We start from the raw sequence: 224,312 nt of genomic DNA, 5'->3' as shown, positions 1-224,312 counted from the left end.
TACCCTTCGGACGCGAGGAAGCAAATTTATTCTTTAACGTGGTCGCCAAGCGCTATGAACGCGCCAGCATTATCTTGACCAGCAATCTGCCCTTCGGGCAGTGGTCTTCAGCGTTCGCCGACGACCAGACCTTAACGGCTGCCATGCTCGATCGCCTGCTGCACCACGCGCATATTGTTCAGATCGCCGGAGAAAGTTACCGGCTTAAAGATAAACGCAAAGCCGGCCAGGTGAAGGCAAAAGCTTAAGAAAATTGGAGGCCCGGGTGGGTCAGTTTTACTCCGGCCGAAAAGCCGGAAAGTGGGTCAGTTTTAAACCGGCGTTGACAAGTGGTATGCAAATTGAACCAAAGTGAAGCCATCAGGAGGTTTCAGACTGGGCGTGTGTTGTTTTTTTGCGGCACCGCATTTAATCTTTTAGCCTGCGTATTCGGCTTACTGGGCATATTCGGCTTACTGGGCAGTTCGTTGTTTGGTATTTGTCTATTAGTGAGCTTGGTGTTCCACTCACTGGCGGGATCAAAGTTGCACGATCTCCTATACACGATTCTTTTTGAAAACTCGGCATGCGAGCACGAGGCTGAAGGTAGTGACCTTACGTCAGCTACCCCTCGCGAGACCGGGTCATCTGGCGTGCGGATCCGGAAAGCTCGCGGAACGTAACCTCCCGTACGGTACGCCGCTGGCTCAAAGCGGGAAAGTTACCGGCACCGGGCCGTGATCTGAGTCGACGCACCAAAGGTCGGCGTCTACCTACCCTGCATATAGTTAAGTCCTTATTCACCGAAAAGCGAACGGTGATATGGAACTGGTGAGTTTGAAATGACTACTTTAAACACTCAATTCGACTACGACGAGTTAGCCAGACAGATAGCAGCGCGGATGTCACCCGAATCACTGCTAACACCCGAAGATATTGGCATAATGCTCAGGTATCCAGCACGATACATTCGCGAGACCATATCATTATCGCCCGGGTTTCCTGAACCAATCCGGTTTGAGTTACCTTCAAACAAAGACAACAAGGATGGCAATCCTGGTAGCTCAAGAAAGCGCGGAAACCGTCGCTGGCGCCGTTGCGACATTGAGAGCTGGATCGACTCGCTGGCAAATGGTCGTAGACCAGGCGCTAAGCAAAGAAACAGTTAATGTGGCATAAACGCCTCAATTTAATAATTATCCCCATCACCCCGCAAAGCCTTTATACGTGCGGCCCTCGAGTCTCTCCGTTCGCACCATTGTTTAATAATTGACCCTCTTAAATCATTGATTTTCGAGGGTTTTTTATTGGTTTGAACCCCTTCCACGGATAAACAAATCCAGCTCGGCGATCGATGCTGGCGAGGCCGGGATGGCAACGCTTTTGTACATGAACGCAAGCCCTTGCTGCAACGAGTGGCGCAAGTCGCCGTATTCGCCAAACCAGGTGCCTTCAAGCCCATTGCGAGGCACATGCCCCGGCCCGGGCAGATGACAGAAGCCTATATGTCCAATAGCATCGCGTTTGATCATGGCCACCAGTTTCTATATACTGAAGCATAGTGTGGTTTTATTCAGCATACGGAATACAGGCATTCCTCATGGCCATTGCTCCCAGCCGTTCCGCGCTTCGTCCATTCGATATTCTGGACGCGTTCTGTGCCGCCAAGCGGCCGCTATCCCTATCCGAAATGGCGCAGTTGGCAAGTATTCCGATCTCGACCTGCCATAGCGTAGTGCATTCCATGGAACAGCGCGGCCTGCTGTATTTCCTGTCTTCGCGAGAAACCTACCCCACGCGGCGGCTATGGGATATGGCGCGCGAAATCAACAATAATGACCCCATTGCGACACGCTGCCTACCATTCCTGACAGCCTTGCGCGACTCGACCAATGAAACGGTGATTCTGGGCACGCGCCAGGACGATCGCGTGCTGTATCTGCTGGTCGTGGAAAGCGGGCAGACCATACGCTATTCGTCGCGCGCGGGTGATTTCAAGCCTACGCACTCAAGCTCTATTGGCAAAGCGCTGCTCGGCACAATGCCAGACGCCGAGTTGGCCGCGTGGTTAAAATCCCATGATCTGGCCCGGGCAACCAATCAAACCATCACATCAGCCAAGCGCTTGATGGAAGATATCAACACGAGCCGAAATCGCGGCTATAGCATCACCCGCGGAGAAAATGTGGCGGATGTCATGGCCATTGCCGCGCCGCTGCAAAGGGGCTCGATAACCCTAGGCCTGGCCGTGGCCGGCCCGCTCGATCGGATGGACCGGAAAGTCGACGACATATCCAGGCAACTCCTGTCGTGCATCCAGCAAATATCGCTATGACGGCACATTTACATCGCAGCGCCGGAATGCACAATGGGCAATTCGCGGCGTCTCAAAATCTTTTATCCAAACAGGAGTATTGCCATGGCAACCCGACTTTCCGTCATTGCGACCCGTACCGGCGATACAGGCACCACCGGACTTGGCGATGGCAGCCGCGTCGACAAGAACGCGCCCCGCATCGAGGCCATGGGCAATGTCGATGAGCTGAACAGCGTGATCGGATTGCTGCGCACCGAGCCCTTGCCTGAAGACGTGGACGCTTTGTTTTCGCGGGTACAAAACGACCTGTTCGACCTTGGCGCCGAACTTTGCATCCCGGGACACATTGCCGTCAATGAGGCCCACGTAACATTTCTCGATCAAAGCCTGGAGCGCTACAACGCGGATCTGACCCGATTGAAGGAATTCATTCTGCCAGGCGGCTGCAGGGGCGCCGCGCTCGCCCATCTGGCGCGCACAGTCTGCCGCAGAGCGGAGCGCTCCGTCGTGGCGGTGGGCCGCAGCGAAGCCATCAGCACGCCGGCAAGGCAATACTTGAATCGGCTCTCGGATCTTTGCTTTGTCATCGCCCGGGTTTTGAATCGCGAAGCCGGACAGAACGACGTAATGTGGAGCCGGGAATCCTCTGCGTAACGGTGGCAGCCCCGGCAAGCGCGCGGACACATCAAAGCGGGCGCTGGACAATCACAGACAAACAGAATGGAATCCAAATGGAAATACGGAAAATTGCGGGCGCACTGGGCGCGGAGATTTCAGGGGTCGACCTCGCTGCCGGCTTAAGCGCCACGCAAGCTCGCGCCGTGCGCCAGGCGCTATTGGATCATCAGGTCATTTTTCTACGCGATCAGGATCTCACTCCCCGGCAATTCCTGGACTTTGCGCAAGCAATGGGAGAGCCCGTTTGTTATCCTTTCATCAAAGGGATTGAGGGCTTCCCGCAAATCATCGAGGTCAAGAAGCTCGAAACCGAAACCGTCAATTTCGGCGGCATCTGGCACTCGGATACCACCTATCTGAACGAGCCGCCCATGGGGTCGATGCTGCTGTCGCGCGAGGTGCCGCCCTATGGCGGCGATACGCTGTTCGCCAATCAACAACTGGCCTATGACACCCTATCTGACACCATGAGGAAACTGCTGGACGGTCTGATCGGGATCAGCACGTCGTCCAAGGCGGATGTATCCCGCACGCGCGAAGACCGCATCAAAACAGATGGCAAAGACGGCATAGCCCAGGAATACGTTGCCGAGCATCCCATCGTACGCACGCATCCTGAAACAGGCCGCAAAAGCCTCTATGTGAACGTCGCCCATACCGCAGGAATCAAGGGGATGGCCGGCGAGGAGGCAGCTCCTTTGCTGGACTTCCTGTTCCGGCACCAGGTCAAAGCGGAATTCACCTGCCGTTTTTCCTGGTCCCGGCATGCCATTGCGTTCTGGGACAATCGCTGCACAATGCACAACCCCATAAACGATTATCACGGCTTTCGCCGCGTCATGCACCGGATTACGCTAAAGGGCGACAGGCCTTCATGAAACAACATGGCTAAGCGCAACCTTATGGCGGGCCCGCCATAAGGCGGCCCCGACTGGCGCGTTCCGCTGCCTATGACCTCGCCTGGAGCTTTTGAAGCTGGCCGCGATCCATCAAGGCATTGGCAACCGTTGCGCAATAGCTCCACAGATCGCTCTCAACAGCGGCATCCAGCTTTACTGCATCGACCAGCCTGATGATGGCCAATCGATCATGCTTGAATGCAACGCTGCGCCGTAGCAACTCAAGCGCCGCGGCGCGCGCTTCATTCTTTTGCATTTCGGACGCATTAGCCGAAGCCCCAGCATGCATAATCCTTTTGAGTTTTTTTATTTGAGCGCGCGACACGTTTCAGTCCACCTGCGCGCCAGACGCCTTGACCACTTCACCCCACTTCACGACGTCCGCCTGGAGCACTGCGGCGAAATCGTCCGGCGACGTCGCGTAGGGTTCAGCTCCTTGAGCGGCAAAGCTGGCCATCACATCCTTCGAGCGCAGGAGTTCGTTCACATCCTTGTTGATTTTGAGTATCACATCGGGCGGCGTCTTCTTTGGGGCCATCAGTCCAAACCAGGGGTTGACATCAAAATCCTTGAAGCCGGCCTCCGCGATGGTCGGAATGCTATTGAACGAAGGCACGCGCCGACCGCTAGTGACGGCAATGGGATGCAGCGTTCCACTCTTGATGAAACCGGCAACAGACGGCAGGCTGGTAAAGACCAGGTCGATCTGCCCGCCCATCAGATCCTGCAGCGCGGGCGCCGCCCCGCGGTATGGAATGTGGACCAGCTTGACTTTCGCAGCAGCATTGAACATCTCGCCGACCAAATGGTTGACGGAGCCGTTTCCGGCCGAACCGTAAGTGATCCGCCCCTTTTTGGCGGCATCCAGGATTTCGGGAATTGTCTTGAACGCTGCGTCCGCCTTGGCCACCATCACAAATGGCAGCGTGGCCAAGGTCGCCACCGGTGCGAAATCTTTGCCCGGATCGAATGACAACTTCTTGTACAGCGCCCCGTTTATGGCCTGCGTGCCAACATAGCTCATGAGCAGTGTGTAGCCATCGGGACGCGCGGCGATCACCGCCTCCATGCCCACGTTGCCGCCGGCGCCCGGGCGGTTTTCGATTACCACCGTCTGACCCCACTTATCGCCAAGCTTCTGCCCAATAATGCGGGCCAGCGCGTCGGAGGCCCCCCCTGGCGTTTGGGGAACAATGATTCTCACCGGTCTGTCCGGAAAACTCTGGGCGGGAGCTATGGTCGGAACAGCCATGCCGCTGGCCAACAGTATTAGCCAAAAAAGTCGCTTCATCATGAGGTGTCTCCTATATTTATAGTTATCTGCTTACAGTGAAAAAGTCTTGCTGACCAGCAACTCCAGCGCAAGTTCTAATTGACGTTCAAGGGGTGCCGTAAAGAATGCGGCGTCCTGCCGCGCGATCACGTCCGCTGCGCGTATCTCAAGCAGCCGCTTGAGCCGGTAACGGGCTCGCTGTTCCCGCAAAGCCTGCTGACGCGGATCCGCGGTCAGCCATGCTTGGTGCCGGTCTATCGCTTCCGACAGCGTTTCAATCGATTCCGGTTGCGACGCAGAAGCGAGCAGTACCGGCGGAATCCATGCCCCTTGCAATTGCCGGCTGATCGCGGCGATACGCTTGATGTCTGTGGCCATTTTTTGCGCACCCGGAAGATCCGCCTTGTTGACCACGAAAATATCGGCCATTTCCATGATCCCAGCCTTCATTGCTTGCACCGTGTCACCGCTGTCAGGCAGCAGCACCAGCACCAGCGTATCGACCTGCACGCGCACGGCGTATTCAGCTTGTCCTACACCAACGGTTTCCAGCAGCACTTCGGCAAAGCCAAAGTCGTCCATCGCATCCAGCATCTCGGACATGTTGTCCGCAAGACCGTCGGACGTTCTGCGCGAGCCGAGCGAACGGATGTAAAGTTCCGAGGCGCCAGCCAACTCGTCCATGCGAACGCGGTCGCCCAGAATCGCGCCCCCGCTTTTGGGACTGCTTGGATCGACCGCCAGCACACCCAGGCGGCCGTTGCAGGCCCGCTGCAGCGCCAGGTGCCCCAGCAATGTGCTTTTCCCGGCGCCGGGCGCGCCCGTAATACCGATACGGCGGGCATGGCTTGCTGGTGGCTCGCGTAGCGGCCGCTGCGCCAACTCGACCGCGCTGGCGTTCGCGAGCTTGGTCAATGTTCGGCCCAACGCCCGGCGATCAAGTGCCTGCGTGTTCACGGCCAAGCCCTCCCCAACACTTCTTCACGATGCTCGTCCAGCAAGGGAGGCAAGCCATAAGTCGGCGCATAGCCATCAAATCTGATCGGGCTTGCGATGGCACGCAAGGGAAGGCTGCCATCGCCCAGCGTGACAATCAGCGAACGGGCCGCCGCGATGTCACTTTCCAATGCATCGTTGAGGGTGCCCACCTCCGCCGCGACGACGCCCAATGGCTGCAAACGGCGCACCCATTGCGCCGCGGACGCCTCGCGCAGCACCGCCGTAATCCCGGCGACCACGGTATCGCGGTTGGCCCTCCGTCCCGCCATGCTTGCGAAGCGAGGATCGGTGATCCAGTCTGTCCGCCCGACCTCCGCGCAAAATTTCTGCCAGAACTTGTCGTGCGTGATGAACAAGGTGAGCCATCCGTCCGCGGTGGGGAATATCTGCGCGGGCACCACATAGGGATGTGAAGAATCGGGCAGCCGCTCGATCACCTCGCCGGCATTCAACGCGGCTCCCGCCAGGTAGTTCAACTGCGAAAGCATCACGTCATACATGGACACGTCGACCTGCCCGCCTTGACCCTGCACGATCTTCGCAAGCAGCCCGAGGGCGGCGACAAGGCCCGCGGAGTTGTCCACCGCGGAATATCCCGCTTTGGCGGGGGGCGCAGAAGGATCGCCGGTCAATGCCATGACGCCTGTCATCGCCTGGATGACATAGTCATATGCGGGATTGTCTACATATGGGCCTTCCAGGCCATAGCCGGTCAACGCCACGCAGACCAGGCGCTCGTTCCAGGTTCTCAGTGTTTCGTACGTCAGGCCCAGCTTGCGGATGGCCGAGGGCCGCAAATTGGTAATGAGCGCATGCGACTCCTTCAGGATCCCGCCCAGATTCCGGCGCCCTTCGTCACCCGCCAGGTCGAGCACCACGCTTTTCTTGTTGCGATTGAGACTTGCAAAATAGGCGTTATGCGGCCCGATGAAGTGGGGGCTGACGCTGCGGCCGATATCGCCTTCGGGCGTCTCGATCTTGATGACTTCGGCGCCCATGTCGGCCAGCATGAGCCCGCAATAGGGTCCGGCCAGCATGTGGCCGACCTCTACCACCCGTATGCCCGCGAGTGGCCCATTCATGCCAGGCACTCAGCCAATATCTTGACCACGAGGTCCAATGGCATATCCGCAGTGAAGACGGCGGCCACACCGAGCTTTCGCAGGTACGGTTGATCTTCCGCGGGAATAGTGCCGCCGACAAATATCTTGATGTCTCCGGCTTTCAGTTCATGCAACTGCCCGACCACGTCTTCGACCAGTTCTCTGTGGCTGCCGGAAAGAATGCTCAGGCCAACAGCATCGACGCCCTCATCCACCGCCACTTGGGCGATCTGCAGCGGGCTGCGGCGCAGTCCGGTATAGATCACTTCCGCACCGGCGTTGCGCAGTGCAAGCGCGATAATCTTGGCGCCAATGTCATGGCCGTCGAGCCCGGGCTTGCCTATCAATATCCGTTTGCCCGTCAGTGCAGGCCTTGTTTCAAGTCTGTTCATAGATTCACCGGTTCCTTGAATTCGCCCCATTGCTTCTTCAGACATGCGACCATCTCGCCAACAGTGGCGTAGGCGTGGCAGCAATCCACGAGGTAAGGCATGACGTTCTCGCGGTCGTTGGCCGCGGCCGTGGCAAGCTTCGCCAGCGACGCATCGACCTGCGACTGATTGCGCGTATCGAGCACACGCTGGAATTTCTCAAGCGCGCGTTGCGCGACTGTCGGATCGAGCTTGAACACATCCCCTACCTTGATCTCCTCGTTGAGCTTTTTGAAGTGGTTCTGCCCGATGATGACGTTGTGGCCGGAATCGGTGTCGAGCTTGCGTTCGAGGCCGCGCTCGGCCAGCCGCAGCTGGAGCCAACCGTCCTCGATGGCCCTGACCACGCCACCATAGGCATCTATCTCGGACATCACTTCCGTGATCCTCTCTTCCATGCGGTCGGTATGCTGCTCAAGAAAGTAGCTGCCCCCCAAAGGGTCGACAGTGCGTCCAATGCCGCTTTCATAGGCGATGATCTGCTGCGTGCGCACCGCAAGTTCCGCAGAGAACTCAGTGGGAATCTGGAATGCCTCATCGAAGGCGCAGGTGAAGATCGACTGCGCGCCGCCCATCACCGCGGCCATTGTTTCCACGGCCACGCGCACCACGTTGTTATAAGGCTGGGGCGCCACCAGCGACGAGCCGCCGCACACCACCCCGAAACGGAAGTGCTGCGCCTTCGGATCCCGGACGTCGTAGCGCTCCTTCATGAGGCGCGCCCACAGGCGCCGGCCGGCACGGAATTTTGCGATTTCCTCGAAAAAGTCCATATGCACGTAGAAGAAGAAAGACAGGCGCTTGGCGAATTTCTCCACATCGCCGCCGCGCGCCTGCAATTCGTCCACATAGGCAAGACCATTGGCCAATGTATAGGCCATCTCTTCCGCGGCCGTCGCACCCGCGTCACGCACATGCGCGCCGGCAATACTGATCGGATTAAAGCGCGGGGACACATCATTGGAATAAAGAATCGAGTCGGCGATCAAGCGCATCGAAGGACGAACCGGAAAGATCCAGGTGCCGCGCGCCACGTATTCCTTGAGAATGTCATTCTGGATGGTGCCGGTAAGCTTGGCCCGGGGCACATTCTGCTTGTCCGCCACGGCGAGATACATGGCATAGATGATGGCTGCCGTGCCGTTGATTGTGAAGGACGTGGATATCTTTGAAAGGTCCAGGCCGTCAAAAAGAATTTCGGCCTCGCTCAGATTGGAAAGCGATACCCCGACCTTGCCGATCTCGGGCCGAGCCATCGGGTGAGTGGGATCCAGCCCGCACTGCGTGGGCAGATCCAGTGCGACCGACAGCCCGGTCTGCCCCTTGGCCAGCAGGAACTTGTAGCGTTCATTGGATTCCTCGGCCGTGCCGAAGCCGGAATATTGCCGAATAGTCCAGAGGCGCCCTTGGTAGCCATCGGGAAAAATGCCGCGTGTGAACGGGTACACGCCAGGCTCGCCAATGTTTTCCGGATTGACCGCCGAGGCATCAACGCTCGCCGGAACCTCTATTCCACTACGATTGACTGACTGAAGCGTCGGCTCGATGGCCATAGCTTCGGACTTGTGTTTGCTGCTCATTTTTTTCCTTTGGACAGAAGTTTTTCCGAAAAACTCCAATGATCCTCATGGAGCCAAGTGGCTATCAATTGACGCTGCTCCACGGATCGGCGCTCGTCGTATGCAAGGCCCTGCCGGCAGGCGCGGGTTTGCGCCTTGATCCCGCGCAACACCTGCGGCGGACACGAAAGCATGGGGTCCAGGAAGGCCTGGATATCCTGCTCCACCGAGGCCTCGCCAATGACAGCATCGGCCAAACCCCAATCCAGGGCCTGCCGGGGATCCACCAGTTCGCAGCGGCTCATCATTCTCATTGCCCGGGAAGTGCCTATCAGCTGGCATAAATCCGGTCCCCCTCCCCAGGCAGAGGTAATCGCCAGCTTGGCTTGAATGAAGCCAATGCGCGCCTTGCTCCCTTGCATGCGCATGTCGCACGCAAGCGCCAACTCGGCGCCGCCGCCGATCGCGTCACCGTTCAGATAGGCGATGACCGGCAGGGGGCAATTGCGCAGAGCGTCAAGCGCGGTACGCGCGCCGTTGGCCATCTCAATGGTGGCCTGTTCATCGCGAACACTGGCCAAATCCACAAGATCGCCGCCAGCCGCAAAGTAGCGCTTTCCGGCGCCGGTCAGGACGATGCATCGCGCGCTGGCCTGGCCTGCGGCCAGCGCCACCGCCTGCGCCAATTCCCGCAAAACGCTGCGTGCGAGAGCGTTGTGCTTTTTCTCGCGATTGATGGTGATCCACCACACGCCGGATACGCGCTCTTGAACCAGGATGTCATTGTCGGCCTGCATTGATTGATGTCTCCTGCTCATTTTCTTGATGCGACTATAATTAATAAAATTCGGTATTCAATACAATGAATTCAGTATTTCGAATAAATTTTAAATATGAGGTCGAATATTCTGCTTAAAAAAGAGTTTGTTCAGAATATTGAATTTAAGAAAATCATTTCCCAGGATTTGGAAAGCTCTGCTATGTCCTTGCCTACACCCGCGCAAAAGCCCGCCACCGTTGTCGGAATTGAACGTCTTCTCGACATTTTTGAAGCATTCCAGCTCAGCCAGCGGCCGCTGTCACTGACTGATCTGGCCGAGGCGGCGAACATCCCGAAAAGCACCTGCCACGCCATCGTCGCGACCCTGTCCAGCCGGGGTTACCTGTATTCGCTCAGCCGCCCGCGCGCCCTCTATCCCACCAAACGCATGTATGACGTGGCGCTCGACATTCTCAAGAAGGATCCCTTTCTTGAACGCGCTACGCCGCTGCTGGAGCGCCTGCGCGATACCTCGCGCGAGACTGTCATTCTGGGCAAACGGCAGGGTGACTCTGTCGTCTACCTGCAAGTCATCGAGAGCTTGCAATCGATACGCTATTCGGCCAAAACCGGGGATATCAAGCCCATGCATTCAAGTTCGATTGGAAAGGCATTGCTCGGCAGCCTCAAGGAGACGGAATTGCGGCACTGGCTGGCTGAAAAGCCATTGCCCGCAATCACCTCTTCGACCATCACCGATCCCGAAAAATTAGCGGATGACATCCTGCAAAGCCGCCAGCTCGGATATTTCCAGACGCGGGGAGAAAATGTCAGCGATGTCTGGGCGGTATCCGCTTTCCTTAAGGTCGACAAAGAGACTTTTGCCATTGCCATCGCCGGTCCAAAGCATCGGATGGAAGCCAGCCTGCCCGAATGCGCACATCTGCTGGTCGCGACATGCAGCTTCCTGTCGCATACTTTGTGTAGATAGCCGTCCTGGGCAGCTTCCGGGCGCCGCGCGTGCCCGGCCGGTGAAACCAGATATTGCTTGGCGCGAAGCGCTCCGCAGGACGGCCTGCTAAAATCGCTAGCTTACTGTTTACGCTGCGGCAGCCATGAATCCCCGACTAAGCGCCCTCCATCCCTACCCCTTCGAAAAGCTGCGGCGTCTGCTGGCTCAGGCCGACACCCCTCCCGCCCATCTGGCTCCCATCAATCTGTCCATAGGCGAACCCAAGCACGCCACGCCGCCGCTTATTGTCGCGGCCATGCAGGACGCGATGGGCGGCCTGTCGGTGTACCCGCCCACCAAGGGCGATGCGGCTTTGCGCGGCGCCATCGCCGACTGGATAGCGCGCCGCTACGCCATCGCGCGGCCCGACCCGGAGACCCAGGTGCTGCCCGCGCTGGGTTCCCGCGAAGCCTTGTTCGCCTTCGCGCAGACCGTCATCGACCCGGACGCCGGCGCGCTCGTGGTTTGCCCGAACCCTTTCTATCAGATCTATGAAGGCGCCGCCCTGCTGGCGGGCGCGCAGCCCTACTTCATCAACGCCCAGGCCGAGTTGAATTTCGGCTACGACTGGAATTCGGTGCCGGCCGATGTCTGGCGCAGGACGCAATTGCTGTTCGTGTGCTCGCCCGGCAATCCGGCGGGCAATGTCATGTCGCTGGACAACTGGAAGACGCTCTTCGCGCTGTCCGACGAATACGGCTTCGTGATTGCCGCCGATGAATGCTATTCCGAGATCTATTTCGACGAAGCCGACAAGCCCCTGGGCGGCATGCAGGCGGCAAGCCTGCTGGGGCGCGGCGACTATCGCAACCTGGTGTGCTTTTCCAGCCTGTCCAAACGCTCCAACGTGCCCGGCCTGCGCTCGGGCTTCGTGGCGGGCGACGCCGGGCTGATCAGCCAGTTCCTGCTCTATCGCACCTACCACGGCAGCGCCATCAGCCCGGTGGTATCGCGCGCCAGCATCGCCGCCTGGAACGATGAAGACCATGTGGTCGAGAACCGCCGGCTCTACCGCGAAAAATTCGCGGCCGTCCTTCCCATACTCGGGCCGGTGCTCGATACCGGCTGGCCCGACGCCTCCTTTTATTTGTGGACCCGGACGCCTTATGCCGATACCGACTTCGTGCGCGACCTGTACGGCGCGACCGGCGTCACCGGGCTGCCAGGCAGCTTCCTGGCGCGCGAAGCACAGGGCGTGAACCCCGGCGCCGGACGCATGCGCATCGCCCTGGTCGCTCCGAAACAGCAATGCATCGAGGCTGCCGGGCGCATTGCCGCCTTTCTGAGCCGCGGCGCGGCGGCATAAACCCGGTACAGCCAGATACCCCTACCACTGGGCCAGTAGCAAGACTGCCCATCGGTTCCCACCAAACCTTGCATCAACAAAGACATGAAACGCCTATGACTATCGATCTGCAAAGCACCATAGAACAAGCATGGGAAGACCGTGCGCAACTCTCGCCGACATCCGGGCACGCCGCCATAAGGGTAGCCGTGCAGGCCGCGCTGGCGGACCTGGACGCGGGCCGGCTGCGCGTCGCCGAGAAAATCGGCGCCGAATGGGTCGTGCACCAGTGGCTCAAGAAAGCCGTGCTCCTGTCTTTCCGGCTCGAAAACAATGTCGTGATGGGCCAAGGCGCCCTGCAGTTCTACGACAAGGTGCCCACCAAGTTCGAGAGCTACGACGCCCAGGCTTTCGCCGACGGCGGCTTTCGCGTGGTGCCGCCCGCCGTCGCCCGCAAAGGCTCTTTCATCGCCCGCAATGTGGTCCTGATGCCTTCGTACGTCAACGTCGGCGCCTATGTCGACGAGGGCACCATGGTCGATACCTGGGCCACCGTCGGCTCTTGCGCGCAGATAGGCAAGAATGTCCATTTGTCTGGCGGCGTAGGCATAGGCGGCGTGCTCGAACCCTTGCAGGCCAATCCCACCATTATCGAAGACAATTGCTTTATCGGCGCGCGCTCGGAAATCGTCGAAGGCGTGATCGTCGAGGAAAACTCGGTATTGGCCATGGGCGTGTTCATTTCCCAGAGCACCAAGATCTACGATCGCGCCACGGGCGAAATCACCTACGGCCGCGTGCCCTCGGGCTCGGTGGTCGTGCCGGGCTCGCTGCCCAGCGCCGACGGCTCGCACAGCCTGGCCTGCGCGGTCATCGTCAAGCGCGTCGACGCCCAGACGCGTTCCAAAACCAGCATCAACGACTTGCTGAGGGCCTGATGTCCGATTCCGCCGTCCTGCAACTTGCCAAGGACCTGATCGCCAGGCCCTCGCTGACGCCCGCCGACTGCGATTGCCAGCAAATGCTGGCCCGCCGGCTGGAGGCCGCCGGCTTCGCCTGTGAAAGCCTGGTCTTCGGCGATGTCGTCAACCTGTGGGCGCGGCGCGGCGCGGCCCAGCCGCTGCTGGTGTTTGCCGGGCACACGGATGTGGTGCCGACCGGGCCGCTGGAGCGCTGGGACAGCGATCCGTTCACCCCGACCGAGCGCGACGGCATGCTGTACGGGCGCGGCGCGGCCGACATGAAAAGCTCGATCGCGGCCTTCGTGGTCGCGGTCGAGGAATTCGTGGCCCGCCATCCCGGCCATCAGGGCTCGATAGGCTTGCTGATTACGGCCGACGAAGAAGGCCCGTCGATCAACGGCACCGTCAAAGTCTGCGAGGAACTGGCCCGGCGCGGCGAGCAGCTGGACTACTGCATAGTCGGCGAGCCCACTTCTGTCGGTACCCTGGGCGACACGGTAAAAAACGGCAGGCGCGGGTCCTTGTCGGGCAAGCTGACCATCAAGGGCAAGCAAGGCCATGTGGCCTATCCGCAGTTGGCGCGCAATCCCATCCACTTGCTGGCGCCGGCGCTGGTGGACCTGACCGCCCATCAATGGGATGCGGGCAACGAATATTTTCCAGCCACGACCTTCCAGGTGTCCAATCTGCATTCGGGCACCGGCGCCACCAACGTCGTGCCGAGCACGGCGGTGCTGGACTTCAACTTCCGCTTTTCGACGGCCAGCACGCCCGATATGCTGAAGGAGCGGGTAAACGCCATTCTGCGGCGGCACCAACTGGACTATGATCTGGACTGGACCCTGGGCGGCAAACCCTTTCTCACGCCCAAAGGCGAACTGAGCGCGGCGCTGGCCCAGGCCATCGAGGCCGAAACCGGTGTCGCCACCCAGCTATCGACCACCGGCGGCACATCGGACGGCCGCTTCATTGCCGGAATATGCCCGCAAGTCATTGAATTCGGGCCGATCAACGCCAGCATCCACCAGATCAATGAACACATCCGGCTCGATACGCTGGAACCCTTGAAAAACATCTATCGCCGCAGCCTCGAGCATCTTTTGCCCGACACGGCCTGATTGGAGCCCGCATGCACGAAACCGCCCACCATGAGCTATTGACCCTGCGCGATCTCCTGCGTTATGCCATCAGCCAATTCAACGCGTCGAAGCTGTCATTTGGACATGGCAGCGACAACGCCTGGGACGAAGCCGCCTATCTGCTGCTGCACACCCTGCATCTGCCCCTGGATACGCTGGAGCCTTTCCTGGACGCCAGGGTCCTGCCGGAGGAGCGCGAACGCTACTTGACGCTGATCGAGCGCCGCATGGAAGAACGCGTGCCCGCCGCCTACCTCACGGGGGAAGCGTGGCTGCAGGGCCACCGCTTCGTGGTGGACCAGCGCGTCATCGTGCCGCGCTCGCCGATATCCGAACTGTTGTCCGACGGCCTGAGCCCATGGATTTCCGACCCCGCCGAGGTCGAATTCGTGCTGGACCTGTGCACGGGCTCGGGCTGCCTGGCCGTACTGGCGGCGCTGGCCTTTGAAAACGCCCAGGTCGACGCGGTGGACCTGTCCGAGCACGCACTGGAAGTGGCCGACGAGAATATCGAACTGTCGGGACTGGACGGCCGCATCACCACGCACCGCAGCGACCTGTTCGACCAGTTGCCGCAGTGCGAATACCAGCTTATCGTCTGCAATCCGCCTTACGTCAATAACCATTCGATGGAGGCGCTGCCCGCCGAGTATCGCCACGAACCCACCATGGCCCTGGCGGGCGGCGAAGACGGCATGGACCTTGTGCGCCGCCTGTTGCGCTCGGCGCCCGACTTCATGGCGCCCGAGGGCGTGCTGGTGCTTGAAATCGGCAATGAGTACGAAAACTTCATCGCGGCATTTCCGGACCTGGAGCCGGTCTGGCTGAGCACCGCCAATACCGAAGACCAGATCCTGCTGCTTACCCGGGAACAATTGGCCTCGTGATCCGCGCTACAGGTTTGACATTACGCCGGGGTGCGAAAGTACTGCTGGAGAACACCGATTTCGTGATCAATCCCGGCGAGCGGGTGGGCATGGTCGGCAAGAACGGAGCGGGGAAATCGACCCTGTTTTCCCTGCTGCAGGGGCGGCTCGACGCCGACGCCGGGACGGTATTCATCCCGGCGGGTTGGCGCATCGCCAGCGTCGAACAGGAAATCAGCGACAACAGCGCCCCGGCCCGCGAGTTCGTGATGGACGGAGATACGCATCTGCGGGCCCTGCAGGCCGAACGCGCCAGCACGCCCGACAGCAATGGCCATCGCATCGCCGAGCTGGAGTCTGCCCTGGTCGAGGCCGACGCATGGAGCGCGCCTTCCCGGGCGGAGCAACTGCTGGCCGGCCTGGGCTTCGCCCCCGGCCAGTGGCTCTCCCCGGTCAACAGTTTCTCCGGCGGCTGGCAAATGCGCCTGGCGCTGGCCCGCGCGCTGATGGCGCCTTCCGAACTGCTGCTGCTCGATGAGCCGACCAACCACCTCGATCTGGACGCCATGTTGTGGCTGGAGCGCTGGCTGGGCTCCTATGAGGGCACCGTGCTGCTGATTTCGCACGACACCGAATTCCTGGATGCGGTGGCCAGGACGATACTGCATTTCGACCATGGCAAGCTGATGCGGTACCGCGGCGGCTACGAGGACTTCCTGACGCAGCGCGCCGAGCGCATGCGCCTGACCCACCTGGCCTGGGACCGCCAGACGCGCGAAACGGCCCGGCTGCAAAGCTTTATCGACCGCTTCAAGGCCAAGGCCACCAAAGCCAAGCAGGCGCAAAGCCGCGTGAAAGCCCTGGCCCGGATGGAGGTGCTGGCGCCGCTGCAGGCCGAATCCGGCATCGATATACGCATACCCACGCCGACGAGCATGCCCGACCCCTTGCTGGTGCTGGACAAGGTGTCGACAGGCTATACCGACGACCAGGGCAATGCCCGGGTCGTGCTGCGCGATGTGCAGCTCATGGTGCGCGGCGGCGGCCGCATCGGGGTGCTGGGCGTCAATGGCGCCGGCAAGAGCACGCTGATCAAGACCCTGGCCGAGGAATTGCCGGTGCTGGCCGGTGAACGGCGCGCCTCCAAGGGCCTGGAAATAGGCTATTTCGCCCAGCATCAGCTGGACATGCTGGACCTGGAATCGACGCCGCTGCAGCATCTGTCGCGGCTGGCTCCGCAGGCGCGCGAGCAGGAATTGCGCAATTATCTGGGCGGCTTCGGCTTCAGCGGCGACACGGTCAACAACAAAGTGGCCCCGATGTCGGGCGGCGAGAAAGCGCGGCTGGCGCTATCGCTGATAGTCTGGCAGAAGCCCAATCTGCTGTTGCTGGACGAGCCGAGCAATCACCTGGATGTGGATACGCGCGAAGCATTGGCGACCGCGCTGGCGGAGTTCGCCGGCAGCGTATTGCTGGTATCGCATGACCGCCATCTTCTACGCACGACAGTGGACAGTTTCTGGATCGTGGCCGATGGGCAGGTGCATGAATTCGACGGCGATCTGGAAGATTACCGGGATTGGCTGGCGGCGCGCTCGGCCTCGGCCCGGGCCGAGGCGCGCAATGATGCACGCAACGATGCGCAAGGTGGCAGCGCCGGGGCGCAGGGGCTGGACCGCAAGGCGCAGCGCCGGCAGGATGCCGAGGAGCGGCAACGCCTGGCGGCTTTGCGCAAGCCGCTGGACAGCAGGCTGAAGAAGGCCGAAGCCGATATGGAGCAGGCCAGCCGGCGGCTGAAGGAGCTGGACGCCTTGATCGCCGACCCGGATTTCTATTCGGAGGCGCGCCGCGAAGAACGCATCAGCTTGCTGGGGGAACACGGCGAACTGAGCAAAAGGCATGGCCAGCTGGAAGAGCAATGGCTGGAGTTGCAGGAGGAATTGGAGTCGCTTGCCGGGAGTTGAGTGAACACGCGGCTGTTGCCCTTGACACGCCGCTGTCGCCTACATTAACTTTCGGCTGAACCACGTCTCGCGGCAAAGATACCGGCGCCCCTCCGATGAATCCGGTTGCCAGGCTCGATACCAGCACCCGTCCAATAAACCCAATGGCCAGGCGCCGTGGGCGGGTGCAAGTTGCGCGCGAGCTAATACTTATACATTGTTATGTCTCCGTTGGCTTTCCAGTCTGCACATCGTTAAAAAACGATGGCGTCCCGCAAACTGCCACCCGAGGCGAGATGGTCGAAGCCTTCATTGACCTGGTCCAGCGAAAACGATTTGCCCAGCAGCCGGTCGACCGGCAATCTTCCCGCCTTGTACAGGTCGATGTAGCGGCCGATATCTATCGCCGGCACGCCGGAACCCAGATAGCTGCCGCGAATTTCGCGTTCTTCGCCCACCAGTTGGGACAGTGACAAGGAGAAGCTGGATTTGGGATTGGGCAGGCCCGAGGTAATCGTGACGCCGCCCCGGCGGGTCAGTTTATATGCGGTCTCGAAGGCGGGAACCGCGCCGGCCATGTCGAAGCCGTAATCCACCTGCCCGCCCGCCATCTCGTACAGGTCGGCATCGCTCTTCACATGCCTGGGGTTGACGGCATGCGTCGCGCCCAATTGCGTGGCCAGCGCCAGCTTTTCATCGCTGAGGTCGACGGCGACCACGCGCCGCGCCCCGCCGGCCACGGCCGCCAGCAAAGCGCTCAGGCCCACGCCGCCCAGGCCCACGATGGCGGCCGTATCGCCCACCCTGATCCGGGCGCGATTAATCACGGCTCCCGCCCCGGTCAATACGGCGCAGCCGAACAAGGCCGCCTCGCGATGCGTAATGTCCGCAAGGACCTTGACGCATGAACGCCTGGACACGACGGCGTGGTCCGCGAAGCATGAAACGCCGGTGTGGTGATTGAGGTATTCGTCGCCGATATGGAGGCGGCGCGCGCCGCCCAGCAAAGTGCCCTGGGTGTTGGCCGCGGCGCCGGGTTCGCACAGCGCCGGCCGGGCCTGCATGCAGGGATTGCAGCAGCCGCAGGCCGGCACGAACACCATGACGACATGGTCGCCAGGCTGCAGGTCGGACACGCCGCCGCCGACTTGCACCACTTCCGCCGAAGACTCGTGCCCCAAAACTATGGGCACTCCGCGAGGGCGGTCGCCGTTGATGACCGACAGGTCGGAATGGCACAGGCCCGCCGCCTTTATCTTTATCAGGACCTCGCCGAAACCGGGCGGGTCCAGTTCAACCTCGGTGATGCGCAATGGCCGGCTTTCAGCATAGGGAGCCGCCATCCCGACCTCGCGCAAAAGCGCCGCTCTGATTTTCATGGGTTTGTCATCCGAAAGTAATCGATTAAACGGGTACGGCCGCCGTCCACGGGAAACTGACGAATTTTATACCGAAGGGCCGCGCGCCTGCCGGCCGCTATTGCCCGTCGTAGCCGATGATCACCACGTCGGCCGCCTGCATGCGCAGGGGGACGATGGCCTGATAGGCGGCGGACGCGTGCCAGCCGGCCAGGGAGGCGCGATCCGGAAAGCGTATCACCACCGCATCGGTGTGGGCGTGTTCGCCGGCCAGCGCCCGGGCGCGCCCGCCGCGGAACACCAGTTCCGCGCCCCAGGGCGCCACCGTGGCCGGAACCTTGCTGCAATACTCCGCCCATTTGGCCGCATCCTTGACGGTGATGTGGCCGATAAGGTAGGCGGGCGATTCCGCCACGCCGCTCGCGGGACCGGCCGCTGCCGGGGCGCCATCGATAGCTTTCTGGTTTTCCATGCGTCCTCCCCTTCAGCCCGCGATGATTTCGAGCTTGGCCACGCCCAGGGCCAGCGTCTTGGTGCCGGCTTCGCGAAACTGGATCTGCGCCTGGGCATCCTGGCCCATGCCGCTCAGGCCGATGACCGTGCCTTCGCCGAATTTGCCATGGCGCACGCCCGAACCTATGCGAAAGTGCTGCTCGCCCACTGTGACGCCCGTCGCGAGGCTGCGCGGCATGCGGGGCGCCACCGTGCCGCTATCCGGCCGATTGTAGGCGTCGCCGCGCCGGAATGCGCCGCTCCAAGTGTTCTCGCGCACCGCCGCGCGCCCTTCCTTGGGCGTCAGCCATTTCAGGTGTTCGTCGGGAATCTCGTCCAGAAAGCGCGAGCGCATGGCATAGCGGGTCTGCCCGTGCAGCATGCGGCTTTGCGCCAGCGTCAGGTACAGGCGCTCGCGCGCCCGGGTAATGGCGACATACATCAGGCGCCGTTCCTCTTCCAGCCCCGCGGCTTCCAGCAAGCTGTTTTCATGCGGAAACAGGCCTTCCTCGACACCGGTGATGAATACCGAATCGAATTCCAGTCCCTTGGCGGCATGCACCGTCATCAGCTGAACCGCGTCCTGGCCCGCCTGCGCCTGGTTGTCGCCCGCTTCCAGCGAAGCGTGGGTCAGGAAGGCGGCCAGCGGCGACATGGCGCTCGCCGCCCCGGGGAAAGCATCATCCGGCGGGGCGCCGGCATCGCCGTCCGCGCCATCGGCACCCGCGGGCATGCCGGCCCCGTCGGCCGCATTCGGGACCGCCGCCGCGTCGCGGTCGTCGGCGATCCGCCCCGCCGGCAGGTTTTCGAAATTCTCTTCGGCGACGAAGCCAGCCGCGGCGTTCACCAATTCCTGGAGGTTTTCCAGGCGGTCGACGCCTTCCCTGTCGTTCTGATAGTGCGCCAGCAGGCCGCTGTGATGCACCACATGCTCGATAAGCTCGGGCAGAGACAGTATCTGCGCCTCATGCGCCATTTGCTGGATCAGTTCGGCAAAACGCGCGAGATTGGTGCCGCCCTTGCCCGCCATGTAAGGCACGGCGCGGAACAAGCTGGTATTCTGCTCGCGCGCGATATCGGCCAGTTGCTCCAGCGTGCGCGCCCCGATGCCGCGCGCCGGGAAATTGACCACCCGCAGCCATGATGTGTCGTCATGCGGGTTGTCCATGAGCCGCAGATAGGCCAGCGCGTGCTTGACTTCCTGGCGTTCGAAAAACCGCAGGCCGCCGTACACCTTGTAAGGAATGGCAGCCGAAAACAGGGCATGCTCGATGATCCGCGATTGGGCGTTGCTGCGATAGAGCACCGCGATTTCGCGGCGCAGGCGGCCATCGTTGATCAGCGCCTTGATTTCGTCGATGATCCATCGGGCTTCAAGCAGGTCCGATGCCTGCTCCACGACCCGCAGCGGCTCGCCCACGCCCTGCTCCGTCCACAGGTTTTTACCCAGGCGGGCGGTGTTGTGCGCAATCAGGGCGTTGGCTGAATCCAGTATATGGCCGTAAGAGCGGTAATTCTGCTCCAGCCGTATCACATTGCCCTGGGCGTAGTCGCGCTCGAAGTCGGCCATATTGCCCACATTGGCGCCACGGAAGGCGTAGATAGACTGATCGTCGTCGCCCACGGCGAAAATGGAAGCGCCGCCGCCCGCCAGCAAGGTCAGCCAGCGGTACTGCAGCGTGTTGGTATCCTGGAATTCGTCGACCAGGATATGCTGGAAGCGGCGCTGATAGTGCTCGCGTATCGGGGCGTTGCGTTGCAGCAGCTCGAAGGCGCGCAGCAGCAATTCGGCGAAATCGACCACGCCCTCGCGTTCGCACTGGTCCTGGTACAACTGATAGATTTCGACCAGGCGGCGGCCATGCGGATCATTGACCGCGACATCGTGGGGCCGCCGCCCTTCTTCCTTGGCGCCGTTGATGAAGCGCTGGACATCGCGCGGCGGAAACTTTTCGTCATCGATGCCGGCGCCCTTGATCAGGCGCTTGATGGCCGCCAGCTGATCGGCGCTATCGAGTATCTGGAAGGTCTGAATCAGGCCGGCGTCGCGGTGATGCGCGCGCAACAGGCGATTGCATAATCCGTGAAAGGTGCCGACCCACATGCCGCGCGTATTGATGGGCAGCAAGGCGGACAGGCGCGTGAGCATCTCACGCGCCGATTTATTGGTGAAGGTGACCGCCAGCAGCCCAAACGGACTGGCCTGGCTGGTTTGAATCAGCCAGGCCATGCGCGTAGTCAGGACTCGGGTCTTGCCGCTACCCGCACCGGCCAGAACCAGTGCGTGTCGGGAAGGGAGAGTTACTGCGGCTTGCTGTTCAGGGTTGAGACTGGATATCATGCCGCGTAGCGGCGCAACCGGTTGGCGAACTGCTCGAGGCCTTCGATGCCGCTTTGTTGTGCGCGCTGGCACCATGCCTGCAGATCGGCCAGCAATTGTTCGCTGCTGGCGCTGGAGCTTTCCCAGAGGCGGGTCAGTTCGCGGCGCATTTGCACCAGGGTGGACAGGGACTGATTATCGGCCAGGATGGTTTCGAGTTCGGCGCGCTGGGCCGGTTCGAGCGCATCGTCGTTGCGGGCCAGCCAGTCCTTGCTGCGGCTGAGCAGGGTCCAGCGGCAGTCGGGGCTGCCTTGCTTGCGCGATGGCTTGAGCTTGGCGAGTTCCTCGCTGGCCGCCTTCTTGACCAGGTCGGTATAGCGGGCCAGGATTTCGTAGCGGTGAGTGATGACGCCCTGCAAGGTGCTGGCGTCGACCGCGCTTTTCGATGGCTCGAGCTTGAGCTTGGGCGCAACCCGGCGAACCGTGGCCAGGCGCAGCGCGCTGAGCACCTTGATATAGCCCCAGCCGATATCGACTTCATACCATTTGGCCGAAAACTTGGCCGATGTGCCGTAGGCGTGGTGATTGTTGTGCAGCTCTTCGCCCCCTATGATGATCCCCCAGGGGAACACATTGGTGCTGGTGTCGGGACTGGCGTAGTTGCGATAGCCCACATAATGGCCCAGGCCGTTGACCACGCCGGCGGCCCAGAAAGGAATCCAGGCCATTTGCACCGCCCACACGGTAAGACCCAGGACGCCGAACAGGGCCAGGTCCAGCACCAGCATGATCAGTATGCCCATCAGGCTGTGGCGCGTGTAGAGGTTGCGCTCGATCCAGTCGTCGGGCGTGCCATGGCCGAAACGCTTGAGCGTGTCGGGAATGGAGGCTTCCTGGCGGTACAGTTCGGCGCCGCGAAAGAACACTTTGCCTATGCCGAATACCAGCGGGGAATGGGGATCGCCCTCGCGCTCTACGTAGGCGTGATGCTTGCGATGGATAGCCACCCACTCCTTGGTGACCATGCCCGTGGTCAGCCACATCCAGAAACGGAAGAAATGCATCACTGCCGGATGAAGGTCCAGGCCGCGGTGGGTCTGGCTGCGGTGCAGGAACACCGTGACGCCGACTATGGTAATGTGGGTCAGTACAAGCGTGGCCAGCAAAACCTGCCACCACGAAAACTGCAGCAAACCACCCGCTAGAAAATTGAGTATGTAGTCCATAAACCAGTTAAGGCCTCATGTTAAGACAGTGAAAAGTGTAGCCGACTTGTAAGCCATATGACAGCTAAATTTCAATTTAGTTTTAACGTAAATCAATAATTAAACAAGGCCTTACCTTGCTGTCATCAGGGTCTTTAAACCCTGTCCCGATGCCGCCGCGCGCCTCTGCCCAGCCATGGCGCCGCCGCCAAAGCCGTCATGCGCGGGCGGCGGATTTCAAGCTTGCGCGTCCATGTCGGCGTCCAGCGCCTCCTCTGGGGCGTCCTGGGGAGGCTCAGGCGCATCGGCTGGCCGGGCCGGTGCCTCTTTGGCCTGCGCCGCGGGCTTTTCAGGGTCGGCCGCCTTGGCGCGCTCCATGACCGCCGCGAAGAAGCCGTCGGTGCCATGGAGGTCAGGCCGCATGCTCAGATAAGGGCCTTGCAGTGTCAGATTTTTGCAACGATCTGCCACGATGTTGCTGGCATCGAGCAGCGTAAAATCAGGATTATCGGCTAAAAACGCACTAATCTGGTCTTCGTTCTCTTCCGGAAGCACGCTGCAGGTCGCATACACCAGCCGCCCGCCGGGCGCGACGCAACGCGCTGCCTGGCGCAGGATGCTGGCCTGCATGTCCTGCAGCTCTTGCAGCGATTCAGGATGCTGGCGCCACTTCAGGTCGGGATTGCGCCGCAGCGTGCCCAGGCCGCTGCACGGCGCATCGACCAGCACCCGGTGCGCCTTGCCGCGCAGGCGCTTCACGCGCTGGTCGTTATCGGCGTTGATGACCACCGGCACGATATTGGACAGGCCGCTGCGGGCAAAGCGCGGCTTGGCCCGCGCCAAACGCGCGGCCGAGACGTCAAAGGCGTACAGGCGGCCGGTGGAGCGCATCAAGGCGCCCAGCAGCAGCGTCTTGCCGCCGGCTCCCGCGCAATAGTCGATGACCATTTCGCCGCGCTTGGGAGCCACCAGCGCAGCCAGGATCTGGCTGCCTTCGTCCTGGACCTCGATCTCGCCTTTCTCGAACATCGGCCAGCGATTGACCGGCGGGCGGCCCTGCATGCGTATGCCCCACGGCGAATAAGGCGTGGGCTGCGGGTCATAGCGCGCGGCGGGGCCGCTGCGCAATAATTTGAGCATTTCGTCGCGATCGCCCTTGAGCGGATTGATCCGCACATCGAGCGGAGCGGACTTGTTCAATGCAGCGATCAGGGAATCCGCAGCTTCCAGCTTGGCCAGACGCTCGTCCAGCCAGTCGGGCAGGCTGTCGCGCACGGCGCGCGACAGGCTTTTGACGTCGATGCGCTGGACATGTTCGAGCCAGTGCTGCTCGGTATCCGACAAGCCCGTGTCCAGCACCGCCTTGTCGAACACCGACGCCAGGCCCAGTATGGCCAGGCGGCGCGCAGCCGGCCCGCTGCCGCTTTCGGCGAACTGGCGATAGCGGCGCAAATGGCGCAGCACATCGAAAACCGCTTCGGCGACCTCGCCGCGGTCGCGCGCGCCCAGTTTGGGATGGGCCCGCAGCCAGCGGGACAATACCGCGTCGGCGGGAAACTTCCATTGCAGTATTTCGCCCAGCACGGTGCGCACCTGGTCGATGCGCACGGCGGCCATTACATAGGGCCGGCTGACATAGGCGCCCCCCTCGGCCTGGCGGGCGGCGGCGTCCTGGTCGCGGGCCGGGGCCGGCGCGTGGCGGTCGCGCTGGCCGGAGCGGGCGCCGCCCCTTGCGTGTTCCTGCCTGCCGGGCTCGGGCCTTTTGCCCTGCGCGCGCCGAGGCTTGTCTGTACTGTTCATGTTTACCTTTGTGATGGCTCGACGCCTTGCGGCGTCAGGACGAAGGAGCGGCTGGCGACGCCGTGCACCTGCACGCGCTGCATGGCATCAAGCGAAACGCGCCCTTCGGCCAGCCAGCGTACCACGTCCGGATATAAACGGTGTTCCAGCTGCAGCACACGGCGGGCCAAGCTGTCGGGCGTGTCGTCGGACTGCACGGCCACCGCGCCTTGGGCGATGATGGGGCCATGGTCCAGCACCGGCGTCACGAAATGGACCGTGCAGCCGTGCCATTGCACGCCCGTCGCCAGTGCCTGCTGGTGGGTGTGCATGCCCGGGAAGGCGGGCAGCAGGGACGGATGGATGTTGATGAGCCGGCCATTGAAATGTTCCACGAATCCCGGCGTCAGCACCCGCATGAAGCCCGCCAGCAATACATAATCCGGCTCGAAGGCATCGATGGCGGCGGCCAGCGCCGCATCGAACGCTTCCCGGCTGGGATAGTCGCGATGCGCCACCGACAGGCTTGCTATGCCCTGCGCGCCCGCCCATTCCAGGCCCGCCGCCTCGGCCTTGTTGGCGATGACGGCGCAGATTTCCGCCGGCAGCGCGTGGTCGCGCACCGTATTGACGATAGCCTGCATATTGGAGCCGCGGCCGGAAATCAGCACGACGAGGCGGCAGCCAGGGGTAGAAAAAGCATCCGGCACAATAATTCCTGAGTAAGTCGACGCAAAATTGTAAACTCTCGGGTGTGAAAGCATCTCCCAGAATTTATCGCAGCCTGCCCCGCTACGATACGCAGCGCCCCAGCGCCGTGACCATCGGCAATTTCGACGGCGTCCATCGCGGCCACCAGGCTATCCTGGCGCGCCTGCGCGCATCGGCTCTGGAACGCGAGCTGGCCGCCACGGTCATGACCTTCGAGCCCCATCCGCGCGCCTATTTCGCCCGCCGCGGCCAAAGGCCCGAACTGATTCCGACCCAGATCAGCAGCCTGCGCGACAAGATACAGGCGCTCAGGCTGCATCAAGCCAGCCAGCTGGTGCTGGAACGCTTCAACCAGGCGCTGGCCGACATGTCCGCCGAAGACTTCATCGAACGGCTGCTGGTGCGCGGCCTGAACACCCGCTGGCTGCTGGTGGGCGAAGATTTCCGCTACGGCCACAAGCGCAGCGGCGATGTCGACCTGCTGCGCCGGGCCGGGAAGCAATATGGCTTCGATGTGGAAACCATTGCGGACATCGCCGACGAACATGGCCACCGCATTTCCAGTTCGGAGGTCCGCACGGCGCTGGCCGTGGGCAACCTGGAGCGCGCCGAGCATTTGCTCGGCCACAGTTATCGCATCAGCGGCCATGTGGTCCACGGCCAGAAGCTCGGACGCACCATAGGCTACCCTACGCTGAATGTCAGGGTGCCGCTGCAATGCGCCGCCCGCTCGGGTGTCTATGTGGTGCGGGCGCACGGCCTGGCCGCCGCGCCGATCCAGGGCATCGCCAGCCTGGGCGTGCGCCCGACCATCTCGCATGGCGGGCGCCTGATGCTGGAAGTGCATTTGCTGGATTGCCACCTGGACGCATACGGTAAACTCACATCTATTGAGTTCCTCGAGTATCTGCGGGACGAAGAAAAATTTCCCGACCTTCCCACAATGATCGCCGCCATCGACAACGATGTACAAAGCGCTCGCGACTATTTCGCCTTCCATGGACTATAGAAAAACCTTAAACCTGCCCGAAACCCCCTTCCCCATGCGGGGAGACCTTGCCAAGCGCGAACCCGGCTGGATTGCCGAATGGGAAGAAAAAAAGGTTTACGCCGCCATACGCGAGGCCAGCAAAGGTCGGCCGAAATTCATCCTGCACGACGGCCCGCCCTATGCCAACGGCGACATCCACATAGGCCACGCCGTCAACAAAGTGCTCAAGGACATCATCGTCAAGAGCCGCGCCATGGCCGGCTACGACGCGGTATACGTGCCCGGCTGGGATTGCCACGGCATGCCCATCGAGATCCAGATCGAGAAAAAATACGGCAAGCACCTGCCTGTCGCCGAGGTCCAGGCCAAGGCGCGGGCCTATGCCTATGAGCAGATCGACCGCCAGCGCAAGGATTTCAAGCGCCTGGGCGTGCTGGCCGACTGGGAACGGCCCTATCTGACCATGAACTTCAGCAATGAAGCCGACGAGCTGCGCGCGCTGGCCCGCATCCTGGAAAAGGGCTATGTATTCCGCGGCCTCAAGCCGGTCAACTGGTGCTTCGATTGCGGTTCGGCGCTGGCCGAGGCGGAAGTCGAATATGCCGACCGCAAAGATCCCTCCGTCCATGTCGCATTCAAATTCGGCGACAAGGAAAAGCTCGCGCATGCCTTCGGGCTGCCGCAGGTCGACGATGGCGCCATCGTCATCTGGACCACTACCCCCTGGACGCTGCCCGCCAACCAGGCGCTGAACGTCCATCCCGACATCGACTACGCCCTGGTCAGGCTGGACCAGCCGCGCGGCACAGGCAGCATGCTGCTGCTGGCCAAAGACCTGGTTGCGTCCTGCCTGGAACAATGGAAACTCGCCGGGCGCATTGTCGCCACGGCCAAGGGCGACGCGCTGACCAATCTGGAATTCAAGCACCCGCTCTATGACGCGCACGAAGGCTACCGGCGCATGGCGCCGGTGTACCTGGGCGACTACGTCACCCTCGATAGCGGCACGGGCGTGGTGCATTCATCGCCGGCCTATGGCATTGAAGACTTTGTGTCATGCAAGGCCCACGGCCTGACCGATGACCAGATCATCAACCCGGTCATGGGCGACGGCCATTATGCCGAAAGCCTGCCGCTGTTCGGCGGGCTGATGATCTGGAAGGCCAACCCGCTCATCGTCGAGACGCTGGACCAGGCCGGCAGCCTGCTGCACACCGAGCAGCACGTGCACAGCTACATGCATTGCTGGCGCCACAAGACGCCTATCATTTACCGCGCCACCAGCCAATGGTTTGCCGGCATGGACCGCCAGCCCGAGAGCGGCCGGACCTTGCGTGAAACCGCCCTGGAAGGCATAGACAACACCGAGTTCTACCCCGCCTGGGGGCGCGCGCGCCTGCATGCCATGATCGCCAACCGCCCCGACTGGACCCTGTCCAGGCAGCGCCAATGGGGCGTGCCCATGGCTTTCTTCGTGCACAAGGAAACCGGCGAACTGCACCCGCGCACCATCGAGCTGATGGAGCAGGTGGCCCAGCGCATCGAGCGGCATGGCATCGAAGCCTGGCAATCGCTCGACCCCGCGGAATTGCTCGGCGACGAGGCCGGCCAGTACGAAAAGAACCGCGATACGCTAGATGTATGGTTCGATTCCGGCACGACCCACGTCACGGTGCTGGGCGGCCAGGACCGTGATGTGCAAGGTTCCCATGCCGACGATCTCGCATGGCCCGCCGATCTGTATCTCGAAGGCTCGGACCAGCATCGCGGCTGGTTTCATTCCTCGCTGCTGACCAGCTGCATGCTGTATGGCCGCCCGCCCTACAAGGCCCTGCTGACGCATGGCTTCGTGGTGGATGGCGCAGGCCGCAAAATGAGCAAATCCGTGGGCAATGTGATTGCGCCGCAAAAGGTTTCCGATTCCCTGGGCGCGGAAATCCTGCGCCTGTGGACGGCCGCCACCGACTATTCAGGCGAGTTGTCGATTTCCGATGAAATCCTCAAGCGCGTGGTGGAAGGCTATCGGCGCATCCGCAACACGCTCAAGTTCCTGCTGGGCAATCTGCAAGACTTCAACGCCGCCAGCGATAGCGTGGAACTCGAGCACATGTTCGAGATCGACCGCTATGCCCTGGCCATGACGGCGGCCATGCAGGCTGAAACCCTGGCCAACTACAAGCGCTATGAATTCCATCCCATCGTGTCGCGCCTGCAGATCTTCTGTTCGGAAGATCTCGGCGCCTTCTATCTGGATGTGCTGAAAGACCGCCTCTATACCGCCGGCAAGGACAGCATTGCGCGCCGCTCGGCGCAGACGGCGATCCACCACATCACGCACGCGCTGATCAAGCTTTTGGCGCCCATCGTATCGTTCACCGCCGAAGAGGCATGGAAGGACCTGCATACCGGCCATGCCGCGTCCAGCATCTTCACCGAGCTGTTCCATGCCCTGCCCGACCAGGTGGACGCGCAACTGCTGCGCGATAAATGGGAACGCCTGCGCGAGATCCGCGCAGAGGTCATGCGCAAGATCGAAGAGGTGCGCGCGGCCGGCGACATCGGCTCTTCGCTGGCGGCGGAACTCGATGTCTACGCCGGCGGCGGCGACCACGAATTGCTGGCCAGCCTGGCGGACGACCTGCGCTTCGTACTGATCGTTTCGCGCGCCACGCTGCATGCGGGTGAAGGCGCTTTGCGCATAGTCGTCAATCCCACGAAAAACCAGAAATGCGAGCGTTGCTGGCATCACCGGGAGGATGTCGGCGCCGATCCCGAGCATCCCGCCATTTGCGGGCGCTGCGTAGCCAACTTGTTCGGCCTGGGCGAGCCGCGCCAGCATGCCTAAGCCCTGCGCCAGCCCATCCGGCCAGCCCCGCAAAGCACTGCGCTTTTGGGGCTGGATAGCGGGCGCCCTGCTGATCATCCTGCTGGACCAGGCCACCAAGATATACTTTGACGGCCAGATGCGCTACGGTGAGCGCTGGCCCGTGCTGCCGTTTTTCGACTTCACCCTGCTGTACAACCCCGGGGCCGCCTTCAGCTTCCTGGCCGACGGCACAGGCTGGCAGCGCTGGCTCTTCAGCGCCATCGCCCTGGGCGCGACCGGCCTGATCATCCATCTGCTGCGTCGCAGCCCGGCGCAGACCCTGTTCAGCGCTTCCCTCATGTGCATCCTGGGCGGCGCGGTCGGCAATGGCATCGACCGCATGCAGCACGGGCATGTCATCGATTTTTTATTGTTTTATTGGAACAGCTGGTACTTTCCGGCATTCAACGTGGCGGATATCGCCATCACCTGCGGCGCCATTCTGCTGGTGCTGGACGAAATATTGCGGGTGCGCCGCAATAAGCATAAGCCCGAAAAGCCGGCCTGATCTTCCAGCCTGACCTTTACATAGAGCGAACGTCTTCATGCTAGAACTCGCGCAGAAACGCATTGTCCTGGGCCTTACCGGCGGCATCGCGTGCTACAAGATAGCCGAACTCCTGCGGCGCGCCCAGGACCAGGGCGCCGTGATCGATGTGGTCATGACCGAGGCGGCCACCCGATTCATCACGCCGCTTACCATGCAGGCCCTGTCCGGCCGCCCGGTATTTGTCGATACCTGGGACAATCGCGTGCCCAACAATATGGCGCACATCAACCTCAGCCGGGGCGCCGACGCCATTCTCGTGGCGCCGGCCAGCACCGACTTCATGGCCAAGCTGGCGCATGGGCTGGCCGATGATCTGTTGTCCACTTTGTGCGTGGCCAAAGGCAGCTGCCCGCTGCTGGTGGCGCCGGCGATGAACCGCGAAATGTGGCTGCACCCCGCGACCCAGCGCAATGTGGCGCAGTTGCGGGCCGACGGCGTGGCCATCCTCGGGCCGGCCGAAGGCGACCAGGCTTGCGGGGAGGTCGGCAGCGGCCGCATGCTGGAGCCGAACGAACTGCTGGCCGAACTGACCGCCTTTTTCCAGCCCAAGCTCCTGGCCGGCAAGCGTGTCGTCATCACGGCGGGACCCACTTCGGAAAAGATCGATCCGGTGCGCGTCATCACCAACCGATCCTCCGGAAAGATGGGCTACGCGGTCGCGCAGGCCGCGCGCGAAGCCGGTGCGCAAGTCGTCCTGATTTCAGGAGCCACCGCCTTGCCGGCCCCCTATGGCGTCCTGCGCCTGAATGTCGAAAGCGCCCTGGATATGCATGCCGCCGTGATGGCCGAGGCGGCCGGCGCCGATGTGTTCATTTCCGTGGCGGCGGTGGCCGACTGGCGGGTGGTGAACGCCAGCGACAACAAGCTGAAGAAAAACGCCTCCGGCCAGGCCCCCGAGCTGGAATTCGCGCCCAATCCCGATATCCTCGCCGAGGTTGCCAGGATGCGCGCCGGTCCATGGTGCGTGGGCTTCGCGGCCGAAACAGAAAACCTGCTGGAATACGCCGAAGCCAAGCGCCGGCGCAAAGGCGTGCCCCTGCTCGTCGGCAACCTGGCGCAGCATGCCATGAACGCCGATACGACGGAACTGGTGCTGTTCGACGATGCCGGCCACCACGCCCTGCCCCGCCTGCCCAAGATAGCCGCCGCGCGGCAATTGATCCGGGCCATTGCCGAACGCCTGCCGCGAAAACATGCCGCGGCATGATCCGGCAGGGCCGACCCTCCACGACATCGACACAAGACCATGAGAAAAATCGCTCTTAAAATACTCGACCCGCGCATGAACGACTACCTGCCCGCCTACGCCACGGGCGGCTCGGCGGGACTGGACCTGCGCGCCTGCATAGACCAGCCGCTGACGCTTGCCGCCGGCGCGACCGAACTGGTGCCCACCGGCCTGTCCATACACATAGCCGACCCCGCCTATGCGGCCATGATCCTGCCGCGCTCGGGGCTGGGCCACAAGCATGGCATCGTGCTCGGCAATCTGGTCGGCCTGATCGATTCGGACTACCAGGGCCCGCTCATGGTTTCCGCCTGGAACCGCAGCCGGCAGGATTTTGTGCTGCAGCCCATGGAACGCCTGGCGCAGTTGGTGATCGTGCCGGTGCAGCAGATCGAATTCGACATCGTCGACGAATTCGAAGACAGCGCCCGGGGCGCCGGCGGCTTCGGCAGCACCGGGCGGTCTTGAAAGGTCCGGCGGAATTATTTGCCGCGGGACTTGCCGCCGCGTCCCGCCGCCACGAGTACATTGTTCATCAACTCGTCGCGGCGCTGCTTCAGGAAGGTGATAAAGGCGCGGCCGACTTTTGAAAGCGGGCGGTGGCTGGCATACATCAGGCCGACACGAAAATCGACGGAGGGCGACATGAGGCGCGCCACGACACCATCGATGTGGTCCTGGACACTGAAGGGATCGGCCAGGCCGACGCCCAGGCCGGCCTGGACCAGCTTGCATACCGCCGACAGATAGGATGTTTCCAGACGCATCACGCGATTGACTTCATGGGTGCTGAAAAACTGATCCACCAGATGCCGGACTGAATTGCTGCGCGTCAACGAGATGAACGGCAGGCCGTCGAAATCCTTGGGATGCAGGGCGGCGCGCCCGGCCAGCGGGTGATCCCGGGGCAGGACGGCATAGTAGGGAATATTGCAGAAATCATCGACCACGATATCATCGCGATTGAAGGGCAGTTGCGCCAGGCCGAAATCGATGTGCTGGGCGACTATCCAGTCTTCGATCTTGGGAGAGACCTGGATATCCAGCGAAATGCTTACATTGGGATGCTCGGCGCAGAAATCATGGATAACCGAGGGCAGAAACCCCAGGCCCAGCGCGGGCATGCATGCGATCGACAAATTGCCTATCCGGGTGTTCTGGATATCCGAGGCGAATTCCCGTATCTTGTCGACAGCGCTGAAAGTGTGTTCGACCTGCTCGTAGATCATCCTGCCTTCCGGCGTCAATACGAGGCGGCCGTTGGCCCGGTCGAACAGCACGACCGTCAATGATTTTTCCAGCTGGGAAATCAAGCGGCTGATAGACGGTTGCGATACGCCAAGCAGGCTGGCTGCGCCATTGACGGTTCCAACCAGGACCGTGGCGCGGAATGCCTCTAACTGTCGTATATTCATGCCATCCCCTACCTTTAAGCGCTAGGGCGCCCCTGCGCTGGACTGCAGCAAGCTGCGCGTGTATTCGTGCTGCGGCCGCGCGAAAACGGAGCGGGTCGGGCCTTGCTCCAGGACTTCGCCGAAGCGCATGACGGCCACGTCTTCGCAAAGATAGCGCGCCACATCGAGGTCGTGCGTAATCAGCAACATGGCCATCGATGATTCCTTGATGACATCCTTCAGCAGGTTCAGCACCTGGGCCCGCACTGATACATCGAGCTTCGAGGCAGGCTCATCCGCAATGATGAGCTTGGGCGAAACGCTGATCGCACGCGCGATGCTGAGCCGCTGCAGCTGCCCGCCGGAGAGCTGGTGCGGATATTTTTCGAGCAACTGCGGATCCATTCCGACACGATGCGCCAGCGCATCAAGCCTGTCGTCGCGCGCCCTGCGATCGGACCAGCCATGCACGCGCATGGGCATGGCCAGCGAGCTGCGCAAACGGTAGCGGGGGTTGAAAGAGGACATCGGGTCCTGAAGCACGACCTGTATGCCCGGCTGGTGTTTCGCGCGAAAATTCCGTTGCCCGGCGTTGCACAGGTCTTGATCGCCGAACCGTATGGCCCCCGAGGCAATGGGAACCAGACCCAATATAGCATTGGTGATCGTGGTTTTCCCACTGCCCGACTCGCCGATGATGGCCAATGTCTTGCCCTTGCCCACCGACAGGCTGAGGTCCTTGACGGCATGGACCAGGCTGCGGCTGAATCCATGGCTTATCCGGAAAATTACCGAAACGTCCTGTATGGACAGTTGTGCGTCAAGCATGATCTGCCTCTTGTGCATGTGCATTGAACTGCATGATTTCGTCTTTCAGGCCGGGGGGAACCTCTTTGAGCCGTTCATCGCCGCGCACCAGCGACCGCGAGGACTCGAGCAAGGCTTTCGTATAGGGATGGCGTGGATTGCCAAGCAATTCAGCCGCCGTGCCGGTTTCCACAAATTCGCCCTCGTACATGACGGCGATGCGGTCGCAGTGGCGCTGGGCGACGAGCAAATCGTGTGTGATCAGAATGACAGTGGCTCCGACCCGCCGCCGGGCATCGGCGAGCAGGTCGAGTATCTGGTTCTCAATGACTTTGTCCAGGTTGGTGGTGGGTTCGTCGGCAATGATGAGTTTGGGCCGCATGGCCGCTACCATGACGATGAGCACGCGCTGCAGCATGCCGCCGCTGAGCTGGAACGGATAACTGTGCAGCACGCGTTGGGCCGACTCGATGCCTACCGCCTGGAGCAGAGCCACGGGATCGGCCCGTTTGTCCCGCCCGCGCAAAGCCACCCTGTCCAGCACCTGCTTCATATGCCAGTCGACACGCTTGACGGGGTTGAAGGCCCCCGATGGGTCCTGGAAAATCATGGCCCAGCCGGCGCCGCGCAGCCGGTCTATCTGAGCGCTAGACGCGTGCGCCATGTCCGCCCCGTCAAAGCGGAAAACCTGGCTGGACCGCAGGGCGTTGAATGGCAGGAGATGGGAGAGCGCCAGCGCCGTCACGGACTTTCCCGAGCCGGATTCGCCGATGATGCCGAAGGTCTCCCCCCGATTCAGATGGAAACTGATACCCTTGACCACGGGTTTTCCTGAAAACTCGACCCGCAGATCCTGCACATCCAATAGTTTATTAGTCATCGTATCGCCTCAGGCCTTCAAACGTGGATCGGTCAGGTCGCGCAAGCCGTCGCCCAGCAGATTCAGGCCGAGCAGCGCGAAGGAAATGAACAATCCCGTCAGCGTCAAGACCCAGGGCGCCCTTTCAAAATATTCGCGTCCGTCAGCCATGATGGAGCCCAGCGAAGGCGCCGGCGGCTGCACGCCCAGGCCAAGAAAGCTCAGCCCGGCCTCGATCACAATGCCGAAAGCAATGCCCAGCGTCAGTTGCACCAGCAGGGGGGGCAGGATATTGGGAAGAATTTCGCGAAACATGATGGATGCGCCCGACTGCCCGTTGATGCGCGCCGCCCTTACATAGTTGTCGTCGCGCGCCACGACCGTCAGATTGCGCGCCAGCCTGACGAAAACAGGCAGATAGATCAGCGCGATCGCCACCATGGTATTGCGCGCCCCGAACCCCAGAACCACCATCAGAAAGATCGCCAGCACGAAACTGGGGAAAGAAAACAGGAAGTCGGAGATACGCATCATGACCTGCGCCGCCACGCCGTCATTGCGCCCGGCAAAAAGCCCGACGGCGGTGCCCAGGCAGGCCGCGAACAGAACACCCAGGCTGCTTATGCTCAGCGACATGCGCGCGCCATCCAGCACACGCGCCAGCACATCTCTTCCCATGGAATCCGTGCCGAACGGATGCAGCAGCGAGGGGGCCGCCATGATGTTGGCGAAATCCATGTCGATGGATGAATACGGGATCAGCCACCGCCCCAGAGATATGGCCAGCACCACGATGACAAGAATGCATGAGCCGACGAAAGCCGCCCTGTGATGCAGAATTTCTTTGAAAAACATTCTTCACCCCGCCTGACCGCGAGGGTCTAGAAGCTGACAAACCAGGTCGACAACGAAGTTGACCAATAAAATGCACACCAGAAACACCAGCGCGCACGCCTGCACCACGGGATAGTCGCGCGCAAACGCCGCATCAACCATCAAGGAACCCAGGCCCGGGATTCCGAACACGCGCTCGACGACAACCGTGCCTCCGAGCAGATACCTGGCCTGAATGCCCACAATCGTGACGAACGGCACCAGCGCGTTGCGCAAAACATAGTGCAGAAAAACGAAACGCTGCGAGAATCCGAAGGACCGCGCCGCGCGCACATAGTCTTTGGACTGGTTCTCGATAAGAGAGACCCGCAGAATCCGGGTGAACACCGCGGCCAGCGGCGCGGATACCGCCAGCGCCGGAAGGAATCCGCTATGCAGCGCCTGGAACATATCGGTCGATGGCGTGATGAAGCCGTAGGCGGGAAAAATCTGCCACGTCAGGGCAAAAACGAATACCAGCACATAAGCAAGCCAGAAATCAGGCATGGAAATTCCGAGCACGGCCACTGACGTGGCGGCGACGTCTATCGCATTGCCCCGGTTGCGGGCCGCCAATGTGCCGGCTATCAACGAAAAAGCCAGCGCCAGCAACATGGCATAGGCGCCTATGAACAAGGTATTGGGCAGCCGGTCGCCGACCAGCCCGGCGACCGGCTGCCCCTTCGCGACGGACAGTGACAAACCGAAATCGCCAGTGAGCAGTCCCCTGCCCCAATGCAGAAACTGGACTAGCGCCGGGTCGTCCAGGTAATGGGCCGCCCGGTAGGCCGCGACCGCTTCCGGATTGGCCTGCTCTCCCAGGACAACCAGCGCGGGATCGCCCGGCGCCGCCTGCATAGTCAGGAACACCGCCAAGGCTCCCGCAACGCACATCAGCAGCAGCAATACCGGCCTGATCAATAGAGTCCGAAAGTCACGCATGGCGCTCACCATCCCCTACACAAAGCGCAAGTCCTGGAACTGGTCGCCGAAATTTCCGAAAGGCAGTTGCGTAAAGCCTTGCAGGCGCTGCGATGAAAGATTGTGGATGTTGGAGTAGAAGCATGGGATGGCAGGCATGTCATCGATCGCGATCGACTCGACCTGCGCGTACACCTCTCTGCGAGCCGCCAGATCCAGGGTGTTGCGGCCCTTTTCCAGGAGGGCGTCCAGGCCGGGATTGCTATACCCCTGGAAATTCCGCCACTGCCCTGTCCCCAGGATTTCGCCCAGGTATTCGTCAGGGTCGGTAAGGCCCAGCCAGCCCCATACCGCCGCATCGAAATCACCCGCCTTCAGGCGGCTGTAGACGGTATTCGAATCATAGACCTCGACGCGTATCTTCGTGCCCAGGACCTGATTCACCTGCGCGACGACAATCTCGGCAAATCGCTTCCACCATGATGAGCCCCAGCCCAGCAGCACAGCCTGCGTGCCTTCTTTATACTTGGATTTGGCCAGCTCGGCCTTGGCGCGTTCAGCGTTGAAGATTGCCAGCTCCGGCAGTTCCCGCGGGTCCGACAAGCTTGGCGGCAAAAGGCTTCCCGCAGCCGCGCCCTCGCCGAACAGCACGGCATTGACCAGCACGTCCCGGTTGATCGCCAACGACACGGCGCGCCGAAAATGCACGTCATCGAAAGGAGCGCGCCGGACATTCAGCGTTATATAGCGATTGTTCAGCCCGGAGGCGCGATAGACGCGCACATCCTTGCGGCCTTCCAGGCTCTTGATGTCGGAGAACGGCGCGGTGCTCGTGATATCGAGCTGTCCGCCCAGCACGGCGCGCATCCCGCTGGACTCTTCCGGTATGAGCGGCATCTGCACGCGCGCAATGGTCGGCTTGCCGCTCTGGAAGTAGGCTTTATGCGCTTCGAGCTCCACCATGCTGTTGGCCTTCCATTCTTTTACGGCATACGCCCCCGTGCCTATCGGCTGGCGTTCGAATTGAGCCGCTCCGCGCGCCTTGAATGCGCTGCGCGAAACGATCTGCGAGCCGGTGCGAGTGTTCGTCAGGCTGGACAGCAGGGTCGCCAGCGATTTGTCGGCCAGGATCTGCACGCGATGAGTATCCAGGATTCGAATTTCGCGAACATGCGCAAAGCGCCCCCGATTGGAAGACGCCGTCGCGGGATCGGCCAGCCGCTCGAATGTGAATTTGACGTCGTCGGCGGTCAACTCGCTGCCATCGTGGAACTTGACGCCTTTGCGCAGCACGAATTCAAATCCGCCATCGACGGGCGAGAAGCTTTCGGCGAGATCGGCGGTCACCTGCATTTTCTCGTCGAACTTCAGCAGACCGTTGAAGCAGGCCCATATCACGTAGAACTCGGGCAGCAGCGAAGCCTTTGCCGGATCCAGCGTATTGATTACATTAAAGCCGGTAATGCCCGCGCGCAGCAAATCCTGCTTGCCCTGCCCCCATGACAAGCCGGGAAAAGTGGCGAACGGCGCGGCCGCGGCGGCGCCTGTGGCCTTGAGCAGCCGGCGCCTGTTGTGGAAGAGTCTGTCTGATGAATGCATGATTTCACCTCCGATATAAGAAAGATCACTTGGTGGCGCTGGCCGATCGAGCATCCGCCTGTCGCCTTTTCACGGCTTGTATCAGGGCACCGCCTGCTGCAGAACCGCCAGTTCCTGCCTGAACGCTATAATTTCCTGATTCTTCTTTTCGTCGCTCCATCCCAGCCGCGTGCCCAGATGCAGGGCGACATTTTCGACATCGGCGTCACTCAGCCGCCGATACCAAGGCAAACCGCAGCGCCGCATCAAGGCATCCGACAAATGCACCACCAGTCCGTCGTCGACCAGGGAGGTCAGCCAGGCAGGCTCGGGACGCCGCCCCGCCAGCGCGGCGAGCGTCTCGTCATCCTGCGGATCGGGGAACTCGGAACTGTACTTGACCGCTTTTGCCGGGCCCTTGACGCCCAGACGGGCGGCAACCGCGTCGGCGATCTCGGCGCCGGCCGAGCGATGGGTCATGACCGGACCGCCGGTCATCGCAAATACATTCATTAGCCCATCGCTTGAAAGATCGTGCAGCACCCGGTTGCGATTGCCTTTTGGCAAGGCGGCATCCCATGTCAAGGGACGCACTCCCGACCATGTATGGACGATGTCTTCGGGCTTGAGATTGAAGCCGGGAAACAGATGATTGGCCTCGCCCAGCAACCAGTCGCGATCCGCCTCTGTGGTCCTGATGCTGTCAAGATCGCCTTCATACACGAGCTCGGTCGGCCCGAAATAGTGATAGCGCCCCCACGGAAGACAATAAAAGGGTTCGTTCTTGCGATTAATGGTGGCCACGCCGATGCCATGGCACGATGGGGGCAGTTCCACCGCGATGTGCGAACCCTTGGTGCCCAGCACCTTGGGCGATTTACCCGCCCTGTGCTTGCCCAGAACCTTGTCGATCCAGATGCCGGCCGTGCTGACCACGGCATCGGCCGTGACGCGCGCGATTCCCGACCCGGCCTGGTCGCGCAATTCGACCTCCCAGCCTTGCGCAATACGCTGCACCAGCGACGCCTCAACATAGTTCAGAACGACCGCCCCCAATCGGCGCGCGTCCAGCGCGACGTCCGCCGTGACCCGTTCCGGCCAGGAAATCTGGTACTCATCATAGGATGCGACACTATCGAGCCTGTCCTGGTCGCGCAAGGCGTTGACCAGGGGGATGGCGGCAATGTTCTTGCCACGCACGCGGTCATACTTCAAGGGAATCTTGCCGGCGTTGAAACGCCCCAGCAGCTTGAACGCCAAGTCGACTTGCCAACCTGAATACGCGCCGCCCTTATATATCGGAAAATACAGGCGCGATAGCTGCGTTCTGGTCGGCGTGGTCGTCGCAAAATCGTGGCGTGCCTCAATGGCAAGGCGCGCCATGTTCATGCCGGTTTTCAAGCGCGAGGGATGCCGCGCGAACTCCCATGGCGAACCGCCTGGCGCCAGATAGCGCAAACCGCAATGCAGCAACCGGCTGGACCGGCTGCTGGACCCGGAACCGAAATCGCCTTTTTCGGCAAGCAAGACTCGGTAGCCGCGCGCCTCCAATTGTTGCGCGCCGGCCGCGCCATTGATGCCGCCGCCAATAATCACCACATCAAAATGCTGATCTTCCAAAGAGGATAAATCCGTTCTATTGCTCATTTTTTTTCACATCTCTCGTATGAATGCCGTCAAGTCATGCAGCGTCGTTTCGTGTTCGCCGTTATCCAGCCAGGCCAGCATAGGCTCCCCGCGCTGGCGTCCCGCCAGATCAAAGAACTTGGCGACGACCTTATCGCGGTCGAACCTGGAATCCTCGCTCCACGGATCGCCATCCGCGTAGTCGCAAATCGTTGTCCATTCTTTGCCGGCCGCTTTCAACGTAACGCCGCCCGGCATCTTGCGGATCTGATTACGGACCATGGCGCCCGCAAACGCGTCAGCCGCGGGCAAGCGCTTTATCCTGACCTTGGCGCGCAAGGCCAGCGCCGGCGCCGATCCCGCAATTGCGGGATCGAACCAGTCGGGCCCCGGCCTGACCCGCAGCGCCATCATGGCCACCACATGCGGGTAACTGAACTGATGGCTCGCGAAGGTCCGCGGCTGCGGATTGCGGAAACGGCCTGAATCCGCAAGCGGTCCGGTATGGATGATGACTTCCTCGATGGCGTCCGCGGATATGCCCGATTGCCGCAGCAGGCGCTGCAAGGCGCTGAGCGGAGCGTGCATGAAGCGGCAGCACGGCCAGGGCTTGTAGGTAAGGTCGGCCAGGTGCCAGCTTGCGCCGAGTCCATCGAGCATCAGGCGCGGGTCGGCCATCACGGCGCTATACGCCTGCGGAATACCCGACTCGCCCTCGAGAATATCCTCGAATCCCGTCAAACCCAGCAAAGCCGAATGCACGCCATGCACGCCCGCCACGGCGCACCAGCCTGCATCGCAATATTTGACATCGGGCAAGTCAATAGCGTCCGACCATTTGCTGCCTATGGGCAAGGGGATATTCGACCCCGCAATGCCCAATGCGCGCGCCAGCACAGCCGGCCCTGCTCCCAGCGTGCGCCCGTAGGCGACGCAGGCGGCCACCACAACCGGCGCGGCGACGCCCCATACACGGGAGAAGCCTGCCACCACGCCATCAGATACTTGCATCATGGGCCCGATGGCGCTTGCCATGCGCGCGCCCGCCTCGTAGCCCGCGATGACTCCCGTCAACAAATCGCGACCGCTGCGACCGCCGGATTCGGCGGCGCCTATGGCCGCTGCGACGGCGCCCACGCCAAAATGCACGCCGACAGGATAGGTTTCATCGAAATCCAGCAAATTCGCCAGGCGTGCATTGGCATAGACCGCGCGCGCCACGCCAACATCCGCGGCGAGCCCCGCCTGCGAAGCCCCTGGCGCGCCGCCAAACAGTTCCGCCACCTGTGCAATAGGCGCCGCCGGCGGCGTAGCCTGCGCCGCCGCGATGCAGCCCAAAGTATCCAGAATCAGCCAGCGCGCGCTATGCACGATATCGCGCGGAATCTCATCCAGTTGAAGTCCGCAGAAGTAAGCCGCGTAGCGGGACGTTTCGTTCAAGGGCGACACGGAAATGGTTACTCCTGCGGTAATGAGAAATACAATCAAGTAGATCTCATCATCCGATCCGCAGGCTTTTAAAGCAATGACTGAAACATGCGCCGCCTATTTGATTTTCAAATATGACCGCCATTCATAAGTGAAAACCCGAATGTTTCCGGGCAAATAAATGGGCGGACTTGGCATTGCGGGATATGGGGTCGCCACAAAGTCGCATATACACAATGAGTATGCGTAAGAGTTTTATCGGGGGAAGCGCCTATACCCGCGCCGCAGGTCTATACCGTATCCTCTTCGCCGAGATATGCCGCCCGCACCTTGGGATCGTCCAGCAACTGGCCAGCCGGGCCTTGCAGGATGATCTGTCCCGATTCCATCACATAGCCGCGGTTGCTGGTTTCCAGCGCCAGCTTGGCATTCTGCTCGATGAGCAGGATAGTCACCCCTTGCGCGGCGATCGTCCGTATCACTTCGAAGATTTTTTCCACCATCAGCGGCGCCAGCCCCATGGACGGTTCATCCAGCAGCAGCAGGCGCGGCCGGGAAATCATGGCGCGGCCCATGGCCAGCATCTGCTGCTCGCCGCCCGACAAGGTGCCGGCCGACTGGCGGCGGCGCTCGGCCAGGCGTGGAAACAGGCTGAAGACATGCTCCGTATCCTGCTGCACTCCGGCCGCGTCATTGCGGCTGTAGCCGCCCATGGCAAGGTTTTCTTCTATCGTCAATTGCCCGAAGATGCCGCGCCCTTCGGGCACCATGACCAGCCCCTGGCGCACCAGCATGTAGGACGGCGTGCCTACGATGGACTTGCCATCGTAGAGGATTTCGCCGGCCGCCACGGGAACCAGGCCGCATATGGCGCGCAAGGTGGTGCTCTTGCCCGCGCCATTGGCGCCGATCAGGCTGACCAGTTCACCCCGGCCCACCGCCAGGTCCATGGCGCGCACCGCGCGTATGCCGCCGTAGGCCACGTCCAGTTGGCGTATTTCAAGCAGGTAGTCCGGCTGGCTCATTGCATGTCCTTGTTGTTTTGGCCGGCCGCCGCGGCGCCGCTGGCCTGATCCTGCGCAAGAGGATTGCTTGCGGGCACTTTCACCGGCGCATGGTCGGCCGCCCCCGCGCCCAGGTAAGCCTCGATGACCTTGGGGTTGCGCTGCACGTCTACGGGCTTGCCTTCGGCCAGCACCTTGCCGTATTCCAGCACCAGCACGCGGTTGCACAAGCCCATGACCAGCTTCATGTCGTGTTCGATCAGCAGCACCGTCACGCCGTCGCCGCGTATCTTTTCTATCAGGCGGCGCAGCACCAGCGTTTCCGAGGCGTTCATGCCGGCGGCGGGCTCGTCCAGCGCCAGCAGGGTCGGTTCCGTGGCCAGCGCCCTGGCGATTTCGAGCCGGCGCTGATCGCCGTAAGGCAAGGATTGCGCCACGTCGTTGGAACGATGGCCGATGCCGACGTAATCCAGCAATTCCTGGGCGCGGCGCTCGATCGCCGCTTCCTCGGCGCGCGTGCGCTTGTTGCGGGTAATGGCGCCCCACAAGCCCGCCCGGGTGCGGATGTGCCGCCCTATCATGACGTTCTCGATGGCGCTCAGGTTGCCGAACAGGCGTATGTTCTGGAAGGTGCGCGCCAGGCCGACCACGGCGATTTCGTGCGGCTTGAGGCGGGTCAGTTGATGGCCCATGAAATTGCACGAGCCCGACTCCGGCACATACAAGCTGGTCAGGACATTGAACAGCGTGGTCTTGCCCGCGCCGTTGGGGCCGATGAGGCCGTAGATATCCCCCTTGCAGATGGAAAAGCTGACATCGGACAGGGCTTGCAAGCCGCCAAAGCGCTTGCTCAGCTTGTTGGCCACCAGCAGCAATTCGGGCATGGAGCGGGCGTCGGCGTTCACAGCAGCGGAAATCATGCCTTGCCCTCCTTGCCGGCGGTCAGTTCGCGGCGGCGCACCGCGGAGGGCCAGAGCCCGGCCGGGCGGAAGATCATCACCAGCACCAGCGCAAAACCGAACAGCAGCATGCGTATTCCTTCAGGATCGAGTATCACGTCGCCAAACGCCGTTTGCTGCAAGGGCACCACGATGGCGCGCAAAAGCTCCGGGAAAACCGACAGCAGGATGGCGCCCAATATCACTCCGGGTATATGCCCCATGCCGCCGAGCACCACCATGCACAGGACGGAAATCGATTCAGTCAGGCTGAAGCTTTCCGGACTGACGAAGCCCTGCATGGATGCGAACATGGCGCCGGCCACCCCGCCGAAGCTGGCGCCCATGGAAAAGGCCAGCAGCTTGATGTTGCGGGTATTGATGCCCATGGCCTTGGCGGCCACTTCGTCTTCGCGCACGGCCTCCCAGGCGCGCCCTATGCGCGAATTCTGCAGTCGCGCGCACATCACCACGATGATGAGCGTAAACAGGAGCAGCAGGTAATAGTATTTCTCCGGCCCGGTTATGCGGAAACCGAAGATTTCCTGGGACCGGCCGAAAAGAAACCCGCCCGCCGAAAAGGTATCGACGCGGTTTATCCCCTGCGGGCCGTTGGTGATATTGATGGGCGCATCCAGATTGTTCATGAAGATGCGGACGATTTCGCCGAAGCCCAGGGTGACGATCGCCAGGTAGTCGCCGCGCAGCTTGAGCGTGGGCGCGCCCAGCATGGCGCCGAAAAATGCGGCCAGCAGCACCCCGGCGGGCAGCACCACCCAGAACGGCAGGTGCAGGCCGAAATGCGGCGAAGCCAGCAGCGCCCAGACATAGGCGCCGACCGCGTAGAAGGCGATATATCCCAGGTCCAGCAGGCCGGCGAAGCCCACCACGATGTTCAGGCCCAGGGCCAGCATCACGTACAGCAAGGCGAAGTTCAGCGTGCGCACCCAGCTTTGCCCGGCCATGCCGAGCACGAAGGGAAGCACGGCCAGCACCACGCCAAACAGCGCGATGCCCAGCCATACCTTGAGGCTAACCCCGGCGCGGGTTGCGGATGAATGGCTCATGCGCGGTCTCCTACGCGTTCGCCCAGCAGTCCCGACGGGCGGAAAACCAGCACCAGTATCAGCACAATGAACGAGAAGACGTCCTGGTAATTGCTGCCGAACACGCCGCCGGTGAGGTCGCCGATATAGCCGGCGCCCAGGGATTCGATAATGCCCAGCAGCAAGCCGCCCAGCATGGCGCCGCCCAGGTTGCCGATGCCGCCCAGGACCGCCGCCGTGAACGCTTTGAGGCCCAGCAGGAAGCCCATGGTGTATTGCGCCACCCCGTAATAGGTGGTGACCATGACTCCCGCGACGGCGGCCAGCGCCGAGCCGATCAGGAAGGCCGCGGATATGACGGTATTGATGTTCACGCCCATCAGGCCGGCCACCTCGCGGTTCTGGGCGGTGGCGCGCATGGCGGTGCCCAGGCGGGTGCGGTGCACCACCAGCAGCAGGCCGGCCATGATGGCGGTCGCGGCCACGATGATGAGCACCTGCAGAAGGCTGATGCGCGCCCCGCCTATCGGGAAGATGACGGGTTCGATGATGTGCGGGAAGCTCAGGTAATTGCGGCCCCATACCATCATCGCCAGGTTCTGGATGATGATGGAAACGCCGATGGCCGTGATCAGCGCCGCCAGCCGCGGCGCGCGGCGCAGCGGACGATAGGCGTAGCGCTCCGCCAGCCAGCCCAGGGCCATGCATAGCGGGATGGACACCAGCAGGGCGACCGAGATGGCCAGCCAGGCCGAAGTGCCGCCGGGGTCCGCGCCTATCAGTGTGACCACCATTGTGGTCGCCACCATGGCGCCGACCATGACGACGTCGCCATGGGCGAAATTGATCAGGCCTATGATTCCATAAACCATGGTGTAGCCAAGGGCAACCAGGGCATAGACGCTGCCCACAGTGATGCCATTGATCAACTGTTGTATGAGAATTTCCATGCTTTATGACTCAAGAAACGGGCCGGCGCAGCCGGCCCTGGAAGGACCACGGAAAAGCGTCGCTGCTTTTAGTCGGCCTTGCTGACCATGGTCTTGACCATTTCCCATTTGCCGTTCTTGACTTCATAGATGGTGACCGAGATTTCCTTCAGGTCGCCCTTGGCGTCGTAGGCAATGTCCTGGCTGGTCGCGCCGGAGCGCTTGAGGGCGGCGAGCTTGGGCAGATAGGCCTTGGGCTTGGCCGAACCGGCTTCCTTCATGGCGGTGATCATGTTCCAGGCGCCGTCATAGGCGTAAGGCGCGTAGACGCCGGGATCGGCCTTGAAGCGGGCCTTGTAGTCGGCTTCGAATTTTTCACCGGCGGCCATTTGCTTGAGCGGCACGCCGGCGAGCGAAGCAAAGGTGCCATTGGCGGCATTGCCGGCCAGCTTGAGGAAAGTGTCGCTGCGCGTCATTTCTCCGGACACCAGGGGCGCCTGGATGCCCAGCGTGGCCATCTGGCGGCGCATCGGGCCGGATTGCGCATCCAGGCCGCCGAAGAAGATGGCGGCGGGGGCCTTGGCCTTGATGTTGGTCAGGATGGAGGTGAAATCATTGGCCTTGTCGGTGGTGTATTCGCGCGAGATCACCTTGCCGCCGGCTGCTTCCACGGCCTTGGCGACCTGATCGGCCAGGCCTTGCCCGTAGGCGGTGCGGTCGTCGATCAGGGCGACGGTTTTGGCGCCCAGGTCCTTGACGATGAATTCGCCGGCCGCGGCGCCCTGCTGCGTGTCGCTGGTCATCATGCGAAACGTGGTTTTGTAGCCTTGGTCGGTATATTCGGGCGATGTCGCCATGGCTATCTGCGGCAGGCCGGCATCGTTGTATACGCTGGACGCGGGTATCGTGGTGCCGGAATTGAAATGGCCGAGCACGCCATCCACGCCGTCATCGACGATCTGCTGGGCCACCTGCACCGCCGTGCGCGGATCGGCCTGGTCGTCGCGCGTGACCAGCTCGAATTTGGCCGTCTTGCCATCGAGCTGGATGTTTTGCTTGTTGGCCTCTTCGAGCGCAAGCGTCAGGCCGTTTTTCATGTCCTCGCCGTAGTGCGACTGCGGCCCGGTCAATGGCGCGGCAAAGCCCAGTTTCACCACCGCGGTGTCGGCCGCCTGCGCAGCGCCGAAAGCAAAGCCGGCCGTGATGGCGGCCGTCGCGGCCAAAAGTTTGTATCCTTTAGTGGACTGCATGTCTATCTCCGATGTCTAAGAATGCGAATTGAGCCGGGCGCAAGTACCTCCCCGCATTAAACCAAAAGCACAAGCCGTTTTTAATTGGCTGTAACCCTTAAAGCCTTAAAAGAACTGCCTTTACCCCTGCGGGCCGGACGGCTAGCCCACCATCATCAGGCTGGCATTGCCTCCCGCCGCCGCGGTGTTCACGCTGACCGAAACCTCGCGCAACAGGCGCTCCAGGCGATAGCCGTTGCCGGCGGCCAGCTCGTCGCTGCTCAGGCCCTGCACCGACACAATAGGCCCGGGGCGCAGCGCCACGGCCTGGTTGAGCCCGCGCAAGGCGTCGCTGTCGCCCTCGAACAGAACGGCCTGGTAATCGCCCTGCTCGATCTCCTCGCGGCCCGCCAGCCGCATGGCTTTCTGCTCGGCGGCACTGCGCGCGGCAAAGAAGGCCCGCCCCGCGTCGCTGTCCAGCAGCGCCATGCGGTTTCCCGTGAGCCGGCAGGCGTCGAACTGGGCGCTCGCCCCCAGCTCGGTGGCCGCCACGCACAATACCGTGCCGCGGGCCTTGATGTGGTAAAGATTGCTTTCGCCGGTCGGCCCGTCCAGCGCCAATGGCGCGCTGGCGCCGCTATCGATGCCGCAGCCCGCCGGCAATCCCGGCGGGCGCCTTGCCAGCAGGCGCAGCAGGTACAAAGGCCCGCCCGCCTTGGGGCCGGTGCCCGAAAGCCCTTCCCCGCCGAATGGCTGAACGCCGACTACGGCGCCGACAATATTGCGATTGACGTAAATGTTGCCCGCATGGATGCGCTCCGACACCCGCGCCACCGTTTCATCCAGGCGCGTATGCACGCCGAAGGTCAGCCCGTAGCCTGTCGCGTTGATGGCGTCGATCAAGGCGTCGAGGCCGTTGCGCTGATAGCGCAGCACATGCAGGACCGGGCCGAATACTTCTTTCTTGAGGGCGGCGACATCGCCGATCTCGATAATGGTCGGCGCGACAAAGGAGCCGTGCTGGCTGCGGCTGTCGAGCTCGAGCTGATCCACCCGGTGGCCGGCATCGCGCATGGCCTGGATATGCGCCTGGATGCCCGCCTGCGCCTGCGCGTCTATGACCGGACCCACATCGGCCGACAAGACATCCGTCCTGCCGACCTGCAACTCCCGCAAGGCGCCGCGCAACATGGTCAGCACGTGGTCGGCGCAGTCTTCCTGGACGCACAGCACGCGCAGCGCCGAGCAGCGCTGGCCGGCCGAATCGAAAGCCGAGGTCAGCACATCGGCCACCACTTGCTCGGCCAGGGCCGATGAATCGACCACCATGGCATTCTGGCCGCCGGTCTCGGCTATCAACGGAATGGGATGGCCGGCATCATCCAGGCGCTGCGCCAGTTCCCTGGAAATCAGCTGGGCCACATCGGTGGAGCCGGTGAATATCACCCCGCGCACGGCGGGGCTGGCCACCAGGGCCGCGCCCACGGTTTCGCCCTGGCCAGGCAGCAGTTGCACGGCGCCGGCGGGCACCCCGGCGCGGCGCAAAATGGCGATGGCCGCCGCCGCGATCAGGCTGGTCTGTTCGGCTGGCTTGGCCAAAACGGGATTGCCGGCGGCAAGCGCGGCGGCCACCTGGCCCGTAAAAATCGCCAGCGGAAAGTTCCAGGGGCTGATGCATACCACCGGCCCCAGGGGGCGGTGCGTATCGTTGGAAAATGACTGCTCGATTTGCGTCGCGTAATAGCGCAGGAAGTCGACGGCCTCGCGAACTTCGGCGATGGCGTTGGACAGCGACTTCCCGGCTTCGCGCACGATCAGGCCCAGCAGTGGCTGCATTTCATCTTCGAGCATCTGCGCGGCCCGCAGCAGGCATTGCGCGCGCTCGGGCACCGGGGTCGCCTGCCAGATGGGAGCGGCATGCAGGGCTGCCGCCAGGGCGCTTTCCACCTCGGCCTGGCTCGCCTCGATCACATGGCCCACCACGTCGCGGTGGTCGGCCGGATTGCGCACCGCCTTGGCGCGCGCCTCGTCCCAGGGGGACGCGCCCTCGCCCACCATGGGCGCGGCGCGCCACACATGGCTCACGCTATTGAGCAGCGCCGCCGACAGGGAACCCAGGCGCTGTTCGTTGGAAAGATCCAGCCCGGCGGAGTTGAGGCGGCCATCGGCCTGCTGGTACAACTGCCTGGGCAGGGGGATCTTGTCATGCGGCGCGCCCAGAGGCTGGATGCGCGAGGCGGACTGCACCGGATCGGCGATCAGGCTATCGACGGCAATCGCCTCATCGCCGATCTGGTTCACAAACGAGGTATTGGCGCCGTTTTCAAGCAGCCGGCGCACCAGGTAGGCCAGCAGGGTCTCGTGCGTGCCTACGGGCGCGTAAATGCGGCAAGGCCGGTTCAGCTTGCCCTGGGCCAGGGGCCCCGTGACCTCGTCGTACAGCGGCTCGCCCATGCCGTGTAGGCACTGGAATTCATACTGGCCGGGATAGTAGTTCTGGCCCGCCATATAGTAGATGGCCGACAGCGTATGCGCGTTGTGGGTGGCGAATTGCGGATAGACCGCCTGGGGCGCCGCCAGCAGCTTGCGGGCGCAGGCCAGGTAGGATACATCCGTGTAGACTTTACGCGTGTAGACCGGATAGCCCTCCAGCCCGTCGATCTGCGCGCGCTTGATTTCCGTGTCCCAGTAGGCGCCCTTGACCAGGCGCACCATCAAGCGATGGCCGCTGCGCTGGGCCAGGTCGATCACGTAATCGATGACGAAAGGCGCGCGCTTCTGGTAGGCCTGGATGACAAACCCGATGCCGTTCCAGCCCGAAAGCTCGGGATCGAAGCACAGGGCCTCCAGCAGGTCGAGCGAAATTTCCAGCCTGTCGGCTTCTTCGGCATCGATGTTCAGGCCGATATCGTAGCTGCGCGCCAATTTGGCCAATTCCGTTATGCGCGGCAGCAGCTCGGCCATGACGCGTTCGCGCTGGGCGCGCGAATAGCGCGGATGCAAAGCGGAGAGCTTGATGGAAATGCCCGGCCCTTCGTAAATGCCGCGGCCCCGCGACGCCTTGCCTATGGCGTGTATGGCCTGTTCGTAGGAAACGTAGTAGCGCTGCGCGTCATCCGCCGTGGTGGCGGCTTCGCCCAGCATATCGTAGGAATAGCGAAAGCCCTTGTCTTCGAGCTTGCGGCTGTTGGCGATGGCCGCCGAAATGGTCTGCCCGGTCACGAACTGCTCACCCATCATGCGCATGGCGATATTGACGCCCTTGCGTATCAGCGGCTCGCCGCCTTTGCCTATCAGGCGGGTGAGCGCCTTGGACAGCGACTGCTCGCTATTGACGCCGACCAGCTTGCCGGTAAGCATCAGCCCCCAGGTCGCCGCATTGACGAATAGCGAGGGGGACTCGCCCATATGGGAACGCCAGTCGCCATGGCTGATCTTGTCGCGTATCAGCGCATCGCGGGTCGCCCTGTCGGGGATGCGCAGCAAGGCCTCCGCCAGACACATCAGCGCCACGCCTTCCTGGCTGGACAAGGAAAATTCCCGGATCAGGCCCTCCACCCCGCCGCCCTTGCTCTTGCCCCGCAAAGCCTCGACCAGCCGGCGCGCCAGGGCCTGCACTTCCTGGGAACGGCTCGAACGCGCCTGATCGATCAGGACCGGCACGCATTCCGTCTCGGGCCGCCTGTAGGCTGCGGTAATGGCCGCCCGCAGCACGGATTGCGGCTGTATATCCTGCGCGAACTCGTAGAACGGCAGCGCCAGTTCCGGCGCGACAGGCTCGTCGCCCGGCGCTTCGCCGTCGCCATTGCCGAAATAACTGATTTCAGCGGGCAACTGGCCGCGCTCGATCGCATCGACATAGGCCAGCACCGCCTGCTTGTGCAGCCAATGCGGGGTGCAACCCAGTTTGCCGGCCGCGATTTTAAGACGCTCGCGCAGCGTTTCGTCAACCTTGACGCCCAATGTGGTCGTTGCCATAGCCGTATTCCCTGTATGTCGTGTCGCTACGCCCGGCCTGCGCCGCGCATGCCCCGGGCCCTGGCATTCTGGCGCCAGGCGAAAACGAATACTAAACAGGTTGTACCTTTTTTTATATTATGGTTAACCCTGAATCAATAAATTACTTAAAAGGTACAACCTTTTTCTTGCACGCCCGCAGCCGCAGGCGCCGCGCCTGCGCCGGAAAGCTGGGCGGCAATGAGCGCGGCAAGCCGGCGCAAGGCTTCCTGATGGCTGGCCACCATGGCCGGCATGCCCCCCGCCGCAGGCACGTCCACCTGGGCCCTGCATATCCGGGTTTTCTTGCCCGGCTGGTTGACGGGCGCCAGGCGCCATGTGGCGTCGAGCACGGCGCGCTGGCCATAAAGGGAATCGAAGCGCTGCACCTGCAAGGAGATTTTCCATACAGGGAGAGCATCCGGGATGCCGCCGCCGGCAATATCGAGCACGCCCAGCGTGCGCGACAAATCGTTGGACAAGGCATTGCGGATCTCGTCCGACAATGGCGAAGCCCACAAGGCGCTGTTCAAAGGCGTTACCTGGGCCGTGCCGGGCTCGCTGATGACGATCTGCGGACGGTCCACCTGTTCGGGCAAGGCCACCGGCTGCACGCTGATGGCGTACTTGGGCCTGGCGCCGCCGGGCGCGTCCGCCGCCGGCCCGGCGGTCGGGGCCGGCAGCAAGGTATAGTATTCGGGAGCCGTGGTGGCGCAGGCCGCCAGGGCCGCGGCCAGCAATACGCAATAAAAGATACGGCCAAGACTCATGAGGTTTCCTAGGGGCTGGCGGGCATGGCGTCGCGGGCTGGCCCGCGCAACAGCGCCGTGGGATGGGTTTGCAAATAGTCGGCCAGCGCCCGCAGCGATTTTGCCGCCGCGCTGATTTCGCGCAAGGTGCGGTCCAGGTTGTCGTTCATGGGGGAGTCCTGCGCCAGCAGCTTGTCCACACGGCCCAGCGACTTCTGGGCCGCCTTGAGCACGGCGCTGGCTTGCGGCGCCACCTGGCCGTCAAGGCGATCGACAAGCTTGCTCACCGACTTGAGGCTGGCGCGCAAATCATTGCCTATGCCTTCGAAGGGAATGGTGTCTATCTTGGCGACTATGCTGCTGATCTGCTGCTGCAGCCGGTCGAAATCGCCGGCTATGGTCGGCAACAGCGGGGGCTGGGCCTTGGCGTCGAAAGCCACGGCCTTGGCGTCGGGGAAGAACTCCAGCGCGATGTACTGTTGCCCGGTAAGCAGATTGGCTGCGCGCATCTGCGCGCGCAGGCCCCGCTCGACCATGACGCCCAGCAAGTCTGCCCCGGATTCGCTCGAATCGGCATTGTGCTTGAGCATGTTCTGGTAGGCCGAGCCGAAACGCAGGGGGTACAGCTCCCCCTTGACCAGCGCGTAAAAATACTTTTCCTTGGTATTGAACTCAAGGTCGATGTCGACCACCTTGCCCAGTTCCAGGCCGCGGAAATCGATGGGCGCGCCCACTTTCAGGCCGCGCACCGATTGCCGGAACTGCATGGAAATGGGCAAGGCCGGGCCATCCGGATCGGCCATTGCATGGGCCTGCGTGTCGGCAAGCAGGAAGGCCTGGTCGGCGTCGGCCGGCTGCGTATCGGCGTCGTCCGGGGCGGCGAAAGCCACCCCGCCCGCCATGACCGACACGATGGACCCGGTCTGCACGTTAAACCCATCGGCGCTCAGAGAGACATTAATGCCGCTGGCATTCCAGAAGCGCGTGTCCTTGGTCACGAATTTGTCATTGGGCTTGTCGATGAAAACCTGGATCGAAACCGCCTTGCCGCTCTTGTCCAGGTCGTAGCCTATGATCTGGCCGACCTGTATGCGGCGGAAATAGACTGGCGAGCCTATCTCCAGCGAGCCGAGTTCGGAAGCCCTCAAGTTGAAACGCGTGCCGGGACGCCCGCTGGTCACTTCGGGCGGCTTTTCCAGGCCGGTGAACTGATACACCGGCTCGCCGCCATTCTTGGATTCGGCCGCATCGACACCGATATAGGCGCCTGAAAGCAGGGTTCCCAGCCCCGACACCCCGCTGATTCCCAGGCGCGGACGCACCACCCAGAAGCGCGTGCCCTCCTGGGTAATATAGGCGGAACCCTCGCGGTTGAGCTCGGCATCGACCAGCACCTTGGACCTGTCTGGCGCCACCTTGATATCGGTGACCAGGCCGATGACCACGTCCTTGTACCGCACCTTGGTTTGCCCCACTTCCAGCCCGTCGGCGGACTCGAAGCTGATGGTCACGGTGGGCCCCGTGTGCATCCAGTTGCGAACCAGCAGCGAGACGCCCACCAATGCCGCCACCAGCGGCACCAGCCATATCCATGAAAAGCGCGATTCGCGTCCGGCCTTGACGTCAGGCTGGCGCAAGCCGGGCGTGGCGGGGCCCGCGGCGTCGCCCGGCGCGGACGACGAGGATTCTGGCGCAGTATTGTGGTCTGACATACGGTTCTCTTAGGACTGCGTTGTTTCCGGCGCCGCCGGCCCGGAGCCTGAACTGGCGTGCGATTGTATCGCGCGCGCCTGTTGCGCGGCGGGCTGGCGGTCCCAGCCGCGGCGCGGATCATAGCTTGCGGCCGCCAGCATGGTGAGAATGACCACCATGCCGAAACTGGCGGCGCCGGGCCCGGCAATCACCTGCGATATGCCGGGAAAATCGGCCATGGCGGTCATGAGGATGACCACGAAGACGTCCAGCATGGACCATTGCCCGATGAACTCGACGAACTCGTACATGCGGGTGCGCTGACGCTGGACGGTCCTGCCGCCCCAGCGGCGGTTGAGCATGAGCATCATCAGCGCCAGGATCTTGGTCATGGGCACCACGACGCTGGCCACGAAGACAATCAGCGCCAGGTCCCAGGAGCCCATGCGCCAGAATTCGATCACGCCGCCCAGAATCGTATGCGCGCTGTCGTCCGTGGGCGTGCGCAAGTGCATCACGGGCAGCACATTGGCAGGTATGTAAGTGATGCTGGCCGCTATGATCAGCGCCCATACCCGCGCCGCGGACTTGGGCTTGCGCAAATGAATGCGCGCGCGGCAGCGCGCGCAGGCGCAGGGGCCGGAGCCCGGCTCGATATTCTGCACGTATCCGCAAGCCGAACAAGCCGCCACGAGCTTGCCGGCGGAAACATCCGGCGCCGGCGCCGGCGCCAGCCCGGCATCCTCGGCATAGCGCCACAAGCGGTGCGCCGTGACCCGGCTCAAAGCGGTAAGCAGGAAGGTCAGGATAGCATAGGCCGCCAGGCCCGGACCCACGCTGAGACTGGCCAGGCTGGAAAATTTCACCATGGCGACCAGCATGCCCAGCATCAGGACGGGGACCATGCTCCATGGCTCCATCAAGTGCAGAAATCGCATGCCGTGGCGGAAATCAGGCGGCAGGCGCCGCGACTGGATGGCCATCAGCGCCCACAACAGGAAAAGCAGTTGCGTCAGCGGCAGCCAGAAGCCGAACATGCCGGTCATGACCGCCAGCACCAAGTGGCCCTGCGTCCAGGTCAGCCACAAGGCCCCCGGCAGGGACGCCTGCACCGACATGCCCTGCATGGTCAGGGTGGCGACCGGGAAATAGTTGGCAATGGCGAAAACCACCAGCGCGCCCACGACCAGCGCGATCCAGCCCCGCAGCGGAATACTGCTTTGCCGGTAGAGCTCCGAGCCGCAACGCGTGCATGTAGCGATGGCGCCCGGTTCTATGGGCATGCGCTCATGCACTGTTGCGCAGTTCTCGCAAGCGACAACCGGCCCTGCCGCCATTAATCGACCAACTCGGGTTCCGGGTGCGAAGGCGAGGCGTGGTTGGACTTGGAAGGCTTGTCGGATTTCTCGGAAAACACGAGATCGACCTTGCCGTCCTTGTCCAGGCCGACTTCGACATGCCCGCCGTCGGCCAGGCGCCCGAACAGCAATTCGTCGGCCAAAGCGCGGCGTATCGTGTCCTGGATAAGCCGCTGCATGGGCCGCGCGCCCATGGCGGGATCGAAGCCCTCTTTGGCGAGGTGCTCGCGCAATTCCTGCGAAAACACCACCTCGACCCGCTTCTCGTGCAACTGGTCTTCGAGCTGCATGAGGAACTTGTCGACCACCCGCATGATGATGTCGCGCGACAGCGGCGTGAAGCCGATGATGGCATCCAGGCGGTTGCGGAATTCGGGCGTGAACAGGCGCTTGATGTCGGCCATTTCATCGCCCGTGCGGGCCGGCGCGGCAAAGCCTATGGTGCTGCGGTTGAGCGCTTCGGCCCCGGCGTTGGTGGTCATCACCAGGATCACATTGCGGAAGTCCGATTTGCGGCCGTTGTTGTCGGTCAGCGTGCCGTGATCCATGACCTGGAGCAGGATGTTGTATACGTCCGGGTGGGCTTTTTCGATTTCGTCCAGCAGCAGGACGCAATGCGGCTGCTTGCTGATGGCCTCGGTAAGCAGGCCGCCCTGGTCGAAACCCACGTAGCCCGGGGGCGCGCCAATGAGGCGCGACACCGTATGGCGTTCCATGTACTCGGACATATCGAAGCGCAGCAGCTCGATGCCCAGGACAAAGGCCAACTGGCGCGCGACTTCGGTTTTGCCGACGCCGGTGGGCCCTGAAAACAGGAAGGAGCCTATGGGCTTGTCGGGGCGGCCCAGCCCGGAGCGCGCCATTTTTATGGCGGCGGACAGGGCTTCGATGGCGGCATCCTGGCCGAAGACCACCGTTTTCAGGTCGCGTTCGAGCGTCGCCAGCTTGTTGCGGTCGTCGTTGGACACGCTTTGCGGCGGAATGCGCGCGATCTTGGCGACCGTGGCCTGCACTTCGGCCTTGCCTATGACTTTCTTCTGGCGCGAGCGCGGCAACAGCCGCTGCGCGGCGCCGGCCTCGTCGATGACATCGATGGCCTTGTCGGGCAGGAAGCGGTCATTGATGTGGCGGGCCGCGAGTTCGGCCGCGGCCGTGATGGCCGCCGCCGAATAACGCACGCCGTGGTGGGCCTCGAAGTGGACTTTCAGGCCGCGCAGAATCTGGATGGTCTGCTCGACGGTGGGCTCGGCCACATCGATTTTCTGGAAGCGGCGCGACAAGGCGTGGTCTTTCTCAAAGATGCCGCGATACTCATTATAGGTGGTCGCGCCCATACACTTGAGCTGGCCCGACGACAAGGCGGGCTTGAGCAGGTTGGAAGCGTCAAGCGTGCCGCCCGACGCGGAACCGGCGCCGATGAGGGTATGGATTTCATCGATGAACAGAATGGCGTGGCTATTGTCCTTGAGCGACTTGAGCACGCCCTTGAGCCGCTGCTCGAAATCGCCGCGATACTTGGTGCCGGCCAGCAAGGCGCCCATATCGAGCGCATAGACTTCGGAGTCGGCCAGGATTTCGGGGACATCGCCCTTGGTGATGCGCCATGCGAGCCCTTCGGCTATGGCCGTCTTGCCCACGCCGGCCTCGCCCACCAGCAGAGGATTGTTCTTGCGGCGCCGGCACAAGACCTGGATGACGCGCTCGACTTCGTGCTCGCGCCCGATCAGGGGATCGATACGGCCCTGGCGCGCTTCGGCGTTGAGGTCGGTGGCATAGAGTTCGAGCGGCGATTTTTGCTGGTCGGATTTGGGTTCGGCTTCCATAGCCTGTGCCTTGGCGGGTTCCGGGACGGATTCCTCGTTGAGTTTCGTGATGCCATGCGACAGGAAATTGACCACGTCCAGGCGCGTGACGCCCTGCTGCTGCAGGAAGTACACCGCGTGGGAGTCTTTTTCGCCGTACATGGCGACCAGCACGTTCGCGCCCGTGACGGTATTCTTGTTGGAGTTGCCCGACGACACATGCATGATGGCGCGCTGGATGACGCGCTGGAAGCCCAGGGTGGGCTGCGTGTCGACTTCGTCTTCGCCTGGGAATACCGGTGTATTTTCGTTGATGAACTTGCGCAGTTCCTGGCGCAAGACGTCAATATTGGCCGAGCAGGCGCGTAGCACCTCGGCAGCGGCGGCGTTGTCGAGCAGGGAGAGCAGCAGGTGCTCTACCGTAATAAATTCATGTCGCGCTGTGCGGGCCTCGACAAAGGCCATATGCAGGCTGACTTCAAGTTCTTCGGAAATCACGCTTCCTCCATTACATATCGGAGCGGACAAACAATTCGATAAATCCTATTCTATGACTAAATCGACCTTGCGTATCAACATTAATAAAAGAGTCATCTCAGTGTTACCGGCCAGCATCAAAAAAGCCGATGACCTTACTATACCCGTACTTTTTACGGATTGCGCGGGCGCGATGCAAGCCGCGTGAAACAAAGGCGGCGGCTAGGCATCCGGGGCCGGTTCCATGACGCACTGCAAAGGGTGCTGGCGGGCGTGCGCCAGCTGGCGCACCATCTCGACGCGGGTGGCCGCGATGTCGCGCGGATATACCCCGCACACGCCGCGCCCTTCGTGATGCACTTTCAGCATGATGCGTGCCGCCTCGTCCTCGCTCTTGCCAAATATACGCTGCAGCACACCGACGACGAAATCCATGGGGGTGTAGTCGTCGTTCAACAGCACCACCTGGTACAGAGGAGGCGGCGCGAGTTTGGCGGCTTGACGATCCAGAACCGTATCGCGTTGGTTTTCGATTTGAGTAGCCATGACAATACTAGTGGTTTCCATAGTTGACTAGGTAAGGATAAATTGCGCATTATCATAGTATTCTGACTGCTCGGGGAGTATCGTTGGCAAGCAGAATACGTAGGCTAAAGCTAACCCTTGTAGTCGAGTTTCAACCTTACACTATAGTCGAGAGGCAGTCCGTATGTCTGACACAACCGCAACCTCTGCACCAGGGGATACCCAAAAGCTGACAGGAACCGTCAAATGGTTCAACGATGCTAAAGGTTTCGGCTTTATTACCCCCGACAATGGGGGCGAAGACCTTTTCGCGCACTTTTCATCCATCCAAATGAACGGCTTCAAAACCCTCAAAGAAGGGCAGAAGGTCGCTTTTGAAATTGCTCAGGGCCCAAAAGGCAAACAAGCACTCAATATTACGGCTGCCTGATCGCACGCAACAACTGGGTTTGCTTTCAATAACAATGTATAAATTTTATCCGCATACAGGGCTTGCACGCCCTGTTTTTTTTGGTATCTTCCTGATGGCGCTGCTCCTGGCCTTCGGGCCCCTGCCAGCCCGGGCGCAAAGCATGCTGCTGCCAACGGCGCAACTGATGGTAGGCAAGCACGCCGTGAACGCCGAAATAGCCGCGACCGACGAGAGCCGGTCCTATGGCCTGATGCAGCGCCAGTCGCTGCCGCCCGACCATGGCATGCTGTTCGTATTCGACGACGCGGGCATGCCGTGCTTCTGGATGAAAAACACGCTCCTGCCGCTGTCGATAGCCTTTATCGACGCGCAGGGCGTCATCGTGAATGTCGCCGACATGGAACCGCTCAGCCTGGAGGGCCACTGCCCGTCCGGGCCTGTCGTCTATGCGCTGGAAATGGAACAGGGGTGGTTCAAGCGGCATCAGGTGCAAGCCGGCGCCAGGGTGGCGAACCTGCCGGGCGGGAGCCGCTAGGAGCGCGCCGCGCGGCGGGATCCCGGCGCCGCTTTCTTTCTTACACGCGCTCGAGAATGACCGCGATCCCCTGCCCCACCCCTATGCACATCGTGCACAGCGCATAGCGCCCGCCCGTGCGGTGCAGTTGGTTGACGGCCGTGATCGCCAGCCGGGCGCCGCTCGCGCCCAAAGGATGCCCCAGGGCGATCGCGCCGCCATTCGGGTTGACCCGCGGATCATCGTCGTCCAGCCCCAGCAGGCGCAGCACCGCCAGGCCCTGCGCCGCAAAAGCTTCGTTCAGCTCGATGACATCCATCTGATCCAGCGTCAGTCCCGCCAGCGCCAGCACCTTTTGCGTGGCCGGCGCGGGGCCTATGCCCATGATGCGCGGTTCGACGCCGGCGGTGGCCATCGCCACCACCCGCGCGCGAGGCGTCAGGCCCTGGGCGCGGGCCATGGATTCGGACGCGACCAGCAAGCCGCAGGCGCCGTCATTCACGCCGGACGCATTGCCCGCGGTGACCGTGCCATCGGGACGCACCACCGGCTTGAGCCGCGCCAGGCTTTCCAGCGTGGTCTGGCGCGGATGCTCGTCGGCATCCACCGCGATAGGCTCGCCTTTTTTCTGGGCGATCAGGACGGGAACGATTTCGGACTGGAAAACGCCGGCCGATTGAGCGGCAGCGGTTTTGGTCTGGCTGGCCAGGGCGAAGAGGTCCTGGTCGGCGCGCGACACCTTGAATTGATCGGCAACGTTTTCGGCCGTCTCGGGCATGGAATCCACGCCATACTGCGCTTTCATCAATTTGTTGACGAAGCGCCAGCCTATGGTCGTGTCGAACACGGCAGCGCTGCGCGAAAAAGCGGTTTCGGCCTTGCCCATGACAAAGGGAGCGCGGCTCATGCTTTCCACGCCGCCCGCCAGGACGAACTGCACGTCGCCGGAACGAATGGCGCGCGCCGCGGAGCCTAAGGCGTCCAGCCCAGACCCGCACAGGCGGTTGATGGTGGCCCCCGGGACTTCGGCTGGCAAGCCCGCCAGCAAAGTAGCCATATGGGCCACATTGCGATTGTCCTCCCCCGCCTGGTTGGCGCAGCCGAACAAAGTGTCATCCAGCCGGGCCCAGTCCACATCGGGATTGCGCTGCATCAGGGCCTTGAGGGGCACCGCCGCGAGATCGTCGGCGCGCACCGAGGCAAGAGCGCCGCCATAGCGGCCGAAGGGTGTGCGAACAGCATCGCAAATGAAAGCTTGAGTTGTCATGTTAAACCCGGGAATCAAGAAAAGAGAATAGCTGGAAGTCGTATGGCTCACGGCCGGCGCAAACCATAAGCGGCGCGGCAACGGTTTATCTTAGCCCATTCCCCCGCGGCGTCTTTGCGTTCGACGGCGAGCCGTCCACGGCATGGTCGCTTGGGTCCATGGCAAAAAGCAAAACCCCCGAAAGCCGGGGGTTGGAAACAGGCGATGCGCGCCTGCGCATGCGAACCAGGCAGACTTAGCCGAGGTTGGCCGCGGCGAATTCCCAGTTCACCAGGTTCCAGAAATTCTCCAGGTACTTGGGACGGGCGTTGCGGTAATCGATGTAGTAGGCGTGTTCCCAGACATCACAGGTCAGCAGGGGAACGTCGGACGTGGTGATGGGCGTTGCCGCATTGCTGGTGTTCACGATGTCCACCGAGCCGTCGGATTTCTTGACCAGCCATGTCCAGCCCGAACCGAAATTGCCGGCGGCCGACTTATTGAATGCTTCCTTGAAGGCGTCGACGCCGCCCCACTTGGCGTTGATGGCCTCAAGCAAGGCGCCAGTGGGCGCGCCGCCGCCTTTGGGCGAAAGACTGTTCCAGTAAAACGTGTGATTCCACACCTGCGCCGCGTTGTTGAAAACGCCGCCGGAGGACTTCTTGACGATGTCTTCCAGGGAAGCCGATTCGAATTCAGTGCCGGCAATCAGATTGTTCAGGTTGGTGACGTAGGTCTGGTGATGCTTGCCATAGTGAAACTCGAGGGTTTCCTTGGAAATATGGGGAGCCAGAGCGTCGAGGGGGTAAGGTAGCGGGGGAAGCGTAAAAGCCATGTTCAATTCCTTAAAAAAAACCAGTCGGAATGCCAGTAAAAAGTGCATGTAGCGCGCTTGGCTTGCAAGCGCCGGGTTCACAGCAAGGCATGCGCCTGTAGCACACTGACACGCGCACTGCCTTGACCCAGCTCAACACCAAGCTGTTCGCCTATGCTCAAGTCTAACGCATTTTTTATGATTTTCCCTTCGTCGTTGCGCACTATCGCATAGCCGCGCCCAAGGATATTTCGCGGGCTCAGCGCCTCCAGGGTCTGCGCCGCGGCGGCCAGGCGCTGGCGCTGGCGCTGCAGGTGGTGCTGCGCCGAACTGGAAAGGCGCTGCTCCTGGCGGGCCAGCGCGCTGCGCAGTTCGGGGAGCCGAGGCTCGGCATGGACCAGCTTGGCCCTGATCAAGGCCAGGCGGGCCCTGTGACGGTCCTGCGGACTGGAGGCGGCGCGGGCCAGGCGGCTTTTCAGAACCTGCAGGCGCTCGTTTTGCTGCTGCAATCGCTGCTGCGGCGAGACCAGGGACGCCACCGCGCGGTCCAGCCGCAAGGCCGCGCGCTCCAGCAGGCGGTGATGCTGCGTGCTCAGGGCGCCGAACGCCGCGTCCAGCTGGTTCAGGCAGGTTTGCCGCGTGCGGCAGCACAATTCGGCGGCCGCCGTAGGCGTAGGCGCGCGCAAGTCGGCCACGAAATCGGCAATCGTAAAATCGGTCTCGTGGCCCACCCCGCTGATGACGGGAATGGGGCTGGCGACTATGGTTCGCGCCAGCGCCTCATCATTGAAGCTCCACAAGTCCTCCAGGCTGCCGCCGCCGCGCACCAGCAGCAGCGTATCGACCTCGTTGCGCGCAATGGCGCCCCTCAGCGCCTGGACCAGCTTGCCGGCGGCATCCAGGCCCTGCACCGGCGCGGGATAGACGATGACCGGGACATGCGGAGCGCGGCGCGCCAGCGCCGTCAGCACGTCGCGCAACGCGGCCGCCGCCATCGATGTCACCACGCCCACGGCGCGCGGCATGGCGGTGATCTGGCGCTTGCGGGCGGGGTCGAACAGGCCTTCGGCGGCCAGCTTCTCCTTGAGCAGCAGAAACGCTTCGTGCAAGTCGCCCCGGCCGGCGCGCCGCATGCTTTCCACCTGGAGTTGATAGTCGCCGCGCGGCTCATACAGCGTGACATTGACGCGGAATTCGAATCGCTCGCCCGGCTTGGGAACGAAGCCAGTCGCCTGGGCCCGGCCGCGAAACATGACGGCCCGCACCGTTGCGCCTTCGTCCTTGATGGAAAAATACCAATGACCGGAAGCCGCCTGCGTGAAATTGGAGATTTCGCCCCTTACCCAAATGCGGGAGAAATGGCTCTCCAGCAATTGCCCTACCCGGCGATTTAGCTGGCTTACCGTCCAGATGCCGTCATTTGCGAGTTCCAGGCTGCCTGAATCCATAAAAATTCCCATCTGATTTAAGTTCTGTCCACAGAGAAAATCATTTTGTCAAATTGGTGAAATATCAACCCAATCCCACCCATAGATCAAAAACCGCTTTAGATTAAGCTCACAACACATTGATTAATAACAACAATATAAAAATCCGGCCCATGAGCGGAAATTAGCCATTGAACCTCAAGAGCTCTCAAATAGCGGCTGTCCGTAGAGTTATACACATAATTATCCACAGATTCTGTGGATACCCTTCGGAAAGCCCCGCCACACGCCATTTAGCCTAGATTTTTGAGGCTTTTACTACGTTTGGCGGGCATCGCCTTCGCCAGCTTAAGATCCAAGCCGCTTTCAGGCAGCCTCGATGGCCATTTGGCGGAGCGCATCGCAAGCCGACGGCTAGCAGCATATCGATTGTAAAATGCCATACTACGCAAACCCCGAACGGAGACAACTTTGCTCGAAATCATTCATGCCGCAGGCTGGCCCATCTGGCTGCTGGTCGCCACCTCCGTTCTTGGCCTCGCGCTGATTATCGAACGGTTTCTGTCTTTGCGCAGCAAGCAGGTATTCCCCCGCCGCCTTCCAGGGCAGGTGCTGGAGCTCCTGCGCCAGAAGAACGATAACCCGGAAGCGGTGCTGCGCCTGGCCGGCAATTCTCCGCTGGGACGCGTCCTGGCCGAAGTGCTGGTCAATCGCAATGAATCGAACGTCTATCGCCTGGCCGCCATCGAAGACGTCGGCAAGGATGTGGCGCACCGCCTGAACCGCTACTTGCCGGCCCTGGCCACCATTGCGGTCGTCGCGCCGCTGATGGGTCTGTTCGGCACGGTGGTCGGCATGATAGAGATTTTCGGCTCCTATAATCCGGCCGGCGGCGACCCGGCGCAGTTGGCGCGCGGCATTTCGATAGCCCTGTACAACACCGGCTTCGGCATCATCATCGCCATTCCCGCATTGATCTTCCACCGCTACTTCCGCTCGCGGGTCGATCACTTCCTGCACCAGATGGAACGCGAAGCCAATGTCCTGAACCGCCTGATCGGCCGCGGAGCCGCGCAATGAACTTCCGGCGCCCGCAAAGCGATGACGAGCCGGAGATCAACCTGATCCCCTTGATCGACGTATTGCTGGTCATACTGATTTTCCTGGCGGCCACGACCTCTTTCACCCGCTACAGCCAGTTGAAGGTCGCCTTGCCCGAGGCCAGGGCCGATGCGGCCGAGATCGATGCGCTGAACATGGCCATCAGCCAGGAAGGCCTGTATGCGCTCAATGGCCAGCTCTTGCCGGACACCACCAGCGCGGAAATCGCGCAAGCCTTGCGCAATGCCGCCGGCGACCGGAAAGAAGCGATTCTGGTCATCAATGCCGACGCCCAGACGACACACGAATCGGTGGTGCGCATCATGGAAGCGGCGCGCCTGGCCGGCATATCGCGCGTCAATTTCGCCACCCAGAGCCCGCCGTGAAAATACCCGTCCCCGTAAGCAGGGCCGTCCATGCGGCCTGGCAGCGCAAGGGCCTGGCCAGCGCCCTGCTATTGCCGCTATCCTGGCCCGTGCTGGCGGCAATAGCCTACAAGCATGGGCGCTACCTGCGGCAACCCGGCCTCGCGCATCACAGCCGCCTTCCCGTGGTGGTGGTCGGCAACATCTACCTGGGGGGAACGGGTAAAACGCCCGTCGTCATCGCGCTGGTGCAAGCCCTGCGGGAACGCGGCTGGCACCCGGGCGTCATCAGCCGCGGCTACGGGGTCAAGATGGGCGAGCAGGCCAGGTCGGGCCGGGGGAAACTGGCCGCCGGCGAATTCGGCGATGAGCCGGCGCTCATCGCCCAGGCGACGCAGGCGCCGATAGCCGTGCATCCGAACCGCGCATTGGCGCTCAAGAAGCTGCAAAAAAGCTATCCCGATGTCGATGTGGTCATCGCCGACGACGGCCTGCAGCACCTGGCGCTCGGGCGCGACCTGGAAATCGTGGTGCAGGACGCGCGCGGCATCGGAAATGGCCGGGTGCTGCCGGCCGGCCCTTTGCGCGAACCGGCCAGCCGGCTGCAGTCGGTCGACTACGTGATCACCAATCTGCAGGACGGGCAGCCGGACCCCGCCCCGATTGCCACATTGGCGCACCAGTTGAGCATGCGCCTGGCGCCCGCCACGGTCGTCCAGCTGAGCACCGGGCAGGCGCTGGACTGGCCGGCATGGCTGGCGCGCTATGGCGCGGAATCCGTCAGCGCCGTGGCGGCCATCGGCCAGCCCGAGCGGTTTTTTTCCATGCTCAGGGCGGCGGGCCTGGAACTGGCGCATACCGTCGGGCTGCCGGACCACGATGCTTACGAGGGCGAGCCATTCCAGGTCCTGCTGTCGCCCCATATCCTGATCACCGCGAAGGATGCCGTAAAGTGCGAACGCTTCAACGACCCGAGGCTGTGGGTCGTGCACGCATCCCCCCGATTTTCCGACCCGGGCTGGATAACCCTTGCCGACCAGTTGCTGCGCGTCATCGCGCAGAAAAAAGCCGCCATGGCCGCCCGGGCCGGCAGGCATTAAACTCTGTCTTTTAATTCTTTGATTCTCTGGAGCCGCGCATGGAATCCCGCCTGCTTGAAATACTGGTCTGCCCGCTGTGCAAGGGCCCCTTGCAGCACGACCGCGAACAGCAGGAACTGATCTGCCGGGCCGACAGGCTGGCCTTTCCCATCAAGGACGGCATCCCCGTCATGCTCGAGAACGAAGCCCGCGAACTGCCACCCGGCGCGTCCAGCTCCAGCCCCGCCTGAGCCCCATGAGCTTCATCGCTGTCATTCCGGCGCGCGCCGCCTCGACCCGCCTGCCCGACAAGCCGCTGCTGGATATCGCCGGCAAACCCATGGTGGTGCGCACGGCGGAGCGGGCGGCGCTGTCGGGCGCCACGCGCGTGGTGGTCGCCACCGACGATGCCCGCATCCAGGCCGCGGTCCAGAAGCATGGCTTCGAGGCCCTGCTCACGCGCGCCGACCACCCCACGGGCACCGACCGCCTGGCCGAAGTGGCCCGCCAGCTGGCGCTGGCCCCCGGGGCTATCGTGGTCAATGTCCAGGGCGATGAACCCTTGATCGACCCTCGGCTGATCAACCAGGTGGCGCAACTGCTTGCCGGCCAGCCCGACGCGGCCATCGCCACTTGCGCCACGCCCATACTCGACGCCCGTTCGCTGTTCAACCCGAATGTCGTCAAAGTCGTGTGCACCCGCCAGCAGCGCGCCCTGTATTTTTCGCGCGCGCCGATCCCATGGGCGCGCGACGCCCTGGCCGACGGCGGGCAGCGCCTGGCCGGCGGCCTTCCCGCCCTGCACCATATCGGACTATATGCCTATCGCGTGGACTTCCTGGAGCGCTACTCCTCACTGCCCGTCGGGCCGCTGGAATCATTCGAATCGCTGGAGCAATTGCGCGCGCTGGAAAATGGCTATGCCATCGCCGTGCACATTGCCGCCGCGCACCCGGCGGCGGGCGTCGATACGGCCGACGATCTGGCCCGGGTACGCGAAAGCTTTGTAAATCGGTTATAAATCGTCTTCCAATTCGCTGATTCCGCGGCGAGGAATAGACCCTAGTCCGTGCAAAAATTGCTGCATTGCGGCATAATCGGAAAAAGTTAGAAAAACGAAACTCAGGAGGAATTCATGCGACTGATACTGCTCGGTCCACCCGGTGCGGGTAAAGGTACCCAGGCAGCATTCATTACCGAAAAATTTGGCATCCCCCAGATTTCCACCGGCGATATGCTGCGCGCTGCGGTCAAGGCCCGGACGCCCTTAGGCCTCGAGGCCAAGAAAATCATGGATACAGGCGGCCTGGTGTCCGACGACATCATTATCGGCCTGGTGCGCGACCGCCTGCAGCAGCCCGATTGCCAGCACGGCTATTTGTTCGACGGCTTTCCGCGCACCATTCCCCAGGCCGATGCCCTCAAGCATGCCAAGATTCCGCTGGATTTCGTGGTCGAGATCGTGGTTCCCGAGGAAAACATCATTGAACGCATGAGCGGGCGGCGCGTGCATCCCGCCAGCGGACGCAGCTACCACACCAAGTTCAATCCGCCCAGGACGCCCGGGATCGACGACATTACCGGGGAGCCCCTGGTGCAGCGCGATGATGACCGCGAAGAAACTGTGAGCCATCGCCTGTCCGTATACCGCGACCAGACCCGTCCGCTGGTCGACTATTACTCCGAATGGGCCGAGTCCGGCGCCGCCGACGCTCCGGCCTACCGCCAGTTGTCGGGGCTGGGAACCGTGGACGAGATCAAGGAACGCGTATTCCAGGCGCTCGAAGCCTGAGGCACCGGGGCGTTTGAATCGCTGTCCGGCCCCTGCCGGACCGGGCGGCGCTTCAGAGCCAGTCAAGCGCCCTGGCGCGAAACCGGCCATTGGGCCCATATTGCGCAGAGCCGCTGCACGCTTTCGCGCCAGGGCGCGCAAGCGGACCGGGCCGCCCGGGCGCCAGGGCGCCGCTCATCAAGTTATCAATAAAAACCAGCAGAGACCAGACATGGAAATAAAGAACAAGGTATTCATCATCACCGGTGGCGCATCGGGCTTGGGCGCGGGCACGGCGCGCATGCTGGTGGCCGAAGGCGCCAAGGTCGTATTGGCCGACGTGCAGGACGAGGCCGGCGAGCAACTCGCGGCGGAACTGGGCCAGGCTTATGTGCACTGCGACGTCACCCAGGAAGCCGACGGCCAGGCCGTTGTCGCCGCGGCCCTGAAAGCCGGCGCCCTGTTCGGCCTGGTGAACTGCGCCGGCGTGGCGCCCGCCTCCCGCATCGTGGGCAAGAACGGGCCGCATGCGCTGGACCTGTTCCAGAAGGTCGTCATGATCAATCTGGTCGGCACCTTCAACATGTCGCGCCTGGCCGCGGCGGCCATGAGCGAGAATGCGCCGGAGCCCACCGGCGAACGCGGCGTGCTGATCAACACGGCATCGGTGGCGGCTTACGACGGGCAGATCGGCCAGGCCGCCTATGCCGCGTCCAAGGCGGGCGTGGTCGGCATGACCTTGCCGGTCGCGCGCGACCTGGCCAAGGCCGGCATCCGCTGCGTCACCATCGCTCCCGGCATTTTCGGCACGCCCATGGTCTTCGGCATGCCCCAGGAAGTGCAGGACTCGCTGGCCGCGAGCATTCCCTTCCCCTCGCGCCTGGGCCGTCCGGAAGACTACGCCAAGCTGGTCAACAGCATCATCACCAATGAAATGATCAATGGCGAAACCATCCGTCTGGACGGCGCCATACGCATGGCCCCGAAATAATCGATCGTATCCATGAGCCTGCTTAGGTCGGCCGCCACGGTCAGCAGCTTTACGCTGTTTTCCCGCATCACAGGCCTGGTGCGCGACATCCTGATCGCCAGCGCGTTTGGCGCCGGCCCGCTGACCGACGCCTTCTGGGTGGCGTTTCGCATTCCCAACCTGCTGCGGCGCCTGTTTGCCGAAGGCGCGTTCTCGCAAGCCTTCGTGCCGATACTCGGGCAGGTGCGCAGCACCCGCTCGACCGAAGAAGTGCGGGTGCTGCTGGACCGCGTCGCCCTGCTGCTGACCGCCGCACTGATGGTCATTACCCTGGCCGGCATCGTCGCCACGCCATGGGTCGTCAGCGCCATGGCCAGCGGCATGCGCAGCGCCGCAAAGCAGACCGAATTCAATGCGGCGGTCTGGATGACGCGGCTGATGTTCCCCTACATCATCTGCATGTCGCTGGTGGCCTTCGCATCGGGCGTGCTCAATACCTGGAGCCGCTACGCCATACCCGCCTTCACGCCGGTATTGCTCAACGCCGCGATGATAGGCGCCAGCCTGTTCCTGACGCCTTATTTCCAGACGCCCATCTACGCGCTCGCCGCCGGCGTCATGATAGGCGGCGTGGCACAATTGCTGGTGCAATGGCTGGCCCTGGCCAGGCTGGGCCTGCTGCCGCGCTATTCGCCCAGGCTGCGGACCGCCTGGCACGATCCCGTCGTAAGGCGCATCATGCGCCAGATGCTGCCAGCCATCATGGGCGTGTCGGTGGCCCAGATATCGCTGCTGATCAATACCAATATCGCCACCTGGCTGGCCCCCGGGAGCGTCACCTGGCTGTCGTTCGCCGACCGGCTGATGGAATTTCCCACCGCCCTGCTGGGCGTCGCCCTGGGCACCGTGCTGCTGCCCAGCCTGTCGGCCGCCCATGCGCGCCAGGACCACGCCGCCTATAGCGCCCTGCTGGACTGGGGGCTGCGCCTGGTGTTCCTGCTGGGCCTGCCGGCCGCGCTGGGGCTGGCCTTGCTGGCCGACGGGCTGGTGGCCACCTTGTTCAACTATGGCGCATTCAGCGGGCACGATGTCATGCAGACGCGGCTCGCGGTCATGGCCTATGCCGCCGGCCTGATCGGCCTGCTGGCGATCAAGATCCTGGCTCCCGGCTTTTACGCCAAGCAGGACATACGCACGCCGGTGAAGATCGCGGTTTTCGTCCTTATCCTCACGCAGCTCTTCAACCTGGCCTTCGTGCCGCGCTACGCCCATGCCGGCCTGGCGCTGTCCATCGGACTGGGGGCCAGCGTCAACGCCCTGCTGCTGGTCGTCCTGCTGCGCCGGCGCAAGCTCTATGAACCCGGCCCGGGCTGGATACGTTTCGGGTTCAAGATCCTTCCCGCCCTCGCCGCCCTGTCCGCGGTGCTGTGGACGGCGGACCAGCGGCTCGACTGGGTGGCCCTGGGGGCGCATCCCGGCCAGCGCGTGCTATGGCTGGGAGGCGTGATGCTGGCCGCCGCGCTGGTCTATTTCGCCGTTCTGCTCGTGTGCGGGTTCAGGCCTATTGACTTTACACGTCGGCACAAGTGATATAGAATAGCCGTCTTTGCCGATCAAACCTGACAGCTAACAGAAAAACGGATACGCAACACTATGGCCAATACCGCCCAAGCCCGCAAACGCGCTCGCCAATCGGTTGAGCGCAACAAACACAACGCCAGCCTGCGCTCCATGCTGCGCACTTCGATCAAGCGCGTGCGCCAAGCCATCGAAGCCGGCGACAAAGCCGCGGCCGCCGAAGTTTTCCAGAAAACGACGAGCATCATCGACCGCGTGGCCGACAAGAACATCATTCATAAAAACAAGGCCGCTCGCCACAAGAGCCGCCTTGCCGCTGCGGTCAAAGCCTTAGCCTGATTACTGTAATGGTTTAGTCGGCAAAGCAGTACACGAGCCAAGGCTCGACTCAAACGGGACGCCTGCGCGTCCCGTTTTTCGTTGGCGGCGTCTGCGGTATAGTGCGGTTTGCACAAGAATTCCATAACCGACCAACGAGGCATCAATGTCCACAGCGAAACCTGCCCTGCTGCAGTTGCTTCCCCTGCCCTTTTCCGACGCCCATCCACCGCTGGCCACGCATTTCGATGTCATCGAGCTCTGGAAAGAATCCGAACCTGATGCGGTGATAGCCGCCAGGAGCAATGACATCACCGTCCTGGTCACCAACGCCATGACGCCCACCCGCGCCGAACTCATAGACCGGCTGCCCAATCTGCGCGCCATTTGCAGCAATGGCGTGGGCTACGACGCCATAGACGTCAAGCATGCCCAGCAAAAAGGCATACAGGTCAGCAACACGCCCGATGTGCTCAACGACTGCGTGGCGGATCTTGCCCTGGGATTGCTGCTGGCCACGGCGCGCAGGCTGGGCCAGGCCGACCGCTACGTGCGCGCCAACCAGTGGGGCGGCGACGCCAAATTCCCGCTGGGCGTCAAGGTCAGCCACAAGAAGCTCGGCATCGTCGGGCTGGGCCGCATAGGGATGGCCATCGCGCAGCGCGCCGCGGGCTTCAACATGGAAATCCGCTACCATAACCGCCGCCAGCGCAGCGATGTCGATCTGCCCTACGAAGCGTCGCTGGCCGGGCTGGCCGCCTGGGCCGATTTTCTGGTCATCGCCACAGTGGGCGGCGCCTCCACCCACCATCTGGTCGACCGGCAGGTGCTGCAGGCGCTGGGGCCTGAAGGCATACTCGTCAATATTTCGCGCGGCTCGGTGGTCGACGAAAAGGCCCTGGTCGACGCCCTGGCCGGCGGCGAGCTGGGCGGCGCCGGCCTGGATGTCTATGAGTCGGAACCTCATGTGCCGGACGCGCTCAAGACCCTGGACAATGTGGTGATCGCTCCCCACATTGCCAGCGCCACCACGGAAACCCGCAGGGCCATGGCCGACCTGGTCGTGGACAACGTCGAGGCTTACATGGCCACTGGCAAAGTGCTGACTCCCATACCGCCGCTGTAGGCCCATGCGACAATGCGCCTCATGAACCCCTCCACACTGATAGGCATCGCCGCCAGCGTCCTTCTCCTGGGCGTCGTGCTGTTTTTTTCCGCCGAGGATCCCGGCCTGTTCGTGGACTTGCCCAGCCTGGCCATCGTCCTGGTGGGGACCATGGCGGCCACCTTCATCAGCTATCCTCTGAGCGAAGTGGTGCGCATCTTCGGCCTGATCCGCACGGTCATCCGCAATGAGCGCCTGTATACCGCGCACGACATCGAGGACCTGGTCGCCATTTCACGGATATGGATGAAGGGCAATATACGGGCGGTGGAAGAGGCCCTGGAAGGCGTCTCGAACCCCTTTCTCAAGACCGGCGTGCAACTGGTCATCGACATGACCCCGGAAGAGGACATCCTCGACCTGCTGCAATGGCGTATTTCGCGGCTGCGCGCCAAGGAACACGCCGAGGCCCAGCTGTTCCGGATGATGGCCAACTATGCGCCGGCCTTCGGCATGGTCGGCACCCTCATCGGGCTGGTGAATCTGCTGTTCCTGCTCGGCGATGGCGACATGGCGTCCATAGGCAAGCACATGGCGCTGGCGCTCATGACGACATTCTATGGCGTGCTGCTTGCCAACCTGCTGTTCAAGCCAGTGGCTGTGAAGCTGGAGCGCCGCACCGAACAGCGCGTGGAACTGATGAACATGGTGCTGCAAGGCATCTCCATGATGTGCCAGAAGCGCAGCCCGACGCTGATGCGCGAAACGCTCAAATCCTTCATGGCCGAGTACCAGGACGAGATCAACGACGGCAGCAGCCGGCGCCTGCAGGCCGAGGCCGAGTCCTGAGGGGGCAAGCCCATGATCAATGATAAAGGAGGCAACCCCTTGGCGCGCCTCGCCGCGCGCCAGCGCGAACTCGAGGCGGAGCTGGCCGCGGCGCGCAAGGCGAACATCCGCAGCCGCGTCAAGCCCGACCAGAGGCAGTGGCATGTGCAGCCTACGCAGATCCATGAGGACGAAGGCTGGTTCACCACCTACCTGGACGTGATGACGCTGCTCCTGGTCCTGCTGGTGGTCATGCTGTCATTCGCCGGCAAAGGCAGCGCGCACAGCCCGCGGCAGGCGCCCGGCGACGCCCCGGCCAGGATAGTCCTGATCCCGCCCGGCCCGGGCATCCCCGCAACCCGCGTCAGCCCTATCGCTCCGGCCGACATAGGCCTGCTTCCGGCCGGCAACGGCTTGCTGCCCGAAATCGGCATACACCACGAGCACCAGGCGCCTGCGCCGGGCCCGGAGCGGCCCGGCGATGCGCCGCCGGACGATGTTGCCGCGGATACCGCGCCGCAAGCCGGCGCGCTGGCGCAAAGCGCGCCGCCACATGAAGACGCGGCAGGGGCGGCGCCGATGCCTGAACCGATGCCTGAACCGATGCCTGAACCGATGCCTGAACCGATGCCTGAACCGATGCCTGAACCGATGCCCGAACCGATGCCCGGCACCAGTGCCCGGGACATGCTCGCGGGCCTGCCCTTGGGCGAGCTGGGCGACGATATCGACGTCATCGTCAATGAAAAATCGGTGAGCTTTCGCATCAATAGTGAAATCCTGTTCAGTTCCGGGCAGGCCGACCTGAGCCTGGCTGGCCTGGCCGTGCTCAAGCGCCTGATTCCTGTATTCAACGGCGTCGACTACAGGATTACCGTAGAGGGCCATACCGACTCGGTGCCTATGCTGCGCAATCGCCGCTATCCGTCGAACTGGGAACTGTCGGGGTCGCGGGCGGGCAGCGTCGTGCGCTACCTGGAGGCCAACGGCGTCGCCAGCGCCCGGCTGCGGGCCGTCGGCAACGCCGACACGCGGCCGCTGGCCGACAACGCGACGCCCGAAGGTCGCGCAAGCAACCGGCGCGTGGAACTGATCATGGAACGGCAGCCAGGCTGATCCGGCGCAAGCCGGCTGGCCGGCTTCAGGGAACCTGGGTTTCCTGCTCGGTGACCTGCAAGTGGTTGTCGGCGGCGAAGTCGCAAACGAATTTCCAGGCCAGCGGCTCGAGTTCGCGCAAGCGCTTGTCCACGACCACGCAGCGGATGCCATTGGATACGATGGGCACTACATAAGGCGAGTAGGTATTGTGCCCGCCGCAAGAGCCGGCCGGACGAAACTGCGACAGCACACCGGCAAGGCGTTCGGCCCAATCGCTGGGACGAAAACGCTGGCCTTCGAGTGTGAGGCCGTGAATAAGCAATTGCTGTACAAGATGAGTCATAGATTTCCGCGGACAAATCGTACCCATTTCAGGGGTACCAAACCTTCCCTGCGCCGCGAATTGTATATGATAGCCACTTGGATTTGGTCTGTCCGACTATGGTGCAGGCCACTAGCTGTGAATCCGGCCGCCATCGGCGGTCAAACCGTTTTTGCTGACGGCCATCTTGCAAGGTAAGATGGCTCTTTTAAACAAGGCTTACTATGTCTGGCGCCATACCGCAAACAGGTCCACTTCGGCATTTTCTGCAATTTCGCGACCTATCAAGAACCGAGATCCAATACGTGCTGGATCGCGCTCGTCTCATCAAGAACAAATTCAAGCGCTACGAGCCGCACCATACCCTGCACGATCGCAACCTGGCCATGGTGTTCGAGAAAGCCAGCACGCGCACACGCGTATCGTTCGAAGCCGGCATGTATCAACTCGGCGGTTCAGTCATACATCTTACCACTGGCGACTCCCAGCTCGGACGCGCCGAACCCATAGAAGACACCGCGCGCGTCATATCGCGCATGGTCGACCTGGTCATGATCCGCACCTTCGAGCAAACCCGCATTGAACGCTTTGCCGCCCATTCCCGGGTGCCGGTGATCAACGGCCTGACCAATGAATTCCATCCCTGCCAGATCCTGGCCGATATTTTCACGTTTATCGAGCACCAGGGCCCCATAGCGGGCAAAACAGTCGCCTGGATAGGCGACGCCAACAACATGGCCTATACATGGCTACAGGCGGCGGAAATACTGGGCTTTCATTTGCATGTGTCGGCGCCCGAAGGGTATCAGCTGGACGCGCAGCGCATAGGCCAGCCGCCGGCATCCGCGCTGCGGGAATTCGCCGATCCCATGCAGGCCTGCGAAGGCGCCCATCTGGTTACCACCGATGTCTGGACCAGCATGGGCTATGAGGCCGAGAACGACGAGCGCCGCGAAGCCTTCGCGGACTGGCGCGTGGACGCCGACATGATGGCGGTGGCCGACCCGGCGGCGGTCTTCATGCATTGCCTGCCCGCCCACCGCGGCGAAGAAGTCACCGGCGACGTCATCGACGGCCCGCAAAGCGTGGTGTGGGACGAAGCCGAAAACCGCCTGCACGTCCAGAAGGCCCTGATGGAATTCCTGCTGCTGGGCCAGATCGCGTGAATGACTATTATTTGTCGCTCTTGCCCTTCAACTGAGGCAGGGGCGCGCTGCCGGCGGGCGCAAGCAAGCCGGCCTTCACATAGGTGAAGAGCTTCTCGCGCGTATCGACGATGTCCAGGTTGCGCATGGTCAGCTGGCCTATGCGGTCGCGCGGCGAGAACGTCGATTCGCCCTTCTCCATCGTCAGGCGCTCGGGCTTATAGGTCAGGTTGGCCGAGCGCGTATCGAGAATGGAATAGTCATTGCCGCGGCGCAATTCGACCGTGACTTCGCCGCTGATGGCGCGCGCGACCCAGCGCTGCGCCGTCTCGCGCAGCATGATGGATTGCGGATCGAACCAGCGGCCTTGATACAGCAGGCGGCCCAGCTTGCGGCCGTTGTCGCGGTACTGCTCGATGGTGTCTTCGTTGTGGATGCCGGTCAGCAGCCGCTCGTAGGCGATGTAGAGCAAGGCCAGGCCCGGAGCCTCATAAATGCCGCGGCTCTTGGCTTCGATGATGCGGTTCTCGATCTGGTCGCTCATGCCCAGGCCATGGCGCCCGCCTATGCGGTTGGCTTCCAGCAGCAGCGCCACGCTATCGCCGAATTCCACGCCATTGAGCGCCACGGGCTGGCCTTCCTCGAAGCGGACCGTGATTTCTTCGCGCTCGACCTTGACCTCGTCGCGCCAGAACGCCACGCCCATAATGGGCTGCACGATCTTGATGCCGGAATTCAGCTGTTCGAGGTCTTTGGCTTCATGCGTGGCGCCCAGCATATTGGAGTCGGTGGAATAGGCTTTCTCGGCCGACATCTTGTAGTCGAAGCCGGCCTGGCGCATGTATTCGGACATTTCCGAACGCCCGCCGAGCTCATCGATGAAGGCCTGGTCCAGCCACGGCTTGTAGATTTTCAGTTCGGGATTGGTCAGCAGGCCGTAGCGATAGAAGCGCTCGATGTCGTTGCCCTTGAAGGTGCTGCCGTCGCCCCAGATATTGACGTCGTCTTCCTTCATGGCGGCAACCAGCATCGTGCCGGTGACGGCGCGGCCGATGGGCGTGGTATTGAAATACGTCACGCCGGCCGTCGAAATATGAAAGGCGCCGCATTGCAAGGCGGCGATGCCCTCGGCCACCAGTTGCGGGCGGCAATCCACCAGGCGCGCGGCCTTGGCGCCATACTGCAGGGCTTTGCGCGGGATGTCGTCGTAATCCGGCTCGTCGGGCTGGCCGAGATTGGCCGTATACGCGTAGGGGATAGCCCCCTTGTTGCGCATCCAGAGCAAGGCGGCGCTGGTATCGAGCCCGCCGGAAAAAGCGATACCGACCTTCTGGCCGGCAGGAACGTCTTCAAGAATGGTTGTCATAGCCCTAAAGCCCAGTAAAATGAATTCAGCTAACCAGGCATTATATCTTGACGCGCCATCGCCGGCCCCCGCCCGCGCCTTCAGGCGGCCTCGCGCGCCTGCTCCCCGCGGGCCACGCTGCGCCTGCCGTCGACACTGACCGGAACGTCGCCGGCTATGGTCACGCGCCTGACCACCCGCCCGAATCGGAATTTCAAAAAAAATCGGATCCGGCGCGCAAACCGCCTCGCATTTTGTTAGAATGCACAGCGACGGGGAAGTAGCTCAGTTGGGAGAGCGCGTCGTTCGCAATGACGAGGTCGGGAGTTCGATTCTCCTCTTCTCCACCAAGTATTCAAATCCTGGCCGGTATCGGTCAGGATTTTTTTTGCCCGAAGCAACTATCGAAACCTCCATCCCGGGCTGTTTCGCAGCCTGATCTGCGCAGCGGAAAAATTCGCAGGCCGGCTCGGATGTTACGCTTCTATCTGTTTCTGGGGCGCCGTTGCCCATCCCTTCCCAAGAAAAGTGTTTCCAACATGGCCAGTACTCTAGCAATCGTCGTTTCCCTGTCGCTCCTCATGTACCTGGCCTACCGCGGCATCACCGTGCTGCTCCTGGCGCCGCTCATGGCGGCCCTGGCCGTGCTGCTTTCCGGCGAGATAAGCCTTTACCTGCCCATCTACACCGACACCTTCATGAAGGCGCTGGGCAATTATGCGATCCAGTTCCTGCCGATCTTCCTGCTGGGCGCCCTGTTCGGCCAACTGATGGCGGATTCGGGGGCCGCCCACGCCATTTCCCGCTGGATCGTTGCCAGGCTCGGCGATAGACATGCGATCGTCACCGTGGTGCTGGCCTGCGGCGTCCTGACCTATGGCGGCGTATCGCTCTTCGTCGTGGCGTTCGCGATCTATCCGATTGCGACCGATCTTTTCCGCACGGCCAACATCCCGAAACGGCTGATACCGGCGACCATCGCGCTGGGCTCCTTCACTTTCACCATGACGGCGCTGCCTGGCACGCCGGCCATCCAGAACGCCATACCCATTCCTTACTATGGCACCAATGTGTTCGCCGCGCCCGGGCTCGGCCTGATAGCCGCCGCCATCATGCTGCTGGGCGGCCTATGGTGGCTGCGCGGCCGCGCGGCTGCCGCCCGCCTTGCCGGCGAGGGCTATGGCAAGCATGAAGACGATACCGGTATCTCCGCTGTGGAGGGCGCGGACAGCGCCGCGCTCTCGCACATGCCGCTCTTCCTGGCCCTGCTGCCCCTGATCCTGGTGATAGCGGTGAACGCCCTTTTCACCTACCTGGTGTTTCCGCGCACGGACATGAGCTTCATTATTGAACGCTTTCCGCATCTGGCGCCTGAGAAGGTGATCGGGCTGTGGGCGCTCATTATTGCGCTCGCGGCCGCCTGCGCAACGCTCGTCGTTTCGCGCCTGGGGCGCTGGAGCGACCTGCGCGATACGGTCAACAAAGGCGTCTTCGGGTTCATGCTGCCATTGTTCAACACGGCTTCGGAAGTCGGCTACGGGGCCGTCATTGCCGGTCTGGCCGGTTTCGCCATCATCCGCGACGCGGTGCTGAACGTGACGCCCGGCAATCCCCTGATTTCCGAGGCCATTGCCATGAACGTGCTGGCGGGCATCACCGGCTCCTCTTCCGGCGGCCTGAGCATTGCGCTGCAGACGCTGGGCCCCGACTACCTGCGCATGGCGCAGGAGGCCGGCATCAGTCCTGAATTGATGCACCGGGTGGCCGTGCTGGCCGCCGGCGGCTTCGATACGCTGCCTCACTGCGGCGCAATCATCACGCTGCTGGCGATCTGCAAGCTGACACACCGCCAGTCGTACCTGAACATCGCCGCCGTGACCATGGCCGCGCCTATGCTGGCCCTGGTGGCGGTGATCGCGCTGGGAACGGCATTCGGCAGCTTCTAGCGCCGTCCACATCCTTTACCCGCCGCGGCCCTCCCATCCTGCGGGGGGAGGCGCTTTTCGAGTTCGGCGCCTTCCTGCTCCCCCATAGTCCGTCACACCCGCCGCCCCCCGCGTGAGCACCCAGCTGGGGGAAACCCCTAGCCATTTATCCGCGCGAAGTATTGCGCGGCCATGCGCTCGTCTGTATATTCTTAAACAATATCATTTATCGAATAGCAATAAGGACAAGTGCATGACCGATTCTGAACTGGAAACCCTGCGCAACGAGTGCGAGTTGTCGGGACGCTTTTGGGGATTGGCTTTCGGAGCGCTCGGCGCCATCGTCGTACGCGAAAAAGGCGAAGACGCGATCAAGAAACTCTGGTCCCTCATGCTGCACCAGCACCAGCAAGGCTTTTACAAGCAGGGGCTTAAAAAACTGGGCATACGCGAAGATGAGCCGCCGGCCGTCATCGCCGCCAAATATCATTGGTATACGAATCTGATCGGCGGGCTTTCCATGGAGTACGTCGAAGAAACACCGAAGAAGGTCTGGATTCGCTACACCGCGCCCATGTGGACGTATCCGGGCACGACGCTGATGGCCATGCCCTCGTCCCTGCGGCGCACCATTTTCTCCATATGGCACCCGGCGAATGGCCGCATGATGGGAAACAAGAGGCTGGGATGGGTGGCCACGAAATTCGTCATGGAAGGCCACCCGTACGACGAAGGCTACTTCATCGAGCATGACCACGACCTGGCGCCCGGCGAAGAGCTCAAGTTTGAACAGGCGGACCATACGCCCGAGTTTGATCCGGAAGCCGCGCCAAAGCTGGATCCGGAAATATGGCCGGAAGCCCGCAAGCTCAAGGCGCGCCGGAACTGGTCCCGCGAATACGTGCACACGACCGTCGATTGCCTGACGCAGATGTACGGTCCTTACATTACGCGGTTTCTCTTCGAAGAGACCATGCGCGGCATGGCCGTACAGTACACCCACGAGATGAAGAGGATAACGGGGGTGCAAGGCAATGACGCCGCCGCCATTACCGAGTTCTTCGCGCGCATGCTGGCGTCCCAGAACCAGTCGTTCCATACCGAGCAGGTCAGCAGCACGCAGTATCGCATCGTGCTTGACTCCTTCTTTCCATTCAGCGGCGAAGTCGGCGAAGACATGCGCCAGGCCAGCTTCGCCTTCCAGAAGACGGCGGCTTGGGTACTGAATGGCCGGGTCGCCGTCACGCGGCGCGCTGTCCCCGACACCCTCGCGCCCCAGTCTGAAGTCTGGGACATTCAAGATACCGGCAAGTGGCTGTACTAACCGCAGGCATCTCCAGACCATGGCCCACATGTACTTCGACTCTCCCCTGACCATCGGCCGCATGCTGCGCCAGCGCGCGGCGCAGGACCCGGATCACGTGTTCTGCCGCTGGGACACCGGCTCTTTCACCTGCCGTCAACTCGATGACACCGTCGATGCATTGGCGTTCAAATTCAATGAGCAAGGGCTTGGTCGAGGCGATCGCGTCATGACGATGCTCGGGCATCATCCCGACCACATCGTCACAATGCTGGCTTTGATGCGGCTGGGCGCCGTCGTCGTGCCGGTCAATACCGCCCTGCGCGGCGACAGCCTCAATTACCTCTACAGGCACTGCGAACCCGCGGCTATCGTGGCCGATGCCCTGTTCGCGGACCAGCTCATGCCTGAACTGGACGGCGCGGTTCCCGTATTGTGGCGCAACGAAATGCCCGCCGGCGCGTCATCGTCCAGCATTTGCCTTGCCTACCCGCCTATCGCGGAGACCGACCTGGCGCGATGGCCTGATGGCGACGCCCGCGCGGACGACACCGTGGCGATCTGCTACACCTCCGGCACGACGGGGCCGCCCAAAGGCGTGCTGATCACCGACAAAATGTGCCGCTGCGCCGCCCAAAGCTCGGCTTTTCTTTCGCGCATGAAGGCCGGCGACACCGCGCTGTTCTGGGACCCGCTGTACCACTTGTTCGGCATGGAGGTCATGATCCTCGCCCTGGCCAAGCCCATTACGCTGGCCATGGTGGAACGCTTCAGCGCAAGCAGCTTCTGGCAATGGGCGACAGCGCTGGAAGCGACACACATCCATTATGTGGGAGGCGTCATCCAGCTGCTGCTCAAGCAGCCTCCCACCGATGCCGACCGGGCGCACAGTGTGCGCGTCGCATGGGGCGGCGGCTGTCCGGCCGACCTCTGGAGACCCTTCGAAGAACGCTTTGGCGTCAAGGTCCACGACAGCTTCGGGATGACGGAAACATCGGCGCTGAACATTATCAATACCGAAGGCGTGCCAGGCTCTGTCGGCATTCCTCTTCCCTACTTCGAGGCCAAGCTCCTGACCGACTCCGGGGAAGAAGCCCAGGCTGGCGAGCTGGGCGAGCTGCTCATACGCGACCGGGTCCCCGGCCTGATCACGCCCGGCTACTTCCGCAACGAAGAAGCGACCGCGGCGCTCAAGCAAGATGGCTGGCTGCGAACCGGGGACCTGCTGAAGCGCGACCCGTCCGGACGCTTTTATTTTTTCAGCCGCATGAAGGACTGCGTGCGGCGCCGGGGCGAAAACATTTCCGCCTGGGAAGTCGAGCACGTCATAAACAAGCACCCGGCTGTCGTGGAATCGGCTCTGGTGGGTGTCCAGAACGAGTTCGGCGATGAGGACCTGAAGATATTCGTGCAAAAGGCGCCCGGTGAAGCGCTGAAAGCCGAGGAACTCATCGCATGGTGTGTTGACCGCTTGCCACGGTTCCAGGTCCCGCGGTTTATCGCCTTCATCGAAGCCTTTCCCAGAACGCCGACACAACGCATACAGAAATTTGCGCTGAGCAAGGCGATCGACGACTGCTGGGACAGAGAGCAGTACACAGCACGCCCGAACAATCATCCCGATAGCCGCTTGGCGCGGACAGAACTTTAACCGGAAGGAAACAACATGCCATCCAACGATATCCTGCTGACCATGGATCAGTCGATCGCCATCATTACCATCAACAAGCCTGAACGCTACAACGCCTGGACGCGCGGCATGCGCCACGAACTGGCGGACCGGTTAAAGGAGCTCGCGAACGACGATGCGGTCAAGGGGCTGGTGTTCACAGGCGCGGGAGACAAGGCATTCTGCGCCGGCCAGGATTTCACTGAATCGCAGGACTTCGGCGACGATGCGACAAGCCGGGCCTGGCTCTTCGAGATCCGCGATCTGTACGACCTTATCCGCCGCATTGAAAAGCCCACCGTGGCCGCGCTGAACGGCATTGCGGCCGGATCGGGCTTCCAGCTCGCCCTGCTGATGGACTTCCGGATTGCGCACGATGGCGTAACCATGGGCCAGCCTGAAATCAACAGCGGCATTCCGAGCGTGGTCGGGCCATGGGTAATGTCTGAGCGCATCACTCTTACCCAGGTCATTGACCTGGCGCTGACGGGGCGCATGATCGACTGCGAAGAAGCGGTACGAATGACCCTCGTCAATAAGGTCGTGCCGGCCGGCGACGTGCTTGCCACCGCCATCGCCCTGGCGCGGGACATCGCATCGAAACCGCCCACAGCGCTGCGCCAGACCAAGCGCGCATTTCGCTTGAGCACCCAGGCCCGCTTCGACCTGGCCTTCGAGATTGCCGAAGAGGCGCAGGTCGCCGCCTTTGCGTCGGGCGAACCGCAACAATGCATGGAAGAATTTCTGCGCGTGCGACAGTCCCGCAAAACCGCCAGGCAATAACGCTACAACCCGAACCACACCGGCTTTATCAGGAGAGATCCGTGCAGCACACCTTCCAGGAACTTGTCCGGCTCAGGGCAGAAAGCCATGCGCAAGCGCCCTTCTGCTTTTTCGACAATACCGTGACCACCTATCTGGACCTCGCGACGGCTATTGAACAAATGGCCCGAGCGCTGGCGGTATCGGGTGTCAGGGAGGGAGATCGTGTGGCGCTCATGCTGCCGAACTGCATCGAGCACATCGCCCTGTTCTTCGCCATTTCCAGGCTTGGCGCCACTGCCGTTCCCGTAAGCATCCACCTGCGCAAATCAGGGATAGCGCTGCAGCTCTCGAGTTCGGAACCGGGACATATGGTGGCCGACGCGGCCTTCTCCGAACTCGTCCTGGCCCTTCCCGAAGCGCCCGGCATCAAGAGCATCATCTGGCGCGGCGACGCCATCCCCGCAGGCAATGAATCGCGCCGGCAGACGCGCCTTTCGACCTTGCTCGCGGATAGCCGGCTTGCAAGCGTCCCAGTCGACCGCCGCGAAACGCTGGACGACATATGCGCCATCGCTTATACGTCCGGCACGACCGGGGCGCCAAAGGGAGCCATGCTCAACCAGCGCTGGTTCCAGGTGGGCGCCAAGAATGCCGGGCTCCTGGCCGACGTCCGCCCTGACGATGTCCTCTTCCTGTGGGAGCCGTTCTACCATGTCGCCGGATGGATGACCGTGCTGATCGGTTTGCAGCATGCGGTGCCGGTCGCCATGGTGGAGCGCTTCAGCGCCTCCAATTGCTGGGACCAGATTCGCCGGCATGGCGCTACCCTCTTTCACTATCTGGGCGGCGCAATGAATCTGCTGCTCAAGCAGCCGGCCAAAGACACCGATCGCGCGAATCCGATCCGGGTCGCCTGGGGCGCGGCCGCGCCCACCCAAAGCTGGCTCGAGTTCGAGAACCGCTACGACGTCAAGATCCGCGAGGGCTACGGCATTTCCGAAGCCGGAAACTTCACCATGCTGAATCTCGACGGCCCGCTGGGTTCTATCGGCAAGCCGGTGGACGAGTTTGAGGCCTGGATAGAAAATGATGCGGGCCAACGCGCCGCGGCCGGCGAAATCGGCGAGATAGTTCTGCGCCCCCGTCAGCCGGGCGTCACCATGACCGGTTACTTCAACGCTCCAGAGAAGACCGCTGAAATCCTGCGCGACGGCTGTTTGTATACAGGCGATCTGGGCTACCAGGATGGCGAGGGCTATTTCTATTTCTCGGGGCGCAAGAAAGAAGCCTTGCGGCGGCGCGGCGAGAACGTCTCTGCCTGGGAGGTCGAGCGCATCGTCAATTCCCATCCAGACGTCGAGGAGTCCGCCGTCATCGGCGTGCCCTCGAAGATGGGCGAGCAGGACATCATGGCCTTCGTCAAACCCGCCCCCGGCAAGACCATTGATCCCATTGACGTCATAAGATGGTGCGAACGCCATCTGGCCTATTACCAGATACCGCGCTATATCCATATCGTGGACGATTTCCCGCGAGGCCCGACGCAACGCATCCGCAAGACAGAACTGCTTGCCGATGTGGAAGCCGCGTGGGACTTTGAAGCATCCGGCGCCGCATCCAATGCACATCGCATTTGAACGGACAGCCGGCAATCCAGACAAACTCTGAGAACGCTCAAGATCCCCTGAAGACGGTCGAGGAGTTGGTTGGCAGCACTTAAACATTGGAGAATGCAATCATGGCTACTAAGCAACATCCCGTTTACTCAGTGAGACGCAGGTCGGTACTCAAGGCAATGTCCCTCGCCGCCGTGGCGGGCATCGGAGCGCCGGCCTGGGTAAGGCGCGCCCATGCCGCCGAACCGCTGGTCATGGTCAGCTATGGGGGATCCTACGCTGACGCGCTGAAAGAGGTCATCGCCGACCCGTTTACCAAGGCATCCGGCGTGCCGGTACAAATCCTCAACACGCCCGACCTGGCCAAAGTGAAGGCCCAGGTCACATCCGGCAGTGTCAACTGGGACATCTTCGATGCCTCCGGCCCGCTGATCATGGCCGGATCATCGGCCGGATACTGGGAGGCGATCGACACCAATATCGTTCCGACCTCCAAGGTCGTCGGCGGCGTCGGCGCGGACCGGGTCCCGAACTATATCTTCTGCGGCGGCGTCGCCTGGAACTCGGAACAGCACTCGAGCAAGCAGCCCCGCAACTTCAAGGACTTGTGGGATATTGAAAAATTCCCGGGAAGGCGGGCGCTGCGCAACCGCGTATCCGAAACCCTTGAAATGGCGCTCCTGGCCGATGGCGTATCGCCCAAGGACCTTTACCCTCTCGACGTCGAGCGCGGGTTCAAGGCGCTGGACCGGCTCAAGCCCCAGGTCCGCAAGTGGTTCGAGCAAACGCCCCAGATGGTGACGCTGATCCAGAGCAAGGAAATCGACTGGATTTATGCCTACCCGAATCGTATTCGGGTGGCGCAGGAATCGGGCATACCGCTGGAGTTCTCGTTCGACCAGACCTTGAATCTGTTCAACTACATGGCGGTTCTCAAAGGCTCCAAGCGCCGCAAGGAAGCGATGGAGTACATCGCCTTCGCGCTGCAGCCGCAGATCCAGGCCAATCTGGCGGATAAACTCGGGCTGGCGCCCGTCGTGGCCGGCGCCGAAAAGCTGATGAAGGAAGCCTCCCGCCGCTGGCTGCCCGACTTGAACAACCCCAACAACGTATTCGTTGACGACGAATACTGGGGCAAGCATTATGTCGAACTCGACAAGCGGTTCAAGGAGTGGATATTGACCTGAGCGATTGCACGGCGCGCCGCGAAACAACGTTCCCTCCTGGCGCGCGCGCCGCTCGGGAAAATCCCTAGATACAAGGTCCACGATGTCAAGACGATACTCCCGCCTGCAGCCTTCTCTACTGGGATTCGCCAGCGGAGCGCTCATCATTTCCCTCGTCTTCTTCGTGGTGCCGATAGGGTTTATCGCGACCTACCTCGGCACCGAGGAAGCGGACGCGCTGACAGGCCTGATCAAGGTCGCCACATCAAGGCTGATACAGGTCGTTTTCCTGAATACGGTTGAAATCAGCGTCAGCGCCGCGATACTGAGCGTAGCCCTTGCCTATCCCGTTGCCTTGCATATTGCGCGGCAAAAGGGGCAATGGAAGATTATCTGCCTGGCTCTTGTCCTGATGCCGTTCTGGACGAGCATTCTCGTCAAGAGCTATGCATTTCTTCTCATTCTCGGCGATAACGGCATCATAAACACCATGATCAAGACCGCCTTCGGCGGCTCGGGTTTCAACATGATGTTCAACCGGTTCGCCGTGCTGGTGGGCATGACCAACTTCCTGGTCCCGTATGCAGTGTTTCCCATACTCGCGAGCCTGGCCGCCCAGAACGCGCAGGTGCAGCGCGCCGCGGAAGTCATGGGCGCCTCCCGATTCCGCATCTTCTGGAGCATCACCTTTATTCAAAGCCTGCCCGGACTGCTGGCCGGGCTGCTGATGTGCCTGGTGATATCAATGGGGTTCTTTGTCACGCCCGCGCTGCTTGGAGGACGACAAGACATGATGATGGCCAATATCATAGACATGTACACGCGCGAAATCCTCGACTGGCAGAGCGCCGCATTGATCTCGATGCTATTGCTGGTGTTCTCCGGGACGCTTTCGAGCATCATCCTGAAAATCCAGTCAAGAACCGGAGGCTGACCCCGATGATCACGACCCCCGCCCGCCCCGCCGTCCGCAGCGATTCCGCGCCCCCAAGGCGCGGCGTCCGCAGAAACGCCTTGCCGGCGTTCTCCACCATCGCCGCCTGGATGGTCTACTTGTATCTGGTGCTGCCCAGCCTGACCGTCATCCCGATTTCATTTTCGCAGGGCTATTCCTTCTCTTCCTTTTCCCTCAAGCTTTACCAGCAGCTGTTCCAGTCCAGCGGCTGGATGTCGTCGATGGCCAACAGCGCCATCATCGCCACCATTGCGTCGTCCCTGGCCATCGTCGCCGGCGTGCCCGCCGCCTATGCATTCTCGCGCGGGCGCTTCCGCGGAAAATCGATCGCGCAGCTGCTCGTGGTCTGCCCTCTGTTCGTTCCCGTCATCGTCATTTCCCTCGGGATCTACTTCCTGGGCGCCAAGACCGGCACGCTTGGCTCGCACAGCATCCTGGTGCTCGCGCACAGCATGTATGCGATGCCGTTCGTGGTCGTGATGGTTCTGAGCGGCCTGCGGCAAGTGGACCCCAGCCTTGAACGGGCCGCGTACATCATGGGCGCCTCCACCGTAAGAATTTTCTTCCAGATCATCCTGCCGCAACTCAGGATTTCGATTATTGCAGGCTGGGTCTTCAGCTTTCTGGTTTCGTTCGATGAAGTCATTATCGCGTGGTTCATCTCCGGGCCCGACACGCAAACGCTCCCCGTGCGGATGTACAGCAGCATCATGTGGGACAACACCCCTGAAATCGCCGCTGTGTCCACCTTATTGACTGCTTTGTCGCTGCTTATCTGCCTCGTCATGATCCGGGTGGGCGGCATCAAAACAGTAACACCTTCGCTTTAGGAACCAGCCACCATGAGCAGCGTAGTACTCAAAGAAATCAACAAATCGTATGTTGATTGCCGCGCACTGGATAACGTCAGTCTGAGCATCGAAGACGGCGAGTTCATGACATTGCTGGGCGCCAGCGGCTCGGGCAAGACCACCCTGCTCAATGTCATTGCAGGCATGGTGGAGCCCGACACCGGCAGCGTGCTGATCAGCGACACCGACATGACCTGGATCGAATCGCGCAAGCGCGGCCTGGGCATGGTGTTTCAAAGCTATGCGCTGGTCCCTCACATGACGGTGGAAGAGAACATCGCCTTCCCCCTGAAAATACGCCGCCTGTCCCGAAGTGAAATCCGCCAGCGCGTAAGCGGCATCCTGAAGATAGTCCAACTGGAGCACCTGGCCAAAAGAAAGCCGCGGGAGCTTTCGGGCGGCCAGCAGCAGCGCGTCGCGATCGCGCGCTGCCTGGTCTACGAGCCCCCGGTCATCCTCATGGACGAACCCCTGGGCGCGCTCGACAAAAAACTGCGGGACCAGCTCCAGCGCGAGATCCGGCGCATCCATCAGGAGACTCGGGTCACCATCATCTATGTGACGCATGATCAGGAAGAAGCCCTGTTCCTCTCGGACCGCATTTGCCTTATGCGCGGAGGGCGGATAGAGCAACTCGGCACCCCCGAGGATCTCTACTTCCGTCCGCGGAACGTGTTCGTCGCGGATTTCCTGGGCGAATCGAATTTGCTGGATTGCAAGGTCGAGTCCGCCAAAACGGTCAGGCTTCCGGGGGGGCAGGTGCTGCGCGCCACCTTGCCCGAACACGACGACGCCGAAATAGGCGATGACCGCCAGCTCATGATCCGGCCGGATCGACTCAGGTTCGTGGAAAACGATGACAGCGCGTTGAACACGCTCGAAGGCATCGTAGACGCGACGGCCTTTGTCGGCGAAGTGACGCGCTATACCGTTCGCATCGGCCAGGTAAGCGTTATCGTGAAGGCGAGGCCGATTCCGGGCGCCTGCCCGAGAAGCGCAGGCAGCACAGTGCGCGTGGCCTGGGCGCCGGAAGACGCGCTGATACTGCAGCCCGGTTCGACCGATTAGGCTTATGCCGGCTTTACCGTGGATGGCCGGAGATCGCGGCGGCGGCGGTGATCACCAGATCGGTGATCCGTTTCTGATCGCGCGCGGCATCCCACCGGCTCGTCGAAATCGAAATATTGACGGCGCCCAGCGGCCTGTTGTTGATGTCCAGAACCGGCGCCGCCGTCGATACGTCGCCTTTGTAAAACTCCCCTTCGGCGCGAACGTAGCCCGTTTCACGAATCTGGCGCAGACGATCCATTGCCGACGATTTGTCGTGATACGGGTGTGACGTATAGGACACGAAATCCGTCCGGGCCAGGATGTCTTCCGCCTCGGCGTCAGGGAGATAAGCCAGCATGGCGAGTCCCGGAGCCGCGCAAAACGCCGGTATGCGCGTGCCCACGATGACGTTGGGCGCCAGCATATGCCGGCTTGCTATCCGTATGATGTAAACGATTTCCGTATCATCCAGGATGGTAAGGTTGGTCGTTTCCTCGGTCTCGCGCGCCAGCTGCTGCACATAGGGAATGGCGCGGCGAGCCAGTTCGTTTGAAGCAAGATAGCGAAAAGAGAAATCCAGCAAACGCGGCGCCAGCTCGAACTGCCGTGTCGCTTCGTCTTTCCTGAGATACCGCAACGTTGTCAAGGTATGGACGGCGCGCTGGGCGGAACTCAGGTCCATCTGCGTCTTGGCGGCGATTTGCGAGAGTGTCAGCGCAGCCTGGGAACCATCGAACGCTTCGAGAACGCTCAAGGCCTTCTCGACAGAGCTGACAAAAAGCGTCGACTCCTTTCCGCGCGGACTCTGCTTTACCGCGACCCGCGCGCTATGTTGGGGCTTGGAGCGATTGAGACGCGAGACGGGCACCGGATTGGACCTTGGTAAATGAGGGAGCGATTGATGATGGAAACAGCCAGCGGACCTGCCGCTGGTGCATTCTAACAAAAATTAGCGTATTGCGATTGGCAAAGGCGCGCTATGCCGCGCCCCTAGCCGGCGGGCTTGGCGGCCTTGACCATGGTCATGGCCGCGGCAATCATGCTGCCCATATCGCCCATGTTGGCGGGCAATATCAAGGTATTGTTTTTCTGGGCGACTTCCTTGAAGGCGTCCACATAGCGTTCGGCCACGCTCAGGTTGACGGCATCCATGCCGCCAGGTGTCTGGGTGGCCTGCGCGACCCGCTCCAGGGATGCGGCGGTGGCCTGCGCGATGGTCAGTAGCGCCTGAGCTTCGCCCTGCGCGTAGTTGATCATGGATTGCTGCTCGCCTTCGGACTTGAGGATGGCCGCCTGGCGGTTGCCCTGGGCAATATTGATGTCTTCCTGCTTCTTACCCTCGGATTCGGTCACCAGCGCCCGCTTGGTGCGTTCAGCGGTGATCTGCAATTGCATGGCCCGCAGGATTTCGTCCGGAGGGGTCAAGTCGCTGATCTCGTAGCGCAGCACCTTGACGCCCCAGTTGGTGGCGGCCTCGTCCAGCGCCTTCACCACGGCCACATTGATCAGGTCGCGCTTCTCGAAGGTCTCGTCCATTTCCAGCTTGCCAATTACGGAGCGCAATGACGTCTGGGCCAGATTGGAAATTGCCAGCACGTAATTGGTCGACCCATAGGACGCCTGGCGTGGATCGGTGACCTGGTAGTACAGCACCCCGTCCACCTTCAACTGGGTGTTGTCCTTGGTGATGCAAACCTGGCTGGCGACATCCAGCACCATTTCTTTGAGCGAGTGGCGATAAGCCACCTTTTCCACGAAGGGAACAGTAAACCCCAATCCAGGAGACAGCGTGCGATCGAATTTGCCCAAGCGCTCCACCACCGCGGCATGCTGTTGGGGCACGATCTGAATTGTGGATTTGATAATGACAAACACGACCAGAGCCGCGATTATCCAGAAGGCTAGCGTCATTACATAAGCGTCCATAGGGGATCCAATAAGAAAAAGATGAAGACGTTTGGGACTCCAAACGCTTAATGTCGGGTATCCGATGCGGGATACCGGCCTGGCCGCAAAATCAGCGTCAGGCCTTGCACAGCTTGAATATAGTGTTCGCCAGGCTGCGCGGGCTGGCCGGCGTCTATGCGCGCGCTCCAGTTGGCGCCCCGATAAAACACCCTGACCTGTCCGTTTTCGTCCCAAGCGTCCACGATCACGCTGCGGCCTATGTCTTGCACCACATTGGGATTGGACTGAGTCGGCACCTGACCTTTGGACTGACGATAACGATGCAGCGCCACCAGCCCTACCAGCGATACGGCCAAACCGCTGATGATTTGCCACACCAGCGATAAACCCGCGTACGCCGCCGTGCCAGATGCCGCCAGGCCCAAGGCCACCAGCAACAGATAGAAAGTGCCCGTAGCCATCTCCAATAACAGAAACAGCGCGGCTACGCCAAACCAAAACCACATGCCAGATTCCTTATAAATTGTTTCTATTTTGACACGTTAAGGCGTTTGTAAGGAAACTAATCGCGCGTGATCCTGTTCAAGATGCTACCGGGCCGGGTCTGCAGGAAATAACAGGCAGCCTGCCATGGCAAGGCGACAGCCGACCTGCCACACGAACGCACGCTCGAGTCACTGATGGGGTCGGCCTACATAGCCAGGCGCGATATCTTCCAAGCGGGTTGGTTGCCGTGGGCAACCAGAAGCGCAGACACTTGCCGTCTGCAGCGAAGCATAATTGTCGCGGGTAAAGGGCTTCCCGGGCGCGAACTCCAGCGCCCTGGCCTGCACGCGCGCAACCCAGTCGGGCAAAGGAAGAACACGGCGCGGGTGCCCCGACACGCGAGCCGCATAGGCCACAAGGTCGCGCAGCGCATAATCGCGCGGACCGCATAGGTCAAGGCGTTGCCCGGCCTTGCCCGGGTCCCGAAGGGCCGCAAGGAACTGGTCGCAGACATCGCCAACATATACCGGCGCGAAACGCGCTTGGGCACAGGCCAATGGAAAAACGCCTGGCATCAATCGGGCCAAGGCAGCAAAACGACTTAAAAACGAATCGCCTGGCCCGAAAATAACCGAAGGCCGAAAACTGGTCACCGCGATACCGTGCGACGAACCAAATTCGTGCGCCCAAGACTCTGCCGCCCCTTTGCTGCGCAGGTAAAAACTGGAGCCATTTACCGCATCGGCCCCCAGCGCGCTCATATGAAGATAGCGTGCAATGCCAGCCTGATGCGCCGCAGCCAGTGCAATATGTGTAAAACCGACATGCACCTGCTCGAAAACTTGCCCGGTATGGCGCGGTTCATTCAGTATGCCGACCAGATTAATCAGGGCAACATGCCCCTGCAACAATTCGGCCAACGAGGAGGATGAATCGGCGTCATCTGCATCAGGCTTGATTGGCAGGCCCAGCACATGCACAAATGGATGCGATGCCAAATTTCCATGGAGACTAGCGTGTCGGCTGAGAACCGTAACAGCGTAGCCCGCCTCAGTCAGGGTGCGGACCAGAACTTGACCGACAAAACCCGTCCCGCCCAAAATCAGGACGCCCGGTTTGCTTGAGAAAGTAGCGGCATCGACCATATCTATACGATACGCCTAAAAGCGGCAGGCAGCCAAGTGAAAAACTTGTTACCACATCAAGTCGTCCGGGATCTGGAAGGCGGCGTAAGGATCGTCCTCATCGATCTCGGTGCTGGTCTTGTTCACCCGTAAGACGAGCGAAGGATCACGCTCGGCGATTTTGTCTGCGACTATCCTGGGCACCAGCTCGGTCGCGCTGCCCAGACGGATAATCACGAGGCGCCCGGCTACTAAATGCGCCTGGACCGCAGCCGACACATACAGCCGTTCGATGGTCTTGCCGTGGGTAAAGTTGTAGGCAATGTCGCCGGCGCCCTTGCTCTGGCGGCTCTGCTGCACCATCTGGGCAATTTGCGCCGCGATCGACTTTTGCTTGGCGGCTGCAACGCGCTGGGCATTGAGTTCGCGGGTCCGCTCGAGATTCTTGTGTTGCGTTTCGAGCGCGGCCAACCTCGCCTCATCGATGCTTTGCGTGCCGGTTCGCCGCTCGACCTTCTTCTGCTTGCTCTTGTCCTGGTGGGCCTGCTTGGCTTTTTTTTTGTCGGCCAGACCCGCTTTCAAAAGCTGCTCTTGCAGCGAGACCATATAGGTTGCTCCGTAGATAGTGTTCGTCAAACGAGTAGTTATAGCATTAAGAAGCAGAGTTTCCTCAAGCCAAGCCCAACTCGACTTTCTTGTGCTTGACCCAGGCACCGATCAGGCGATCCGCGGCAATTCCCATGAATGCAATACACAAGCCCGCGACCAAGGCCTTGCCAATTTCATTGCCTGAACGCGCCGCATTGATTTCAGCGCCCAAATCCTGTGTCCCGATCAAGGCGGTGATCGCGACCATGAACAAGGCCATGAAAATCACCTGGTTCACGCCCAGCATGATTTCAGGCAAGGCTATCGGCAGCTCCACTTTCACTAAGCGCTGCAGCCGCGTCGCGCCTTGTTGAGTCGCAGCCTCGATGATCGGCGTCGGTACGCCGCGCAGCCCCAGTATGGTGTAGCGTATCATCGGCACCACGGCAAACAGCAACACTGCGATGATGGCTGACAAGTCGCTCACCTTGAACAACATCACTACCGGAATCAGGTAGATGAATGATGGGAAGGTTTGCAGGAAATCGCACACGCCCGCCGCAAAACGAGACCAGCCAGCGGTACGCGATGCGCCCAGTCCGATGACAAAACCCACGCTGACACAAACCACGGCCGCTGTCCCTATCATATACAGCGTGGTCATCGCCTCGAGCCAAAGACCGGTGGCCGCCGGGAATAAAATGAGCAGACCGGCGATCAGCGCCACTGACCAGCCGCCCAGGCGATAGCCCAGCAAAGCGACCAAGGCGACAAAGGTGATCCACGGAATTGCCTGGAAAAAGTCACGCGTCGGGATCAGGATCTCAAGCAGCGTGAAATTGCGAAATGCCTGGACCGACTCATACAGATGCATGTTGATCCAATCGATGCCGGCATTCCAGTATGGCGCGGTGGTGATGCTGTGTTCATTGGTCAGCAGCGCCAGATCCGGCAGCGCGCGAGCGAGCAAAATGCTCACGACCAGGAAGGCCAGCGCGAGCACCACATAGGGGTGGCGCCGCCACCAGCCGAGGCTCGTGTCGATGTACATCGGCTGCTTCAACGCATACGCGCGGCTGTAACGGTCCAGCACCACGGCGATCACGACAATCGCGATCCCTTGCTCCAACGCTTCGCCCAGACGCAAGGATTGCAGCGACGTCAGCAACTCGCTGCCAAGGCCCGACGCCCCGATCAGTGCGGCCAGCACAATCATGGCCAGGGTTTGCATGATGCCCTGGTTCAAACCAACCAATAACACCGACCGCGCAGCCGGCAATTGCACCTGCCACAATAATTGCCAGCGCGTGCAGCCCATCATCCGACCCGCCTCGAGCACACCCTGACGCACACTTTCCAACCCAAGTGAAATGCAACGCGCAACGGGCGGCACCGCAAACAAGGCGGTAGCGATCATGGCGGGCACGTTGCCCACGCCATACAGCACCACAATAGGCACCAGGTAGGCAAACGGCGGCATGCTCTGCAGGATATCGAACAGAGGCGTCACCGCATTTTTGAAATGCCGGCTTTTACTCATCAATACCCCGGCCACCAAGCCGATCAGGAAAACCATGGGAACCGTGACGAGCACGAGGGAAAAAGTCTGCATCGACGCCTGCCAGACGCCAAACAACGCCAAATACGCAAATGCGAGGGCGCCGAGCAGCGCGCTGCGCCAGCCGCCCAGCCAATGCCCCAACAGCGCGGCAAGGCCGACCACCGTGATCCACGGCAGCGCCGGGACCTGCTTGGAGAAACCGTCAAAAAACAGCGACTCGGACAGCCCCAGCGGATACGCCAGCAGCCCCGAGACGCCACGGGTCAAGTCACGCGGCGTGAACTCAAACGCCGTTCCGGCAAAGAAACGAAGCCCATACACCAGCCATTCGAAAAATGAATCGATCCAGTCTTTGAGAGGCAGAACCCAATCAGACGGGTAGTCCGCGACCCAGGCCAGCCTGCTCACCGCGAACTGGCCCAGCACAATAATGGCAAGCGCGGCGACCCAATACAAGGGCCGATGCCTAACTGTCCTGGAACGCCCATCCGTCAGCGGCGCCGCAACGCCGCCGGCCCGAACGGCGGGCCCGGCAGGCCGATGCGCGCCAGAATCCGCTCTGTTCAAATCATCGTTGGATAGAGTTGCGCTATGTGTCATTGGAACAGCGCCCGTGCCAAATGCTCGCGACTGACCTGCCCCACCAGCAGGCCCGCGGCGTCGACGACAGGCAAGGCCCGATCGGCTTCGATCACGCGCCGCGCTATATTTTCCAGAACGTCAGTGTTCCTGATCACATTCTGCTTGCCGGCGAGACTGAAATCGCCAGGGTTTGCAGGCGCCATGATCTTCTGCGTCGAAATCAATTTGGCGCGCGGCGCATACTGCACAAATTTTTTGACATAGTCGTTCGCCGGCGTCATCAACAATTCTTCCGCGGTGCCGATTTGCGCCAGGCGGCCATCCTTCATGATGGCGATACGATTGCCCAGGCGCACGGCTTCGTCAAAATCATGCGTGACGAATACGATGGTCTTGTTCAGCCGGGATTGCAGGCTCACGAACTCATCCTGCATCTCGCGCCGGATCAGCGGGTCGAGGGCCGAGAACGGCTCATCCAAAAACCAGACATCGCATTCGCCGATAAGGCTGCGCGCAATCCCGACACGTTGTTGCTGGCCGCCCGACAATTCGCGGGGAAAATTGTGCTCGCGCCCTTCGAGGCCAACGGTTGCGACCAACTCGCTCGCTTTGGCTAAACGGGTCGCTTTCGGTACGTTCTGGATCTCGAGCGGAAAAGCGATATTGTCCAATACGGTACGGTGCGGCAGCAGGCCAAAGTGCTGAAACACCATGCCCATCTTGCGCCGGCGAATATCCGTCAGGCTGCGGCGCGAAGCTTGCAATAGATCGACGCCATTGAACAGCACCTGGCCGGCGCTGGGCTCGATGAGCCGCGTGAGGCAGCGCACAAGCGTGGACTTGCCCGACCCGCTCAAGCCCATGATGACCAGGATCTCGCCCGCATAGACATCAAAGCTGACGTCGCGTACAGCCGCAATCAAACCCGCAGACGCCAGCTCGGCGTCGCTTGGGTCGCGCTGATGTTTATCGAGAAAACCGTGGGCGCCTTTGCCAAACAGCTGCCACAGATTTTTGCATGAAATTTTTACCGTATCGCTCATAGTTGACCTGTCAAATAAACGCGCAAAAGCGCTACACTTTCCGACAGGATCAGCGGCATTATCAATCGGAGCTGATTCAGAACAAAAAACTATGCAGTGTCGGATAAGTGTCGATGTTGAACTGGGATGAAGCCCATGATGCTGCGAAGACCAGCAGGAGTCGCGCGTGACCGCATAAACATGGTCACGCGTAACCAGGCATCAGCTAGCGCAAGCCGGCATCCACGCTGCGACCTGTTTCTGATTCTTGTCCACCCACGCAGCGGCGGCGGCGTCATGCGTCATGCCATCGACATCCGCCAGCGCGGCAGCCTGGTCTATCATCGGCCCGGTAAAGTCGATGTTTTTAATCAACTGATAGGCGCAGGACCACTTTTTTTCGAAGCCTGACCATGCGGCCTTTTTCAAATAGCCGCCCTTGGGCGACCCGCAATCGTAGGTCTTGTCCGGGTTGATGCCCCATTTCGGATCCTCGGTGCAGGCTTTTTCGTGCTCTGGAAATTCAACGAATTTCCCTGGGAATGCCGCGCCCACCCAGTTGGGCGCCCAGTTGAACAGCACGATAGGTTCTTTGCGCGCGGCGGCCGACTTCAATTCGCCAAACAAGGCCGCGGCGGAGCCGGCATTGACCACCGTAAAATTCAGATCCAGCGCCTCGATTTTTTCTTTGTCGTGCTTGATCCAATCAACGGGACCGGCCAAATAGCGCCCTTTAGGGGCTGTTTCAGGCGCGGCGAATTTATCGGCGCATGCATTGAGCGCCTTCCAATCGGGCAAATCGGGGCAAATTTCTTCCATGTAGTCTGGGTACCACCAGTCTTCACGCGTCGTCGCGGTGTGGCTGCCGAGATCGACCATGCGACCCGCCTGGACTTCCTTCATGAAGCTGTCGTTCATCGTGCCTTCCCAGACTTCCATCTGCAAATCCAGATCGCCCAAGCCCATTGCCGCAAACTGGCCCTGACTGTCCGATGGCACGATTTTGGTGTCATAGCCGATTTTCTCGAGCAGCTGTTGCGCGATGCGGGCGAGCACCTTTTGGCTCGACCAATTGTTGTCGACTATTTTGATCGGATCGCTTGATTCTGGCGTGGCCGCATAGGCGGGCGCGCCGATCGCGACAGCGGCCAGCAGCATGCTGGCGCCAAGTTGGTTAAGTATTTTCAATGAGAACTTCCTCCATTTCTGAAAGAGCGACGGGTCGGCTCGTTTCAAGGTTTTGATAAATGACCCAGCCATGCGAACGACCAGGGCGGTCCGTTTATCAGGAGCACGGTTACTTTGCTGCGCTGCGAAAGCAAGGTTCGTAGCCAAGCACGCGAGCACTGCTCAGTTGGCGCGCACAATAGAAGCATCGTTGGCAAGCATGTCGCCAACGCAGTAAAACCAGACGGTTCAGAATGCCGGATTTATTTCAGACACATCGAATGGAGCTACTCTTTCCAGCGCTACCCATGGCGCAACTGCTTTATCGCCTCGCGCGAATTCTTCAGCTGTGCATTACATCCGGGTAGGTGGATGATTTTGATAACAACAATTTTGCCGCGTATGCGGCGTTTGAGCGGTTATTTAAACCGTATTATTGATCTGAAGCTATGTATTCTACTAGAAGTAGGCCTTTCCTGTTTTTCCACCCTGTTTTCTCTGGTATGGCAGCCTCCCGCCGGCTGCGCATCACAAGGACAAAACGGCATTGACTTCAATCAATACGCGCGAGGTCGGCAACCTCGGCCGGTGTCAGGTAGCGCGACTCGCCTGCTTGCAAATCGGAATCCAGGGACAATGGGCCGATGCGTTCACAGTGCAAGAAAAGTACCTGGCTGCCCAAGGACTCGAACATGCGCTTGACGTGAAAATCTTTGCCCTCCTGGATCGTCAGCCGTACGCTGCGTTCATCGACCCGCAGGAGCGCGGCAGGCAAGCCTCGCTGTTCTTCGTCTTCCAGCTTTATTCCGGCCTGGAACCGGACCTCGGCGTTTTCCGGGAGAGGTTCGGCCAGCGTGACGAGATAGACCTTGTCGCAGCGCTTGCGCGGCGAGATGATGCGATGCATCCAATGCCCGTCGTCCGTAATCAGGATCAGCCCCGTGGTGTCCACATCGAGCCGGCCAACAGTTTGCAGCCGGTCGCGTTTGTCCACGTCCAGCAGGTCGATCACTGGCGGATACTGACTGTTGCGATTGCCGCATTCGTGGCCGGCGGGCTTGTTCAGCATGAGATAGCGCAACCCGACAAGGCTGAGCGTTTCGCCTTCCCATTGCACCTCGTCGCCGTCCTGCACCACGTGAGTGCCCCGCTTGATGATTTCGCCGTTGACCGTGACTTCACCGCTGAGGAGCACGGAACGAGCCTGCGAGCGTGTCAGATCGGAACTTTCGCAAAGATACTTGTCCAGGCGCATTCGGTTTCCAGGTAAGTTGCTATCCCGCGTAATATACAATTCTTTGCAGGCAGTCATCAGCCTGCGGCTGCAAATCAGGGACAAGTTCCCGATTTGCTTCGGCCCGGCGCGCTTTGCGCGCATGATGCCGTGTGACTGTGTCATTTAACATTATTCAAGAAGCAGGCTATGGGTAGTTTGACGGGCGGTATCATTGTCGTGGTCGCGTTTGCTGTCGCTTTCGGCATTGCCCGGGCTGTCATGCTTTATCGCGCCCGGCGCGAGGCCGGGCGCAAACAGGCGTATGCAGCGGTTCAGCGCCTGGAAAAGTCCTTCCAGCCGCCTTCAAAAAACAAGAATAAGCGCCGGCGCGAGCAGCGGAAAAACCCCGCGACGCGAGCACATACGCCGTAGCCATCGTAGCCGGCACCTGCGAAATACGCCCCGCTTCGCCGCATTGATGCCGCCAGGCTCTAGTCTTCCAACCAGAGCGGCGCTTGCGATTGCCCCGTCCTGGAAATTTCAGCGCAATAGTCATGGGCGGCGAACTTTTTCTCCGCCCTGGCTTTGGGAATGGGCTCCCAAGCGACAGTAAGGCTCTGATGATCGCCGGCATCGCTTCCCGTCTGGTTGGCGTCGTCGCGCTCTCCATAGACGACAAGAGCCGGAGCCACTTTGTTTTCGTCCGTTTCCCACACGCATATCATCAAATAACGCGGCAGCTCATTGACAGCCACCAGAGGCGCGCTGAGCAGGAGCCGGCGCTTGGACTGAGCCAGCGTCAGCGAAGGCAGGTATTTCGCATGGCTTATCAGGACCACTTCGTCCCGCTCTTCCATCCAGCCGAATACAGCGCTTCCGCCCGCTACGCCGGTCTCTTCCTCGAAATGAACGTGGGCGAAAATATCGGCGTGATAGGATTTCTTCCTCTTGCCGGACATGTTGTACAAGCCAAGAAAACTGGCGCGCCCCGTGTGCGCTTTTTGATGTATTGAACTTGCCATCTCCTCCGGCGGCGCGACAGGCTCCGCGCCGCGCCGGGCGTCCTTGGCCGCGGCTTGCCCGCTCTGAGGCGCCGCCGGCATGGGCGCTGGCGCCTCCGAAGCAGGGGCCGCCCGCGCCGCCGCTGTCGGTTTGCATTCCGGGCCCGGGCCGCCCTCTCCCTGATTGGCCGACTGCAGTTCGCAGGTCCTTGCCTTGGTCATGGACCGGATGCACTCAGCGGCCTCGACCTGGCTGAGACTGCCCTGCGCGGCCCCGTAGAACCCGCAGTTTGCGTCGCGATATTTGATCCACAGTCTCTGCGCCGCCTTCAATGGCGCCTGCTGCTGCGCATCGCTGCGTTTCATCAACGCCTGGTATGAACTGTTCAGCCGTTTGTCCCATTGTTTCGTGGCATTGCCCAGGCAGTCGACGATGCCGACCGTCGTGTTTTCGTTGCATTCTACGTATTCGGCGCCATACATTTGCGCGGGACATGTGACGGGCAAGCCGAGCAGGACCAGCAGAAAAAAGACATGGCGCATGGCTACACCTGCGAAAAGTATTGAGCTACGATGCCGGCATGCGGGCTTCGTGGAAGGCTACGCCGATCCAGCGCGCAAAGCCATAGGGTAAATGACTGAAAGACGCCAGCCAAACCTTGAAGAAAATGGCCGGCTTTCACCGCAAAGCATCGCATTCAGGCGGATCGACCGCGAGCCTAAGCGCAAGCCTCGCCCTTCGGGGCGGGGCCAGGCGAGGCAAGACCAATGCGGCGCCCTGCCGTAAGGTATTATTTCAACCTTCACCGCGCGCCGGCGGCGCGGGCCATCGCCCGATGGAAGCCACAGGCCCGGCCAGATGGAAGGTAGAAGGATAGAGATGCGAGGACTGTTTTATGCGTTGCCATTGCTGCTGCTTGCCGGTTGCGCCACCACGCCTCCCGCCGATCCCGAAAATCTTTGCGCGATATTCCGCGAGAAACCGGACTGGCACAAGGCCGCCGTGAAGGTGCGCGACAAATGGGGCGTGCCGCCCCAGGTGCCGATGGCCATGATGTACCAGGAATCCAGCTTCCGCTACGACGCCCTGCCGCCGCGCTACTATTTCCTGGGCTTCATCCCGTGGGGCCGCGTCAGTTCGGCCTATGGCTATGCGCAGGCCAAGGACGAAACCTGGTCCGACTACCAGCGCGAAGCCGGCAGTTGGCTTTCCAGCCGGGACGACTTCGGCGACGCCATGGACTTCATGGGCTGGTACATCAGCAAGACCCAGCGCCTGAATGGAATTTCCAAGTGGGACGGCTACGGGCAGTACCTGAATTACCACGAAGGCTGGACGGGCTACCGGAACCGCAGCTACGATGGCAAGGCATGGCTCAAGCGCGTTGCCTCCCAAGTGAAAACCCGGGCCGAGCGTTTCGGCGCCCAGTACAAGAGTTGTGAAAAAGAACTCAGCCGCGGCGGCGGGCTGCTGGGGTGGTTCTGAGCAGCAGCATCGACGCGCAGGCAACGGCTATTGCGCCTGCCGCTGTATTTTTTCGCCCCCGCGCTCGATATCCTCGCCCGCGCCTCTCATCGTATTGCACCCAGCCGCCAGCGTCGCAAAAACCAGAAATATAGGTAACCAGATTCGCTTATTCATTTGCATCTCCCTTTGAATGACAATTCCTGCGCGCAACCTTCCGGCCCAACCGGGTGGCGCTGGCATTTCGCCAGCAAGTAGCGGGCCTGCCCGCGAGCGACCCGCCGCTCCCGTTCGACGGCGAGTTCGCGCCAGAGCGGGATCCGACAGCAACTTTCCGCAAGCACGCAAGCCTTCCATGCGTGCCTGAGCCGGCGGCCGAATTCCAGCCTTGCGCAGGGGCAATCAGCTGCCGGAATATCCCAATTGCCTGGAAAGCCCGCCCGCCGCCTGCCGCAAGGCGCCGGTTATTTCGTTGGGCTCGGGCGCTTTCCAGCGAAACTCTGGAATCAAAAACCCCAGGCTGCCGACGACTTGGCCGTCGCCATCGAAAAATGGCGCCGCCACACCCACGGTATTCGGCGTCCGATGAGAATGGGTCACCCCATAACCGTCGGCGCGAATGGCCGCCAAGGCTGCGCGGATTTTCCGCGCGTCCGGCGCCTGGCCTCCGACGGGCGAGCGCTCGTTTCCGGCTATCGCCCGGTCTATCTCTTCTTGCGTAAGGTGCGCCAGTATCACGCGCGCGGTCGCGCCCCATACCAAAGGTTCGAGGGTGTTCAACTGAATGTCGTAGCGCATGGGATCGGCCGGGGAGCCGCTGGCTGCGTGGAACATCTTCAGATGCCGCCGCTCCAGCAGCGTCAGAATCGAGCTCTCGTGGAATTTTTCCGACAAGGCTTTCAGATAAGGTTCCGCCAGCTTTATATACGGCATGCGCGCGCCCAGCTTGCCCGCAATGCGGTACATCTCCAAGCCCGGCTGGAATGTGCTTCCCGCTTCATGCGTCACAAAGTCGGTGTCGCGCAGCGTGGCCAACAGTCTGTGCACGGAGCTGCGCGGCAGATTCAGGCGCTGGGCCAGGCTCTGCGCCGTTTCGCCCGGGTGATCGGCGACGCAGCGCAGCAGCAATAGCACCCGCCTGACCGTGCTGGTTTCTTTCAAGTCAGCGGGAACGCGGGCATTTTTGTTCGCAGTTGACGACCCTGCCCCGTCTTCTTCATTCATCCTCTGTCCTCAATTGGAATCCACACTGTCGCGGATTGTAGCCAAGCAAGGGATAGCCATCATATCCGCATATTGACAAAAGCCTGCCTGCTGTCATAATTATCACTCAACGGTCTATTGTCTCATTCAATGGACATATTATGCAAGACCGACTATCGGATAATGCGCCGGCGGGAACGAGGCATCGACAAGCCGACGCAGCCAAGAATGATGAGGACAGACAATGAATCTTGATTTCACTGGGCGCACAGCCCTCGTTACAGGCGCCAGCCAGGGCATAGGACGGGCAACGGCGCGCATGCTTGCGGAAAGCGGCGCGACCGTCGTGGGCGTCGCGCGGCGCAAAGATCTGGTGGAAAAGCTGGCCGCCGAGGCCGCGACAAAGGGCGGCGGCAGGATCATCGCGCTCGCAGCGGATTTCTACGACGAAGATGCCCCTGAATATGTAGCCAATGAAGCGCAGCGCCTGCTCGGGCACATCGACATCCTGATGAATGCGGCGGGCGCAAGCCGGCCGGTATCCTTCGACGCGGGCCGCGAAGCATGGCATGAAGGCATGCTGCTGAACTTTTTCCGGATCCGGGAATTGACCCACGCAGTCGTTCCCTACATGCGCGAACGCAACTGGGGCAGGATCGTGACGTTCACCGGCACATCCGAGCCGCGCATGCTCAATGCCGCATTCACCGCAAAGGCCGCCGTGCATGTCTGGTCCAAGGGCCTGTCCAGGGAGCTCGCCGCCCATGGAATCACCGCCAACTGCTTGCAGCCCGGCCGTATCCACAGTGAACAGATATCCCGCCGCTACCCGACGCTGGAAAGCGAACTCGAGTATGCAAAGGCCGAGATTCCGGCGGGACGGTTCGGCGAGCCGGAAGAGATAGCCGCAGTCGCGGTGTTTCTCGCTTCGCCCCTTGCAAGCTACGTTACGGGAACCGTCATACCGGTGGACGGCGGATCCAGCCGTTTTGCCTTCTGATGGCGGCCCCAGCCATGGCATCCCCATGCGCGGCCGCCCCGCCCAGTGTGCTGCAAAAGCTGGCCCGCGTCGTCCATGACGTGCACTACGATAATTTGCCGCCGGCAGTGATCAAGGCGGCAAAAGATCTCATCCTCGATACGCTCGGCTGCGCCTATGGCGGCTTTGCCAGCCCGGTGGCTATCGCCTTGCGGAAGATGGCAGCCGATTGCGGCGGCGCGGAACAAGCCACGCTCATCGGCACCGGTGGCAAGACTTCCGCGCCTTTGGCCGCTTTGGTCAACGGCAGCCTTTTGCGCTACCTGGATTCCAATGACTATTACTTTGGACGGGATCCCGCCCATCCCAGCGGAAATGTGGCCGTCGCCCTGGCGGTGGGCGAACGCGAAGGGCGCAGCGGAAAAGACCTGATCGCCGCCCTGGTGGCCGCCTATGAAGTCCATCTGCGCCTTTGCGACTTCGCGGGCGCGCCTTCGCTATGGCGCCGGGGCTGGCACCATGGAACGAACGCCCAGTTCTCCACATCCGCCCTGGCGGGGCGCCTCAGCTGGGATGAGCCCGCCCTTACTGCGCACGCCATGGCCATTGCCGGCAGCCATCAGAACACACTCGCGCAGCTTCAGAGCGGCGCCGTCTCCATGATCAAGGCGACGGCGGAGGCCTGGGTCGGCAAAGCGGGCATAGAAGCGGCCATGTTGGCGGGGCACGGAATAACCGGGCCACTGGACCTCATGGAGGGCGTACATGGCTGGGCCAAAAGCGTGGCGGGCGAAGTGGATTTTGACGCCCTTGCCGCGGCCGCGCCCAAGCACCGGTATCGCATCCTCGACGCCAGCGTCAAACCCTATCCGGCGGTGGCGACCGCGCTCGCTCCGATAGCCGCCGCCATCAGGGTTTGCCACGCCAACACGATAGTGGCGGACGATATCCAGGACATCGTGGTGTATTTGCCGGGCTTCGCCCTGAATAGTCCGTCAGCCCATCCCGGCAGACGCTATCCGGCGAGTATCGAAAGCGCTCAGCACAGTTTCTATTACTGCGCGGCCGTTGCGCTTCTGGATGGCGCATGCGGCGACGCGCAGTTCACCGAGGCAAGGCTGGCCGACGAAACACTGCGCGCCGTGCTCGCCAAAGTCGAGCTGCGCGAAGACCCCGCCTTGAATGAACTGTGGCCTCAGGCCGCCGGAGGAGCGGTGGAAGTGCGCATGGCCGACGGCGCCCTATACGGTCACCGCTGCCCCTACCCGCCGGGACATCCCCGCTTTCCGCTAAGCGCCGCCGAACTGGACGGCAAATTCTATGACTATGCGACGCCGGTCCTGTCCGAACCCGGGGCCCGGGCGCTCCACGACGCCATTTACCGCCTCGAGGACTTCGAAGATCTGCGGGACCTGACGCGATTGCTGGCGCCAGCGGCATAGCGCAATGCCGTCCAGGCAGGCATTCCACCTACATATAAACACAAAGGAGACTTCCATGATCGGTTTTTTACTCAGACGCGCGGGCAGCGCAGCAGCGCTGGGGGCGCTGCTCTCCATGCCGTTTGCCTGTAGCGCCCAGTCTTATCCCGCCAAGCCGATTCATTTGGTGGTGCCCTTTCCGCCCGGCGGCGTGGCGGATATCATCGCCCGCCCCATTGCGGAAAGAATCGGCCGCTCGCTGGGCCAAACCGTTATCGTCGAAAACCGGGGCGGCGCCACGGGAACGATAGGGGCCGCCTACGTGGCAAATTCAGCGGCGGACGGCTACACGCTTCTGTTTGCCACGACCAACGAAATAGCGATGAGCCCCACGCTGTACAAATCCCTGCCATACGATCCCGTCAAGGCTTTCAGCCCGGTCATGCCGCTTGCGGAGTTTCCGAATGTACTCGTGGTCGGCGCATCGACGCCCGCAGACAGTTTGGCCAAGTTGATCGATCTGGCAAAAAGCCGCAAGGCGAGCCTTTCCTTCGCATCGTCCGGCGTGGGCAGCACCAATCACCTGACGGCGGAGCTTTTCAAGTCCGAGGCCAAAGTGGGCGTCCTGAATGTTCCATACAAAGGCGGCGGCCCGGCGCTTGTCGATCTGGTCGGAGGCCAGGTCGACGCCATGTTCGCGACCCTTCCGTCGGCGATCAATATGATAGCAAGCGGCAAGCTCAAGGCCATAGCCGTCACGGGACAACACCGCTCGCCCGCTCTTCCGGATGTGCCCACCGCAAAGGAAGCAGGCCTTTCCGGGCTCGTGGTCACCACATGGAATGGCGTGCTGGCCCCGGCGGGCACCCCGAAGGCCGTCATCGACCGCCTGCATCAGGCCCTGGGCGAGGCGGTCGCGGATCCGGAGATCCGGCAGAAACTGGCGGCCGCGGGGGCCGAGCCCATGACCGGGACGCCTGAAGCATTTGCCTCGACGATAAAGGCCGATTTTGACCGATGGTCGGAGGTCATCAAGCGCGCTGGCATCGAGGCCCAGTGACAAGCGCCAGCCAACGGAAAAAGGAAAACGAAATGAGCACATTCCTCGGTTCCGGCATATTGGCCTTATGGCTGGACGTGGCTCCCGATCTGGACAAGGAAACGGATGCCTGGTACGTCGACGAACATCTGCCCGAACGCATCGATATCGGCGGCTACCTGCGAGCGCGCCGCTACCATGCCCTGCAAGGAGCCCCCGCCTACCTTACGCTGTTCGAAGCAAGCACGCCCATGGCGCTGGCCAGCGAAGGCTACCTGAGCCTGGTCAAAAGAATCAGTCCCCAATCACAGCGCATTCGCGCGGGCTTTTCCAACGTGGTGCGCAACACCTTTGAAGTCAGGAAGAGCGTGGGCCGCGGCATTGGCGGAATCATGGGCAGCCTGCGGCTCACGGCCAGGGACGGCGCAAGCCTTGCGTCCGTGTCCGCAATGGATATGCTCATGCCCCGGCTCCTGGAACAGCATGGCGTGGTGGGGGCGCATTGGATACAAGCGGCGCCCGAAGTTCGCGCCGGCATGGACTCCGTGCGCGCGGTGGGACAACAAGACAGGAGCGCGGACTATGCTCTGCTGGTCGAAGCGACACGCGCAGGCGAAATCAGCCGCCTGCGCGAAGATCTGCTGTCCCCGGCCAGGCTTGAGCAAATGGGTTGGCGCGAAGATGGCTTTGCCATCTACGGCCTGCTCTACGAAGTGTCCAAGGACCAGGCACCATAAACTCAGGAGACACAGCATGAAAAGAACTATCAGGTCGGCGGGCGGCGCCGCGCTTCTCGCCATAGCGGCCTGCATGCCGGCCGCAGCCACGGCCGCAAGCTACCCGGAACGTCCCATTACGTGGATAGTCCCCTACCCGCCCGGCGGCACCACCGACGTCGTGGCGCGCAATATCGCGCAAGCCATGTCCGGAAATCTCGGCGTATCGATCGTCGTCGAGAACAAGGCCGGCGCCGGCGGACAGATAGCCATGGCAGCCGTTGCCCGCGCAAAACCGGACGGCTACACGCTGCTCGTCAGCGACGCAAGCCTGGCCACCGCGCCCAGCCTGTACAAAAACATGCAGATCGATCCCTTTAAAGATCTGCAGGCGGTTTGCCTGTTCGTCACCGTGCCCCATGTGCTCGTGGTGACGCCCACGGTCAAGGCAAGCTCGTTGTCCGAATTGATAGCCCTCACGCGGCAATCGTCCGGCAAGATCAATTTCGGCTCGGGCGGGGTTGGGTCGCCCCTGCATCTTGCGGGCGCGGCGCTGCAGATGGAAACGGGCATGGAATGGACTCACATACCCTACAAGGGGGCGGGCCCCGCCATCATGGCAGCCATCAGCGGCGAGGTCAAAGTGGCGACGCCATCGCTGCCCGCGGCCCTGCCGCAGATAGCAGCGGGAAAGCTGCGCCCGCTTGCCGTGACCAGCTATAAGCGCGTGGCGACATTGCCCGACGTTGCCACCATAGGCGAGCTCGGCTATCCGAAGGCCACTGCATTCGGCTGGGTGGGGCTGCACGCCCCGGCCGGCACGCCCGCGGACGCGATACAGCGGCTGGAGGACGCGGCAGGCAAAACAATGGATGATCCCGATCTGGCCAAGCGGCTGCAGGCCCAAGGCGCCGACATCATGTTCGAACGCCGTTCCGGCTACGGCAAGCTGGTGTCCGAGGAAGCCGTGCGCTGGCAAGGCGTTGTAAAGACACTGGGGCTGACGCCTCAATAGCGGCATAGGCCAGGCGCCGCTTCAGCGGCGCCTGGAATCAGGCTTGCGGCGCGAAAAATCGCTCGCGCATTTCCTCCAGCCCCAACATTTTCAGCAGATTCTCCAGCCTTTCAGCGGCCTTGCGGCGCGGCAGGTTTTTATAGGAAGCGATGATCAGTTCGTTTTTCATCGAGTGCTCCCAGCCCACCAGTTCGGTCACCGTCACCTGGTAGCCATGCGCTTCCATCTGCAGGCTGCGCAATACATTGGTGGCCTGGCTGCCGAACTCGCGCGTATGCAGCGGATGGCGCCACATTTCGGCCAGGGCCCCGGCGCCGAGAGACTGCGCTTTCTTGCCGCGCAGCACGCTTGCCACTTCCGCCTGGCAGCACGGAACGACGACAATGTACTTGGCCTGTTTATGCAGGGCGAATCGTATGGCGTCGTCGGTGGCGGTATTGCAGGCATGCAGCGCCGTGACCATGTCCACCTGCGCCGGCAGGCGGTCCGACGCGATGGAATCGGCGACCGAAAGATTCAAGAAGGACATGCCGGGAAACCCCAGCCGCCGCGCAAGGTCGGTAGCGCTATTGACGAGCTCTTCGCGCGTTTCGATGCCGTACAAATGCGACTGGTCCTTCAATTGCTTGAAGAACAGGTCGTAAAGGATGAAGCCCAGGTAGGACTTGCCGGCGCCATGGTCCACCAGGGTGATGCCTACGCGATCCCGCTTCAAGTCCTCGAGCAGCGGCTCGATGAACTGGAACAGGTGGTAGACCTGCTTGAGCTTGCGCCGGCTGTCCTGGTTCATCTTGCCGTCGCGCGTAAGGATGTGCAGCGCCTTCAACAATTCTATGGATTGTCCAGGACGGATTTCGTGTGAAGAAGGCATGGGATGCGGCGGGGCCGGGTCATTAAGGAAGACAGCCTTTTAGTTTACTCAATATCGGCGGAGCTGCGGCGCTGACATAATCGATACGCTACTATCTGAGCTGCTACGTGCCCGTGATTGGCCATGTAGAAAGCAGAGCGCCAAATCGTGGGGACCGCAAGGGTGGTGGAAATTACATCGAGCAAACAGGCCGCGGGAATCGGCAAGAGTTTTTTTCTTATAGCAGGCGCTGGCTTCGCCAGCATGGCCGGCATGCGCATCTGCGACGCGCTGCTGCCGGACCTCGCCCTATCCTTCGAGGTGACCACGGGAGCGGCCGCCGGATCGATATCGCTGTTTGTGATCGCCTATGGCTTTCTCCAGCTGGTATATGGCCCGCTGGGCGATCGCTATGGCAAGCAGCGCGTCATCAGCTGCGCCGTGGCGGCTTCCGCGCTGATCAATCTGGCGCTGGTTTTCGCGCCATCGATGTCGGCCGTTATCGTATTGCGCGGCATGGCCGGCGCGGCCACCGCCGGCATCATTCCGCTGAGCATGGCCCTGATAGGCGATTCGGTTCCCTATGCCGAAAGGCAGGGCGTGCTGGCCAAGTTCATGTCGGCCACCATCATAGGCATGATTTCGGGGCAATGGGTGGGCGGGCTGTTTGCGGACTTGCTCAACTGGCAGGCCGCCTTTGGCTTGCTGGCGCTGATTTTCGGCGGTGTTGCCCTGATGCTGCTGCGCTCGCTGCCGGCCAAGCCGCCGGCCAACGCCGCGCGGCGCAGTTTTTTTTCCCAGGTGACCAGCGTGCTGCGGATTGCCTGGGCGCGCCACATATTGCTGGTGGCCCTGATCGAGGGCGCCTTCGTATTCAGCGCGCTGGTTTTCATCCCGACCTATCTGCATGACCGCTACGGCCTGCCGCTGACCGCGGCGGGAGCGATTGTCGCCCTATACGGCGCCGGCGGCCTGGTCTACACCTTTTTCGCGCGCCGCCTGCTTGGCCGCTACGGCGAGCGCGGCCTGGCCTTGAATGGCGGCGCGCTGATGGCCGCCGGCTTCGCCATGCTGGCCTTCGGACCACACTGGGCCTGGTCCATGCCGGCCTGCTTCATTGCCGGCATGGGTTTCTATATGCTGCACAACACCCTGCAGGCCAACGCCACGCAAATGGCGCCCGACACACGGGGAACGGCGGTATCGCTGTTCGCCTGCAGCCTGTTCCTGGGGCAATCGCTGGGAATAGGCGCGATCGCGGCCGTGGTCGACCATTATGGCGTCGACGCGGCATTCATCTGCAGCATGGTCGCTCTGCCCTTGCTGGGCGCCTGGTTCGCGCACAGCGTTGCGCACAGGCCCTGAGGCGGCGCATCGCCCGCGCAAGGCGGCGCGGCGGGTCCGGCGCTCAATTGAGCGCTTCCTTGGCGGCCTCCTCGGGGGTCAGGCCGTTATAGAACTGGTCCGTAAACCATTCGGCCTGTTCCTCGATGTGGTCCTGCGCCTGGCGCAATGTCGCGCCGGCGGCCACCAGGAAATCCTCGACCTCGATGCACCATTCAATCAGCGCCACTTCATCCGGATCCGGCGCGCCTTTCTTTTTCATCTGTTTTCCTTTACTTGAAGCCATGTCATGCCTGCACGGGCGCCGCATGCGAAATGCGGCGCCCCAAAGAGGGTACACATAATACAGAATACTGCTGTTTCCGGGGCGGCATGAACCCGCCGGGTACGGCTCGCGTCAGCGCCCCGAATCATTCGCCGCCGCGTCAGAAGGCGGCGCCCGACAGCCACCCGGCCATGGCGCTGCCCAGGACGACCAGCCAGGGCGGCAGCTTCCAGAACATCAGGGCGGCAAGCGCCATCAACACCAGTCCGAAGTCCGCGGGCCGGTGCACGGCGCTGCTCCAGGCGGGCTGGTAGAGCGCCGCCAGCAGCAGGCCGACGACCGCGGCGTTCACCCCGGCGAATGCAGCCCGCGTGTGCGCGCTACGGCGCAGTTGCTCCCAGAAAGGCAGCGCGCCGACCACCAGCAGAAAAGCGGGCGCGAAGACAGCGGCCAGGCATGCCAGCGCGCCCAGCCAGCCGCCCGGTGGAACCGTCATCGAGGCGCCGAGAAAAGCGGCGAAGGTGAAGAGCGGGCCGGGAACGGCCTGGGCCGCGCCATAGCCCGCGAGAAAGGTTTCATTGGTCACCCAGCCGCTGGGCACCACCGCCGATTGCAGCAGCGGCAGCACGACGTGGCCGCCGCCGAAGACCAGCGCTCCGGCGCGGTAGAAAGCGTTGACCATTGCCAATGTCTGCCCGGGCCAAACCTGGGCGGCGGCGGGCAAGCCGGCCAGCAGTCCAAAAAACAGGCATAGGGCCGCGATGCCGGCGCGCCGGCTCACCGGAACCGCGAGCGGATCATGGGCCAGGCCGCCGACTGGCCTGCAAAGCCCTAGCCCGGCCACGGCAGCGGCGGCGATCACGCCGACTTGTCCCCAGGCATTCGGCCACAGGAGGACGATACATGCCGACACGACGGCAATCGCAACCCTCGGGATGTCCGTGCATAGATGGCGCGCCATGCCCCACACCGCCTGCGCGACCACAGCGACCGCGACCAGCTTGAGGCCTTGCAGTGCGCCCGCGGGAAAAGCGCTGCCCCATGTGGACAGGCCCAGCGCGAACAGAACCAGCATGAGCGCCGATGGCAGGGTGAAGCCGGCCCAGGCGGCCAGCGCGCCAGGCAGGCCGGCCCGCGACAAGCCGAGCGCCATGCCGACCTGGCTGCTGGCCGGGCCGGGCAGGAACTGGCACAAGGCGAGCAGATCGGCGTAGCTGCGCTCGCTCAGCCAGCGCCGGCGCATGACGAACTCATTGTGGAAATAAGCCAAATGCGCCACAGGGCCGCCGAAGGAGGTCAGGCCCAGGCGCAGAAAGATGAGAAAAACAGCCCACGGCGTCCGGTCGTCGATTTGCCTGTATGCCATGCTATTCATCCGCGGACCGAGAACCGCGCCGCTAGCCGCCAGCGCGCTTGACGGTCCAGCGCGGGCCCAGCTTCTGCACGACCAATTCGCGATGATCGCCTTGTATTTCGATCACGCCGTCTTTGACGGTGCCTCCCGACCCGCAGGCGGTTTTCAGCTGCTTGCCCAGGCCGGCCAGCGCCGCCGCGTCCAAGGGGACGCCTTTGACCACCGTGACGCCTTTGCCGCGCCGCCCCTTGGTTTCGAACGACACCCGCACTATGCCGTCGCCATCGGGAAGGCTTGTTATCGTCCGGCAAGCGCAGCGGGCCATGGGTTGCGCGCATACCGGGCACATGCTGCCGGTTTCGGTGGAGTAGACCAATCTGCTGCCTGGTCGCGGCTTGACTGTCGTTGCCATGGAATATCGCGGTGAAGAAGGGGTAAGCGGGAAGCGGCGCGCTTCATGTCCTTCCATTATCGCCTACGATTATGGCCGGCGCTAAGCGATGCGCGGGGCCGCGGCGGCATGCTTGGCGCCCACGACGCAGGCCGCGGCAGCCGCCATGACGAACACCATGGACCATTTGAACGGTTCACCCAGCAGCGTCGCGGCAAGCAAAAGGCCGAAAAAGGGCTGCAACAGCTGCAGCTGCCCCACCGATGCGATGCCGCCCTGCGACAGGCCCCGATACCAGAACATGAAGCCGATCAGCATGCTGAACAGCGATACATAGGCCAGGCCTATCCACGCCGGCGCCTGCACCGCCGCAAACGACACCGGCCAGATGGCCAGCGCGGCCAGCAGCATCAGCGGCAGGGGCAAAACCAGGGCCCAGCAGATCACCTGCCAGCCGCCCAGGCGCCGCGACAGCATGGCTCCTTCCGCATACCCCAGGCCGCAGACCACTACGGCCGCGAGCATCAGCAGCGCTCCGGTCACCGATGAGGCGCCATTGCTGCTGAAGGCAAAGGCGGCGACCAGCAGGCTGCCCATGCAGGCAAACAGCCAGAAGGCCGGACGGGGCCGCTCCCCCCCGCGCAGGACGCCGAATATGCCGGTGGCCAGGGGCAGCAGGCCGATGAACACCATGGAGTGGGCGGAGGTGATGTGCTGCAGGGCCAGGGCCGTCAATAGCGGAAAGCCCACCACTACCCCCAGCGCCACGACGGCCAGCGGCAGCAGCTCATGCCGCCCGGGCAGCTTCTGGCGCGACACCAGCAGCAGGAACACCGCCAGCAAGCCGGCGATGGAGGCGCGCGCCACCGTGAGGAAAACCGGGTCGAAGCCCAGGACGGCGACTCGCGTGGCCGGCAGAGAGCCGCTGAATATCAGCATCCCGATGGATCCATTGAGCCAGGCATGGGCCGTTTTGTTCATGATGTGTCTCCATTGCGCAGACAGTGTCGCCGAAAACACTGGCACTCGCCAGGGACAGAGGAGTACACTTTGGACAAACTGTAATGGCATGAAAGGCAGTACGGATGGATACTCTCCTGGTTCAGAAAGAAGCCGGCACGCTCGTCGAGCAGGCCATGGACGCCATACGCCGCCGCATCGCCGCGCGCCAGCTGGTGCCCGGCGCGCGCCTGCCCTCGATACGCGGCTACGCCGAATTGCTGCGGGTGTCCAAATCCACGGTGGTGGACGCCTACGAGCGCCTGGCCGCCGAGGGCGTGATCTGCTCCCGCCCGGGTTCCGGCTTTTACGTGGCCGGCCACATCGCGCCGCTGTCGCTGTCGGACCTGGGCCCGCGGCTGGACCGGGCGGTCGACCCTTTATGGGTGTCGCGCCAGTCGCTGGAGGCCGGCGACGATATCCTCAAGCCGGGCTGCGGCTGGCTGCCGGCCTCCTGGCTGCCGCAAGACGGCTTGCGCCGCGCCTTGCGTTCGGCGGCGCGCGCCCCGGATTCCGGCCTGGCCGACTATGCGTCGCCGCTGGGTTCGGCAGCCTTGCGCCAGATCCTGGCGCGGCGGCTGCTGGAACGCGGTACGCAAGCGTCGCCCGACCAGGTCATGCTGACCGACTCGGGCACCCAGGCTATAGACCTGCTCTGCCGCTTCCTGATCGAACCGGGCGACGCCGTGCTGGTGGACGACCCATGCTATTTCAATTTCCATGCCCTGCTGCGCGCCCATAGAGCCAAGGTGGTGAGCGTGCCCTACACGCCCAACGGCCCGGACATCGACCTGTTTGCGCAGGCCTTGGCCGAGCACCAGCCGCGCTTGTACATCACCAACTCCGGGCCGCACAACCCGACCGGGGCGACGCTCAGCCCTGTCGTCGCGCACCGCCTGCTCAAGCTGGTCGATGCGCACGACCTCGTAGTCATCGAGGACGACATCTTTGCGGATTTCGAACTGGAACCCGCTCCGCGCCTGGCGACCTTCGATGGCCTGAACCGGGTGGTGCAGATCGGCAGCTTCTCCAAGACACTGTCGGCCTCGGTGCGCTGCGGCTATATCGCCGCCCGGCCGGACTGGATCGAGGAACTGGTCGATCTGAAAATCGCCACCACGTTCGCGGGCTCGCGCATATCGCAGGAGCTGGTGCTGGCCATCCTGCGGGACGGCAGCTACCGCAAGCACCTGGAGGCGCTGCGCCTGCGGCTGGCCCAGGCCATGCGCCAGGCCACGCAGGGCCTGGCCGGCATCGGCATCACGCCCTGGATCGCGCCCCGGGCGGGCATGTTCCTGTGGTGCCGCCTGCCCGCCGGGCTGGACGCCACCGAGATGGCCAAACAGGCGCTGCAGCAAGGCATGGTGCTGGCGCCAGGCAATGTGTTCAGCCTGTCGCAATCGGCGGCCGGGTTGATGCGCTTCAATGTAACGCAGATGTCGGACCCTCGGACATTCCGGATGCTGGATGCCGCGGTTGGCGCCGCGCGGCGGCGGCCGGCCTGAAACGCGCCATGCCCAAAACGGCCGAATGCTACAATTGACGCCCCTTTTGCGCAGTTGCCACCATACCCCCGATGATTATCCTCAAGAACGTGACCTTGCGTCGCGGCAGTAAAGTATTGCTCGACAAAACCTCCGTCACGCTCAACCCCGGTGAAAAAGTAGGCCTGGTCGGCCGCAACGGCGCGGGCAAGTCGTCCCTGTTCGCGGTGCTCAATGGCACGCTGCACGAAGACGGCGGCGAATTTTCCATTCCATCGCAATGGCGCATGTCGCAGGTCGCGCAGGACATGCCCGAAACCGGGCAAAGCGCCACGGATTTCGTGGTCGAGGGCGACACCCTCCTGCTTGCCGCGCAGACCGAAGTGGCCGCGGCGGAAGCCAGCGACGACGGCATGCGGATGGCGCACGCCTATATGGCCCTGCACGATGCCGGCGCGCACGACGCCCCCGCCCGGGCGCAGTCGCTGATACTGGGGCTGGGCTTCAGCGTGGCCGAGCTCGACCGGCCGGTGAACAGCTTCTCGGGAGGCTGGCGCATGCGCCTGCAACTGGCGCGCGCGCTGATGTGCCCGTCGGACCTGCTCTTGCTCGATGAGCCGACCAATCACCTGGACCTGGACGCCCTGGTGTGGCTGGAAGCCTGGCTCAAGAACTATGCGGGAACCATGGTGGTGATCAGCCATGACCGCGAGTTCCTGGACGCCGTGACCAATGTCACGCTGCATATCGATCACAGCAAGCTGGTGCGCTACGGCGGCAATTACAGCAAGTTCGAAGACATGCGCGCCGAACAGATGCTGCTGCAGCAGGCCGCGCACGCCAAGCAACAGGAAAAAGTCGCGCATCTGCAAAAATTCATCGACCGCTTCAAGGCCAAGGCCAGCAAGGCCAAGCAGGCGCAAAGCCGCGTCAAGGCGCTGGAACGCATGGAAAAGATCGCGCCGATACTGGCCGATGCCGACTTCCAGTTCGAATTCAAAGAGCCCTTCAGCCTGCCCAACCCCATGCTGTCCATGTCGGCCGCCAGCTTCGGCTATCCCGCGCCCTCCGACGCGCTGGCCGGCACGGGGCCCACCGTCATCGTGCAAAACATCAACCGTTCGGTATTGGCGGGACAGCGGATCGGCATTCTGGGCGCCAACGGCCAGGGCAAATCGACGCTGGTGAAAACCATCGCCGGCGCCTTGCAGCCCATAGGCGGCGAGATCATTACCGGCAAGGGCCTGAACATCGGCTATTTTTCGCAACAGGAACTCGACGTCCTGCGCCCGGCCGACAACCCGCTGGACCACATGATACGCCTGGTGCGGGACACGCCGGCCAGCGTGAGGCCCAGCGCCATGGATTGCCGCGAGCAAGGCTTGCGCAACTTTCTGGGCACCTTCAATTTCAGCGGCGACATGGTCAAGCAGTCGGTCGGCAGCATGAGCGGCGGCGAAAAAGCGCGCCTGGTGCTGTGCATGATAGTCTGGCAGCGCCCCAACCTGCTGCTGCTGGATGAGCCGACCAATCACCTGGACCTGGCGACCCGCGAGGCCTTGAGCGTCGCGTTGAACGAATTCGAGGGTTCGGTGATGCTGGTCAGCCACGACCGCGCTTTGCTGCGCTCGGTATGCGACGAATTCTGGCTGGTGTCGCGCGGCGGCATGAAAGATTTCGACGGCGACCTCGACGATTACCAGGTCTATCTGTTGGACGAGGCCAGGCGCCAGCGGGAAAGCGCGTCGCGCAAGGCGGCGTAGGGCCGGCGGTTTACGGCGGCGCGCGCCGGCTTGCGGCGCTTTCATCAAGGCAGCGCCCGTGAGCTAATATCATGGAGCCAGGAGCTGCCGGATCGCTTCCCTGCCCCCTGCTCTTACATGGAGAACGATATGGCTTCCCAACCCGAAAACGTCAGCATGGCCCTGTTCTGCGACTTTGAAAACGTTGCGCTCGGCGTGCGCGACGCCAGGTACCACGAATTCGACATCAAGCTGGTGCTGGAACGGCTGCTCTTGAAAGGCAGCATTGTCGTCAAGAAGGCCTACTGCGACTGGGACCGCTATAAATCCTTCAAAGCCACGATGCACGAGGCCAACTTTGAACTGATCGAAATCCCGCACGTGCGCCAGTCGGGCAAGAATTCGGCCGATATCCGCCTGGTCGTCGACGCCCTGGATCTTTGCTATACAAAAGCCCACGTCAACACCTTTGTCATCATCAGCGGTGATTCGGACTTCTCGCCGCTGGTCTCCAAGCTGCGCGAAAACGCCAAACAGGTGATAGGCGTGGGCGTCAAGCAATCGACGTCCGACCTGCTGATCGCCAATTGCGACGAATTCATTTTCTATGACGACCTGGTGCGCGCGACACAGGACGGCGCCGACAAGCACGAAGCCAAAGACGCGCCCGCCGGCGGCCAGCCCGCGCCCGGGGCGGGAAAGCGCAGCCAGGATGAATTGCAGGCCCTGAAAGGGACGGCCATCAAGATCGCCGCGGATACCTTCGACGCGCTGCTCTCCGAACGGGGCGACAGCGGCAAGATATGGGCATCGACGCTCAAACAGGCCATCAAGCGGCGCAAGCCCGACTTCAATGAGTCCTACTACGGCTTCCGCGCATTCGGCAATCTGCTTGAAGAAGCCCAGGCGCAGAACCTGTTCGAGCTGGGCCGCGATGAGAAATCCGGCACCTTCGTATACAGCGCCGAAGCCGGGACAAAAGGCCCTCACGCTGGCCGCGATGCGGCGGCGCTGCCCCCCGAGGGGGCGCTTTTTGCCTTGGGGCGGCCCGGCGGCAAAAAACCGCCAACCCCGCTCAAGGAGCGCAGGAGCCGCAAAACAGCGGAAAGGCCAGCCGCCGATGTCGCGGCTGCGGCTGCGGCTGCGGCGGCCCCGGCCCCGGCTCCGGCCAAGAAGGCCAGCAAAGCCGCTACCCGCACGCGCCGCAAATCGCCCCAGGCATAGCGCGCGCAGCCGCTACCCCGCAAACCAGAGGAGGCCCTTCCATGTTCTTCGCACTCTTGCTGACCACCTTCGTGATTGCCGCGGCGGTATCCCTGGTGGTGGTCCGGATCTTCGACCAGCCCGTAGGCCGCATCCTGGATCGCATCATCCAGGACGCCATCGCGAGCGCATGGCGCCGCTATATCACCTTTGCGGCCTTCGTCGTGGGGATTTCCGGCGGCGTGCGCATTTATGCTCTGGAGCGCTACATACAGCCAGAACAGAAAGGCGCCGCGCCTCTGGTGCTGACCAGCGAGCGCTGGGTGCTGGAAATCTACCGCTGCATTATCCAGACCCTGCAAAGCATCGCCTGGATGTATTTGCTGGTATTCGTGTTCGCGCTTATCGCATATGTCATCGTAAAGGCCAGCGAACTCAAGCATAGGCGCCGGGAGAGCCAGCCCGACTGAACCCCGCCGGCCGCGCATCAGCGCAATCGGTCAGCGGCCTCGATAAGGGCGGCCGCCCCAGCGCGGGCCGCCGTAGCCGCCGCGCGGCCCGCGATAATGGCCGCCGCCCCAAGAGCGAATGCCGAAATTGAGGAACACGGGCGGGCCCACATACCAGGGGTCCACATAGACGGGGGCGGGCGCGTAGATGGGCGGCGCCACGTAAACCGTGCCGGGAACCGCATAGACGGGCGCGGCCGCTTCGTAATACACGGGGGTCGAACCGTAGATGGCGCAGCCGCCCAGCATCGACAATACCGTCAGTGCCAGACCCAGCCGCTTCGCAACACAAGTCGTAATTTTCATGGTGAAAATTAGACAAGCCAAACCGTACTTGGTTCACGGCCTCCTCAGAACCCGGGCTAGCGGGTGATCGCGGCGTCTCGAAGGCCGACGTCCTTGGCATGATTCTTTCCCAGGAACGGCAACTGCGCAGAAAGCGGTCCGGCCGATGCCGATCTTGCGCCGATGAATTTCATGCGGTCCATGACTGGTCCCGCGGCAACGCGGGCCGGCGCCGGGTTCATCCCGGCGATGCCGAAATACCGGGCGGAGTCCGCCAACAACCTGATGATGCTTTCTATCAAAACTATGCTCCTGTGCGGAAATGACGGGACACTGCGGCGGGCAAGAACTATGCAGACATGGCATTGTGCCCTTTGCGGCCCGGCGCATCCATCGGCCCGATGGCCGAGGCCGGGGGCCCAAGGCAAAACCCCAGACCATGCTTTTTAACCCACGCGGATGTCCGTTTGATGACTGCCGACGGCCTGCGCAATCGGGACGGCCAAGGAACTTGCCGCGGCGGCCCTGGACGATGTTGCGGTTATGATTAGCCATCGCATGGCAAACCAGGTCAAGGGAACAGCATGAAAGCCTTTTGTTTTGATGTTTTCGGCACGGTCGTCGATTGGCGCACGGGAATAGCCCGCGCGGCGGAAGGCTTCTTTTCCAGGCACGGCCTGGGGCAATACGATCCGCAGGGCTTTGCCGATGCCTGGCGCCAGCTATACCAGCCCGCCATGCAGGCCTGCCGCAGCGGCAAAAGGCCATACACACGGCTGGATGTCCTGCATCGCGAAAACCTGGAAGCCACGCTGGCTGGCTACGGCATCGACATCGGCGCCCTGCAGCCCGGCGAACTCGAGGCGCTGAATTCAGCATGGCACTGGCTGGACCCATGGCCCGACGTGGTCAGCGGGCTGGCGCGCCTCAAGCGGCAATATATTATCGCGCCGGCCTCGAATGGCAATATCGCATTGATGGTGGACATGGCCAAACGCGCGCAGCTTCCCTGGGATGCGATTCTGGGCGCCGAAGTCACGCAAGCCTATAAGCCATCGCCGCAGGCCTATACGCGCATGGCGGATATCCTGGCCGTCGCGCCAGCGGAAATCTGCATGGTGGCCGCGCACAACAATGACTTGAGCGCGGCGCGCCAATGCGGCCTGAGCACGGCTTTCGTGGCGCGGCCCACGGAACACGGGCCCGGACAAGCCACCGACCTGGAGCCCAGCGAGGACTGGGACATCGTCGCCAGGGACTTCAACGACCTGGCGGATCAGGCCGGCTGTTAGATCAATACGCGGTGCCCGGGCAAGCGCGAAAGCCAGCGGCATGAATCGCGCCGCAGGCGGCCCGCGGCTTGGCGTCGACCATGCCATATCCGCAATCGCAATGGCGCAGGCCCGGATGGGCGAAGCGCAAAAAAATCCTGTTTCAAAGGTTGTTTTCACAATGCGGGCTTTCTTTACACCACTCCACCGCTGGGCGGGCCTGGCTATCGCGCTATTCCTGATCGTCGCCGGCCTGACCGGGGCGGTGACTTCCTGGGACCACGAGCTCGACGAATGGCTCAACGCCGACATCATGCAGACTCCGGGGCGCGGCCCCTTGCAGGACCCGCTGACGCTCGCCGCGGCGGTGGAGGCCGCCGACCCGCGCGCGCAGGTCAACTATATGACCCTGGGCCTGGAAGAGGGCCATGCCGCCTCCTTCCTGGTGCGCCCGCTGGTCGATCCGGGCACCGGCCGCCCCTATGCCCTGGACTACAACAACGTCTTTGTCGACCCGGTGACGGCGCAGATCACCGGCCAGCGCGATTCGCGCGCCATATCCCTGTCGCGCCGCAGCCTGATGCCCTTCCTCAGGCATTTGCATTACAGCCTGCATATTCCGGCGTTCTGGGGCACTGACCGCTGGGGCTACTGGCTGATGGGCGGCGTCGCCCTGGTCTGGCTGCTCGACAGCTTCGTCGCTTTTTATCTCACCATGCCGCGCCCGCTGCGCAGCGCCAGGGGCGGCGCTCCCCGCCATCGCAAGCCGGGCAACTGGTGGCAGCGCTGGAAACCGTCGTGGCTGCTGCGCTGGGCGGCCGGCGGCTACAAGCTCAACTTCGATCTGCACCGCGCCGGCGGGCTATGGGTCTGGGGCATCATCCTCGTGGTGGCCTTCACCTCGTTTTCGCTCAATCTGTACCGCGAAATCTTCTATCCGCTCATGTCGCTGGTATCGCAGACCACCCCGGGCCCTTATGAAACCCAGGCGCCGGCGCCCTTGGGCACCTATATCGAGCCCAGGCTGGGCTTTGCCGACGCCGCGCGCGTGGCCCAGGCCGAGGCCAGGCGCCGCGGCTTCGAGACGCAGGCCGGCGGCATTTACTACGGCGGCGACTATGGCTTCTACAACGTCTCCTTCTTCGATCCCGCCGACGAAATGGGCGCGCTGGGCATGGGCCTGTCCAATCTTTACATCGACGCCGCCGACGGCCGCGTGCTGGGCGAACACCGGCCGTGGAAAGGCACCGCGGCCGATGTCTTTGTGCAGCTTCAGCTGCCGCTGCATTCGGGGCGCATCCTGGGCCTGCCGGGCCGCATCCTGATGTCGCTGATGGGCGTGATCGTCGCCATGCTGTCGGTGACCGGCATCGTGATCTGGGAGCGCAAGCGCCGCTCGCGCAGGCTGCAGCAGCGGCGGCGCGAACCGCCGCCGGCTTGAAAGCGGCGTTATTGCTCACGGGGGCTGCGGGCATTCCGCGATATGGAGCAAGCGGCCCTGTTCTCTATAGCAAAACAAGCAGTCGAGGAAAATACTCAAACTACAATACGCCTGCTACCTGACCAACGATAAGGCGCCCATGAAACCCGAAGACCTGGAGCTGCTGGTGACCCGCAGCATGCCTTATGGCAAATATAAAGGCCGGCTCATCGCCGACCTGCCCGGCCATTACTTGAACTGGTTCGCCCGGGAGGGCTTTCCGCAAGGGGAGATCGGGCGCCTGCTCATGCTGATGCAGGAAATCGACCACAATGGCCTGGGCCGGCTGCTGGATCCCCTGCGCAAGAAGCCCTGAGACCCAAAGGCGCCGCCTGCACACCGCGGCAGCAAATCAGCGCACGCCCCCCGCCTGATCCCCGAACAGCTCGCCCACGGCCTGGCGCAAGCAGGTGATCAACTGCCCGGTGGTCGTCGTCAGCCGCTGGCCGCGCAACGTGATCAGGCCGACCGGCGCAACTTCCACGGCGACATCCAGCGGCAATATTTTGCACCAGCCTTCCCGTTCAAAGTATTGCCCCACCGAACGCGCCACGAAGGCGGTCGCTCCGCGCCGGTTGACGAATGTCGCCATCACGAAATAGGAAGAGGTTTCTATCAGGTCGGCGGGCGGCGCCAGGCCATAGCGATAAAACTCCTGTTCGATCCTGACCCGCAGGGAGGCCCAGGGCGGAGGCACAACGCAGGGCAAATCCACCAGGTCCGACCACGTCGGCCCGGCTTTGGCCGCCAGGGGGTTGTCCCGTCCGATGATCACCACCATGGGATCGCAATGCAGCGGGTGGGTGAGAAGATCCGGCGCGGCATAGCCGGGCTCCAGCCGCCCCACGAAAAAGTCCAGCTCGCTGAGCCTGAGCTTGGGAAGCAAATGCGTAAGGTCGCCCTCTTCCACCAGCACCGTCGCCTGGGCGGAATGTTGTTTCAATAGCTCGATGCCGCGCGCCAGCAGCACCGGCACGGTGCCGCTCATGGATCCGACGCGCGTGCGCCCGGCCGCGCCGCTGGCGACCGCCGCGATCTCGTCCCGCGTGCGCTCGTACTGCGCCAGCACCGAGCGCGCAAAGCGGATCAGCGACACACCCGCCTCGGTGGGCTCGGTCCCCCGGGTGGACCGATTGAACAACTGCAGGCCCAGCATACTCTCGACTTCCGCAAGCATTTTGGAAACGGCCGGCTGGCTCACGGACAGAAAGTCCGCGGTGCGCCCCAAGTGCCGGAATTCATCCAGGGCGACGACCAGTTGCAAGTGGCGCAGCTTGATATTGGAACGCAGCGCGCGGTCGATTTGAGCCATAGTCTATACATTACCTCTAAGTTATAAATCAATTCCTTTAATTGATTAGATAATTATGATGGATTTTATGACAATGTCGCCACAAGGCCGGCAATCTCCCGCCTTCCATCATCAAAATAAAAGTAGAGGAAGACAAATGAAAGCAACTCCCGCTCCGAACATGCAACGCCGCCGCCTGCTCGCCGCCGGCGCCGCGGGCCTCGCCGCCGCCGGCAGCGGCGGCCTGTTATTGCCGCGCGCCGCGCGCGCCGCCGCCTATCCCGAGCGCCCAATTACCTTTATTTGCCCGTGGCCGGTCGGCGGCACCGCCGATCAGTCCATGCGGGCGCTCTGTCAGGTGGCCTCCCAGGCCCTGAAACAATCCGTGGTCCTGGAAAACCGGGCGGGCGCGGCGGGCATGATAGGCGCCCGTGCCATAAGCCAGGCCAAGCCGGACGGCTACACCATAGGCCAGATTCCGATTTCGGTGACCCGCTTCTCGCAGCTGGGCTCCCTGCCGCTGGATCCCCGCAGCGACTTCACCTATATCGCCCGCACTTCGGGCCAGACCTTCGGCATTGCCGTATTGGCCAATTCGCCGTTCAAGTCGCTGCGGGAAATGGCGGCCTATGCCAAGGCCAACCCGGGAAAGCTGACATACGGCCACTCCGGCATCGGCGGCGCCACCCATGTGGGCATGGAAGAATTCGCGCAGGCGGCCGGCATCGAGCTTGTATCGGTTGCCTATAAAGGAGGCTCGGCGGCGCTGCAGGATGTGATCGGCGGCCAAGTGGATATGCTGGCCGACTCCAGTTCCTGGGCGCCGCACGTGGAATCGGGCAAGCTGCGATTGCTTGCCACATGGGGCGAACAGCGCACGCCCCGCTTCAAGGATACGCCGACGCTCAAAGAGCTGGGCTACGAGGTGGTCGTGGAAGCGCCCAACGGCGTGGGCGCCCCCAAGGGCCTGGACCCGGCCGTGGAGCAAACCCTGCGGGCGGCCTTCCGCGATGCCGTCGCCAGCAAGGAATTCAAACAAGTCGTCGCCCGCATCGATGCGCCCGTCATGTATCTGGACGGCCCCGACTACCAGCGCTATGTGGCGGCCGTGTACGATCACGAAACGCAGCTGATCCAGCGCCTGAAGCTGAAAGAAATGCTGCAAAAAGGTTGAATCGTCAATGAACCACGACTACCCCCTGATCCGGCTGCATGCCAATGATAATGTCCTGATTGCGAAGGCCCAGCTCGCGCTGGGGCAAGTCTTGCAGGACCTGGGCGTGCGCGCCCGCGCCCAGGTGCCGGCCGGACACAAGATCGCCGCCAGGCGCATAGCCAAAGGCGAGCTGGTCAGGAAATTCGATACCGTGATCGGCGCCGCGACGCGCGATATCGAAGCTGGCGATTATGTGCACAGCCACAATATCGAGCTCGTGCACGTGCATCGCGATCCGGGCTTTTGCCAGGACGTGCGTCCCGTCGACTATGTCCCCGAACACGAGCGCGCGAGCTTCATGGGCCTGGTGCGCCCGGACGGGCGCGTGGGCACGCGCAATTTCATAGGCATTCTGTCCTCGGTCAACTGTTCGTCCACCGTCATCAAGAAAATCGCGGCGTATTTCACGCCCGAGATCCTGGCGCCCTACCCCAATGTGGACGGCGTGAGCGCCTTCGCGCAAACCAGCGGCTGCGGCATGTCCTCGCCCAGCGAGCATTTCGACGTGCTGCGCCGCACGCTGGCCGGCTACGCCCGCCACCCCAATCTGGCCGGCGTGCTGATAGTCGGCCTGGGCTGTGAACGCAATCAGGTCTCGGCGCTGGTCGAATCGCAGGGGCTGACGCTCGGCCCCCACGTCCGCACGCTGGTAATGCAGGACGAGGGCGGCACGCGCGCCACGATCGAAGCCGGGGTCCGGGCCATCCGCGAAATGCTGCCCGCCGCCAACGCCGTCGAGCGCCAGCCGGTTTCCGCCAGCCATCTCAAGATCGGCCTGGAATGCGGCGGTTCCGATGGGTTTTCGGGCATCAGCGCCAATCCGGCGCTGGGCGCGGCCATGGACATCCTGGTGCGCCACGGGGGCACCGCCATCCTGTCCGAAACGCCTGAAATCCACGGCGTGGAATATATGCTCACCCGCCGCGCCGTCACGCCGGAAGTCGGCCAGAAACTGCTGGACCGCCTGGCCTGGTGGGAACGCTATACGACGGGCCAGAACGCCCAGTTCAACGGTGTCGTCAGCCCCGGCAATCAACAAGGCGGCCTGGCCAATATCTTCGAGAAGTCGCTGGGCTCGGCCATGAAAGGCGGCACCACGCCGCTGCAGGAAGTCTATGAATACGCCGAAGAAATCGACAAGGCGGGCTTCGTATTCATGGATTCGCCGGGCTATGACCCCGTCGCCGCGACAGGCCAGATCGCCAGCGGCGCCAATCTCATCTGCTTTACCACCGGGCGCGGCTCGATGTTCGGCTCCAAGCCGGCCCCCACCATCAAGCTGGCCAGCAACACGCCCATGTTCGTGCGCCTGGAAGAGGACATGGACGTCAACTGCGGCCAGGTCCTCGATGGCACGCTGACGGTCGACCAGATGGGCCAAGTCATTTTCGACCATATCCTGCAAGCCGCTTCGGGCCGGCACACGAAGAGCGAAATGCTGGGGCTGGGCGACCACGAGTTCGTACCCTGGCACCTCGGCATCGTCAGCTGACCGCCGCCATTATCGCCTCCCGACCATACCCGACACTTGCCACCGGAATCAGCCCATGCCCGCATACAACAATCCCTTCAAGGCGGCGCTGGCCGCAAGCCAGCCCCAGATCGGCCTGTGGCTATCCACGGCAGACGCTTATCTGGCCGAAGTCAGCGCGACAGCGGGCTTCGACTGGCTGCTGATCGACGGCGAACACGCGCCCAACGATTTGCGCAGCACGCTGCAAGCGCTGCAAGCCGTCGCCCCCTACCCGTCGCAGCCGATAGTCAGGGCGGTGGCCGGAGAAGCCCCTCTCATCAAGCAATTGCTGGATATCGGCGCCAGGAATCTGCTCATTCCCATGGTCGACACCGCGCAACAAGCCCAAGCCCTGGTCGCGGCCACACGCTACCCGCCCGCCGGCATCCGCGGCGTCGGCAGCGCCGTGGGCCGCGCCTCCCGCTTCAGCCTGCGCGGCGATTACCTGGATGTGGCCGACGATGAAATCTGCCTGTTGGTGCAGGCGGAAACCGTGAAGGCCCTGGAAAATCTCGAGGCGATTTGCGCCGTCGACGGCATCGACGGCGTATTCATAGGGCCGGCCGACCTTGCCGCGTCCATGGGCCGCCGCGGCCGCCCGGGCGACCCCGAAGTGCAGGCCGCCATAGAACGCGCCATGAAAACCATAGTCGCGAGCGGCAAGGCGGCCGGCACCCTGACGTCCGATGCAACGCTGGCGCGCCGCTATCTGGACCTCGGATGCACCTTTGTCGCCACGGGCGTCGATATCCTGCTTTATGCCCACGCCGCCCGCCGCCTGGCCGCCGATTTCAGCTCATTCCAGAAAACGGCCCGCGCCGGCGCCATCGAGTAGAGGCTTTTGACGCAGGGCAATCTGCAAAAGAGGGACAGTCTGCTAAAGTGCCAGGAAATGCGTGAATAGGACTGTCCTCATGATGTTGAAAATCCCCGATGTGCTCACCGCCGAGCAGGTCAGGCAGTGCCGCCAGGCGCTGCAGCAGGCCGACTGGGTGGACGGGCGCGCCACCGCCGGCCATGTGGCGGTCAAAGCCAAGAACAATCTGCAGCTGCCGCTGGATCACCCCGTGGCCCGGCAGCTGGGCGATTTCATCCTTGGCGCCCTGGGCCAGAATCCGTCCTTCATTTCAGCGGCCCTGCCTTTGCGCATCCTGCCGCCGCGATTCAATCGCTACGAAGGCGGCGGCGACTATGGCTATCATATCGACAATTCCATTTTTGGCGTGCCGGAAACGCAGCAGCGGATACGCAGCGACATCTCGAGCACCCTGTTCCTGAGCGACCCCGATGAATACGACGGCGGCGAACTGGTCGTGCAAGACAGCTATGGCGCCCATACGGTAAAGCTGCCGGCGGGCCACATGGTGGTTTATCCCGGCGCGAGCCTGCACCGCGTCACGCCGGTCACCCGCGGCACCCGCTACGCCGCTTTTTTCTGGACGCAAAGCCTGGTGCGCGAAGACAGCCGCCGCTCGCTGCTGTGGGAACTGGATACCGCGATCCAGCGCATCGCCCAGTCCATGCCCGACCACGAAGCCATGCCGCAATTGACGGGCGTGTATCACAACCTCATCCGCGAATGGTCCAACACCTGAAGCGCAGCGCGACAACGGCCATGAGTTCCCATCCCCTGCCTGCGCTGGCGCAGATTCCCCCCCAGATCGCCGCCGTCGCGGACTACGAAGCATTTGCGCGCGAACGCATGAGCGCCGCGGCCTGGGCCTATATCAGCGGCGCGGCGGCCGATGAATTGACGCTGGCGGAAAACAGCGCCGCTTTCCGCCGCCTGCGCCTGCGCCAGCGCGTGCTTGCCGACCTCGATGGCGCCAACACGCGCCTGGAACTGTTCGGCGACGCCTTCGAATATCCCATTTTCCTGGCCCCGGTCGCGTACCAGAAACTGGCCCACCCGGAAGGCGAACTGGCGGCGGCCCTGGGGGCATCGGCCATGCGGGCCGGCATGGTGGTCAGCACGCAGGCCAGCGTCGCGCTCGAGGACATCGCCGCCATGGCCAGCGCGCCGCTGTGGTTCCAGCTTTACCTGCAGCCGGATCGCGGCTTTACCCAGGAACTGGTGAACCGTGCGGAATCGGCCGGCTATCGGGCGCTGGTGCTCACGGTGGACGCGCCGGTCAATGGGGTGCGCAACCGCGAACAGCGCGCGGGCTTCGTGCTGCCGGCCGGCGTCGATGCGGTGAACCTGCGCGGCATGCGCCCCCTGCCGGCATACACCGCCCAGGCCGGCGCCAGCGCGCTGTTCGGCGGGCCGCTGCTGGCCGGCGCGCCGACTTGGGCGGATGTCCGGTGGCTGATCCAGCTTGCCCGCCTGCCGGTGCTGCTCAAAGGCATCACCACGGCCGAGGACGCGCAACGCGCCGTCGATTGCGGGGCCGCGGGCATCATCGTTTCCAATCACGGCGGCCGCACGCTCGATACCGTGCCTGCCACCATCGAGGCTCTGCCCGCCGTGGCCCAGGCCGTGGATGGGCGCGTGCCTGTCCTGCTGGATGGCGGCATCCGGCGCGGCACCGATATCTTCAAGGCCCTGGCGCTGGGGGCCGCCGCCACACTGGTCGGACGGCCCTACGTCTATGGGCTGGCCGCCGCCGGCGCCCCCGGCGTCGCGCATGTCCTGCACATGCTGCGCACCGAACTGGAAGTCGCCATGGCCCTGACCGGCCGCCGCACGCTCAAGGATATCGACGCGTCGGCGATCTGCTGACCGGCCGGCGCCCGCCAGGCGCGGCAGCGCTACGGCGCATACCACACCACCACGCTGCCCTTGACGAACACAGGCGCAGGCAAAGGCCCGCGCCCCTCGCCCGGCACCTTGTGCACCAGGTACATGGGCCGGGACGGATCCAGCCCGTTGAATTCATGGGTATTGATGCTGCCGCCGGTCATTGGAATGCAGCGGCTCGTGCCGTCCCAGCATACCTCGGTCTGCACCATGGACCCGCCGCCATATGAGCGCATGGCGTGCACCCGGGTGATCCGGGCGCCCGGGGCGATGGGCGCGGCGGCGGCATCCGGCAGATAGGCCGTGGCCACGGCGACATTCTTGTAGTTGATGGCCGGGCTTACCTTGGCCTGCGTCCATGAGACGTCGCCGGCCCGCGCCGCGCAACAGCATACGGCCAGGGCAAGAAGCGCGCCGGCTCGAGCCGCCCAGCGCCTTGGAGTCTGCATGGCATCTCTCGCTTTTTCCATTGCCCGTACTTTTTCCACCGCCCGCATGATGGGCGCGATTCAATATCGACAAGCCGAAGTTTACAATGCTCCTGAAGCATGACGCACCCTGAAGCCGACCCGATATGTCTACCAAGGAAAACGATCCGCGCCCTGTCCCTCCACCGCGTCCCGACAATGGCGACTGCTGCGGCGGCGGGTGCAATCCCTGCGTGTTCGACTATTACGAAGACGAAATGGACCGCTATCGCGCCGAGCTGCGCGCCTGGGAGGCGCGGCAACGGGAAAAGCCCCCGCGCTTGCCGCCGGGCGGCCCGGCGGCAAAAAAAGCCCGCAAGCCATTCAAGCTTGCGGGCTCCAAGGCGCGACTGTCGTCACGCCGTAGCAGTCTTCTTCTTGCGGCTCATGCCGGGCCGCTGCTGCGCTATTTCCTGCGGAAAAAACCGCCAAGCAGGGCCAGCACGGCCAGCACGATAAAGATGAAGAACAGGATCTGCGCAATCGACGCAGCCCCGGCAGCGATACCGCCAAAGCCGAGCACGGCTGCGATGATGGCAATAACGAAAAAAACAACGGCGTAGTACAGCATAGTGTTTCCCCTTCATCTGTTTTTAGTGATGCTTCTTTCTTCAGCGATGCTTCTTTCTTCTTTCCTATAGGGACATGCGGCCGGGCTAGCGATTATTGTCGAAGAAATCCTTGACTTCGCGATCCGCTTCTTCCCGCGTGCGGCCGTACTTTTCCTGGATGAGGCCCGCCAGGCGCTCAGCATTCCCATTGACTTTTGTCAGATCGTCGTCGGTAAGCTCGCCCCACGCGGCCTTGGCCTTGCCGGAAAGCTGTTTCCATTGACCTTCAAGAGTATCTTTATTCATGGTCTTGCTCCTTGAGTAACGAGGGGCCCAAGGCCACATCCACGCCCGCCCCTCATTGATTGAACCCCACTGATGCATTAAGGGTTGAACTTAGCCTATCCGCTAGTCTCGGCATCGGTCAAGAAGGAAAGGTTGCGAATGTAAGCGGGCAACTTGCATGCCGCGGCGCTTTCCTTCCCTGCGCCGCCTGGCAGAAAAAGGCGCCGCGCCCTTGTATTGCGCGCCTCTGGGGCATGCGCCGCGTCCGGGCGCGGGGCTCCCGCCAAGAGATCAGTGGCGGCGGCGGCCGGTAACATCCGCTTAACCATAAGACCTCTCTGTAACAAGAACGGCGGGGCGACAAACTGATAAACTGTACAAATACCCAGCACATGACCGGCGCCGCCTTCGCGGCGCCCCTTTTTCCTATGCCTTCTCCCAAGCCGCTCGAAAACCCCTGGTACTACCTGGACAATTTCGAGTTCGTCCTGCGGTGGATCGCCCAACGCTATGGCGATCTCCTGCAAAGCGACGAGCACGAATTCATCCGCGCTTTCCTGCAGGCGCCCCAGGCGTCTCGCGGCCTGCTGGTGCGCATGATCATGCGCAAGGGCAGCCTGTTCCGCGCCAGCAAACTGCAATACCGCGAGATCGGCAGCCCCTCCATGGCGGCGCGGCCGCTTATCGCGGCGGGATGGGTGAGCGAAGACCCCCTGCTCACGCTGGACGAGCTGTTCGACCTGCTGACCAAGGCCGAACTGGCCACGCTGTTCCGGCCGCAATTGGCCGCCGCGCAAGCCGCCGCGGCGGCCAAGCCCGTCCAGCTGGCATGCCTGCAGGCGCAGTTTCCCGAAGCCCGTCCCTATAGCCAGTGGGCCGGCCAGCGGCCCTCGGCGCCCGGCGGCGCCGCAAGCGGCTTGTCCGGCGATGCCGTTTACCGGGAAAACATCGCCGCGCTTTCGGAACGCTTGCGCCTCATGTTCTTTGGCAACCTGCGCCAGGACTGGACCGAATTCGTGCTGTCCGACCTTGGCCTGTTCACCTACGAAAAAGTGGAATTCTCCCGCGGCTCGCGGGCTTTTCACACGCGCCAGGACGTGGACGCTTACCTGCACCTGCATCACTGCAGGGAAGCCTACATGGCCGGCGTCGAGGCGGCCGACGCCGAGGCGATCGCCGCCGTCCGCAAGGCGATTCCGCCCGCCCATGAGAACGACTGGCTGGAAGCCCGCCGCGGAAAACTGCTCTTCCAGATAGGCCAGCACCACGAACGTTCCGGCAATTGGGACCACGCGCTGGACTGCTATGAAGGCTGCGCCTACCCTGGCGCGCGCGCGCGCCGCATACGCGTGCTCGAACGCGCGCAGCGCTTCGAACAGGCGCTGGAACTCGCGCAAGCGGCCCTGCCCGCTCCGGAAAGCGAGGCCGAGCAGCAGTTGTTGGCGCGCATGATGCCGCGGCTGCTGCGCCGCAGCGGCGGCGCCCGCGCCGCGCGGCGGGCGGCCAGCGGCGTGCCGCAAACCCGCCTGGAACTGCCGGCGCCGGCGGCCTGGCTGCGCGTCGAGGAACAAGTCCGCCATCATCTGCAAAAACCCCAGGCGCCGGTTTTCTATGTCGAGAACACGCTGATCACCGCCCTCTTCGGGCTGTTGTGCTGGGACGCGATCTTTGCCGCCATACCCGGGGCCTTTTTCCACCCCTTCCAGCAGGGCCCGGCCGACCTGCTGCGCGCCGACTTCCATCCGCGCCGCCGGGCGCTGTTCGCCGCCTGCTTTGCACAGCTGGCTTCGGGGCAGTACAAGCACACCATCCTGCGCAACTATGCCTGCAAGGCGGGGATTCAATCGCCCTTCGTCGCCTGGGATGTCATTGGCGCGGAGGTACTGGCCATGGCTTTGGCCTGCATACCGGCGCGGCACCTCGAATTCGCCTTCGAACGCCTGCTTCGGGACCTGCGCGGCAACCGATCCGGCCTGCCCGACCTGATCCAGTTCTGGCCGGCGGAGCGGCGCTACCAGATGATAGAAGTCAAAGGGCCGGGCGACCGCCTGCAGGACAACCAGATCCGCTGGCTGGATTACTGCCATGCCCGCGACATGCCTGTAGCCGTCTGCTACGTGCGGTATCAGCCCGCCGACATGCCATGAAATACACCGTCGCCGTGCGCACATTATGCGAGTTCACCGCCAAGTGCGGCGATCTGGACCTGCGCTTCACGCCGTCGCCGACCGCCCAGGAGGGCATGGAAGGCCATGCGGCGGTCAGGTCCAGGCGCGGGGCGGGCTACCAATCCGAAATCAGCCTCTGCGGCGAATACCGCAATCTGCGGGTGCGCGGGCGCGCCGACGGCTACGACGCCAGCCTCAGGCAAGTCGAAGAAATCAAGACCTTCCGCGGCGAACTGGATGCCATGCCCGCCAATCACCGCGCCCTGCACTGGGCGCAGGCCAAAGTCTATGGCCACCTGCTATGCGAGCAGCAGGGGCTGGAGGAAATCCGCATCGCGCTGGTCTACTACGACATCGCCCAGCGCAAGGAAACCGCCATCGTCGAGGCATGCAGCGCGGCCGCGCTGGAACAGTATTTTCATCAGCGCTGCGATCTTTTCATCGATTGGGCGGAACAGGAGTTGGCGCATCGCGCCCAGCGCGACCTGGCGCTGGAAGCCCTGGCTTTTCCCCACGTATCGTTTCGCAAGGGGCAGCGCCAGCTTTCCGAAACCGTCTACAAGGCAGCCAGGCAGGACCGCTGCCTGATGGCCCAGGCGCCCACCGGCATAGGCAAAACCGTGGGGACGTTATTCCCCCTGCTGAAAGCCGCCCCCAGGGCCGGCCTGGACAAGATATTCTTCCTCACCGCCAAGACTTCCGGGCGGCAGCTGGCCCTGGACGCCCTCGCCACGCTGGCCCAGGGGCGCGGCGCAAGGCCCGCCGTCCGGATGCGCGTACTGGAACTGACCGCCAAGGAAAAGACCTGCGAATATCCCGGCCAGGCCTGCCACGGCGAGGCCTGTCCGCTGGCCCGCGGCTTTTACGACCGCCTGCCCGCCGCCCGCCGGGCGGCGGTGGACGCCGCCACGCTGGACAAGACCGCATTGCGAAAAATCGCCTTGCTGCACCAGGTATGCCCCTATTGGCTGGGCCAGGACCTGGCGCGCTGGTGCGACGTGATCGTCGGCGACTACAACTATTTCTTCGACGCTTCGGCGCTGCTGTACAGCCTGGCGACGAGCAGCCAGTGGCGAGTCGGCGTACTGGTCGACGAGGCCCACAATCTGCTGGAACGGGCGCGCGCCATGTACAGCGGCGAGCTGAACGAATACGACCTGCACGCGCTGCGGCAATCGGCGCCGGCCGCCCTGCGAAAAACCCTGGGCAGCCTGGCGCGCTGCTGGCGCGACACCTGGCGCGATCAGGCCGGCGCCTACCAGGCCTACGACGAGATTCCCTTCAAGTTCCAGGCCGCCCTGCTGCGCGCCAGCAGCGCCATCACGGACTACCTCGCCGCCCGCCCGCAAGATGGCGACAGCGCGCTGCAGCGTTTCCATTTCGATATCCTGCATTTTCTGCGCCTGGCGGAAGTATTCGGCTCGCATTCCGTATTCGACGTCAGCCTGCGCGCCGGGCGGGCGGCGGCAGGCGCGCAGCCAGGCAGGGCCGTGCTGTGCCTGCGCAACCTGATCCCGGCCCCTTTCCTGGAACCGCGGTTCGCCGCCAGCCAGGCGGCCACGCTGTTCTCGGCCACGCTAAGCCCATGGCGGTTCTACCGCGACACCCTGGGCCTGCCGGAAAATACCGCATGGGTGGACGTGGAATCTCCCTTCGAAGCCGAGCAGTTGCAGGTGCGCGTGGTCGGGCGGATATCCACGCGCTATCAGCATCGCGCACTATCGCTGGCGCCCATAGCCCAGTTGATGGCCAGCCAGTACCTGGCGCAGCCCGGCAACTACCTCAGCTATTTCAGCAGCTTCGAATACCTGCAGCAAGTGGCCGGTGAATTCATCCGGCGGTTTCCCCACATACCGGTGTGGGAGCAGGCGCGCAGCATGGACGAGGCGGCGAAAGAACAATTTCTGGCCCGCTTCAGCGCCGATGGCGCCGGCATAGGCTTTGCCGTATTGGGCGGCGCGTTTGCCGAAGGCATAGACTTGCCGGGCCGGCGGCTCATCGGCGCCTTCGTATCCACGCTGGGGCTGCCGCAGATCAACCCCGTCAACGAACGGCTCCGGCAATGCATGAGCGCTGCATTTGGCGAGCGCTGCGGATACGACTACACCTATCTTTATCCCGGCATCCGCAAAGTAGTGCAGGCCGCGGGCCGGGTGATACGCAGCCACGCGGATCGCGGCGTGGTCTACCTGATCGACGACCGCTATGCCCAGGCCCGCGTCCGCGAGCTGCTGCCGGCATGGTGGCATGTCCAGCTGGCGTGATGCCGGCAACGAAGCGCTTTCCCTTATTGGCAATGTGGTTCTGAGCCTGATTCCGGCCCGCCCTACCTATAATTCAGGCACGTTTTCGCAGCAAGAATCTGCCCCGGATCAATATATGCTTCCGGCCCCTGCGGCGCTTGCCAGGCAGCGTCATTGCGCGAACTTTCAAACCGCAATTCCACAAGGAATCCATTGTGTCCAGTGATACCCCCATTCCCGTATTTTCGCAAAACATCCATCCCTTCGATGCCCGCGGCGTAGCCAAGCGATTCCGCCATGCGGCGATATTCGGCGCCCTGGCGGCCCTGCAGCCCGGCGAAACCATGCGCTTCTGCAACGACCACGATCCCTTGCCATTGCTGCAGCAACTGCAAGGCCATTTCGGCGACCACATAAAAATCGACTACGTATCGCGCCAGCCAGGGGAAATCGTGATCGATTTCCATGTGCTGGCCTGAGCAGGCGTTCCATCCCACCGCGGCACCCCTACCGGCGCAAGCCGGTTTTTTTACTGTTTTTTTTGCCGGCCGGCAGCTTATTTAACCTATATCAAGCTATCGCAAAATACTCGCAACAGCTCCTTGACCACACTACATATAGTATTTATTCTTCGTATGACCACAACATATAGTGATACGGAGCTTACATGCCTCAGATCGACGTCGCGTCTTCCATCAACGAATATCTCGAACAAATGGATTGGCGCGTCAATGCCAACGCCAACCAGGGCTACTCGCTCGGCGGCCTCATACTGAACGTATCGGGCAAAGTCATCGCCAATTACTGGCTTAGCCATGTATACCCCGCGGCGGTCGGCCAGGCGCACCGCGACGCCGACCTGCACATCCACGACCTGGACATGCTTTCGGGCTATTGCGCCGGCTGGTCGCTGCGCACGCTGCTCAACGAAGGCCTCAACGGCGTGCCCGGCAAGGTGGAATCCAGCCCGCCCAAGCACATGTCCAGCGCCGTGGGCCAGATCGTGAACTTCCTGGGCACGCTGCAGAATGAATGGGCCGGCGCCCAGGCCTTCAGTTCGTTCGACACCTACATGGCGCCCTATATCCGCCAGGACCGCCTCAGCTATGCCGACGTCAAGCAATATATACAGGAACTGATCTTCAACCTGAATGTCCCCTCGCGCTGGGGCACGCAGACGCCATTCACCAATCTCACCTTCGACTGGGTGTGTCCGGAAGACCTGCGCGAGCAGGTGCCTCTGATAGGCGGGCGCGAAGTGGCTTTCACCTACGGCGAGCTGCAGGCCGAAATGGACATGATCAACCGCGCCTACATCGAAATCATGATGGCCGGCGACGCCAAAGGCCGCGTTTTCACCTTCCCGATTCCCACCTACAACATCACCGACGACTTCGACTGGCACAGCCCGAATGCCGAACTCCTGTTCGAGATGACGGCCAAGTACGGCCTGCCGTATTTCCAGAACTTCATCAATTCGGAACTCAAGCCCAACATGATCCGCTCGATGTGCTGCCGCCTGCAGCTGGATCTGCGCGAACTGCTCAAGCGCGGCAACGGCCTGTTCGGATCGGCCGAGCAGACCGGCTCGCTGGGCGTGGTCACGATCAACTGCGCCCGCCTGGGCTACCTGCACGCCGGCGACGAGGCCGCCTTGCTGCGGCGCCTGGACGAACTGCTGGAACTCGGCAAGACCAGCCTGGAAATCAAGCGGGAAGTGATCCAGCGGCATATGGACAACGGCCTGTTTCCCTACACCAAACGCTATCTGGGAACCTTGCGCAACCATTTCTCCACCCTGGGCGTCAACGGCGTCAATGAAATGATACGCAACTTCAGCAAGGGCAGGCACGACATCACCAGCGCCTGGGGTTATGACTTCGCCATCCGCCTGCTGGACCACGTGCGGGCCCGCATGGTGGCTTTCCAGGAAGAAACCGGCCATATGTACAACCTCGAGGCCACCCCGGCCGAAGGCACCACCTACCGCTTTGCCAAGGAAGACCGCAAGCGCTATCCCGACATCCTGCAGGCGGGCACCGCGCAGATGCCTTATTACACGAATTCATCGCAATTGCCGGTGGGCTTTACCGACGACCCCTTCGAAGCGCTGGAACGCCAGGACGACTTGCAGCGCAAATACACCGGCGGCACCGTGCTGCACCTGTATATGACCGAGCCGCTGTCCACGACCGATGCCTGCCGCAGCCTGGTCAAGCGGGCGCTAAGCCGCTTCAAGCTGCCCTACATCACCATCACCCCGACATTTTCCATCTGCCCGGTGCATGGCTACCTGGGCGGAAGCCACAAGTTCTGCCCCAAATGCGACGAGGAAATCCTCGCGCGCAAACAGCGGCAAGCCGCCTAGGCGCACCGATACCCCGGCCGCCCGGCCGGCTCGACCACGCACTTACTTTTTTTATTCAACCCCAGGAGAACCAACCATGAACACCATCCAAACATCGCCAGCCGCCCAAACCGCCGCCACCCTGTCCGACGATGAACGCCAGCCTTGCGAAATCTGGACGCGCGTCATGGGCTACCACCGCCCCATGTCCTCGTTCAATATCGGCAAGAAAGGCGAATTCCACGAGCGCAAATACTTCACCGAGCAAGGTGCCCGGCTTGCCGCCTGAAGCCAGCCAACAGCGCCCGCTGGATTTGCATGCCGGGCGCCAGCGCATGCTTAAAGTGGGCGGAGTGACGCCGTTCACCGCCACCGACTACCCGGGCCAGCTGGCCGCGGCGGTATTCGTGCAAGGCTGCCCCTGGCGCTGCGGCTACTGCCACAACCCGCATCTGCAGGAGCGCACCCGCCACAGCCCTATCGCCTGGACCGACGTGCTCGGTCTGCTGAAAAGACGAATCGGGCTGATCGACGCGGTGGTATTTAGTGGCGGGGAACCCACCATGGACCCCTGCCTGGCCGATGCCATCGCGCAAGTGCGCGCCCTGGGCTTCAAAATCGGCTTGCATAGTGGGGGCACGCATCCGCAACGGCTCAAAAGCATCCTGCCATTGCTGGATTGGGTAGGGCTGGATGTCAAGGCGATGTTCGCCAATTATGCGAACGTCACCCAGGTGGGCGGCAGCGGCGGCCCGGCCCTGGCCAGCCTGGAAGCGGTGCTGGCCAGCGGCGTGGACTATGAATGCCGCACGACGGCGCACCCCGCCCTGCTGCCTGAAACGGAACTATGGCAGCTGGCGCAGGCCCTGGCCGGCATGCAGGTCAAAAACTATGTCTTGCAGGTGTTTCGCATGCAAGGCTGCAGCGACCCCGCCTTGAACAACACCATGACGGGCAATTACCCCAGCGCCGGCCTGGTGCAGCGGATAGCCCCGCTGTTTCCGGCGTTCACTTTGCGGCGGGCATAGCGGCCGCGGCCGGCCCGCCGTACATCAGATCAGTCCACCATATTCGAGGACTTCCCCGCGCGGGCGGCGCGGCCGGGCAGGTGGGCGGCAAGGAAATTGCCCGGCGAAAATACCGAAAGGTCGATCGCGTCGAGGGTGTTCTTCACCAGCAGGCCCAGCTCGGTGTCGCCCTCCATGACCAGGCGCCGGCTGAAGAACAGCGTATCCGGGTCCTCTTTGCGCTGCGCCACCAGGAAAAAGTCATGGGCGCTGGCGCTGATGGTCAAGGCGATGTCATCGCCATGCCTGGCCGCCGAAAACGAGCCATCGCGCCAGATGAAATCGAAAGCCACCCCGGCATCCCTTACCTGTATGCGCAGCTTGCGGCCATCCAGCAGGCGCAGCGTGTCCGCCGGCAGATGCCGGGCCAGCGCCAGGTTCAGGCCCGCCGCGAACAGGACGGAACCGGGATAGGCGGGCAAGCGCGACAGTATTTTTCCCAGGGGAGCGGGAACTTGGTAGGACGCGGGACTCATTGACAACTCCTTATGAAGACCCATGATTCAAAAGACCCATGCCTCAGGCGACATAGGACACAACGGTAAAATAATGACAAGCGCTGCCGGCCAGCACGAACAAATGCCAGACCCCATGGGCGTGGCGCCATTTGTCGTCGAATGCATAGAAGATGATGCCGACGGTGTAGATCAGGCCGCCGCCGGCCAGCCACAGAAAGCCCGGCCATGAAAGCGCCTCGATCAGGGGCGCCGCGGCTATGGCCGCCAGCCAGCCCATCAGCACGTAGATCAGCAGCGAAAGAATGCGCTGCCCCTTGGCCAGCCAGATTTCCTGCACAATGCCGAACGCGGCCAGACCCCATACGCAACCGAACAGGGACCAGCCCCAGGCGCCGCGCAGGCTGACCAGCGCAAAAGGCGTATAGCTGCCGGCAATCAGCAGGTAAATCGTGCAATGGTCGAATTTGCACCAGATTCTCTTGGCGCGGCCGCGCAGGCTGTGATAGAGCGTCGAGGACAGGTACAGAGCTATCAGCATGGCCCCGTACACGCTGAAACTGACGATCTTCCAGGGGTCGCCCAGGCGCGCCGCCAGGATGACCAGCACCGCCGTGCCGACCGTCGCCAAAGCGGCGCCCGCCAGGTGGCTGATGCTATTGAACCGCTCGCCGTAGTACATGAATTATTGCCGCTCCTTTGTTTACGCTACCATCAATTCCAGGCCGGGCTTGCCATACCAATAGCCGTTACAGGGCGCGGCCGGCATCAAGGGCAGCAGTTGATCGTAGGCGTCCGTCGGGTTCAGCTGCGCGTGGATGACGCCATGGAACAATTCCACGATATCGGCCGTGTACTGCGATTGCGGGCTGATGCGCACCACGTCCACCTGCAGCTCCCGCATGGCGCCAAGCTCGTGCAGCAAGGTATAGACCAGGGCCGACTGGGTCTGTATGCCGTTCAATACCAGGAAAGGCTGGCCTTCGCGGGTTTCCAGCAGCAGTCCGTCGGGATGGTCCATGCAGACATACTGGCAATTGTCCTTGGGTATATTGCGGTTGCGGGCGGTAAAGCAGCGGGCCGAGAAAGCCAGGGGCATGCGCCCATAGGCGAAGACTTCGGTCTCCATGCCCGCCGGGCGGTCCTGCTGCATCTGGGCCAGGCCCGCACTGCCCATTTCAAGAGGCATGACCCAGCGGCGCGCCCCGAGCTGCGCCAGCAGATTCAGCGTCGGGGCGCTGTATACGTTCAGATAAGGCCCGCCTATGAACGGCCTGCCTTCGAGGCAGTGCACCGCGCCCATATCGTTGGCCTCGACGGCATAGCGGCCATTATCGGCGATTTTGCGCATCACGGTCAGGTCATTGCCGGACTCCAGCAGCACCTGGGTCGACAAGACCACCTCTTTGCCGGCCTCCGCCAGCATGTCGGCGATTTCCAGCCAGTCCGGCAGCCGCAATTCGTGCCTGCGCGAGCAAACCGTTTCGCCCAGGTAGACGATGTCCACCGGCGTGTGCGCCATGGCTTCATAGAACTGCATCGTGGTCACACGCGACCAGTAATATTGAAGGGGTCCCAAAGCGATTTTCACAATACTGCCTCCTGCATGTTGCGGCGTGTTCCTGTTGATCCGAGCAATGCCATGCTCCTTATTTCCATGGACGGTGATAGGCGCCCAGCGTGTGCTGCTGCCCTTCGGCCACCTTGTTCAATTCCGCCATCCAGCCGGGCTTGACGGAATAGCGCTGCTGGCTGGCCAGGCACTGGTCGATCGCATCGCGCCATACGCGGGTGACCTGGGCCACATACGCCGGACTGCGCTGCCGCCCCTCGATTTTTATGGCGCGCACGCCCATTTTCATGAGCTTGGGCAGAAGCTCCAGGGTGTTCAGGCTGGTCGGTTCTTCGAGCGCGTAGTAGTTTTCGCCGGCCACATCGAAGCGGCCCTTGCACAATGTGGGATAGCCGGCGTTTTCACTGTCGGCGTAGCGGTCTATCAGGACGCCGTTCAGGCGCGACTCCAGCCCCGCGGCGGTCTGCTGCCAGCGCACCGACTTTGCCGGCGAGCACACGCCATGCGTATTGGGCGACTCGCCCGTCGCGTACGACGACAGGGCGCAGCGCCCTTCCACCATGACGCACAGGCTGCCAAAACCGAATACCTCGATTTCGACCGGCGTTTTTTCGGTGACCTGCTCGACCTGCGCCAGCGACAATACCCGGGGCAGCACGGCGCGCGCCACGCCGAAATGCTCGTGATAGAAATTGATGGCTTCATAGTTGGTGGCCGAACCCTGCACCGACAAATGCAGGCGCAGCTGGGGATGCTGCTGGGCGGCGTATTGCATCAGCCCGGGGTCGGCCACGATCATGGCGTCTATGCCCGACGCGGCCGCCCGGTCGACGGCCTCGCGCCACAAGCGCCAGCCGGCGGGCTGCGCGTAGGTATTGAGCGCCAGATACACCTTGCGCCGGTTCGCGTGGGCGTAGCGTATGCCTTCGTTGATCGCCGCTTCGTCGAAATTCAGGCCGGCGAAATTGCGCGCGTTGGTGGCGTCGCGAAAACCCAGATAGACACAGTCGGCCCCGTTGTCGATGGCGGTTTTGAGCGCCGGCAAACTGCCCGCCGGGCAGACCAGTTCCATGGCCGGCGAGCCGCCGGCGCTGGTGGGATCTTGCTGTATGGGAAATGTCTGGTTCATGGTATCGGTCGTGTATGAGTAAGCTGCTCGCGGAAATCCGGGCGCAAGTCCCCCGGGGCCATTGCGTCATCAGGATTTCCGATAAGGCGCCCCCGGTTTCTTGTTCCGGTAAAAATGGATGTGAAGACGCTCAGGCGGGAGCGAATGCCGGTTCCAGCCTCACGGTAGGGGCCGATACGGCCGCCAGCGCGGGGCGCAGGCCCGTCAGCAGGTACTCGATGAGTTCCCGCACCGGCCGTATGGCATTGCCGAAGGGCAGTTTTTCAGAGCCGCGGAAAAACAGGCCGCGCTTGATATCGCCCGCCAGGGCGAATGCCAGCTGGGTGTCTATGCAGAACTGGCCATGCTTGGAAATGCCATCGCGCAGGCCGCACTGGGCCAGGCAATCGAAGCCCACGGTGCATGGCTTGGGCTTGGCCATGCGCTGCAGCTTGGCTTCCTTTTCGAGGTAGTTGGCCAGCCAGGGCGTGCGCACGGCGCGGGCCGGCAAGCCGGCGACGCTCATGAACGTGACGATATCCTCGGGCTTGGCTTCGACCAGCACCTTTTTGAAATTGGGATGCGCATCGCCTTCTTCGGTGACGGCGAAAGGCGTGCCCAGCTGCACGGCGCTTGCGCCCATGCCCATGAGATCGACCACCTGGCGGTGGGTGTGAATGCCGCCGCCGGTGATCAGGGGGATGTTTTCCTGTTCGAGCCCGAGGTCCTTGAACAATTGCAGCGTGCCTTCCAGCACGGTGGGAAAGGCGAAATTGGGGTTGTTCAGGGCATCGGTGCTGGGTGCGCCCAGGTGGCCGGCGGCGTAGCGCGGGTTTTCGATGACGATGGCGTCGGGCAGGCGATTCTTGCGCATCCATTTCTTTATAATGACGCCTATGCCGCGCACGTCGGACAGGATGGGGACCAGGGCCACCTTGGGAAAATTGGTGGTGAGTTCGGGCAGGTCCAGCGGCAGGCCGGCGCCCACCACTACGGCATCGGCATCGCTTTCGCAGGCCTGGCGCACGTAGGCGGCGTATTCGGCCACGGCTTTCATGACATTGACCGCCACCAGCCCATTGCCCTTGGCGATTTTTTTCGCCGCGATGAGCTCGCGGTCCAGGGCCACCAGATTGGCGGCATCGATCAGCGCCTTGTCGCGCGAACGGCCGGTCTGGACCATGAGGTCGGGATGATGGCGGCGCAGGTCGACGCTGGAGATGGTTCCGAATGCCCCGAGGGAGGCTACCGTCCCTGCCAGCCGGTGGGCGGAAACGCCCACGCCCATTCCGCCCTGCACGATGGGTAATAGCGATTTGCCTTTCAGCTTGAGTCGTTCTAGAGCGGAATGCAGCACAATAATCGTCCTTCATAAAATAATGGGCGTGGAAACGCAGTAGCCACTATGCAGCCGAATGGATTCATATTCCTTAATAAAAATCAAGGTTAGGTCTTTTAAGTCAATGTAAAAATGCACGGTTCACTTTGTGGTTATTCTGCCAGGGCGCCCAGCGCGCGTGTATGGTTGCAACATAGTCAACCCGTCTTCGGATCCCGCCCGCCAACCATGACCCCTGAACTCCCGGAACACGAGATCACCCTGGACGCTCGCGGCCTCGAGCCGCCCGAACCGCTGGAGCTCGTCCTGGAAGCGCTGTCCGTCCTGGAACGCCATCAGCGCCTGCGCATGCTGATAGACCGCGAACCGCGGCCGCTGTACCCCATCCTGGACAACAACAACTTCTCGTACCTGGCCAGCGCCACCGCCGACTTCCGCTACGAGATCCTCATCTGGCACAAGGGCTGATGCGGCGCGCCCTGTCTTTCGGCAACTCGCCGCCGCTCGCCGTGCCGCTGCGCTTTTTCATCAATGTCCCGGTTTTCGCCGCGCTGGCCGGCGCGCTGCTGTTATGGGCCGGCCCGCAGGCCATGGCGTCGCGATGGACCCCGTACACCCTGGCCCTGACCCACTTGCTGACACTGGGCGTGCTGGCAAGCGCCATGGCGGGCGCGCTGATGCAGATATTGCCGGTCGCGACCGGGGTGAGCGTGCTGGCCCCGCGCCTGACATCCGCGCTGGTGCATGCCTTGCTGACCCTGGGCACGCTGGCCCTGGCGGGCGGCTTCCTGCTGGCGCGCCCGCTGCTGTTCGCGCTCGCGCTATGCGCGCTGGCGGCGGCCTTTGCCTGGCTGCTGGCCGCCTGTCTGGGCGGATTCTGGCGCTATCGGCGCGCGGCGGCAAAAGAGGCGGCGGAAGTCCTGTCGGCCGTCCGGCTGGCGCTTGCGGCATTGTTCGCCACGGTCGCGCTGGGCGGGCTGCTGGCCGCCGGATTCGCGTGGCCGCTGCCCCTGCCCATGGCATTGCTGACCGATATGCACGCGGCCTGGGGGCTGCTGGGCTGGGTGGGGCTGCTGGTCGTGGGCATGGCGTATCAGGTCATCCCGATATTCCAGGTCACCGAGCTATACCCGCGCCTGGCGACGCGCTGGCTGGCGCCGCTGGTATTCATCCTGCTGGCGGTCTGGACCGCTGCCGCGCTGCCGCGGCCCGGTGGCGGCCTTGCGCCCGGCCGCGCCGCGGCGGCGCTGATCCTCGCGGCCTACGCGGCATTCGCCAGCGTCACCTTTTACCTGTTGTGGACGCGCAAGCGGCCCAAAGCCGACGCCACCACGCTGTTCTGGCGCACCGCCATGGCCAGCCTGGCAGGCTGCGCCCCGGTATGGCTGGCGCAAATCGCCACGGGCTCGGACTATTCGGTGACGCTGGGCGCGCTGTTCATCGCCGGTTTCGCCTGGTCGGCCGTCAACGGCATGCTGTACAAGATCATCCCTTTCCTGCTGTGGTACCACACGCAGAAAGACCTGGCGATCGCCCTGCGCATCGTCCCCAAGGTCAAGGACATCATTCCCGATCATATTGCGGCAAGGCAGTTCCGGGCGCATTTGGCGGCCCTGCTGCTGCTTGCGGCGGCCAGCCTGTGGCCGGGGCCGTTCACCCACGCGGCGGCGGCGGCCTTCGCCTTTTCGGCCGCCTGGCTGGGATGGAATATGGCGGGCGCCATACGCCTGTACCTGCGCGTCAGGAAGGAGATTGCCCTAGCCCTGGTACGCTCTTAGCTTATTGAGATCCAGGATGGTTATTTCACGGCCCTTGACCCTGATGAGGCCGTTGGCGCTCAGGTCGTGCAAAATCCGCGAGAAATGCTCCGGCGTCAGGTTCAGGCGCGAGGCAATGACGGTCTTGCTGGTTTCAAGCCTGAACTGCCGGCCGTCTTCGAGGTCTTCCCCCTGCAGCAGATAGCCTATGACCCGCTGGGTGCCCGAGCGCAGCGAATAAGCTTCGACGTCATTGACCAGGGCATGCAGGCGCTGGCTCAGGCCGGCCAGCATTTTCCTGGCCAGGCCGGGGCAGCGGTCCAGCTCGCGAAACAGCACCGCCTTGTCGACGTGCAGCAGCAAGGTATCGGCCAGCGCCTGCGCCGAGAGGATATAGGCTTTGTCCATGAACATCAGCGCCTCGCCGAAGCCGCCGCCGGGGCCGATGAGCCGCACGACTTTTTCGCCGCCCATGGGCGATACGAACATGAGTTTCACTTGGCCATAGACCACCGTATGGAAGCCCAGGCAAGGTTCGCCGCGATGAAACACCATGTCTCCCCGGGCGACCTGCACTTCCGTCGTGCCCGCCGCAATATTGTCGAGCTCGTCGGCTCCCAGTTCATTGAACAACGGCACCCTGGACAGAAAATCCTGAATCCGCAGCTTGTTTGTCGTCATATTGCTAGAATCCCGTAACGATGCTGTATTTACACCGCGTCACGCCACAAAACCTGTAGCGGAATTACCGTAGTGATCAAAACCCTGTTCAACATTGCGGGAACGCTGGCGCTGGTTCTTGCCGTTCTCGGCATATTCCTGCCCCTGCTTCCCACCACGCCTTTCCTGCTGCTCGCCTCGGCATGCTACCTGCGCGGCTCCGACCGCCTGCATGGCTGGCTGATGGACAACAAGGTATTCGGCCCCTATCTTGCCAATATACACAGCGGCCGCGGCATTACGCTGCGTGCGAAGATCATGGCCTTGATTTTCCTGTGGTCGTCGCTGGCATTTTCAGCCTGGTTCATCCACATCGCCTGGCTACGCGTCTGCCTGCTGATTCCCGGCGTGGCGGTGTCGGCTTACCTGCTCAGGGCCAGGACCCCGCCGGCGGCGCCGCCACAGCCCCGCGCCCCCGAATGAAAAAACGCGGCTAGATCAGCTTGGAATAGGTCGATACCGTAGGCTGCCCCATGTATTTATCGAACACCATGCCTATGGCCCGCACAAACAGGCGCCCTTTGGGCGTGATGGTAATGCCTTGTCCGGTGGTCCGCATCAGGCCGGCCTCTTCGTATTGATCGAGGCGCGCCAATTCCGGCGCGAAATAACTGACGAAATCGATGCCGTGCGTTTGGTTGATCGCGGCGAAATCCAGGGGCATGCTGCACATCAGGGCCATGATCACCTCGCGGCGCAGGACGTCGTCGGGGCTGAGGTCGAAGCCCTTTTCGATCGGCAGCCGGCCTTGGTCCAGATACTGGTAATAGGCATTCAGGGTGCGCACGGACTGGCTGTACGAGCGCCCGACCTTGCCTATGGCCGACACCCCCAGGCCGATCAGGTCGCATTCGGCCCGGGTCGTGTAGCCCTGGAAGTTGCGGTGCAGGCTGCGGTCCAGGCGCGCCTTGTTCAATTCGTCGTCCGGCTTGGCAAAGTGGTCCAGGCCGATATAGACGTAGCCGCCTTCGAGCAGGCGCCGCGTCGACATCAGGAAAATCTGCAAGCGCCTCTCGGCCGACGGCAGATCGCTGGCCACGATCAGGCGCTGGGCCTTGAAGCGGCTGGGCAGATGCGCATAGTTGTACAGGGCGATGCGGTCGGGCGCAAGGCGTATGACCTCGTCGAGCGTGCGGTCGAAGCTGGCCAGGGTCTGTTTGGGCAAGCCATAGATGAGATCCACGTTTACCGACTGAAAGCCGGCGCTGCGGCTGGCGAGCAGCGCCTTTTCCACCATTTCCAGGGGCTGTATGCGGTTGACGGCGGCCTGGACTTGCGGGTCGAAATCCTGCACGCCGAAGCTCGTGCGGTTGAAGCCCAGGCCGGCCAGCATGGCCAGGGTCGCGTCGCTTACCGTGCGCGGATCGATTTCGACCCCAAGCTCGGCATCGGGCGCAAAATCGAAATGGCCGCGCAGGGAATCCATCAGATGGGTCAGTTCCGCCGCGCTCAGGAAAGTGGGCGTGCCTCCGCCCAGATGCAGCTGCGCGGTTTGACGATCGGGCCCGAGATGGCCGGCCACCAGCGCCATTTCCTTGTCCAGGTAGCGCAGGTATTCGGCCGAGCGGCCATGGTCCTGGGTGATGATCTTGTTACAGCCGCAAAAATAGCAAAGCGACTCACAGAAGGGCAAATGCACATACACCGACAGCGGCGGGTTGCTGGCGGCCGTGGCGCGCTGGGCCAGATAATTTTTATACGATGGTTCGTTGAAACCCGACCTGAAGCGGTCGGCCGTGGGATATGAGGTGTAGCGCGGCCCGGAACTATCGAAACGGCGTATCAGCGCCTCTGAAATTTCGATTTCGGGAAAGATGACGGTATTCTGTGCTTCCTGCATATTGCTGACATTAACGGCACTCATGGCCTTGCTCCGATTATGGCAGGCCCGATCCCTTGCGCCGCGCCGTGCGCGCCGCCCGGAACGCGGTCTGCTTCAATGTGACATTGTCTGCTTTGAGGCGGAAAATTTTTTTGACCTAGGTCAAGTAAAGAAGCAAACTAAAAATAATCCGCGATCAAAGCGCAAAAAAGCCTAGCTTTCGCAAAGCTGAAAGCAACATATCGTATTATTAGGGTTAGATTCATTCATACCATACTCCCAGCCCCCTGATGCCTTTAGTATTCATCCTTGCCCTGCCCTTCGCAGGCAGCATTATCGCTGCGCTGCTGCCTTCAAATGCTCGCAAGCTCGAGGCGTGGCTGGCGGGTTTCGTGGCCATAGCCTGCGCCGTCCTGGTTTTTTCCCAGTTCGGCAACGTCATCGACGGCCATGTCGTCAAGACCGTCGTGCCCTGGGTACCCAGCCTGGGGGTGGATTTCACCCTGCGCATGGACGGCTATTCATGGCTGTTCGCCATGATCATCACCACCATGGGCGCGCTGATAGTCCTCTACGCCCGCTATTATCTGTCGCCCCAGGATCCGGTGCCACGCTTTTTCGCCTTTTTCCAGGCCTTCATGGGATCCATGCTGGGCGTGGTGCTGTCCGGCAACCTGATCCAGCTGGTCGTCTTCTGGGAACTGACCAGCCTCTCCTCGTTCATGCTCATCGCCTACTGGCACCACCGGCTGGATGCGCGCCGCGGCGCGCGCATGTCGCTCACCATCACGGGGGCCGGCGGCCTCTGCCTGCTGGCGGGCATGCTGATGCTGGGCCATGTGGTGGGCAGCTATGACCTCGACGTCGTCCTGGCATCGGGAGACCTGATACGCACGCACCCCTGGTACACCACCATGCTGGTGCTGGTGGCCTTGGGGGCCCTGACCAAAAGCGCGCAGTTTCCCTTCCATGTATGGCTGCCCAATGCCATGGCGGCGCCCACGCCGGTGTCGGCTTACCTGCATTCCGCCACCATGGTCAAGGCCGGCGTCTTTTTGCTGGCGCGCTTCTGGCCGGTCATGGCCGGAACGCCCGAATGGACCTGGATCATCGGCGGCGCCGGGCTCTGTTCGCTGGTGCTGGGCGCCTACGCCGCCACGTTCCAGCTCGATATGAAAGGGGTGCTGGCCTACTCCACCATCAGCCACCTGGGCCTGATCACGCTGCTGCTGGGCATGAACAGCGAACTGGCGCTGGTCGCCGCCGTTTTCCACATGATCAACCACGCCACTTTCAAGGCCTCCTTGTTCATGGCGGCCGGCATCGTGGACCACGAAACCGGCACCCGCGATCTGACCCGGCTGTCGGGCTTGTATCGAAGCATGCCCATCACCGCCACACTGGCCGTGGTGGCGGCCGCTTCCATGGCGGGCGTGCCGCTGCTCAATGGCTTCATTTCAAAAGAGATGTTCTTCGCCGAAACCGTGTTCGTCAGCGGCAACTGGGAAACCCGCTACGGCCTGCCGATAGCCGCCGTCATCGCCAGCGCCTTCAGCGTGGCGTATTCCCTGCGCTTCATCACCCAGGTGTTTTTCGGTCCGGCGCCACGCGACCTGCCCCGCGCGCCCCACGAGCCGCCGCTGCGCATGCTGATCCCCAGCGCCATCCTGGTCCTGACCTGCCTGGTGGTGGGCATCATTCCAAGCTTCACGCTGGGCCCCTTCCTGCATAACGCCACCATCGCCATCCTGGGCGCCGACACCCCGCAATACGATCTGCGCGTCTGGCACGGCTTCAATCTGCCGCTGGCCATGAGCTTCCTGGCCATGGCCGGCGGCATCGGCCTGCTGTGGCTGCTGCGCCACCGCCACCGCACGCGGCCGGGCAAGGCGCCGCTGATCTACCGATTCGATGGCCGCCGCACATTCGAATCCCTGCTCGAAGGCCTGGACACCTTGGCGTCGTTTCTGCTGGACTGGACCCGCTCGCCGCGCCTGCAGCCGCAGTTGATGCTGATCGTCCTGGCCACTTTCTTCGTCGCCATGCTGCCGCTGCTGCGCGGCGCCTGGCTGCAGCCCGAGCTGTCGACGCCGGTCAACCCCTTCTTCGTGCTGATGTGGCTGGCCGGCGGCGCCTGTGCCATTGGCGCGGCCACGCAGGCCAAGTACCATCGCGCGGCCTCCCTGCTGATGGCCGGCGGCGCCGGCCTGGTCACCGCCCTGACCTTTGCCTGGCTGTCGGCGCCCGACCTGGCGCTCACCCAGCTGGCCGTCGAAGTGGTCACCATGGTGCTGATTCTGCTGGGGCTGCGCTGGCTGCCGCCGCGGGTCGAGGCCGACGACGAACAGCCCATGCAGAATGCCCTGCGGGCCTTTGTGCGCCGTTTCCGCGACCTGATCATTGCCGTGATAAGCGGCGCCGGGCTCTCGGCCATTGCCTATGCCGTCCTGACGCGCCCGCATCCCAAGGGGATTTCATCATTCTTCGTGCAGCAGTCCCTGCCCCTGGGAGGCGGCGCCAATGTCGTCAATGTCATACTGGTGGATTTCCGCGGCTTTGATACCTTCGGCGAAATCACCGTGCTGGGCATCGTCTCCCTGACCGTCTATGCGCTGCTGCGGCGCTTTCGGCCGCCGCCCGAAAGCCTGGCGCTGCCGGCCGCCCGCCAGGTTCTGCCCACCAAGGGCAAACTGCTGGACCGCTTTGCCGAGCCCGACCCCAAGGCGCCCATCCCCGACGGCGTCATGAAGATACCCGCCGTGCTGGTGCGCTTGCTGCTGCCCATGGCCGCCCTGGTGTCCCTGTACTTCCTCATAAGGGGGCACAACCTGCCGGGCGGCGGCTTCGTGGGGGGACTGATCATGGCCACGGCCATCATTCTGCAATACATGGTGGGCGGCGTGATCTGGGTCGAAGCGCGCCAGCGCCTGCATCCGCAGAACTGGATAGCGCTGGGCCTGCTGCTGGCGGGCGCGGCCGCGATGTCGGTATGGTGGGCCTCCAAGCCGTTTCTCGCGGCCATGAGCTGGGATCTCATGCTGCCGGTCGTGGGCCACGTGCACCTGTCCACCGTGCTGTTATTCGACATAGGGGTGTATATGCTGGTCATCGGCGCCACCGTGCTGATGCTCGTCGCCCTCGCCCACCAATCGCTGCGGCTTTACCGCAAGCCCGCGCCGGCCGTCGCCGCGCCCCCACCCGAAGAAGAAGGAAGCCCTTGATGGAAATCGTCCTCGCCATCGCCATAGGCGTGCTCGCCGGATCCGGCATCTGGCTGCTTCTGCGCCCGCGGACCTTCCAGGTCATCATGGGCCTGTCGCTGATTTCCTATGCCGTGAACCTGTTCATATTCGGCATGGGCCGCATCAGCCTGGGCGCGCCGCCCGTCATCAACCCTGAATGGGGAGCCGACGCGAGCCACTACGCCGATCCCCTGCCGCAGGCGCTGGTGCTGACGGCCATAGTCATAGGCTTTGCCACCACCGCCCTGTTCCTGGTGGTCCTGCTGGCCTCGCGCGGGCTGTCGGACACCGATCACGTAGACGGCAGGGAGACCAGACAGTGAACGGCTGGTTCCAGCATTTACCCATACTTCCGGTAGCCATCCCCCTGGTGGTCGGCGCGGCCATGCTCATGCTGCGCGATTCGCAGCGGCGCTTGCGGCTGGTCCTGAGCTTTGCTTCCATCGCGGCCCAGCTTTACGTCGCCATTACCCTGCTTTGCCTGACGGCCGGCTTCATCCCCAGCGGCTGGCCCGATGGCGTGGGCGTCTACCTGCTGGGCGACTGGCCGGCGCCTTTCGGCATCGTGGCGGTCGTCGACCGCCTGTCCACCATCATGCTGGTGCTGACCGCCGTGCTGGGCGCCGCGACGTGGGTCTACGCCACAGCGCGCTGGGACCGGGCCGGCGTGCATTTCCATCCATTGTTCCAGTTCCTGCTGATGGGCCTGAACGGAGCCTTCCTCACTGGCGACCTGTTCAATCTGTTCGTATTCTTCGAGGTGCTGCTGGCTGCCTCATATGGACTGATGCTGCACGGCTCGGGCAAGGCCCGCGTGGCGGCCGGCCTGCATTACATCGTCGTGAACCTGCTGGCCTCCTTCCTGCTGCTGATCGCCATGGCGCTCATCTACGGCGTGACGGGCACCTTGAACATGGCCGACCTGGCGGCGCGGGCCGGCGAACTGGCGGGGCCGGACCGCCGGCTGTTCGAGGCCGGCGCGGCCATTCTGGGCATCGCCTTCCTGATCAAGGCCGCGGCCTGGCCGCTCAATTTCTGGCTGCCCGCCGCCTACGCCAATGCCTGCGCGCCGGTCGCCGGCATCTTCGCCATCATGACCAAAGTAGGCATCTACGCGCTGCTGCGCATAGGCTCTTTATTGGTGCCCACCGGCGCGCCGGCCGCCTTCGGCGGGGAATGGATGTTTCCGCTGGGCATGGCCACCCTGGTCTTCGGCGCCATCGGCCTGCTGGCCGCCCCGCAGGCCGAGCGGCAGGCGGGCTATTGCATCATCATGTCGTCCGGCACCCTGCTTGCCGCGCTGGGCATGCCGGGCGTCACCCTGACCGGTCCGGCGCTGTTTTACCTGATCAGCTCGGTGCTGGCCCTGGGCGCCTTCTTCATGCTCCTGGAAATGGTCGAACGCACGCAGGCCTTCGGCGCGGACCTCCTGGCCGTCAGCCTCGAAGCCTTCGACCTGGAAGATCCCGAGCCCGCCGACCGCTCCGACGATGTCGTGGGAGTCGCCATCCCCGCGGCCATGGCCTTTCTCGGCATGGCCTTCATCGCCTGCGCCCTGCTGGTGACCGGCTTGCCGCCGCTGTCGGGCTTCGTTGCCAAGTTCTCGCTGCTGTCCGCGGCCCTGCAGACCTCCGCTACCGCCCCCTCCCCGGCCGCCTGGATGCTGGTGGGAGGCGTGCTGATGTCGGGCCTGGCGGGCATCATCGCGCTGAGCCGCACAGGCATACGGCTTTTCTGGAGCACGGAAGACGCCGTCACGCCGCGCCTGCGCATCAGCGAGGCCGGCCCGGTGGGCGCGCTGGTGCTGGCCTGCGTCGCGCTGGCGTTCTGGGCCGGCCCGGTGATGAGCTTTGTGGAAGAAACCGCCAAGTACCTGGACCGTCCGGCCACCTACATCAACGCGGTATTGACGCAAAACCCGGTACGGGGCGTAGCGCCGGGAGTCCACCGATGAAACGCTATCTGCACAGGCTGATCCTGCCGCTGCTGCTCTTGGCGCTATGGCTGCTGCTCAACAATACCCTCTCGCCGGGCCAGCTGGCGCTGGGCGCCATACTGGCCCTGCTGCTGGGCTGGGCCGCCCTGGCATTGCGGCCTTTGCAGGCCTACCCCAAGAAACCGCTGCTGGCGGCCAGGCTCATCTGGCATGTCGCGGTCGACATCACCCATTCCAACATCGCCGTGGCGCGCATCATCTGGCTGGGCGCCAAGGCCGACGTCACCCCTGGCTTCCTGAAAATCGCCTTGCGCATGCGCGACCCGCACGGCCTGGCGGCGCTGGCCTGCATTATCACCTACACCCCCGGCACGGTCTGGTCCGACTACTCCGAAGATGACGGCCTGCTGACCTTGCATGTCCTCGACCTGAAGGACGAAAGCCAATGGCGGCATACCATTCAGCACAGGTATGAACGCCCCTTGATGGAGATCTTCGAATGAACCAACTCGTTTACTGGGCCGCCACCTTTGCATTGGGCTGTTTCGTGCTGGCGCTGGCCTGCGCCGCGCTGCGCTTGCTGCGCGGGCCGACGGCCTCGGACCGGGTGCTGGCGCTGGACACCCTGTACGTCAACGGCATGCTGATCCTGCTGGTCCTGGGCCTGCAATTCAACTCCGGACTGTATTTCGATATCGCGCTGCTGATCAGCATGTTCGGCTTCGTGGGGTCGGTGGCCATGGCCAAGTTCCTGCTGCGCGGCGAGGTCATCGAGCCATGATGGATACCCTGCCCCTTTGGGCGGCCATTCCCGCCGCCATCCTGCTGGTCATCAGCGGCATCATCACGCTGACCGGCTCGCTGGGCCTGCTGCGCCTGGACAGCTTCTACTGCCGCATCCACGCGCCCACCCTGGGCAATACGCTGGGCGTCTTCGGCGTGCTGCTGGCATCCATCCTGATTTCCTCCGCGCTGGAGCACCGCGTGGTGGTCCACCAGATACTGATCACCGTGTTCCTGGTGATCACCTCGCCGGTGACCGCCATGCTGCTGATGCGCGCGGCCATCCGCCGCAAATTGCGGGTGGAGCAGAAAGCGGAAGAAAGCCCGGAATGAAGCCGGGCGCGGGCCGCCTCGCGCGAGGCGGCCCGCGCCTCCAGCCGGCCGCCGCCGGCAAGCATGGCAGGCTCAATGCCCGCCGCCGAGGTAGGCGGCCACAACGGCCGGATCCGTCTTGAGCTGCTCGGCCGGCCCCTGCACCGCTATCCTGCCGTTTTCCAGGACATAGCCGTAATCGGCCACCGCCAGGGCGGCCGCGGCGAACTGCTCGACCAGCAGCATGGTGACGCCTTCCTCTTTCAGGCGGCGGATGATCCGGAACACCTCGTCCACCAGGATGGGCGCCAGCCCCATGGACGGCTCGTCCAGCAAAATGATGTCCGGGTTCAGCATCACGGCGCGCGCCATGGCGAGCATCTGCTGCTCGCCCCCCGAAAGCGTGCCGGCCTGTTGCTGGCGGCGCTCCTTGAGCCGCGGGAACAGGTCCATGGCGCGCTCCAGGTCGTTTTGCACGTCGCCTCTGGCCCGGCTGCCGGTCAGGCGCGGGAAGGCGCCCAGCAGCAGATTGTCGGCCACGCTGAGCGTCGGGAACACCCGGCGCCCCTCCGGCGAATGCGCCAGCCCCTGGCGGGCGATGCGGTGCGATTCCAGCCCGAATATGTTTTTTCCGCCCAGGGTGATTTCCCCCGCGCTGGGCGCCAGCATGCCCGAAATGGCCTTCATGGTGGTGGTCTTGCCGGCGCCATTGGAGCCGATCAGCGTCACCACCCGCCCCTTGGGCACCTCGATGCTGACGCCATGCAGCACTTTCACCTTGCCGTAGCCGGCTTCCAGATTCTTGATCGATAACATTGCTTGCTCCTGGACTAGGCTGCGCTGCCACCGAGGTAGGCCTCGATGACGCGTGGATCGGCTTGCACTTCCGCGGGCAGGCCTTCCGAAATTTTCTGCCCAAAGTCGAGCACGGAAACGCTGTCGCAAATGCCCATGACCACATCCATGTGATGCTCGATCAGGATCACCGTCAGGCCATAGTCCTTGATCTTGCGCATGATCACCAGCAAGTCCTGGATATCGGGCGCCGTCAGGCCGGCCGCCGGCTCGTCCAGCAAGAGCAGTTGCGGGTCCAGCGCCAGGGCGCGGGCGATTTCCAGCAGGCGCTGCTTGCCGTAAGGCAGATTGCGCGCTTCCTCGAGGGCCAGGCCGGCCAGGCCGACAAAGTCCAGCAAGGCATAGGCCCGCTCGCGGGCGGCGGCTTCCTGCCGCTTCCATGACGGCAGGTGCAGGGCCACGCCGGCGAAACTCACCGTAAAGGTGTGGTGCAAGCCGACCAGCACGTTTTCGAGCGCCGTCATTTCGCCGAACAGCTGCACATTCTGGAAAGTGCGCGCTATGCCTTTCTGGGCGATCTGCGCCGGCGACACGCCCACCAGGGATGCGCCCGCAAAGACTATCGCGCCGGACGTGGGCGTATAGATGCCGGTGAGCACGTTCATCATGGTGCTCTTGCCCGAACCATTCGGGCCGATCAGGCCATGGATGGTGCCGCGCTCGATCAGCAGGTCGACATTGTTGAGGGCCTTGAGGCCGCCGAACTGCATGACGGCATTGTTGACGCGCAGCAGCGCCTCATGGGCCCCCGCCGCCGCGGCGCTCAGCCCCGTCGCTTCGCGGCGCAATGGCGGCAGCTCGTTGACCGCATGGCTGGAAATGCCGAAGACATTGCGCAAGAAACCGATGATGCCGTCGGGCAGGTAATACACCACGAATAGAATCATCACCCCGAAGATCGTCAGGCGCCAATCCGTCATCTGGTCCATGACCAATGAGAACGCCGCCAGCAGGACCGTGCCGGCTATCGGTATGGCCACGCGGCGCAGCGTCGACCGGCCGCGCATCACCAGCACGGCGCCGCCGACCAGGATGATCAGCGCCAGCCCGATGGCGATGGACCGGAACGTGGAGATGTCATCCAGCATCTTGGGCAGCAGCACGATGATGGCCGCCCCCAGAATGGCGCCGCTGCGCGTCTTGCGCCCGCCCATGATGATGGCCAGCAGGAACAGGATGGTGAGCTCGAAGGTATAGGTATTGGGCGAAATGTACTGCTCGGAATAGGCATGCAGCGCGCCGGACAAGCCGGCCAGCCCTGCGCTGATCACGAAGGCGTAGACCTTGTACTTGTATACCGACACGCCCATGCAGTCGCAGGCGATGGGGCTGTCGCGCAATGCCTCGAACGAGCGCCCCAGGTGCGACTTGGCCACCCGCTGCGTCAGTATCAGCGACAGTATCATCAGCGCCGACACCAGCCAGAAGTATTCCGCGCCGCTGAAGGTGTGCCCCGCCACCTCGGGCTTGTCGATCACGATGCCCAGCGGGCCTTCGGTCAGGAAGTCCATTTCATTGATCAGGATCTGGATGATGGTGCCGAAGGCCAGCGTCACCATGGCCAGATACGGCCCGGTCACCTGCAAGGAAGGCAGCGCGAGTATCGCCCCGAATACCGCCGTCACGGCAATCGCCGCGGGAATGGTGTACCAGATGGGCAGGCCCAGGTGGTAGAACAGCACGCCCGCCGTATAAGCGCCCACGCCGAACAAGCCGGCATGCCCGAGGGACACCTGGCCGGTATAGCCCACCACGATATCCAGGCCATACAAAAGAATGGTATAGATGAGGATGGTTTCAATAAGATGCAGGTAGAACGAGTTGGTGACCACCAGGGGCACGCCCGCCAGCACTGCGATGAATACGATAAAAAGACCAAGACGCATCGGTTTCATTGCTACACCTTCTTGATCGCTGTTTTGCCGAACAGGCCGGCGGGTTTGATCGTCAGCACCAGCAGCAACAGCACCAGGCCGGGCACGTCTTTGTAGCCCGTCGACAGGTAGTAGCCCGTGGTGGTTTCGGCGATGCCCAGTATCAGGCCGCCAACGATGGCGCCCATGCCGCTGCCCAGGCCGCCGATGATGGCGACCGCAAATGCCTTCAGGCCGAGCACGGCGCCCATGGAAGCGCCGGTGAGTGTCAACGGCGCGACCAGCACGCCGGCGAACGCCGCGGTCAATGAAGACAAGGCATAGGAAAAAGTAATGACCAGGCTGGTGTTGATGCCCATCAGGCCGGCCGCGTCGCGGTCCGCCGACGTCGCCACCACGGCCTTGCCATAGATGGATTTCCGGTTGAACATCTCGACCAGCAGCATGATGAGCAATGCGCCGCCCACCACCAGCAATTCCATCGGCAGCACATTGGCGCCCAGGACTTTCAGCGGTGTTTCGGATATGGGGGACGGAAAGCGCAAGGCGTCGCGGCCCCACACGTTTTCCGCGGTGTTGCGAAAGATGATGGCCAGGGCTATCGTGGCCATGATCCAGCCGAACTCGGAGCGCGACTTGAGCGCGGGACGCACCGCAACCCGCTCCACCACAGCGCCTTGCACAAGGCCGAATACGCAAACGATGGGTATCATTACCCAGTAATTGACGCCCATTCCGACCAGCGTCAGGCCGACCAGCGCGCCCAGCATCAGCGCCTCGCCCTGCCCGAAATTCAATGTTCCGGAGGTCGAAAACGTCAGTTGATAGCCAAAGGCGATCACGGCATAGATCATGCCCAGCGCGACCCCGCTGTATACCAGTTGAAGAAGAATAGCCATGAAATTTCCGATAGAAAAGAGTCCCCCCCGCGTTATGGCGAGGGGGAGTGAACGTCTTTTATAAACGCCGCGTCGCGGCTGTTATTTTGCCGACGACAGCTCTTTCTTGTTAGGCTTGGCGCTGTTCTGCTCGTCCTCCGGGTGGGCGAAAACCACGCGCCCATCCTTGACCTCGCCCATGTACACCAGGTTCGCGGTGATCGCGTCGTGGTCTTTCACCGAGTACGGATGGTCGTAGGTCATGATCACGCCCTCGACCGGCGTTTTGAGGTCTTCGAGCGCCGCCCGCACTTTGGGGCCTTCGGTGCTGTTTGCCTGCTTCATGGCGGCCGAGAGCAGGTACAGGGAATCGTAGCCCTGGGCCGCCGAAACCGCCGAGTCGATGCGGTCGTTTTTCGGCTTGAACTCGGCCAGATAGGCGTCGATGAACGCTTTGCGCTTGGGCGTGTTGGGATTCTGTATGAAGGTCTGCGGCATGATGGCGCCGTTGCCATTGGCGCCCGACGTATCGATGTAGTTGGCCATGGCCAGCGTCCAGCTGCCCACCATCGGAACTTTCCAGCCCAGCTTTGCCATGCCGTTGGCAAGCTGCGCCAGTTCAGGGCCGATGCCGTAAGTCAGCAGTGCCTGGGCGCCCGCTTCCTTGGCGCGCAGGAGCTGCGCCGTCATGTCCACATCGCCGATGTTGAACTTCTCGACGGCAACAGGGATGACGCCTTTGGCCTTGAGCGCGGTTTCCAGGTCCTTGCGGCCCAGTTGCCCGTAATTCGTCGAATCCGCCATGATGGCCACTTTCTTGAACCCCAGCTTGGACACCGCTTCCTCGGCGATCATCGGCGCCTGGATGCTGTCGTGCGCGGCCAGGCGGAAGACGTAATTGTGTTCATATTTCGGCGGCTCGAACTGATGCGACAGGACGCTGCCGGTCGCCACATTGTTCATCACCGGAATTTCGGCCGTTTGATAGAAACGCTGCGACGCCAGGGCGACGCCCGTATTGATGTAGCCCAGCGTGGCCACCACTTTTTCGCGGTTGATCAGTTCCTGGGCGATTTGAACGCCCCGCTCGTTCTTGGCTTCGTCATCGCGTTCCACGAGTTCGATCTGGCGCCCCAGCACACCGCCATTCTTGTTGATTTCCTTGGCGGCCAGGCGCACGCCGTCGCGCATGCTCACGCCCATCGACGAGGAACCGCCCGTATAGGGACCCGAAACGCCTACCTTGATCGGGTCCGCCGCGAACGATGTACCGCCTGCCACCAGAGCGATGGAACCCACGAGCAGCTTGAGCTTGAAATGCATATTGTCTCCTACCGGATATTTGAATTTTGAATATTGGAAATAAACCCGAGGGCTGACTCGGGGAGCCTAATATCCGGCAATTTACTTACACCAAACTTACCTTTGCTGACATCCTCCTGACAGCCGCCCCGCGTTAAGCCCGCCGCGCCGGCAGCGGCGTCCGCGGGCGGCGTTTTTCCGTGGGCGCCCGCCAGGAACATGGCTTGCTGTATCGATTGCCTGGCGGCGGGGGGCAGGGAAAACCATAAAAAACATTTGGTTACGTAACCGCCGCCGTGGGTCGATATACTGATTCCAGATTCATGGCTATTTCTGCGAACTGATATCTAACAAGGAGTACATCTACGATGCATACTCGATCAATCACATTATCCCGCCAGCTTCTGGCCGCCTGCGCTCTGGGCGCCTGCCTTGCCGCTCCCCTGGCCATGGCCGCCGGCCCGGGCGCAAGCCCGGGCAATGCGGACATCGAAGCCCGCTACAAGACGGATATCGCGCGCTGCAATGCCGGCCAGACCAATCAGGACAAAGCCACCTGCCTGCGCGAAGCCGGCGCGGCCCGCGACGAATCCCGCCGCAATCGCTTGAGCAACGGCAATCAGGCCTACGATAAAAATGAAGTGGCAAGGTGCCAGGCGCTGCCCGCGGCGAAGCGCGACGATTGCATGCTGCAGATGTCGGGCCAGAACACCAGGACCCAAGGCAGCGTGGGCGGGGGCGGCGTCTTGCGCGAAACCACCATCACCACGCCCGGCGCCGTCGCCCCGGCCCCGGTGCCGGCCCCGCCTGCGCCGGGCCTGACGCCCAACCCGCCGCCGGCAACGCCAGCCCCGTCGCTGGCGCCACCCGCCCCGCCCTCCGTGGCCCCGCCCGCGCCCTTGACCCCGGCCGCGCCGGTGCCGGGCACCGGCATCGCCAAATAAGCCTTACAGTTCCAGCTGCATACCCATCTCCACCACCCGATTGGGCGGAATCTTGTAGAAACGGGTGCTGCGGCTGGCATTGCGCGCCATGAAGGCGAACAGCCGGCGGCGCCAGGCCAGGTGGAACGGCAGTTTGCGCACCACGATGACAGTCTGGCGCGACAGGAAATATGAAGTCTGCATGGGATCCAGGTTCAGTTCGGGATGTTCCTGGCTGATCTGCTCAAGCACCTTGGGCACATTCGGCTCCTGTTTGAAACCCCAGCGCGCCACCGCCTGCCAGGCGGTCCGGCTCAATCGTTCCAGCCGGTATCGCTCGCTGAAGGGCACGTAAGGCACATCGGCGCTTTCCACGGTCAGGAACAATGCCTGCTCATGCAGCACCTTGTTATGCTTGAGGTTGTGCAGCAGCGCCGGCGGCACCGTATTGACGATCATGCTCATGAACACCGCCGTGCCGGGCACCCGGGTGGGCGGGTATTCTTCCAGCGATTCCATGAAGGACTTGAGCGGCTGATGGTCGCCCGACAGGGTTTCATGCATCTGGTCGCGGCCCTGCTTCCAGGTCATCATCAGCGTCAGCAGGCACAGGCCGACCAGCAAGGGCACCCAGCCGCCATCATGTATCTTCAAGGCGTTCGACGAAAACAGCAATACGTCCAGGACCAGGAATACGCTGATCAGGCCCAGCCACATCAGCCGCCTGGGCCCCTTGGCATTGCGCGGCAACACTGCGAAAGCCAGCAGCGAGGTCATCAGCATGGTGCCGGTGACTGCGAACCCATAGGCGTGCGCCAGCCCTTCGGACGAGCCGAAAGCCAGCACCAGGACCAGCACGGCAATGAACAGCAGTATGTTGACGCGCGGCAGATAAATCTGCCCCTCTTCGCGCGCCGAGGTGTGCAGGATAACCATGCGCGGCCAGAAGCCCAATTGGACCGCCTGGCGCGTAACCGAAAAGGCGCCCGAGATGACCGATTGGGAAGCGATGACGGTCGCCACCGTCGCCAGCACCACCAGCGGCACCAGCCCCCAGTCCGGCGCCATATGGAAGAAAGGGTTGCGCATCGTGGACGGATCGGCCAGGATCACCGCCCCCTGCCCGAAATAGCAAAGCACCAGCGCCGGCAGCACCAGGCCGAACCACGCCCGGCGGATGGCCGAGCGCCCGAAATGGCCCATGTCGGCATACAGGGTCTCGGCGCCCGTCAGCGCCAGCACGATGGCCCCCAGCAGCAGGAAGGTCTCCCAGGGCGCCTTCGCGATGAATGCGTAGGCCCACATCGGATTCAAGGCCTGCAGGATATGCGGCTCCAGGATGATGCGCCACGCCCCCAGCGCCCCGAGCGTCAGGAACCAGAGCAGCATGACGGGACCGAAAAGCTTGCCCATCGCGCCCGTGCCGCGCGACTGGATCATGAACAGGCCGCCCAGCACCAGCACCGACAAAGGCACGACCCATGGATCCAGCCTGTGCGAAACGATGGCGATTCCCTCCAGCGCGGACAATACCGAAATGGCCGGAGTGATCATGCTGTCGCCATAGAACAGGCAGGCGCCGATCAAACCCAGCACGATCAAACGCCATCTCTTGCGCCCCGAGACCCCGCGCACGGCCAGTTCCATCAGCGCCAGCGTGCCGCCCTCGCCGCGGTTGTCGGCCCGCAGGATGATGGTCACATACTTGAGCGACACCACCACCATCAGCATCCAGAACAGCAAAGACAGCAGGCCGAGGATTTCGGCCTCGCCCGGGTTGGCGACCTGCGCGAGCGCGGCCTTGATGGTGTACAAGGGGCTGGTGCCAATGTCGCCGTAGACCACGCCCAAGGCCCCCACCAGAATGGCGGCCCCCGGCGTCGCGGCCGGTTTCGGGGGGTCGTGCGCCGCAGTTGCCTGGTCCATGTTTTTACTCTTGTCTTCTGAGTTTCGCCCCTATCCGGGGCCCTGGGAATACAACAGTAATTCGCGTGCCCGGAAAAGCGGGACGGCTGGTCAGATTCCACCAGGCGCCATGGGCGCGCGCGATTTCACGCACGATGGCCAGGCCCAATCCCGAGCCTCCGGCGGCGGCGCGCGAAGACCGGTAAAAGGCCTCGAATACGCGTTCGGAATCTTCCGGCTCGATACCGGGGCCATCGTCCTCAACCGTCAGGGACGGCGGGTTGGCGCCCACTTGCAGCGTAATGGCGCTGGCCCCGACGCCGTAGCGCAAGGCATTGTCGATGAGATTGCTCAGCAGCTCTTCCAGCAACAAGGGGTCCACGTCCACCCAGACCGGCTCATCGGGGGCCATCAACTGGATATCCACGTGGCTGGCCCGCGCCGCGGGTATCCATTCGGCGCCGCTGGCCCGCACCCATTCGCATAAATCGCGCCGCACAAAGCTGTCCTGCGGGCGGGTCGACGAATCGGCGCGCGCCAGCACGAGCAACTGCTGGCCCAGCCTTATCATGCGATCGGTGACTTTCTTGATGCGCTCGGCGCGCTCGCGCACGTCGTCCGGCAGGCTGCGCGTAAGCATCAGCTCGGACTCCAGCTTCAGTCCGGCCAGGGGCGTCCTGAGCTGGTGGGCGGCATGCCCGATGAAGCGCTTCTGCGCCTGCATGGAATCGTCCAGGCGCAGCAGGAGGTCATTGAAGTGCGCGACCATGGGCGCCACCTCGGTAGGCAGCCCCGCCACGTCGAGCGGCTGCAGGTCATCGATGGAGCGCTGGCTGATTTCCTGGGACAAACGGTTGATGGACGCCAGGCCCGAACGCACGCCGGAAAGCAGGACCCAGGTAAATACCGAGACCAGCACCACCTGGCTGACCACCATGGTCCAGAAAAGGTCGCGCAGCAGCCAGGCTTCAAGGCTGACCTTGCGCGTCATCACCCATGTGACGCTCAGATCCAGCACGACCAGCACAATGACGGCGGGCAGCAGGCGCAAAACCAGGTGACGCGCGAGCGAGCCTCGCGGCATCAACTCGCCGCGGAACTTACGGGGCACTTTCTACGTCGAGAAGATAGCCGAAGCCGCGCACCGTTTGTATGCCGGTGCCGGTGCCTTCCAGCCGCTTGCGCAGGCGGTATACATAGACTTCCACCGCGTTTTCGCTGAAATCGGCGTCCCATGCCGAAAGCGAATTGACGATCTGCCGCTTGGTGACCACCCGCCCCACGCGCGCCATGAGCATTTCCAGGACGGAAAGCTCGCGCACCGACAAGCTGAGGCGTTCCCCGTGGACGCGCACTTCCCGGCCCACGGTGTCGAACTGCAAAGGGCCGGCTTCGATGAAGGGCTGCGCCTGCCCGGCGCGCCGCCGGGCGAAGGCGCGCACGCGCGCCGCCAGTTCAGGCAGTTCGAATGGCTTGGTGACATAATCGTCGGCGCCGGCATCCAGGCCGGCGACGCGATCCTCGATGCCGTCGCGCGCGGTAAGGATAAGGACGGGTACCTGCAGATTGCCGGCGCGCAGCTTGTGCAGCACATCCAGCCCGCTTTGGCCCGGCAAATTAAGGTCCAGCAACAGCAGGTCGTAGCTTTGGCCGGCGACGGCGCCCAGCGCCTGATCGCCATCTTCAAGCCAGTCGACCGCATACCCCTGCTCGACCAGGAATTCCTGCAGCGCATGACCCAGCGTGGTGTCGTCTTCGATAACTAGTACTCTCATACCGTGATTCTATATCGAAGCGCCCGAATTTTTATAGTTCCGCGAGGATTTATCCCGGTGCCGTTACAAAGCTGACAGGCGGCTGTTCAGACGCCGGACCAGGCGCCGCTCATCGCGCCGCGGCCGGCTCGGCCGCCTTGTCGGCCGCGACGTGGTCCTCGGCCGCGTCCTTGGAGCCGGGCCGGGTAATGAAGCCCAGCCGCTTGAGGCCCGCCGCCTTGGCGCTGCTCATGACCTGCGCCAGCACTTCGTAGCGCGTGTTCAGGTCGGCCCGGATGCGCAATTCGGGCTGGGGCTCCAGCGCCGCTTCAGCGGCGAATTTTTGCGTAAGCTGGTCCGCCGTCACCGCCTGCTCGTTCCAGTACAACTGCCCCTGGGCATCGACAGCCAGGTCTATCGTCTTGGGTTCCTGCTCGACGGGCTGGGAAGAGGCCTGCGGCACATTGATCTTGATCGAATGGCTGAGCAAGGGCGCGGTGATGATGAATATCACCAGCAGCACCAGCATTACGTCGATGAGCGGCACCATGTTGATCTCGGAGACCGTATGGCTCACCCCTTTGTTGTCAAAGCTGCCGAAGGCCATTTATTCACCCTTGCTTGCGGCAAGCACGACGCGGCGCGCTTTATTGGAAGATTCCGACACCTGCTGCCCCGTGGACAGGAAGGTGAACAGATCGTGGGCGAAGACATCGAGGCGCGCCAGGTAGACCCGGTTGCTGCGCACGAAACCGTTGTAGGCCAGGACCGCGGGTATGGCCACCGCCAGGCCCAGGCCCGTCATGATGAGGGCTTCGCCCACCGGGCCGGCAATGCGGTTGACGGTGACGCCATCCGACAAGCCTATGCCCACCAAGGCATGATACACCCCCCACACCGTGCCAAACAGCCCCACGAAAGGCGCGGTCGACCCTATGGATGCCAGTATGGTCAGGCCGTTCTCGAGGCGCGCGGTTTCTTCGTCTATCACCTTGCGTATGGTGCGTGTGACGAAGGCGCCCGTGGAGCCTTTCTCCTCGAGCTTCATCGCGCCGTACTTGGCATGATGGGTGCGCGCATGGATCGCATGAATTGCCAGGTGCGCAAAGGGCTCGTTGGCGCCGTGTATGGCGATTTCGTTTTCGACCTGTTCCAGCGAGCTGGCCGCCCAGAAGCTGGTCAGGAATTTCTTGGAACGCATGCCTATCCGGATATTCGTGAACGACTTGACGAAGATCAGATACCAGCTGGTCAGCGACATCACGATAAGAAAACCGAACAGGGTCTTGCCGACGATGTCGCTTTGCGAAATGAAGTGCAGCATGCCGCCGCCCTGCGCAATGTCGGCTGCCGTGGTCCCCGCCGCGGCAGCGGCCGCGGCCGCCGGAGCGGCCATGCCAGCCGCGGCGGCGCCTGATTGCGCAGCGGGTGCGGCTTCACCAAGCTGGGCAAGCACATGCAGTGCGCTATTTAGAAAATCCAACATTCGTTGCGTCCTATAAAACAAAATCAAAGGGAATATCGGCCATGGCCTGATATGCGATACCGTTTTCCGTATAAGGCTTGAAACGCGCGGTGCGCGCGGCCTTCAAGGCGGCGTCGTCCAGGCGCGTGTAGCCCGAGGACGAGCGCACCGACACATCCAGCACCGAGCCCTGGGCGGAAATCAGCACTCGCACCACGACCCTGCCCTGCTCGCCGCGGCGCTCGGAAACGCGCGGGTATTCCGGGCTGGGCCGCTTGCCGAGATAATCGACCTTGCCTATCATGCGCGGCCGGTTTGGATCGACGGGCGCCGAAGGGGCCTTGGGCATGGCCGGAGCGCTTGCCTTGCCGACCGGCGCAGCCGCGGCAACGGGCGCTTCGGGCTTGGGCGGCGCCTTGACCACCGGCTTGGGCTTGGGTTTGGGTTTCGGCTTGGGCTTGGGTTCGGGTTTGGGTTCAGGCTTGGGTTCGGGCGGCGGCTCCGGCGTTATGGCTTCCGGCTCGGGCTCCTCCACGACAGGCTCCGGCTCCGGTTCCGGCTCGACCACCGGTTCGGGTTCGGGCGGCTCGGGCTCGACGACGGGCTCGGGCTCGGGCTCGGGTTCGGGGACCACCTCGGGTTCCGGGGGCACGACAGCCACCTCCTGAACCGGCTCCAGGTCGGTCTCGATGTTGGCAGCCGCATCGACCGGATCGTCGGCGATTTCAACGAAACGCACCTCGACCGTTTCGGGGAGGTCTATTTCGGGCTTGATCGGCGGGGACGCCAGTATGGCCCCCAGCACCGCCAAGTGTAATCCCACCGCAACGGCAACCCCGGCCACTTTGATAAGCACGGGGCGGGATTTCGGTTCAGCATGGGAACGCGGCATTGAATAAGCAATTGAAAGTGTTAAACAGCGAACCCGGCATGCGTCGCGCGGAAACCGCTGTAGTTGAAACAAGAACAAAATAGTAGCAGAAATGCGAACCATTCGCAATAATGGCCGCAAGCTGCGGCATCCGGGCGCCGGCAGGCATCACCGCGGGCAAGACACAGCCAAGTTTACGTCCGTTTCAATGGGCTGTGTATTGATCAATGTCGTGCCGGCCGCTGGCAAGCCGAGCGCATACGAAAAAGCCACTTAAGCAAACCTTAAGTGGCTATTCTTTCATTGCATAGTAGTGGTGGGTGCTACAGGGTTCGAACCTGTGACCTACGCCTTGTAAGGGCGCCGCTCTACCAACTGAGCTAAGCACCCGTTATCGCTGGGTACCACTGCTTTGGCGCAAAACGCGAAGACAAAATTATAACGTAGCGCGTTTGGCTATGCAAATCCAAGTCAAATATTAGTTGACGGCTTCTTTAAGCGCCTTGCCGGGACGGAATTTCGGCACCTTGGCTTTCTTGATCTTGATCGCCTCGCCGGTGCGCGGGTTGCGGCCCGTGCGCGCCGCGCGTTCCGATACGGCGAACGTGCCAAAGCCGACCAGAGTCACTGTGCCTTTCTTTTTTAGTGTAGTTTTCACGGCCCCGATAAACGCTTCGAGCGCGCGGCCAGCGTCGGCTTTCGACAGATCGGCCTTGGTGGAAATGTGTTCGATAAGCTCTGTTTTGTTCATTAAGGATTACCCCTAAAAATTATTGTAGCCAAGTTCGTCCCGCAAGGGGCTGACTTGGCGCTTGATTGAAAAATACGCAGCATGGTCAGTGACATTCGTATTACCCACAGGCAATGATGTGGGTGCAACCAGGTGACGTTGCTGCAAATAAGCACACCCAGCTGACTACCGCGTATTAAGCCTTTGAAACCCATGGCTGTCAAGCAAAAAACCTTGAAAACCCGCATCGTTGCTGACTTTTTTGATTTTTGCGCGGCAACAACAATAAATTTTGCAAAGTTTGCAACTGGGCTGGCCGGCGGAGAGAAAACTATGTTATCTCCGGCCGCCCGCATCGTTCTTCAAGCGATGCCCGCTTTACTGCAAGGCCTGCACAAAGTCGCCGATCAGATCCTGCACATCTTCGATACCGACGGATACGCGCAAAAAGTTGTCGGAAATGCCCATCAGCGCGCGGCGTTCCGCGCCCATCTCGTAATAGATCGTGTGGGCCATGGGCAGAACCAGACTGCGATTGTCGCCCAGATGGGTCGCCAGTATCAGCACATTGAGGCGGTTCAGGAAATCAAACAGGTCGACCTCGTCGACCAGCTCGATGCCCATGAGCGCGCCGTAGCGATTGCCGAACAACTGCGCGGCGCGCTCGTGCTGAGGATGGCCCGCCAGCCCCGGATAATGAATTTTGGCGACTTTGGGATGCGTGCTCAGGAACTGCGCCAGCGCCAGGGAATTCGCGCAGGCGCGATCCATGCGCAAGGCCAGCGTTTCGGCGCCCGCGGCGATGCGGTGGGCCGCCTCGGACGCCAGCGTGCCGCCCATATCGCGCAAACCCTTTTTCTTTATCTGGGTCAGCCCCCATGAAGTGGGCTTGCCGCCGCGATAAGGCGCGGCGATGTTTTCGTAGCCGGTCCAGTCGTACAGCCCCGTATCCGTTACCGCGCCGCCCAAGGCATTGGCATGCCCGCCTATGTGCTTGGACAAGGAATTGATGACCAGCGACGCCCCGACCGCCTTGCCCTGGCACAGCCAGGGCGTGGCCAGGGTGTTGTCGACCACGTAGACCAGATGCTTTTCCCGGCACCAGTCCCCTATGGCTTGCAGATCCGCCACCTGGGTGCCGGGATTGGCCAGCGATTCAGTGAACACCATCCTGGTTTCGGGCCTATGGGCGGCGATCACATTCCTGGCGTCCGTCGCGTCGACCAGGCTGACCTCGACGCCCAGGCCGGCCAGGGTGCCAAGCAGGCTGTTGGTATTGCCAAAAATATACTGGCTGCTGATGAGATGGTCGCCCGCTTTCAGCAGGGAAAAAAAAGTGGCCGCCAGCGCCGCCATGCCGGTGGCGAAACTGACCGTTCCGGCGCCGTCTTCCATTTGCGAAATTTTGGCTTCGAGGGCGGCGGTCGTGGGCGTGCCCTGGCGCGCATAGGTAAAGCCCGGCTTGCCCTGGAACACGGCCGCCAGTTCCCGCGCATCGGCGAACGCATACTGCGATGACGGATGCATGGGCTTGTGAATGGCGCCGTGTTCGACCGAGGCGCGCCGGTCTGAATGAAGAATCGTAGTGGTAAAGCCGTTTTTAGCCATGATGGAAGAAGAGCGATATATAGATATAGGGTGAAGGAAAATGGGAAGGCCGCCGCCGCAAGGCTAAGAGCGGCGCTGCCGCAGCGTTTCGTACAGGCAGACGGCGCTGGCCACGCTGACGTTCAGGCTCTCGACAGATCCCAGCATGGGGATATGGACCAGCTCGTCGCAGGTCTCGCGGGTCAAGCGGCGCATGCCCTCGCCTTCGGCGCCCATCACCCACGCCATGGCGCGGCGGCCGTCGACCTGATGTATGGTCGAGGCAGCCTGGTCATCCGTTCCCACGAGCCAGACGTCGCGCTCTTTGAGCTGGCGCATGGTGCGCGCCAGGTTGGTCACCATGATGTAGGGGACGGTCTCGGCGGCCCCGCTCGCAACCCGCTGCACCGTGGTGTTCAAGCCCACGGCCTTGTCGCGCGGCGCAATCACCGCATGCACGCCCGCGGCATCGGCCGTGCGCAGGCACGCGCCAAGATTGTGCGGGTCGGTCACGCCGTCCAGTATCAAAAACAAGGCGGGCTCGGGCTTGTCCTCGAGCCAGTCGAGGACCTCGTCGACATCCGCGGCCAGGGGATGGGCTTCGGCCAGGGCCACCACCCCCTGGTGCCGGGTGCCGCGCGCCAGGCCGTCGAGGCGCTCGGCGGCGACTGGATGAACCCGGATATTGGCCGCCTGCGCCTGCTCGATGAACGTCTGCATGCGCTTGTCGCGCCGCGATGCTTCGACGTAGAGTTCCCTGATCGAGCCCGGCGCGTGGCGCAAGCGGGCGATCACGGCATGGAAACCGGCCAGAACCTGATGAGACGACATGTATATCCTTATGGAGTTGTTTTTGCGCGGGCCTCGCACGAGCCCCGCGCAAACGCATTTTACCCCCCAAGGCCGGCGCCGCTAGCGCCTGGCGTTTGCCGCGGGACCGCGGACCGTCAGCGCCGCCGTATGGTCTTCGGCGCCGAGGCCGTCTTGGCGCTGCGCTTGGCTGCCGCCCTGCGCTGCCTCGATGTCGTGCCTTTCAATGCTTCCGGCTTGGTGGGCGCGGCGCGCTTGACACGGCGTTCGGCCGGCGCCTCGGGCTCTATCGCCGCTTTCAGGGCCTTGAAGGTGGTGCCCTTTACCAGCCGGAACTCGATGCGGCGCGCTTCCAGATCGACGCGCGCCACCTGCACCTGCACAGCATCGGTAAGGCGATAGCGTATGCCGGTGCGCTCGCCGCGCAATTCGTTCATGGCTTCGTTGTACTGGAAATAATCCGAGCCGAGTTCCGATACATGCACCATGCCTTCCACGAACAAGGTGTCCAGCGTAATGAATATGCCGAACGTCGCCACGCCCGTGACCCGGCCGCTGAATTCCTCGCCCACGCGTTCCTTGACGAACCAGCACTTGAGCCATGCTTCGACGTCGCGCGAGGCGTCGTCGGCGCGGCGTTCGCGAGCCGACAGCAGCACGCCGAGCTTTTCCCAGACGGCATGCTCGCGCTCGTCCTTGGGCAGCGCCGCCAGGTTGCCGATATCGGCGGCCTCGGGCACGTAGCGCTTGCCGCGCAGCACGCCCTTGATGACCCGATGGGTGAGCAGATCCGGGTAGCGGCGTATCGGCGAAGTGAAATGGGCGTAATGGTCGTAGGACAGGCCGAAGTGCCCCACTTGCTCGGGACTGTAGATGGCCTGTTGCAGCGACCGCAGGCACATGGTCTGGATGATCGCGAAGTCGGGCCGGTTGCGCGCGGCCTGGACCAGCTTGGCGTAATCATCGGTGGTGGGGTCTTCCCCACCGCCGAGAGTCAGCCCCAGGTTGCGCAGGTAGTCGCGCAAAGATTTGAGCTTTTCGGGCGTCGGGCCTTCGTGGACGCGATACAGGCCCAGCCGCTTGTTGCGCGTCATGAATTCGGCCGCGCAGGTATTGGCGGCCAGCATGCATTCTTCTATCAGCTTGTGGGCATCGTTGCGCGTATAGGCTTCGATCTTTTCTATCCTGCCCAATGAATTGCAGACTATCCTGGTTTCTATCGTGTCGAAATCGATGGCGCCGCGCTTCTTGCGCGCCTGCGCAAAAAGCTGATAGAGCTCGTGCAGATTCTGTATATGCGGCAGCACCGCCTGCATGGACTGCCCCGCCGGCCCGCCGGGCTGCTGCAGGGCCGCCCAGACATCCGTATAGGTGGTGCGCGCGTGCGAATGAATGACCGCATCGTAAAACTGGTAAGCGGTGATGCTGCCGGCCTTGGCGCCGCTGGCGGCGATCACCATATCGCAGACCAGCACCAGCCGGTCGACATCGGGATTCAGCGAGCAGATGCCGTTGGACAAGGCCTCGGGCAGCATGGGTATGACCCGCCGCGGAAAATAGACGCTGGTGCCGCGCTCGATGGCATCGTTGTCGAGCGCATCGCCCGGGCGAACATAATGGCTGACATCGGCAATGGCCACCAGCAGGCGCCAGCCCGGCTTGCGGCGCTTTTCGGTGCCGAGCTCGACCGGCGTGCAAAACACCGCGTCGTCGAAGTCGCGCGCGTCCTCGCCGTCGATGGTGACAAACGGCACTTCGCGCAAATCGATGCGGTCTTTCAGGTCGGTGGCCTTGACCGTGGCCGGCAGTTTCTCGGCCAGTTGCAAAGTAGCCGGGGAAAATTCATGCGGCACATCGAACTTGCGCACGGCGATTTCGATTTCCATGCCGGGGTCGTCGATTTCGCCCAGCACTTCGACCACGCGGCCCAGCGGCTGCGTATGGCGGGTGGGCTGCTGGACAATTTCGACCGTGACCACCTGCCCCGGCTCGGCGCCGCCCATATCGGAAGCCGGAATGAGAATATCGTGCTTGATGCGCTGGTCCTCGGGGACCACGATATAGTTGCCGCGCTCTTTCAGGAAGCGCCCGACCAGCTTGTTGGTGCGCCGCTCGATGACTTCGACGATGGTGGCTTCCGCCTTGCCGCGATATTCGCCGTCGGGCTTGGCCAAAACGCGGTCGCCGTGCAACACTTTGAGCATTTCGCGCGGCGACAGGAATAAATCCGGGCCGCCGTCGTCGCGCAATAAAAAGCCGAAACCGTCGCGATGGCCTTGCACGCGCCCGGCGATGAACTCCAGTTTGTTGTTCAGCAACAACTGCCCTTGCGGATTGAAAAAGAGCTGGCCGTCGCGTTCCATGGCTTTCAGCCGACGATCGAAACCCACCGACAATGGCACCGACGCCCCCAGCGATTTCGCCAAAAGCTCAGGCGCCACGGGCGTTTCCGAGGATCGCAGGTACTGCATGATGACTTCCCGACTAGGCACGTCCGGATCGAAATCCGGCGGCAAATCGTGTGCGCCAGCTGGATTTTCTTTGCTGTTCGAGTCGTTCTTGGAGCGTTTGTTCAAAGGTGATTTCCGTTCGTTAAAAAAATGCGTTATACTTTGCGCCTCTTAAAGATGTAATGCAAAACGCAGCAGTAGTCGGTAAAGCGATAGCATACACTTTATGCCCAGGTGGCGGAATTGGTAGACGCGCATGGTTCAGGTCCATGTGCCTTCGGGTGTGGAGGTTCGAGTCCTCTCCTGGGCACCACTGCTTTATACATAGACCCTCGTTAATCTTCGATTTTCGGGGGTTTTTTGTTGCCTTCATATCGCCATATGCCGGCTCCCTAGTCCCGAGTACCCCTACAGGATATTCATCCTTAGCTGCAGACGCAGGCTGCTCAGCCAATCTTCCTGGAAATGGGGTTGCAAGCTGTCCAACTGCTTGCGTCCGACACCCGCCGCCTGTCCGAGTTGCTGCAGAGAGGTAACACGATCCAAGAGTGTCAGCACATGCGTGGCGCGTATGGCAGCACGGTCAGCCGTGGAGATCGCTGTCAGCACCGCGCCTTCGGGATGGGCATGAAGCCAAGCCATGATGTGGTGCTCACCATCATCGAGCGCAGGAAGATGCGGGCAATCGAGCCGAAGCATTGCCAGCATCGTGTCATCCACGTCATGCACCTGCGCCAAGCCACCGAGGAGTTCTTCACGAGGGATTTGCACACGTCCGGGCTGGAGTGGGTCTCCTGTGCAACATTCAATCACGCAGGTATCGACTAATACTCGCGGCTTAGCCATCTGCCGAGCCTACATTGAAAACGGCACGGCTTTCCCATGTTCCATCATCAGTTCTGCGAGCTGATCAAGTCTCATGGACAGCGCCTTGGCGGCCTTGCGTGCGGAAACATGGCCATGTGCGATTCCGTCGTGCAATAGCGTGGCGAACGAAGCGGAGAACAGCTTTGGCAGCTCCGCCCGGGTCTTGGGCGCATAAACATCGAGCAATGCATCGCAAGTTGGCTTGTCGATCATCTTCGCGTTGAATAGTCGATAGGCGAGTGCGCCATTGGAAACCTGAAGCTCGCGCGCGACACTCGCTAGGTATTGCACATCGGCCAACTGCTCGGATGGGATCAGCTTGTCGAGGGTCGCCTTGGGCATTAGCACCGCGGCGGCGAAGTTGTCGGCTAATTGCTCGATGCGCGGAATGCGCTTGCCTGCCGGTTGTTGGGGAAGTTCGCGCCGATCGGGTGGTATGGCGTCCCATGTCAGGGCATGGAACAGCTCGTGCGCCACATCGAAATTGCGGCGCGCAGCCGACTCCTGGCGATTGATGACAATGACGCCTAGATCTGACAAACGACACATCGCTCCCGAGATATCTTGGGGGCCGGTATCGATTTCCGCGTCAATGAAAAGTACCGGAACGTCGAGCTTGCGCTCGATGCTATCAACCAGGTTCTCAGAAGGGATGACTCCTAATTGCAGTTCCTGACCCACTGCTTCACCCCACGCCCACGCATCCTCAAAGGTAGGGTGGGGAGGCATGCGCAACATCGGTGTGAGCGCCTTGGAAGGGCCGTGCAAGGCGACTTTGAGATGCCGCATGAGCCCGACGATTTGACCGATGCGGGACTCGAAATCGTTGAGCATTGCATCAGGAACCGTTTGCGCTACTCGCCATGAGAAGCGAGCCTCGCCTGTGATGACGAACGGGTCAATGAACCAGTCGATAGCGCGGCCCAGCACTTGGCTTGCCCGCACCAGCTCGGCGGCCTGCACTCGCCGGTCGCCATTCTCGATGGTCGAGAGGGTCTGGCGGTCTGCGAAGCCAAGGGCCTCAGAGAGTTGCGCTTGCGTCATCCCTGCAGATTCACGGGCTGCACGAATGCGAGCCCCCATCCTGCGGGCGGTATCATGGTGAAGTTGCTCTTGCGTATTCATTTGCGCATTTTAATCTTGCAATTTCATCTTTGCAAGATTGGCGACTATCGAATAGTCGGCGAGCCAAAAAGTGGAATTGGCATGTATTGTCAGATAGCCTGTCATCGATTTGCTGCTCTTGATTTATGTGCCTCAGGCAAGTAATAATATGCCTAGAGCATATTTGAGATATCTTCCATGCAAACCGATCCCATCGAAGCCCGCGCCGAAGCCGTCCGTCGTTTCAATCGCTTCTACACACGCCAGATCGGCGTGCTTCATGAACATCTCCTGAATAGCGCATTCTCGCTTACCGAAGTCCGCATCCTGTATGAGCTGGCGCACCGCTCGATGCTCACGACCTCGGACCTATGCCGGGAACTGGGCTTGAACGCGGGATATTTGAGCCGGGTGGTTGGCGGGTTCGAAAAGAAAGGACTGGTCGCCAAGACGCGCTCGGCGACCGACGCGCGGGTCGCCCAACTGGAGCTGACCGGCAAAGGGCGCGCGACGTTCGCGCCGCTGAACGAGGCGTCCCGCCGTGAAGTCATCGCGATGCTCGAACGGCTCTCGGAGCCCGAACAGCATCAACTGGTCGACGCCATGAGCCAGATCCATGACGTGCTCGGGGAAACAGCGCCCAACTATTTACTGCGCGACCCGCAGCCGGGCGACATGGGCTGGGTCGTCCATCGGCAAGGCGTGCTGTATGCGCAGGAGTATGGCTGGAATGCGGAGTTCGAGGCGCTGGTGGCCGAGATTGTCGCCAGCTATGTGCGGGAATTCGATCAGGCTTGCGAGCGATGCTGGATCGCCGAAAAAGACGGCAAGGTCGTAGGCTCCGTATTTGTCGTCAGGCACGACCGGGAAACCGCGAAACTGCGCCTGCTCTACGTCGAGGCCAGCGCGCGCGGCCTGGGTATCGGCCATCGGCTGGTGGATGAATGCCTGCGCTTCGCCCGGCTTGCCGGTTACAAGAAGATGGTTTTATGGACCAATAGCGTACTGACCGGCGCGCGCAGAATCTATGAGCAGGCTGGATTCCAGCTCATCGAAGAGCAGCCGCATCATAGCTTCGGCAAAGACCTTATCGGCCAGACGTGGGCGCTCGATTTGTGAGCGCCCACCTGAAGGCGACGATCGCCGCCGCGACCACCGGTGTCCTGGTCGGCGCGGCAATGGTGTCCACACGGGTGGTGTCCAGCGATGCGTCGCCGGCCACACTCGCCTTTTTGCGCTACCTGATCGGTTTGTGCGTGCTGGCCGTTCCGGTTCTTCTCGCGTCCACATCGCGCACGCGATTCCCGCCGGCGGACGCGGTCGCCGTCTCTGTTCTTGGCGTGTTCCAGTTTGCCCTGCTGATCGTGCTGCTCAATTACTCTCTGGAAACACTGCCGGCGGCGACTTGCGCGCTGGTTTTTTCGACCATGCCCCTGTTCACCATGTGCCTGGCCATCGCATTGCGGCGCGAGACATACAGTTCGAGAAAGCTCGGCGGACTGGCGCTTGCGATCTCCGGCGTGGGATTCCTGCTTTATTCGTCGCCGGCGCAAATCGACGCCCCTCCGGCCGACCTGCCGGCGCTTGCGGCCCTTGTCGGCGCGACACTGACGGGCGCCGTATGCAGCATTCTGTACCGCCCCTATCTGCAGCGCTATCCCGTCTTGCCCACCAGCGCGCTGGCCATGTTTGCCGCGGTGATCTTCCTGACCGGGCTTTGCCTGGCCACCGCCCAGCCTCTCGCGCCCCGCTTGTCGGCAATCCAGTGGGCGAATGTGGGCTTCATCGGCCTGTCCAGCGGCCTGGGTTATTTCTGCTGGCTATGGGCCCTGGCCAAGATCGACGCCAGCCGCGTGGTCGCCTTCCAGGCATTGGGTCCGGTCACCGCCGCGGCCATAGAGCTGGCCTTGACGCGCCACCCGCCATCGTGGCAGCTTCTTCTGTCAATCACGCTGGTGGTCTCCGGGCTTCTTCTGGCCTGCCTGCGGCGCGCCGGGCCGGCGGCTGGATGAACTCGATGAAGGCGCGCAGCGGCGCCGGCCTATGGCAAGTTTTGGCCTTGCGCTTCATGAAGGACCGGCGCAAGGTGGCCGAAGTAGCCATCGACTACCCGCACATGCTCCGGCGCCAGCGTGCCGGCATGGAACTTCAGCGCCAGCCACGACAGCAGATAGGCGTAGCGCGCCTGGGCGAGGTTGCGCAGCGCATCGTAGTATTGCTGCTCGGCCTGCAGCACATCGGCATTCACCCGCTCGCCGCCCGCCACGCTTTTTTTCATCGCCCGAATCAATTCATGCGTCGAATCCACCGCGAGCTGATAAGCGCGCATCTTGGCGGCGCTGCTGCGGAATAAATTGAATTGCCGGCGCAAGTCGCCCAGGATTTCGCTCTGGCGCGCGTTGCCCTCGAAGCGCATCTGCTCCCGCTCATCGACCGCCTGGCGCACCGACGCTGAGACACCGCCGCCGGCGAATATCGGGATGCTCACCTGCAGCCCAACGCTGTTGGTGACGTAGCGCTGGTCGTAGGTGGACTCCGAGCTGGATTTCTGCCGGCCGGCCGAAGCGTACAGGCTCACCGATGGCAGGTGGCCGGCACGGGCCTGCTCGATGCGCTGCCGGGCGGACTCCAGGGCGTGCTGCTGAGCCGCCAGTTCCGGGTTGTGGGCCAGCGCCACGCGCTGCCAGCCTTCATAAGCCGTCTCCTCCAGCGCCAGTTCCCCGAACTTGCCGGCCAGCGGCGCCAGATCATCGGCCCGCGGCACGCGGCCCACCATCGCGCCCAAGGTGCGCAGGGCCGCGTCCAGCGCATCCACGGCCTCTATCTCCTGGGCGACCGCCAGATCATGGCGAGCCTGCGTCTCCAGCAGGTCCGTGCGCGTGCCTTCCCCCGCGGCCAGCATCCGCCGGTTCAGCGCCAGCAATTCCGCATAGGAACGCTTCTGCGCCTGTGACAGATCGATCTGATCCCGCGCATACAGCGCTTCGGTATAAGCTTGCGCCACGCGCAGCGCCAGTTCCTGGCTGCGGCTGCGGAAGCGCTCATCGGCATGATGCGCCTGCGCCACCCCGTAGTGGTAGCGCGACAATGCTTCGTAATCCAGCAAGGGCTGCTGCAGCGTCAGCGCCGACGAATAGCTGCGGTAGGAACGTTCTGTCGTCGTGGTGCCGCCCAGCCAGGCGGGTTCGGTGACGCCGGACTGGTTGCGGCCCGCCTGGTACTGATAAGACAGTTTGGGCAATAGCGCGGCTCGCCCGATGGCGCGCTCCTCGCGGCCGGCGTCGCGCTCGGCCTGCGCCGCCCGATAGCCGGGGTCGTTTTCCAGGGCCATGCCGTAGAAGGCCATCAGCCCCTGCGCATGCGCGCAAGAGATCGCGCCCATTGCCACCAGTATCAGCATCAGCGCCGCGGCGGATAAGCGGCGCCGCGCGGCGCAACGAGGCGGCCCCACCGGACCCGCGGGCTGGACCAGGATGCGCATCCCTACCGCTCCCTCAAGCTCTCGGTGCCATATTCGATCAGCGGCCCCAGGAAATACTCGATCACGCGGCGCCGTCCGGTCTTGATCTCGGCGCTCACCGCCATGCCTGGCGCCAGCCGGACATCCGCGCCATTGACGGGAATGGTCGATTGCGCCAGCGCAATGCGCATCGAATACACCAGGCCGAGCTTTTCATCGTTGATCGCGTCGTCCGACACCGACGTCACCTTGCCCGGCACGATGCCGTATTTGGTATAGGGAAAGGTCTCGATCTTGACCTCGGCCTCCTGGCCGGGCAACACAAAGCCGATATCCTTGTTTTCCAGAAAGGCTTCGATTTCCAGCGTGTGCTCTTCGGGCACCACTGACAATAGCGGCTGCGCCTCGGTAACGACGCCGCCCAGCGTGCGCACCGCCAGCTGCTGCACCGTGCCGGACAAGGGCGCCGTCAAGCGCGTCAGGCGCTCGGACTGCCTCGCCTTGATCAAGTCCTGCTCCAGCAGCGCCAGGCGCTCGCGCGCCTCGTTCAGGCGCTCAAGATTGGCGTGCCGGGCATCGGCCAGCAATCCGATGCGCTGCTGGCGAACCTCATTGATCGAGGCCTCGATCTCCTTGGCGCGGCTGCGCTGCACGGCCAGATCCGCCTCCTGCTCGATACGTTCGCGCTCGCGCTCCAGGTAGGTGTTGCGGGCCACGTACTCGTCGCCGGCCAGCTCCTTGAGCGCCTGGGCGCGCTGGCGCGCAATAGGCGAGGTGCGCTCCAGCTTGCGCACCAGCGCCGAGGTGGACTGGTGCTCGGCCTGGCGGCGCAGCAGTTGCGCATCGAGCGCGGCCAGCTTGGCCTGCAAGGCGGCGTACTCGCCTTGCGCCAGGCGCTGAACATCCGCCAGGGCTTGCGGCGGCACGGCCGGCAGGGGCGCGATCAAAGGCGGCCGGTTCGATTCGATCGCCCCGAGCATGGCCTGGGCATGGCTGGCCTGCAAGGTCCAGGCATGCATCTCGTTGAACAGGCGCTGCTGTTCCGCCATCGGCACCGTGCCATCCAGTTCGATCAGCAAGTCGCCGGCGCGCACCGGCTGGCCTTCGCGTACGTGGATAGCCTTGACGGTGGCCGTGCCTATCGGCTGCACCACCTGCGTGCCCTCGCTGGGAATGATCTTGCCCCGCGCGGTGGCGACGATGTCCATCCGCCCAAAGACCGACCACAGCACCGTCAGCGCCGCCAGGCTGGAGAGCAGCCACATCAATGCCCGGGGCGCCGGCGAGACCGGCGCCTGCTGCAATGCCAGCGCCGAAGGCAGGAACTCGGCCTCGCGGGCTTCGTAGCGCTTGCCGGCGCCCACATTGCGCTCGCGCCACGCCGCGGCGAACACACTGCCATAGCGGCGCATCAGATCGCGCCACGCGCCAAGACGATGCCCCCGGCTCATTGCATTACCCCTGCTGCATCCGGTACAAGGCCGCATAGTGGCCAGGATCGCGGGCCACGAGATCCGCATGCGCGCCCTCCTCCACGATCTCGCCGCGCTCCATCACAATGATGCGGTCGGCGTCCTTCACCGCCGACAGGCGGTGCGCGATGATCAGCACCGTGCGGCCGCGGCTGATCTCGCGCATATTCTGCTGGATAATGCGCTCGGACTCGTAGTCCAGGGCGCTGGTGGCCTCATCCAGGATCAGGATACGGGGATTGGACAACAGGGCGCGCGCGATGGCGATGCGCTGGCGCTGCCCGCCCGACAGGGTAGCGCCGTGTTCGCCGACCATGGTGTCGTAGCCCTCGGGCAGTTCGGCTATGAACTCGTGCGCGCCGGCCAGTTGCGCGGCGCGCATCACCTGCTGCAGCGGCATGCCGGGATCGGCCAGCGCGATATTGTCGCGGATGCTGCGGTTGAACAAGAGGTTCTCCTGCAGCACCACGCCGATCTGGCGGCGCAGCGAACTGGCGTCGATGGTCGAGATATCCACCCCATCGATCAGCACCCTGCCCTGTTCAGGCTGGTACAAACGCTGCACCAATTTGGTCAAGGTGCTTTTACCGGAACCCGAGCGTCCCACGATGCCCAGGGTCTCGCCCGCCTGAATGTGCAGCGCCACGCCGCGCAAGGCCGGCTGGGCGGTGGGCCGGTATCTGAACACGACCTGGTCGAAGGCTATCATGCCGCGCACTGGCGGCAGCGCCGGCCGGGCCGTATGGACTTCAGTGCGGGTATTGAGGATGTCGCCCAGGCGCTGCATGGAGATGCCCACCTGCTGGAAGTCCGTCCACAGCTGCGCCAGGCGCATGACCGGCCCGGCCACGTTGCCGGCCAGCATGTTGAAGGCGATCAGCTGGCCCACCGTCAACTTGCCATCGATGACCAGCATCGCCCCCAGCCAGAGCGTGCCCACCGTGACCAGCTTGCTGATGTAGGTCACGCCGCTGCTGGCGATGGTGCCCAGCGTCGCCGTGCGCAGGCCCGCCTTGACGTAGGCCGCCAGCTGGTTGTCCCACTTGCGTATCCACTGCGGCTCGACCGCCCCGGCCTTGAGCGTTTCCACGCCGCTGATGGTCTCCACCAGAAAGGCCTGGTTCTCGGCGCCGCGGTTGAATTTCTCGTTCAGGCGCGCCCGCAATGCGGGCGTAAAACCCAGCGACAGCAGGAAGTAGCAAGGCAGGGACGCGACCACGATGAGCGTCAGCCACACGCTGTAGTAGGCCATGACAGCCAGGAACACCACCGAAAAGATCAAGTCCAGCACGGCGGTCACGCCATTGCCGGTCAGGAAGGAGCGGATATTCTCCAGTTCCCGCACCCGCGCCACCGAGTCGCCCACCTGGCGCGCCCGGAAGTAGGCCAGCGGCAGGTTCAGCAGGTGGCGAAACAGCCGCGCGCCCAGTTCGACGTCGATGCGGCTGGATGTATGCGCGAACACATAGCTGCGCAAGGCCGAGAACAGCACCTCGAAAGTGACCACGACGAGCAGCCCGACCGCGATCACGTCCAGCGTGGTGAAACTGCGATGCACCAGCACCTTGTCCATCACCACCTGGAAGAACAGCGGCGTGACCAGCGCGACGGTCTGCAGCACGAACGAAGCGATGAAGACCTCGCCCAGCAGCCGGCGGTACTTGACCACGGCCGGGATGAACCAGCTGAAATCGAACTTGGCCAGCTCCCCCGCGATCGAGGCGCGCGAAGCCAGCAGGATCAGCTCCCCCGACCAGCGCTGTTCGAACTCGTCCAGCGTCAGCTCTGCCGGGCCTTTGCCGCGCGGGTCCTGGATCAGCACCTTGCCCGCGTCCTGCCGGGCCAGGATGAAGAAACAGCCGTCGCGGTCGCCGGCAATGGCCGGCAGCGGCGTGGTCGGCAGCCGCGCCATGCGGGCCGCGGCCTTGCGCGCATGCAGGCCGAGCTTGCGCGCGGCCAGCAGGATCTCGGTCGTGCCGAAGGGTTGGCCGGGAGCGCGAAACTCATGGGCAAGCTGGTCCATGTCGGCGGCCACCAAGTGGTAGCGCGCCAGCATGACCAGGCAGGCCAGGCCGGTGTCGATAGGCGGTGTTTCAGGCGAGACGGGATCCGGCGCAGAGCCGCCCGGCGGCGGGGCCGAAGCCCCGCCGGCTGCCGCATCGAGGCGTTTCATGAATCGTCGGACCGCCCCCTACTGCCAGTTGGCCGCAATGACTGGCGCCAGCGCGGTCTGGTAGGCCGGCGGCAGCGTGGTCTGGCCGCTGGCGGGCGGGGCGAAGGCGGCCATGGCCTGGACCAGATTGTCCACCTGGGTGTCCAGCAACACTTCGCCATCCGTGGTCTGGAATCGATCCACCTGGTACTGCCCGCCAAGGTACCAGTTGTTGATCGTCGCGCCACTGCCGGTGCCGATGATCCGGATGTCCAGATTGTTGCCTGAACGGCTGAACCAGAGCTGGCTTGCCTGCGTCCCACCGGCAAAGACGACGCTGTCGGTATCCCCGGGCAGCGCATCGTCCTGCAAGATGGTATCCACGCCGTCGCCAGGCATCACGACATAGTGATCGTCCCCGGCGCCGCCGCGCAGTATATCGCTGCCGCCCTGGCCGTTGAGAATGTCGTTGCCCGCGCCGCCGGACAGTACGTTGGCGCCGGCGTTGCCGACCAGAATGTTGTCTGCGTTGTTCCCGGTGCCATTGATATCCTGGCCGCCGACCAGCGTCAGGTGTTCCACATTCTCCCGAAGTACGTAGCTGATCGAGGCCACTGCATGATCGATGCCTTCGCCCGCCTGTTCGAAGGCGGTATCATTGAAAGCATAGATGTAATAGGTATCGTTGCCGCCTCCGCCCTGCAATATGCTTCCGGCCCATGGATTTCCGATGAGAGTATCATCGCCGCTGCCGCCGATCTGCCATAAATTGCCGTATCTGGCATCCAGCTCCCGGCCGTCGAAAGCGTCGCGCCAAAGGGCGGGGGACACGGAATACAGCACGTCGTATTGCGCCGCCGATAGGCTGGCCTGCCCGGGGGTCGGCTTGGCCACGGTGGCGAGCGCCGTCACCACAGTGTCCACCTGCGCTTCGCGCAATATATACCCGGGACCGTGAAACTCCTCCACGCGATACCGCTCGCCCAGATACCAGTCGCTGACGATCACCCCATCATCGGTTCCGATCATGCGCATTTCCAGGTCGTCGCCGACCCGGCTGAACCAGAGTTCGTCATACCAGGCTTCGAGGTAGACCAGGTCCTTGTCGAAACTGCCCTCGTCCACATCGTCCTCGACAATGCGATCCATGCCGCCGCCAAAATCCACGCTATAAAAATCGCCGCCCGCGCCGCCAATCAGCAGATCGTTGCCGCCGTTGCCAAACAGTAGGTCGTTGCCGGCGCCGCCGATCAGGGTGTCGTTGCCCGCGCCCCCTTGCAGAAAGTCGTCGCCGTCCCCGCCGGTCAGCACGACAGGCGGCACGATCTCTGTCCGCCAACCCGCCGCCAGCGCTGCCTGCAGCGCCTGGGCCTGCGCCGCAGGCAGAACTGTCTGCCCCAGCGCAGGCATCGGCAGGGCCGCCATCGCGGCTACCAGGGATTCCACTTGTTCCCAGGACAATTCCTTGCCGGGCGACGCCAGGAAGCTCTCGACGCGATGCTGGCCGCCCAGATACCAGCCACTGACGATGGCCCCGTCGCCGGTGCCGATGATGCGCACTTCCAGGTCGTCGCCGATCCGGCGGAACCAGAGCTGGTCGAACGCAACGTCTGTCGAGAATACGACCGTATCGGTATTGCCCACCGTCGCATCGTCCTCGACAATGCGGTCCATGCCGTTGCCGCGCGCGATGACGTAGCTGTCGTTGCCGGCGCCGCCCTGCAGGATGTCATCGCCCGCCCCGCCATTGAGCATGTCGTTGCCGCCCCCGCCGATCAGGATGTTGGCGGCGGCATTGCCGACCAGGGTATTATCCCCGTCATTGCCTGTTCCATGGATGGCATGGCTGCCGGCCAGTGTCAGGTTCTCCACATGGTCGGCAAGCGTATAGCTGACCGAAGCCACCACGTGGTCGATGCCTTCGCCGCTTCGCTCGACGACCAAATCGTAGGCGCTGTCGACGTAAAACGTATCGTTCCCCAGGCCGCCGATCAGCGTGCTGCGACCGGATCCGCCATACAGTATGTCGTCGCCCCCGCCGCCATCCAGCGTGTCGTCCCCCGTCCCGCCACGCAGCACATTGGCCAACGCATTGCCGGTGATCCTATCCGCGTGGACCGACCCGGTGACGTTCTCGATGCTTGCCAGGCTGTCCGTTCCTCCGAAGCCGTTGCTGGCCGTGCCGGCCGACAGATCCACCACGACACCGGCGACAGCGCCGGCATAATCCACCGTGTCGGTCCCCGCCCCGCCATCCAGCGTATTATTGCCGGCTCCGCCCGCCAGCCGGTCATTGCCGGCCCCGCCTCGCAGCACATTGTCCCGCGCGTCGCCCAGCAGTACGTCGTCGTAGCCGGTCCCGGTCAGGCTGTCGACATGCACGTACCCATCATGCGCGCGAGAGGTCAGTGAATCCAGGTTGATCGACACCTTCGCCGTCATCCGGCTGAAATCGACAGTGCGTATGCCGATCAGGTTTTCATACACAGACAGATCCGCCAGCGTCACGCCATTGAGCCGTATGCGCGCCGCCTGCCCGCCGGCGGTCGTGTAGGCGATTTCCAGTCCACTGGTGCCTTGCGTCAGGTACGCCCTATCGTCACTGGAACGCAACAGCCACAGCCGGTCGGCCGTCAGCCCTGTCGCAAACCCCAGCACATCGTCCACCTGGCCGCTGGCCGACTCCGCAAACAGGAACGTATCACGCCCCGCCCCGCCGACCAGGCGCCGGGCGCCGCCGCTGCCTGCGATCAGCAGGTCGCCGCCCGCTCCGGCCTGAATGACCTGGCCCTGCGCGGCGTAATGCGCCTGCTGAAAGTTGTCCCACCCCGCCAGGGCGACGATCAGCCCGTTCGCCTGCTGGAGGGCCTGGTCATGCGCAGTCTGCGCCTGTTGCTGCAGCGACAGCAGCGCCTGGTACTTGGCGCTGTCTACGCTGGAATAGAAGGTGGTTTCGTACTGGTACCAAATCGTTCCATTCACATTGCGGTACGTGGCCGGCGGGGCAGCATCCTGCAATAGCTGCCAATTCGCGCCCAGCAGGCCCTGCAATGTCGCCAAGGTAGATACATAACTCTCGTAGCCCTTCAAGGCATTCCACAGCGCCGACGCGGAATCGCCGGCGCCATTCCTTGCCGTGGCATCGTTGCCGGCGGTCGGCGCCGCATTGGCCTGCACTGCTGACGCCAGCGCGGCTTGCCGGCCCTGCAACGCGGCCCCGAAACGGTCCGCAAACGGGAGGATCGATGCAAAACTGTCGCGCAACTGGCCGCCCTGCGAAATCAACGCAGTCACTTGATTGGCGGGACCTTCTTGCAGGCTGATGGACTCGCTGGTCTGATTGCTCGTGACTTTCCGGTTGTAGTAGAACCGGCCAGGGTCCGCACTCGTCAGTTCCACATAACTGACGACATAGCTTGGACGGCCGGTCAGTGGATTCAACGTCTGCCAACTCCAGTTGCTGCGGCTGATGAATTCACCCGCCATGTCATTGCGTGTATAGCGATAGACATACCTTCTGCCCTGGTGAATATCCGGCGTGACCGCCTGCGCCTGCTGCTGCGCGGCCGCGTATAGGCTTTCCACTTGCTGCCGGTTCGACGACATGGCCGAAACGATGGCATTGACCGCGTTGACGGATGCCGCCGTCTTGCCGCTCTGATAGAACTGCCGGGTCTCCAGCGACACGTCGATGGCCTCGCCCACCTGGGGCAAATCGATATCCGTTCGATAGTAGGCATCCGCCTCCAGGCCTGCAGGCACCCGCAGCGCGATCTGCGGATCGAAGTCCGGATTGGCCGCGTGCCAGGCCTGCATGGCCTGCGCCAGCGATTCGATGCCGGCCGCGTCGATGCGCAGCCCGCCTTCCAGTTCCAGCACCGCCACCTTGCGGAAGGCATCCTGGTACCAGTCCTGGATCACCAGCACATCGTCCGTGCCCAGAATGCGCACTCGCAGGTCGTTGTCCTGGCGCTCGAACCACAGGTCCCGCGCCGCCACGCCCGGCGCCAGCTGAATCAGCGCGCTGGCCCCGCCGTTGGCGGCAATACCGTTGCGCACCGTGTCCACGCCATGGTCGCGGCCGAACCGGTACACGTCGTTGCCGCCGCCGCCAATCAGCAGGTCGTCGCCCGCCCCGCCATCGAGCCGGTTGCCGCCGCCGTTGCCGGTCAACTGGTCATTCCATGCCGACCCCGTCAGGTGCTCGATGTTGGCCAGCGTGGAGCCCAGGTTGTCGCTGCCGCTTGACAGGCTGGCAGCAACAGCCCGGCCGGCCTCGGCATACGACACGGTATCCGCCCCTGCGCCGCCGTCCATGGTGTAGCCGGTGCCAGTCACCACCAGCGTATCGTTGCCCACGCCGCCGCGCAGGATCGTGTTCCATGCCCCGCCGATCAACGTGTCGCCGTAGTTGGAGGCGATCAGCTCGTTGACGTGCACCAGGCCGTCGAACAGCAAAGCGCCGCGCAGGCTGCGCGTGCCGGCGGCGTTATCATTCTGGAACGACACCGTCGTCACGCCCGCCAGGTTGGCGAACAGATCGAACTGGTCAATATCGGCGCCCAGCAACAGTACCTGCTTTCCGCCGATATCGGTCGTCAGTTCCAAGCCGCCGGATACCCGCTTGAGATGCACGCGATCTCCAACGCCGGCAATCTGCACCTGGTCTCCTGATGTCCCTGTTTGGAAGCCAGACAATATCGTATTGCCCGATGTCGAACTCAGTAGCAGATGATCCACATGGTCGGACAGCACGAATGACTGATTTCCCCGGTTTGCCAGCATCAGGTTGAAACCCGATCCGAGCGTGGTCTGTTGATCTGCATTTCCCAAGTAAACACTGGTATATCCGGACGACTGGGCAAAGACACCCAAAAGCTGGTCGATGATGACCTTCCGATCTGCCGCATACTGCAACGCCAAGGCATAGGCATCGAATGCCGCCGCCGCAAATGCGGCATCTCCTGGGGAATAAAACGTCGAGCCATCCGCCAAGTGCCTGGTGGCATCAAAATTTACTGGAACCAGCTTGTTCAGTTCCACGCCCAATCCGTCCAAATGCTGGTTCAGCATCAGGAACTGGCCATAGGCATCCAGAAAACGATCCAGGGCCGTTCCAAGCGCGCCGCCCGCCAGGCTGGCCGCCCCCAGCGCCTGATAGCGGTCGGCATCCCCGCCTGTCATATTGGCGACGACGGCATCAGTGCCGGAACGGATCACACCATTCAACCCCTGTTGCATGGCGCCGATCGCCGCTTGCGCGGTGATATCCATAGCCACGGTACCCGCCAGCCACTGCGCCATGTCCCTGCCTGCGCTGCTGGTCGCCGTGCGATTGCTGGAATCGTACATGGTGATCAGCGTCATGTCTGGAACCGGCATGAGGGGATTAATATAACCCTGGCTCGTCCGATAACGCTGCGTCTGCATCCATCCCTGGATGGCGCCGGACACTCCCGAAAAATCATGCTGATTCTGGTTGAACATCTGCTGCAATGCTTGGGCTTGGCCCAATGCCATTGACGCATAGCCTTGAAAAACATACTCCGCATGGGCGACCGCAGCCTGATTCGGCAGCCATTTTGTCGACGCCTCCCCTTGCCCCGCCGCCGATCCAGCCGACATTACCATGGGCGAGATCGCATATGGCGTCATCGTTCCCGGACCAAACCCGAGAATATCCACCGAAATGATGGAAGGCGCGCCACGCGCCCCAAGCCATGTCGACTGCCGGATACTGCTCAACACCTGGCTGATCGCCCCCATTTGCGACCACGCGGCTTGAAGGCGACGCACCACTCCCGCGCCCAGCGTTGCAAAATACCAATGGTTCGACATATTTCCATTATCGATCCGGTCAGCCATCAATCGCAGACCATCGGCATTTTCCGCCGCAGTACCACGCCCCTCGGGGATGAGACCAAGCCGCTCACCGATGGTATGCAGCCAGGATCCCTTTTCTTCCGAAGCGAGCGCAAGCATCTTGCGTTGCAGGCCATCACGAACGGACTCATCGATCGAATCGGCATCACCCGCATAAGTCTGCCCATCCACATGAATCTGATAGCTTGTGCCATTGCCAAACAGTTCCGTGGTGTAGCCGAAGGAAAAGTCCCCATTGCCGTTCACCCAGCGCACAGACAATGTGTCCCGCTGCAATACGCAGCTTCCTGACAGCGTCTCGCCCTGCATCGATACCGCCAGCGACTGTCCGTCGATCCGGATCGAACTGCCCAGGGGAATGTCCAGCACGCCTTCGCCAAGCACGGCAGCCGTCACACTGCCATCGGGCCGGCAAACCAGCGATGGCCCCCACTCTCCTTGAGCGTCCTGCAGTGTCAGGCGGAACGTCAGTTGAGCCTTCTCGTTCAGGCCGATGTGCGTGAGATTCTTGGGATCAATGGTGAATGAGGTACCGCGCTGGAATAGATCGACGTTGATGGTGCCCGCCGAGCCGAACCCGATACCCAGCAGCGGCTCTCCCGTCTCTTCATATTGCTGCAACGCCCTTTGCAGACCCGGCAGGCCATCGACAAATCCGTCGCGAATGGCCATCTCGAGATCAACCATGGTGCTGCCGATAACACGTGCCGTCCCTGCCGAAGCACCTTCCAGGGAAAGGCCATACGCTCGTAGGCTTTCAATGAAAGACTGTTCCAGAGGCATTGTTACGTGATCACCGCCCAGGAACAGAAAATCCGTCAATGTTCCAGGCCAAGTCCATTCGGGAACTTGAAACTGTGTCTGCATGTTTTTTGCATCAGCCTGGACAGTTTCCTTGACAGAAGGCAAAGTTCCATTTTCTATGATCAGGTTAAGCAGCAAACCCGCAAGGTCATTAGATGCCTTGTTAAAGGCAAATTCAGTCAGTGTTTTTTCATGAAGCTGCACAATACGACCGGAGGCACCGCGCACATATTCCGACCAAAATGAGCCATCATTGCTATTCACATGGTAGGCGATGGCATACCAAGTGGCCAGCCCTTCCAGATTGGCTTTTTCAGAAGGTACCAGAGGTTTTTTTAGTGCGTCATCTACAATTCCACGTATATGGGCATAGGCACCCACGTAGTTTTCAGCCTCAAGAAACTCCTGAATTTTGATAACATCCTGAGGAGCCAATTTGTATTGTTCATCTGACATTTGAATTTTCCCCATCAATCCTGAATAAATGATCGCACACGCTCAACGACTTTTCTATCAATTTGATAAAAATCATCCATACGATTTTTTTGTGCTGTATATTCCAAACGCATACCATCCTCAAAACTGCGAAACACTGTATAAGCCAGGAATGTTGGATCGTCTACGTAGGACACATACATGGAATATTCAGATTCATCCTGTTTAAACCAATAAATCTTATAAGAATATTCAGCGAAGCGTGATCTATAAATATCAAAACCATTTTCCTCACCAAGAAAAACAGAATTCGGCAGTTTCTTTATACGCTCGAATGTGAATTGGGACACACTCCCAGCCTTCGTTCGAGATCGTACACTTACACTTATGCGATTATCATTCCCAAATACATTCGGATTTCCAGGAAACATATCCGGATATTCAAACAATGTCTCAAAATATCCAGGATTCTTGGCGCTATCAAGAATCACCAGATATGTCTTGGGTACCATCCACTGCCTGCCCGCCAGTGTGAAATACCGGTCTTCCTGAGGCTGATTGACCTTCCACGCAACCCATCCGAGAAAAACGATCACCGGCGACAGCACCAAGAGTATGACGATCAACCACTTCCTATACCTGCGCATAGCATTCGGTTCCTATCAGCGATGACGGCAAAGAATATTGACTTCGGCCATTTCATTTCACTCAACCCAGAAAAAAACATCACCCACCCGCCGAACCTTTATGCCGCTCATATGTGGTGATTGCAAAAAATTCCCCATCAAAAAGCATAGAGCCTGGCCTTCAGCATCCCTAAAATGCTTTAGCCCACATCCAATAATCTTCCCTGACATTTCATTCATCAACCCATGGAGGCCCCAGCTTTCCGTGCGATTGAATCGCACCGCCAAGGTCTAGCCTCAAAGCCCTGGAAATCGCCCATATCCTGTATGACGCATTTCCGGCACGAAAATGGAGCGCTGTCATAATAAAATTACGATCAGGGCATTACCTCGTGACGACAATCGCAGCCATCGTTGCCGGTTCTCATTTTCTGACTTGAAACCAGCAGATACAAATGAATTTTTTATGACACCATGAAATCGTCGCAGTATGTCTTTCACTCCGCAGTATCGGTCGACGCACCAGATTTATCATGCATATATTGCAGTCTGGTTCACCCGCCCTGGAAAGGCTGGTACAGCCTTTCGATTGATTTTTATTGAAAGCCATTTTTATATTGATTTGGATCAAAAATTCCATGCGTTTTAATGTCCGCCTCGCCACCAGCTTCGTCAGGATCGAAGCGAAGATATTTTCTCGGTATGGTGAAACGAGTATTCGGCGCGCCTTTTAACGTGAAGTGGCCAATACCTTTTCCTGTCCGGAAACATCAGGGCTTTGGAAATTTACGGCGTGATATCGAGGCCGCTTTTAAGACCTCGTTGCGCGCTCCCGTTATTGGCGGTCGCGACTTCGGCGGCGAACGCTTGGAGTCTTCTTGATTGCATGCGGTTGTCGACAGGCTTGCCGCCACGGCCAGGCAGAGAAAAAGGCGGCGGACTACCGGCGCAGCAATACCTTGGGCCATAGCGTTGCGTAGCGCGGCGGCCGGCGATTGCCTCGTTGAAATCCATGCGCCGCCTCTCCCAGACGTGGCCGGCATGCCGGGCTAATAATAATTTGCCTTGCTGAAATTCCCCTTAATGCCGGTTAAGGCGGCGCAAGGTCAAACAGCGCGGATGGCAATTGGCGCTCGCGAAGCTGCGCCAAGTTTCCTCAATCGCCTATCCATCGAGCCGCGGCGGCTCCGGTGTCTTCGGGCTTTGTATTGAAGGCGATGAACGCGTTCGGAGCCGCCTTATGCACAGCGTTTATGAGCGTCTCAAAAAGCAGCAAGCTCTTTGGAGGAACGCGAATTCCGCCCCCAATCACAACACAATCATAGGTCGCGGCCGCCAGGTCCCGCTCAATGGCAATGCGCGCGGATTCGTCTGGGCGAACCAGGCAGAGATCAGGCTTCCACCCACGCTCCGACATTTGCCTCATCCCGGCGGCAATCCCGCCACGAATCTTCTCAGCGTCGAGCCCCGGCGGCAACGCGGGATCGGAAAAATCGACGGTTTCCGGCTCCTGGCCGACGAACAACACTCGTTTCATGCTTGAGTCTCCATTAATCGTGATATTTTGATGGCAGACTCATTATGCTTCGTGCGGCGCTATTATCCGCCCGACCGCCGTTTGAATTCACCTGACTGGCGCGGCTTCCCATGATCGAGCGCGCTGTTTATCAAGAAGCATCCTCGCAACCTTCCACTCCCACGATGCGACCGTCGGTATTTGCGGAGCCTGCCCGATGAATACCGGATGCCTAGGTGGATTGCTGCTCCGACGATGATCAGAAGCAGGAACAAGCATACGAGACCCTGTAGTTGCAAACCAGGCATGTGGTTCCCAACGGCCAAGGCGAGCTAACGTGAAGGTAATTTGGTTCGCTCTGATAGGCGGCTATCGCTCGGCCAAAGCGTAGCCGGCGCTGGCGGGCGCCACGACAGAAACGAACGCAAATGGTTCGCTGCCTATGTTTCGCGCTCCGTGTACCTGGCCAGGCCGAGCCACGGCAATTTCGCCTTTCTTGAGGGTGCGCACGACCCCGTTGCCTTGGAAGTAGTCAGCCATCCCGGACAAAACAGTCCAGGTATCCTGGCCGTTGGGGTGAAGATGCGCCGCAATCTCCTGACCGGGATGGACATGCCAAACTACGATCACCGCATCTGGTGTTTCAAGCACCACGGAGCGGATAGGTTCGCCTTCGGACGGCCGAACATAATCGGCCACAGAAAATATTCTCGATTCGGCAGTCATGGAAGGTTCCTTTTTGACATGCGCCTCGATTGGCCACTTGGAAACAGCGATTCCGGAGTGTGCCGCAGCGCTGGCGACAATGCCGCGCAAAAAATCCTAATTCATCGCATAGCACTTGGCGTTGCGTTGGATCAAGGGCGGGATCGATGATTGGCCCGCGGAACAGACTCAAGGAATACGCGGAGGCACTACGCAGATGTGGCGCCAGAATTGCGTCAGCGCATACTGGCACTTGAAGGTTATGACAGATATGATAATATAAGATAACCTATATAACCCTCAAGAGAGCCGCCATGAGCGTCGTCGACGAACATCCAGGGGTTTCGACCTTGGTGGGGACGCCCGCGGAAATGCGCAAGCGGCTCAGCCATTCCCACGCGGAGCGTGTACTGGTGGTCGCGTTCGAACACCTGAAGTCTGCCCATCTGGATACGGTGGCCGAGACCTTCGCCAGCATGGCTTCCATGCTGGGCGCCTTTGTCGAACACCGCGACCGGGAGGCCTTGGAACGCCTGGCCGATGTGCTGGTGCCACGAACACCGCCCTCGCCCCGTCTGCTCCGCGAAATGACCATGCTGGTGCGTGCGCGCAATGCCGTGCTTGAAAGCGGTGATTGGCTGACGGCTGCGCAGGTCGCCCAATTGGCTGGACTGAGTACTCGCAACCCGAGCGCCCAGCCCAACAAATGGAAGAAGCAAGGTCAGATCTTCGCGATACACCATAGCGGTGTCGACTACTTCCCGGGATACGGGCTGGACCGCAACGCCGGCTTTCGTCCCCTGAAGTCATTGGCCAAGGTGATCGAGGCCTTCGATGGCCGTAAGGATGGTTGGGGACTGGCGTACTGGTTCCGTTCGGACAACAGCTTCCTGGGCGGCAAGCGCCCGCAAGACTTGCTGGCGGCCGAATCCGAGCGCGTGATTGCCGCCGCGCAGGACGAGGCGCAGGAGCTTGCACATGGCTAGCCGCCGCGGCAAGCCGCCGCCCGCGGTGCCCGCAGATGCGACCGGTTCCGTCGATCCGGCCGCTGCGCAGGGCGTTGGCGCCACGCCGGCTCCGCCGGCGACCCTGCACATTACCCTGACGACCTTGCCCAGGGGACAGGCGCTGCAGCGCGTGCATCAGGACAAATATGCCGCCACGCAGTTCAATCCTGGCGTCCTGGGCAATGCGCGCTTCAGTCCGATACGCAACGACCGGGGCGAGGCTATCCCGACGCTGTATGCCGGCACCACTTTTTCATGCGCGCTGATGGAAACAGTATTCCACGACGTGCCCTACACGGCAGGCTTCAAGAGCTTCGACAAGAACAAGCTGTCCGGCCAGATGCATTCCAAGGTCGAGATCACCCTCGACCTGAAAGTCGCCGATCTGGGCGGCGTTGCCCTGCGCAAGCTTGGCGTGCCGCGTAAACAACTGATAGACACCGAAAAAGACCAATATCCATCCACCAGGAAGTGGGCCGAAGAGATACATCGGCAATGCTCAAAGGCGCAAGGCCTGTCCTGGGTGTCCCGGCAAGATGGTTCGGCGCGGGCCTTCGTGCTGTTCGGCGATCGGATTCCCGGAGACGCCCTTCGTTCACAAGGCGATGCGCGAAGCCTGCTGGACGACCTGGATGCCTACGACGAGGTCCTTGCCCTGGCTGAGAGAATCGGCGTCAACATCGTATCCGGGAAGGTTTGACTTTCGCGGAGCTTCTGTGGTCCGCGTTGTTCCCTCCCTGCTTGCCATCCGCCGCACAGAAGATTTACCGGACGCGGGGGGCTGGTTTGGCTCAGCCTATCCAGCGGACCTGCGGCTGGCGGCGCGGGACGCGGGGCGGTATGGCTTTCGGATGCCCGACGACGATGGGAGCAACCGGCACCCATGGGCCGGGAAGGCCTAGCACCTTCTTGCCTTCCAGCGTATTAAGGAACCCCTGGGCGAAGCCTATCCAGCATGTGCCCAGCCCCGCTGCGTGCGCGGCCAGCATCAGGTTCTCTGCGGCCAGCGCGCAATCCTCGATGATCCAGGGGCCTGGCGCGGCCGCCGAAATCACGATCAGGACGGGCGCGTGATAGAAGATGTGGAAATCCGGATCGGCGAGCAGAGCTTGAAAGCGCGAAAGTTGCCCATGGGCCTGGGCGCTGTCGGGAAGCGTGTGGCGATAGGATTTTGCGGCTGCCGAAATCCCGTCGAGCACCCCCTGTTCGCGCACGACCGTAAACGTGCACGGCTGCTCATCGCCCGCGCTCGGCGCATACAGGGCGGCGTCGATCAGGTGTCGGATTACCGGCGCGTCAACATTTTGAGCCGTATAGTCGCGCACTGCGCGGCGGCCGGTGATTGCCTCGTTGACATCCATTACGCCCCTCCCAGACCTGGCCGATATGCCGGTTCAATGGTAGTTTGCCTGGCTCCGCCCCGTGTTGACGCCCGTCAAGCGAAGGCCGGCTGGACAACGCGGATGTAGCGGATTGAAGCGGCGGCGCCTTATGCCGCACCCGGGCGCAGCGCAGCGTCTCCAAAAGGTCCTGGCCGTCGCTAGCCCCTCGGACAACAGCCTGATAAGATCTTGTGAAACGCCTCCCGTTAAGTTATATTTATATATAATTTAACAAAGCCGGCTATGCATACCACCAATTTACGAAAAGTCGGAGGATCCGTCATGTTGGCCGTTCCCCCCGCCATTCTGGATTTGCTTCAGCTCGTTCCGGGGGCGACGGTCGGGCTTGCCATCGAGCATGCCCGCCTGGTGGTCGATCCCAGGCCCAGGCCGCGCTATACGCTGGCTGAACTGCTGGCCGATTGCGACGGCACGGCGCCCATCGACGCGCAAGACCAAGCCTGGCTCGGCGACAGTTCCACCGGAAGCGAACTGATTTGATGAATCGAGGCGATATTTACCTGGTCGACCTGAATCCGGCTTCCGGGAACGAACAGCAAGGTGTGCGCCCCGTGCTTATTGTCTCCCCGGCCGCATTCAACCGCCTGACTGGCACGCCGGTGGTGCTTCCCATCACCCATGGCGGAAACTTCGCCAGGACGGCGGGTTTCGCCGTAACCCTGATGGGCGCGGGCCTTGAAACGACAGGCATGATCCGTTGCGATCAACCGCGCGCACTGGATATCCATGCTAGCCGAGGTAAAAAGCTTGAAAGCGTGCCTGTGTCCATCGTGAATGAGGTGCTGGCCAGGATTGCCCCCCTGTTCGAGTAAGCTTTCTAATTTAAATTAAACAAGCCGCTTTTGCCGGCCGCTTAACGCGCGGCAGCCTTGGCGTTCGGCGTGGCAGCCGTGGCAGTCGACTTGACGGCCGCCGCCTCTTGGTTGCTCTGTGTTTCGGCCAATACGGAAAGCTTTTCGTCCGTGGACTTTTCTTCGGCCAGGGTCTCCTTGAGCAAGCGCAGCGCGTCGGTCAAATTCAATTGCTTGGCAAATGTACACAGCGTGCCGTAGCTCGCGATCTCGTAATGCTCCACCTTCTGGGCCGCGGCGATCAGGGCCGCGTCCAGCACCGGCCCTTTTTCGATTTCGTCTATGACTTCCTTTCCTTCTTCAACCAAACCCTCCATCGCCGCGCATTTCATCCGCTTGAGCTTCAGACCGCCTGTTTCCACGATCTCGTCGATGCGCTCGATCTGTCCCTCGGTTTCATCCAGATGGTTACGGAACGCCTCCGAGAGCTTAGGATTCGTGGCGGCGCGCGCAAGCTTGGGCAGCGCTTTGGTCAATTGCTTCTCGGCGCTGTAGATATCCGACAACATATGAATGAACAGGTCCTGCAAAGTCTTGGCAGCCATATGATTCTCCAAAAAAAATACATAGCGTCGAATCGCTCTGTAAGCCGATTGGAAGCAAGCCTTATGCCCACCGGCCGGCCGCCGTCTCCCTTTCGGCGCCGGATCGGGCCGATCGAACCGGCCGCGGGACGGCCAGGCTCGAAGCTGCAGGCAAATGCGTTTACACTGCTGCCACCTGATGCCACGCGACTGCCCCATGAACGAAATTGAACTCGACGATGAAACCGCCGACCGCTACCTGCTCGACGCCACCGGCACGTCCCTGCTGGTGTTCTACGACCCGAAGTGGAGCGAGGCCGATACCGCGCGCGAACAGCTGGCGAAAATGAACCTGCCGGTGGAACACTTGTGCTGGGTGGATGCCAGCGGCAGCGCTTCGCTGGTCGAGCGCTACGAAGCCTTCCATTTGCCCTCGATATTCATGATACGAGACGGCGTATTCTATGGACCGGTGCAAGCCACGCTCAACGAGTGGGATATCCGGCGCCAGCTGGCGCTGGCCGAAAGCAATTATCCGGCCGAACTGCCTTAGCCTACCGATAAGCCTTCCTGCTGCTATCCATTGCCGCGCTCTGCCTGCCGTTAGCGGAAAGGAAAATCAGTTCCTGGGATGCTGGTTTCCCTCTGCTCCAGAATCTCGGCCAGGGCGCCGAAGCCATCGATCAGGATTTGATCGCCGCCAGACACATTACTGACACTGGCCCGCACAAACTGCTGGACCGCGGCACGCCCAATGGCGAAGGCTTCCGAGCCGGCAATGAGATATCCCCTCTGCTGCAGCTCGGCAACGATGTGGGAAGCCCTCCATGGTTCCGGAACCTCGATCCAGTAATGCGGACTATGGGTATGGGTGGCGAGAACAAGGCCTTTCAAGAGTGGGCCGACACACGCCTTTCTGCGGACGATCTCGCCAATCTGATGCTGCCGCAACTTTTCCGCCGTACCATCTTCTATCCAGCGGCTCGCCAGCTCCAGGGTCAAAGACGTTGCCATCCAGCAGCTCGCCCGTATCGACGCTTCCAGGCGATTGATCAGCGGCAAGGGAGCATAGAGATAGCCCACCCGCAAGCCGGCGGCTACTGCCTTGCTCAGGCTGGAAATAAGAATACTGCGCTCCGGTGCAAACTCGCATAAGCGTGGCGGGCGGTCATCCACCAATACGCCATGCGCTTCATCCTCAAGAATCAGTAAATTGTGTCGGCGGCAAATATCTGCGATGGCTGCCCTGCGTTCACTTTCCAACACCCCACATGTCGGATTCTGAAGCGTCGGCGTACAGTACAGCACGGTTGCCCGATTGACTTTGCAGGCATCGTCCAAAGCTTGCGGCATCAAGCCCTGCTGGTCCATGGCTACGCCGACCAATCTGAGACCCAGCATGCGAGCCGCCGAGATCAGACCCGGATAGGTCAATTGTTCAGTGACAATGGTATCTCCGGGGCGAGCCAGAGCCATCAAGGCACACAAGAGGCCATGCTGAGAGCCGTTGACGCAGACCACTTGTTCGGCATTTACTATCGCACTCTGTCCCCTGGATAACCACGATGCGCCAGCCTCCCGATGCCTGGCCAACCCCGCCTCTGGCCCATATAGCATCAACTCTTGAAGAACGCTGCTGTCTCCAGCCAGAACCGCCAGGCTCTTGCCCAGGAAAGCCGACTCCAGACCGGGGATATGGGTGTTGCGGCTCATGTCATAAGGCCTCAACGGCTCCTCGACAAAATTTTTAAAACCACCGTCATGCTTTTCCATTAATCCCTTGCGTGCGACGAAAGTCCCATCTCCCACGCGGGCGCATACCAGACCGGTGCGTTCCAGCTCCCGGTAAGCCCGGCTGATCGTGCCAGTGGTCACATTGAGCTTGTCAGCGAGCAGCCTGTGGGTCGGCAGCTTCGCGCCATTATCCAGGAAGCCTTCGGCGATGAGCCGCTCCAGGCATGTTGCGACACGTTTATATTTCGGACCACCTTCTTGATGTAGTGCCTCGAGAAGCATTGACACCATGTCAATAATATGTTTGACAGCCATCATTATCGCCTTCATGATCAGAACAAATTCAAAATACCGCTTGAATGACTGCTATAAAAGAAGTCAATTTGTCACTTTATGGGAAGCACGGCATCTATGTCAACGTCTCTTGCACCCTCTGCCTTGGAAAGCGCGCATCGCTCCTGGGCCGCCATCGCGGTTACTTGCGTGCTTTTTGCCATCGTATGTCTGAGCTGGGGCACGACATGGCTGGGCATCAAGATCGCCGTCGAAACCGTTCCGCCCCTCACGGCGGCTGGCCTGCGCTTTCTCATTGCGTTTCCATTGTTCCTGGCTCTGACGCTGGTCTGCCGAGAGCCTCTCTATTTTCCTAAAGGCAAGCGGGGATTTTTCGCCTTCGTGACCCTGGGCTACTTCACGATTCCCTACTATCTGCTCAACCATGGAGAGATGTTCGTTTCATCGGGTTTGACTGCGCTGCTATTTAGCGCCATGCCTGTGTTCATACTGATCTTTTCGGCTGTCCTTCTGAAGGAACGCATCGCCCTATTCCAGGTGTTCGGCATCGGGATCGGCTTTTTTGCGCTCTACATGATCATTGTGTCGCAAGGCCTGCATCTGGACTACGCCGGGATATTCGGCGTTGCCGCCATTCTTGCCGCCGCCATCATGCACGGATTGGCCTATGTGCTGACAAAGAAAGACGGCGCTGACATCAGTGTCATCACCTACAACACGCTGCCGATCGGCATCGCCGGCGTCCTGCTGACGCTCACCGGATTTATCATCGAGCGTCCGGACTTCTCGGAGATCAGCGTCAGGTCTTGGGGCGCGCTTGTTTATCTGGGGATAGTCGCCTCGGTAGGTGGATTCATTGTTTACTTTGTACTCCTGAAGCGACTGCGTCCTATTGTCCTCTCGTTCGTGTTCATCATCTTCCCGGTAATCGCCATCATCATCGGCGCTTGGTACGAAAGCCATGCCATTTCGCGCGAATTAATCATTTATTCGGGAATACTGCTAGCTTGTTTCGCTATCACGAAATTGCCCGCTCGCTGGCTTGTCCGTAATGGGGAAGCATCATGATCCTCTTACGCCCGAATCGCTCGCAATAATTTTTTCGATTGATTTTCGTGCGATCAAGCGCCGGAGCCGGTTGTGGCTTGGAATCTGGCACACCTTCTTGCCGCCCTTCAGCCGATTTATCAACGACAAGAAGCGGTCGTGATGGCCTCATTCACCTTGACCTCGAATCCGGCGCATTCTCTCAGTAGCTCGTCGAAAGGTAAGGCATTTCTGATCATTATTTCGTCGGCAAGCATAGCTTTATAGTCCCTCGCCAAAGCTTTTTTTGCTTCGCCTTGGGGCACAACCTTTAAACCGCCGGCAGTTGCAGCGTGATAGTCAATCACACGCCCTTGTGCATCTTTCTCGATGAAGAAGCAGGACTTATGACGTGCGACCGCTGTGGCCACATCGCGATCTGAAATGGCAACTCTGAAATGTGGACTGCGCGCAATCGCAGCCAGATCGTGCCAGTGGCGCGCATAGCGTTCGCTACGAATCCGTCCCTGTGCACAGAAGACATGCGCTGCCGTCGCCTTTTCCCAGAAGGTCCGGGCGACGCTCATCACCAGTGGCGAGGCGGTCGGGAAGCATACGTCAGGCAGGTATTCTGCGATGTCGCAGGCGACTTGAAGCACTTGGTGAGGTTCGCCTGTGGCACGGCCGCCGAACTCCAGTGTTACGACTGGCGCCACATAACCGGTGCCCTGCGCCAGTTTGATAATGGCGAGTTGAAGAGCGCGCGCAGCGCCCAGACCACCAGATATCTTTTTCCAGAAGGTGGGCCGGGCGGCCTGATTGGGCGCGGGCGTATTCCAGCGCTTCATGTTGGTCTTCATGGCCGAGCTCAAAGAAGGACTCAGCCACGAATTGCCTCGGCGCCGATGGCCTGGGCCATCCAGCCCGGTAGGATTGCGCGTGCAGCGATCAAGGTATGCCACTCAGTGCTTGAAAGTGTGTGGCGTAATGAAGCCAGGGACTCACTGGCATGCGTTGGTCCCATCCATGCCAGGGCGCGCACTGCCGCGCCTGCTTGCCGCGTCCCCAGAGCCAGCATCCAGCGAGGAGCATGCTTGACCAGGACTTCCGAGCGGCCAAGCGTCAGTTTTCGTGTCCGACCTGACGTGAGATACACCTCGCGAATGGGAACCTGTTGCGTCAGCCCTAGAGTGTTGGCAGCGCTGGCACCGTGCGGTACGACAATTTCGCCACTCTGCTCGGCCAGCGCCTGGACTACTTTCTCGGGGGCCGGGGCGCGCGGACCGAACCGGCTGGGCACCGGGGCGACATAGGCGCCACGCGCCACGCGAAGCAGCTTTCCCGTCTTGGTCAGACGGGACAACGCCTGATCAATGGCAGCACGACCACCAAGATGCAGAAACTCCTTGGGCGACAGGATACCTCCTTCGGGGAGGGATTGTGCTTGCTGCAGGATGGTTTCAGGTAACGTATTCATAGGGTGCCTTAATAGTAAGAAAGGATACATCAGTTTCTGACATATTGGAAGTGGCTGCATGCCCTTCGCTGCAACCAACGAGCACCGTAAGGAAGCCACGCTCCGCACGAATTGCCCGATCTGTAACCGGTTGCGGCATAGGCACGCAGCCTTGCGAGGGTTGCGGTCAGGTTTGCCGCCGCGGAATCCTGATTTCCCGGAAAAGCCGGCCCCGGCTTGGTGCAAGCCGTCAGCTATCGCTCGGACGCTAAGGGGATAATCAGTGGATTAATGGCCTGCCTGGTTTTACACTGCAATTCGCGATGAAAGCATTTCGCCTGGCCGCAGCACTCAATTCAATGGAGAACTCAATATGCCGCTCAAGCTTCAGGTCATTATCTGCAGTACCCGCCCCGGGCGGGTCGGGCCCTCGGTGGCCCGCTGGTTCAACGAGGTCGCGGCCCGGCATGCGGGGTTCGACACGACCCTGATCGACCTGGCCGACTTCAACCTGCCGCTGTATGATGAGCCGCTGCACCCGCGGCTGCAAAAGTACGAGAACGAACATACCAAGAAGTGGAGCGCCAGCGTGTCCAGCGCGGACGCCTATGTGTTCGTGACGCCGGAATACAATTACTGCCCGCCGCCCGCCTTCGGCAATTCGCTCAATTACCTCTACAACGAATGGAATTACAAGCCCTGCGGCTTCGTCAGCTACGGCGGCGTTTCCGGCGGCATGCGCGCGGTCCAGCTGGAAAAGCAGCTGGTCACCACGCTGAAGATGATGCCCATGGTCGAAGGGGTCGCCGTGCCTATGGTGGCCACGCTGCTCGATGAAAACAGGAATTTCAAGTCGAACGAGCTTATCGACAATTCCGCGCAGGCGATGCTCGATGAACTCTATAAATGGGCGCAGGCCTTGAAGCCGATGCGCGCGCCAGGCCAGTAACGCCGGCCGCGGCGCGAAACTCATGGAGCAGCCGCGGCATTATTTCACCCTTCGCGGCGGGCCTGGACGTCATAGGACCCGAACGCCTTGCGGACGGATCGGCTTTCGGGCAGGACATAGACGATACCGTTAGTGCCGGTGAACGCGGGGCTTACCACGTTCTCGTAGAAGGTAACGGGGACATTGATGCAGCCATACGAAATGCGGTTGTCCAGCGGTGTTGCAGTGGCCAGGCGCTGCGGGCGCCGGTCCTTGGCATTGGATGTCGCGACGCGATGCAAGGCGATGCCTGCCTCGTAGTCGACCCAGAGTATCTCCTTGCCATGCAGGTTCCTGGCCAGCGAGGCCACGAATCGGCCCGCGGGCGTCGTGCGCTCATCCGGGCGGACGTCCGCCAATTTGCGCGTCCCGATATTGACCGCGGAATCGTCGCCCAGCGCCGCGCCAAGCAGTACGGGCGCGGCGCCGCGCAGTTGTCCTTCGGCGCCGAACAGAAAGGCCATCGCGCGCACCTTGTCGATAATGATGAACGGCATGCCCTGGTTATCGCCCGAGTCGACGACCCAGTCCGCTATGTAGCGGCTGTCCGGCGACGGCCGCTCTTCCAGGAAATCCGCCCGCCCGGCCTTGCGGGCGGGCGGGGGCATGATTCCTTCCACAGCCGGTTTCCGCGCCTCTTCCCGGGCGAGGGCCGGACGGGCCCGGGCCGGGTCTTGCCGGCTGTCTTGAGCGGCCGCCATGGGATGAAGGAAGAAACAGGCAAGGGCCAGGCCCAGGCCTGGCGTGATTGCCGCCAGGCCCGGGCGCGAACGCTTAGTTGCGCTCATGCTTGGGGCGGAAAACAGGAGCGACATACGGAGGCGGCGGCGCAGCCGGCTGCTCCTGCACCAGTATCATGGACGGCGGGCTGGCCGGAGGCGCGACCAGCAGCGCCACCATGGGCGGCCCCATCCAGGAAGGTACAGGACCGGGTGGAACGCTGGCCGGCGGCACCGGCTGGATTATCGGCCATAATGGAAAGGACGCTAGCGGCGTTCCGTCGGGCGCCAGCGCCCCGGGAACCACTTGGCCGTTCGGCAATACCAGGCCCGGGACAACGGGCGCAGGCACGACCGGGACAGGACCGGGCACGCCCACCGGGGGCGGTGCTAGCGCCGCGATAATGCTTCCCGTTGTTCTCGCAAAGACGGGCCCGCAGCAATTGATCGCCAAGACATAATCGCCGGCGTTGGCGCCAGCCAGGCTGTAGCCGCTGTAAATGATCGTCTTGCCGGTTCCCGGGTCCGCCGTATCGAAATTGGCGGAGCTGCCGGCGCCCGCGACCAGTTCCACACCGGCGGGATTGCCCTTCAAGGAGGAAAGCGCCGTGCCTGTCGTGCCGTCAAAGACTTTGTCGCCGCCATCGGCGAACACCAGCATGCGCTGAGTCAAGATCGCGCGTGTCAGCGTGAAGCGGCCCGAATAATCCGTGGGCGCCGCGTATGAAACGGGGTTGTAGTTGATCGAGACCGAAGCGTCTGTGACCGTGGCAGGGGGCGCGGCCAGCCCAAAGACCACGGTGCCGCCAGTAGGCCCTGGGCCGGTGCCGCCATAACCGGCGCTGAGCACCAGGCCTTCAGGCAGGCCCAGGCTGCGCGCAGCGTCCAGCGTGCCGTTGGTCAGCGTGATTGTTCCATTCACGTTCACATCGTTGGCCGCGCACATCATGATGTTTCCATTCGTCGTCGTCGTGGTGGCATTCATGTTGACGTCGCGTCCGGCGCTCAACAAGACGCTGCCCCCGACCGTCGTAATATCTGCGGCCACATTGATATCGCGCCCGCAGCATACTGAAAGGTTGCCATCGGTGGCGGAAATCGCCGCATTGATGTGCACATCGCCGACGGCATTCAATGTCAGGGTCGTCGGACTCCCGCTCGCCGTCCATACGATCGCCTCATTGACGTAGATATCGCCATTGCCCGCCAGCGCCGCGCCGGGTCCGGTCGCCGTATCGATGATGACATTGTTGGCGACCAGTTGGCCGCTTAGCGTCGAACCGGAGATATTGCCGCCGCTGCCGATGATGAAATCCTGGGGGTCGATCAGCCAGGTCCCCGTCAGCCCGGTGGGCGCGGCGGTAGTGACGCGAATGCCATCCGCGATGTTGACATGCGCGGCGGACGTTTCGATGAAGCCGCCATTGCCCCCGCCGGGCGCGCTGGCGTCCAGTATGCCGGCCGCGTTCACTGCGCCGTTTTGCATGCCGCCCAGCAGCTTGATCGTGCCTCCGACGTTCTCTATGGTTTGCGCCTGGATCACGCCAGTGTTGTTGACCGCATTGGACAGCAGGCTGCCGGCTGCTTGCGTCGTCATCAGCACGCGCCCGCCGTCGGCCCGGATCAGCCCGCCGTTCTCCGCCAGCGCGTCGACGGCGCCCTGGGTGACGGCGACATTCAGCAACTTGTCGCCCGCGACATCGAGCGTGACCGCGTTGCCGGCTGCCAAGGCGATGGTGCCCAGCCTGGCCACTATGGTGCCATGGTTGCTCACGGTCGCGCCCAGCAAGGCGACATAGCCGCCATCGCTGACGCTGATCGTTCCATGGTTGACAACGGAACCATGGCTGGCGCCCGACAACTGGTAGTTGCCCGCCATGAAGTCGGCGTTCGCGATCCCGAGCGTGGAGGCGGCCAGGCCGCCCACATTGACCGAGGCATTTTGTCCAAAAAGAATGCCGTTGGGATTGACCAGGAATACTTTCCCGTTGGCCGTAAGATTGCCCATGATGGCGGACGGGTCGGAGCCCGTTACGCGGTTGAGCGTTACCGAACTGGCGTCAGGCTGCTGAAAACGAACCGTTTCCCCCGGCCCTATGCTGAAGCCCTGCCAGTTGATTATTGCCTTGGCGGTCGACTGGGTGACGGTCATCGCGTTGGCCGCATCGTTCGCGTATCCAGCGCCGCCTTCGACGACCACGCCGCCCGTGGGCAGGGCCCAGGCCGCGGAACCGAAGGCCAGCGCTGCAAACAGGGTAAGCGTTTTCGAGATTGAAACCTGCGGGTGTGCCATTATGCTTGCGCTCAAGTGAGTTGCTGCCAGATAGTGATTTCAGAAGTACTTGACAAGCTGGACCCAGAAACGTCCGTTCTTATCCGGAGCCGACAAGGTCTCGGCATTGCCCAGCTTGCGCGCGTACGAAACCTTGACCGCGAAATTGTTGTAGTCCATCCAATTGACGCCCACGCCTGCGCCGCTCAGGGTTCTGCGGTTCGGCCCGGGAAACCAGGGGTTCTTGTGGGCGGTGGTGGTGCCGGTGTCGGCGAAGGCAATCAGTTGCACCTGGCCCAGCTGGTTCGCGGCAAACTGCGGCAAAAGCCAGCGCGCCTCGACATTGATGACATAACCTTCGTCGCCCCAGGCCTCGCCTTCGGGGTAGGCCCGCACACCGTTTATTCCACCCAGGCTCATTTTTTCGGAGCTGTCCAGGTTCTTCGAAGCGAACTGCCCATTGATCCCCGCATACAAGGACACTGATCGCGTCAAATTCTGCAAGCGCATGGCGCTGAAGCCGAGCTTGTTGTAATGGCCGTTGCTATGCGCCGTGATCCCGTCGTATGCCCTCACCTCGGGTGTTTGAATATTGATCCTGCCCGTGGTGCCCGTAAGCGAAAAGGCGCTCAGTCCGCCCCCGCCGAAATTGTCACGATGATCGCCCAGCAGGCTCAAGCTGACCGCGTCGGCTTTCCTGTTGCTGACAAACTGCTCCGCCCTGTCCCGGAGACGCTTGTGGTCATATCCAAGCTGCACCGACAGATTGGTGTTGCGCGAACGGATCAAGGGGTAGCTGCCATAGACGCTCGCAATGTCCGCGGTACCGTGGGCGTCCAGGCCATCGAACTCTTTGCCCAGCCTGTAGCCCAGCCGGCTATAGGCGACCCCCAGCGTCGCCTTGCCAAACGGCATCTGGTAAGACGCCCGGCCATAGTTCAAGCCGCGCCCCGAAGTCACCCCCCGCAGCGTAGCCACATCGCCGCGCCCCAGCAGGTTGTTGAAATTGACGGTTCCCCCGGCCCGGTACTCGCCGGTGTAGCGGTTGCCTGCGTTGTCGGCATCGACGCTGCCCGTGACGCGCCGTCCCGGGTCCACGTCGACAATGAGGTCAGACGCCCCCAGTGTCGCGCCCGGCGTCAAGGTGGAGCTCACGTTCACGCCCGGAATGTCTGAAAGCAGCAGGAGACGGTTCTCCAGCGGCTCGATGTTGATGGTATCCGCGCTATCGATGCCGCGGAGCCGGCTGTTGATGAGGCTGTCCGATAAGTTGGTGTTGTTGCGCAGTTGGATATTTCCGAACTGGCCTTCCAGCACCGCAATCGTCACCGCGCCATTCTTGATGTCCTGCGCGGGCAGATAGGCTTGGGCCAGGAAGTAGCCGTCCTTGTGGTAGTGATCGGTGATTTTCGCGGCCATGCCGCGCAGGTCGGCCAGGGATAATTCACGGCCCGGTTCAAAGCCGGTAAGCGCCAGCAGCTCGGCATCGGTATACACATGCGCGCCGGTAAGATGCAGGGCATCCACGCGGATTTTCATGTCGTCCGGGACGCCGGCTTCAGCCTTGTTTTTCTGCTGGATGCGGATTTGCGGTGGTGCTTTTTCTAGGGTGGGGGCAGGCGGGATTTGCTGGATCTGGCTTCCTGCGTTCGGAAATTCAACGGCAGCGGCGTTTTGTCCGGAGGACAGCAGCAGTCCCAGAGCCAGCAACGATAATTTGGGTCGGAGCATGGGGCCTTTTATGAGCACGGGATATTCGGAATGAATTTTTCCTGTGCCTTCGCCGGTGATCTCACTGCATCGTTACGGCTGTGTCGGGATTGTACGCAGCAGAAATCAACTGTCGAGAAAAAAACAGTTTTCCTTACAACATATCGCAGCCGCCGCGCTACCCGCCATATGGCCGGCTGTCATGTCCGACAGCGTGATGATGACTGCGCCCTCGCCCGCTATACGCCCTCTCCCCCTACAGCTTGTCCGGAGTGAATTGCGCGCGGCGGCTGATGGTTTTGCCCGACACCATGAACACGCCATCGCCGGTGTAATGCAGCGTCTCGGGGTATTTCGGCGTCGCGTTCACGTGCGCCTTCACGACTTCGAAGATAAAGAAGTTGTAGCGTCCGACCAGCGCGTCGTCGGCCAGCCGGCATTCGAGGCTGGCGTGGCATTCGCGGATCAAAGGCGCCTGCACGGCTTGCGCGGGGTCCGCGGTCAGCTTGAATTTTTCGAACTTGTCGACCGAAGCGCCTGAGGTATTGCCTATGCCCACGACCTCGTCGGTCAGCGCCGTGGTCGGCACGTTGATCACGCACTCGCGGCTACGCCGGATCAGCTCGAAGCTGTGATTGCCGCTGGAGATCACGCAGCCCACCAGCGATGGGCTGAATTCCATGACGGTATGCCAGCCCATGGTCATGATGTTGCGTTCGCCGCGCCAGGCCGACGAAACCAGCACGATGGGGCCCGGTTCGAGATAGCGCCGGATCAATTCGACCGGCAGATCGATCTTCTTTGCATGCTTGGTCATGGTGTGGCCTCGCTGGCGGGCAGCCCCGCCATGGTGGCGCCGACGCCGCCCTGGCCGGCGAATTGCCGGTTCATGGCGTCCGCTTCGGCAAGAATCCAGTCCTCGAACAGCTGTACGCGGGCCGGCTTGGGAACATCCGCCCGATAAGCCAGATAGTATGCGCCCGAGGTCGCCACCCGCAAGCCGAAAGGCGCCACCAGGCGGCCGGAAGCCAGATCATCATTGACGAAGGCCAGCTGCGCCACCATCACGCCCAACTGGTCCGTGGCCGCCTGGTACGCCAGCGCGGCATTCTCGAACTTGAGCCCGCTGTTGCCGTCTATGTGCCCGACCCCCGCCGCCTCCAGCCAGGTCGGCCAGTCCAGCGGGCGATTCATCGAACACAGCAGGACATGGCCGGCCAGGTCGCCGGGCGCCGACAGCGCCGGCTCCCGCTTCAGCAGGCCGGGTGCGCATACCGGCAGCAAGGTTTCTCCGAACAAATACAGATACCTCGAACTCGCGGCGGAAGCGCCGGGATGCCGGGCCTCGGAATGTATGCTGACGTCCACGTCCTCCCGGTCGAAGTCGGCGCGCTGGTGAGACGTCGTGATCTGGACGTCGATGCCGGGGTGCAAGGCATGGAAACGGGCCAGCCGCGGCACCAGCCAGCGGATCGCGAAGGTCGGCGGCAGCTTGATGCGCAGCCGGTTCTCATCCGGACTCTGGCGCAATTGCTGGCTGCCGTATTCGATCTGGTCCAGCGCATTCTTGATCGTGCGGAAATAGGCGCTGCCCTGGGCGGTGAGCTCTATCCCGTAGCGCCCGCGTTCGAACAATTTGATTTTCAGCCAGTCTTCCAGCGCGCCGACGTGGCGGCTGACCGCGCCCTGGGTCACGCACAGTTCCTGGGCGGCGCGGGTAAAGCTGGCGTTGCGCGCCGAGGCGTCGAACGCGCGCAAGGCATTCAAGGGAGGCAAACGACGCATAGGGCGGCTCCAGGCATGAGTTTTGCTCATATCTATTATGCCTTAATTGTGTTTGCCAGAGGCCTCCTTTTATTCAAGAATGGCAAGGCAGAATTATAAAAACCCAAAGGAGACTTCTATCATGAATAAAATACATATGTGGCTGGCTGGAATGCTGCTTGGTTTCAGCTGCGCTTGCGCAGCCCAGGCGCAAACTTATCCCACTCACTCCATCCGCATGTACCTGCCCTGGCCGCCGGGCGGCGGCGTGGACACCATGGGCCGCATCCTGGCCGAACCGCTTTCGAAAAGGCTGGGTCAGCCTATCGTGGTGGACAACCGGGCCGGCGCGGGCGGCAATATCGGCACCGCCATCGCTGCGCGCGCCGAACCCGATGGCTATAACCTGCTGATGGGCTCGATCAGCCCCAATGCCGTCAATGTCCATTTGTATTCCAAGCTGGGCTTCGATCCGGTCAAGGATTTCGCGCCCATCATGTTCGTCTCGTCGGTTCCCAATATCCTGGTCGTTCCCACGGCATCGCCATTCAAGAGCATGCAGGACGTGGTGGACTATGCCAGGGCCAATCCCGGCAAGCTGAACTACGGATCGGGAGGGGTCGGCTCCTCGCAGCACCTGGCCGCGGTGCAGTTCATGAGCGCCGCCAAGATCGAGATCGTCCACGTGCCTTACAAAGGCACGTCGCCGGCCGAGAGTGACCTGATGGCGGGCCAGATTTCATTGATGCTCGACACCACCACCTGTCTGCCCTTGATCGCGGGCGGCAAGCTGCGGGCGCTGGCCGTGGCATCGAAAGCGCGCAACCCGGCGCTGCCGGATGTGCCGACCTTCGCCGAACTGGGCCTGCCCATATACGCCTCGTCCTGGTACGGCCTGATGGCGCCCGCCGGCACGCCGCGCCCCATCATCGAGCGGCTCAATCGCGAGGCCAACGAAGTGCTCAAGTCCGACAAGAAACTGCGCGCCCAGATGGCCGACTACGGCGCTGAAATGGGCGGCGGCACCCCTGAGGAATTCGGCGCTTTCATGGCTTCCGAAACCGAGCGCTACGAAAGCATCGTAAGGCTGTCCGGCGCCAAGCTCGACTGAGCCCCGACCCCGCAACCCATACTGTAGACATCATGCCCATAGCCTCTCCGCCCCGCAGCCTGTTCGAGAAAATCTGGTCGCGCCATGAAATACTGCGCCGCGAAGACGGCCAGAGCCTGCTGTATGTGGATCGCCACCTGGTCCAGGACGGCTCGGCGCCCGCATTCGAGATGCTGCGCCAGCAAGGCCTGCCGCTGCGCGCGCCGCAGCGCGCTTTCGCGACGCCCGACCATTACGTGCCTACCGGCAGCCGCGACCTGGCCGATATCGCCGACCCGGAAAAGCGGGCCATGGTCAACGCGCTGCGCAGCGACAGCGCCGAGGGGGGCATAGAATTCTTCGGGCTGGACGACCCCCGCCAGGGGATAGTGCATGTCGTGGGGCCGGAGCAGGGCCTGAGCCTGCCGGGGTCGCTGATCGTCTGCGGCGACAGCCATACCTCCACCCACGGCGCGCTGGGCGCCCTGGCCTTTGGCATAGGCGCCTCCGAGGTCGCCCATGTGCTGGCGACGCAATCGATCTGGCAGCGCAAGCCCGCAACGCTGCGCGTGACCATAGCCGGCCGCATCGCCGACGGCGTCACGGCGAAGGACATCATCCTGGCGATCATCGGCCGCATCGGCGCCGCCGGCGCGACCGGGCATGTCATCGAGTATGCCGGCCCCGCCATCACGGCCCTGTCCATGGAAGGGCGTCTGACTGTCTGCAATATGTCGATCGAGGCCGGCGCGCGCGCCGGCATGATAGCCCCGGACGACACCACCTTTGCCTGGCTCAAGGGCCGCCCCTACGCCCCGGCCGGGGCCGACTGGGACGCCGCCCTGGCCGGCTGGCGCGCCCTGCCCAGCGACCCAGGCGCCAAATTCGACCGCGAAGTCGCCATGCACGCCGACGAGATCGCGCCCATGGTCACATGGGGCAATAGCCCCGAGGACGCCCTGCCGATTTCGGGGCGCGTGCCGGACCCTCGCGCCGCGCAAGACGCCGGGCGGCGCGATGCGATGACGCGCACCCTGGCCTACATGGGCCTGGAGCCCGGCACCCTGCTGACCGACATCGCCGTCGACCGCGTGTTCATCGGGTCCTGTACCAACGGCCGCATCGAAGACCTGCGCAGCGCCGCCGCCGTGGCCAGGGGGCGCCATATCGCCCAGGGCGTCCAGGCCTGGGTGGTGCCCGGCTCCAGCCTGGTCAAGGCGCAGGCCGAGCGGGAGGGGCTGGACAAGATATTCCGCGACGCCGGATTCGATTGGCGCTATGCCGGCTGTTCCATGTGCCTGGCCACCAATGGCGACCTGGTGGCGCCGCAACAGCGCTGCGCCTCGACCTCGAACCGCAATTTCGTCGGACGCCAGGGCCCGGGCTCGCGCACCCACCTGATGAGCCCCGCCATGGCGGCCGCCGCGGCCATCGCCGGCCACCTGGTCGATGTGCGGCAACTTCCAGCCAGGAACTGAAAAATGCAACCCTTTCCCCATCTCGACGCCCCGGCATTGCCCGTCCCCCGATCCAATGTCGATACCGACCAGATCGTTCCCGCCCGCTATCTGCAAAAGCCGCGCTCGGACGATTTCGGCCAGTTCCTGTTCCGCGATCTGCGCTTCGATAAAGAAGGCAAGGAAAATCCCGATTTCATGCTGAATGCGCCGCCTTACCGCGAGGCCCGGATAGTGGTCGCGCAAGACAATTTTGGCTGCGGCTCCTCGCGCGAGCACGCCGTATGGGCTTTGCACGATTATGGCTTTCGCGCCGTGATCGCGCCCAGCTTCGGCGACATTTTCTTCTCCAACGCGCTCAAGAACGGCCTGCTGCCGGTGGTCCTGCCGGCCGCGGCGGTCGATCACCTGCTGGAAATGGCGCAGGCCGAGCCAGGCATGCGCCTTGTCGTCGACCTTCCCGCCCAGACTGTTGCGGCCCCCGATGGCGCCGTCTATCGATTCGATATCGACGCCTTTTCAAAGAAATGCCTGGTCGAAGGCTTGAACGAAATCGACTACACCCTGCAAAAGGCCGACCAGATCACCGCGTTCGAACAGCGCTACGCCGCCGCGCATCCATAGCGGCAGGCGCGCATGGCCACCCACCGTTTATTCTCGAGGAACATTTGATGAAAATTGCAGTCCTGCCAGGCGATGGCATAGGCAAAGAAGTCACGACCGAAGCCGTCAAGGTATTGCGCGCGGTGCTGGGCCAGGACGCGGCGCTGGAATTGATCGAGGCGCCCATAGGCGCGGCGGGCATAGAAGCCGCGGGCGACCCGCTGCCCCCCGCGACCACCGAGATCGCGCGCGCCGCTGACGCCATCCTGTTCGGCGCCGCCGGCGTCCCGGGCGACGAAACCATCCCTTACGCCATGCGCCCCGGCGCAAGCCTGCTGCGCCTGCGCAAAGAACTGGGCCTGTTCGCCAACTTCCGCCCCGCCTTCCTGTTCCCCGAACTGGTGGGTGCGTCCAGCCTGAAGCCCGAGATCGTGGAGGGGCTGGACCTGATGATATTGCGCGAACTGACCGGCGACATCTATTTCGGCGAACCGCGCGGCATCCACACCCTGCCCTCCGGAGAGCGCGAAGGCTACAACACCATGCGCTACTCGGAATCGGAAATCGAGCGCATCGCGCATGTGGCGTTCCGGACGGCCCGGCAGCGCCGCCGCAAGGTCTGCTCGGTCGACAAAGCGAATGTCCTGGAGACCATGCAGCTGTGGCGCGAAGTGGTCACGCGCGTTTCCCGGGAATACCCGGACGTCGAACTGACGCATTTGTTCGTCGACGCCGCGGCGATGATGCTCATGCGCGCGCCCAAGCAGTTCGACGTCATGGTGACCGGCAATATCTTCGGCGACATACTCTCGGACGCCGCCGCCATGCTGACCGGTTCCATCGGCATGCTGCCATCGGCATCGCTGGCGCTGGACCAGAAAGGCCTGTACGAACCCGTGCATGGCACGGCGCCGGATATCGCCGGCCGCAACCTGGCCAATCCGATCGCGTCCATACTTTCCATGGGCATGATGCTGAGATACTCGTTCAATCAGCCCGGCAATGCCGATCGCGTCGAACGCGCCGTGCGCAAGGTGCTGGCCGACGGCTATCGCACGGGCGACATCGCCCAGCCCGGATGCAAGCAGGTGGGCACTTCGGAAATGGGCGACGCGGTGGCCGCCGCGATAGCCAGCGGCGCCTAGGACCATGCTTTCAGGCGGTCAGGGCATGCCGCATCGTAACGTGTTCGATGCCGGCATCCAGGAACACACCGCCCTCGGCGACAAAACCGTGGGCGGCATAAAACGCCTGGGCGTGCAACTGGGCCGCCAGCACGACCTCCAGATACTTCCGCCGCCGCGCCTCGTTCACCAGCGCGGTCAACAATAGCGAACCCACGCCCCGGCCGCGATACGGCGCCAGGACCGCCATCCGGCCTATATGCGCATTGCGCAGCAGGCGCCCGGTTCCCACCGCGGCGCCCCGCTCGTCATACGCCACCGCGTGTACGCAATGCGGGTCTTCGAGATCCTGCTCTTCTTCGACGGGAACGCGCTGCTCCTGCACAAAGACCTCGTAGCGTATGAGCATGGCATCCCGCTGGCAGGATGCCCAGTCCCCTAGAATGACTTTAATACGGCTCAATGCAAGCCCCTGAAAAAATTTGCGAAACCAATCTAAGCGGCGAGCTTCAAGCCTATGATTCCGGCGATGATGAAACCCACGCTGATCAAGCGCGCCGGGCTGGCGGAATCGCCCAGCAGGACTATGCCTAATATAACTGTTCCCACGGCGCCCACACCCACCCATATGGCGTAGGCCGAGCCCACGGGCAACTGCCGCATGGCCAGGCCCAGCAGCGCCACGCTGATGATCATCGCCACGATAGTGCCCAGGCTGGGCCAGAAGCGCGAGAACCCTTCGCTGTACTTCAAGCCTATCGCCCAGCCCACCTCGAAGAGGCCTGCGATGATCAATACCAGCCACGACGTCGATACAGACACGATATTTTCTCCAAAAAAGGGCCGTCCCTATGGCGTTCGCCGCAAACAGCCGGCGGCAAGGCCGTCCTTGCTGGTGAAAAAAAGCATTTTACCGGGTTGCGCGAAAAGCTCTGTTTTCAGGCGGAGGAGGATGTCAACGGCTTGTCGTCGAAGCCTGCCAGAGCCCGCCTCCAGTGCCATGCGCATGCGCATGAGTTCAAGGTCTGGTATGGTTTCCCATTGAAGCAGGATACAAAAGGAAACCCAATGGACCGTCTATTGACACGCTATACCGCTTTCTACATCGTCATGCTTGGCGCCGCCCTTTTTCTTGGGCTGGGCCTGGCCCTGAACGATTGGTGGCTGGTGCCGGCGCTGGCCTGCGCCGCCCTGACGGCATTGGGCATATGGGATCTGCGCCAGACCCGGCACGCCATCCGCCGCAACTATCCCGTCATAGGCAACCTGCGCTTCTTCTTCGAATTCATCCGGCCCGAAATGCGGCAATACTTCATCGAGGCCGACAACGATGCCCTGCCGTTCACCCGCGTGGACCGCTCGCTGGTATACCAGCGCGCCAAGCAGGAAATCGACAAGCGCCCTTTCGGCACCCAGCACGACGTCTACCGCAGCGATTACGAATGGATCAATCACTCCATGGAGCCATCCCACCCGGCGGACAGCGACTTCCGCATCACGGTCGGCGGGCCGGACTGTACCCGGCCCTACTCCCTATCGGTATTGAATATTTCGGCCATGAGCTTTGGAGCGCTGTCGGCCAATGCCGTGCTGGCGCTGAACAAAGGCGCCTCGCTGGGGAATTTCGCGCACGACACCGGCGAAGGCGGCATCAGCCGCTACCACCTGGAACACCAGGGCTCGCTCATCTGGAACATCGGTTCAGGCTATTTTGGCTGCAGCGACGGCAAGGGCAAGTTTTCCGAAGAAGTCTTCGCGCAGCGCGCCCGGCAGGACAGCGTCAAGATGATAGAAATCAAGCTGTCGCAAGGCGCCAAGCCCGGCCATGGCGGCATATTGCCCGGCCCCAAGGTCACCCCCGAAATCGCCCAGGCGCGCGGCGTTCCCGCGTGGCAGGACTGCAATTCTCCCGCCCGGCACAGCGCCTTCACCACGCCCGTGGAACTCATGCAGTTCGTCGCCCGCTTGCGGGAACTCTCCGGCGGCAAGCCCGTCGGCTTCAAACTGTGCATCGGCCACCCCTGGGAATGGTTCGCCATCGCCAAGGCCATGCTCAAGACCGGCATCACGCCGGATTTCATCGTGGTCGACGGCGCGGAAGGCGGCACAGGGGCCGCCCCCATAGAATTCGTCGACCATGTCGGCACCCCCCTGCGCGAAGCCCTGCGCCTGGTGCACAACACGCTGGTCGGCATCGGCCTGCGCGACAAGATCAAGCTGGGCGCATCCGGCAAGATAATCAGCGCCTTCGACATGGCGCGCGTCATGGCCCTGGGCGCGGACTGGTGCAACAGCGCCCGCGGTTTCATGTTCGCCATAGGCTGCATACAGGCGCAAGCCTGTCATACCGGAAAATGCCCCACCGGCGTCACCACCCAGGACCCCAAGCGGCAAAAAGCCCTGGTGGTGGGCGACAAATCCCTGCGGGTGGAGAGCTTCCATCGCAACACCCTGAAGGCGCTGTCCGAACTGCTGGGCGCGGCCGGCCTGCAGCACCCCTGCGAGCTGCGCCCCCACCATATCGCCAAGCGCATCGCCAATGGAGAAGTGCGGGTGCTGTCCGCCTTGTTTCCCGACCTGGAAAAAGGCGAACTGCTGGAAGGCAAATTCCGCCTGACCATATTCCGGACCGCCTGGCCCATGGCGCAGGCCGAATCCTTCGCGCCCTTGTACAGCCTCAGCGCCGCGCTGTCGGGCAATACCAACAGCCCCATGCCGGACGGCGCCAGCGACGCCAACAAGGTCCATGCGGGAGCGTCAGCGTGAAATGCCCTGCACACCTACGCCGGTGTCGATCGTGCCGTAGACCTGCACCCCCGAACTCGACGATGCGGACGAACCATCATGGCCTGGCCTGCCCGCGCACGCGCTCAGCAAAAGCAGGATGAGCGCCAAACCGGAAAGAAATTTCATATAGTATTTACCCTTACTTGCAACGACGAAATTTTCGTATTATCTTTATCTTACTGCCTGAAGGCAGCACGGCTACCCTTAGCGGTAGCTCATTCGGCACTACCCTTCTGCGTAGTGCCCACTGCCATCCCGGCAGTAAGGCCCCGCCAAAAGGCGGGGCCTTTGTTTGTGCTTGCCATGCCGCCAGCGCCCAGCAATATTGCGGGTGCGCGGCACACAACATAAAAAAGTTATGCTATAGTTTCGTGCTTTGGCGCATTAGCTCAGCCGGTTAGAGCGACGGAATCATAATCCGCAGGTCCCCTGTTCGAATCAGGGATGCGCCACCAAGGAATTCCAAGCAATATCAAATACTTACGCCAGCCTTTAACGAGGTTGGCGTTTTGCTTTTTAGGGCATTCTGTCAACCAAGTGTCAACGCAGAAACAACCGACCCGTTGGGGTTCGACGCCATCGAACCGCGGATGGGCATGCCCGGCCCTACGGCTCTACCCATTTCGGGACCTTTGATGGTAAAGTGTTCGACAGGTTGATACGACTTTTCTTGTCGCGCCCCATTTTTCAAGCCCGCCTACTGCAAGGTACGCGGGCTTTGCCATGCTTGGCATATGAAAATGGAGCGCAACATGGGCAGGAGCAGACGCAAAACCCCAATCACGGGCATTACCACGGCCCGTAGTGAAAAGTTCGATAAGAAGCTTTGGCACCGAGCGTACCGTCACGCCGAGCGTCAGCGACTTCACAGCAACCCGTATTCGTACCCGCACCATCCGTTTGAATTTGGAGCACATGCCTGGAATCTGAGCAAGGATGGAAAGCAGTACTGGGGGCTAGACGTTACCGCAAAGCTGATGCGTAAGTAGCATCCTCGGTTACGATAGTTTGCCCGCTGAAATTGGATTCAACGTTCTTGCAGCCTCTAAGTGGTTCGGCGCAAGGTGGGCATACCTCATGGTCGTCTTCAAATCTTGGTGCCCGAGTATCCGCTGCAAGGTCAGGATGTTGCCGCCGTTGATCATAAAGTGGCTGGCGAAAGTGTGGCGCAGCACATGGGTAAGCTGACCTGGCGGCAGCTCGATCTTGGCCCGTTCGATTGCTTCCTTGAACGCCCCAGTGCAGTAGTCGAACAGTACATTGCCCCGCTTGTGCATCTTGCGGTGGGAGCGTATAGCTTTATCCAGGTCATCGGTAATCGGTACTGCGCGGGTCTTCCCTGACTTGGTGCGGGCAAACTGAATCAGGCCATCGCGCACTTGCGTAAGAGTCAGCCCTTCGCCCTCGCTCCATCGAGCGCCGGTAGATAGGCAAATTTTCGCCACCAGGTATACATGTACGTTTGACGACGCCCGCAGTTGTTCCAGCAGCGCTGGTATCTGCTCACTGTTCAGATAAGACAGTTCGTTTTCCTGAACCTGAAACTGTCGTAGGTCTTTCAGCGGATTGTCTTTCTTCCAGTAGCCCAAGCGGATCAACTCATTGAACATGGCCCGAAGGTAGGCATGTTCGCGGTTGACCGTGTTCAGGGTGATACCCTCTTCAAGTCGTGCTGCCCGGTACTTGGTGAACGTGGTCACAGTAAAGGCGCTGGCTATGGGGTTGCCCATCGCATCGATAACAGCCTTGATGCGTTTGTAGGTATCTTCTGCCGCCCGTAACTCTTTGCCGTGGTTGTCGTACCAGAGTTCAGCCAGGGCGAGCAGCTTGCGCGTATCGCGCTTCTCCGGCGCCCACGCTGCATTACTGTTTGTCTCTGCCTTCACCCACGTTTCCCAAACCTTGGCTTCGGCCTGCGTTCGGAACGTCTTTCTGTACCGCTTGGAACCTCTACCGCCTGGCTGCACATCGACCAACCAACCGGCATTAGTTTTCGTTATGGCCATAACTTTGCCCACACCAGAGAAAAGCCATAGACGGCAACAGGCACAAGGACGACAGAGTACCAATAGAGGAACCTACGGAATCTGGGGTTAGCCTTGAATTCCCGGCATATCGAGTACCAAGCCCACACGCCCATTATCCAAAAGACAACCGTAGTGAACGTATCAAACATTTTGCTTACTTCGTGATCGAGCCAGTTCCACGGCCTACAGAGCCACCGGATTGGAAACCTGCACGAGCCGCACTGACAATAGAACGGTGACTCATAGCACGTGCCGCCCCAGTGCCCATTTGAGACATGGAGTTCACGCCAGCCATTGCGTATTGCATGGCCCGTGACGACCCCATTGCCTTACCTATGCTTGATCCCGCTACAGCGGCACCGGCCCTACCGGCCACATTACCGGCTGCTGCACCCGTAACTTTGCCAGCCTTTGATAGTGCAGCACCGGCGGGATTCACAGCCCAGCTACCAGCTTGTGCCAAGCCCGCGATATGCAGGGCAGCACCCCCGGCCAATTCTGCTCCAACTCGCGCGCCCATTATCGTCAGGATGATCAGAATTAGACCCGCCGCTAACGATGAAAACATGATTCCGATGTAGTCCGCCTTTTCAGGGGCCAGCGCTGTCAATCCATCTGCGTACCCGCTGATCACAGATGTGCCAACACCCAGCACCGCCGCGATGACCACCGCGGTCATGATGTATTTCAAGACGGCAGAGAACCAGGTGTTAAAGAACTGTGCGGTAGCCTGAAAGGCTAGGCTGGCAAGAAACAGCGGGCCGATGGCTAGCAGTACGGCCAAGGCAAAATCAATGGCAATGAAGTAGATGGCGGCCACGGCGCAGTACACGACAACGATCAGAGTTAGTATCCCGCCGCCTACGATTGCGGCCACACCTGAGATATCTGAACCTGTGACCCCAAAACTCACATGATCCGTACCCCAATCCCATATCGCCTTATAGGCATCGGCGGCTTGGCCGGCCGATTTATCGAGAACGGCGTAAGTGTTTGTCAGCCCACCAGAAAACAGACCTACTAACTGATCTCGAAGTTCTTGCAATAGGCCGACCACATTGGCTGAGTATGCCCCTGCTGTCAGGCACAGGGCGACAACAAGGAATGTCCTAATGGAGTTGAAAAACACATCGAGTAGATGATCCTGCCCGCCTGCCCCACGAACGATCTTGTAGCCATGCCACATGATCGAGATAGTCAGCCCCAAGAGTATCAATGGCGTCACCCAGCCGATAATCGTATTGGGGATATCCGCCCATTCCTTGGTTGTTTGAAGAACTATTTCAGATAAATTCGTGAAAATTCCCATTTTGTTGCCTACTTCGTCGTTTTGATGATGGCTTGGGTGTTGCCGTCCTGCTTCTTATCCTGCTTGCCCTTTTGGGCCATCTTTTCCAGGGTGGATGCCATCGGGTCGTAGGAGTCAGTGGGCTGCTTGGTGTTGCTCTTGTCGCATCCAGTCAGCACGACAGCAAAGAGCGCCACAGTGAGGGAGGCCGACAGCCGCTTGAATTGGTTGATATGCATGGTTGTCCTTTATTTAAAGCCGCCGACAGGGTTGGCGGTATTGGTCAGGATCGCTTTCTTGCCTTCTTCGCGGCGAGCCTGAGCCAGCAGCATCGACTGGCTTTCGCGCTGCGCAAGCGCCAAATTCACTAGCGTCTGTTCGTTTTGCAATAGTGATTGTTCTGCTGCAATCCGATTGGACAAGTCAGCCGCAGCTTTCAGGTCGGTAGCACCGTCAATCTGGCCAAGTAACTGCTGTAGCTGGGCAGCGCGTTCTTGCGCGGCAGCGAGTGCGTTGTCAATATATGAAGCATTTTCAGGCTCAGCGTATGCCTGGGCCTCACAAGATAGCTTTGTGTCCGCATCCCCGAAGCGTGAGCAGTCCAGTTTTTTAATAACGTCATATATTTTCTTTGCCCCGTTGCTTGCACCGCCTTGCCCCATTGTCAAGAGCTTGTTATAGCTTTGCGTGAAGTCATCCGGCAGTACCTGGTGCGTGGCGTTATTCATTAAATTTTGCATTCCACGCGGGCCAGTGATGGCGTCATATTGCGCTTTCATTTGCACATATTGCTGTTCCATCGCTTTTAGTTGGTCTACCCATTTAGCCAATTCAGCCAAATGACCTTCCCAAGATTTTGTGATCGCCGCCGTGTCAGTCACAGGGATTTGAGCCTGCGCCGGGACCGATCCCAGGGCCGCTATGGCGACAAGGCCAATAGCAATAAACTCCACGATTTTCTTTTGTGAAAAACCAGTTTTTTCCATATAAGCCTCTACCTTGTAAACGTTGATGGTTTGCGTCTATGTATGACGCGCTTTTTGTTGATATGCTTAACCTGATCGTCGGGGAACACGACCACGACGCGTACTAGGTCAGCAGATGTGATACTCCATTCCTTCAGGAAACCCGCTGTCACCAAGTCACCAAGGGCGACCTTAAGCATCTGGCGAAATTTCCAAAGTTCCTTTGTGGTGCTGCCGCACAGGGCGCGTACCGTTGCAACCTTGTATGGGTGCGGTTTATCGTGGGTACTGAAGAAGCCGTGCAGCCACTTGGATAGGCTACTTTTCAAGGCTTTCCGTTGTGTCCAATCTATGTGCGTATATCCATCGTCATAAAGGCCAAGCAGTTTTTCATTCAGAACAACGACATATTCTTGGGTCATATCATCGCGGAATGCGTTTCCTACCAGTTGGCCGCTGAAGGTTTTTCTATCTTTCTTCCATGTGATCTCGACAACGCCACCTTGCAGGCGGGCAATTCCGTCTTTCAGTTGTTCGCGCTGCGCTTTTCCGGTGCCTCTACCCAGTGCCTTTAGCAAGGAATACGCACTGAACCGAACCTCTGTTTCAAGGGGCTGCGTACGAGCCACATGCAACAAAACCTCCCACACATCTAGATCAGTCTGATTGAATCGCTCACCAGTAAAGCGCAGGTCAATATCGCTTGTGCTGGCCAGCAAGTTCCTGGGTTTGGATGCTTCGCGATCTTTGCTGATGGTGAACAGTGCAGTGCGTAACAGGGCGTTTGGCACACCCCGAACCGTCTGCGGCCAAAGCGGCAATTGAGCGTTCGGCTGCGGAGTAGGTTTGTCATCGCGATTTTTCTTCCGAGCTTCTTCACCTATCGCTTCCAGTCTTGCAATTAAGCAGACAGTCGGTGTTTGCAACCTACCCGCAGCGACAGCAATCGATGGAGTAACCATCGATTGTTCGTTGTCCATAGGAGCTGCTAACCGCTGCATGGCGCTTGCTTACTGCGGAAGAGCGTCTAAAAAACTCTTGCTCACTTGTAGGCGAACAGCTTCAACGTTCACAAAGACACGTTTCCCAACTTTGATAGTTGGCCAGTAACCTCGGTTTACTTGGGCCTGCAATACGCTTGCTTCCAGACCAATGAGTTGTGAGAAGGCGGTTACTGTCATGACCGGCGCGGACAAAGTAAGATGTGAGTTGATATTGGTCATCATCATGTAAACTCCGAAGTACACTTTTGCCGCCACACTGCGTACCAAAGCGCATAAATGAGTAGGTAAAGACATGTATCACGTAAAATTTACGTGATTAACGCAAATAATACATGATTCTTAGGAAAAGGCAAGATGATGGATGCCGACGGCGGACAAAAGCAGAGAATCCAGCAAAAAGAGGATGAATTACGCGATCGCGTTATCTATCTGGCTATGGATTTAGCACCGGCTGGGCGTGGCATTTATAGATATTTGGAAGAGCGAACCGGCATACCTGCCGCCCGTTGGCAGAACGTTATGTTGAAGCGACAGTTGCCCACCTTGGCCATGCTCATAGCTTTGCTGGACTATCGCAGACCCTATGCAGAGTGGCTGTTGACTGGCGATGATCTAGGGCAAGGCCGCTCCCCATCAAATGAAAGATGGGAAAGCTTCTTGAAGCACCGTGAATGGGTGCAGGGAAATAAAGCCGCAGGCAAAGAAGATTAGATTCGGCATTTCAGACATGGTATGGGGGGCATTTCAAGTAGGGTGTGGGGGTATTTCAGGTAGGGTGTAGGGGCATTTCAGGTAGGACATAGGGGTATTTCAAGTAGGACGGTCATTTTCTAACCAGCCTGGAAAACTGCATATAAAGAGGCTCTTAGCACTTTCATCCACAGATTTTTTTAGCCCCTAATATTCTTTTAATATTTATTTAATCCACACGCGCGAAGCCAGGCTGTGGAAAACTGTTCGCAGATCTCGGCCCCGCACGGGGCACCCCTGCGGGGTTCCCCCACCGCTTCGCGGCGGCTCCCCCTCCTGCATGATCGACGCCCCCAAGGGGGCTTAGACTGGCCCCCGGTGACGGGCCTATATTTGTGTGCGGCGCACTTTGCGCCGGTGCAGCACCATGTGACGGCCAAGACTAGCTGTCGGTCTGCAATGGGTCGAGGGCTTACCCAGGTAAGGGCTGGGAAGCGGCAGCGTCTCGGATATCCGCCCATGTCCCCTCCGGGTACGCCTAATGGCGTGCGCTTTCGGCGGCATCGTCAAATCAGTTACGGGCTTGCGCCCGACGAGGCTACGCTGGGGACAGTGGATCATGCGCGGCTAGAACGCTCTACGAGCCGCAAGGCGGCGCAAATGCTGATTAAGGCAGGGAGGCAGGTATGGATGCAATAGCAAAACGCCACCAAAGGGCTGTACTGCCGTCCCAGCAGGTGCTTCGGTTGCCAATAGCTCACCTAACCCCGGCAAGGCCGGGGCACGATTCCGACCGCTACTGTGCTTCAGACAAGTCGATCATGTCCAACAGCTTTGGGCATGATCGCCTATAGGGCCATCCAGAACCTAGCTGTGCTGAAGCCCGCACGTTCTAAACCATCTGCCAGCGCCTGGGGAATCGGAGCGTGGCCCTCTAGAACGGCGACCAACAGATCGACAGGAACGCCGAAGCGTCGCGCCGCATCCTCAATGACTAGACTCAGTGGCTCCATAACCTCAGCCTGGATGAATTCGCCGGGGTGAGAGTTCTTCATCACACACTACCTCAACTGGCTTTCTCAGCCTGCATGTAAACCAAAAAGGCTACACCAAAACCAAAAATAACGAATGAAACGCAATGAAAACGAACGAAGCGCAATGAAAACGAATAGAGCGCAACAGAAACACACTTCACGGATGATCGCTTGGTCAAAGCAGACGCAACAAAAACGATTGAAAATTAACGAAAACGAATAAAAACGAATGAAACGCAATTTATGCAGGCTTCAATAGCGCCTACACAGATATATTGGCATGATGCAAAAAGCACGGTGGGTATGTTTACACATACCGTGCTTAAAAAAGGCACTATGGGCATGTTTACACATGCCGTGCCCAAAAAGGCACTACTGGTATGTTTACACTTCGGCTACGCCTACGGTAAAACACCAGTGTGCCAAAGGTTCCACCTTTGCAACCGGGAAGCCTGGCCATACGGCCAGGAAAAAGTGAAATGCTGGCGACGCCAGCATTCGAAATGTTCGCGGGGCGAATACGAAATGTGAGAATCGGGAGGCCGCTATGAACGAGGCTCTTTCAAGCGGCAAAACCGAAATTATTTGACACGCCAGCGATGTGGAAAAATAATGGTGGTCGATCAGCTCCAGAGGCACCTGATTTATGCAGAAAATCTTATTTATACAGGCAGAGTGGGATCAGAATGCAGAGGTTTGGGTGGCTGCATCTAATGACGTGCCGGGTCTTGTCACAGAGGCTAAAACGTTAGAAATTCTGTCCACGAAGCTCAATCGCATGATTCCTGAATTACTGGATGCAAATGGCGTAACACGGGATGCTGAAGTACCGTTTGAACTGCTGGCCCGCCGCTTTTTCGTTACGCGATCCCCTGATCTAGCCGGTACGCTTAATCGGCAGTGCCGCAGCCTACGCGGAGACAAGGCCGAAGCAGACGCTATTGGCTTTGGAAAAGCTGCGGCCAGCTTAATTGAGAGCTGGGAATAATGCAGCTTGGGATGTCGTTCCAGTCTCGCTGCCAGAGGGGTTATGGAAAACTGCGCCTGGCGTGGGTGCTGCCGCTAGCTCGCGGCCCCAGCGCTTATAGCATGGCCCCAATCCTGCGGAACCACCCCTCAACTTCTCCCAAAGGATCTCTCTCGGCCACCCGCTCTGCAGTCATCCTGGGGAATGCCTTGTCCGCGAGACGTAGCTTTGCCTTGTCATCGCCTAGAACCCCATCATAATGCTGTTGTACCGAGAAAGCTTCAGCAAAAATCCTTGGGACTGACTTCCCGTCGGCAGCGGGCTGATCAATGACAACAATCTCGACGTCAAAGGCATCCTTAATCGCGTCCGCATGCAGATAACATTCAATCTCGTGCTTGTTCGTTTGGACGGCCCAGGAGCCATCCGTACGCAGGTTTACCTCAGTGACAGATTCCGCATACTTGGCCACGTCGCTGTCATAAATATGTACCTCAGGACGATTCAGCGACCGGAGATAGTGTTGTGTAACCCAGTGCTTAAGCGTCGAGCCGCCGAGCAAGACGAAGGCAACTCTGTCATCTAAAGCCAGGTTCGGCAGCGTTTGGTCTGCCGTATGTAACGCCCGACTGAGCGATTTAAAGGCTGCTACGTCTGTTGGCCCTTCGACGCAAAATAAGATTTTGACACGACTATCCGGCACGACCCCGAGCGTTTCAGCCACCTCCCCAAATACGTCTGCGCCCTCCAGGATAACGGGTTGAAGATCTGCGTCGCGCGTTACAAACCTGATGCTAGCGGTAGGCAAATCCGACGCAAAGCCAGGACTGTGCGTCGTAAGCAAGATCTGACATCCAGGCTCCAACGCCAATGTCTTGAATGATTCGATAAGGATGCGCTGGTTGTTCGGGTGCTGTGCCGTCTCCGGCTCCTCGATCGCGTAGATAATGCTCCGGCTAGTCCCGGCCTTTAACCGGCGCTCCGCTTCTGCCTTGAAAAAAGCGACCAAGACAAGGCGACGAACGCCGCTGCCGCGCTTGTTCAGCGGGATACCATCATCAGTGTCCATGCCGACCGAAAACAATCCGGTCCATTTTGCTGCAGTCGGTGGCACAAATTGCGGCGTCAGTTCTTTGGCGAGATTAGGGTCGATTGTTTTCAACGCTTCGTGAGTGATCTTCGCGATCAACTCGGCTTTCTCGCGCACCTTTTCCTGAATCCGGTTGATATCGTCCTGCACTTCGGCAATGGCGGCTGCCACAGCAGCCTTCATTGGATTTTGTACCTCCCCGTCAGAATCGCGGCTGCTCCGGTCGCTCTGAAACAGTGCATACATCGGCAGGTAGCTCTCGAGCTGATCCCAGATCCGTTTGCTATCTTCCTTCGGCTTGGTAACTGGAAGAGCCACCTCCTTCAGTTCCAGGTCTTTCGTCGCGGCCCATAGAGCCTGCCGCATGCCTGGATTCCCTTTTAGCGCTGTATCGAGCTTTTGGTCTTTTACAAGTTTCTGGAGATCTTTTTCCTTCAGATCGAGAAGGTCTGCAACCCCGGCTGCGGTCGGATGATTCGCAAGGATATACACTTCCACGGATGGTGTCCTCTTGCCGCAATCGAATACTTTCTGAATCTTCAGGGTACCCTCAACCGAGAGAAGGAATTCCGCCGCAAGAGTCGTCTCTGCCCCTGCGTCAAGGCTCAACTTGGACGGCAAATCAGAAAATTCGCAGGTAATGGAAACTAGTGGGGAGCCGCTGTAGATGTTGGCGTCACCCTGTTCGATCTTGACGGCTTCGTTGTTAAAGAATATCTCCAGCGCCTCGAGAATTGATGATTTTCCTATGTCATTTTTTCCAACAAATGTCGTCAGGTCCACCATCGATACCGTAGTCTCTTCGCGGTAGCAGCGGAAATTTTTTATCGAAACAGATTCCAGTCTCATGCCGCCCTCGTAAGTTGTAGCTCGATTAAGGTCAAACACCAAATAGTTACATTTCATGCAACCTTAATACATAAAGATATTTTTGCAAAGCAAGGCGGTATCAAATGACCGTTTTGCGGCTTCTGTCTGAATGTTGACTTTGGATTGTGGCCGCTCAGAGATGCGATGCATCTTAGTTGTGATAACTGCGTTGGCTGAACAACCCCCGCCAAGAAAACGGTGGTTTTCTGAACACATGCGATCTTCTCGTCCGGCGCTGCCAGCAAGGCTGTCAAACTGTTAAAATTCCCATCAATTTTTCATCGTCCGGTAATTGTCAATGAATCAACGGATCGGTTACGCCCGCGTCTCGACGGATGACCAGAATTTAGACTTGCAGCGCGACGCTCTACATCTGTCTGGAATTCAATCGATCTACGAAGAGATGGCGAGCGGAAAGGCCACTGGCCGCCCGGAGCTGGATCACTGCCTGAAGGCATTGCGTGTAGGCGACACCTTAGTGGTGTGGCGTCTGGATCGATTGGGGCGCAGCCTACCTGACCTGGTGCGTATCGTTGCAGATCTGGAAGCAAGAGGAATCGGCTTCGAGAGCATCACCGAGAAGATCGAAACCGCGAGTGCCGCCGGAAAGTTGGTGTTCCATGTCTTCGCTGCACTGGCCGAGTTCGAGCGCAACCTGATTCGGGAGCGTACACAGGCGGGCTTAGCTGCCGCACGTGCGCGAGGGCGTGCGGGAGGCCGCAAGCCGAAGCTGGATGCACGACAAATTAGAGAGATCAAGCGACTCATGTCTGACCCGGCAATTCCAATCAGTCAGATTGCCGAGCGCTACAACGTTTCACGTACAACCATTTATAAAGTAGCTCCCCGCGATGCAGTGGCAATTGCCGGGCACCAATCGGACACGAGCGGGAATAAGTTACATAGGCAAGACGCCCCATGAATGCAGTAGAAATCGAAGCAGCCATTTCTAATCTGGCGGAGCAGCCATTCGACGCGGCAGAGTTTCCGTTCGCCTTTTTGGCAGCGTTCGGCAATAAAGACACCACCCTCAAGCGCTTACGAGCTGGCAATAACAACACCTCGGATGTGCCTGGTGGTGTGTTGTTGCGCTACAGCATTCATATAGCTGTATGCGAAACCGGTACAGTCGCCAACACTCTCCGTGCATTGCGTGCCAGCCTTGCGACCGCAAAGGCAAAGGCAAAGTTTATCCTTGCCACGGATGGACAGACGCTGGAAGCCGAAGAACTCGGCAGCGGTGAAACCATCGCTTGCGACTACGCGGACTTTCCGAACCAGTTTGGCTTCCTGTTGCCGCTCGCTGGTATCTCCACGATCAAGGAGATCAAGGACAACCCTATTGACGTACGTGCCACCGGGCGTCTGAACAAGCTGTACGTCGAATTATTACGCGAGAACCCAGACTGGGCCAAGGACGAGCGTCGTGCTGATATGAATCACTTCATGGCGCGGTTGATTTTCTGCTTCTTTGCCGAAGACACAGATATCTTCAACGGCGACGTGCTGTTCACTCGAACCGTGGATCAGTTCAGTGAACGTGATGGCTCGAACATCCATGAGGTTTTGGAAATCATCTTCCGGGCAATGAATACAAAGATCGCCGACCGTGCGGATGCCGGTTTTCGCCCGTGGGCAGATCAGTTCCCGTATGTCAATGGCGGCCTTTTCTCGGGTAGTACCGAAGTGCCTCGCTTCACGCGCATAGCGCGTACCTATTTGTTGCACGCAGGTGGCTTGAACTGGAAGGAGATCAATCCTGATATCTTCGGCAGCATGATCCAGGCGGTGGCTGATGACGAAGAGCGTGGCGCATTGGGGATGCATTACACCAGTGTACCCAATATCCTGAAGGTGCTGAACCCGCTGTTTCTGGACGATCTGCGCACTCAGTTGGCAGAGGCGGGGAATAACGAGCGAAAGCTGTTGAACCTGCGCAAGCGCATGGCGCGTATCCGTGTTTTCGACCCCGCTTGTGGCTCCGGCAACTTCCTGGTCGTCGCCTACAAGCGGATGCGGGAGATCGAGGCCGAGATAAATCGCCGCCGAGGTGAACCCCATTTAGGCAGTGACATGCCTCTGACTAACTTTCGTGGGATTGAGTTGCGGGATTTTCCCGCAGAAATCGCCCGCCTGGCGCTCATCATTGCCGAATTTCAATGCGACGTCCTTTATCGCGGGCAAAAGCAGGCACTGGCGGAGTTCCTCCCTCTGAATGCAGAGAATTGGATCGTATGCGGCAATGCTCTGCGGCTGGATTGGCTAAGCATATGCCCACCTACAGGTACTGGCGTTAGGGTGGTGGCGGATGATCTTTTTGATACGCCACTTGATCAGGCAGAGATCGATTTTGAGAACGAAGGTGGAGAAACCTATATCTGCGGTAATCCGCCATATATAGGTGCGACAACTAAAGCCCCAAAGGGTGCAAGCAAGGAAGTAAAGGAACGTTTGAAGAAGGAAGCCGAGATCCGCAAGACTGATTTGCAATCTATCTTTGGCAAGCTCACCAATACCTGGGGATCGCTGGATTACGTTTCCGGCTGGCTTATGAAAGCTGCTGAATACGGCCGTCAAACCAAAGCGGTTGCTGCATTTGTGTCCACCAATTCCATATGCCAAGGCCAGCAAGTTCCAATCTTATGGCCCTTGATTTTTGCAACCGGACATCAGATCGCATTTGCACACACGTCATTCAAATGGGCCAATCTTGCTGCACACAATGCAGGCGTAACCGTTGTGATTGTTGGCCTTTCGACTCAGCCAAGCAAAAAGCGCAGAATTTATGCTTTAGATCGAGATGACAACATTTCTGTGAAAGAGGCTGATTACATCAACGCCTACTTAGTTCCTGCACAAGATGTGATTGTGAAAAAACGGGTTGAACCGTTTGGTGAACTCAATGCCATGATTAAGGGAAATGCACCAACTGACGGAGGAAATCTGTTGCTCAACAGAAGCGAAGTTAAAACACTTGGTTTGACGCAACAACAGCGTCAGCAGGTTGTGCGCCGTTTTCTCGGTTCTGAAGATGCCATTAACGGCAAAGCGCGTTTCTGTTTATGGCTTGGCCGCACTGAAGCGGATGCGCTGTCGACGAATAGATCTATTGCAATGCGATTGGAAAATGTAAGGCAGATGCGTTTGGAAAGTGAAAAAAAACAAACTCAAATATTAGCTAATACCCCTTATCTTTTTGGTGAAATTCGCCAAACAGGAAGGGAATTTCCCATCGTCATACCGCGCCATAGCTCAGAAAATCGAGAGTTTTTGCCTTTTTCTTTGGGGATAGAGGGCGACATTGTCGCTGACAGCGCATCGGCCTTATATGACGCACCGCTTTGGAATATTGCCATTTACGCCTCGCGTCTGCATTTGATCTGGATTGCTACGGTCTGTGGCAAGATAAAAACTGATTTCCGTTACTCCAATACGCTAGGCTGGAATACTTTTCCCACCCCTTTGCTTACGGAGAAAAACAAAGCCGACTTGACCCGTTGTATTGAGGACATTCTGCTAGCCCGCGAGGCGCACTTCCCAGCCACTATTGCCGATCTTTACGATCCAGATAACATGCCGGACAATCTGCGCCATGCTCATGAGCGCAACGATGAAGTGCTGGAACGTATCTACATCGGTCGCCGTTTCAAGAACGACACCGAGCGGTTGGAAAAATTGTTCGATCTGTACATCAAGATGACAGCGACAGTGGCCAAGATCAAGCCTGCAATAAAAACGAAAAGGACGAAGAACGCATGAGCCAGCCAGCCAGCAATCCCACCAATGCTTACACTGTACCGTCAGTATCCATTACCACGGGACGCACAGGCGCATCCAGCAAGGCGAACGCGTTGGGCATGCGTGCGATGCAGGAGCGCGCTTATGCCAAGCGCGGTGAGCCGTTCCTGTTAATCAAGTCACCACCTGCCTCCGGAAAATCCCGCGCGCTGATGTTCATCGCGCTGGATAAGCTCTACAACCAAGGCTTGCGACAGGCGATCATTGTCGTACCGGAACGCTCCATCGGCAGTAGTTTTTCCGATGAACCCTTGAGCCAGCACGGCTTCGATTGGGATTGGCAGGTGGCTCCGCAATGGAACCTGTGCAATGCCCCTGGCGTGGATGAGTTACGTGTGGCTCAGTCCAAGGTGGAAGCTGTACGCAAGTTCCTGGAGAGTACCGACAAGGTGTTGGTTTGCACACATGCGACTTTCCGCTTCGCCGTAGAGGAACTGGGCGTTGATGCATTTGACGGTCGCCTGATCGCCATCGACGAATTCCACCATGTTTCCAGCAACCCGGATAACAAACTGGGGAGCCAGTTGGGTGCCCTTATGGCGCGCGACCAAGTGCACGTGGTGGCGATGACCGGCTCTTATTTCCGAGGCGATAGTGAAGCCGTGTTGGCCCCTGCAGATGAGGCTAAATTTGAGACTGTCACCTACACCTACTACGAGCAGCTCAACGGTTATCGCTGGCTCAAATCGTTGGACATTGGCTACTTCTTCTATACTGGCCGCTACGTGGATGCGATTGCCAAGGTGTTGGACCCGACGTTAAAGACCATTGTGCACATTCCCAATGTCAATGCGCGTGAAAGCCTTAAGGATAAGGAGCGCGAGGTTAACGAAATCATGGGATCGCTGGGTGACTGGCAGGGAGTTGATCCGATCACGGGCTTTCACTTGGTGAAGGCAAAGGATGCCCGCGTTCTGAAGGTGGCCGATCTTGTGGACGACAGTGATACGGCAAGGCGCTCTCGCGTGCTAACCGCACTTAAAGACCCTGCGCAGAAGGAGAACCGTGATCACGTGGATATCATCATTGCGCTGGGCATGGCGAAAGAGGGTTTTGACTGGATTTGGTGCGAGCACGCGCTGACTATTGGTTACCGTAGCAGCTTAACCGAAATTGTGCAGATCATTGGCCGTGCCACTCGTGATGCTGAAGGCAAGGAACGGGCGCGATTCACTAATCTAATCGCCGAGCCTACCGCCGAACAGGCCGCTGTGGCCGAAGCGGTGAACGACATGCTCAAGGCTATTTCTGCTAGCCTGTTAATGGAGCAGGTTTTAGCTCCACGCTACGAGTTCACGCCCAAAAATGCCGGGCCTCAGCCGGGTTTTGTTTACAACGGCGGTGACGGCTACCAGGAAGGACACACTAACGTTGGCGTAAATGAGGCCACTGGCCAGTACCACGTGGAGATTAACGGCCTCGCAAAGCCTGAAACCGCTGAGGCAACGCGTATCTGCAAGGAGGACTTGAACGAGGTTGTTACCAGTTTCTTACAGGACAAAACTGTGCTGGAACGCGGCCTGTTCGACAAGGAAAATACACTGCCCGAAGAACTGACTCAGTTACGTATGGGCAAAATCGTACGGGAGCGATATCCAGATTTGAGCGACGCCGATCAGGAGGCAATTCGACAACATGCCATTGCAGCGATGAACATTACTCAGCAGGCCAAGTTGGCGTTGGCACAAGCAGATGCCGACGGCAGTGGTACAGCTCAAGGCAACACGACGTTGCTGGATGGTGTGCGCAAGTTTGTCAACGTGCGAGACCTGGACATCGATTTGATTGATCGCATCAATCCTTTTGAAGCCGCATATGCAGTGCTGGCGATAGCGATGGATGAGAAATTACTGCGCCAGGTGCAGGCCAGCATTGCAGCCAAGAAGGTAAATATTCCTGAAGACGAGGCGCGGGAACTGGCAAGGCGAGCCTTACAGTTCAAAAATGAACGCAATCGTCTACCTGACATCAATTCTGCCGATGCATGGGAGAAGCGGATGGCCGAAGGTATTACCGCTCTCGCACGTTATCGTGCTCAGGCCAAAGCGGCGCAGGAGGGAGTATCTGGCAATGGCTGATATGAACGATGATGAGCTGCTAGATGCGCTCGGTGTTGAAGTTGTTCCTCTGAAGTCCTCTAGCCAAACCCCGCGCGAGGAACGCATCATTGCTGGTTTTGAGGACATTTTGCGTTTCCATGACACTCATGGCCGAACCCCGCAGCATGGCGAAGAGCAGGATATTTTCGAGCGCCTGTATGCGGTACGCCTAGATCGGCTACGTAGGTTGCCAGAAGCGCAGGCATTGCTGGGCTCGTTGGATGGACCAGGGTTGCTCTCTGGCGTGGCGACTCCGGTTGATGTGAATGAGCTGGATGAGGATGCTTTGTTGGCTGAGCTGGGGGTGACTGCCGAACCGACGGTAGGCGATATTCGTGTTTTACGGCATGTGCGCTCTCATGTCGAGATCAAAGCAGCAGAGGAAATTGCTAATCGCACGCCCTGCAAAGATTTTGAGCGTTTTGCTGATGCATTTGAGGAAGCTAAAGATGGTCTGAAAACGGGTGAATGGCTGACCAAGCCATTCGCTAAGGATGCCAGTATCCAAGTGGGCGACTTCTACATCATTGGCGGGCAAGTCGCATATGTAGTAGAGAAGGTAGAGGGCAACACTACCAAAGATGGCCGCGACAACCCTCGTTTACGTGTGATTTTTGATAACCATACTGAAGCGAATTTGCTGTTGCGCTCGCTCTCGCGTTCGCTTTATCCCGATGGAGATACCCCGGTTGGAAAACGCCTGATTAAAATCGAGGCGGGGCCGTTGTTTGCGGACACAGCGGAGTCGGGTGACATTGAGTCTGGGACGATCTACGTACTTCGCAGCCAGTCGGAACATCCTTTTGTTAAAGAGCACCACGAGCTAGTTCACAAAATTGGAGTGACTGGAGGCAAGGTGGAAACCCGTATCGCGGCGGCCGCGAAGGATGCCACCTATTTGTTGGCTGAAGTCGAGGTCGTGGCCACCTATAAGCTTCACAATGTACATCGAACTCGGTTGGAGCATATCTTTCATCGCTTGTTTGGAGCCGCACAACTTGATCTCCTCATCGAGGATCGCTTCGGCAATCCAGTAAAGCCCAAGGAGTGGTTCCTTGTGCCGCTCCACGTGATTGATGAAGCTGTGCAGCGCATTTTGGATGGAACGATTACCGATATAGTCTATGATCCGAGCACCGCTAGGCTCGTTCGTGAATCCGAAATTCGCTAAAAATTCTGGCAACGCCAAGTAGCATCAAATAATGCCACGTATATTTCTCTGAATAATACGGGTGGATTGGACATACGTTTTCGAAGACCATTTCAAATGCGTACTGACCACTTAAATGCGAATATGCACGTGGTAACTACAAATGACTGAACAACAGATCCAAATTTTTGTTAGCCAGGACGGTAATGCACAGTTGGAAGTGACTGTGGACCAGGATACAGCCTGGCTTAGTCTTGATCAGATGGCTGCTTTATTTGATCGTGACAAATCAGTAATCTCACGCCATATCCGTAATGTGTTCAAAGAGGGAGAATTGGAGCGAGGCTCAGTTGTTGCAAAAAATGCAACAACTGCGTCTGATGGGAAAACCTACCAGGTCGATTATTTCAATCTTGATGTCATCATCTCTGTAGGCTACCGGGTAAAGTCCCAGCGCGGTGTGCAGTTCCGCCAGTGGGTGTCAACGCCGGTTTAAAACTGACCCACTTTCCGGCTTTTCGGCCGGAGTAAAACTGACCCACCCGGGCCTCCAATTTTCTTAAGCTTTTGCCTTCACCTGGCCGGCTTTGCGTTTATCTTTAAGCCGGTAACTTTCTCCGGCGATCTGAACAATATGCGCGTGGTGCAGCAGGCGATCGAGCATGGCAGCCGTTAAGGTCTGGTCGTCGGCGAACGCTGAAGACCACTGCCCGAAGGGCAGATTGCTGGTCAAGATAATGCTGGCGCGTTCATAGCGCTTGGCGACCACGTTAAAGAATAAATTTGCTTCCTCGCGTCCGAAGGGTAAATAGCC

The 224,312-nt window shown here is 61.5% G+C and carries 207 protein-coding genes, 4 tRNA genes and 3 pseudogenes; 99 read left to right on the top strand and 115 right to left on the bottom strand.

The window, feature by feature from the left end:
- Window positions 1–248: ATP-binding protein (locus tag BUB23_RS15050; RefSeq protein ID WP_178372320.1), on the top strand; the 248-nt coding region annotated here is incomplete at its 5' end.
- Window positions 249–1,283: 1,035 nt separating this feature from the next.
- Here BUB23_RS15050 and BUB23_RS26755 read toward each other — a convergent pair.
- Window positions 1,284–1,511 (bottom strand): hypothetical protein, encoded by a 228-nt coding sequence (locus BUB23_RS26755; RefSeq protein WP_143160993.1) that lies wholly within the window; start codon window positions 1,509–1,511, stop codon window positions 1,284–1,286.
- Between the two features lie 68 nt (window positions 1,512–1,579).
- On the opposite strand from BUB23_RS26755, the gene BUB23_RS15045 reads away from it, so the two are divergent.
- From BUB23_RS15045 to BUB23_RS15035, 3 genes are all read left to right on the top strand, one after another.
- The gene (locus BUB23_RS15045; protein WP_073104144.1) at window positions 1,580–2,314 is read left to right on the top strand and encodes an IclR family transcriptional regulator; all 735 of its coding nucleotides are present in this window, start codon (window positions 1,580–1,582) and stop codon (window positions 2,312–2,314) included.
- A gap of 84 nt (window positions 2,315–2,398) precedes the next feature.
- Window positions 2,399–2,950 (top strand): cob(I)yrinic acid a,c-diamide adenosyltransferase, encoded by a 552-nt coding sequence (locus tag BUB23_RS15040; protein ID WP_073104193.1) that lies wholly within the window; start codon window positions 2,399–2,401, stop codon window positions 2,948–2,950.
- Window positions 2,951–3,027: 77 nt separating this feature from the next.
- On the top strand, window positions 3,028–3,852 hold the full coding sequence (locus BUB23_RS15035) for a TauD/TfdA dioxygenase family protein (protein WP_073104143.1): 825 nt from the start codon (window positions 3,028–3,030) through the stop codon (window positions 3,850–3,852).
- Between the two features lie 70 nt (window positions 3,853–3,922).
- Here BUB23_RS15035 and BUB23_RS15030 read toward each other — a convergent pair whose 3' ends face one another.
- From BUB23_RS15030 to BUB23_RS15000, 7 genes are read right to left on the bottom strand one after another with little or no spacing between them, the layout of a single operon-like run.
- Entirely contained in the window at window positions 3,923–4,198 is a 276-nt protein-coding gene (locus BUB23_RS15030) for a hypothetical protein (RefSeq protein ID WP_143160992.1), read from the bottom strand.
- Between the two features lie 3 nt (window positions 4,199–4,201).
- A complete protein-coding gene (locus BUB23_RS15025) occupies window positions 4,202–5,167 on the bottom strand; it encodes a Bug family tripartite tricarboxylate transporter substrate binding protein (protein WP_073104140.1) in 966 nt (321 codons plus the stop codon).
- A 30-nt stretch (window positions 5,168–5,197) separates the two neighbouring features.
- Window positions 5,198–6,103, bottom strand: coding sequence for an ArgK/MeaB family GTPase (locus BUB23_RS15020; protein WP_073104191.1), 906 nt, complete (start codon window positions 6,101–6,103; stop codon window positions 5,198–5,200).
- Complete coding sequence (locus BUB23_RS15015) at window positions 6,100–7,227, bottom strand: CaiB/BaiF CoA transferase family protein (protein ID WP_073104138.1); 1,128 nt, start codon at window positions 7,225–7,227, stop codon at window positions 6,100–6,102. The genes BUB23_RS15020 and BUB23_RS15015 overlap by 4 nt, the downstream gene beginning before the upstream one ends.
- Complete coding sequence (locus BUB23_RS15010; protein WP_073104136.1) at window positions 7,224–7,640, bottom strand: cobalamin B12-binding domain-containing protein; 417 nt, start codon at window positions 7,638–7,640, stop codon at window positions 7,224–7,226. The genes BUB23_RS15015 and BUB23_RS15010 overlap by 4 nt, the downstream gene beginning before the upstream one ends.
- The gene (locus tag BUB23_RS15005) at window positions 7,637–9,232 is read right to left on the bottom strand and encodes an acyl-CoA mutase large subunit family protein (RefSeq protein ID WP_425439550.1); all 1,596 of its coding nucleotides are present in this window, start codon (window positions 9,230–9,232) and stop codon (window positions 7,637–7,639) included. Before BUB23_RS15005 ends, BUB23_RS15010 begins: the two co-directional genes overlap by 4 nt.
- Window positions 9,233–9,255: 23 nt before the next feature.
- The gene (locus BUB23_RS15000; RefSeq protein ID WP_073104132.1) at window positions 9,256–10,035 is read right to left on the bottom strand and encodes an enoyl-CoA hydratase/isomerase family protein; all 780 of its coding nucleotides are present in this window, start codon (window positions 10,033–10,035) and stop codon (window positions 9,256–9,258) included.
- Between the two features lie 96 nt (window positions 10,036–10,131).
- On the opposite strand from BUB23_RS15000, the gene BUB23_RS14995 reads away from it, so the two are divergent.
- The 6 genes from BUB23_RS14995 to BUB23_RS14970 all read left to right on the top strand — a co-directional run bounded on the left by BUB23_RS14995 (window position 10,132) and on the right by BUB23_RS14970 (window position 17,226).
- Window positions 10,132–10,989, top strand: coding sequence for an IclR family transcriptional regulator (locus tag BUB23_RS14995; RefSeq protein WP_245801284.1), 858 nt, complete (start codon window positions 10,132–10,134; stop codon window positions 10,987–10,989).
- Window positions 10,990–11,113: 124 nt separating this feature from the next.
- Entirely contained in the window at window positions 11,114–12,316 is a 1,203-nt protein-coding gene (gene dapC, locus BUB23_RS14990) for a succinyldiaminopimelate transaminase (RefSeq protein WP_073104122.1), read from the top strand.
- 95 nt (window positions 12,317–12,411) lie between these two features.
- Window positions 12,412–13,233: a 2,3,4,5-tetrahydropyridine-2,6-dicarboxylate N-succinyltransferase gene (gene dapD, locus BUB23_RS14985; protein WP_073104121.1), complete on the top strand. Its 822-nt coding sequence runs from the start codon at window positions 12,412–12,414 to the stop codon at window positions 13,231–13,233.
- Window positions 13,233–14,375 carry a succinyl-diaminopimelate desuccinylase gene (gene dapE / locus BUB23_RS14980; protein ID WP_073104120.1) on the top strand — a complete coding sequence of 381 codons (1,143 nt, stop codon included), beginning with the start codon at window positions 13,233–13,235 and terminating at the stop codon, window positions 14,373–14,375. Before dapD ends, dapE begins: the two co-directional genes overlap by 1 nt.
- A gap of 11 nt (window positions 14,376–14,386) precedes the next feature.
- Window positions 14,387–15,283 carry a 50S ribosomal protein L3 N(5)-glutamine methyltransferase gene (gene prmB / locus BUB23_RS14975; protein WP_073104113.1) on the top strand — a complete coding sequence of 299 codons (897 nt, stop codon included), beginning with the start codon at window positions 14,387–14,389 and terminating at the stop codon, window positions 15,281–15,283.
- Complete coding sequence (locus tag BUB23_RS14970; protein ID WP_143160991.1) at window positions 15,280–17,226, top strand: ABC-F family ATP-binding cassette domain-containing protein; 1,947 nt, start codon at window positions 15,280–15,282, stop codon at window positions 17,224–17,226. The genes prmB and BUB23_RS14970 overlap by 4 nt, the downstream gene beginning before the upstream one ends.
- A gap of 233 nt (window positions 17,227–17,459) precedes the next feature.
- On the opposite strand, the gene BUB23_RS14965 is transcribed toward BUB23_RS14970, so the two are convergent.
- The 6 genes from BUB23_RS14965 to purN form a co-directional block, all read right to left on the bottom strand.
- Window positions 17,460–18,584 carry a zinc-dependent alcohol dehydrogenase family protein gene (locus BUB23_RS14965; RefSeq protein ID WP_073104108.1) on the bottom strand — a complete coding sequence of 375 codons (1,125 nt, stop codon included), beginning with the start codon at window positions 18,582–18,584 and terminating at the stop codon, window positions 17,460–17,462.
- Between the two features lie 97 nt (window positions 18,585–18,681).
- Window positions 18,682–19,035 carry a DUF1330 domain-containing protein gene (locus BUB23_RS14960; protein WP_084136046.1) on the bottom strand — a complete coding sequence of 118 codons (354 nt, stop codon included), beginning with the start codon at window positions 19,033–19,035 and terminating at the stop codon, window positions 18,682–18,684.
- A 12-nt stretch (window positions 19,036–19,047) separates the two neighbouring features.
- On the bottom strand, window positions 19,048–21,396 hold the full coding sequence (locus BUB23_RS14955) for a UvrD-helicase domain-containing protein (protein ID WP_073104106.1): 2,349 nt from the start codon (window positions 21,394–21,396) through the stop codon (window positions 19,048–19,050).
- The gene (locus BUB23_RS14950; protein ID WP_073104105.1) at window positions 21,393–22,601 is read right to left on the bottom strand and encodes a DesA family fatty acid desaturase; all 1,209 of its coding nucleotides are present in this window, start codon (window positions 22,599–22,601) and stop codon (window positions 21,393–21,395) included. Before BUB23_RS14950 ends, BUB23_RS14955 begins: the two co-directional genes overlap by 4 nt.
- A 216-nt stretch (window positions 22,602–22,817) precedes the next feature.
- Window positions 22,818–24,164 carry a class I SAM-dependent methyltransferase gene (locus BUB23_RS14945; RefSeq protein WP_143160999.1) on the bottom strand — a complete coding sequence of 449 codons (1,347 nt, stop codon included), beginning with the start codon at window positions 24,162–24,164 and terminating at the stop codon, window positions 22,818–22,820.
- Window positions 24,165–24,382: 218 nt separating this feature from the next.
- Window positions 24,383–25,069 (bottom strand): phosphoribosylglycinamide formyltransferase, encoded by a 687-nt coding sequence (gene purN / locus BUB23_RS14940; RefSeq protein ID WP_073104104.1) that lies wholly within the window; start codon window positions 25,067–25,069, stop codon window positions 24,383–24,385.
- Between the two features lie 44 nt (window positions 25,070–25,113).
- On the opposite strand from purN, the gene BUB23_RS14935 reads away from it, so the two are divergent.
- The 5 genes from BUB23_RS14935 to dut are packed head-to-tail and all read left to right on the top strand — an operon-like array spanning window position 25,114 to window position 31,173.
- On the top strand, window positions 25,114–26,079 hold the full coding sequence (locus BUB23_RS14935) for a bifunctional riboflavin kinase/FAD synthetase (RefSeq protein ID WP_073104103.1): 966 nt from the start codon (window positions 25,114–25,116) through the stop codon (window positions 26,077–26,079).
- Window positions 26,069–28,906 carry an isoleucine--tRNA ligase gene (gene ileS / locus BUB23_RS14930; RefSeq protein WP_073104184.1) on the top strand — a complete coding sequence of 946 codons (2,838 nt, stop codon included), beginning with the start codon at window positions 26,069–26,071 and terminating at the stop codon, window positions 28,904–28,906. The genes BUB23_RS14935 and ileS overlap by 11 nt, the downstream gene beginning before the upstream one ends.
- Window positions 28,899–29,435: a signal peptidase II gene (lspA, locus tag BUB23_RS14925; RefSeq protein WP_073104102.1), complete on the top strand. Its 537-nt coding sequence runs from the start codon at window positions 28,899–28,901 to the stop codon at window positions 29,433–29,435. Before ileS ends, lspA begins: the two co-directional genes overlap by 8 nt.
- A 37-nt stretch (window positions 29,436–29,472) precedes the next feature.
- Window positions 29,473–30,684, top strand: coding sequence for a bifunctional phosphopantothenoylcysteine decarboxylase/phosphopantothenate--cysteine ligase CoaBC (coaBC, locus tag BUB23_RS14920; RefSeq protein ID WP_073104101.1), 1,212 nt, complete (start codon window positions 29,473–29,475; stop codon window positions 30,682–30,684).
- A 39-nt stretch (window positions 30,685–30,723) separates the two neighbouring features.
- On the top strand, window positions 30,724–31,173 hold the full coding sequence (gene dut / locus BUB23_RS14915; protein WP_073104100.1) for a dUTP diphosphatase: 450 nt from the start codon (window positions 30,724–30,726) through the stop codon (window positions 31,171–31,173).
- Between the two features lie 14 nt (window positions 31,174–31,187).
- On the opposite strand, the gene BUB23_RS14910 is transcribed toward dut, so the two are convergent.
- The 19 genes and pseudogenes from BUB23_RS14910 to clpS all read right to left on the bottom strand — a co-directional run bounded on the left by BUB23_RS14910 (window position 31,188) and on the right by clpS (window position 55,957).
- Window positions 31,188–32,120 carry a LysR substrate-binding domain-containing protein gene (locus BUB23_RS14910; RefSeq protein ID WP_073104099.1) on the bottom strand — a complete coding sequence of 311 codons (933 nt, stop codon included), beginning with the start codon at window positions 32,118–32,120 and terminating at the stop codon, window positions 31,188–31,190.
- Window positions 32,121–32,141: 21 nt separating this feature from the next.
- The gene (locus BUB23_RS14905) at window positions 32,142–32,927 is read right to left on the bottom strand and encodes an ABC transporter ATP-binding protein (RefSeq protein WP_073104183.1); all 786 of its coding nucleotides are present in this window, start codon (window positions 32,925–32,927) and stop codon (window positions 32,142–32,144) included.
- Complete coding sequence (locus tag BUB23_RS14900) at window positions 32,920–33,786, bottom strand: ABC transporter ATP-binding protein (RefSeq protein WP_084136043.1); 867 nt, start codon at window positions 33,784–33,786, stop codon at window positions 32,920–32,922. Before BUB23_RS14900 ends, BUB23_RS14905 begins: the two co-directional genes overlap by 8 nt.
- A gap of 9 nt (window positions 33,787–33,795) precedes the next feature.
- Window positions 33,796–34,620: an ABC transporter permease gene (locus tag BUB23_RS14895; protein WP_073104097.1), complete on the bottom strand. Its 825-nt coding sequence runs from the start codon at window positions 34,618–34,620 to the stop codon at window positions 33,796–33,798.
- Window positions 34,621–34,623: 3 nt separating this feature from the next.
- A complete protein-coding gene (locus tag BUB23_RS14890; protein ID WP_073104181.1) occupies window positions 34,624–35,580 on the bottom strand; it encodes an ABC transporter permease in 957 nt (318 codons plus the stop codon).
- A 15-nt stretch (window positions 35,581–35,595) separates the two neighbouring features.
- Window positions 35,596–37,158 carry an ABC transporter substrate-binding protein gene (locus tag BUB23_RS14885; RefSeq protein ID WP_073104096.1) on the bottom strand — a complete coding sequence of 521 codons (1,563 nt, stop codon included), beginning with the start codon at window positions 37,156–37,158 and terminating at the stop codon, window positions 35,596–35,598.
- An 81-nt stretch (window positions 37,159–37,239) separates the two neighbouring features.
- Window positions 37,240–38,784, bottom strand: coding sequence for an FAD-dependent oxidoreductase (locus BUB23_RS14880; RefSeq protein WP_073104094.1), 1,545 nt, complete (start codon window positions 38,782–38,784; stop codon window positions 37,240–37,242).
- 6 nt (window positions 38,785–38,790) lie between these two features.
- The gene (locus BUB23_RS14875; RefSeq protein ID WP_218599004.1) at window positions 38,791–40,212 is read right to left on the bottom strand and encodes an MmgE/PrpD family protein; all 1,422 of its coding nucleotides are present in this window, start codon (window positions 40,210–40,212) and stop codon (window positions 38,791–38,793) included.
- 269 nt (window positions 40,213–40,481) lie between these two features.
- The gene (locus tag BUB23_RS14870; RefSeq protein WP_073104090.1) at window positions 40,482–41,216 is read right to left on the bottom strand and encodes an ABC transporter ATP-binding protein; all 735 of its coding nucleotides are present in this window, start codon (window positions 41,214–41,216) and stop codon (window positions 40,482–40,484) included.
- An 83-nt stretch (window positions 41,217–41,299) separates the two neighbouring features.
- Window positions 41,300–42,115 (bottom strand): annotated as a pseudogene (locus tag BUB23_RS14865) (ABC transporter ATP-binding protein); the annotation flags it as partial.
- Complete coding sequence (locus BUB23_RS14860; RefSeq protein WP_073104088.1) at window positions 42,112–43,200, bottom strand: ABC transporter permease subunit; 1,089 nt, start codon at window positions 43,198–43,200, stop codon at window positions 42,112–42,114. The gene BUB23_RS14860 and the pseudogene BUB23_RS14865, both read right to left, overlap by 4 nt.
- Complete coding sequence (locus tag BUB23_RS14855; protein WP_073104086.1) at window positions 43,197–44,129, bottom strand: branched-chain amino acid ABC transporter permease; 933 nt, start codon at window positions 44,127–44,129, stop codon at window positions 43,197–43,199. The genes BUB23_RS14860 and BUB23_RS14855 overlap by 4 nt, the downstream gene beginning before the upstream one ends.
- A gap of 68 nt (window positions 44,130–44,197) precedes the next feature.
- The gene (locus BUB23_RS14850; RefSeq protein WP_073104084.1) at window positions 44,198–45,358 is read right to left on the bottom strand and encodes a branched-chain amino acid ABC transporter substrate-binding protein; all 1,161 of its coding nucleotides are present in this window, start codon (window positions 45,356–45,358) and stop codon (window positions 44,198–44,200) included.
- 141 nt (window positions 45,359–45,499) lie between these two features.
- Window positions 45,500–49,315 carry a trifunctional transcriptional regulator/proline dehydrogenase/L-glutamate gamma-semialdehyde dehydrogenase gene (gene putA / locus BUB23_RS14845; protein ID WP_073104082.1) on the bottom strand — a complete coding sequence of 1,272 codons (3,816 nt, stop codon included), beginning with the start codon at window positions 49,313–49,315 and terminating at the stop codon, window positions 45,500–45,502.
- A gap of 146 nt (window positions 49,316–49,461) precedes the next feature.
- Window positions 49,462–50,103, bottom strand: coding sequence for a PqiC family protein (locus tag BUB23_RS14840; RefSeq protein WP_073104080.1), 642 nt, complete (start codon window positions 50,101–50,103; stop codon window positions 49,462–49,464).
- Between the two features lie 8 nt (window positions 50,104–50,111).
- Window positions 50,112–51,794 (bottom strand): PqiB family protein, encoded by a 1,683-nt coding sequence (locus BUB23_RS14835; RefSeq protein WP_073104079.1) that lies wholly within the window; start codon window positions 51,792–51,794, stop codon window positions 50,112–50,114.
- Window positions 51,795–51,803: 9 nt separating this feature from the next.
- Window positions 51,804–53,057, bottom strand: a complete 1,254-nt coding sequence (locus BUB23_RS14830; protein WP_245801283.1) for a paraquat-inducible protein A — start codon at window positions 53,055–53,057, stop codon at window positions 51,804–51,806.
- A gap of 53 nt (window positions 53,058–53,110) precedes the next feature.
- On the bottom strand, window positions 53,111–55,432 hold the full coding sequence (gene clpA, locus BUB23_RS14825) for an ATP-dependent Clp protease ATP-binding subunit ClpA (protein ID WP_073104077.1): 2,322 nt from the start codon (window positions 55,430–55,432) through the stop codon (window positions 53,111–53,113).
- 201 nt (window positions 55,433–55,633) lie between these two features.
- Window positions 55,634–55,957: an ATP-dependent Clp protease adapter ClpS gene (gene clpS / locus BUB23_RS14820; RefSeq protein WP_073104076.1), complete on the bottom strand. Its 324-nt coding sequence runs from the start codon at window positions 55,955–55,957 to the stop codon at window positions 55,634–55,636.
- 163 nt (window positions 55,958–56,120) lie between these two features.
- On the opposite strand from clpS, the gene BUB23_RS14815 reads away from it, so the two are divergent.
- Together BUB23_RS14815 and BUB23_RS14810 are read left to right on the top strand one after the other, a co-directional pair.
- Window positions 56,121–56,366 (top strand): cold-shock protein, encoded by a 246-nt coding sequence (locus tag BUB23_RS14815; protein WP_073104075.1) that lies wholly within the window; start codon window positions 56,121–56,123, stop codon window positions 56,364–56,366.
- Window positions 56,367–56,460: 94 nt separating this feature from the next.
- On the top strand, window positions 56,461–56,883 hold the full coding sequence (locus tag BUB23_RS14810; protein ID WP_073104179.1) for a DUF192 domain-containing protein: 423 nt from the start codon (window positions 56,461–56,463) through the stop codon (window positions 56,881–56,883).
- Window positions 56,884–56,923: 40 nt separating this feature from the next.
- Here the strand turns inward: BUB23_RS14810 and pcaF are convergent, their stop codons facing one another.
- From pcaF to xseA, 3 genes are all read right to left on the bottom strand, one after another.
- A complete protein-coding gene (gene pcaF, locus BUB23_RS14805; protein ID WP_073104074.1) occupies window positions 56,924–58,129 on the bottom strand; it encodes a 3-oxoadipyl-CoA thiolase in 1,206 nt (401 codons plus the stop codon).
- Window positions 58,130–58,364: 235 nt separating this feature from the next.
- On the bottom strand, window positions 58,365–58,943 hold the full coding sequence (gene sodB / locus BUB23_RS14800) for a superoxide dismutase [Fe] (protein WP_073104073.1): 579 nt from the start codon (window positions 58,941–58,943) through the stop codon (window positions 58,365–58,367).
- A gap of 77 nt (window positions 58,944–59,020) precedes the next feature.
- Window positions 59,021–60,370 (bottom strand): exodeoxyribonuclease VII large subunit, encoded by a 1,350-nt coding sequence (xseA, locus tag BUB23_RS14795; protein ID WP_143160988.1) that lies wholly within the window; start codon window positions 60,368–60,370, stop codon window positions 59,021–59,023.
- A gap of 450 nt (window positions 60,371–60,820) precedes the next feature.
- On the opposite strand from xseA, the gene BUB23_RS14790 reads away from it, so the two are divergent.
- The 12 genes from BUB23_RS14790 (at window position 60,821) to BUB23_RS27595 (ending at window position 70,580) form a co-directional block, all read left to right on the top strand.
- Window positions 60,821–61,429 carry a MotA/TolQ/ExbB proton channel family protein gene (locus tag BUB23_RS14790; RefSeq protein ID WP_073104069.1) on the top strand — a complete coding sequence of 203 codons (609 nt, stop codon included), beginning with the start codon at window positions 60,821–60,823 and terminating at the stop codon, window positions 61,427–61,429.
- Window positions 61,426–61,836: an ExbD/TolR family protein gene (locus tag BUB23_RS14785; protein WP_073104065.1), complete on the top strand. Its 411-nt coding sequence runs from the start codon at window positions 61,426–61,428 to the stop codon at window positions 61,834–61,836. Before BUB23_RS14790 ends, BUB23_RS14785 begins: the two co-directional genes overlap by 4 nt.
- Window positions 61,833–62,915 (top strand): tetraacyldisaccharide 4'-kinase, encoded by a 1,083-nt coding sequence (gene lpxK, locus BUB23_RS14780; protein WP_073104063.1) that lies wholly within the window; start codon window positions 61,833–61,835, stop codon window positions 62,913–62,915. The genes BUB23_RS14785 and lpxK overlap by 4 nt, the downstream gene beginning before the upstream one ends.
- Before the next feature lie 38 nt (window positions 62,916–62,953).
- Window positions 62,954–63,145: a Trm112 family protein gene (locus BUB23_RS14775; RefSeq protein ID WP_073104061.1), complete on the top strand. Its 192-nt coding sequence runs from the start codon at window positions 62,954–62,956 to the stop codon at window positions 63,143–63,145.
- 5 nt (window positions 63,146–63,150) lie between these two features.
- Entirely contained in the window at window positions 63,151–63,915 is a 765-nt protein-coding gene (kdsB, locus tag BUB23_RS14770; RefSeq protein WP_073104060.1) for a 3-deoxy-manno-octulosonate cytidylyltransferase, read from the top strand.
- Window positions 63,916–64,029: 114 nt separating this feature from the next.
- Complete coding sequence (adk, locus tag BUB23_RS14765; RefSeq protein WP_073104058.1) at window positions 64,030–64,686, top strand: adenylate kinase; 657 nt, start codon at window positions 64,030–64,032, stop codon at window positions 64,684–64,686.
- 211 nt (window positions 64,687–64,897) lie between these two features.
- Window positions 64,898–65,656: a 3-hydroxyacyl-CoA dehydrogenase gene (locus tag BUB23_RS14760; protein WP_073104056.1), complete on the top strand. Its 759-nt coding sequence runs from the start codon at window positions 64,898–64,900 to the stop codon at window positions 65,654–65,656.
- 12 nt (window positions 65,657–65,668) lie between these two features.
- Complete coding sequence (gene murJ, locus BUB23_RS14755) at window positions 65,669–67,225, top strand: murein biosynthesis integral membrane protein MurJ (RefSeq protein ID WP_073104054.1); 1,557 nt, start codon at window positions 65,669–65,671, stop codon at window positions 67,223–67,225.
- Window positions 67,226–67,288: 63 nt separating this feature from the next.
- A complete protein-coding gene (gene rpsT, locus BUB23_RS14750) occupies window positions 67,289–67,552 on the top strand; it encodes a 30S ribosomal protein S20 (protein ID WP_073104052.1) in 264 nt (87 codons plus the stop codon).
- Window positions 67,553–67,697: 145 nt separating this feature from the next.
- Complete coding sequence (locus BUB23_RS14745; protein WP_073104051.1) at window positions 67,698–68,657, top strand: 2-hydroxyacid dehydrogenase; 960 nt, start codon at window positions 67,698–67,700, stop codon at window positions 68,655–68,657.
- 21 nt (window positions 68,658–68,678) lie between these two features.
- Window positions 68,679–69,485, top strand: a complete 807-nt coding sequence (locus tag BUB23_RS14740; protein WP_073104178.1) for a motility protein A — start codon at window positions 68,679–68,681, stop codon at window positions 69,483–69,485.
- A 12-nt stretch (window positions 69,486–69,497) separates the two neighbouring features.
- The gene (locus tag BUB23_RS27595) at window positions 69,498–70,580 is read left to right on the top strand and encodes an OmpA family protein (protein ID WP_073104049.1); all 1,083 of its coding nucleotides are present in this window, start codon (window positions 69,498–69,500) and stop codon (window positions 70,578–70,580) included.
- Between the two features lie 25 nt (window positions 70,581–70,605).
- Here BUB23_RS27595 and BUB23_RS14730 read toward each other — a convergent pair whose 3' ends face one another.
- Window positions 70,606–70,905, bottom strand: coding sequence for a DUF3579 domain-containing protein (locus BUB23_RS14730; RefSeq protein ID WP_073104047.1), 300 nt, complete (start codon window positions 70,903–70,905; stop codon window positions 70,606–70,608).
- Between the two features lie 203 nt (window positions 70,906–71,108).
- Between BUB23_RS14730 and argF the strand changes: the two genes are divergently transcribed.
- Window positions 71,109–72,050 carry an ornithine carbamoyltransferase gene (gene argF / locus BUB23_RS14725; protein ID WP_073104045.1) on the top strand — a complete coding sequence of 314 codons (942 nt, stop codon included), beginning with the start codon at window positions 71,109–71,111 and terminating at the stop codon, window positions 72,048–72,050.
- A 7-nt stretch (window positions 72,051–72,057) separates the two neighbouring features.
- Here argF and argG read toward each other — a convergent pair whose 3' ends face one another.
- Window positions 72,058–73,395, bottom strand: a complete 1,338-nt coding sequence (argG, locus tag BUB23_RS14720; RefSeq protein WP_073104043.1) for an argininosuccinate synthase — start codon at window positions 73,393–73,395, stop codon at window positions 72,058–72,060.
- A gap of 253 nt (window positions 73,396–73,648) precedes the next feature.
- Here argG and BUB23_RS14715 point away from each other — a divergent pair.
- From BUB23_RS14715 to BUB23_RS14670, 10 genes are all read left to right on the top strand, one after another.
- Window positions 73,649–73,724: transfer RNA gene (locus BUB23_RS14715), tRNA-Ala, on the top strand.
- 189 nt (window positions 73,725–73,913) lie between these two features.
- On the top strand, window positions 73,914–75,320 hold the full coding sequence (locus BUB23_RS14710) for a GntP family permease (protein WP_073104177.1): 1,407 nt from the start codon (window positions 73,914–73,916) through the stop codon (window positions 75,318–75,320).
- Between the two features lie 232 nt (window positions 75,321–75,552).
- Window positions 75,553–76,623, top strand: coding sequence for a hypothetical protein (locus tag BUB23_RS14705; protein ID WP_073104042.1), 1,071 nt, complete (start codon window positions 75,553–75,555; stop codon window positions 76,621–76,623).
- A 19-nt stretch (window positions 76,624–76,642) separates the two neighbouring features.
- Window positions 76,643–78,253 carry an AMP-binding protein gene (locus tag BUB23_RS14700; protein WP_073104040.1) on the top strand — a complete coding sequence of 537 codons (1,611 nt, stop codon included), beginning with the start codon at window positions 76,643–76,645 and terminating at the stop codon, window positions 78,251–78,253.
- A 15-nt stretch (window positions 78,254–78,268) separates the two neighbouring features.
- A complete protein-coding gene (locus BUB23_RS14695; protein ID WP_073104039.1) occupies window positions 78,269–79,054 on the top strand; it encodes an enoyl-CoA hydratase/isomerase family protein in 786 nt (261 codons plus the stop codon).
- 41 nt (window positions 79,055–79,095) lie between these two features.
- Window positions 79,096–80,673, top strand: coding sequence for an AMP-binding protein (locus tag BUB23_RS14690; RefSeq protein WP_073104037.1), 1,578 nt, complete (start codon window positions 79,096–79,098; stop codon window positions 80,671–80,673).
- Window positions 80,674–80,774: 101 nt separating this feature from the next.
- A complete protein-coding gene (locus BUB23_RS14685; protein WP_073104035.1) occupies window positions 80,775–81,839 on the top strand; it encodes an ABC transporter substrate-binding protein in 1,065 nt (354 codons plus the stop codon).
- Between the two features lie 82 nt (window positions 81,840–81,921).
- Window positions 81,922–82,752 carry an ABC transporter permease gene (locus BUB23_RS14680; RefSeq protein ID WP_073104033.1) on the top strand — a complete coding sequence of 277 codons (831 nt, stop codon included), beginning with the start codon at window positions 81,922–81,924 and terminating at the stop codon, window positions 82,750–82,752.
- 5 nt (window positions 82,753–82,757) lie between these two features.
- The gene (locus BUB23_RS14675) at window positions 82,758–83,603 is read left to right on the top strand and encodes an ABC transporter permease (protein ID WP_084136037.1); all 846 of its coding nucleotides are present in this window, start codon (window positions 82,758–82,760) and stop codon (window positions 83,601–83,603) included.
- Between the two features lie 12 nt (window positions 83,604–83,615).
- A complete protein-coding gene (locus tag BUB23_RS14670; protein WP_073104031.1) occupies window positions 83,616–84,692 on the top strand; it encodes an ABC transporter ATP-binding protein in 1,077 nt (358 codons plus the stop codon).
- Between the two features lie 13 nt (window positions 84,693–84,705).
- Here BUB23_RS14670 and BUB23_RS14665 read toward each other — a convergent pair whose 3' ends face one another.
- The 10 genes from BUB23_RS14665 to BUB23_RS14615 all read right to left on the bottom strand — a co-directional run bounded on the left by BUB23_RS14665 (window position 84,706) and on the right by BUB23_RS14615 (window position 95,872).
- Window positions 84,706–85,542 (bottom strand): IclR family transcriptional regulator, encoded by an 837-nt coding sequence (locus tag BUB23_RS14665; RefSeq protein WP_073104029.1) that lies wholly within the window; start codon window positions 85,540–85,542, stop codon window positions 84,706–84,708.
- A 122-nt stretch (window positions 85,543–85,664) separates the two neighbouring features.
- Window positions 85,665–86,585, bottom strand: coding sequence for an SPFH domain-containing protein (locus BUB23_RS14660; RefSeq protein ID WP_425439549.1), 921 nt, complete (start codon window positions 86,583–86,585; stop codon window positions 85,665–85,667).
- Between the two features lie 62 nt (window positions 86,586–86,647).
- Window positions 86,648–87,088, bottom strand: coding sequence for an NfeD family protein (locus BUB23_RS14655; RefSeq protein ID WP_073104026.1), 441 nt, complete (start codon window positions 87,086–87,088; stop codon window positions 86,648–86,650).
- A 168-nt stretch (window positions 87,089–87,256) separates the two neighbouring features.
- Complete coding sequence (locus tag BUB23_RS14650; RefSeq protein ID WP_073104024.1) at window positions 87,257–88,213, bottom strand: complex I NDUFA9 subunit family protein; 957 nt, start codon at window positions 88,211–88,213, stop codon at window positions 87,257–87,259.
- A gap of 48 nt (window positions 88,214–88,261) precedes the next feature.
- Window positions 88,262–88,798, bottom strand: a complete 537-nt coding sequence (locus BUB23_RS14645) for a DUF2058 domain-containing protein (protein ID WP_073104023.1) — start codon at window positions 88,796–88,798, stop codon at window positions 88,262–88,264.
- A gap of 64 nt (window positions 88,799–88,862) precedes the next feature.
- Entirely contained in the window at window positions 88,863–90,797 is a 1,935-nt protein-coding gene (locus tag BUB23_RS14640; protein WP_178372318.1) for an ABC transporter permease, read from the bottom strand.
- Window positions 90,798–90,937: 140 nt separating this feature from the next.
- The gene (locus BUB23_RS14635) at window positions 90,938–91,966 is read right to left on the bottom strand and encodes a quaternary amine ABC transporter ATP-binding protein (RefSeq protein ID WP_073104021.1); all 1,029 of its coding nucleotides are present in this window, start codon (window positions 91,964–91,966) and stop codon (window positions 90,938–90,940) included.
- Between the two features lie 201 nt (window positions 91,967–92,167).
- On the bottom strand, window positions 92,168–93,280 hold the full coding sequence (locus tag BUB23_RS14630) for an ABC transporter substrate-binding protein (RefSeq protein ID WP_245801281.1): 1,113 nt from the start codon (window positions 93,278–93,280) through the stop codon (window positions 92,168–92,170).
- Window positions 93,281–93,665: 385 nt separating this feature from the next.
- Window positions 93,666–94,367 (bottom strand): pseudouridine synthase, encoded by a 702-nt coding sequence (locus BUB23_RS14625; RefSeq protein ID WP_073104017.1) that lies wholly within the window; start codon window positions 94,365–94,367, stop codon window positions 93,666–93,668.
- A 452-nt stretch (window positions 94,368–94,819) separates the two neighbouring features.
- Window positions 94,820–95,872, bottom strand: coding sequence for a lysozyme inhibitor LprI family protein (locus tag BUB23_RS14615; RefSeq protein WP_073104013.1), 1,053 nt, complete (start codon window positions 95,870–95,872; stop codon window positions 94,820–94,822).
- Between the two features lie 337 nt (window positions 95,873–96,209).
- On the opposite strand from BUB23_RS14615, the gene BUB23_RS14610 reads away from it, so the two are divergent.
- Window positions 96,210–96,815, top strand: a complete 606-nt coding sequence (locus BUB23_RS14610) for a transglycosylase SLT domain-containing protein (protein ID WP_073104012.1) — start codon at window positions 96,210–96,212, stop codon at window positions 96,813–96,815.
- 27 nt (window positions 96,816–96,842) lie between these two features.
- On the opposite strand, the gene BUB23_RS27830 is transcribed toward BUB23_RS14610, so the two are convergent.
- Both BUB23_RS27830 and BUB23_RS14600 read right to left on the bottom strand, forming a co-directional pair.
- Window positions 96,843–96,905 carry an entericidin A/B family lipoprotein gene (locus tag BUB23_RS27830; RefSeq protein ID WP_425439548.1) on the bottom strand — a complete coding sequence of 21 codons (63 nt, stop codon included), beginning with the start codon at window positions 96,903–96,905 and terminating at the stop codon, window positions 96,843–96,845.
- A 291-nt stretch (window positions 96,906–97,196) separates the two neighbouring features.
- Window positions 97,197–98,018, bottom strand: a complete 822-nt coding sequence (locus BUB23_RS14600; protein WP_084136035.1) for an IclR family transcriptional regulator — start codon at window positions 98,016–98,018, stop codon at window positions 97,197–97,199.
- Between the two features lie 223 nt (window positions 98,019–98,241).
- Between BUB23_RS14600 and BUB23_RS14595 the strand changes: the two genes are divergently transcribed.
- From BUB23_RS14595 to BUB23_RS14575, 5 genes are read left to right on the top strand one after another with little or no spacing between them, the layout of a single operon-like run.
- On the top strand, window positions 98,242–98,997 hold the full coding sequence (locus tag BUB23_RS14595; RefSeq protein ID WP_073104008.1) for an SDR family NAD(P)-dependent oxidoreductase: 756 nt from the start codon (window positions 98,242–98,244) through the stop codon (window positions 98,995–98,997).
- Between the two features lie 14 nt (window positions 98,998–99,011).
- Window positions 99,012–100,418, top strand: a complete 1,407-nt coding sequence (locus BUB23_RS14590) for an MmgE/PrpD family protein (protein WP_178372317.1) — start codon at window positions 99,012–99,014, stop codon at window positions 100,416–100,418.
- Between the two features lie 55 nt (window positions 100,419–100,473).
- Complete coding sequence (locus BUB23_RS14585) at window positions 100,474–101,457, top strand: Bug family tripartite tricarboxylate transporter substrate binding protein (RefSeq protein WP_073104004.1); 984 nt, start codon at window positions 100,474–100,476, stop codon at window positions 101,455–101,457.
- A 32-nt stretch (window positions 101,458–101,489) separates the two neighbouring features.
- The gene (locus tag BUB23_RS27045; RefSeq protein ID WP_073104003.1) at window positions 101,490–102,173 is read left to right on the top strand and encodes a DUF4286 family protein; all 684 of its coding nucleotides are present in this window, start codon (window positions 101,490–101,492) and stop codon (window positions 102,171–102,173) included.
- 16 nt (window positions 102,174–102,189) lie between these two features.
- On the top strand, window positions 102,190–103,167 hold the full coding sequence (locus BUB23_RS14575; protein ID WP_073104001.1) for a Bug family tripartite tricarboxylate transporter substrate binding protein: 978 nt from the start codon (window positions 102,190–102,192) through the stop codon (window positions 103,165–103,167).
- A gap of 37 nt (window positions 103,168–103,204) precedes the next feature.
- Here the strand turns inward: BUB23_RS14575 and BUB23_RS14570 are convergent, their stop codons facing one another.
- Window positions 103,205–104,038 (bottom strand): class I SAM-dependent methyltransferase, encoded by an 834-nt coding sequence (locus BUB23_RS14570; protein WP_073103999.1) that lies wholly within the window; start codon window positions 104,036–104,038, stop codon window positions 103,205–103,207.
- A 147-nt stretch (window positions 104,039–104,185) separates the two neighbouring features.
- Here BUB23_RS14570 and BUB23_RS14565 point away from each other — a divergent pair, with 147 nt between their 5' ends.
- Window positions 104,186–105,382, top strand: a complete 1,197-nt coding sequence (locus BUB23_RS14565) for an MFS transporter (RefSeq protein WP_342743847.1) — start codon at window positions 104,186–104,188, stop codon at window positions 105,380–105,382.
- Between the two features lie 43 nt (window positions 105,383–105,425).
- Here the strand turns inward: BUB23_RS14565 and BUB23_RS14560 are convergent, their stop codons facing one another.
- The 4 genes from BUB23_RS14560 to BUB23_RS14545 form a co-directional block, all read right to left on the bottom strand.
- A complete protein-coding gene (locus BUB23_RS14560; RefSeq protein WP_073103997.1) occupies window positions 105,426–105,623 on the bottom strand; it encodes a hypothetical protein in 198 nt (65 codons plus the stop codon).
- A gap of 163 nt (window positions 105,624–105,786) precedes the next feature.
- Window positions 105,787–106,992, bottom strand: a complete 1,206-nt coding sequence (gene chrA / locus BUB23_RS14555) for a chromate efflux transporter (protein WP_073103995.1) — start codon at window positions 106,990–106,992, stop codon at window positions 105,787–105,789.
- A 31-nt stretch (window positions 106,993–107,023) separates the two neighbouring features.
- Window positions 107,024–107,392: a translation initiation factor Sui1 gene (locus tag BUB23_RS14550; protein WP_073104170.1), complete on the bottom strand. Its 369-nt coding sequence runs from the start codon at window positions 107,390–107,392 to the stop codon at window positions 107,024–107,026.
- Between the two features lie 81 nt (window positions 107,393–107,473).
- Window positions 107,474–108,352, bottom strand: a complete 879-nt coding sequence (locus BUB23_RS14545; RefSeq protein ID WP_073103993.1) for a DMT family transporter — start codon at window positions 108,350–108,352, stop codon at window positions 107,474–107,476.
- A 104-nt stretch (window positions 108,353–108,456) separates the two neighbouring features.
- Here BUB23_RS14545 and BUB23_RS14540 point away from each other — a divergent pair, with 104 nt between their 5' ends.
- The 4 genes and pseudogenes from BUB23_RS14540 (at window position 108,457) to BUB23_RS14525 (ending at window position 113,269) form a co-directional block, all read left to right on the top strand.
- The gene (locus tag BUB23_RS14540) at window positions 108,457–109,875 is read left to right on the top strand and encodes an aminotransferase-like domain-containing protein (protein ID WP_073103991.1); all 1,419 of its coding nucleotides are present in this window, start codon (window positions 108,457–108,459) and stop codon (window positions 109,873–109,875) included.
- A 71-nt stretch (window positions 109,876–109,946) separates the two neighbouring features.
- Window positions 109,947–111,617 (top strand): ABC-F family ATP-binding cassette domain-containing protein, encoded by a 1,671-nt coding sequence (locus BUB23_RS14535; protein WP_073103989.1) that lies wholly within the window; start codon window positions 109,947–109,949, stop codon window positions 111,615–111,617.
- 129 nt (window positions 111,618–111,746) lie between these two features.
- Window positions 111,747–112,556 (top strand): annotated as a pseudogene (locus tag BUB23_RS14530) (NYN domain-containing protein); the annotation flags it as partial.
- Window positions 112,557–112,861: 305 nt separating this feature from the next.
- Window positions 112,862–113,269 carry a hypothetical protein gene (locus tag BUB23_RS14525; RefSeq protein WP_073103987.1) on the top strand — a complete coding sequence of 136 codons (408 nt, stop codon included), beginning with the start codon at window positions 112,862–112,864 and terminating at the stop codon, window positions 113,267–113,269.
- 30 nt (window positions 113,270–113,299) lie between these two features.
- Here BUB23_RS14525 and BUB23_RS14520 read toward each other — a convergent pair whose 3' ends face one another.
- A complete protein-coding gene (locus BUB23_RS14520; RefSeq protein WP_073103985.1) occupies window positions 113,300–113,614 on the bottom strand; it encodes a hypothetical protein in 315 nt (104 codons plus the stop codon).
- A gap of 56 nt (window positions 113,615–113,670) precedes the next feature.
- Complete coding sequence (locus tag BUB23_RS14515) at window positions 113,671–113,895, bottom strand: hypothetical protein (RefSeq protein ID WP_073103983.1); 225 nt, start codon at window positions 113,893–113,895, stop codon at window positions 113,671–113,673.
- 282 nt (window positions 113,896–114,177) lie between these two features.
- On the opposite strand from BUB23_RS14515, the gene BUB23_RS14510 reads away from it, so the two are divergent.
- From BUB23_RS14510 to BUB23_RS14500, 3 genes are all read left to right on the top strand, one after another.
- Window positions 114,178–114,885: a haloacid dehalogenase type II gene (locus tag BUB23_RS14510; protein ID WP_073103981.1), complete on the top strand. Its 708-nt coding sequence runs from the start codon at window positions 114,178–114,180 to the stop codon at window positions 114,883–114,885.
- A gap of 160 nt (window positions 114,886–115,045) precedes the next feature.
- Window positions 115,046–116,305 (top strand): PepSY-associated TM helix domain-containing protein, encoded by a 1,260-nt coding sequence (locus BUB23_RS14505; RefSeq protein ID WP_073104167.1) that lies wholly within the window; start codon window positions 115,046–115,048, stop codon window positions 116,303–116,305.
- Between the two features lie 139 nt (window positions 116,306–116,444).
- Window positions 116,445–116,660: a DUF3820 family protein gene (locus BUB23_RS14500; protein WP_073103979.1), complete on the top strand. Its 216-nt coding sequence runs from the start codon at window positions 116,445–116,447 to the stop codon at window positions 116,658–116,660.
- A gap of 36 nt (window positions 116,661–116,696) precedes the next feature.
- On the opposite strand, the gene BUB23_RS14495 is transcribed toward BUB23_RS14500, so the two are convergent.
- Window positions 116,697–117,656: a LysR substrate-binding domain-containing protein gene (locus tag BUB23_RS14495; RefSeq protein WP_073103978.1), complete on the bottom strand. Its 960-nt coding sequence runs from the start codon at window positions 117,654–117,656 to the stop codon at window positions 116,697–116,699.
- Between the two features lie 136 nt (window positions 117,657–117,792).
- On the opposite strand from BUB23_RS14495, the gene BUB23_RS14490 reads away from it, so the two are divergent.
- The 5 genes from BUB23_RS14490 to BUB23_RS14470 all read left to right on the top strand — a co-directional run bounded on the left by BUB23_RS14490 (window position 117,793) and on the right by BUB23_RS14470 (window position 123,086).
- On the top strand, window positions 117,793–118,809 hold the full coding sequence (locus tag BUB23_RS14490; RefSeq protein ID WP_073103976.1) for a tripartite tricarboxylate transporter substrate binding protein: 1,017 nt from the start codon (window positions 117,793–117,795) through the stop codon (window positions 118,807–118,809).
- A gap of 7 nt (window positions 118,810–118,816) precedes the next feature.
- Window positions 118,817–120,343: a UxaA family hydrolase gene (locus BUB23_RS14485; RefSeq protein WP_073103974.1), complete on the top strand. Its 1,527-nt coding sequence runs from the start codon at window positions 118,817–118,819 to the stop codon at window positions 120,341–120,343.
- Between the two features lie 55 nt (window positions 120,344–120,398).
- A complete protein-coding gene (locus BUB23_RS14480; RefSeq protein ID WP_073103972.1) occupies window positions 120,399–121,199 on the top strand; it encodes an aldolase/citrate lyase family protein in 801 nt (266 codons plus the stop codon).
- Between the two features lie 79 nt (window positions 121,200–121,278).
- Window positions 121,279–121,959 carry a Fe2+-dependent dioxygenase gene (locus tag BUB23_RS14475; RefSeq protein WP_073103971.1) on the top strand — a complete coding sequence of 227 codons (681 nt, stop codon included), beginning with the start codon at window positions 121,279–121,281 and terminating at the stop codon, window positions 121,957–121,959.
- A gap of 20 nt (window positions 121,960–121,979) precedes the next feature.
- Entirely contained in the window at window positions 121,980–123,086 is a 1,107-nt protein-coding gene (locus tag BUB23_RS14470; protein ID WP_073104166.1) for an alpha-hydroxy acid oxidase, read from the top strand.
- A 29-nt stretch (window positions 123,087–123,115) separates the two neighbouring features.
- On the opposite strand, the gene BUB23_RS14465 is transcribed toward BUB23_RS14470, so the two are convergent.
- On the bottom strand, window positions 123,116–123,553 hold the full coding sequence (locus tag BUB23_RS14465; protein WP_143160987.1) for a hypothetical protein: 438 nt from the start codon (window positions 123,551–123,553) through the stop codon (window positions 123,116–123,118).
- A 125-nt stretch (window positions 123,554–123,678) separates the two neighbouring features.
- Between BUB23_RS14465 and BUB23_RS14460 the strand changes: the two are divergent.
- Window positions 123,679–123,813: pseudogene (locus BUB23_RS14460) on the top strand (oxidoreductase-like domain-containing protein); the annotation flags it as partial.
- A gap of 164 nt (window positions 123,814–123,977) precedes the next feature.
- Here BUB23_RS14460 and BUB23_RS14455 read toward each other — a convergent pair.
- A complete protein-coding gene (locus BUB23_RS14455; protein WP_073103963.1) occupies window positions 123,978–124,142 on the bottom strand; it encodes a DUF1328 domain-containing protein in 165 nt (54 codons plus the stop codon).
- Window positions 124,143–124,227: 85 nt separating this feature from the next.
- Window positions 124,228–124,428, bottom strand: a complete 201-nt coding sequence (locus BUB23_RS14450) for a CsbD family protein (protein WP_073103962.1) — start codon at window positions 124,426–124,428, stop codon at window positions 124,228–124,230.
- Between the two features lie 407 nt (window positions 124,429–124,835).
- Here BUB23_RS14450 and BUB23_RS14440 point away from each other — a divergent pair, with 407 nt between their 5' ends.
- The 6 genes from BUB23_RS14440 (at window position 124,836) to BUB23_RS14415 (ending at window position 132,193) form a co-directional block, all read left to right on the top strand.
- Window positions 124,836–126,554, top strand: coding sequence for a VRR-NUC domain-containing protein (locus tag BUB23_RS14440; protein ID WP_073104165.1), 1,719 nt, complete (start codon window positions 124,836–124,838; stop codon window positions 126,552–126,554).
- On the top strand, window positions 126,551–128,839 hold the full coding sequence (locus tag BUB23_RS14435) for an ATP-dependent DNA helicase (RefSeq protein ID WP_073103959.1): 2,289 nt from the start codon (window positions 126,551–126,553) through the stop codon (window positions 128,837–128,839). The genes BUB23_RS14440 and BUB23_RS14435 overlap by 4 nt, the downstream gene beginning before the upstream one ends.
- A gap of 194 nt (window positions 128,840–129,033) precedes the next feature.
- Complete coding sequence (locus tag BUB23_RS14430; RefSeq protein WP_073104163.1) at window positions 129,034–129,297, top strand: DUF2249 domain-containing protein; 264 nt, start codon at window positions 129,034–129,036, stop codon at window positions 129,295–129,297.
- A 188-nt stretch (window positions 129,298–129,485) separates the two neighbouring features.
- The gene (locus BUB23_RS14425; RefSeq protein WP_073103958.1) at window positions 129,486–131,186 is read left to right on the top strand and encodes a ribonucleoside triphosphate reductase; all 1,701 of its coding nucleotides are present in this window, start codon (window positions 129,486–129,488) and stop codon (window positions 131,184–131,186) included.
- A 76-nt stretch (window positions 131,187–131,262) separates the two neighbouring features.
- The gene (nrdD, locus tag BUB23_RS14420) at window positions 131,263–131,454 is read left to right on the top strand and encodes an anaerobic ribonucleoside-triphosphate reductase (protein WP_073103956.1); all 192 of its coding nucleotides are present in this window, start codon (window positions 131,263–131,265) and stop codon (window positions 131,452–131,454) included.
- A 19-nt stretch (window positions 131,455–131,473) separates the two neighbouring features.
- Window positions 131,474–132,193: an anaerobic ribonucleoside-triphosphate reductase activating protein gene (locus tag BUB23_RS14415; protein WP_073104162.1), complete on the top strand. Its 720-nt coding sequence runs from the start codon at window positions 131,474–131,476 to the stop codon at window positions 132,191–132,193.
- Between the two features lie 29 nt (window positions 132,194–132,222).
- Here the strand turns inward: BUB23_RS14415 and ubiT are convergent, their stop codons facing one another.
- From ubiT to BUB23_RS14390, 5 genes are all read right to left on the bottom strand, one after another.
- Entirely contained in the window at window positions 132,223–132,708 is a 486-nt protein-coding gene (gene ubiT, locus BUB23_RS14410; protein ID WP_073103955.1) for a ubiquinone anaerobic biosynthesis accessory factor UbiT, read from the bottom strand.
- Window positions 132,709–132,751: 43 nt separating this feature from the next.
- Complete coding sequence (gene trhA, locus BUB23_RS14405) at window positions 132,752–133,369, bottom strand: PAQR family membrane homeostasis protein TrhA (RefSeq protein WP_073103954.1); 618 nt, start codon at window positions 133,367–133,369, stop codon at window positions 132,752–132,754.
- A 21-nt stretch (window positions 133,370–133,390) separates the two neighbouring features.
- On the bottom strand, window positions 133,391–134,278 hold the full coding sequence (ubiV, locus tag BUB23_RS14400) for a ubiquinone anaerobic biosynthesis protein UbiV (RefSeq protein ID WP_073103952.1): 888 nt from the start codon (window positions 134,276–134,278) through the stop codon (window positions 133,391–133,393).
- Window positions 134,279–134,336: 58 nt separating this feature from the next.
- A complete protein-coding gene (ubiU, locus tag BUB23_RS14395) occupies window positions 134,337–135,389 on the bottom strand; it encodes a ubiquinone anaerobic biosynthesis protein UbiU (protein ID WP_073103951.1) in 1,053 nt (350 codons plus the stop codon).
- A gap of 130 nt (window positions 135,390–135,519) precedes the next feature.
- Window positions 135,520–136,725, bottom strand: a complete 1,206-nt coding sequence (locus BUB23_RS14390; RefSeq protein ID WP_084136031.1) for an NAD(P)H-dependent flavin oxidoreductase — start codon at window positions 136,723–136,725, stop codon at window positions 135,520–135,522.
- Window positions 136,726–136,935: 210 nt separating this feature from the next.
- Between BUB23_RS14390 and BUB23_RS14385 the strand changes: the two genes are divergently transcribed.
- Together BUB23_RS14385 and BUB23_RS14380 are read left to right on the top strand one after the other, a co-directional pair.
- The gene (locus tag BUB23_RS14385) at window positions 136,936–137,175 is read left to right on the top strand and encodes a DUF2249 domain-containing protein (protein WP_073103948.1); all 240 of its coding nucleotides are present in this window, start codon (window positions 136,936–136,938) and stop codon (window positions 137,173–137,175) included.
- On the top strand, window positions 137,175–138,485 hold the full coding sequence (locus BUB23_RS14380) for a hypothetical protein (protein ID WP_073103947.1): 1,311 nt from the start codon (window positions 137,175–137,177) through the stop codon (window positions 138,483–138,485). Before BUB23_RS14385 ends, BUB23_RS14380 begins: the two co-directional genes overlap by 1 nt.
- Here BUB23_RS14380 and BUB23_RS14375 read toward each other — a convergent pair.
- Window positions 138,465–139,145, bottom strand: coding sequence for a Crp/Fnr family transcriptional regulator (locus tag BUB23_RS14375; RefSeq protein ID WP_073103945.1), 681 nt, complete (start codon window positions 139,143–139,145; stop codon window positions 138,465–138,467). The genes BUB23_RS14380 and BUB23_RS14375 overlap by 21 nt on opposite strands.
- Window positions 139,146–139,217: 72 nt before the next feature.
- Here BUB23_RS14375 and BUB23_RS14370 point away from each other — a divergent pair, with 72 nt between their 5' ends.
- Entirely contained in the window at window positions 139,218–139,607 is a 390-nt protein-coding gene (locus tag BUB23_RS14370; protein ID WP_073103944.1) for a YbaN family protein, read from the top strand.
- 10 nt (window positions 139,608–139,617) lie between these two features.
- On the opposite strand, the gene hemN is transcribed toward BUB23_RS14370, so the two are convergent.
- Window positions 139,618–141,048 (bottom strand): oxygen-independent coproporphyrinogen III oxidase, encoded by a 1,431-nt coding sequence (hemN, locus tag BUB23_RS14365; RefSeq protein WP_073103942.1) that lies wholly within the window; start codon window positions 141,046–141,048, stop codon window positions 139,618–139,620.
- Window positions 141,049–141,296: 248 nt separating this feature from the next.
- Between hemN and BUB23_RS14360 the strand changes: the two genes are divergently transcribed.
- Genes BUB23_RS14360 through mnhG form a run of 6 tightly spaced genes read left to right on the top strand, consistent with a single transcriptional unit; the run spans window position 141,297 to window position 147,300 of the window.
- Window positions 141,297–144,227 carry a monovalent cation/H+ antiporter subunit A gene (locus BUB23_RS14360; RefSeq protein ID WP_073103941.1) on the top strand — a complete coding sequence of 977 codons (2,931 nt, stop codon included), beginning with the start codon at window positions 141,297–141,299 and terminating at the stop codon, window positions 144,225–144,227.
- Entirely contained in the window at window positions 144,227–144,571 is a 345-nt protein-coding gene (locus BUB23_RS14355) for a Na+/H+ antiporter subunit C (RefSeq protein ID WP_073103939.1), read from the top strand. Before BUB23_RS14360 ends, BUB23_RS14355 begins: the two co-directional genes overlap by 1 nt.
- Window positions 144,568–146,202 carry a monovalent cation/H+ antiporter subunit D gene (locus BUB23_RS14350; protein WP_073103938.1) on the top strand — a complete coding sequence of 545 codons (1,635 nt, stop codon included), beginning with the start codon at window positions 144,568–144,570 and terminating at the stop codon, window positions 146,200–146,202. Before BUB23_RS14355 ends, BUB23_RS14350 begins: the two co-directional genes overlap by 4 nt.
- Window positions 146,199–146,687 (top strand): Na+/H+ antiporter subunit E, encoded by a 489-nt coding sequence (locus BUB23_RS14345; RefSeq protein WP_073103937.1) that lies wholly within the window; start codon window positions 146,199–146,201, stop codon window positions 146,685–146,687. The genes BUB23_RS14350 and BUB23_RS14345 overlap by 4 nt, the downstream gene beginning before the upstream one ends.
- Window positions 146,684–146,965: a K+/H+ antiporter subunit F gene (locus tag BUB23_RS14340; protein ID WP_073103935.1), complete on the top strand. Its 282-nt coding sequence runs from the start codon at window positions 146,684–146,686 to the stop codon at window positions 146,963–146,965. Before BUB23_RS14345 ends, BUB23_RS14340 begins: the two co-directional genes overlap by 4 nt.
- Window positions 146,962–147,300, top strand: a complete 339-nt coding sequence (gene mnhG / locus BUB23_RS14335) for a monovalent cation/H(+) antiporter subunit G (protein ID WP_073103934.1) — start codon at window positions 146,962–146,964, stop codon at window positions 147,298–147,300. The genes BUB23_RS14340 and mnhG overlap by 4 nt, the downstream gene beginning before the upstream one ends.
- 72 nt (window positions 147,301–147,372) lie before the next feature.
- Here the strand turns inward: mnhG and BUB23_RS14330 are convergent, their stop codons facing one another.
- The 4 genes from BUB23_RS14330 to BUB23_RS14315 form a co-directional block, all read right to left on the bottom strand.
- Window positions 147,373–148,095, bottom strand: coding sequence for an ABC transporter ATP-binding protein (locus BUB23_RS14330; protein WP_073103933.1), 723 nt, complete (start codon window positions 148,093–148,095; stop codon window positions 147,373–147,375).
- A gap of 14 nt (window positions 148,096–148,109) precedes the next feature.
- Window positions 148,110–150,029, bottom strand: coding sequence for a branched-chain amino acid ABC transporter ATP-binding protein/permease (locus BUB23_RS14325; RefSeq protein WP_073103931.1), 1,920 nt, complete (start codon window positions 150,027–150,029; stop codon window positions 148,110–148,112).
- A 2-nt stretch (window positions 150,030–150,031) separates the two neighbouring features.
- On the bottom strand, window positions 150,032–150,907 hold the full coding sequence (locus BUB23_RS14320; RefSeq protein ID WP_073103929.1) for a branched-chain amino acid ABC transporter permease: 876 nt from the start codon (window positions 150,905–150,907) through the stop codon (window positions 150,032–150,034).
- An 81-nt stretch (window positions 150,908–150,988) separates the two neighbouring features.
- Window positions 150,989–152,209: an ABC transporter substrate-binding protein gene (locus tag BUB23_RS14315; RefSeq protein WP_073103927.1), complete on the bottom strand. Its 1,221-nt coding sequence runs from the start codon at window positions 152,207–152,209 to the stop codon at window positions 150,989–150,991.
- 347 nt (window positions 152,210–152,556) lie between these two features.
- Between BUB23_RS14315 and BUB23_RS27040 the strand changes: the two genes are divergently transcribed.
- A complete protein-coding gene (locus tag BUB23_RS27040; protein ID WP_073103923.1) occupies window positions 152,557–153,132 on the top strand; it encodes a hypothetical protein in 576 nt (191 codons plus the stop codon).
- Window positions 153,133–153,135: 3 nt separating this feature from the next.
- Here the strand turns inward: BUB23_RS27040 and BUB23_RS14300 are convergent, their stop codons facing one another.
- The 11 genes from BUB23_RS14300 to rnr all read right to left on the bottom strand — a co-directional run bounded on the left by BUB23_RS14300 (window position 153,136) and on the right by rnr (window position 164,809).
- Window positions 153,136–155,037 (bottom strand): potassium transporter Kup, encoded by a 1,902-nt coding sequence (locus BUB23_RS14300; RefSeq protein ID WP_073103921.1) that lies wholly within the window; start codon window positions 155,035–155,037, stop codon window positions 153,136–153,138.
- Between the two features lie 4 nt (window positions 155,038–155,041).
- The gene (locus BUB23_RS14295) at window positions 155,042–156,100 is read right to left on the bottom strand and encodes a sensor histidine kinase (RefSeq protein ID WP_073103919.1); all 1,059 of its coding nucleotides are present in this window, start codon (window positions 156,098–156,100) and stop codon (window positions 155,042–155,044) included.
- A 16-nt stretch (window positions 156,101–156,116) separates the two neighbouring features.
- Window positions 156,117–156,791, bottom strand: coding sequence for a response regulator transcription factor (locus tag BUB23_RS14290; protein ID WP_073103917.1), 675 nt, complete (start codon window positions 156,789–156,791; stop codon window positions 156,117–156,119).
- 109 nt (window positions 156,792–156,900) lie between these two features.
- Window positions 156,901–157,377, bottom strand: coding sequence for an ExbD/TolR family protein (locus tag BUB23_RS14285; protein ID WP_073103915.1), 477 nt, complete (start codon window positions 157,375–157,377; stop codon window positions 156,901–156,903).
- Window positions 157,378–158,256, bottom strand: a complete 879-nt coding sequence (locus BUB23_RS14280) for a MotA/TolQ/ExbB proton channel family protein (protein ID WP_073103914.1) — start codon at window positions 158,254–158,256, stop codon at window positions 157,378–157,380.
- A 10-nt stretch (window positions 158,257–158,266) separates the two neighbouring features.
- Window positions 158,267–159,127, bottom strand: coding sequence for an energy transducer TonB (locus BUB23_RS14275; RefSeq protein ID WP_073103912.1), 861 nt, complete (start codon window positions 159,125–159,127; stop codon window positions 158,267–158,269).
- Window positions 159,128–159,420: 293 nt separating this feature from the next.
- Window positions 159,421–159,496: transfer RNA gene (locus tag BUB23_RS14270), tRNA-Val, on the bottom strand.
- A gap of 88 nt (window positions 159,497–159,584) precedes the next feature.
- The gene (locus tag BUB23_RS14265) at window positions 159,585–159,857 is read right to left on the bottom strand and encodes an HU family DNA-binding protein (protein ID WP_073103910.1); all 273 of its coding nucleotides are present in this window, start codon (window positions 159,855–159,857) and stop codon (window positions 159,585–159,587) included.
- 357 nt (window positions 159,858–160,214) lie between these two features.
- Complete coding sequence (locus BUB23_RS14260; protein WP_073103908.1) at window positions 160,215–161,444, bottom strand: cystathionine gamma-synthase family protein; 1,230 nt, start codon at window positions 161,442–161,444, stop codon at window positions 160,215–160,217.
- A 63-nt stretch (window positions 161,445–161,507) separates the two neighbouring features.
- Window positions 161,508–162,254 (bottom strand): 23S rRNA (guanosine(2251)-2'-O)-methyltransferase RlmB, encoded by a 747-nt coding sequence (gene rlmB, locus BUB23_RS14255; RefSeq protein WP_073103906.1) that lies wholly within the window; start codon window positions 162,252–162,254, stop codon window positions 161,508–161,510.
- A gap of 116 nt (window positions 162,255–162,370) precedes the next feature.
- A complete protein-coding gene (gene rnr / locus BUB23_RS14250; protein ID WP_073103904.1) occupies window positions 162,371–164,809 on the bottom strand; it encodes a ribonuclease R in 2,439 nt (812 codons plus the stop codon).
- Window positions 164,810–164,911: 102 nt separating this feature from the next.
- Here rnr and BUB23_RS14245 point away from each other — a divergent pair.
- Window positions 164,912–164,996: transfer RNA gene (locus tag BUB23_RS14245), tRNA-Leu, on the top strand.
- 95 nt (window positions 164,997–165,091) lie between these two features.
- On the opposite strand, the gene BUB23_RS26730 is transcribed toward BUB23_RS14245, so the two are convergent.
- Window positions 165,092–165,403 carry a hypothetical protein gene (locus tag BUB23_RS26730; protein WP_143160986.1) on the bottom strand — a complete coding sequence of 104 codons (312 nt, stop codon included), beginning with the start codon at window positions 165,401–165,403 and terminating at the stop codon, window positions 165,092–165,094.
- A 135-nt stretch (window positions 165,404–165,538) separates the two neighbouring features.
- Window positions 165,539–166,675, bottom strand: a complete 1,137-nt coding sequence (locus BUB23_RS14235; protein WP_073103900.1) for a helix-turn-helix domain-containing protein — start codon at window positions 166,673–166,675, stop codon at window positions 165,539–165,541.
- A 177-nt stretch (window positions 166,676–166,852) separates the two neighbouring features.
- On the opposite strand from BUB23_RS14235, the gene BUB23_RS14230 reads away from it, so the two are divergent.
- Both BUB23_RS14230 and BUB23_RS14225 read left to right on the top strand, forming a co-directional pair.
- A complete protein-coding gene (locus BUB23_RS14230; RefSeq protein ID WP_073103898.1) occupies window positions 166,853–167,773 on the top strand; it encodes a bifunctional helix-turn-helix transcriptional regulator/GNAT family N-acetyltransferase in 921 nt (306 codons plus the stop codon).
- Window positions 167,770–168,666, top strand: coding sequence for a DMT family transporter (locus tag BUB23_RS14225; protein WP_073103896.1), 897 nt, complete (start codon window positions 167,770–167,772; stop codon window positions 168,664–168,666). Before BUB23_RS14230 ends, BUB23_RS14225 begins: the two co-directional genes overlap by 4 nt.
- A 29-nt stretch (window positions 168,667–168,695) precedes the next feature.
- Here the strand turns inward: BUB23_RS14225 and BUB23_RS14220 are convergent, their stop codons facing one another.
- The 8 genes from BUB23_RS14220 to BUB23_RS14190 form a co-directional block, all read right to left on the bottom strand.
- On the bottom strand, window positions 168,696–170,135 hold the full coding sequence (locus BUB23_RS14220; protein WP_218599003.1) for a TolC family outer membrane protein: 1,440 nt from the start codon (window positions 170,133–170,135) through the stop codon (window positions 168,696–168,698).
- Between the two features lie 2 nt (window positions 170,136–170,137).
- The gene (locus BUB23_RS14215) at window positions 170,138–171,565 is read right to left on the bottom strand and encodes an HlyD family type I secretion periplasmic adaptor subunit (protein WP_073103895.1); all 1,428 of its coding nucleotides are present in this window, start codon (window positions 171,563–171,565) and stop codon (window positions 170,138–170,140) included.
- 4 nt (window positions 171,566–171,569) lie between these two features.
- Window positions 171,570–173,759 (bottom strand): type I secretion system permease/ATPase, encoded by a 2,190-nt coding sequence (locus BUB23_RS14210; RefSeq protein ID WP_084136030.1) that lies wholly within the window; start codon window positions 173,757–173,759, stop codon window positions 171,570–171,572.
- A gap of 18 nt (window positions 173,760–173,777) precedes the next feature.
- Window positions 173,778–180,308, bottom strand: a complete 6,531-nt coding sequence (locus BUB23_RS27590) for a calcium-binding protein (RefSeq protein ID WP_143160985.1) — start codon at window positions 180,306–180,308, stop codon at window positions 173,778–173,780.
- Window positions 180,309–180,895: 587 nt separating this feature from the next.
- Entirely contained in the window at window positions 180,896–181,486 is a 591-nt protein-coding gene (locus BUB23_RS14200) for a hypothetical protein (protein ID WP_143160984.1), read from the bottom strand.
- Window positions 181,487–182,272: 786 nt separating this feature from the next.
- Window positions 182,273–182,500 carry a hypothetical protein gene (locus BUB23_RS26725; RefSeq protein ID WP_143160983.1) on the bottom strand — a complete coding sequence of 76 codons (228 nt, stop codon included), beginning with the start codon at window positions 182,498–182,500 and terminating at the stop codon, window positions 182,273–182,275.
- A 142-nt stretch (window positions 182,501–182,642) separates the two neighbouring features.
- A complete protein-coding gene (locus BUB23_RS14195) occupies window positions 182,643–183,023 on the bottom strand; it encodes a hypothetical protein (protein WP_073103891.1) in 381 nt (126 codons plus the stop codon).
- A gap of 348 nt (window positions 183,024–183,371) precedes the next feature.
- The gene (locus tag BUB23_RS14190) at window positions 183,372–183,728 is read right to left on the bottom strand and encodes a cupin domain-containing protein (RefSeq protein ID WP_073104157.1); all 357 of its coding nucleotides are present in this window, start codon (window positions 183,726–183,728) and stop codon (window positions 183,372–183,374) included.
- Window positions 183,729–184,021: 293 nt separating this feature from the next.
- On the opposite strand from BUB23_RS14190, the gene BUB23_RS14185 reads away from it, so the two are divergent.
- Together BUB23_RS14185 and BUB23_RS14180 are read left to right on the top strand one after the other, a co-directional pair.
- Window positions 184,022–184,693, top strand: a complete 672-nt coding sequence (locus BUB23_RS14185) for a hypothetical protein (protein ID WP_073103890.1) — start codon at window positions 184,022–184,024, stop codon at window positions 184,691–184,693.
- Complete coding sequence (locus BUB23_RS14180; RefSeq protein WP_084136029.1) at window positions 184,686–185,414, top strand: RES family NAD+ phosphorylase; 729 nt, start codon at window positions 184,686–184,688, stop codon at window positions 185,412–185,414. Before BUB23_RS14185 ends, BUB23_RS14180 begins: the two co-directional genes overlap by 8 nt.
- Window positions 185,415–185,505: 91 nt before the next feature.
- Here BUB23_RS14180 and BUB23_RS14175 read toward each other — a convergent pair whose 3' ends face one another.
- Complete coding sequence (locus BUB23_RS14175) at window positions 185,506–186,075, bottom strand: nitroreductase family protein (RefSeq protein WP_073103888.1); 570 nt, start codon at window positions 186,073–186,075, stop codon at window positions 185,506–185,508.
- 303 nt (window positions 186,076–186,378) lie between these two features.
- Between BUB23_RS14175 and BUB23_RS14170 the strand changes: the two genes are divergently transcribed.
- Complete coding sequence (locus BUB23_RS14170) at window positions 186,379–186,597, top strand: AbrB/MazE/SpoVT family DNA-binding domain-containing protein (protein WP_245801278.1); 219 nt, start codon at window positions 186,379–186,381, stop codon at window positions 186,595–186,597.
- The gene (locus BUB23_RS14165) at window positions 186,597–186,929 is read left to right on the top strand and encodes a type II toxin-antitoxin system PemK/MazF family toxin (protein WP_073103884.1); all 333 of its coding nucleotides are present in this window, start codon (window positions 186,597–186,599) and stop codon (window positions 186,927–186,929) included. The genes BUB23_RS14170 and BUB23_RS14165 overlap by 1 nt, the downstream gene beginning before the upstream one ends.
- A gap of 41 nt (window positions 186,930–186,970) precedes the next feature.
- Here BUB23_RS14165 and BUB23_RS14160 read toward each other — a convergent pair whose 3' ends face one another.
- Window positions 186,971–187,513: a YciE/YciF ferroxidase family protein gene (locus tag BUB23_RS14160; RefSeq protein WP_073103882.1), complete on the bottom strand. Its 543-nt coding sequence runs from the start codon at window positions 187,511–187,513 to the stop codon at window positions 186,971–186,973.
- Window positions 187,514–187,709: 196 nt separating this feature from the next.
- On the opposite strand from BUB23_RS14160, the gene BUB23_RS14155 reads away from it, so the two are divergent.
- Entirely contained in the window at window positions 187,710–188,045 is a 336-nt protein-coding gene (locus BUB23_RS14155; RefSeq protein ID WP_073104155.1) for a thioredoxin, read from the top strand.
- Window positions 188,046–188,095: 50 nt separating this feature from the next.
- Here BUB23_RS14155 and BUB23_RS14150 read toward each other — a convergent pair whose 3' ends face one another.
- Entirely contained in the window at window positions 188,096–189,544 is a 1,449-nt protein-coding gene (locus BUB23_RS14150; RefSeq protein WP_245801277.1) for an aminotransferase-like domain-containing protein, read from the bottom strand.
- 93 nt (window positions 189,545–189,637) lie between these two features.
- Between BUB23_RS14150 and BUB23_RS14145 the strand changes: the two genes are divergently transcribed.
- On the top strand, window positions 189,638–190,588 hold the full coding sequence (locus tag BUB23_RS14145; protein WP_073103881.1) for a DMT family transporter: 951 nt from the start codon (window positions 189,638–189,640) through the stop codon (window positions 190,586–190,588).
- Window positions 190,589–190,707: 119 nt separating this feature from the next.
- Here BUB23_RS14145 and BUB23_RS14140 read toward each other — a convergent pair whose 3' ends face one another.
- Together BUB23_RS14140 and BUB23_RS14135 are read right to left on the bottom strand one after the other, a co-directional pair.
- Window positions 190,708–191,406: a nucleotidyl transferase AbiEii/AbiGii toxin family protein gene (locus tag BUB23_RS14140; RefSeq protein WP_245801276.1), complete on the bottom strand. Its 699-nt coding sequence runs from the start codon at window positions 191,404–191,406 to the stop codon at window positions 190,708–190,710.
- A gap of 20 nt (window positions 191,407–191,426) precedes the next feature.
- Window positions 191,427–192,023: a DUF6088 family protein gene (locus BUB23_RS14135; protein ID WP_073103879.1), complete on the bottom strand. Its 597-nt coding sequence runs from the start codon at window positions 192,021–192,023 to the stop codon at window positions 191,427–191,429.
- 352 nt (window positions 192,024–192,375) lie between these two features.
- Here BUB23_RS14135 and BUB23_RS14130 point away from each other — a divergent pair, with 352 nt between their 5' ends.
- Entirely contained in the window at window positions 192,376–192,951 is a 576-nt protein-coding gene (locus tag BUB23_RS14130) for an NADPH-dependent FMN reductase (RefSeq protein ID WP_073103877.1), read from the top strand.
- A 44-nt stretch (window positions 192,952–192,995) separates the two neighbouring features.
- Here the strand turns inward: BUB23_RS14130 and BUB23_RS14125 are convergent, their stop codons facing one another.
- From BUB23_RS14125 to gcvA, 5 genes are all read right to left on the bottom strand, one after another.
- On the bottom strand, window positions 192,996–193,778 hold the full coding sequence (locus BUB23_RS14125; RefSeq protein WP_245801275.1) for a hypothetical protein: 783 nt from the start codon (window positions 193,776–193,778) through the stop codon (window positions 192,996–192,998).
- Complete coding sequence (locus BUB23_RS14120; RefSeq protein WP_218599002.1) at window positions 193,765–196,017, bottom strand: two-partner secretion domain-containing protein; 2,253 nt, start codon at window positions 196,015–196,017, stop codon at window positions 193,765–193,767. The genes BUB23_RS14125 and BUB23_RS14120 overlap by 14 nt, the downstream gene beginning before the upstream one ends.
- 24 nt (window positions 196,018–196,041) lie before the next feature.
- Entirely contained in the window at window positions 196,042–197,712 is a 1,671-nt protein-coding gene (locus BUB23_RS14115) for a ShlB/FhaC/HecB family hemolysin secretion/activation protein (RefSeq protein WP_073104151.1), read from the bottom strand.
- A gap of 235 nt (window positions 197,713–197,947) precedes the next feature.
- Window positions 197,948–198,508, bottom strand: coding sequence for a flavin reductase family protein (locus tag BUB23_RS14110; RefSeq protein ID WP_073103874.1), 561 nt, complete (start codon window positions 198,506–198,508; stop codon window positions 197,948–197,950).
- Window positions 198,505–199,476 (bottom strand): transcriptional regulator GcvA, encoded by a 972-nt coding sequence (gene gcvA / locus BUB23_RS14105; protein WP_073103872.1) that lies wholly within the window; start codon window positions 199,474–199,476, stop codon window positions 198,505–198,507. The genes BUB23_RS14110 and gcvA overlap by 4 nt, the downstream gene beginning before the upstream one ends.
- Window positions 199,477–199,597: 121 nt before the next feature.
- On the opposite strand from gcvA, the gene BUB23_RS14100 reads away from it, so the two are divergent.
- The 4 genes from BUB23_RS14100 to leuB are packed head-to-tail and all read left to right on the top strand — an operon-like array spanning window position 199,598 to window position 203,750.
- Complete coding sequence (locus tag BUB23_RS14100; protein ID WP_073103871.1) at window positions 199,598–200,566, top strand: Bug family tripartite tricarboxylate transporter substrate binding protein; 969 nt, start codon at window positions 199,598–199,600, stop codon at window positions 200,564–200,566.
- Window positions 200,567–200,598: 32 nt separating this feature from the next.
- Window positions 200,599–202,023 (top strand): 3-isopropylmalate dehydratase large subunit, encoded by a 1,425-nt coding sequence (gene leuC, locus BUB23_RS14095; RefSeq protein ID WP_073103869.1) that lies wholly within the window; start codon window positions 200,599–200,601, stop codon window positions 202,021–202,023.
- Between the two features lie 3 nt (window positions 202,024–202,026).
- Window positions 202,027–202,626: a 3-isopropylmalate dehydratase small subunit gene (gene leuD / locus BUB23_RS14090; RefSeq protein WP_073103867.1), complete on the top strand. Its 600-nt coding sequence runs from the start codon at window positions 202,027–202,029 to the stop codon at window positions 202,624–202,626.
- A gap of 47 nt (window positions 202,627–202,673) precedes the next feature.
- Window positions 202,674–203,750, top strand: a complete 1,077-nt coding sequence (gene leuB / locus BUB23_RS14085) for a 3-isopropylmalate dehydrogenase (RefSeq protein ID WP_073103865.1) — start codon at window positions 202,674–202,676, stop codon at window positions 203,748–203,750.
- A gap of 10 nt (window positions 203,751–203,760) precedes the next feature.
- Here leuB and BUB23_RS14080 read toward each other — a convergent pair whose 3' ends face one another.
- Window positions 203,761–204,192 (bottom strand): GNAT family N-acetyltransferase, encoded by a 432-nt coding sequence (locus BUB23_RS14080; RefSeq protein ID WP_245801274.1) that lies wholly within the window; start codon window positions 204,190–204,192, stop codon window positions 203,761–203,763.
- A 32-nt stretch (window positions 204,193–204,224) separates the two neighbouring features.
- Window positions 204,225–204,551: a quaternary ammonium compound efflux SMR transporter SugE gene (gene sugE, locus BUB23_RS14075; RefSeq protein ID WP_073103864.1), complete on the bottom strand. Its 327-nt coding sequence runs from the start codon at window positions 204,549–204,551 to the stop codon at window positions 204,225–204,227.
- Window positions 204,552–204,797: 246 nt separating this feature from the next.
- Between sugE and BUB23_RS14070 the strand changes: the two genes are divergently transcribed.
- Window positions 204,798–206,495, top strand: coding sequence for an FMN-binding glutamate synthase family protein (locus BUB23_RS14070; protein WP_073103862.1), 1,698 nt, complete (start codon window positions 204,798–204,800; stop codon window positions 206,493–206,495).
- On the opposite strand, the gene BUB23_RS27035 is transcribed toward BUB23_RS14070, so the two are convergent.
- Window positions 206,487–206,642 (bottom strand): hypothetical protein, encoded by a 156-nt coding sequence (locus BUB23_RS27035; protein WP_178372316.1) that lies wholly within the window; start codon window positions 206,640–206,642, stop codon window positions 206,487–206,489. The genes BUB23_RS14070 and BUB23_RS27035 overlap by 9 nt on opposite strands.
- A 252-nt stretch (window positions 206,643–206,894) precedes the next feature.
- Between BUB23_RS27035 and BUB23_RS14065 the strand changes: the two genes are divergently transcribed.
- A tRNA-Met gene (locus BUB23_RS14065) sits at window positions 206,895–206,971 on the top strand.
- A gap of 543 nt (window positions 206,972–207,514) precedes the next feature.
- On the opposite strand, the gene BUB23_RS14055 is transcribed toward BUB23_RS14065, so the two are convergent.
- From BUB23_RS14055 to BUB23_RS14030, 6 genes are all read right to left on the bottom strand, one after another.
- Window positions 207,515–208,522, bottom strand: a complete 1,008-nt coding sequence (locus BUB23_RS14055) for a phage integrase (RefSeq protein ID WP_073103858.1) — start codon at window positions 208,520–208,522, stop codon at window positions 207,515–207,517.
- Window positions 208,523–208,697: 175 nt separating this feature from the next.
- A complete protein-coding gene (locus BUB23_RS14050; RefSeq protein ID WP_073103857.1) occupies window positions 208,698–209,852 on the bottom strand; it encodes a TrbL/VirB6 family protein in 1,155 nt (384 codons plus the stop codon).
- An 8-nt stretch (window positions 209,853–209,860) separates the two neighbouring features.
- Window positions 209,861–210,070: a hypothetical protein gene (locus tag BUB23_RS14045; protein WP_073103855.1), complete on the bottom strand. Its 210-nt coding sequence runs from the start codon at window positions 210,068–210,070 to the stop codon at window positions 209,861–209,863.
- A gap of 9 nt (window positions 210,071–210,079) precedes the next feature.
- Complete coding sequence (locus BUB23_RS14040) at window positions 210,080–210,817, bottom strand: type IV secretion system protein (RefSeq protein WP_084136027.1); 738 nt, start codon at window positions 210,815–210,817, stop codon at window positions 210,080–210,082.
- An 8-nt stretch (window positions 210,818–210,825) separates the two neighbouring features.
- Window positions 210,826–211,776 (bottom strand): plasmid replication initiator TrfA, encoded by a 951-nt coding sequence (trfA, locus tag BUB23_RS14035; RefSeq protein ID WP_178372315.1) that lies wholly within the window; start codon window positions 211,774–211,776, stop codon window positions 210,826–210,828.
- 30 nt (window positions 211,777–211,806) lie between these two features.
- Entirely contained in the window at window positions 211,807–212,025 is a 219-nt protein-coding gene (locus tag BUB23_RS14030) for a hypothetical protein (RefSeq protein ID WP_073103853.1), read from the bottom strand.
- Between the two features lie 129 nt (window positions 212,026–212,154).
- Between BUB23_RS14030 and BUB23_RS14025 the strand changes: the two genes are divergently transcribed.
- Window positions 212,155–212,511, top strand: a complete 357-nt coding sequence (locus BUB23_RS14025; protein ID WP_073103852.1) for a hypothetical protein — start codon at window positions 212,155–212,157, stop codon at window positions 212,509–212,511.
- Between the two features lie 827 nt (window positions 212,512–213,338).
- Here BUB23_RS14025 and BUB23_RS27825 read toward each other — a convergent pair.
- Window positions 213,339–213,545 carry a helix-turn-helix transcriptional regulator gene (locus BUB23_RS27825; protein ID WP_073103850.1) on the bottom strand — a complete coding sequence of 69 codons (207 nt, stop codon included), beginning with the start codon at window positions 213,543–213,545 and terminating at the stop codon, window positions 213,339–213,341.
- 625 nt (window positions 213,546–214,170) lie between these two features.
- Here BUB23_RS27825 and BUB23_RS14015 point away from each other — a divergent pair.
- Window positions 214,171–214,512, top strand: coding sequence for a DUF1902 domain-containing protein (locus BUB23_RS14015; RefSeq protein WP_013741671.1), 342 nt, complete (start codon window positions 214,171–214,173; stop codon window positions 214,510–214,512).
- Window positions 214,513–214,606: 94 nt separating this feature from the next.
- On the opposite strand, the gene BUB23_RS14010 is transcribed toward BUB23_RS14015, so the two are convergent.
- Window positions 214,607–216,430 carry an ATP-binding protein gene (locus tag BUB23_RS14010; protein WP_073104145.1) on the bottom strand — a complete coding sequence of 608 codons (1,824 nt, stop codon included), beginning with the start codon at window positions 216,428–216,430 and terminating at the stop codon, window positions 214,607–214,609.
- Window positions 216,431–216,749: 319 nt separating this feature from the next.
- On the opposite strand from BUB23_RS14010, the gene BUB23_RS14005 reads away from it, so the two are divergent.
- The 5 genes from BUB23_RS14005 to BUB23_RS13985 all read left to right on the top strand — a co-directional run bounded on the left by BUB23_RS14005 (window position 216,750) and on the right by BUB23_RS13985 (window position 223,994).
- The gene (locus BUB23_RS14005) at window positions 216,750–217,373 is read left to right on the top strand and encodes a recombinase family protein (RefSeq protein ID WP_073103849.1); all 624 of its coding nucleotides are present in this window, start codon (window positions 216,750–216,752) and stop codon (window positions 217,371–217,373) included.
- Window positions 217,370–220,210, top strand: coding sequence for a class I SAM-dependent DNA methyltransferase (locus BUB23_RS14000; protein WP_073103847.1), 2,841 nt, complete (start codon window positions 217,370–217,372; stop codon window positions 220,208–220,210). Before BUB23_RS14005 ends, BUB23_RS14000 begins: the two co-directional genes overlap by 4 nt.
- Window positions 220,207–222,327, top strand: a complete 2,121-nt coding sequence (locus tag BUB23_RS13995) for a DEAD/DEAH box helicase (protein WP_073103845.1) — start codon at window positions 220,207–220,209, stop codon at window positions 222,325–222,327. The genes BUB23_RS14000 and BUB23_RS13995 overlap by 4 nt, the downstream gene beginning before the upstream one ends.
- The gene (locus BUB23_RS13990; protein ID WP_073103843.1) at window positions 222,320–223,519 is read left to right on the top strand and encodes a GIY-YIG nuclease family protein; all 1,200 of its coding nucleotides are present in this window, start codon (window positions 222,320–222,322) and stop codon (window positions 223,517–223,519) included. Before BUB23_RS13995 ends, BUB23_RS13990 begins: the two co-directional genes overlap by 8 nt.
- A 142-nt stretch (window positions 223,520–223,661) precedes the next feature.
- Window positions 223,662–223,994: a virulence RhuM family protein gene (locus BUB23_RS13985; RefSeq protein WP_084136025.1), complete on the top strand. Its 333-nt coding sequence runs from the start codon at window positions 223,662–223,664 to the stop codon at window positions 223,992–223,994.
- Window positions 223,995–224,057: 63 nt separating this feature from the next.
- On the opposite strand, the gene BUB23_RS13980 is transcribed toward BUB23_RS13985, so the two are convergent.
- Window positions 224,058–224,312, bottom strand: a 255-nt coding sequence (locus BUB23_RS13980; RefSeq protein ID WP_178372314.1) for an ATP-binding protein, incomplete at its 5' end; no start/stop codon positions are given.

The organism is Pollutimonas bauzanensis, from assembly GCF_900129885.1.
GTDB classification, from domain to species: Bacteria; Pseudomonadota; Gammaproteobacteria; order Burkholderiales; family Burkholderiaceae_B; genus Pollutimonas; species Pollutimonas bauzanensis.
The sequence above is the reverse complement of the archived record's forward strand: the minus strand, read 5'-3'. Positions and strand labels throughout refer to the sequence as shown.

Excerpts from the sequence above, each read along its gene's own strand:
- BUB23_RS14015 (WP_013741671.1), top strand. The coding sequence starts at position 214,171 with ATGCAGAAAATCTTATTTATACAGGCAGAGTGGGATCAGAATGCAGAG.
- BUB23_RS13995 (WP_073103845.1), top strand. The coding sequence starts at position 220,207 with ATGAGCCAGCCAGCCAGCAATCCCACCAATGCTTACACTGTACCGTCA.
- kdsB (WP_073104060.1), top strand. The coding sequence starts at position 63,151 with ATGAGCTTCATCGCTGTCATTCCGGCGCGCGCCGCCTCGACCCGCCTG.
- BUB23_RS14050 (WP_073103857.1), bottom strand. The coding sequence starts at position 209,852 with ATGGGAATTTTCACGAATTTATCTGAAATAGTTCTTCAAACAACCAAG.
- dapC (WP_073104122.1), top strand. The coding sequence starts at position 11,114 with ATGAATCCCCGACTAAGCGCCCTCCATCCCTACCCCTTCGAAAAGCTG.
- BUB23_RS14520 (WP_073103985.1), bottom strand. The coding sequence starts at position 113,614 with ATGAAAATTACGACTTGTGTTGCGAAGCGGCTGGGTCTGGCACTGACG.
- BUB23_RS15045 (WP_073104144.1), top strand. The coding sequence starts at position 1,580 with ATGGCCATTGCTCCCAGCCGTTCCGCGCTTCGTCCATTCGATATTCTG.
- BUB23_RS14740 (WP_073104178.1), top strand. The coding sequence starts at position 68,679 with ATGAACCCCTCCACACTGATAGGCATCGCCGCCAGCGTCCTTCTCCTG.
- argF (WP_073104045.1), top strand. The coding sequence starts at position 71,109 with ATGTCTGGCGCCATACCGCAAACAGGTCCACTTCGGCATTTTCTGCAA.
- BUB23_RS27045 (WP_073104003.1), top strand. The coding sequence starts at position 101,490 with ATGAGCACATTCCTCGGTTCCGGCATATTGGCCTTATGGCTGGACGTG.
- BUB23_RS14660 (WP_425439549.1), bottom strand. The coding sequence starts at position 86,585 with ATGACGCTAGCCTTCTGGATAATCGCGGCTCTGGTCGTGTTTGTCATT.
- BUB23_RS14670 (WP_073104031.1), top strand. The coding sequence starts at position 83,616 with ATGAGCAGCGTAGTACTCAAAGAAATCAACAAATCGTATGTTGATTGC.
- sodB (WP_073104073.1), bottom strand. The coding sequence starts at position 58,943 with ATGGCTTTTACGCTTCCCCCGCTACCTTACCCCCTCGACGCTCTGGCT.
- rlmB (WP_073103906.1), bottom strand. The coding sequence starts at position 162,254 with ATGTCGTCTCATCAGGTTCTGGCCGGTTTCCATGCCGTGATCGCCCGC.
- BUB23_RS14160 (WP_073103882.1), bottom strand. The coding sequence starts at position 187,513 with ATGGCTGCCAAGACTTTGCAGGACCTGTTCATTCATATGTTGTCGGAT.
- BUB23_RS15040 (WP_073104193.1), top strand. The coding sequence starts at position 2,399 with ATGGCAACCCGACTTTCCGTCATTGCGACCCGTACCGGCGATACAGGC.
- BUB23_RS26755 (WP_143160993.1), bottom strand. The coding sequence starts at position 1,511 with ATGATCAAACGCGATGCTATTGGACATATAGGCTTCTGTCATCTGCCC.
- BUB23_RS14910 (WP_073104099.1), bottom strand. The coding sequence starts at position 32,120 with ATGAATATACGACAGTTAGAGGCATTCCGCGCCACGGTCCTGGTTGGA.
- BUB23_RS14650 (WP_073104024.1), bottom strand. The coding sequence starts at position 88,213 with ATGGTCGATGCCGCTACTTTCTCAAGCAAACCGGGCGTCCTGATTTTG.
- coaBC (WP_073104101.1), top strand. The coding sequence starts at position 29,473 with ATGCTAGAACTCGCGCAGAAACGCATTGTCCTGGGCCTTACCGGCGGC.
- BUB23_RS14315 (WP_073103927.1), bottom strand. The coding sequence starts at position 152,209 with ATGCATTTCAAGCTCAAGCTGCTCGTGGGTTCCATCGCTCTGGTGGCA.
- BUB23_RS14785 (WP_073104065.1), top strand. The coding sequence starts at position 61,426 with ATGAACTTCCGGCGCCCGCAAAGCGATGACGAGCCGGAGATCAACCTG.
- BUB23_RS14435 (WP_073103959.1), top strand. The coding sequence starts at position 126,551 with ATGAAATACACCGTCGCCGTGCGCACATTATGCGAGTTCACCGCCAAG.
- BUB23_RS15010 (WP_073104136.1), bottom strand. The coding sequence starts at position 7,640 with ATGAACAGACTTGAAACAAGGCCTGCACTGACGGGCAAACGGATATTG.
- BUB23_RS14905 (WP_073104183.1), bottom strand. The coding sequence starts at position 32,927 with ATGCTTGACGCACAACTGTCCATACAGGACGTTTCGGTAATTTTCCGG.
- BUB23_RS14525 (WP_073103987.1), top strand. The coding sequence starts at position 112,862 with ATGTTCTTCGCACTCTTGCTGACCACCTTCGTGATTGCCGCGGCGGTA.
- BUB23_RS27035 (WP_178372316.1), bottom strand. The coding sequence starts at position 206,642 with ATGAAATTTCTTTCCGGTTTGGCGCTCATCCTGCTTTTGCTGAGCGCG.
- BUB23_RS14220 (WP_218599003.1), bottom strand. The coding sequence starts at position 170,135 with ATGCGCATCCTGGTCCAGCCCGCGGGTCCGGTGGGGCCGCCTCGTTGC.
- BUB23_RS14675 (WP_084136037.1), top strand. The coding sequence starts at position 82,758 with ATGATCACGACCCCCGCCCGCCCCGCCGTCCGCAGCGATTCCGCGCCC.
- BUB23_RS14130 (WP_073103877.1), top strand. The coding sequence starts at position 192,376 with ATGCCGCTCAAGCTTCAGGTCATTATCTGCAGTACCCGCCCCGGGCGG.
- ubiT (WP_073103955.1), bottom strand. The coding sequence starts at position 132,708 with ATGAGTCCCGCGTCCTACCAAGTTCCCGCTCCCCTGGGAAAAATACTG.
- BUB23_RS15015 (WP_073104138.1), bottom strand. The coding sequence starts at position 7,227 with ATGAATGGGCCACTCGCGGGCATACGGGTGGTAGAGGTCGGCCACATG.
- hemN (WP_073103942.1), bottom strand. The coding sequence starts at position 141,048 with ATGAGTGCCGTTAATGTCAGCAATATGCAGGAAGCACAGAATACCGTC.
- BUB23_RS14450 (WP_073103962.1), bottom strand. The coding sequence starts at position 124,428 with ATGAATAAAGATACTCTTGAAGGTCAATGGAAACAGCTTTCCGGCAAG.
- BUB23_RS14180 (WP_084136029.1), top strand. The coding sequence starts at position 184,686 with ATGGCTAGCCGCCGCGGCAAGCCGCCGCCCGCGGTGCCCGCAGATGCG.
- dapD (WP_073104121.1), top strand. The coding sequence starts at position 12,412 with ATGACTATCGATCTGCAAAGCACCATAGAACAAGCATGGGAAGACCGT.
- BUB23_RS13990 (WP_073103843.1), top strand. The coding sequence starts at position 222,320 with ATGGCTGATATGAACGATGATGAGCTGCTAGATGCGCTCGGTGTTGAA.
- BUB23_RS14855 (WP_073104086.1), bottom strand. The coding sequence starts at position 44,129 with ATGGAAATTCTCATACAACAGTTGATCAATGGCATCACTGTGGGCAGC.
- BUB23_RS14835 (WP_073104079.1), bottom strand. The coding sequence starts at position 51,794 with ATGTCAGACCACAATACTGCGCCAGAATCCTCGTCGTCCGCGCCGGGC.
- BUB23_RS14840 (WP_073104080.1), bottom strand. The coding sequence starts at position 50,103 with ATGAGTCTTGGCCGTATCTTTTATTGCGTATTGCTGGCCGCGGCCCTG.
- BUB23_RS14695 (WP_073104039.1), top strand. The coding sequence starts at position 78,269 with ATGCCATCCAACGATATCCTGCTGACCATGGATCAGTCGATCGCCATC.
- BUB23_RS14375 (WP_073103945.1), bottom strand. The coding sequence starts at position 139,145 with ATGACGACAAACAAGCTGCGGATTCAGGATTTTCTGTCCAGGGTGCCG.
- BUB23_RS14760 (WP_073104056.1), top strand. The coding sequence starts at position 64,898 with ATGGAAATAAAGAACAAGGTATTCATCATCACCGGTGGCGCATCGGGC.
- BUB23_RS14185 (WP_073103890.1), top strand. The coding sequence starts at position 184,022 with ATGAGCGTCGTCGACGAACATCCAGGGGTTTCGACCTTGGTGGGGACG.
- argG (WP_073104043.1), bottom strand. The coding sequence starts at position 73,395 with ATGACAACCATTCTTGAAGACGTTCCTGCCGGCCAGAAGGTCGGTATC.
- BUB23_RS14275 (WP_073103912.1), bottom strand. The coding sequence starts at position 159,127 with ATGCCGCGTTCCCATGCTGAACCGAAATCCCGCCCCGTGCTTATCAAA.
- BUB23_RS14115 (WP_073104151.1), bottom strand. The coding sequence starts at position 197,712 with ATGCTCCGACCCAAATTATCGTTGCTGGCTCTGGGACTGCTGCTGTCC.
- BUB23_RS14235 (WP_073103900.1), bottom strand. The coding sequence starts at position 166,675 with ATGAATACGCAAGAGCAACTTCACCATGATACCGCCCGCAGGATGGGG.
- BUB23_RS14175 (WP_073103888.1), bottom strand. The coding sequence starts at position 186,075 with ATGGATGTCAACGAGGCAATCACCGGCCGCCGCGCAGTGCGCGACTAT.
- ileS (WP_073104184.1), top strand. The coding sequence starts at position 26,069 with ATGGACTATAGAAAAACCTTAAACCTGCCCGAAACCCCCTTCCCCATG.
- ubiU (WP_073103951.1), bottom strand. The coding sequence starts at position 135,389 with ATGAACCAGACATTTCCCATACAGCAAGATCCCACCAGCGCCGGCGGC.
- BUB23_RS14425 (WP_073103958.1), top strand. The coding sequence starts at position 129,486 with ATGCCTCAGATCGACGTCGCGTCTTCCATCAACGAATATCTCGAACAA.
- BUB23_RS14950 (WP_073104105.1), bottom strand. The coding sequence starts at position 22,601 with ATGGACTACATACTCAATTTTCTAGCGGGTGGTTTGCTGCAGTTTTCG.
- lspA (WP_073104102.1), top strand. The coding sequence starts at position 28,899 with ATGCCTAAGCCCTGCGCCAGCCCATCCGGCCAGCCCCGCAAAGCACTG.
- BUB23_RS15000 (WP_073104132.1), bottom strand. The coding sequence starts at position 10,035 with ATGCAGGCCGACAATGACATCCTGGTTCAAGAGCGCGTATCCGGCGTG.
- BUB23_RS14215 (WP_073103895.1), bottom strand. The coding sequence starts at position 171,565 with ATGAGCCGGGGGCATCGTCTTGGCGCGTGGCGCGATCTGATGCGCCGC.
- BUB23_RS14830 (WP_245801283.1), bottom strand. The coding sequence starts at position 53,057 with ATGCCCATAGAACCGGGCGCCATCGCTACATGCACGCGTTGCGGCTCG.
- BUB23_RS15025 (WP_073104140.1), bottom strand. The coding sequence starts at position 5,167 with ATGATGAAGCGACTTTTTTGGCTAATACTGTTGGCCAGCGGCATGGCT.
- prmB (WP_073104113.1), top strand. The coding sequence starts at position 14,387 with ATGCACGAAACCGCCCACCATGAGCTATTGACCCTGCGCGATCTCCTG.
- BUB23_RS14615 (WP_073104013.1), bottom strand. The coding sequence starts at position 95,872 with ATGCGCCATGTCTTTTTTCTGCTGGTCCTGCTCGGCTTGCCCGTCACA.
- BUB23_RS14870 (WP_073104090.1), bottom strand. The coding sequence starts at position 41,216 with ATGAGCCAGCCGGACTACCTGCTTGAAATACGCCAACTGGACGTGGCC.
- BUB23_RS14860 (WP_073104088.1), bottom strand. The coding sequence starts at position 43,200 with ATGAGCCATTCATCCGCAACCCGCGCCGGGGTTAGCCTCAAGGTATGG.
- trfA (WP_178372315.1), bottom strand. The coding sequence starts at position 211,776 with ATGGACAACGAACAATCGATGGTTACTCCATCGATTGCTGTCGCTGCG.
- mnhG (WP_073103934.1), top strand. The coding sequence starts at position 146,962 with ATGATGGATACCCTGCCCCTTTGGGCGGCCATTCCCGCCGCCATCCTG.
- BUB23_RS14810 (WP_073104179.1), top strand. The coding sequence starts at position 56,461 with ATGGCGCTGCTCCTGGCCTTCGGGCCCCTGCCAGCCCGGGCGCAAAGC.
- BUB23_RS14560 (WP_073103997.1), bottom strand. The coding sequence starts at position 105,623 with ATGAAAAAGAAAGGCGCGCCGGATCCGGATGAAGTGGCGCTGATTGAA.
- adk (WP_073104058.1), top strand. The coding sequence starts at position 64,030 with ATGCGACTGATACTGCTCGGTCCACCCGGTGCGGGTAAAGGTACCCAG.
- BUB23_RS14880 (WP_073104094.1), bottom strand. The coding sequence starts at position 38,784 with ATGAGCAATAGAACGGATTTATCCTCTTTGGAAGATCAGCATTTTGAT.
- leuB (WP_073103865.1), top strand. The coding sequence starts at position 202,674 with ATGAAAATTGCAGTCCTGCCAGGCGATGGCATAGGCAAAGAAGTCACG.
- BUB23_RS14260 (WP_073103908.1), bottom strand. The coding sequence starts at position 161,444 with ATGGCTAAAAACGGCTTTACCACTACGATTCTTCATTCAGACCGGCGC.
- BUB23_RS14190 (WP_073104157.1), bottom strand. The coding sequence starts at position 183,728 with ATGACTGCCGAATCGAGAATATTTTCTGTGGCCGATTATGTTCGGCCG.
- BUB23_RS14495 (WP_073103978.1), bottom strand. The coding sequence starts at position 117,656 with ATGGCTCAAATCGACCGCGCGCTGCGTTCCAATATCAAGCTGCGCCAC.
- BUB23_RS14155 (WP_073104155.1), top strand. The coding sequence starts at position 187,710 with ATGAACGAAATTGAACTCGACGATGAAACCGCCGACCGCTACCTGCTC.
- BUB23_RS14900 (WP_084136043.1), bottom strand. The coding sequence starts at position 33,786 with ATGACTAATAAACTATTGGATGTGCAGGATCTGCGGGTCGAGTTTTCA.
- BUB23_RS14330 (WP_073103933.1), bottom strand. The coding sequence starts at position 148,095 with ATGTTATCGATCAAGAATCTGGAAGCCGGCTACGGCAAGGTGAAAGTG.
- BUB23_RS14265 (WP_073103910.1), bottom strand. The coding sequence starts at position 159,857 with ATGAACAAAACAGAGCTTATCGAACACATTTCCACCAAGGCCGATCTG.
- BUB23_RS27590 (WP_143160985.1), bottom strand. The coding sequence starts at position 180,308 with ATGGTTGATCTCGAGATGGCCATTCGCGACGGATTTGTCGATGGCCTG.
- BUB23_RS14730 (WP_073104047.1), bottom strand. The coding sequence starts at position 70,905 with ATGACTCATCTTGTACAGCAATTGCTTATTCACGGCCTCACACTCGAA.
- BUB23_RS15035 (WP_073104143.1), top strand. The coding sequence starts at position 3,028 with ATGGAAATACGGAAAATTGCGGGCGCACTGGGCGCGGAGATTTCAGGG.
- xseA (WP_143160988.1), bottom strand. The coding sequence starts at position 60,370 with ATGGATTCAGGCAGCCTGGAACTCGCAAATGACGGCATCTGGACGGTA.
- BUB23_RS14045 (WP_073103855.1), bottom strand. The coding sequence starts at position 210,070 with ATGCATATCAACCAATTCAAGCGGCTGTCGGCCTCCCTCACTGTGGCG.
- murJ (WP_073104054.1), top strand. The coding sequence starts at position 65,669 with ATGAGCCTGCTTAGGTCGGCCGCCACGGTCAGCAGCTTTACGCTGTTT.
- BUB23_RS14150 (WP_245801277.1), bottom strand. The coding sequence starts at position 189,544 with ATGATGGCTGTCAAACATATTATTGACATGGTGTCAATGCTTCTCGAG.
- dapE (WP_073104120.1), top strand. The coding sequence starts at position 13,233 with ATGTCCGATTCCGCCGTCCTGCAACTTGCCAAGGACCTGATCGCCAGG.
- BUB23_RS14645 (WP_073104023.1), bottom strand. The coding sequence starts at position 88,798 with ATGGTCTCGCTGCAAGAGCAGCTTTTGAAAGCGGGTCTGGCCGACAAA.
- BUB23_RS14625 (WP_073104017.1), bottom strand. The coding sequence starts at position 94,367 with ATGCGCCTGGACAAGTATCTTTGCGAAAGTTCCGATCTGACACGCTCG.
- BUB23_RS14025 (WP_073103852.1), top strand. The coding sequence starts at position 212,155 with ATGATGGATGCCGACGGCGGACAAAAGCAGAGAATCCAGCAAAAAGAG.
- BUB23_RS14700 (WP_073104040.1), top strand. The coding sequence starts at position 76,643 with ATGGCCCACATGTACTTCGACTCTCCCCTGACCATCGGCCGCATGCTG.
- trhA (WP_073103954.1), bottom strand. The coding sequence starts at position 133,369 with ATGTACTACGGCGAGCGGTTCAATAGCATCAGCCACCTGGCGGGCGCC.
- BUB23_RS14285 (WP_073103915.1), bottom strand. The coding sequence starts at position 157,377 with ATGGCCTTCGGCAGCTTTGACAACAAAGGGGTGAGCCATACGGTCTCC.
- BUB23_RS14480 (WP_073103972.1), top strand. The coding sequence starts at position 120,399 with ATGCCCGCATACAACAATCCCTTCAAGGCGGCGCTGGCCGCAAGCCAG.
- BUB23_RS14000 (WP_073103847.1), top strand. The coding sequence starts at position 217,370 with ATGAATGCAGTAGAAATCGAAGCAGCCATTTCTAATCTGGCGGAGCAG.
- BUB23_RS14610 (WP_073104012.1), top strand. The coding sequence starts at position 96,210 with ATGCGAGGACTGTTTTATGCGTTGCCATTGCTGCTGCTTGCCGGTTGC.
- BUB23_RS14385 (WP_073103948.1), top strand. The coding sequence starts at position 136,936 with ATGACCCCTGAACTCCCGGAACACGAGATCACCCTGGACGCTCGCGGC.
- BUB23_RS14955 (WP_073104106.1), bottom strand. The coding sequence starts at position 21,396 with ATGATATCCAGTCTCAACCCTGAACAGCAAGCCGCAGTAACTCTCCCT.
- BUB23_RS14195 (WP_073103891.1), bottom strand. The coding sequence starts at position 183,023 with ATGAAACGAGTGTTGTTCGTCGGCCAGGAGCCGGAAACCGTCGATTTT.
- BUB23_RS14465 (WP_143160987.1), bottom strand. The coding sequence starts at position 123,553 with ATGCAGACTCCAAGGCGCTGGGCGGCTCGAGCCGGCGCGCTTCTTGCC.
- BUB23_RS14585 (WP_073104004.1), top strand. The coding sequence starts at position 100,474 with ATGATCGGTTTTTTACTCAGACGCGCGGGCAGCGCAGCAGCGCTGGGG.
- BUB23_RS14165 (WP_073103884.1), top strand. The coding sequence starts at position 186,597 with ATGAATCGAGGCGATATTTACCTGGTCGACCTGAATCCGGCTTCCGGG.
- BUB23_RS14070 (WP_073103862.1), top strand. The coding sequence starts at position 204,798 with ATGGACCGTCTATTGACACGCTATACCGCTTTCTACATCGTCATGCTT.
- BUB23_RS14965 (WP_073104108.1), bottom strand. The coding sequence starts at position 18,584 with ATGAAAATCAGAGCGGCGCTTTTGCGCGAGGTCGGGATGGCGGCTCCC.
- BUB23_RS14995 (WP_245801284.1), top strand. The coding sequence starts at position 10,132 with ATGAGGTCGAATATTCTGCTTAAAAAAGAGTTTGTTCAGAATATTGAA.
- nrdD (WP_073103956.1), top strand. The coding sequence starts at position 131,263 with ATGAACACCATCCAAACATCGCCAGCCGCCCAAACCGCCGCCACCCTG.
- BUB23_RS14775 (WP_073104061.1), top strand. The coding sequence starts at position 62,954 with ATGGAATCCCGCCTGCTTGAAATACTGGTCTGCCCGCTGTGCAAGGGC.
- BUB23_RS14850 (WP_073104084.1), bottom strand. The coding sequence starts at position 45,358 with ATGCAGTCCACTAAAGGATACAAACTTTTGGCCGCGACGGCCGCCATC.
- BUB23_RS14540 (WP_073103991.1), top strand. The coding sequence starts at position 108,457 with ATGGATACTCTCCTGGTTCAGAAAGAAGCCGGCACGCTCGTCGAGCAG.
- BUB23_RS14550 (WP_073104170.1), bottom strand. The coding sequence starts at position 107,392 with ATGGCAACGACAGTCAAGCCGCGACCAGGCAGCAGATTGGTCTACTCC.
- BUB23_RS14545 (WP_073103993.1), bottom strand. The coding sequence starts at position 108,352 with ATGAACAAAACGGCCCATGCCTGGCTCAATGGATCCATCGGGATGCTG.
- BUB23_RS14380 (WP_073103947.1), top strand. The coding sequence starts at position 137,175 with ATGCGGCGCGCCCTGTCTTTCGGCAACTCGCCGCCGCTCGCCGTGCCG.
- BUB23_RS14535 (WP_073103989.1), top strand. The coding sequence starts at position 109,947 with ATGATTATCCTCAAGAACGTGACCTTGCGTCGCGGCAGTAAAGTATTG.
- BUB23_RS14325 (WP_073103931.1), bottom strand. The coding sequence starts at position 150,029 with ATGAAACCGATGCGTCTTGGTCTTTTTATCGTATTCATCGCAGTGCTG.
- BUB23_RS14455 (WP_073103963.1), bottom strand. The coding sequence starts at position 124,142 with ATGCTGTACTACGCCGTTGTTTTTTTCGTTATTGCCATCATCGCAGCC.
- BUB23_RS14595 (WP_073104008.1), top strand. The coding sequence starts at position 98,242 with ATGAATCTTGATTTCACTGGGCGCACAGCCCTCGTTACAGGCGCCAGC.
- BUB23_RS14635 (WP_073104021.1), bottom strand. The coding sequence starts at position 91,966 with ATGAGCGATACGGTAAAAATTTCATGCAAAAATCTGTGGCAGCTGTTT.
- BUB23_RS15005 (WP_425439550.1), bottom strand. The coding sequence starts at position 9,232 with ATGGCCATCGAGCCGACGCTTCAGTCAGTCAATCGTAGTGGAATAGAG.
- BUB23_RS14300 (WP_073103921.1), bottom strand. The coding sequence starts at position 155,037 with ATGGACCAGGCAACTGCGGCGCACGACCCCCCGAAACCGGCCGCGACG.
- BUB23_RS14295 (WP_073103919.1), bottom strand. The coding sequence starts at position 156,100 with ATGCCGCGAGGCTCGCTCGCGCGTCACCTGGTTTTGCGCCTGCTGCCC.
- BUB23_RS14885 (WP_073104096.1), bottom strand. The coding sequence starts at position 37,158 with ATGCATTCATCAGACAGACTCTTCCACAACAGGCGCCGGCTGCTCAAG.
- BUB23_RS14895 (WP_073104097.1), bottom strand. The coding sequence starts at position 34,620 with ATGTTTTTCAAAGAAATTCTGCATCACAGGGCGGCTTTCGTCGGCTCA.
- BUB23_RS14590 (WP_178372317.1), top strand. The coding sequence starts at position 99,012 with ATGGCATCCCCATGCGCGGCCGCCCCGCCCAGTGTGCTGCAAAAGCTG.
- BUB23_RS14345 (WP_073103937.1), top strand. The coding sequence starts at position 146,199 with ATGAAACGCTATCTGCACAGGCTGATCCTGCCGCTGCTGCTCTTGGCG.
- BUB23_RS14505 (WP_073104167.1), top strand. The coding sequence starts at position 115,046 with ATGCGGGCTTTCTTTACACCACTCCACCGCTGGGCGGGCCTGGCTATC.
- chrA (WP_073103995.1), bottom strand. The coding sequence starts at position 106,992 with ATGGCATACAGGCAAATCGACGACCGGACGCCGTGGGCTGTTTTTCTC.
- BUB23_RS14890 (WP_073104181.1), bottom strand. The coding sequence starts at position 35,580 with ATGCGTGACTTTCGGACTCTATTGATCAGGCCGGTATTGCTGCTGCTG.
- BUB23_RS14470 (WP_073104166.1), top strand. The coding sequence starts at position 121,980 with ATGAGTTCCCATCCCCTGCCTGCGCTGGCGCAGATTCCCCCCCAGATC.
- BUB23_RS14030 (WP_073103853.1), bottom strand. The coding sequence starts at position 212,025 with ATGATGATGACCAATATCAACTCACATCTTACTTTGTCCGCGCCGGTC.
- putA (WP_073104082.1), bottom strand. The coding sequence starts at position 49,315 with ATGGCAACGACCACATTGGGCGTCAAGGTTGACGAAACGCTGCGCGAG.
- BUB23_RS14475 (WP_073103971.1), top strand. The coding sequence starts at position 121,279 with ATGATGTTGAAAATCCCCGATGTGCTCACCGCCGAGCAGGTCAGGCAG.
- BUB23_RS14320 (WP_073103929.1), bottom strand. The coding sequence starts at position 150,907 with ATGGCTATTCTTCTTCAACTGGTATACAGCGGGGTCGCGCTGGGCATG.
- BUB23_RS14055 (WP_073103858.1), bottom strand. The coding sequence starts at position 208,522 with ATGGCCATAACGAAAACTAATGCCGGTTGGTTGGTCGATGTGCAGCCA.
- BUB23_RS14010 (WP_073104145.1), bottom strand. The coding sequence starts at position 216,430 with ATGAGACTGGAATCTGTTTCGATAAAAAATTTCCGCTGCTACCGCGAA.
- BUB23_RS14125 (WP_245801275.1), bottom strand. The coding sequence starts at position 193,778 with ATGAGCGCAACTAAGCGTTCGCGCCCGGGCCTGGCGGCAATCACGCCA.
- BUB23_RS26725 (WP_143160983.1), bottom strand. The coding sequence starts at position 182,500 with ATGGATTTCAACGAGGCAATCGCCGGCCGCCGCGCTACGCAACGCTAT.
- BUB23_RS14685 (WP_073104035.1), top strand. The coding sequence starts at position 80,775 with ATGGCTACTAAGCAACATCCCGTTTACTCAGTGAGACGCAGGTCGGTA.
- BUB23_RS14680 (WP_073104033.1), top strand. The coding sequence starts at position 81,922 with ATGTCAAGACGATACTCCCGCCTGCAGCCTTCTCTACTGGGATTCGCC.
- BUB23_RS27825 (WP_073103850.1), bottom strand. The coding sequence starts at position 213,545 with ATGAAGAACTCTCACCCCGGCGAATTCATCCAGGCTGAGGTTATGGAG.
- leuD (WP_073103867.1), top strand. The coding sequence starts at position 202,027 with ATGCAACCCTTTCCCCATCTCGACGCCCCGGCATTGCCCGTCCCCCGA.
- BUB23_RS14040 (WP_084136027.1), bottom strand. The coding sequence starts at position 210,817 with ATGGAAAAAACTGGTTTTTCACAAAAGAAAATCGTGGAGTTTATTGCT.
- BUB23_RS14710 (WP_073104177.1), top strand. The coding sequence starts at position 73,914 with ATGGCCAGTACTCTAGCAATCGTCGTTTCCCTGTCGCTCCTCATGTAC.
- BUB23_RS14510 (WP_073103981.1), top strand. The coding sequence starts at position 114,178 with ATGAAAGCCTTTTGTTTTGATGTTTTCGGCACGGTCGTCGATTGGCGC.
- BUB23_RS14500 (WP_073103979.1), top strand. The coding sequence starts at position 116,445 with ATGAAACCCGAAGACCTGGAGCTGCTGGTGACCCGCAGCATGCCTTAT.
- BUB23_RS14110 (WP_073103874.1), bottom strand. The coding sequence starts at position 198,508 with ATGACCAAGCATGCAAAGAAGATCGATCTGCCGGTCGAATTGATCCGG.
- pcaF (WP_073104074.1), bottom strand. The coding sequence starts at position 58,129 with ATGACAACTCAAGCTTTCATTTGCGATGCTGTTCGCACACCCTTCGGC.
- BUB23_RS14575 (WP_073104001.1), top strand. The coding sequence starts at position 102,190 with ATGAAAAGAACTATCAGGTCGGCGGGCGGCGCCGCGCTTCTCGCCATA.
- BUB23_RS14230 (WP_073103898.1), top strand. The coding sequence starts at position 166,853 with ATGCAAACCGATCCCATCGAAGCCCGCGCCGAAGCCGTCCGTCGTTTC.
- BUB23_RS14340 (WP_073103935.1), top strand. The coding sequence starts at position 146,684 with ATGAACCAACTCGTTTACTGGGCCGCCACCTTTGCATTGGGCTGTTTC.
- BUB23_RS14100 (WP_073103871.1), top strand. The coding sequence starts at position 199,598 with ATGAATAAAATACATATGTGGCTGGCTGGAATGCTGCTTGGTTTCAGC.
- BUB23_RS14005 (WP_073103849.1), top strand. The coding sequence starts at position 216,750 with ATGAATCAACGGATCGGTTACGCCCGCGTCTCGACGGATGACCAGAAT.
- BUB23_RS14360 (WP_073103941.1), top strand. The coding sequence starts at position 141,297 with ATGCCTTTAGTATTCATCCTTGCCCTGCCCTTCGCAGGCAGCATTATC.
- BUB23_RS14815 (WP_073104075.1), top strand. The coding sequence starts at position 56,121 with ATGTCTGACACAACCGCAACCTCTGCACCAGGGGATACCCAAAAGCTG.
- BUB23_RS14140 (WP_245801276.1), bottom strand. The coding sequence starts at position 191,406 with ATGAAGACCAACATGAAGCGCTGGAATACGCCCGCGCCCAATCAGGCC.
- BUB23_RS14440 (WP_073104165.1), top strand. The coding sequence starts at position 124,836 with ATGCCTTCTCCCAAGCCGCTCGAAAACCCCTGGTACTACCTGGACAAT.
- BUB23_RS14490 (WP_073103976.1), top strand. The coding sequence starts at position 117,793 with ATGAAAGCAACTCCCGCTCCGAACATGCAACGCCGCCGCCTGCTCGCC.
- gcvA (WP_073103872.1), bottom strand. The coding sequence starts at position 199,476 with ATGCGTCGTTTGCCTCCCTTGAATGCCTTGCGCGCGTTCGACGCCTCG.
- dut (WP_073104100.1), top strand. The coding sequence starts at position 30,724 with ATGAGAAAAATCGCTCTTAAAATACTCGACCCGCGCATGAACGACTAC.
- BUB23_RS13985 (WP_084136025.1), top strand. The coding sequence starts at position 223,662 with ATGACTGAACAACAGATCCAAATTTTTGTTAGCCAGGACGGTAATGCA.
- BUB23_RS14290 (WP_073103917.1), bottom strand. The coding sequence starts at position 156,791 with ATGAGAGTACTAGTTATCGAAGACGACACCACGCTGGGTCATGCGCTG.
- rpsT (WP_073104052.1), top strand. The coding sequence starts at position 67,289 with ATGGCCAATACCGCCCAAGCCCGCAAACGCGCTCGCCAATCGGTTGAG.
- BUB23_RS14145 (WP_073103881.1), top strand. The coding sequence starts at position 189,638 with ATGTCAACGTCTCTTGCACCCTCTGCCTTGGAAAGCGCGCATCGCTCC.
- BUB23_RS27595 (WP_073104049.1), top strand. The coding sequence starts at position 69,498 with ATGATCAATGATAAAGGAGGCAACCCCTTGGCGCGCCTCGCCGCGCGC.
- BUB23_RS14600 (WP_084136035.1), bottom strand. The coding sequence starts at position 98,018 with ATGAATGAAGAAGACGGGGCAGGGTCGTCAACTGCGAACAAAAATGCC.
- leuC (WP_073103869.1), top strand. The coding sequence starts at position 200,599 with ATGCCCATAGCCTCTCCGCCCCGCAGCCTGTTCGAGAAAATCTGGTCG.
- BUB23_RS14655 (WP_073104026.1), bottom strand. The coding sequence starts at position 87,088 with ATGTGGTTTTGGTTTGGCGTAGCCGCGCTGTTTCTGTTATTGGAGATG.
- BUB23_RS14485 (WP_073103974.1), top strand. The coding sequence starts at position 118,817 with ATGAACCACGACTACCCCCTGATCCGGCTGCATGCCAATGATAATGTC.
- BUB23_RS14960 (WP_084136046.1), bottom strand. The coding sequence starts at position 19,035 with ATGGAAAACCAGAAAGCTATCGATGGCGCCCCGGCAGCGGCCGGTCCC.
- BUB23_RS14135 (WP_073103879.1), bottom strand. The coding sequence starts at position 192,023 with ATGAATACGTTACCTGAAACCATCCTGCAGCAAGCACAATCCCTCCCC.
- BUB23_RS14355 (WP_073103939.1), top strand. The coding sequence starts at position 144,227 with ATGGAAATCGTCCTCGCCATCGCCATAGGCGTGCTCGCCGGATCCGGC.
- BUB23_RS14570 (WP_073103999.1), bottom strand. The coding sequence starts at position 104,038 with ATGCCTTCTTCACACGAAATCCGTCCTGGACAATCCATAGAATTGTTG.
- BUB23_RS14280 (WP_073103914.1), bottom strand. The coding sequence starts at position 158,256 with ATGTTGGATTTTCTAAATAGCGCACTGCATGTGCTTGCCCAGCTTGGT.
- BUB23_RS14170 (WP_245801278.1), top strand. The coding sequence starts at position 186,379 with ATGTTGGCCGTTCCCCCCGCCATTCTGGATTTGCTTCAGCTCGTTCCG.
- BUB23_RS14705 (WP_073104042.1), top strand. The coding sequence starts at position 75,553 with ATGACCGATTCTGAACTGGAAACCCTGCGCAACGAGTGCGAGTTGTCG.
- BUB23_RS27040 (WP_073103923.1), top strand. The coding sequence starts at position 152,557 with ATGCATACTCGATCAATCACATTATCCCGCCAGCTTCTGGCCGCCTGC.
- clpS (WP_073104076.1), bottom strand. The coding sequence starts at position 55,957 with ATGGCTACTCAAATCGAAAACCAACGCGATACGGTTCTGGATCGTCAA.
- BUB23_RS14745 (WP_073104051.1), top strand. The coding sequence starts at position 67,698 with ATGTCCACAGCGAAACCTGCCCTGCTGCAGTTGCTTCCCCTGCCCTTT.
- BUB23_RS14210 (WP_084136030.1), bottom strand. The coding sequence starts at position 173,759 with ATGAAACGCCTCGATGCGGCAGCCGGCGGGGCTTCGGCCCCGCCGCCG.